Source organism: Rhodococcus sp. 5G237 (genome assembly GCF_053764735.1).
In genome coordinates, this window is sequence record NZ_JBSNCD010000004.1 from 459,007 (window position 1) to 622,521 (window position 163,515).

Here is a 163,515-nt window from a genome sequence, read left to right on the forward strand (position 1 = left end):
GGACGCAGTCGGCGGTGCGGGCGTGCTTGAGTTTGAGCATCTCCCGCTTGTCGGGCACATAGAACCCGTCGAGTCGCTTGGCGATCACACCGTCGAGGCCGGTGCCTTCGAACTCCTCGAACCATCGGCGGGCGGTATCGGTGTCGGTCGTGGCCACCGTGACGTGGCAGCTCTTACCCCCGCCGATCTCGGATCGCAGCCGCGCGCGCCGCTCGGCGAACGGGGTCTCCATGAGGTCCTCGTCGCCGAGAGCGAGCAGATCGAAGCCGACGAACACGGCCGGTGTCTGCTCGGCGAGCATCGTGACCCGGCTGGCGGCCGGGTGGATCCGTTCGGACAGCGCCTGCCAGTCGAGTCGGGTGCGGCCGTCGTGTTCGCGCGGGACGACGATCTCCCCGTCGACCACACACCTGCGGGGCAGTTCGGCACGCGCGGCGTCGGCGAGCTCCGGGAAGTAGCGCACGAGGTCCTTGCCCCCGCGCGAGCCGAGAACCACCTCGTCGCCGTCGCGGAAGACGATCGCCCGGAAGCCGTCCCACTTGGGTTCGTAGGACCACTCGTCGGGACCGCTCTCGGGTTGGGAGGGGACGGTGGAGGAGACCTTGGCGAGCATCGGGGCGAGCGGCGGCACCACAGGCAGGTCCATGCGGCACATCGTTCCACCCCGTACGGGTACCGGCAGCACTTCCGTAGGCTCTTCGACCATGAACATTCTCCGAGGGGCGGCCGGTGCCGCGATGGCGTTGGCGGCAGCAGGGGTGCTCGGAGGATGCGCGACCCAGGTCGAAGGGCAGGCCGTGCCCGCCGCGAACGCCCTGGACACGTCCACGGCGCCGTCCTTCTCCCTACCCACCACGACCCCGTCGGCGTCGTCGTCGACCGAATTGAGCGTCGACGTCGCAGCCGGCGAATGCGTCGCGCTCGGCGGCACCGTCGACGACGCGACCATCGACTACGCGGTGTGCGGCAGCCCGAGCTCGAATTACAAGGTCGTCGACGTCGTCGATGCCACCGCCATGTGCCCCGGTGACATCGACCAGACCTACTACGAGTCGTTCGGCGGTGTCGAGGTCGGCGCGCTGTGTCTCGACATCGACTGGGTGGTGGGCGACTGCATCGACCTCGGTGGCGAGGATCCGCAGCGCATCGACTGCGGTGAGCCCGCCGTCCAGGGCGAGGAGGTCACCGAGATCCTGCTCGACACCTCCGACGTGAACGACTGCTCGACGTCCGAGGGTGGCTTCGTGTACCGGGAACGCAACTTCGTGGTCTGCACCGACACCATCTGAGGTTCCCTCCTCGTGCGGATGCCCGTCGCCACCGCGACGGAGAGCATGTCGGTGCCTCCCGCAACAATGCGTTCGACAGATCATCATCCGACGGACGCGAGGACAGAACATGACGCACTGGCCGGACAGACCGATCTGCGCGTTCGATCTCGAGACCACCGACCGGGATCCCCGCAACGCCCGCATCGTCACGGCCTGCGTCGCGACCTTCGACGGCGACCGCATCGACACACGCTCGTGGCTGCTCGATCCGGGTATCGCGATACCCGAGGAGACCACCGCGATCCACGGCATCACCACCGCCCACGCCCGCGCCGAAGGACTCGACTATCTCGAGGGATACAAGCAGATCCGGCAGGCCGTGAGCGACGCGTGGGCGCGCGGCCACATCGTCGTCGCGTTCAACGCCAGCTACGACCTGACGGTTCTCGACGCCGAAGGACGCCGGCTCGGCCTGACGGGGCTCGACATCGGCACGGTCGTCGACCCGTACGTCATCGACCGGGAGATGGACCGCAGCCGTCCCGGCAGACGCACGCTGCAGGCGGTGTGCGAGGCGTACGGGGTGTCGCTGCCGAATCCGCACGAGGCCGAGGCCGACGCGCTCGCCGCCGGCCACCTGACCCGCGCGCTCGTGGCGAGATTCCCCGAGCTCGCCGAACTCGACATCATGGCCGATCAGGCCGCCTGGCACGCCGAACGGCAACGCAGCTTCGCCGAGTACCTGCGCGGGCTGGGTCGCGAGGTCGTCGACGTCGACGACAGCTGGCCCGTCCGGCTCCCCACGCCGGTGGGCACCGACGTCCTCGAGCGTCCCGCGACCGAGACGAAGTTCCGGCGCGCGCTGAGCGCAATCCGCGAGTTCTTCCGGCGACTGCGCCGACGCTGATCAGGAGTGCGGTCGATCAGGGCAGCAGTCCCTGCCGTCGCGCCTCGACGACCGCCTCGTGCCGGCTGCGCACATCGAGTTTGTCCATGGCGTTACGCAGATAGGTCTTCACCGTCTCCACGCTCAGCGACAACCTGTCGGCGATCTCCGCGTTGCGGCAGCCCAGTGCCACATGACTCAGCACGTCGTGCTCACGCGCGGTCAGATGCGTCCGCGGTTGCGATGCGCCGTCGCGCGCCCGGGTCAAGGTCTCCTCGACCGTCCGTACCTGTTCCCTGATCGACGGATCATCGGTCCGCGCCGCGATCGCCCGCAGCGCCACGAGGCTTTCCGTCAGCGCTTCGGAGACGGCGGCAGGCACGGTGGCGCCGTGCGAGGTCCGCGTGTTCCCGATCAGCGACACGCGACGGTCCACCTCGTCGCGGATTTCGATCTCCCGCGCGAGCTCCGCGGCCGACCGCACGACCTTCTCCGCCACGACGTCGCCGATAGGCCGATTGACCCTCAGCCCGCCGTAGATCGCCGCCCGGGTGCGTCCGCGCACCACCACCGGCACGGCGAGCAACGACTCGATTCCCTCCCCGGCGACCTGCCGGTCGTAGTGGTGGGTGATGTGCGGGGAGGTGAAGTAGTCGGCGACCGCGCCGGGACGTTGTTCGACGACCACCCGACCGCCGAGTCCACGTTCGGCGGCGATCACCAGATTGCGCAGGGCACGACCGCGGGTTCCGACGAATCCGGACAGGACGACGTCCGAGCCCTGCACCGCGCCACCGAAGAGCACCGGCAGTTCCGTCGTCGCCTTGAGGTCGCGCAGCGTGGCACGGAGGGTGTCGAGATCGTCGGGACGCAGCACACCCGGCACGGCGACATCCATCGATTGCTCCTGCTCTTCCCTCCGAACACCCACTTTCGAGGGTAGAGGGGCCAGTTCCACGATTCGTAACCTGCACATCGCCCGGTGTTGCGACGATCACAGAAGACGCCGGAATCCGAGTAGGCCACCCCCGGAGGTACCCGTGTCCATCGCCCCCGTCCGTCCCGGCTCGACCGGAGCCGCGAACTACAGCCAGATGAGCCCGCTGCGCTTCCTCGAACGGTCCGCGGCGGTGTTCCCGGATCGCACCGCGATCATCCACGGCGACCGCACATACACCTACGCCGAGTTCGCCGACGAGGCGCAGCGGCTCGCGCGCGTGCTGCGCAGTCGCATCGAGCCGGGCGACAAGATCGCGTACCTGACTCCGAACGTGCCCGAGATGCTCATCGCACATTTCGCGGTTCCGCTCGCAGGCGGTGTGCTGGTCGCGCTGAACTCGCGCCTGGCCGGGCCGGAACTCGAGTACATCCTCGACCACTCCGAGACGAAGCTGCTGTTCGTCGACTCCGAATTGCTCGGATCGGTCGCAAACGTCCGCGACAACGTTCCCGGCGTCACCGAGATCATCGAGGTCCCCGACTCCACCGTGCCGGCTCCCGACGTCCCCGGCGGGGTGGCCACCGCCCGGTACGACGAGTTCCTCGCGCAGGCCGACTCGCTCGATGCGACGCCGCTGCCGTGGAGCGTCGACGACGAGCTCGGCGTCATCACCCTCAACTACACCTCGGGCACGACCGGCAAACCCAAGGGCGTGATGTACACCCATCGGGGCGCGTACCTGAACTCGCTGGGCGAGACCTTCCACAACAGCTTCGACGGGCAGAGCAAGTACCTGTGGACGCTGCCGATGTTCCACTGCAACGGCTGGTGCACGCCGTGGGCGGTGACCGCCGCGGCGGGCACCCACATCTGCCTGCGGGCGGTGCGGGCCGACGCGATCTGGGAGGCCATCGACAACCTCGGCGTCACCAACCTGTGCGGTGCGCCCGCGGTGTGCTCGACCATCGCGAACGCCGAGCAGGCACATCCCCTCGACCGTCCGTTGCGGATCACCACGGCCGGTGCGCCGCCGTCACCGACGGTGATCGCCCAGCTCGAGCAGATCGGCATCACGGTCGTGCACGTCTACGGACTCACCGAGGTGTACGGCCCGTACACGATCTGCGAGTACCAGGACAGCTGGGACGACAAGCCCGCCGACGAACGTGCCGCACTGCTCTCCCGTCAGGGCGTGGGCATGTTGCAGGCCGAGACCGCGCGGGTCGTCGACGAGGACATGAACGATGTGCCTGCCGACGGCGAGACCATGGGCGAGATCGTGCTGCGCGGCAACAACGTCATGCTCGGCTACTACAAGGACCCGGACGCGACCGAGGAGGCGTTCCGCGGCGGCTGGTTCCACACCGGCGACCTCGGCGTGATGTACCCGGACGGATACATCCAGCTCAAGGACCGCGCGAAGGACATCATCATCTCCGGCGGCGAGAACATCTCGACGGTGGAGGTCGAGCAGGCGATCGTCAGCCACCCTGCGGTGCTCGACGTCGCGGTCGTCGGTGTTCCGGACGAGAAGTGGGGTGAGCGTCCCAAGGCGTTCGTGATCCTGAAGAAGGGCGAATCGGTCACGGCCGAGGAGATCATCGACTACACCCGCACGCTGCTCGCCGGCTACAAGGTGCCGCGCGACATCGTCTTCCCGCTGGAGCTGCCCCGCACCTCGACCGGGAAGATCCTGAAGTTCGAGCTGCGATCGGCCGAAGCCGCCGAGGGGTGAGCCGACCCCTCACGACTGCATTGGATACTCGACGCCATGACATCCGGTACCGGTAACAGCACCCGTCGCCTCGACTCGACGGGACCCGATCCCGCCCAGTTCCGGGTGCACGTCGTCACGCAGGCGATCCGCCTGTTCTCGGAGTTCGGCTACGAGTCGACCACCGTCGAGCAGATCGCCGCGGCAGCAGGGGTGTCGCGGCGGACCTTCTTCCGGCAGTTCCGGTCGAAGGAGGACGTGATCTTCGCCGATCACGAGTCGCTGCTCGAGCAGGTCGCCGAGTACCTCTCGCAAGATTTCGACGATCCGTGGGCGGCGGCCTGCGAGGGGGCCAAGCTCGTCTTCGGGCACTTCCGGGACCGGCGCGAACTGGCGGTGTGGCGGTATCGGGTGGTGCAGCGGGTGCCGGCGCTGCGGGAGCGCGAACTCGTCACCACCTACCGCTACGAGCGGTTGTTCACCGACTTCCTGCGCGCCGCCGTTCCCACGGAGAAGCCGGTGCGCACCGTCAGCTTCGCGGCGGCGATGACCGCCACGCACAACTTCGTGCTGCGCGCGATGATCCGCGGCGACGAGACCGCCACCGCCGAACGCCTCGAGCAGGAACTTCTCGAGCTCCGCCGCACGTACGGGGTGGTTCCGGTGCCCGAAGGCGCGACGAACGGGAAGGCCGCGCCGGCCCCGCCTGCGGTCGCGGTGGTGACCTATCCGGCTCATCTGACACCGGCCGAGATCGCCGAGCAGGTTCGGCTCCAGCTCGAAGGTGCACGTCAGCACCGTTGACCTGGCACTGAGTGCCGTGGTTACAATCGACTCATTCCGTCACGTCGCGAACCCTCGCCTCGCTATGCTCGAGGGAGCTACGCTCGCAAATCTGGCACCGCGTGCCGTTAGGAGTCCGCCGTCATGGCCCTCAATCCCGACTTCGACCTGTTCAAGCTCTCCGAAGAGCACGACGCTCTGCGCGAGGCCATCCGCGCGCTCGCCGAGAAGGAGATCGCGCCCTACGCCAAGGACGTCGACGAGAACTCCCGCTTCCCGCAGGAAGCCCTCGACGCCCTCAACAAGTCGGGCTTCAACGCCATCCACGTGCCCGAGCAGTTCGAAGGCCAGGGCGCCGACTCGATCGCCGCCTGCATCGTGATCGAAGAGGTCGCCCGAGTATGTGGCTCCTCCTCGCTGATCCCCGCCGTCAACAAGCTCGGCACCATGGGCCTGATCCTCCGCGGCTCCGACGAGCTCAAGGCCAAGGTCCTCCCCGACATCGTCAACGGTGCGATGGCCTCCTACGCGCTGTCCGAGCGCGAGGCCGGCTCCGACGCCGCCTCCATGCGCACCCGCGCCAAGGCCGACGGCGACGACTGGATCCTCAACGGCTCCAAGTGCTGGATCACCAACGGTGGTAAGTCCACCTGGTACACCGTCATGGCCGTCACCGACCCCGAGAAGGGTGCCAACGGCATCTCCTCCTTCATGGTCCACAAGGACGACGAGGGCTTCGTCGTCGGACCGAAGGAGAAGAAGCTCGGCATCAAGGGCTCCCCCACCGCCGAGCTGTACTTCGAGAACTGCCGCATCCCCGGCGACCGCATCGTCGGCGAGCCGGGCACCGGCTTCAAGACCGCTCTCGCGACCCTCGACCACACCCGCCCCACCATCGGTGCGCAGGCCGTCGGCCTCGCCCAGGGTGCCCTCGACGCGGCGACCGCCTACGTCAAGGATCGCAAGCAGTTCGGCCGCCCGATCTCCGACAACCAGGGTGTGCAGTTCATGCTCGCCGACATGGCGATGAAGGTCGAGGCCGCACGCCTGATGGTCTACACCTCCGCTGCTCGCGCCGAGCGCGGCGAGCCCAACCTCGGCTTCATCTCGGCCGCCGCGAAGTGCTTCGCGTCGGACGTCGCCATGGAGGTCACCACCGACGCCGTGCAGCTGTTCGGTGGCGCCGGCTACACCACCGACTTCCCGGTCGAGCGCATGATGCGCGACGCCAAGATCACGCAGATCTACGAGGGCACCAACCAGATCCAGCGCGTCGTCATGTCGCGCGCTCTGCTGCGCTGACACCGGTCGCGTAGGTTACCCCCGGAACATCACAGCGATCAGGAGTTACCGCAGTGGCAGTGGAAAAGGTAGGCGTGATCGGCGGCGGCACCATGGGTGCCGGTATCGCCGAGGTGTGCGCCAAGGCCGGTAGCGACGTCCTCGTCAAGGAGACCACCGAGGAGTTCGCCGCCGCGGCGCGCGAGCGTCTCGAGAAGTCGATCGGACGCGGCGTCAAGTCCGGCAAGATCACGCAGGAGGACGCCGACGCGATCCTCGGACGGATCCGCGTCACCCTCGACCTGAACGAGTTCGCCGACCGCGACCTCGTCGTCGAGGCCGCCCCCGAGATCGAGTCGCTCAAGGTGGAGATCTTCTCCGAGCTCGACAAGATCGTGAAGCCCGAAGGCATCCTCGCCACCAACACGTCGTCGATCCCCGTCATCAAGATGGCGCAGGCGACGCAGCGGCCCGGCAAGGTCGTGGGCGTGCACTTCTTCAACCCGGTGCCGGTGATGCCGCTCGTCGAGATCATCTCGGCGCTCACCACCGACGAGGCCACCGCCGACACGGTGTTCGACTACGCGAAGAACACCCTCGGGAAGACGGCCGTGCGCGCGGGCGACCGTGCGGGCTTCATCGTCAACGCCCTGCTCATCCCGTACCTGTGCTCGGCAGTGCGCATGCTCGAGTCGGGCTACGCGACGAAGGAAGACATCGACGCCGCGATGAAGGGTGGCTGCGGCTACCCGATGGGTCCGCTGACCCTCATCGACACCGTCGGCCTCGACATCACCCTCAACGCCGCGCAGTCGCTGTACGACGAGTTCGCCGAGCCGCACTACGCTCCCCCGGCACTGCTGCGTCGCATGGTCGACGCGGGTCGCCTGGGTCGTAAGACCGGCGAGGGCTTCTACAGCTACAAGTAGGCCTCACCCGGACGCCCCTGCCGTTCCTTCTCGGAACGGCGGGGGCGTCTGCGTATCCGGAACAGCCGGGAGGTACGCAACAACAGTTCCGGGTTCGCAACACAGCCGGTAACTGCCGGCGTTGCGAACCTTCATCACGTGTTGCGTACCTCGTGTACGACCGATGCCCCGCTCGAAGCCGCCCGACGGTCCGCTCCGGCTCCGTGAGGGCGCCTTCTGCTATCGTCCCGACCCGGACGTATCGGGGGATTCTGTCGGGGGGCAGTCGTGACGTTGCACGTAGATCCTGAAGCGCTGCGCACATTCGCAGCCTTCGTGGCGGACACCGCCGACGCGATCGACGACTGGGACGTCGGCGAACCGTATGCCGTGTCGCAACCAGCGCTTCCCGGAACAGAATTCGCGGCCGTCTGTGCACGAGCATTCACCGCCACCGATCAGGCACTGAACAACGTGTGCAGTCGCCTGCGCGAGGTCGTCGACATCACCGACGGCGCCAAGAACGACTACGCCGTCGCCGAGACGGACTTCGTGGCTGCACTCTCCGCAATGGATCCGCACGAATGAGACCGGGAGTCGCTGCGGTCCGGTCCTGGAATCCCGACGCTCTGCGAGTCACTGCCGACCACCTCGACGTGCTCGTCGACAAACTCGACGACCGCATGAAAGGTCTGCTCACCGAGCAGGATGTGCTCGCCGAGCGATGGTCCGGCGACGCCGCACGTGCCGCCGCCACGCGAGTGGTCCGCGAACGCTCGCTGGGCAGCGCCATCGCCGAAGCACTACTGCAGGTCGCGGAGGCGTACCGCACCGGCGCGTGGCTCGTCGAAGGCGCCCGCCTGCACCTCGTGTCGGTGGTGACCGGCGCCGAGCAGTCCGGGTTCACCGTGCATGACGACGGCACCGTCGACCCCTCCGACCAGATCCGCATCCTCTCGGCGATGCTGCCGGCCGAAGCCGTCGCCGAGGCCCGCGTCCGCCTCGAACACGAAGCAGCGGAACTGACCCACGCGGTCACCGGCGCTCTCGAACAGGCGTCGCGAGCCGCGACGGAAACGGCCGATCGCATCACCGCCGCCGTTGCGGTGCTCGAAGCAGCCAGGGATGCCGCTGTGCCGGGGAAGGTCGTGCAAACGGAGGATGGTGAGTTCTCCTGGTGGCCGGACTGGCCATCGACCATCGCAGCGTCGACCATCGGCGCAATGTCCGGAACTACCAAGGAACTCCTGACCGACGCGGCAGTGGCCTCGGGCGACGATGTCGCACGCAACATCGCGCGTGGAATGAACCCGACTGCCGCTGCAGTAGGCACCGTTCCTGCGATCGTCAACGACATCAAGGGAGGCATGGATCCCACCGAGGCGGTGGTGTCCGAGAGCGCCGGAACCGTTGTCGGCATGGTCGGTGCATTCCTGGCGTCGAAGGGAACTACCGCGGCCATCGGCGCTGCGACCGGTTCGGTCGTTCCGGGGGTCGGCACCGCCGCCGGCTTCGCTATCGGCCTTGTATTCGGGGGCTTTGCCACGTGGTACACATCCAAGAGGATCCAGGAGTTGTGGTGACAATCGAAGGCACGCCGGAAGACCGGAATCAGGTTCGCGCCGATGGATTCTCCGACGCGCCCTGTTGGCCACAACGTCTTCGAATCGGATGGTGCATAGCGGGTGTATGCGTTCTGGTCTTCGCTACGTGGAGTCTGGTTGACAGTTCTGCGAATATCCGCCACGAGGAATTGGTATCCACGATCGGTTCGCTGTTGTACGGAGCAGCAATGCTGCTCATGGGCGTGATCTGTGTCAGACTCGGCGGGATTCGACATGTCCTGTATTCGCCACGCATCAGAAGTTACAGGCATCCGGAATATGGCACGGGCATCGTTGTTCCTGGAGGACTTACGCCTCTAACTATTTTCATGGTCCTGCTCGTCGTGGTCGGCCTCGGATGCCTGGCCGTAGCGGCGCTGAACATCTACATCACCGACAAATCCGAGTTGCCTTACGGTCGCGACCCTCACGCCACTGCAATCTTCATGATCGTGGGTGGGGTCGTTGCCCTGATCGCGTCGGCAGTGTTCGTATGGTTCCGGCTCCCAACAACAGTGGGGTTGTACCCGCAAGGAATCGAAAGAGTCGTACGCTCTCGCAAGCTCCGACGAAACAAAGCCACCGTGCAGTTCGCGCGTTGGGACGCTATCGAAAGCATCATCGGAACGGATATCGTGACCCGTTCCGGATCCGGCGACGTCCGCACTCCGATGATCCACATCCACACGACCGGACGGATTCCCCCCGAAGCCCGCATCCCCCACGACGAAGAACACACTCTCGCCATCGTCTGCACTTGGCTCATCGCAGAACCCAACGCACTCCTGGTCCTGGCCCGACGAATGCATGAACGTCCACACGACCGCACACTCCTCGCTCGGGAAGACGCGGCCGAACTTCTCAGACCACCGCCTTTGCGAGAACGATTCCGGATGGCACGCCACCAGGAGGCGTCTCGATGAACGCTTCGCTTCAGACGAGACTCTCCGACTACCTTGCAGCACACGAAGTCGAACTGAGCCCCTGCAACCCGGACGACCCGCGGCACCCGCAACCGGAACTCCAGGCGCCGGACGGCTGGATCACACTCCCCCGCGATGTCTTTCCGCACGCACATACGGTTCTCGCAGCTCCCGAGCACGTCGCGGATGAGTGGGCACCCAACGCCGTCCTCCTTCACGGCGCACTGTCGAGATGGCGGCCGACCGACGAACTCCTGGAGGTTGCGGGGCAGGAAGCTCGGGGACTGCCCGAGTGGAAGGAAACATTCCACGACACATCCGATTTCCGCGGGCACCGATCGGTGATCACCCAAGGTTCCTATCGAGTGGACGACGTCGAGTACACCGCCGTGACGCGATATCTCGTGATCGACCACGCGTACGACCGCTACCTCGCGCAATTGACAGCAACCGCACGCTCCGACAGCGCCGAGTCCCTTATCGCTCATCTGCATACAATCCATGAGGGACTGAGAATCCGGTGAGCGAGTTCATCGAAATTCCCTCTTCCGGGAAAGATTCAGCACCTGCTTGGCCACAACGTTTCCGTCCGGCTTCGTTCTGTGCCGGTGTGTTCTGCACTGGATTCGGCCTCGTCGCACTGTTCTGGACAGTGGACGACTGGCGAGCGGACGATCTCGGAGCGACTGCCCTGGCGCTTTCTCTGACCGTAATGATGACAATCGTTGCGGCGGGAATGTTCGAGCGGGGCGGTTTCCACCGATCCGGTTTGCATCCGAGGATCCGGCAGTGCCGAGACGACGTCCACGGCCCCGGCATCGAGATTCCTTACGTAAGGATACTTCCCGTCCAGCTGTCCGTCGTGTTCTCCTGCACCGCAGTATTGGGCGCTTTCATGATTCGTGCGTCGAACCGACCGGACGGAGCGAGCCTCCTTCTGAGACACGAGCTCCCGCATTCCGGCTCGTTCATCGCATGGACGACATGTGCAACCGCGGTGGTGGGTGCTCTACCCTTCTTGATCCACCCCCGGGGATCCACCCATATCCATGCCGATGGTATCCGTCGCCGCACGACATGGCTCGTGCGGCGTGGCGTTTCGGACGTGTTCGTTCGATGGGACGAGATCCAGGAAGTGGCTGCCGATGTCTACACCGTCTCGGGCCGCGGGGCGTCTACGCACAATCCACTCATCCGTCTCTGCATACCCGGCTACGAACCGACTCCACCTCGCATGGGGCACGACAAGCCGGATTCGTTCACCGTGCCGGCGTACGTTCTCGTCAGCGAACCCAACGCGCTGGTCGGACTCATCGACCGTCTCCATCGGTGCCCCGACGATCGCCATCTCGTCACGACACCCGAGGCCCCAGAACTCCTTCGTCCCCTCCCGATGCGGGAACGCTTACGCATCGCGCAAAAGATTCCGCGCCAACAGTGGGAATGGTGATGGGTACGCAACACCGATGGTGGGTTCGCAACACCGCTGGTGACTGACCGCGTTGCGAGCCTTCACCCTGCGTTGCGTACCTCGGTCAGTTCCCGTTGTTTGGGCCGTGGACGCGGCGGTGCAGTGCTTCCATCCGCAGGTCCAGATCGCGCGCCGTCTCCGCGGCGAGGCGGAGTTCCTCGCGCAGTTCGTCCGGAACCTCGCGGTCGTGCTTGTAGTAGATCTTGTGCTCCAGGCTCGCCCAGAAGTCCATGGCGACGGTGCGGATCTGCAGTTCGACGTAGACGCGCTCGACCCGGTCGGACATGTACACCGGAATCTGAATGATGACGTGCACGCTGCTGTACCCGTTGGGTTTCGGGCGCGCGATGTAGTCCTCGATCTCGACGACCGTCACGTCGAGCTGGCTCGTGATCATGTCGATGATCTGGTAGACGTCCGACGTGAAGCTGCACGTGATGCGGATGCCGGCAATGTCGCGGACGGCCTCGCGGATGCCGTCGAGCGAAGCGGGCGCACCCTTCCGTTCCGCCTTGGCGAGGATGGACTCGGGGCTCTTCAACCGCGACTTCACGTGCTCGATCGGGTTGTACTCGCGGGCGTAGGTGAACTCCTCGCGCAGGATGTTGATCTTCGTCATCATCTCGTCGATGCCGAACTTGTACACCATGAGTGCGCGTCGGAGATCCTGTGCGAGGTGTTCCACTGCGACCAGCGGTGCCTGCACGTCGTCCGGTATCGGTAGTCCCGGTTCGGGTTCGCCCACCGTCGTCTTCACTCGATTCCTCCTCGATAACTTCCGGGATCGAGTCTGCCAGTTCGACGACGACGGGCGGTTCCCACCTCCTCGACCTGCAGTTATACCGAACTGCACTTACACCGAGCGGCTCACTCGAACAGGTCGGGCAGACCGTCCGAGATCCGATCGGGGAACTTCGGGTCGCGCTTCTCGAGGAACGACTCCACGCCCTCGCGGACGTCGCCCGAGGTTCCCCGGACGTGGATGCCGATCGACTCGGCCCGATGCGCGACTTCCGGGTCGGGTGCACCGAGCATCCGCCACATCAACTGCCGGGTCAGAGCGACGGAGACGGGCGCGGTGCCGGCGACGAGTTCCTCCGCGATCTCGAGGGCACGCTCCAGCACCCTGTCGGCGGACACGACCTCGCGGACGAGACCGCGTTCGTGTGCTTCCGCGACCGGCACCATACGACCGCCGACGGTCCATTCCACGGCGGTCGAGATGCCGACGGCACGGGGCAGGAACCAGGTGGAGCAGGCTTCCGGGACCAGGCCGCGGCGGGTGAAGACGAACCCGAACTTGGCGGTGTCGGCGGCGATGCGGATGTCCGCGGGGAGGGTCATGGTGACGCCGACACCCGCGGCCGGGCCGTTGATCGCGGCGATGACCGGCTTGAGCGACCGGTAGATGCGCAGCGTGACGCGGCCACCGAGGTCGGGCGGTGTTCCGCCGGTTTCGGGGTCCTCGCCGAGGACGAAGGTGTCACCACCGGCCGCGAGGTCGGCGCCCGCGCAGAACCCGCGGCCCGTGCCGGTGAGCACGACCGCCCGTATGTCGTCGTCGGCGTCGGTCTCGTCGAAGAGGGAGATGAGCCGTTCGCCCATGTCGTCGGTGAACGCGTTGAGGCGATCGGGACGGTTCAGCCGGATGATCGCGACCGAACCGTGGCGCTCGAGCAACACATCGTTTTCGGTACCGGTCTCTGTCACGTCGTCTCCTCGGTTCGCTGTCGGTTGTTCAGCGCCCGATGATAGAACTTCTAGCGATCGTTAAATAGCACTTCGAGACTCAGCGGGACTCCCGCTTGCCGCGACCGAGCCGATCGATCACGACGGCCCGCAGCGAACGCGCTTCGATGCCGGCCTCGCGGCGGGCGCGCCCTCGGGTCACGAGCACCCCGATGAGCGCGATCACCCAGATCGGGTACTGCGCGAACCACGCGACGCGGAAGGCATCGAAGGTGTAGCCGCCGAGCCGGTCGAGCACGATGCCCATCGTCTGCACGACCAGCAGTGTCGCGAGAAAGCCGCCGATGTTGACGATGCCGTTGGCCGTGCCGAGGGCGGTCCCGGGATTGAAGGTACGGGCATAGTCGAAGCCGATCATCGATCCCGGGCCGCCCACCGAGATGACGACGACGAGCACGACGAGCAGCCATACCGGTGCGGGTCCGGGGAGGGCGAGCACCGCCGACCACGTCACCGCGCTGGCCAGGATGATCATGAGCACGAGCCACGAGCGTCTGGTCGGGAAGCGTCCCGACAGCACGCCGAGTATCGGCCCGGCGGAGATGGCGGTGACCACCGAGACGGTCAGCATCGAACCGGCCGCCGCGGGTGACAGTCCCTGCGCGGAGACCAGATACGGCACGCCCCACATGAGCGCGAAGGTCGTCACCGAGAACTGCGTGCCCATGTGGGTGAAGAAGCCGAGTTTGGTGCCGGGGCGCCGCCACACCGTGCCGAGCCCGCCGATCACCTCGCGCAGCCCCGACGCGGTGGCCTCCCGCGCCTCACCGGGCGGGGTGTCGCGCACGATCGCGAACACCAGCACGCATGCGAACAGGCCGAGCGCCGCAGCACTGCCGTAGGCGGCCGTCCATCCGGTGCCGGTGAGCAGCAGGACGAACGGCACCGCCGACAGCACCTGACCGAGCTGGCCGAAGATGCCCGTCAGCTGCGAGACGACGGGCACCCGGCGCGGCGCGAACCACACCGGCACGAGCCGCAGCACCGAGATGAACGTCAGGGCGTCACCGACCCCGACCAGCACTCGGGCCAGGTACGCGACCGGCAGCGACTCGGTGACGGCGAGGATCGCCTGACCGACGGCGAGGATCACGGCGCCGGTCGCGATCATCCGTCGCGAGCCGAATCTGTCGAGCAGCACACCGGCCGGGATCTGCATCCCCGCGTAGACGATGAGCTGCAGGACGACGAAGCCGGACAGCACCGACGGCGAGATCTCGAAGCGTTCGGTGGCGGCGAGTCCGGAGACACCGAACGCCGTCCGATGGAGGACGGCGACGATGTAGGCGAAGACTCCGATACCCCAGACCAGCCATGCCCTCATGTCACTAGGACGATACGCGCCGGTCTGTTAACGGTGCTAATTACTCACGCCCGAGCGACACCCACGTCGGGTCGGCCGCACGCGGACCGGCGACCTTGTCGGCGAGACGATCCAGCCGCGCGACCTGCTCGTCGGTGAGCGTCACGTCGAGTGCACCGGCGTTCTCGGTCACGCGACTCGCGTAGCGGGTGCCGGGGATCGACACCGACGGCAACCCGAACTCGCGACCCTTCGCATCCAGCCATGCCAGGGCGATCTGCGCGATCGTCGCGTCCGTTTCCTTCGCGACTGCCCGCACTTCCTCGCGCACCGCGAGGTTGGTCGGCAGGGCGTCGGCCCCGAAGCGCGGAAAGCGCTTGCGCAGGTCGTTCTCGGCGACCTGTCCGGGATCGAAGGCGTCGGTGAGCAGTCCGCGGCTCACCGGCGAGTACGGCACGAAGCCGATGCCGAGTTCGGCGGCGGTGGGCACCACGTGCCGTTCGACGTCGCGCGAGACGATGCTCCACTCCGACTGGATCGCCGCGATCGGATGGACCGCGTGCGCGCGACGCAGCTCGTCGCCGGTGGCCTCCGACAAACCGATGTGCCGCACCTTGCCGGCCTGCACGAGTTCGGCGAGGGCACCGACCGTCTCCTCGACCGGCACCTCCGGATCGACACGGTGCAGGTAGTACAGATCGACATGGTCGACGCCGAGACGCCCGAGCGATTCGTCGATGGCCTGCTTCGCGTACTCGGGACGGCCGTTGATGCGACGGTTGGCGGTGCCCTTACCGCCGACCGCACCGACGAGACCGAACTTCGTCGCCAGCTGCACTTCGTCCCGCCGTTCGGCGAGCAGCGTGCCGACCACCTTCTCGCTCGTGCCGTCGCCGTAGACGTTGGCGGTATCGATGAAGGTGATGCCCAGATCCACGGCGTGGTGCAGGGTCGCAAGCGCCTCGTCGAGATTCACCTCGCCGTAGGCGGGTGCGACGGACATCGCGCCGTAACCCTGGGCGCTGACGACGAGACCGGGCGCGAGCTGGACGGTGGGGACAGGCATGTACTTCTCCTCGACGACGACACGGTGCGACTCCCGATCGTCCCGCATCCCGCGCATGATCGCAGGAGTTGAAATCGCCGTGATCCGAGCAGCCCGCGCCCTAGGCTGAGATCCATGGCGACCGACTGGCTCTCCCTGCAACGAACCGCACGTCGCGAGTTCGACGACCGTGTCGCGCAGATCCGCGACTGGCACGCACCCACCCCGGACACCGAGTGGGACGTCACCGACCTGGTGTGGCACATGGTCGACGAACAGCGCTGGATCCAGCCGCTGCTCTCCGGCCGTTCCCTCGACGACGCGAAGGCCGCACTCGAACCGATCGGGGACGATCTCGCCGCCGAATGGGCACGCTTCGCCGATCAGGCGACCGCCGCCTGGGCGATGGCGTCACCGGCTCAGGAGGTCCACCTGTCCTACGGCACCGTCCCGTGCCTCGACTACATGAAGCAGCAGATCGCGGACATCACCGTGCACACCTGGGATCTCGCCCGGGCCATCGGTGCCGACGAGACTCTCGACGCCGAACTCGTCGACGCCGTGCTCGCCGACGTCGAACCGCAGAAGGACATGCTCGCCTCGAGCGGTCTGTTCGCCGATCCCGTCCCGGTCCCCGACGACGCGTCCCCCCAGGACCGACTCATCGCCCTCACCGGCCGCGACCCCAGGAAGACGTCATGACGGACCGACCCGATATCAAGCCCCGCAGCCGCGACGTCACCGACGGCATGGAGAAGGCCGCCTCGCGCGGCATGCTCCGCGCGGTGGGTATGGGCGACGACGACTGGGGCAAGCCGCAGATCGGCGTGGCATCGTCGTGGAACGAGATCACGCCCTGCAACCTCCCGCTCGAACGCCTCGCGCGGTCGGTGAAGGAGGGCGTACACGCCGCGGGCGGTTATCCGCTCGAGTTCGGCACCATCTCCGTGTCCGACGGGATCTCGATGGGACACGAGGGCATGCACTTCTCGCTGGTGTCGCGGGAGGTCATCGCCGACAGCGTCGAGACGGTGATGCAGGCCGAGCGACTCGACGGCTCCGTGCTGCTCGCGGGGTGCGACAAGTCCCTGCCCGGGATGCTCATGGCCGCGGCCCGCCTCGATCTCGCCGCCGTCTTCCTGTATGCCGGGTCGATCCTGCCGGGCATCGCGAAACTGTCCGACGGCACCGAACGCGACGTGACGATCATCGACGCCTTCGAAGCGGTCGGGGCGTGCGCGCGCGGCCTGATGTCCGAGACCGACCTCGACGCGATCGAACGCGCCATCTGCCCCGGCGAGGGTGCCTGCGGCGGCATGTACACCGCCAACACGATGGCCGCCTCGGCCGAAGCGCTCGGCATGTCGCTGCCGGGGAGCGCGTCACCACCCGCGACGGATCGTCGCCGCGACGGTTTCGCGCGGCGCAGCGGGCAGGCGGTGGTCGAGATGCTGAAGCGCGGCATCACCGCGTCCGACATCCTCACGAAGGAGGCGTTCGAGAACGCCATCGCGGTGGTCATGGCCTTCGGTGGGTCCACGAACGCCGTGCTCCACCTGCTCGCGATCGCGCACGAGGCGCAGGTGGATCTGAGCCTCGACGACTTCGTCCGGGTGGGCGCGCGGGTGCCGCACCTCGCCGACGTCAAACCGTTCGGCCGGCACGTGATGAAGGACGTCGACCACATCGGCGGCGTCCCGGTCATCATGAAGGCACTGCTCGACGCGGGTCTGCTGCACGGCGACTGCCTCACCGTCACGGGGAAGACCGTCGCGGAGAACCTCTCCGGCATCGCTCCCCCGGACCCCGACGGCAAGGTGCTGCGCGCCCTGAGCGACCCCATCCATCCCACCGGCGGTATCACGATCCTCCGCGGCAGCCTCGCTCCCGGCGGAGCGGTGGTGAAGTCCGCGGGCTTCGACGAGTCGGTCTTCGAGGGAACGGCGCGGGTCTTCGAACGCGAACGGGCCGCGATGGATGCGCTCGAAGACGGCACCATCACCGCCGGCGACGTGGTGGTCATCCGCTACGAGGGGCCCAAGGGTGGTCCGGGCATGCGCGAGATGCTTGCGATCACGGGCGCGATCAAGGGCGCCGGTCTCGGTAAGGACGTCCTGCTGCTCACCGACGGACGGTTCTCAGGTGGCACCACCGGGTTGTGTGTCGGGCACGTCGCCCCGGAGGCCGTCGACGGCGGTCCCATCGCGTTCGTCCGCGACGGCGACCGCATCCGTCTCGACGTCTCGAACGGCCTGCTCGACGTGCTGGTCGACGAGAAGGACATGGAAACGCGGCGGCAGGGCTGGGAGCCACTGCCGCCGCGCTACACCCGAGGTGTACTGGCGAAGTACACGAAGCTGGTCGGTTCCGCATCGAACGGTGCGGTGTGCGGATGAGGGTCGGGTGAACCCTCGCGCTCCGGGGGTGCTGCTAGATCGGACGGAAACCTGCGCCCGGCCCGCCCCGACCGTTGATGTCGGCCATGATCACGTCGATGTTCGTTCCGACCTCGGGACCGACGCACGGCGCGAGCAGGTAGGCGTTGACCATCGCGACGAGCGTCGTGCCCACCACGAGCGGTGCGCCCGAGTCACCTTCGATGACGCACACCTGGGTCCACGTCTCCTGCGAGCCGAACACGTCGCCCCAGACGATGCCGCAGGTGTTGCCCGTGGTGCGACCTTCCTTGCAGGCGATGTTCGGGAAGCCCGCGGGGGCGCCGAGGCCCGTGATCGTCACGTCGCCGACGCGGTTGACGGGAACCACCTTGCCCCGGTCGAACTCGATGACGGCGTAGTCGAGCCGCTCGTTGGTCGACACGATGCGACCCACCGAACCGGCAGCGAGGTCGTATTCGGCCTTCACCGTCATGCCCGGAGAGCCGCAGTGCGCGGCGGTGAGACCCACCAGGCGACCGGCGGCGTCGTTGCCGATCGTGGTGAGTGTGCAGTCGAAGATGTCCTGCCCGTTGTCTCCGAGCGTGATTCCCGAACCGCCGCCGAGGGTGACCGGAGGCGCCGCGACGGCCACCCCGGAACCTGCTCCGACCAGCGCGACAGCGCTCGCGATTGCAACAACCAGTTTTCTGAACATGGGGGCCCTCCTGCGCTGCGCCGTCCGGCAGCCGTCGGGCTGAGCGTACTAGAGGTTTCCGCCGGATTTCCGGGTTGCGCCCAAGCTTTCCAGAGCTTGACGGGCCTCCTCGAGTTCGCGGCTGAGCTGCGCGACCCGGTCCTCGGCCGCGCGACGCGCCTCCTCGATCACCGACTGGACGGCCTCGGTGGCCGTGGGATCACCGAGTTCCTTCACCGCGCGTTCGACGGCGTCGGGGGCGACCGGCGCTGGCTTGCCGACCTTGCGGGTGCCGTGCGCGACCCCCACCGTCCACTCGTTCTCCGGGTCGATCGTGAGGGTGATCGTGATCGACGGCGCCTTCTTCGCCTTGCGGGCCGGGGCCTTCGGCTTCGCCGGTGCCGGCGGCCGGGAGGCGGGAGCGTCGGACGAAGCGGAGGTCGTCTGGGTCACGGGCTTCTTCTCCTGGGCGCGGGGAACCGCAGCGGCCGCTGGGCTCTCGGACTTCGGGGTAGCAGGCTTGGATGCGGTAGCCCGCGGGGTCGCGGGTTGCACAGGTGCAGCCTTCGCAGGTGCAGCCTTCGCCGGAGCGGGCTTCGCACTACCGGACGTGCGCGCGGCCTTCGCCGGTGCGCGCTTGGTTCCGGCCGACTCGCGGGTGGCGCGCAGTTCGTCGGTCTCGAACGGCAACTCGTCGTCGACGCCCTTCGGCCTCACCATCACGGTGCTGCCGCTGATCGACACCACCCGCGCCGACGTCCCCGGGTCGATGCCGAGACTCGGGATGCCCTCGACGAGGTAGACGGTCGCGCGGCGCCCCTCGGCGAGAGCAGCACCGAGCTCTCCGAGTTGTTCCTCCGTCAGGTGGTCCGCGCGTCTGCGGGGCGACATGCGACGTCCTTTCTCGGTTCGCCGACGGGTCGGCAGGGCTTCGATGACGGTCACTGTCGCACATCCGTACGACACGCCTGCACACCTGTTCGACATGGCCTGCCGCGCACACGGGCCCCGCGCACGGTAAGGATGGATGCGTGACCCCGTCCGATCCGGCACCCGCATCAGGAACCGACGTGCTGTCCGTGATCCAGTCACAGCTGGAGAACGCGCTGCTCGGTGGTCCTCTTCGCTACACCCTGAACGAGGTGGCGGAGTTGTGCGGGCTCGCACCTGCGCGCGTGCGACGGCTGTGGCAGGCGCTCGGACTGACCGTCGATCCCGATCCCGACGTCGTGATGTTCACCGACGGCGACGTCGAGGCCCTGCGCGCGACGGCCGCCATCATCGCGAGCGGCGCGGTCGACGAACGCCTCGAGGTGCCCGCGGCCCGATCGATCGGGCAGTCGATGTCACGGCTGACCGAATGGCAGCTGAATCTGCTCAACACCCACGTCTTCACGCAACTGGCCTCCGCCTACGAGGAAGCGGAGACTCCCCCGCAGGAAGAGGAGATCCGCGCGCTGGTCGACCACATCGTCGATCGCACGACCGAGCTCGCGGTGAGCCTGCAGAGCCACATGTGGCGTCGGCACCTGGTGGCCACGACCGCCCGGGCCGCCGCGCGCCCGCAGGATTCCGGGGAGCTGCACGAGCTGGTCGTCGGCTTCGCCGACATGGTCGGCTACACCCGGCTGACCCGGCAGATCGACGCGGCCGCGCTGAGCGAGCTGCTCGACTACTTCGAATCGGAGGTCTCCGACGTCATTGCCCGGCACAACGGCTGGGTGATCAAGACCGTCGGCGACGAGGTGATGTTCGCGGCCGAACGTCCGGTCGACGCCGCGCGCATCGCCCTCGAACTGCAGGATTCGTTCGGGTCCCAGAAGGACTATCCGGACCTGCGGATCGGACTGGCGTGGGGTCAGGCGTTGCCGCGCTTCGGTGACCTGTTCGGTTCGGTCGTCAACATCGCGGCCCGCCTCACCGGTGCGGCGCGGCCGGGCACGATCCTCGTCGACGAGAATCTCGCCGACGCGCTCACCGACTGCGAAGAGTTCCGCTTCCAGACCGTGCGCACGCTGCGGCTGCGGGACTTCCAGCATTCGCGGCTGTACGTCCTGCGTCGCCCGCGGGAGGAGAAGAACAAGACCGCTGTGGGCGCGGACGGTCTGGGCGACGAGGACATGGGGCTCTAAAGGTCCGTCCGGCGGGCCCTGCGCGCGGCGATGAAGTCGTCGACGATGTGCTCGCACGCGCGCCGGTCGATGGGCGCGAGCGTCGCGAGGCGGTTGAAGACGATCGGCCCGAGCAACTGGACCAGAGCCAGGTCGTAGTCGAAGTCGCCGAGTTCGCGGCGGGCCTCGGAGGTGGCGAGCACACGGTCGAACGACGACCGGTAGCGGTCGACGAGGATCTCGCGCAGCGACTGCAGTTCGGGCCGCTCGCTGCGACCCGGTTCCTTCGCGAGTTCGCCGAGGCCCGGGCCGAGTCCCATCCAGCACATCGCCGTCAACGGGATGGGCGCCTCCTCGATGATGCGTGCCTGGGCGGCGAGCAGTTCGACGAGGCGGCTGCGGAGATCGCCGTCCTCCGGGACCGGCGGCGCCGGTGGGAGGAGCCGCGCGAAGGCCGCGGCGACCAGCTCGGTTCCATTCGCGAAGTGCCGGTAGAGGGTGGCCCGCGCGACGCCGGCAGAGGCGGTGACCGCATCGATCGTCACCGCGTCGGCACCGCCGGTCGCGAGGAGGGTGGTGGCGGCGTCGAGCAGTCGGGCGCGCGAACGCACGCGGCGCGGATCCTCGTCGCGCGGTGAGGCGGGCCGGGTCTCGACGTCGCGGCGGGGTTCTGCTTCGGGTTCGACGCTCACGCTTCCAGTTGTAGTCGCTGAGAGCGAAGCATGTGTGAGACCGGCGGTTCAGTTACGATACCGACAGTCTCGTTTCTGGTCCCGGCATTCCCCTCCCTCCGGAAGGCTCCCGTGTCAGACAGCACCGCGACCACCACCGCACCCCCTCGCATGACGCGAGCCCAGATCCGGCTGCTCGCCGTCGCGTGCTCGGCCGTCGCCGTGGTCATCGCGGCGATGGCCTCGCTCAACACGGCCCTGCCCGACATCGCGGTCGACACCGGCGCGACGCAGTCCCAGCTGACGTGGATCGTCGACGGCTACACCCTCGCACTGGCGGCACTGCTCCTCCCGGCCGGCGCGCTGGGCGATCGGCTCGGTCGCCGCGGCGTCATGATCGTCGGCCTGATCGTCTTCGCCGCCGGTTCGCTGTTGCCACTGGTCGCCGATGCACCGTTGTGGATCATCGGGGCGCGCGCAGTTGCAGGTGTCGGCGCGGCGTTGGTCATGCCGTCGACGTTGTCGCTGATCACCGCAGGTTTCGCCGAGGCTCATCGGGCACGTGTCATCGGCATCTGGGCCGGTGTGGCCGGATCGGGTGCCGTGCTCGGCATGATTCTGTCGGGACTGGTGCTCGAATACGCGTCGTGGCGGGTGATCTTCGGAGGTTCCGCCGCCATCGCGATTCTGCTGGCCGTCCTCTCCTTCACCATCGCGTCGTCGCGCTCGACGCAGCCGTTGCCGTTCGACTTCGGGGGCGGCATCCTCGTCGTCCTCGCCGTGGGCCTGTTCGTCCTCGGGGTGATGGAGGGTCCGCATCGTGGATGGGCGGACGCGCTGACGCTCGGATCGATGATCGCGGGCCTCGCGGCGGCAGTCGGATTCGTCCTTGTCGAACTCCGGTCGAAGGCGCCGCTCCTGGACGTGCGGTTGTTCCGCCAGCGGGCGTTCGGTGTGGGCGCGGCCGGGTTGTCGTTCCAGTATCTCGCGGGTTTCGGTCTGTTCTTCCTCATCGTGCAGTACCTGCAGCTCGTGCTGGGCTACTCGCCGCTGCGGGCCTCCCTGGCACTGACACCGATCTTCCTCGTCGTCATGGGCCTGTCGCTCGCCGTGCCCGCACTGCTGACGCGGGTGGGCATCCGAATCCTGCTCAGCGCCGGCTTGGCGCTGATCGGCGTCGCCCTGATCCTCATGGGCCTGCTCGACGCCGACTCCACCTACGTCGAGGTGGCGTTCGCGCTGAGCATCGCGGGTGTCGGCGTCGGTATCTGTACGGCTCCCGCGACCCACGCGATCGTCACCAACACCCCTGAGGACCAGTTGGGCGTGGCGTCGGCGGTCAACGACGCGACCCGCGAGATCGGTGCGGCGATCGGTGTCGCGATCACGGGCAGCGTCCTGGCCGCAGCCTACGGGCACGGCATCGATCCGGTGGCGCCGATGATTCCCGAACCGGCCCGGTCCGCCGTACAGGATTCGCTCGCCGCCGCGATACAGGTCGCCGAGCAGGCGGGTCCGCAGGGCGAGCAACTCGCCGAACTCGCACAGAACGCCTTCCTCGACGGCTTGCAGCAGGCATCGTGGGCGGTCGCCGCGATCCTGCTGGTCGGCGCGGTGATCTCTGCCTTCTGGGCACCCCGGCGCTCGTAGCCCTCCCCTCTCTTTTCTTTCTCGATGCCCGCGACGCAGGTCGCGGGCATTGTGCTGTGCGCGTGATCACGCTAACCTGGATAACAGTTACCAGTCGTCACACTAAAAAGGTGGAGACATGACCGCATCGCTCACCCGCGAGACCAGCAAGGGCTTCATCCCCGGCGTCGCACTGTCCGATCGCGAAGAAACCGCCGGACGACTGCTCGCCTCGTCCGCACGCAAGTCGTACGACCCGGTCGTCGAGGTGGACTGGGAAGCCCCCGTCCCCGACGACAAGTTCGGTATGACCCCCGAATGGAGCACGCTCTACGGCACCGCGCTGTGGGACGAGCTCACCGACGAACAGCGCATCGAGTTGACCAAGCACGAGGCCGCGAGCGTCTCGAGCGTCGGCCTGTGGTTCGAGATCCTGCTCATGCAGATGCTCCTGCGCGACGTCTACGACCGCGACAAGCATTCGCGTCACGTCCAGTTCGCCCTCACCGAGGTCGCCGACGAGTGTCGCCACTCGGTGATGTTCGCGCGCGCCGGCGAACGGCTGAACATGCCGGGCTACGGTCCGGCCCGCTACATCCACCAGCTCGGTCGCCTGTGGGGCCATTTCTTCAAGGGCGCCAACGCCTATGCATCGGTCATGGCTGCCGAGGAGATCCTCGACATGATGCAGCGCGACTTCATGCGCGACGAGCGGGTCCAGCCTGTCACCCGCGCGGTGTCGAAGATCCACGTCCTCGAGGAGGCGCGCCACATCCGCTTCGCCCGCGAGGAGGTCGCACGCCGACTCGCCGGTGCGAGCCGCGCACGACTGGCGATAGAGCGCTTCAACACCGCGCTCGTGGTCTTCTTCGTCGTCAAGAGCATGATCCATCCCGACGTCTACGCCAATGCAGGCCTCGACCGCGAGCGCGCTCTGCGAGAGGCGAAGGGCAACAAGCACTATCACGATCGCGTGCGCAAGTCCGGCGCGAAGCTGATGACCTTCCTCGACAACGTCGGCCTCATCGGCGGACCCTCGAAGATCCTCTACAAGAAGGTCCACCTGCTCTGACACGGCCTACGGGCCCATAACGAACTGTGCGCAGTTCTCGTCGATCTCCCCGAAGGGATCCGAACGAGAACTGCGCACAGCCGTTCGTGGCGAAAACCGAAGGGCGTCAGCCCACCTTCTCGGTGGCCTGCAGGCTGTCGTCGCGCTCCTGCTCCGGGAACAGCGTGCGCGTGATCTTCCGAGCGGTATCGGCGACGATCGGCGCCACCCACTCCAGGCGGGTCGAACGGGCGTCTGCTGCCAGCGACAGGGCGGCAACCGGGCCGTCGACGCCGCGGAGCGCGACACCCACGCATCCGATGCCCCGCGCGGCCTCCTCACGTTCGAATGCGACGCCACGACGCTTGCGGATGCGGTTGAGTTCCTGGTGCAGTGCGACGTGATCGCGGATGGTGCGCTCCGTGCACGGCACGAGCGCCTTGCCGTACAGCGCGTCGATGCGTTCGGGTTCGAGCCACGCGAGGATGGACTTGCCGGCCGCGGTGGCGTAGGCGGGGAACCGCCCACCTACCCGCGACGGCACGCTCGACGCGAGCTGCCCACCGACCTTGTCGAGGTAGAGCACCTCGTTGCCCTCGAGGACTGTCAGGTGGACGACGGCGCCGGTCTGCATCGCCAGGTCGTGGAGATGCGGCGCTGCAGCCTCGCGGATACGGCGGTGGCCGGTGTCGCTGCCACCGAGGCCGAGGGCACGCGGGCCGAGGCAGTAACCGAAGGATGCGTGCTCGATCCAGTCGCGACGCACGAGGTGGTCGAGGATGCGGTGCACGGTCGAACGGGGCAGCCCGGAGCGACAGGTGACCTCTTCGAGAGTGAGGGCGCCGCGGCTGTCGAAGGCCTCGAGGATGAGGGTCATCCGATCGACCATCGATGGTGGAAGTTCTCGCTTCGACGAGGTTCCTACGGGCTCGAGCGCGGAGTCGACGGCGGTCAACTGCACCTCCATAAGTCCTGGCCACGACCCTGCGCGCCTCATGAAACTGGAATCTGTTCCAGAACGTTAGCAGTAACAGCGGTCACACCGGAAGGGGTACACACAGACTGTAGGTACTCGGGAGTCAGTTTCCCGACGAGAGTGAATTCCTATGAGTCTGGTCGGAATCGTGCGGACAGGTTATTGTCGGGACCGTGAGCAAGACGTACGAGCGCGCGAGCCGGTCGCCGCACCGTCGTGCCCACATTTCGTGTATCCGCGGGTGCCGGGCCCGCTGACCGCCGCACCCGTTCCTGTCCCCCTCCACACCGTCGTACGGTGATGTCGTGTGGGGGTCCGAAGGTCAGCACGTCGACGATCAGAACACATCCCGAATCCGGAGCAGAGCCATGAGCGACACCCCTGAAGCAACCGATCCCAGCGCGAACTGGAGCTTCGAGACCAAGCAGATCCACGTGGGCCAGCCCGCCGGCGGCGACACGAAGGCCCGGGCACTGCCCATCTACCAGACCACCAGCTACACCTTCGACAGCACCGATCACGCCGCGGCGCTGTTCGGTCTCGCCGAGCCGGGCAACATCTACACCCGCATCATGAACCCGACGCAGGACGCGGTCGAGCAGCGCATCGCCGCCCTCGAAGGTGGCGTCGCCGCCCTCCTGCTCGCGTCCGGACAGGCCGCCGAGACCTTCGCGATCCTCAACCTGGCGCAGGCCGGCGACCACATCGTGTCGAGCCCGTATCTCTACGGCGGCACGTACAACCTGTTCCACTACACACTGCCCAAGCTCGGCATCGAGGTCACCTTCGTCCAGGATCCCGACAATCTCGACCAGTGGCGCGAGGCCGTCCGCGACAACACCCGCGCGTTCTTCGGCGAGACGATCGCCAACCCGAAGAACCACATCCTCGACCTGCCCGGCATCTCGGGTGTCGCCCACGAGAACGGGCTGCCGCTGATCGTCGACAACACGGTCGCCACCCCCTACCTGCTCCGCCCGCTCGAGCACGGTGCCGACATCGTCGTGCACTCGGCCACCAAGTACCTCGGCGGCCACGGCACGGCCATCGCCGGTGTCATCGTCGACGGCGGCACGTTCGACTGGACGCAGGGCCGCCACGCCGGTTTCACGACCCCCGACCCGAGCTACCACGGTGTCGTCTTCGCCGACCTCGGAGCTCCGGCCTACGCACTCAAGGCACGCGTGCAGCTGCTGCGCGACATGGGCGCAGCTGTCTCCCCGTTCAACGCCTTCCTCATCTCGCAGGGTCTCGAGACTCTGAGCCTGCGCATCGAGCGGCACGTGGAGAACGCACAGAAGGTCGCCGAGTTCCTCGAGGGACGCCCGGAGGTCACCTCCGTCGCCTACGCCGGCCTGAAGTCCTCGCCGTGGTACGACCGCGCCCAGCAGCTCACCCCACGCGGCGCCGGTGCGATCGTGGTGTTCGAGCTCTCCGGCGGCATCGACGCCGGCAAGCGCTTCGTCAACGCGCTGACCCTGCACAGCCACGTCGCGAACATCGGCGACGTCCGTTCGCTGGTCATCCACCCCGCGTCGACGACCCACTCGCAGCTCACCGGCGAGGAGCAGATCGCCGCGGGCGTCACCCCGGGTCTCGTGCGACTCGCCGTGGGCATCGAGAACATCGACGACATCCTCGCCGACATCACCACCGGCCTCGAGGCTGCGGGCAGCTGACCCCTGAGGATTCGAAAGACGCGACGGCCCATCCCCTTTCGGGATGGGCCGTCGTCGCGTTCGGCGTATCTGTGATCAGTCGTTGCGTGCGAGCGCCTGCGCGATCCGCTCGGTCTGCGTGCTGCTCTCGAGCAACTGTCTGACCAGCCACAGACGTAGGACACGAGTGATCGCGGCGGCGAGATAGACCGCCACACCGATCAGAGTGACAGCCACGAAGCCGAGAGCGAGCAACTGGTAGGACAGCAGGTCACGGGTATCGGAGAGGGTCAGCGACGCAATGTAGACGACGAAGACCGCGACGGCGCCGATCACCATCAGGGCCAGGCCGACGATGCGGGCCTTTCCTCCCGAATCCGGACGGGGGACGTCGAGACCCAGCGCTGCAACGTCCTTCTTGAACTGTTCACGTCGCTCGTCGGCGAGTGCGGTCATGGTCATCCTCCTAGATAGGTGGTGGAAAGTTCTTCTTCGATCTCCGCCGGATCGCCGGTGCGCACCACCCGGCCCTGCAACATCAGCGCGGCACTGGTGGCGATCGGGAGCACCGCTCGCGCGAACTGTTCGGCTACGAGAATCGACACGCCCTCGGCGGCGAGTTCGCCGACGATCTCGTAGATCTGGGAGACGATGCGCGGTGCCAGGCCCATCGACAGTTCGTCGAGCAACAGCACCGTGGGATGGGTACCGAGCGCCCGCGACAGCGCAAGCATCTGCTGTTCGCCGCCGGACATCGAACCGGCCAGCTGCGATCGACGCTCACCGAGAACGGGGAATCGCGTGTATGCCACCTCTTCGAGGTCGGCGAGAGGAACACCGGTGCCGGTTCCGATCCACAGGTTCTCGCGGACGGTGAGATTGGGGAAGATGCCGCGCCCCTCGGGAATCGAGCACACCCCCAGACGTGCGAGTTCTGCTGCGGACACTCCGTTGACGACCCGGCCGGCCAGCCGGAACTCACCCGACGAGACCGGATGGATCCCCGAGCACACGCGCAGGGTCGTCGTCTTACCTCCGCCGTTGGGCCCGAGCAGGGCGACCACCGCGCCCGGTTCGAGTACGAGGTCCACGCTGTGCAGCACCTCGATCGCGCCGTATCCGGCCCGGACACCCGACAGTTCGAGCAACGGTTCGACGCTCATACCGCTTCCTCCTCGGTGCCGATGTAGGCGTTGATCACTGCCGGATCGTTCTTGATCTCGTCCGGAACACCACTTGCCAGCACCGCTCCGTAGTCGAGCACGTGGATCCGCGAACAGATCTTCATCACCAGCGGGATGTCGTGCTCGACAAGGCATATCGCGAGGCCGTCCTTCGCCAGGTCACCGAGCAGCGTGGCGAAGGCCTCGGTCTCCTGCTCGGTCTGCCCGGACGCGGGCTCGTCGAGCAGCAGCACGCGCGGAGACGTCATCAACGCGCGGGCGACCTCCACGACGCGGGCACGTCCGGTGGGTACGTCCGAGACGTCGGTGCTCGCGATATCGGCCAGACCGGTCAGCTCGAGGAGCCGGTCGACTTCCTCGTCCACATCGATCTTGTTGCGTCCGTTGGCATTGTGGATGTCCCCGGCCACTCGGAGGTTGTCGCGCACGGACAGCGACACGAACAACTCGAGACGCTGGAACGTGCGCGCCATACCCATGCGGGCCCGCTTGTAGGGCGGTAGCGACGTGATGTCACGACCATCGAGGAAGACTTTGCCTGCCGTCGGCCGTTGCAGGCCGGTGATCGTGTTGAACAGGGTCGTCTTCCCGGCCCCGTTGGGTCCGATCAGGCCCGTCACCGTTCCCGGTTCGATTCCGAGACTCACGTCCTTGACCGCGACGTGTCCGCCGAATCGGACTGTGATTCCGCGTGTTTCCAGAATGGGTGCCTCAGCCATGAGGAATCAGTTCCTTCTCCGATCCGGCGGCACGTGCGGCCAGAAGTTCGTCGATTCCGAGTTCACGGTCGATCTCGTCCCGTGCCTGCTCGTTGTAGGGTTCGTCGATTCCGACCCGCTCGGGAACCAGCGGCGCGCGACGTTGTGCTTCCTCCGCGCCGAGCACCGCCTCGGGCATCAGCCACTGCCCCATGACCGGGAGCATGAACACCGTCGCGATGGTGATCGATGCGAACCACCAGTTGTCGAGCACGCCGACGAGCGCGAGCAGGTACGACACGAGGACCACCGCGGCTCCCCCGACCAGCACGGGCTTCGCGTTCTTCAGGTGACGGTAGCCCTCCACCATCTGGTGGACGGTCCCGCTCGGGTTGGCCGCGACGCCGATACCGATGAGCGCGGGGCTCACTGCGGCGACGTGACCGAGGAAGGTCCACATTCCGGCCAGTTCCGGTTGTCCCGCAGCGAGGTCGGAGAACGAAACCATGATGACGGCGAAGCCGATACCCGACATCAGACCACCGAACAGCGCACCGGAGACGTAACCGATACCGGCCACGACGGTGAGCATCAGCAGCGACAGGCTCACCATGATCGAGAAGCTCTCGTTCGACACCGAGCCCATCGCACTCGACATGAACAGCCCGCCCAGGCCGGCGATGCCCGCCGACAGGGTGAAGACCCCGAGCTTGAGCCGCACCAGGCTCTGGCCGAGCATCGACGCCGCTGCGGGACTGTCCTTCATCGCGGCGAGCCGGCGCCCGTAGCCGCTGTTGCGCAGGGCGATGATGCCCACGCCGAGAACAGCGAAGATCACCGTCACCGTCATGAGGAAGGTCGTCTCGTTCCGCAGGTCCAGCGGCCCGATCTTCAACGGCGGGATCGCGATGTTGCCGTCGGTGAACAGCGAGAATCTGATACCGAACAGTTCGTGCTGGGTGGTGTCGCGCAGCACCATGTTCGACAGGAACACACCGAACGCCATCGTGGCCAGGGCCAGATAGAGGCCGCGCAACCGCAGGGCCGGTAGCGCGATGAGTCCACCGATCACGGCCGTGACGGCGACACCGAGCGCCACTCCCCACAGGTTCAGGTGGGCGGCCAGTCCGCTCCCGGAGATACCGAAGTGGAACGCCACGATCGTCGCGATGGCACCGAAAGATACCGGCGCGAGGTTCATCTCGCCCGCGTATCCGGTCAGCAGGGTCAGCGACAACGCGATGATCGCGAAGGTCATGCCGATCGTGAGGGTCGTGACCGCCGACGTCACCATGAGCAGGCGGATGGCATAGACGATGACGACGAGCGCGACCGCCCAGGCGATCGCCTTGCGCACCGACGGCACGTGGTAGCGCTCCCGGGTACGGGTGACGGCACCGCGCAACCGATCCTGCGGTAGTACGACGAGAACCACGAACAGTGCGATCATCGGCAGGGACACCCGCAGATTCGACGTCCACGTCCACGCGGTCGGGAAGTAGGCGAGCACGTATGTGGCTGCCAGGCCGAGGAACAGGGCACCGGCGAAGGTACGCGGAATGCTGCGCAGCCGGCCGAACATCGCCGCCGCGAACGCGTCGATGACGAGCAGGGTCAGCATGTTCGCTTCGAGGGTGCCACCGTTGATCGGTGTCACGAGGACACCTGCCAGCACCGCGAGGGTCGAACCCATCATCCAGGACAGCGCGGCGAGCCGGTCGGGGTCGTGCCCGTTCAAGCGCAGCAGATCGGGGTCGTCGACCACACCTCGCATCGCCACTCCGACGCGGGTGCGCACGAACATGATTCGCAATCCCACGGCGATGAGCACTGCGGCGGCGAGACAGATCAATTCGTGGTAGCGGATGGTGACGCCGAAGAGGTCGATTCTCGCCTGGTCGCCGAAGAACATCGTCATGGTGCGCGCGGTCTCGGGATGCCAGAACCAGTGCGACACCGAGACCATGCCGAGCAGGATCGACACGGTGACGACGATCTTGGTGACCTCGGCGGTGTCACGCATCCCGCGCATGATCACGACGTAGAGCAGCAGGCCCGTCATCGGGCCGAGGACGCCGAGGACGAGAAGCAACGCGACGGGTGTGGGCAGCCCCCAGCCGTAGCGCAGTTGCCAGTAGGCGAACGCACCGAGCATCGCCTGTGCACCGTGCGCGAAGTTGAAGATGCCGGACGTGTTGTAGGTGAGAACGAGGCCCGATGCAGCGATCGCGTAAACCGATCCGAGCACCAACCCCACGATCGTGAAGGTCAGAAAGGTGTCCATACGAGTACCTCTGGTCGGGGTGCCGGCGAGTGCGTGTCACGCCTCGCCGGCACCGGGCCCTCGGATCAGACGGTCGGTCTGATGATGTTCGGGTTCAGGTATTTCGTCGCGATGCGGTCGGGTCCGAGTTCGGTGCCCCACGTGCTCGGATCGGTTGCGACGCGGTAACGGTCGTCGCACTCGAAGGTGCCGGCCTGCGCGGGAAACGCCTGGGTGTATTCGGCGCCGGTGAGCTTCACGACGAGCCCGCAGGTCGCCGGCATGTTGTTCCCGGGATCTGTGACGGCGTGCAGTCCGCCTCCGTCCCACTCGTTGATTCGGGACAGTTCATCGATGACGCACTGACGGGACAGGTCCGATCCGCAGGCGTCCGCAGCGGTCGCCCACAGTAGGAACGAAGAGGTGGCCTGCATGCCGAGCAGCGCGGTCTTGCCGCCCTGCTCGGTGACGAGCTCGACGTACTTCTTCACGGCCGGTACGGCATCGGCGTTTTCGATCATCTGGAAGGTCATGCCGGCGTGGAGGTTGTCGAGCAGACCACTTTCCCCGTTCCATGCCTGGGCGGCGTTGCCGTACCACGTGGCCTCACCGAGCAGGATCGGGTCGATGCCGGCCTGGTCGAGTGCCTTCACGAAGTTGAATTCGGCCGGCACCGGAGAGCGAGAAGTCCACAGGCCCTTGACGCCGCACTGCTTGAACTTCTCGGCGAAGGGCGCGTAGCTCGACTCGCCCTCGTAGTTGAGCGTGACACCGCAGTTCTTCAGGGTGAAGCCGGCGGCCTCGGCAATGGACCGGATCTTGGTGCTCGCCGAGATGATCGTGGGCATCGTGCTGTCGATGACGTCGAACTCGCCGACCAGGTCCGGGTACATCTCGGCGATCTGGAACCACTGGGAGCCGTTCGCGTAGTCGACCGGGAACGGGACGCCCTGGTAGGTCATCGGGCCGTTGGCCGCGTCGGGGGACACGGTGAAGGCGGGGACAGCGGCGAGATTGCACGCGACCCGGGTCTGCTCGGAGGTCTGGTCCATGGCGAAGCCGTGACCGACCATCATGAACTCGCTCGCACACGCGTTCTGCATCACGGCGTTGGCCTGCGTCATCGCAGCGTCGTAGTGGGTACCGACGATGGTGCGGCCGTTGATGCCACCCTGGGCGTTGCACCAGTCGATCATCGCGGAGACGGCGTCACCGATCTCCTTGTTGAGTCCGGGACTCTTCGAGTAGCCCCGGTCGTCGCCGTATCCGATGCGGATCTCGGTATCCGAGACCCCCTGGTCGGTGCTTCCTGCCGCATCACCCGGCCCGCACGGAGATGCGAGGGTTCCGAACGATTCCTCGGCCGTGGGAGCCGCCGCAGCTGCGGCGGCTGCCGCCGGAGCGAGGGCGCCCGCCGACGGGTCGGCGCCACGGTCCGACGCACAAGCGGACGTCGCCACTACGACGGCGAACAGACCCGCCATCGATTTCGAGGCAGCACTGAGTTTCACGACGATGGACTCCTTGGTCTCGGTCTGGGCCGAAGCGCAATTCCGGGGCGCCGGACGGTAGGCCGGGTGTCGCGAAGGTAGCCACCCCGCAGAGTGAGACCTGGGCCACTCTCACTCACCGGGACAAATCTGTGACAGTGGACACAGCGCCTAGGATTCGATGCACCAGGTCACCCGAAACAGTTCTTCGATCCCCCTGTGTACGCCCTGCTGCGCGACGAAACCGTGCGGGACCGAGAAAGGCGAATCCTTGACAGCACAAGCAGATCTGCAGCAGATGTTGCAGCAGGTCGTTTCCCAGCTCACCGGCCCCGGTGGCCGATTCGAAATCGTCGAAGAGGACGTGCGTGGCAACCGGATGCAGGTCATGCGCAACCGCGACCGCCGCATCGGCGACCTCGTCGCCGCGTCCCGGAAATGGGGCGACCGCGACTACCTCGTGACTGCCGATCGTCGCCTCTCGTTCAGTGCGCACGCCGATGCCGTGGCCGCCCTGGCGACCGTCCTGCGCGACGAGCACGGCGTGAAGAAGGGCGACCGCGTCGCGCTTCTCGCGGCCAATTCCCCCGAATGGATCATCACCTTCTGGGCCGCTCAGTGTCTGGGCGCAATCGCAGTGGGCCTGAACTCCTGGTGGACGCCGCCCGAAATTGCCTACGGCGTGAACTTGGTTCGGCCCAAGGTGATCGTCGCCGACGCCAAGCGCGCCGAGTTGCTGGCGAGAGCAGAGGTCTCCGGGTTCGATCTGCTCACCACCGAGCAGGACGTGCCTCGGATCGTGGCCGCCGCGTCCGGCGCCGAACTGCCGTCGGCCGACGTGGAGGAGGACGATCCCGCGGTCATCCTGTTCACGAGCGGTACCAGTGGGCGTCCCAAGGGGGCACTGCACTCCCACCGCAACGTGCTCGCCGTCGTCGACTATCACCGATACTCCGACGCGCTGGTTGCCGCGATGCAGCAGCGCCCCTATGACGACTCGGTGCCCAGCGACAACCGGTACCTCCTGACCTCACCGTTGTTCCACATCGCGAGCCTGCACAACCTTGCGGTGCCGCGACTCGCAACGGGAAGCGCCGCTGTCATGACGGAAGGCGGGTTCGACGTCGACAAGGTCTTCACGCTCATCGAGCGCGAGAGGGTGACCAACTGGGGTGCGGTGCCGACGATGGCTTCGCGCATGCTCGAGCACGAGAACACCGACAGGTACGACCTCGGCTCGCTCACTGCGTTCGCGCTGGCTTCTGCTCCGTCCTCCCCCGCGTTCAAGCAACGCCTGCAGGCGAAGTTCCCCTTCGCGCGACAGGCTCTGGTGGACAGCTACGGTCTGACCGAGTGCAGCACCGCGATCGCCATGGCGACGGCCCCGGAAATCGAGGCTTTCCCCGGAACCCTCGGCTCCCCCATCATCACGGTGAGCATGGAGATCCGCGATCCGTTCGGCGAACGGGTGCCCGACGGCACCGAGGGCGAGATCTGCGTCCGCAGTCCCTACGTAATGCTCGGCTACTGGGAGGATCCGGCCGCAACGGACGCGGCCATCACCCCGGAGGGATGGTTGCGTACCGGCGACTACGGCACGATCGAGAACGGACGCCTGCGGCTCACGGGCCGGCGGTCCGATCTCATCCTGCGCGGTGGCGAGAACGTCTATCCCACGGAGATCGAACAGCGCCTCGACGAGCACCCCGACGTCGTCGAGAGCGCCGTGATCGGCGTGGACCACGAGGATCTGGGACAGGAGGTCGCCGCCGTCGTCGTGCTGCGACCCGGCAGCACGATCACCGAGGACGAGTTGCGAGCCTTCTGCGCCGAGCGACTGGCCTACTACAAGGTCCCCACCGTCTGGCGGATCACGCAGGATCTGCTCCCCCGCAACGCGACCGGCAAGATCATCCGACGCTCGATCACCGCCTGATCGGCGAGCACACCGGTCACTCGCCGAGCCCGAACAGCGAGGCGGCGTTGTCGCGGCACACCGCGCGGATCCACTCGCTGTCGGGCGCGACGCGTTCGAGCACCTCGAGCTGGTGGAGATAGCCGTACGGGATGTTCGGAAAATCCGTGCCGAGCAGGATCTTCCGGCGCAGCGTGTCGAGGCGCGGCAACTGATCCTTCGGGAAGGGTGTGTCCTCCTCGACGAAATCGGTGAACGCCATCGTCGTGTCGAGATGCACCCGCTCGTAGTGCTCCGCGAGGTCGAGGAACTCGCGGTACTCGGGCAGACCCATGTGCGCGACGATCACCGTCAGCTGCGGGTACCGGCGCATGAGCTCCCGCATCGGGGCGGGACCGGTGTACGTGCCGGGCGCCGGGCCCGATCCGCAGTGCACGACGATGGGCACGCCCGAGTCCTCGAGCAGGCCCCACACGTCGTCGAGGAGCGGGTCGAGCGGCGAGTAGTCGCCGACCTGGATGTGGGATTTGAACACGCGCGCGCCCGCCTCGATCGCCGACGCGACGTACTCCTTCGCGTCGGCCTCCGGGTAGAAGGTGGCGGTGTGGAGGCAGTCGGGGGTCCGGGCCGCGAAGTCGGCCGCCCACGAGTTGAGCCACGCCGCCATCTCCGGCTTGTGCGGGTACAGCATGGCGGTGAACCGGTGCACCCCGAAGTCGCGGAGGCGCGCGACGCGTTCCTCCTCGTCGTGCCGGTAGGTGATCGGCCACGGCCGGCCGACGAGCGGACCCGCGGAGTCGAAGTACGCCCAGACCTTGTCCATGACGCTGCGAGGCATGAAGTGCGTGTGGACGTCGATCAGGTGATCGAGGCCGTGGGTGCTCCGGAACCGTGCGACCGACTCGACTTCGTTCATGCCGCGACCCTATCCGGCGACCCTCGGCAGGGGTGACGTGAGTAGTTGATATTCGCTCCGGGAGATCGTTGTCACATACCCCCAGCAGGACAAAGGTTTGCCTTACCAATACTATATGAAACTTGAATTACCGATCCGCGAGCGTCTTGGCACATGTCAGCACGCCGTCCGACCCTTCCTCGGAGTCACCCGTGAAACTGAATCTCAAGCGCCTGCTCCTCGCACCGGCCCTCGCCGGGGCGCTCGTCCTGACCGCCTGCGGTGACAGCGGTACCGACAGCGCCGACGCCGAGAACGGCGCGACCGTCACCATCGAGACCAACAACGGTGAGATGGAAGTTCCGGCGGACCCCGAGCGTGTGGTGGCCCTCGACAACAAGTCGTTCGAGATGCTGCGCGATTGGGGCATCACGCCCGTCGCCCTGCCGAAGACCCTCCTCCCCAACACGGGCTTCGAGGAGTGGCGTGAGGACGACTCCATCCTCGATGTCGGCACGCACCGCGAGCCGAAGCTCGAACTGGTCAGCGAGGCCGAGCCGGATCTGATCATCGGCGGTTCGCGCTTCACCGAGTTCACCGGAGAACTGTCGAAGATCGCGCCGGTCGTCGACGTCTCCGCGCTGGACGATTCCGAGGGCGGCTACATCCAGGGACTGAAGGATCAGACCCTCGCGCTCGGGCAGATCTTCGAGAAGGAAGCCGAGGCCGAGGCGATCGTTGCCGAGCTCGAGGCTGCAACCGAGGCTGCCCAGGACGCCACGAACGGTGAGAGCGTCTTTCTCGCGGTCGTCGCGGGCGGCAAGATCGACAACGGTGCAGGCCGTATCGGCCGCCTCCTCGAGGGCGCGAACCTGAAGGACGTCTTCGCCGGCGACGCCGGTGATGTCCACGGCGATTCCGGTCTCGCTCCCGAGACCATCGCGCAGGCGAACCCCGACTGGATGATCGTCCTGGACCGCGACTCCGCCACCGCCGTGCCGGGCGAGGAAGCCCCGCAGCCGGCCGCCGCGGTGATCGACGCGCAGGAGGCGTTCGCCAACACCACCTTCGCCACGAAGGACCAGATCATCTACCTGGACGGTGACTTCTACAAGCGTGAGGGCATCGAGTCCTACACCGAAGCGTTCCAGCAGATCGCCGACGCGTTCGAAGCTGCGAACCAGTCGGCACAGTAAGTCCCTGTTGTTCGACGCTCCACAGCAGCCTGCCCCGACCCGGATCACGGGCCGGGGCAGGCTGCGTGTGTGAGCGCACCTTCTCCGGATCCGAGCCCCCATGACGAAGAACAAAGTGCTGCTGCCGGTGATCTCGGTGGTCGTTCTGGCACTGACCGTGGCGTCCCTGATGGTCGGCGGCTACGACATCACCCTCGAGTCGCTGATCCACGACCCTGCGGCCCGCGAGATGTTCTTCATCTCCCGCGTGCCGCGAACCCTCGCCCTGATCTTCGCGGCCGTCGCGATGAGCATCTCGGGCGTGATCATGCAATTGATCACCCAGAACAAGTTCGTCGAACCGACCACCGCAGGCACCGCACAGTGGGCCGGTCTCGGCCTGCTGGCCACATTGATCGTCGTTCCCGACGCGTCGCCGATGGTCAAGATGGTGATCTCGGTGATCTTCGCGTTCGCGGGAACGATGGTCTTCATCGTCGTCCTGCGCCGGATCGCGCTGAAGTCATCGATCATCGTGCCGCTCGTCGGCATCATGCTCGGTGCCGTGGTCGGCTCGATCACCACTTTCCTCGCCGGCAACTTCGACCTGCTGCAGTCGATGTCGGCGTGGCGTTCGGGTGGCTTCAGCAGTGTGGTGCGCGGCTTCTACGAACCGCTGTGGGCGGTGCTCGCCGTCGCCGTCCTCGCCTATCTCCTCGCCGACCGGTTCACCATCGCCGGTCTCGGTAAGGACCTCGCCACCAACGTGGGGTTGAAGTACGAGCAGGTCGTCTTCCTCGGCGTCATGCTCGTCGCGATCGCCACCGGCGTCACCACCGTGGTGGTGGGCTTCATCCCGTTCCTCGGCCTGATCGTCCCGAATCTCGTGTCGATGATGCTCGGCGACGACATGCACAAGAACCTGCCCTGGGTCGCCGTCATCGGCGCCGGACTACTTCTCGCGTGCGACCTCGTCGGCCGCACGATCGTCGCCCCCATGGAGATTCCCGCGTCCGTCGTCCTCGGCGTCGTCGGCGCGGTCGTCTTCATCACTCTCGTTCTGAGGCAGCGTCGTCATGTCAGTGCTTGATTCCGTACGCGCCCGGGCCGTCCCGGCCGGCAAGGGTGAGCGCCGTCGCCTGTCGCCGGGAGTGCGTCTGGCCATCGTCGCCGTGATCGCCGCCGTAGCGGTCGCCTGCTATCTGTTCCTGTTCATCCGCGGCTCGTTCGACTTCACCTTCCCGCGCCGGCTCACCGTCCTGGGAGCCATGCTGGTCGCGGCGTTCGCGCACGGCATGGGGACCGTCGTGTTCCACACGGTCACCGACAACCGCATCCTCACGCCGTCCATCATCGGGTTCGATTCCCTGTACACGCTGATGCAGACGCTGACGGTCTTCTTCTTCGGAGCCACCGCGATCGCGACATCCGAAGGCATCCCGAAGCTCGTCCTCCAGACCGCGCTCATGGTGGCGCTGGCGACCCTGCTCTACCGCTGGTTGTTCTCCGGTCGTTTCGGCAGCCTGTTCCTGATGCTGCTCGTCGGCGTCGTGCTCGGAATGGCGTTCGACAGTCTCTCGACGTTCATCCAGCGAGTACTCTCCCCCACCGAATACGACATGCTCTCGGTCGAGCTGATGGGCCGCCTGTCGTCAGTACCCGGCGACTATCTGCCCCTCGCATTCGGCATCTGCATCGTCGTCGGGGTGATCCTGTGGCGCCGTCGCCACCGTCTCGATGCGCTGCTGCTCGGCCGCGACACCGCGACCAACATCGGTGTCGCCTACAAGCGCGAGTTGACGCTGATGCTCGTCCTCATCGCGTTGCTCGTGGCGTTCGCGACCGCATTGGCCGGGCCCATGACCTTCTTCGGCTTCCTCGTCGCCACCCTCGCCTACCAGATCGCCGGTTCGTACAAGCACCAGTACGTCATGCCCATGGCGTTCCTGCTCGGCGTCATCACCCTCGCCTTCGGCCAGTTCTTCATGCAGCACATCTTCTACGCGGGCGGATTCCTGACGGTGATCATCGAGTTCGTCGGCGGCATCCTGTTCCTGTTCATGCTCCTGAGAAAGGGAACGCTGTGATCGAGTTCCACGACGTCTCGATGTCGTACCAGGACAAGCGGGTCCTCGGACCCGTCTCCGGCACGATCCGCGAGGGCGGCATCACCTCCCTGATCGGACCGAACGGTGCCGGCAAGTCGACGCTCATGACGATCATCGGCCGACTGCTGCAACCCACCAGCGGCACCGTCACCGTCGGCGGACTCGACGTTCGGTCCACGAAGACACAGGAACTGGCCAAGCACCTGTCGATCCTGCGGCAGGAGAACCACATCACCGCACGCCTGACGGTCCGCGAACTGGTCGGCTTCGGTCGATTCCCGCACTGCCAGGGCAGACTCACCGCGGAAGACGTGCGGCACGTCGACGAGGCGATGGAATTCCTCAACCTCACCGACCTCGCAGACCGCTTCCTCGACCAGCTCTCCGGCGGCCAGCGGCAGCGCACCTTCGTGGCGATGGTGCTGGCACAGGACACCAAGTACGTGCTGCTCGACGAGCCGCTCAACAACCTCGACATGAAGCACGCCGTGCTGATGATGCGTCAGCTGCGGCGGGCGGCGGACGAACTGGGCAAGACGATCGTGCTCGTCATCCACGACGTGAACATCGCCGCCGCGTACTCCGATCACATCATCGCGTTGCGCGACGGCCTGATCGTCACCAGCGGAACGTCCGACGAGATCATGCGGGACGCGATCCTCACCGACGTGTTCGATACCCCTGTGACCGTCCACGCGATCAACGGGCAACCCACCGCGGTCTACGCGCGCTGAGCGGAACTTCGCTCAGAACAAGGTCAATTCGGCGTCATCGGCGCGCTTCGGCGGCTTGTGCGCGACCACGGGCGTGCTGGGCACCTCGATCGGTCCGGGCTTCGCCGCGATCTCGCGGGCGGCCTGGCCGGCGAGCGTGTCGGCCATCTCGTTGAAGTGGTTGCCGACGTGGCCGCGCACCCAGCGGAACCGCACCGGACCGGTGCGGTCGGTGAGCTCGCGGTCGATGGCGCGCACGAGTTCGAGGTTCTTCACCGGCGCGCCGGTGGCCGTCTTCCAGCCCTTACGCTTCCATCCGGGCAGCCACTCGGAAGCGCACTTGATCGCGTACTGCGAATCGGATTCGATGATCATCGGCTCGGCGCCGGGATGCGCCCGCAGCGCCTCGAGCACCGCCCGGAGCTCGGCGATCTGATTCGTGCCCGAACGCTCACCGCCCGACGCGCTGCGCCCCTCGTGATTGACCCACGCCCACCCGATGGCGCCACCGGGATTGCGAAGGCAGGATCCGTCGGTGCTCACGATGATCATGCGCCCGACCATATCCCTCCCCTCCGACAGGAGGAAAGTCGCCCGTGTCGCCCGCGCGTGATCATGCTCCTGAGGTCGTCACGGGCGCGCCGACCTGCGCGATTTCGAGCATCTCGCCGATGTCGGTGATCTTCACACGCGGACGCCCCGTCTCTCGCCCACGTGCTCGCTCCGCGCCGTCGATGGCGAGCCATCCCTTCCTGTCGACCACCTCGGGACGGCGGTCACGGACGAGCTCGTCGAGCGCATTGCGCCCGTTGTCGCCGGACGGGTCCGGAAGTCGGCCGGCCAGGAAGTCGTCGATGAGCGCCGTCATTGTGTCGTGTGCGCACTGTTTGTTGGTGCCGATCACCCCGGACGGCCCCCGTTTGACCCAGCCTGTCGTGTAGACCCCGGGTAGGGAACTCCCGGTTCGCGGATCCATGACCCTGCCGTCGAGGTTGGGTATCACGCCCGCTCGGTCGTCGAACGGCACACCGGGAACCGATCTGCCGCGGAAGCCGATCGACCGCAGCACCAGTCCCGTCTCGATGACCTCGCGATGCTCGGTTGCGCGAGCGGTGACGGTTCCGCCGTCGCTTCTCACGAGCTCGTTGCGGGCGATCTCCACGCCCTCGACCCGGTCCTCCCCGAGGATGCGTGTCGGTGACGCCAGGTAACGGAGGACGATCCGTTTGTGGGCCGGGTCGGGAACCGCTGCGGCGTATTCGCGCGCGACGCGGGTCTTGAGATCCGTGGTGAAGGGCACCTCCGCATCGGGGACGTGCCCCGCTTCGAGTTCGTCCGGATCGACCACGACATCCACGCCGGGGAGACGTCCCAGGGCGAGCAGTTCGGGCGTCGTGTAGGCGGCCTGTGCCGCTCCTCGCCTTCCCAGCACGACGACTTCACGGATCCGGCTGTCACGCAGCGCCTCCAGAGCGTGCTCGGCCATGTCGCTCCGGACGAGATCGTCCGGATCCGTCACCAGCATGCGGGCGATGTCGAGCGCGACGTTCCCGTTCCCGACGATCACCGCGCGCTCGCTGCGCAGATCGAACGTCCGGTGCGCGTAGTCCGGATGCCCGTTGTACCAGGCCACGAATTCTGTGGCCGATTCACTACCGGGTAGGTCGGCGCCCGGAACATCGAGTCTGCGATCGTCGAGCGCACCGACCGCATAGACCACGGCATGGTGGTGCTCGAGCAGTTCGTCGTGTGTGAGGTGCCGGCCGATCTCGACGTTGAGGTGGAAGCGGAGTCCCGGCTTGCCGGTGATCCTCCGGAAGACATCGGTCACGGCCTTGGTGGCGAGATGATCGGGTGCGACGCCGGCACGTACGAGTCCCCACGGCGTCGGAAGCCGTTCGAACATCTCGACTTCCACGCTGCCGTTGGGCATCCGTCCCATCAACTCGGCCGCAGCGTAGATACCGGCCGGTCCCGAGCCCACCACCGCGACCCGCAGCGGTGTTTCCTGCTTCGGAATCCTGGCCGAAGTCGGCTTCTCGTACGGGATCCCGGAGGAGACGAGGGGGTGCCGTTCGAAGTACTCCGCGTTGATCTCACGGAAGCGCACCTGGCCTTCCGGCAGTTCGTCCTCGTGGTGGATCGCCTCGACCGGACATGCCTCCATGCACGCCCCGCAGTCGATGCAGGTCTTCGGATCGATGTAGAGCATCTCCGTGGACCGGAACTGCGGGTCGTCGGGGGTCGGCCGAATGCAGTCGACAGGACACACCTGGACACAGGCGGCATCGTTACAGCAGGGCTGTGTCACGACGAAGGACAAGGGGACTCCTCGAACGAAGCGAAGCCGAAAGGTCGGATCGCAGAACTCAGTGGGAATACACGGCCAGGTCGAACACCGACAGGAAGGTCAGTGCGTGGTCGGTTGCGAAGTCGATGCTCTCCTTCTCGGTCGCCATCCTCGTCGGATCGACTGGGGACACCGGTTCGCACAGTGCGGCCATCGGTCGGACACCGGCGACCTTCATCAACTGCACGACGGATTCGGCGAATCCCGCACCGCCGTTCCGTGCGATGACGGGGGCCACGTGACCCGGCCGGGACAGCGCCGACGGACCGGTCCGCGGGTCCGCGACTGTCCTGATCGTGTGGGCCCGGTCGGCCGCGGAGATGCCGGTGGTCACACCCTCCACTGCATCCACGGTCACTGCCGGTACCGAACTGTTCGTATCACCGAACGGCCACATGCACGGAAGATGAAGGCGTTCGCAATCCTCTCGAGGTACCGCGACTTCCACGTAACCCGAGGTGTGACGGATCATGAATGCCAACGATTCGGTGGTCGCATGTTCGGCTGCCACGACCAGCCTCGACTCCCCACGAGCGGGATCGAGCAGGACTATCGTCCTGCCTGCGGCGACGTCGGCGGCAGCACGCCGGACACGGGCACCGGCCGGGCAGCGCGCGTCGACACGGAACGTGCGACGGATATCAGCGATCGACATAGTTGCCCCTCTACTGCTCTGCGGCCCTGGTCCGCTTGGCCATGAATGCCTCGACGGCATTGCGGAATTCGTCCGTGGTGGTCAGTCGGATCTGACCCTCGCGTTCCCGGGCGAACGCACGCTCGAGTTCGTCGAGGGTGGCACCGTTGATCGCGAATTTCGTCTCCGTGACCGCTTCGCGCGACACCGTGCTCAACCGGGAGATCAGGGCACCGAGTTCCGACTCGAAGACATCGGGTTCGTACACCGCGGCAACCAGGCCGGTACGGAACGCGTCGGATGCGCTCACGCGTTCTCCGAGCAGCGATATGCGCAGGGACACCGCGCGGCCGACCGATGCCGCGACGAGAGCGGTGGCACCGCCGTCGGGCATGAGACCGATCGAGGTGAACGGCATCGAGAAGTAGCTGTCGGACCGGACGACCGTCATGTCCGCAGCGAGAGCGATCGATACACCCACCCCGATCGCGGGTCCGCGAACCGCCGCGACGACAGTGCAGGGTACGCGTGTGATCGCAGCGATGCAGCGGGCGGCCGCGTCGGAGGTGCCGGCGGTGTTCTCGACCGACAGCGGATCCTCGACGTCGAGATCACCACCGGCACAGAAGGCTCGGCCCGTGCCCGACACCACGATCACCCGCACCGCGGGATCGTCGCCGGCGGCCTCGATCGCATCGGCCAGACGGTGCAGCGTCTCCTTGTCGACGGCGTTCATCCGCTCGGGTCGATCGATCAGGATGTGGCGGACCGAACCATCGTCGGCAATGCTGACGGTCATGACAGGACCTTCCTGACGAAGTCGGCGATCTCGGTGACACCGTCGCGTGCTCGTGGGAGGAAATCGGTGAACAGCGTCCACGCATGGCAGGTGTCCGCGTAGACGGACAGTGTGCTGTCGCCACCGGCCTCTCGCACCCGCCGGTCGATCCGCACCGCGTCGTCGAGCAGGATCTCGCTGTCGCTGGCCAGCAACAGGATCGGTGGAAGCGCGGACAGATCGGCGAAGACGGGTGAGGCGAGCGGGTGGTCCCGGTCGTGCCCGCGGAGGTAGGTCGCCGCGAGCATGCCGAGGGAACGCTCCGTGATGACCGGATCGGTGTCGCGGTTGGTGGCGACGCTCTCCCCCGACGCGGTGAAATCCGCCAGCGGCGACACTGCCACCGCAACCGCGGGGAGCGCTGCTCCGCGGTCCCGGGTGTGCACCAGCGTCGCCACAGTGAGTCCACCGCCGGCGGAATCACCGCCGACAGCAACGTGTTCCGGACCGTACTCGGAGACGAGCGCATCGATCACCGTAGCGGCGTCGTCGAGCGCCGCCGGAAACGGATGTTCCGGAGCGAGTCGATAATCGGGGAGGACGACCGCCGAGCCGAGACCGCGTGACAGGGCCGCGGCTGCATGCCGGTATCCGTGAGGACTGCCCATGACGTAGCCACCGCCGTGGAACCAGACGAGAACGTTGTCGTCGATGTCCGATCCGGCCGTCACGCGCAGCGATTCGACTCCGCCGACGACGACTTCCTCGACGGAGACGTCCTCCGCGAGCTCGGATTCGAGCATCATCGTGTCGAGATTGTGCCGGAGTTCGGCGAGCGACAGCCGGCCGTTCCCGAACACGGCGGCGAAGGATTCTCTGGCCCTCCGCAGCGCCGCGTCGGAATCCGTTGCGCTCTCGACCTGTTCCGCATATGTCATCGTTGCGCTCCACTGCCGGTCGTGGCCGTCTCGGGAAGTGCTGCGTGGGTTCCGAACACCCGCGCGTGGTAGGTCAGAGGTGCGATCTCCGCACTCGCGACCTGCACCACCCGGCCGAAGACGACGGTGTGGTCCGCCGCGTCGACGGTGTCCATCACCTCGGCTGCGAGCCAGTGCGGGACGTCGGCCAGGCGCGGCACTCCTGCGTCGGCTCGCCAGGACACCCCGTCGAATTTGTCGGTGCCCTTGCGGGCGAACTGCGCGGCGAGCGCGGACTGGGCACTGCCCAGGACGTTCATGCCGAAGGTGCCCGAGCGGAGGACGAGGGACAGCAGGTCCGAACCGCGATCGAGGGAGACGAGGACCGACGGTGGGGACATCGACAACGAAGCGAATGCACTGACCGTCGTGCCGTGAGGACGTTCACCGTCCATCGCCGTCACCACCGCGACGGGCGTGCACACCGCAGACATGGCGTCGCGGAATCGCATCGCCAGATCGTCGAGTTGTCGTTCGGCCATCTCGGGCGCCTTTCGTATGTACTGTTCGGGTCGGGACGAGTCGGAAATATCCGCCCCGACCGTCGCTTTGGGACGCGGGTGCCGCACCGCCGGCGCGGCACCCGCGGGCCTGGTGTCGGACCGTCAGAGTCCGAGGTTCTTCTTGATGAACGCTCCGGCTTCGTCAACAGCCTGGATGCCTTCGGGAAGGATGGACGAGAACAGGGGCCACACGTGGACCATGTCGTCGTAGGTGGACACGCTCGCCGAGCCGCCGCGTTCGATGATTCCTGCCGCGGCCCGACGCGAGTCGTCGAGAAGGACCTCGCGGGAGCCGACGAGGAACAGCGCGGGCGGAAGGTCGTGCAGGTCGGCGAAGAGCGGTGATGCCAGGGGGTCCTTCGGATCGTGCCCCTGCAGATACGCCTCGCCGACATTGCCGATGGAGCCACGCGAGACCGCGACGTCCTGGCCGTCGAACTCGTCCACGCTGCTGCCGCTCGCCGTGAGATCGAGCATTGCCGAGATGAACACGACTGCAGCAGGAATCTTTTCGCCCTTGTCGCGAACCGCCGTCAGGGCAGCGAGCGCGAGCCCGCCTCCGGCGGAGTCCCCACCGGCAGCAACGTTGCCGGCACCGTACTGCGTGACCAGAGCCGACACGACCGCGACACCGTCGTCGACCGCAGCCGGGAACGGGTTCTCCGGTGCTCGTCGATAGTCGGGCAGGACGACGGTCACGCCGGATGCACGCGACAGGTTGTGTCCGAGCTCCTGGAACCCGCGTGGGCTGCCCATGATGTATCCGCCACCGTGGAACCACACGAGGACCTTGTCCTGTGCCGCGCCTTCGGCGGTGACGAACAGGACGGGAACGCCACCGACCTCACCTTCGACCGGTTCGACCCCCTCGGGCAGGGGGAACTGCAGGAACAACCGGTCGTAGGCCTCACGCAGATCGTCGACCGTCGCAGTCGCGGGGTCGGGGAAGCCTTCCACCCACATCTTCTCGGCACGTACGAGCGCTTCGCTCCTGGCCATGGATCCTCCGAAAGATCGAGTCCGAATCCCGACGACGCATCAAGTCGGGTTGTGAGCGATGTTACATAGTTACCATTAACTATGGAAGACATTTCCCTGGACTTTTTTGCTGAGAGACCATGTGTAGCCATAACGGGTGTTCACGGTGTTAAATTCCGGGGAGTAGTCGCCACGGCCTGCACCGAGACCGGTCCACGCCCGGCGAAACCTGTGCCCGATGCGGCACCGACACCGGCATCTCCTCGCCCCCCGACCCCGCCGTATCACCGACATTCCGCCCAGACGATCCCTCTAGATCGGAGGTCCCCGACCATGACTCTCATCTCGGACGACGAATCCTCGCGCACACAGCATTTCGATGCTCGCGCAACCTCGTCGTTGGAACGTGTGCTGAACCCGTCGACCATCGCGATCGTCGGGTTGAGCGACAAGTCGCCGGTCGCGCCCTTCATCCGGCCGACACTCGACAGCGCTGCACGGGTCTACTTCGTCCATCCGAGTGCACCCACGGTCCTCGGTCGGCCCACCCACCGCTCGGTGACGGAGATTCCGGAACCGATCGACGCAGTGCTGTCCGTGATGTCCGCCGAGCGCACGGTGGCGCTGGCCGAGGAGTGTGCAGAACTCGACTGCGGAGGACTCGTCATCTACGCCGCCGGCTTCGCAGAGGTCGGGCGGGAGGGCGAGGAGTTGCAGCGTCGGCTCGTCGCCGCCGCGGAGCGCGGCAACATGGCGCTCGTCGGCCCGAACAGCCTGGGGTATATCAGCGTTCCCCGCAGCCTCAACCTGACGGCATCGGCCGACTACCGCCCGCCGGCCGGTGGCGTATCGATCGTCTCCCACAGCGGCGCCATGATCGGAGGCGTCGCGGTCACTGCGGGTCGCCGCACCGGTATCGGCATCTCCCGCCTCATCTCCGCGGGGAACGAAGCAACCACCGACATCGCCGACTACCTCGACTTCCTGGCCTCCGATCCGGAGACCGCCGCCATCGGCCTCATCGTGGAGGGCATCCGCCGCCCCGAGGCGTTCTTCCGCGCGGCCCGGCGGTGCATCGCCGCGGGCAAACCCGTCGTGGCCCTCAAACTCGCACGGAGCAGCCGCACCCAGCAGATGGCCGCCTCGCACACCGGCGCCCTCGCCGGAAACGCGTGGGCCTACGACGTGGCGTTCCGGCGGGCAGGTATCCACCTCGCACACGACCTCGAGGAGCTCGTCGACCGGCTCTCGATCGTCGGGCAGCTCGATCCCGCCAAGTGGAACACCGTCGAACGTGTGGGGGTCGTCGCGGGAACAGGAGGTTTCGCCTCTCTCGCATACGATCTGGCCGAAGCCGAAGGACTCTCGCTGCCTCCTCTCGACGACCTCGCCGAGTGGGTCCGCACCACCATCCCCGGCATCACCGTCCCCAATCCCCTCGACACCACCGGTTTCGGCGCGACCTTCTGGACGGACATCGTCGAACGCTATGTCGGTTCCCCCGAGCTCGATGCGGTCGTGTTCGTGAACATGTGGGGCGAGACCGACGACTCCCCCGTATACCGTCGCCTCATCGACGACGTCGTACAGGCCGCACGACGGTTCGGAAAACCCGTCGCCATCGCGGCCGGCGCGGGCCCGGTCGGTTCGTTCGCCGAGGAAGTGATCGGTGACGACGGAAGTGTGGCTCTCGGATACGGGTTGCGGGGCACTCTTCGCGGTCTCCGGACGATGGGCACCTTCGTGCGCGATCGAGCGGTCCATCGTCCGCTCGCCGAACCCGTCGCACCGGTCGCTCGTCCGGCCGTCCCCACCATCGACACCGGTGACGGACGACGGTTCCTCCCGTTCTCGCAGGCCATGGAGTTGCTGCAGCGTTTCGGCATCCCGACCGCGCCGTACTGCACGGTCGACTCCGAGGGCCGTGCCGCGCCGGACTTCGCCGGCCCCTATGCGGTGAAGCTCGCCGATGTCCCGCACCGCACCGAACTCGGCGCCGTGGCTCTGAACGTCGACGCGGCGGACCTCGAGGACACGGTGAGCCGCATGCGCGAACTTGCGCATCGGCACGGCGTCCCCGACCTCGTCGCCGTCCAGCCCATGACCACTGCCAGGGGTGAGCTGCTGGTGGGGATCGAGGGCCGCAGCGAACTCGGCCCCATGGTGGTGCTGGGAATCGGCGGCATCCTGGTCGAGATCCTCGAACGAGTCGGCGGGCGCCCGGCACCCTTGACCAGGATCGACGCCGAAGAGCTGATCGAGGAGTTCCGCGATCTGAAGCTGATGCACGGCTACCGTGGCTCGGCCCCGTGGAATCTGGAGCAGCTCACGGAACTGCTCGTCGGTTTCGGAAAGCTCGCCGCAGCGTGCCACGAGTGGATCGAATCGCTCGACATCAACCCGCTCCTCGTCACCGACGACGGGCTGGTCGCGGTCGACGCTCTGTGCATCGTGCGCGCCGAAGAAAAGGATCCGCGATGACCCACGAGGCAACGGTCCGGTGTGGCAACGACATCCGGACCCATGCGCAGATCCGCGAGCGGGCGGCACGGATCGCCGGGGCCATGGCGGGCCTCGGTGTGGAGCACGGTGATCGCTACGCACTGGTGATGCGCAACGAGATCGGCTTCGTCGAGGCCACGCTCGCCGGCGCTGCGATCGGCGCCGTGCCCGTTCCCGCGAACTGGCACGGCAACACCGACGATCTCGGCCACGTACTCGCGGACAGCGGCGCCCGGGTCGTGCTGGTGCACACCGACCTGTTGTCGAAGGTCGAATCCGTGTTGCCCTCCGACGCGCGGATCGTCGAGGTCCCGGTCCCGGCGGTACTGGCAGACGCCTACGGCACCGACATCCCGTCGTTGTCGGGGCGGTACCCGAACATCGAGGATCTGATCGCCGCTCACGAACCGCACACGACCGGGATCACGGATCCCCCGATGAGCGTCATCTACACGTCGGGCACCACCGGCCGCCCCAAGGGCATCCTGCGGCGACCGACGCCGCCGGAGAAGGTCGCGGCCCTGCACGGCGTCGTCATCGAGGCGTTCGCGTTCGGTAAGGCGCGATCGACCCTGGTCGCCGCCCCGATGTACCACACCGCCCCGAACACCCAGTTCCAGTTCGCGTTCGCCCTGGGGATGGACGTGGAGATCATGCCGCGATTCGATCCGGAAGGCCTTCTCCGGACGATCGAGGAACGCCGGATCGAACATCTGCAGGTGGTTCCCACCATGTTCGTCCGATTGCTGAAACTGCCGGAAGACGTCCGCGCACGGTACGACCTGTCGTCCCTGACCTCGGTCGTCCACGCCGCCGCACCGTGCCCACCCGACGTCAAGCGCGCCGTGATCGATTGGCTCGGTCCCATCGTCCACGAGTACTACGGTGGCTCCGAATCCGGTGCTGCCGTGTGTTGTACGAGCGAGGAATGGCTCGCTCATCCGGGAACCGTGGGCAGGCCGCTGTCCGACGCTGCGGTCCGCATCGTGGGTGCCGACGGCAACGATGCACCCGTAGGTGAGGACGGCGACATCTATCTGAGACCGTTCTCCGCCTGGCCCGATTTCACCTATCTGGGTGACGACGCCAAGCGGCGCGGGATGGAGATCGACGGCTACGTCACGGTGGGCGACATCGGACATGTGGACGCCGACGGATTCCTGTATCTGAGCGATCGCCGCAACGACATGATCATCTCCGGTGGCGTCAACATCTATCCCGCCGAGATCGAAGCGGTGATCCTCGGCCTCGACCGCGTCGCCGATGCGGCGGTGTTCGGGATCCCCGATCCCGAGTTCGGCGAAGCCATCGCTGCACACATCCAACCCGATCCCGGTGCGACCCTCACCGAGGACGACGTTCGTCGCCACGTCGAGATGCGCCTTGCCCGATTCAAGGTGCCGAAGGTCGTGGTGTTCGAGGAGAGCCTGCCCCGGGAGGACACCGGGAAGTTGTTCAAGCGCCGACTGAAGGCACCGTACTGGGAGGAGCAGGTAGCAGACTCGGCCGTCGGTACGCCCTGACCGCCGTCTCCGCATACACGACGATGCGCGCCCGATCCGATCGGGCGCGCATCGTGTGTTCTCGGGGCGGATGACGTCAGAACGACGCTTCGTCGAGGTCCATGACGGAGACGTCGACGTCGGTGGCGATCCGTGCCTCTGCGATCGTCGACGGAAGGATGTTGCGAGCGAAGAAGCGGGCCGCAGCGATCTTGCCTTCGTAGAAGGTGCGGTCGGCTGCATCGACCTCACCGCCGAGTGCGCGCAGAGCGACCGCGGCGCTGCGCAGCAACAGCCAGGCGACGACCACATCACCGATCGCGTACAGCAATCGGGTCGCGTTGAGTCCGACCTTGTAGACATTGCGCTCGTCCCCGTCGGCGACGGTCGGATTCGACCGGACGAGATCGGCCGTCATCTTCTCCACGATCGCCCGGACACTGTCGGCCGCCTCGAGCAGCAGGTCGCGTTCGGTCGCAAGATCGGTTGCGGCGGAGCCATCGTCGGCGAACGAGGTGATCTCGTCCAGCAGATGCCCGAATGCCACACCCTTGTTCCGGGCGATCTTGCGGAAGAACAGGTCCTGCGCCTGGATCGCGGTGGTGCCCTCGTAGACGGTGTCGATCTTGGCGTCGCGTACGTACTGTTCGATCGGGTAGTCCTGGAGATAGCCGGATCCACCGAAGGTCTGGAGGGTTTCGGTGCCCAGGACGACCCACGAGCGTTCGGAGCCGTAACCCTTGACGACGGGGAGGAGCAGATCGTTGACCGCCTCGGCGAGCGTCGCGTCCTCTCCTGCCGCACTGCGCAGTGCGATCTCGTCCTGCCAGGTCGCCGTGTACAGCACCAGCGACCGCAGTCCTTCGGCGTACGTCTTCTGGGTGAGCAGAGATCGTCGGATGTCGGGGTGCGCGGTGATGGTCACGCGGGGCGCTGACCGGTCGGACGAGCGGGCGAGGTCGGATCCCTGCACACGCACCTTGGCGTACTCGAGAGCGTTGAGATAACCGCTGGACAGCGTGGCGATGGCCTTGGACCCCACCATCATCCGGGCGTCCTCGATGACGTCGAACATCTGGTTGATGCCGTCGTGGACCTCCCCGAGGAGCCAGCCTCGCGCCGGCTCGTCCGCCCCGAGGGTCATTTCGCAGGTGGCGGAGACCTTGACGCCCATCTTCTTCTCGACGTTGGTGACGTACACGCCGTTGCGTTCTCCGGTGAGTTCACCGGTTTCGAAGTCGAAATGGAACTTGGGGACGAGGAACAGGCTCAGGCCCTTGGTCCCCGGTCCGCCCGCGCCTTCGACGCCCACCGGGCGCGCGAGGACCATGTGGACGATGTTGTCGGTCAGGTCGTGCTCGCCGGCGGTGATGAATCGCTTGACACCGGAGATGTTCCAGGTGCCGTCCTCGTTCGGGGTGGCTTTGGTGCGACCGGCACCGACGTCGGATCCGGCGTCGGGTTCGGTGAGCATCATCGTTGCGCCCCAGTGCTTCTCCGCGGCGATCCGGGCGATCTTCCGGTCCCGCTCGGTGCCGTGGCGCCAGATCACCCGCGTGGCCGTGGGGAACCCGACGTACGTCCACAGGGTGGGGTTCGCGCCGAGCACGAACTCGGCGAGTGCCCAGTTCAGTGAACTGGGCGCATTCGTCCCGCCGAGTTCGGGAAGCACACGCAGCCGCCACCACTCCGCATCCATCCACGTCTTGTAGGTCGCCGCATAGGAGGGGGGCACGGTGACCGTGTGGGTCTGCGGGTCGAAGACGGTCGGGTGGCGGTCGGAATCCTCGAACGACGCGGCGAGTTCCTCGCGGGCGAGGCGGTCGACCTCGCTCAACGCGATCCGCGCCGTCTCGGGGTCGACCTCCTCGAACGGACCTGTCCCGAGCACGCGGTCTCGGCCGAGCAGCTCGAACAGGTTGAACTCCACGTCGCGGAGATTGCTCTTGTAATGGCCCATCGTGGGTGCCTCTCACACTCGTCGGCCCACCCGATGGTGGGCCGGTCGGGGGTACACAGCGCACCGAACCCGGAGACCCGTGGTGCGCCGGGTCCGGGATTCACCGGAGACCGGCCGCACGACACGGGTCGTCCGGGTTCGTAGTGCGAGGTCGATCGGTCAGGCCTCGGCCTGCGCGTAGATCGGCAGCAGGACCGCTGCGGCATCCGCCAGCATCTTCTGGTCGACGAGCAGATGCTGTGTCGCCACGTTCATGTCGCGGACGAAACGGCCCAGGGTGCTCGTCGAGGCGATGCTCGCACTGCCGCCCCACCGGTGCGCGAATGTCACGACGTCCGCGCAGACCTCGTGCACCCACGCGAGCATCTGCTGGGCGCGGGCGATGTGCTCGGGCGTGATCGGTCGGCCGGAGTTCACGGCGTCCTCGGCGGCGCGGACGACGTCGTAGCAGTACAGTCGCGCGGCCTGCAGTTCGGCTTCCTTGCGGCCGAAGTCGATGCGGAAGATCTCGGCCTCGCCCACCGGCACCGAGTAGGTGGGGCGAACCTTGTTGGCCGTCAGGGAGGCCACCAGTTCCAGCGCGCGGGAAGCGATTCCGAGCGCGATGGGGGCGTGGGGCAGACCGCCGGCGAATTCGTTGGTCAGTCTGTACATCGTTTCCGAGCGGGTCGGCGTGCCACCGAACGTCGGGGTGGTGTGCTCGGCGGGGACGAACGTCTTGGTGATCGTGTAGTCGTGGCTGCCCGTTCCGGCGAGTCCCCAGACGTCCCAGTTCTTGTGGAACTCCGCTTCGCTCCTGGGGAGCAGGGCGATACGGGCCTGCGGCTGCCCGTTCTCGCCGAGGATCGGGTTCCCCTGCTCGTCTGCGACGAAGAAGCCGGCACCGACCCACGTCGCGTGGTCGGAGCCGCTCGCGAACGAGTACCGGCCGTCGATGATGTAGCCGCCCTCGACCTGGATACCGGGGTACCGGGGAAGAAGCTGGCCGGCCACGATGAACGGCTCGTCGCGGCCCAGAAGGTCTTTCGCGACATCCGGGGCGAGATATCCGACGACACCGGCGGTGCCCCACTCGCTGGCCATCCACGCCCATCCGGTCGAAGCGTCGGACTTCGCGACTTCTTCGAAGACCCGCATGCCCTCGCTGGGCAGCAGTCCTCCGCCGCCGAGCTCTTCCGGGACCAGCATTCCGTGGAGGCCCTGTTCGACGAAGGCGTCGGCAACCGGCTTCGTGAGGGTGCGCTCGCGCTCGATGGCGGCAGCTTCCTGCCTGATGAGAGGTGCGATGGAACGCGCGCGCTGGAGGTAGTCGGCTTCGCGGGCGCTACTGGCGACCGTCTCCGGGCTCAGCGTCTCGGTCATGTTTCATGCCTTTCGTGCGGAGGTGATCCGGCGACGTGCCCCACCATTCGAGTGTCTTCCACGCAACCGGCGTTCTTGGTCCCTACGGAGCCCCCGAAGCAGATTCACGAAGCGCTCCGGTGTGATCAAGCTAACATAGTTACCGCTAATGTCAAGGTACTAATTCCCAGGTAGACGCATTTCGTAGTTGTCCGTGTGCATAACCGGTACTCACATCCATGCGCATTCGGCGTGTAAGGAGTCACACCCTGAGAACAGCGATCCTTCGAGAGGGAGATTCGTACGGGCCCGGCACCCCGGGTAGCCGTTACGGTTGTGAACCGTAACTCTAGCGATTCTCCGCGTCAATACCGCCTTCTACTGGCATGTATGCCCGTACTGTTAGTAACGACTAAGGCACGAACAATGTCGCGACAGGGTCCTCACACAGATTCGATCATCCCGACATCCGGCCGCAAGTCCACAACAGCGACTAACTAAAGACCCCGATATCCCTAGTGGATGTGCTATTGACTCTCGCGCACCGCCATAGTTACGATTAACACCACGTCAGGACAGAGTGCATCCGGAACCCGAGAGCGCTCGCCGCTCCGCGACGCTACGGGTCACCTTCGATGAAAACGACTCCTCTCGAGCACCTTTCGTGAATCCCTCGAACTCCCTGACCGCCCGAACCACTACTTCGTCCCACAAACGGAAGGACGCGATATGAGCCTGGCAATCCCCCCGGATCCCGCACTCGACCGCGATACCGTGCGCACAGCCGTCGCCGCAGGCAACATCCCGTGCCTGCTCCCCGTCCTCTACCAATTGACCGGCGAGGAGAAATGGCTCTCCGCCCCGTATGTTCCGACACCCACCAAGGGGTACGAGGAACACAACGACGGCGGTCTCGACCCGCAGATCCAGGCCGAGATCCGTGAAGCTGCGACCGACGCCGTGCTGGACTGGTGCAACGGCAAGCCGATCGCGCACCCGGCACCGACCGGCACGGAACTCGCCCGGTTGATGAGCACGGTCATGGGCGAGCCCGTCTCCGAACGTTACTCCCCGATGATCGCCGAGCAGCTCGGTTTCGCCCCCTACACGCCCACCGACGTCGGTGAGAAGATCCGCTCCGACCGACAGGATTTCGGTGTCGTCGTCGTGGGAGCCGGCATCTCCGGCCTGACCTGCGCGATCAACTTGGAGAAGGCCGGTATCCCGTACACCGTCCTGGAACGGAACGACCGTCTCGGCGGCACCTGGTGGGAGAACCGTTATCCCGGGGCACGGGTGGACATCCCCAGCGACCTCTACTCGTTCTCCTTCCGCCCGAAGAACTGGTCCGAGCACTTCGCCCGCCGTGACGAGATCTTCGACTACGTCTCGGACGTGGCCGCCGAGTACGGCATCACCGATCGGATCCGGTTCGGCCATTCGGTCGATACGGCCACATGGGACGAGAGCGAACAGCTCTGGGTCCTGTCGGTCACCGGTCCCGACGGTGAGAAGCAGGAACTGCGCGCGAGCGCGCTGGTGACGGCAGCCGGGCTGCACAGCACTCCGAACGTTCCGGATTTCGCGGGGGCTGCGGACTTCCGCGGCGAGATCGTCCACTCCGCACAGTGGCCCGAGGACCTCGACCTGCGCGGCAAGCGCGTCGCGGTGGTCGGCAGCGGTGCCAGTGCGATGCAGTTGGTGGTGGCGATCTCCGACCAGGTCGAGAACATGGTCGTCCTGCAGCGTCAGCCGCAGTGGATCGCCCCGAACGAGAACTACTTCCGACAGACCGACGACAGCAAGAACTGGCTGTTCGACCACATCCCGTTCTACCGGGGCTGGTACCGCTTCCGGCTGTACTGGCTCTACACCGAGCGGACCTACGCCGCACTGCCGGTCGACCCGGAGCGCGAGACGAAGGGCAAGCTCGTCAGCTCCCTCAACGACGCCTACCGCGCCTATCTCACCGCCTATCTCGACAGCCAGACAGCAGGCGACGAGGAGTTGCGCCGCAAGACCCTTCCCGGCTATCCGCCCTTCGGCAAGCGCCTTCTCATCGACAACGGCTGGTTCACCACCCTGCGCAAGCCTCATGTCGAACTGCTCACCGACAGCGTCGCGCGGCTCACCCCGACCGGACTCGTCACGGCGAACGGGGAGGAACGCGACATCGACATCCTCATCCTGTGCACGGGATTCCAGCAGCAGCGGTTCCTGTTCCCCATGGACATCCGCGGACGCGAGGGCAGCTCACTGCGCGAGATGTGGGACGACGACAACGGGCGTGCCTATCTCGGTATCACCACCCCGGGATTCCCGAATCTGTTCTTCCTCTACGGGCCGAACACGAATCCTCCCGGCGGCAGCTACATCACGATCGCCGAGGCCCAGGTGCGCTACGTCGTCGAGGCGATCGGCCGGCTCGTGTCCGAGGATCTGGCGGCGCTGGAATGCAAGCCCGAACCGTACGAGCGGTACAACGCCGAACTCGACGAGGCGAACTCGACGATGGTCTATGCGATGGACGGCGTGACGAGCTACTACCGCAACTCCCGCGGCCGGGTCGTCACCAACTCCCCGTGGCCGGTGGCCGACTACTGGGCCCGCACCGAGCGCCCCGATCCGGCGGACTTCACCGCGACGAAGCGCCGCGTCGGCTGACCTGCTCCGACCACACGAACGGGCCGGATTCCCTCTGGGAATCCGGCCCGTTCCGTTCGAGCGGCAGGAGGTGGTCTCAACCGGCGGAGACGAACAGCTCCGACTGCAGATCGGTCTCGTCGAGGCAGACCGTCTCTCCCTCGTTGCGTGCCTTCAACTCCCCGTCACGGACTTCACCGACGTAGTAGCAGGTCGGATAGGTCCGGGCGGTTCCCGAATAGGTCAGCGGTGGTGCCAGACCGTCCAGGGTCTCCCCGTCCAGCTCGCGCAGACCCCGCGTGACGTCGGCGCCGGTCGAGTCCGAGGTGAGCTGTGCCTGCTCGGCGGCCGCCTCGAACAGCTTGCCCGCGATCCACTGGTCGAAGGCGACGGCCGAGAACTGCTCGGATTCGGTGAGATCGTCGTAGTGGGAGTCCAGGATCTCGTGCGCCTCCCCCACGGCGGGAACCGACGGATCGAAGTACGGGGCGTTGGACTGGGTGAACAGCACACCGTCCGTCGCCGAGGACTGCACGAACTCGTTACCGAGTGCCCCTGCGGAGGTGTAGAACTGGGGCTTGTAGCCGATCTTGTGGCAGTCCTCCGCGATCCGCACGTCCACGCTGGCGATGTGGGCGAGGAAGATGCCGTCGACACCTTCGTTCTTCATGGTCTGGCACACGGCCGTGTAGTTCGGTGCGGTGGCCGCGGCCTTGACGGACAGGTATTCGAGATCGAGGTCCGCCGCGGACTTCGCCGCCAGCGCATCGGAGTCCGCGCACACCGGGGATTCCGAGCAGTACACGACACCGAACTTGGAGGTCCCTTCCTCCTTTGCCAGTTTCACCAGACCGTAGGTGATCACCGGATTCGGCGACCCGGCGATGTAGAAGTCGTCGCTGACGAGGAAGGTGCCGTCGGAGGGCACACCCCCGACCACCGGGATGCCTTTCTCCTCGACGTACTGGCGCCACGACCCGGTCGTTCCCGTGATGGGTCCGACGATCGCGACCGCGCCTTCCTCCTCGACGAGGCTCTTGACGGCGGCGAGCGCCTTCGACGGTTCCTGCCCGATGTCCTTGACGACGATCTTCACGGGATGACCGTTGATGCCGCCCGAGGCGTTGACGCTGTCCGCCCACGCCTGGGCGACGTCGTCCACGCGCCCGTGGGTCGGCGCGGACACACCGGAACAGCCGCACACCGTTCCCACGACGATCGGTGGCCCGGTGAGCTCGGGCGCCGCGGCGGGTTCGCTCTCCTGCGCGCCCGAACAGCCCGCCAGGACGAGCATGCTCAGGACGGCCGCGCTCACGACGCACCTTCGGATCGTGTTCTTCACAAGAGCTCCTCTGCTGGAAAGAGTTGGTACGTTGTCGTCTTCCGCTCCGGTCGAGGCGGAAGGAAGATCCGGTCAGGCCGTTGCCACGTCGATGCGGAGATAGCGACTCGTGAGTTCGTCCTCGTCGAGGGCGGACGGTTCGAGCGCTTCCGAGAGGCGTCCGCGATCGAGCAGGTGCACCACGTCGGCGCCGGCGAGTGCCCGTCCGACGTACTGCTCGACGAGCAGAACGGACTTCCCCGCCTTCCGGAGCACGGCCAGTGCCGCGAAGATCTGGTCGACCACCAGAGGCGCCAATCCCATCGACACCTCGTCGAGCACGACGATCGAACTGCGCGGGACGAATGCGCGGGCCAGGGCGACCATCTGCTGCTGGCCACCGGACAGACTTCCGGCCTTGGCGTTCAGGCGCCGCCCGATCTCGGGGAAGACCTCCAGGGCCAGGTCGTAGTGGTCGCTCAGGGGCCCGTCGACGGCGAGGAGCAGGTTCTCCCGCACCGTAAGGCCGGGGAAGACACCGCGACCTTCGGGGATCAGGCAGATCCCTGCTGCGGCACGCTTCGTCGCGCCCTGGCCGGTGATGTCGAGCCCGCCGAGCCGGATCGATCCGGACATCGGGGCCAACAGACCACCGATGGTTTTCAGCAGGGTCGTCTTGCCGGCACCGTTCGGCCCGAGCAGGGCGACGACGGATCCGGGTGCGACGGTCAGGTTCACCTCGCGCAGCACGGTCGTGCGGCCGTATCCCGCTGTCAGTGCGGATATCTCCAGCGTCGATGTCGTCACTTGACCTCCTCCAGTTCGGCCGCGGCGACTGCGCCGGCGGTGTCCTCCTCGGTGCCCAGATAGGCCGCCTGCACGACGCTCGACCGCCGGGCCTCGGCCGGAGTTCCCTCGAAGATGATCCGGCCGAATTCGAGGACGTAGACCTCGTCGCAGATGCCGAACACCAGGGAGACGTCGTGCTCGACGAGGATCACTCCGATGCCGCGTTCGTCGGCGACCTTCCGGATCAGCTCGCCGAGGCGGGCGGACTCGTTGTGGTCGAGACCGGCCGACGGCTCGTCCAGGAGCAGCACGGGATATCCGCCGGCGAGGCAGCGGGCGACCTCGACGATGCGCCGGATACCGGTGGGCAGGCTCATGACGTGCCGGTCGGCCAGCTCCTCGAGTCCGCATGCCACGAGCGCGGCCTCGGTGGCGGCGTCGATCCGTTCACGTTCGGACGGCGACGAGTGCAGATGGGTGCGCGGATCGAGTCCGACGGTGCGTCCTTCCGCACCGGCCGCGACGTTCTCCCGGACCGTCATCGACTCGAACAGTTCGGCCGTCTGGAAGGTGCGGCCGATCCCGGCCCGTGCGCGGGCCGAGGGGCTCTTGCGTCCGAGATCCGCGCCGCCGAGGGTCACCGAACCCGAGGACGGATCGACCAGCCCGGTCACGGCGTTGAACATCGTGGATTTGCCGGCACCGTTCGGGCCGATGAGCCCGGTGATCCGCCCCGGCCGGCAGACGATGCGAGCACCGTCGAGTGCTTTGACCCCGCCGAAGACGACGTCGATGTCCTTTGCTTCGAGGACCACACCGTCGGTGGCGACGTCCGGGAGCACAGGGCGCTCGGGCGACTCGCTCCGCTCGGCGGCGCGCCCGGGCGACTCGCTCCGGTCGTCTGTCGGGCGGCGGAACCACCGGTCGATCGACTCCGTCACCGCGCGGGGCAGGCCGATCGGGGGGAGCAGAACGAGGCCGATGGCGCTGAGGCCGAACAGCAGCTGGAGATAGGTGCCCACTTCGGTGCTCGGGAAGTAGCTGGGGACCAGCGTGTAGGCGGCGGCTGCGACGATGCCGTTCCACGGGGTCGCAGGGCCGTTGAGCACGATGATGACGAAGACCGTCAGCGACACGATGGGGGCGTAACTGTCCGCGGAGATCGTCTGCTGGGCCGCCCCGGCGAGAGCACCGCCGATCGCGGCGAGGAAGGCGGCCGCACAGAAGACGAGGACGCGGGTCACCGCGGCCGGAACACCGCTGGCCTCCACCGCTTTCGGCGACTGCTTGATGTAGGTCAGCAGGCGGCCGAGCCGGCCTCGTTCGAGCACCGCCACCGCGAGCACGGCCACCGCGACGATCGCCAGGACGAGATAGAAGTACCCGGTGTCCGAGGTGAGGTCGACCAGCGGGGTGACCGGCCGACGGACCTCGAGTCCCGACGACGCGGCGCCGAACATGAAGTCCTGGGTGTAGAACATCTGCTGCAGGAAGATGCCGAACCCGAAGGTCGCGATGGCCAGGTACAGGCCCCCGAGCCGGATCGCCGGCACCGCCAGCACCAGGCCGATCGGTACCGCGACGACCCCGGCGAGGACGAGGGCGAGCGGCCAGCTGAGACCGGCACCCTGCAGCAGATGGGAGAACGTCACCGCACCGATGGCCATGAACGCGATCTGCGCGAGGGAGACCTGCCCGGAGGTGTGGACGAGCAGCGACAGCGACAGGAAGACCAGGACCATCGCCAGCGCCACGGTCCAGTCCACAAGGTGGATGCCCGCGAAGGCCGGCACGGTCGCCAGGAAGGCGAGCACGACGACGCCGGCGGTCACCTGGAGCCGGAGCGGGGCACGCCAGGCCGGACGCGGGTGCACCCGGACCGCGGTGCGGTCGGCCAGGTACTTCTTCGGGAAGAACAGCAAAACGACGAAGAGCACGGCGAATGGGAGCGCGGCCGGCAGGGAGGCGAGGATGCCGTCGGTCAGCCAGCGCGTCGCCAGGGACGCGAGGACACCGACGACGAGCCCACCGGCGAAGGTGCCCGGAAGATTGCTGAATCCCCCGATCGCCGCGGCGGCGTAGGCCGCGACGACCAGCAACGTCAGCTGGACGGGGTCGAGCGGCATGATCGGGGCGAGCAGGACGCCGGACAGCGACGCCATCACGGTGCCGAGCATCCACGCCCAGCGGCGGACCCGGGTGGCGCTGCGCCCGACCAACTCGAGCAGGTCGGGGTTCTGCACCACGGCCTTCATGGCGATGCCGGTGCGGGTCCAGCGCAGGAACGCCCACAGTCCCGCCGTCGCCAGCGCTGCGATCACGAAGGTCGCGATGTCCTCGAACTGCACGAAGGTGCCGCCGACCTCGATGCTGCCCTCGGGCAGGAAGGGCGGTACCCGTCGGACCTTCTGGGAGCCGAAGATCAGCTCCACGCCGGCCTGGACGACGAGCAGGATGCCGACCACTCCGGCCACCTGCAAAGTCAGGGCTGCGCCCTGCAGTCGGCGGGCGAGGAATTCGAGGAGCACCCCGACGACGGGTCCGATGACGAACACGGTGATCGCCGCCGCGACGAGCCAGGGCAGTTCCCACAGCACCTCGAGCACGTAGAACGAATAGGCGGCGAGGGCGGCCAACGCGCCGTGGCCGATGTTGAACACGCCGGACGTCTTGTAGGTCAGGACGAGTCCGACTGCGGCGAGACCGTATACCGAGCCCGCCACCAATCCGATGATGAGAAAAGGGAAAATGTCCACTCTATGCACTCCTCGAGCAAGGACACGTGCTGCTGAGCGAGCCACCGAGCGCGCCTTGCGTTCGGACCATGCATCGACTGCACGCTGAGAGACCGCGCGATATGCGCTGGATCACATATCTACCCGACCGTGCCGGGAACCGCAACGGAACACGCTATCTCCGCGACTTCCGATTACGTTGCGGTACTGCATGTTCGGGTTCAACTGCACGACGAACAGCCGGTGACCCGTCGCGTCGGGAACGCGACGGGCACCGGCCGATGGGCGAGGGGGATCAATTCACGTTGCGGCCGTGTCCCTCCCAGTACGGCGCACGGAGTTCGCGTTTGAGGATCTTTCCGACCGCGCTGCGCGGCAGGGTGTCCGCGAAGACCACGGAGACGGGGCATTTGAACCGGGCGAGATGCGCGCGGCAGTGCGCGAGCACGATCTCCTCGGTGAGTTCGGCGACCTCGGCAGCGACCACCACGGCCACCGGACTCTCTCCCCACCGTTCGCTGGGGACACCGATGACGGCGACGTCCGCGACGCCCTTCAGCCCGAACAGGACCTCTTCGATCTCACGAGGGTAGATGTTCTCCCCTCCCGAGATGATCATGTCCTTCACGCGGTCGGAGATGTACAGGAAGCCGTCGTCGTCGAGATATCCGGCATCGCCGGTACGGAGCCATCCGCCGTCGAGAACCGCGCGGGTGGCGTCCTCGAGCTTCCAGTACCCGCTCATGAGCTGCGGCCCACGGACCGCCACCTCCCCCACCGTGCCGGTCGGGCACTCGTGACCGTCGCTCGAGACCACACGAATCTCCGAGCCGATGACGGCGCGTCCTGCGGAGGCCAGGATGCCCGGATCCGACCGGAGCGCACGATGATGGTCCTCGGGTGCGAGGATGGTTGCCACTGCGCAGCATTCGGTCATCCCGTAGGCCTGCGCGAAGTCGCACCCGAAGATGTCCATGGCCTTTCTCACCAACTCCACCGCCATCGGCGCCGAGCCGTAGACCATGAGATCCAGGGCGGTGAAGTCGAGTTCCGCGACGACCGGATCGGCGATCATCTCCTGGATCATCGCCGGTGCCAGCGTCAGCAGCTGGATGCGTAGTTCGGACATCGCCCGCAGCACGCCCGCTCGGTCGTAGTCGCGCACCACGCGGATCGAGCAACCCCCGGCCGTGTATGCGAGCACCTGCAGTGCGGCACCCGCATGGAACAACGGCATCACGCACAGTGTGCGCTTGCGATTCGCGTCCAGTGCCAGCTGGATCTGCATCGCGTTGATACAGGCAGCCCGGTGGGACACCATGGCACCCTTGGGTTTACCGGTGGTCCCGCTCGTGTACATCTGGTGGTACACCGCGTCCTCCGGGACGTCGCGGTCGACATCGCCCGTCCCGCAGGAGAGCACGTCGCCGGCGAATCCCATCACGGCCTCGCCTCCGCCGCGGAGAATCGACACCGTGGTCTCGGCCGGGGCCACTTCGGTGAAGGCCTCGGCGTAGTCCTCGTGTACGACGGCGAGCACACATCCGGCGTCCTCGACGATGTACTTCCATTCGGCCGGAGCCAACCGGAAGTTGAGAGGAACCGGGACGACACCGGCCCGTGAGGCACCGAAGTAGAGCGCGATCATCTCGAGCGAATTGCGGTCGAGCACGGCGAATCGATCACCGGGTTCGAGGTTGGCAGCCAGCCAGTTCCCCACCCGCCGAGTCCAGTCCTGCATCTCACGCCAGGTGAGCGTGCGGGTCCCGTCGGTGACGTAGACCTCGTCCGGAAATCGTCGTGCCCAGTGGTCGAGCAGGTCGTGCACGCGCATGGATGCCGTCCTCGATTGTTGCGGTCGGAAGGTAGCGAGATGCCGATGGGCCCGTCAGTCCGGAAGACCGGACCGCAGAGCCACGGAGATCTGGTCCCGTACGTCGTCATCGGTGAAACGACTCACCGCCGAGACGATCTCGTCTCCGTTCGCACCGGAGCGGTAGGTCGCGGCGAGGGTGTCGGCGACCTCGCTCCGGCGTCGTCGCAGGGTCGCCACATCGACGTCGTTGCTCCCGGCAGGATCCAGGCCCAGCGCGACGGCGAGTTCCTCGGTGCGCTCGAGACTGCGTGCGAGCCCGTCCGGATCCCATGCGAGGCGGGCGACGAGATTGTCGAGTGCCTCGACCACACCGGCCAGTTCCAGCCGGGCGGTACCGCCGGTGACGTCCGGCGCGACCCGTTCGACGAGTGTGTCCCTGATCGTGCGCAGCACCTGCTGCGGATCGGTGGAGTAGACGGTCATGTCAGTGTCCCCATTCCCCGTCGCGCAGCATCTGTCCGAGCCAGCCGAGGCTGTAGTAGACGCTGTGCGCCATGTTCGCGTACCGCAACTCGTCACGTTCCCCGCGCGAGTAGATGTCGACGGCCTGCAGGCATCCGACGGCGGTCTTCACCAGCGACTGGACCGTCCACCACGTCAGGGTGTCCGGACGTGGACGCCAACCGCCGGCCGCCTCGTATTCGTCGAGGAACGGCTCGCTCTCGATGAGCTTGCACAACAACGGGGAACGCCCGCGCGAGGTCCGTTGCGCGAACCACGCGATGTCGGCGGTCGGGTCCGAGAAGTGCGCGGTCTCCCAGTCGAGGACACCGGTGATCGTGTCGTCCTCGACCACGAGATTGCCGATCCGGAAATCGTTGTGCACGAGCGACACCCGACCCGAGACCGCATCGCGCCGATGATCCAGCCATGCGAACGCGAGATCGAGGATCGGGATCGGGATGTCGACGACGTCCCGATAGACCCGGTGCCACTTGTCGTTCTCGTGCTTACCGGTGTCCGCCGGTTCCGGAACCGGACCGAGCGCGGTCAGGTTCAGACCGTGCGGGTCGGCGGCGTGCAGGCGTGCCATTTCCCGGGCCACGTCCAGCCCGAGCCTCCATCGGGTCTCCTTGTCGGGAACCACGCGGGAGACGGTGTTCGGCATCGGGATCAGGCCCTCGACCTTCTCCATCGCGAACCATCCACGACCGGTCTCGGGCACCGAGTAGGCGATCACCTGCGGAACGCGCATCCCGATGCCGGCTGCGGCCTCGAGAAGCGCGACCTCACGAGCGACGTCGTAATCGCCGACGATGCCGCTGATCGGCTGACGCTTGACCGCGTAGGTCGCGGTCGAATCGCCGGTGCCCGCCGTCCACGTCGCGGTGACGAGATAGGTCTCCCACGAGTTCCCCTCGCCGCGCAGGTCCACGTCGGTGAGGGTCAGCGACCCGCCCGCACCGACGGCGCGGTCGAGCTCGGCGGTGAGTTCGTCGAGGAATTCGTTACGCATGCCCGTCACCTCGGTATAGATGTCCGTGACGCTCATCAGAACACCACCGCCGTCGGTCCGCCGCCGTCGACGACGAGACGCTGACCGGTGACGTACCCGGAGTCGGGTGACACCAGGAAGGCCACGGCACCGGCGACGTCCTCAGGACGGCACACACGACCGAACGGGGACGACGCGTCGAGTTCGGCGATGTCGGTGCCGCGCGACGCGGAGACGAGTCGTCGGCCCATCTCGGTGGCGATGAGGCCGGGCGCGACGATGTTCGCGTGGATGCCGTTCGGACGTTCCTCCTGGGCGAGGGTCCGGATGCAGGTCTCCATGGCCGATTTCGCCATCGTGTACGGCGCCGAGTTCGGTGGCGCGGAGGCGGTGGTGGTGCTCGAGATCATCACGATGTCCCCGCGGCCGTCCGGCTCGGACGCGGCCTTCCGCATCCCCGGCAGGACGAGCTGGATCAGGCGGATCGGGCCGAGCGCGTGGACGTTCAGCAGTTGTTCGAACTCCGCGCGGGTGGTGGTCGCCACGTCGAGTCCCCGGCTGGCCGAGCCTGCGTTGTTGACCAGCAGGTCGACCGCACCCAGGTCGTTTCGGATCGATTCGACCATCGCCTCGACGGCGACCTCGTCGTCGATCGAGGCCCGGTAGGCGCGGGCCGTGCCGCCGGTGGCGGTGATCTCACCGACCACCTCGTCGGCGGCATCGGCCTCACGGCGGTAGTTGACGGCGACGGCCGCGCCGTCGCGGGCGAGCCGCAGGGCCACGGATCGTCCGAGGCCTCGCGAGCTCCCGGTGACGAGAGCGACACGTCCTGCGAGCGGCCCGGTCATCGTGCCACCACCCTTCGACCCACCAGATCCTTCATCACTTCGTTCGCTCCTCCGTAGATCCGCTGGATACGCGCGTCACGCCAGATCCGGGCGATCGGGTATTCCTCCATGTAGCCGTAGCCGCCGAACAGCTGCAGACACCGATCGACGACGTCCCACTGCAGTTCGGTCGCCTTGTACTTGGCTCCGGCCGCATCGTCCGCGGTCAGTTCGCCCTCGTTCAGCGCGAGCACACACTTGTCGACGTAGTGCTGCATCACCTGGACATCCGTGTGCATCTCGGCGATGGCCATCCGAACGGACTGCAGTTCGGACAGCGGAGCGCCGAACGCGACCCGGTCGCGCACGTGATCGAGAGCCAGGCTCAGTGCGTGCGCGGCCGACGCGACGCCCGAGACGGCGATCGACAGGCGTTCGCGCGGGAGATTGGCCACCGCCGATCCGAATCCGCGTCCCGGTTCGCCGATGATGTTCGAGACCGGGACCCGGCAGTCGGTGAAGACCAGTTCGGCGGTGTCCTGGGCCTTGCGCCCGATCTTGTGCATCGGCCGGCCACGTTCGAAGCCGGGGGTTCCGGCTTCGACGGCCACGAACGACGTCCCGCGGCCGTCGCGTTCACCGGTGCGCACCAGCACGATCGCCAGGTCGCAGGTGGCACCGCTCGTGATGAACGTCTTCGTGCCGTTGATGACGAGTTCGTCGCCGTCCCGCCGTGCGGTGGTGCGGATCGATGCCAGATCCGAACCGGCGCCGGGTTCGGTCATGCCGAGGGCGGTGACGCAGTCGCCGCTGGTGAACTTCGGAAGCCAACGTGCCTTCTGGGCGTCGGTTGTCAGGTCCCTCAGGTACGGCACGATGATGTCGTTCTGCATGCTGAAGGTGTCGCCGGCCATTCCGGACGCGACGACCTCCTCCGTCATGACGGCGTTGTACCGGAAGTCGGTGATGCCCAGACCACCGTAGGCGGTGTCGAACTCGAAGCCGAGGAATCCCGACTTCGCGGCGGCGTTGATGAAGGCACGGTCGACCGTCCCCTCACGTTCCCAGTCCTCGACGTACGGCACTGCCTCACGGTCCAGGAAGGCCCGGAAGGCGGACCGGAAGGCCTCGTGCTCGTCGGTGTAGATGTCCCTGCGCACCGGTCAGCCCTCCGTCAGCGACGCCGGGGGCGTGAATCGGGGACCGTACTTGTCGGCCAGTTCCTGCGCGCGCCGCACGAACGCCGCGGTGCCGCCGGGGTAACCCGCGATGAACTGGCTGGTGCCGCCGGTCCACGTGGGGAATCCGATGCCGAGCAGCGACCCGACGTTGGCGTCGGCGGTCGAGCGCAGGACGCCGTCGTCGTGGCAGCGCACCGTCTCGAGGACCTCGGCGAACAGCAGCCGGTCCTTCAGCTCGTCGAGGTCGGCGCGTTCACCGTTCACCGGGAAGCGCTCGGCGAGACCGGACCACAGCGCGCCGCGCTTGCCGTCCTCGTACTCGTAGAAGCCGGCACCCGCGACACGGCTCGGGCGACCGAGCTCCTCGACCATCGCGGTGAGCACCGCGTCGCCGGGATGCTCGGGCAAGGGTGTACCCGCGGCCTCCGCGACCTCACGGAACTGGCTGCGGATCTTCAGCGGGAGCGCGGAGGTGACCTCGTCGAGCAGCGCCAGCGTGCCGAGCGGGTAGCCCGCCTGCACCGACGCCTGCTCGATCGACTGCGGGTCGATACCCTCACCGACCATCGCGGCGGCCTCGGTGAGACGCTGCAGGATCACGCGGCTGGTGTAGAAGCCCCGACCGTCACCGACAACGATCGGCGTCTTGCCCAGTTGCCGCGCGATGTCGAACGCCTTCGCGAGCGTCGCGTCGCTGGTCTTCTCCCCCACGATGATCTCGAGCAGATCCATCCGCTCGACCGGCGAGAAGAAGTGCAGACCGATGAAGTCCTCGGGGCGGTCCACGCCGGCGGCGAGGTCCGTGATCGGCAGCGTCGAGGTGTTGGAACCGAGCACCGCGTCGGGCGCGACGACGCCCAGCACCTCACCGAAGACGGTCTTCTTGAGCGCCGGATCCTCGAACACGGCCTCGACCACCAGATCGGCACCGGCGAGGTCGGCCGCATCGGCGACCGGCGTGATGAGTGCGAGGATCTCGTCGGCCGACTCCTGCGTGCGGCGACCGGACTTCACCTGCTTGGACAGAAAGCGGCGAGCGTAGTCCTTGCCCTTCTCGGCGGCGGCGAGGTCGACGTCCTTGAGACCCACCTTGATTCCGACGAGCGCACACGACAGTGCGATGCCCGCGCCCATCAGGCCGGCGCCGAGCACTGCCGCGTACGTGGCCTTGTGCGTCGGGTAGCCCTCGGGTCGGCTCGCGCCGGACGCGATGGCCTGCCGGTCGAAGAAGGTGCCCTGGATGATGTTCTTGGAGATCTGCCCGGTGGCGAGGCCGACGAAGTAACGGGTCTCGATTGCGGACGCGACGTCGAAGCCGACCTGCGTGCTCTCGACCGCGGTGGCGAGGATCGCCTCGCGTGCCGGGTTGGGCGCGCCCTTCGCGGCGGCGCGCACTGCGGCGACACGAGCCGGGATCATTGTCTCGACGGACGGTGAGTACGCGGTGCCGCCCGGGATGGGTGCCTTGCGATCCCACGGCTGGGTCGCGTCCGGGTTCGCGGCGATCCAGGCACGCGCGGCGGGGACGAGGTCGTCGGCCGAATCGACGATCTCGTCGATCAGGCCGATCTCGAGCGCCTTGTCTGCGGTGAACGACGCGCCCGTCAGCAGCACCTTGTCGAGGGCGGGGCCGAGGCCGAGCAGCCGTACGGTGCGGACGATGCCTCCGCCGCCGGGCAGCAGTCCGAGGTTGACCTCGGGCAGGCCCACTCGAACGGGCTTCGCGCGCACCGCGATCCGGTGGTGGCACGCGAGGGCGATCTCGAGTCCGCCGCCGAGGGCAGCGCCGGCGATCGCCGCGACCACCGGGACACCTGCGGTCTCGATACGGCGCAGCATGGCCTTCGCGCCGTCTGCGAACGCAGCGAGCTCACCGGCCTGCTCGGGGGTGGCAGCAAAGATGTCGTTGAGGTCGCCGCCCGCGAAGAACGTCTTCTTCGCCGAGGTCATGACGACGCCGGTGACGACGTCCTTGTTCTCGGCGAGGCGGTCGAGCACCCGGTTCAACGAGTCGGACCACGCGGCGTTCATCGTGTTGACGGACTGGTTCGGGTCGTCGAAGGTCAGGACGACGATGCCGTCGTCGCCCTGCTCCCACAGGATGGTGCCGATACGCTCTGCGCTGGTGGGTTCTGCAATCTGGGTCATCGTGTGCTCACAGCTTTCTGGAGGTCGCGGAGGAGAAGTATTCGGGCTCAGACGCGTTCGACGATCGTGGCGATACCCATGCCACCGCCGACGCACAGCGTCACGAGCGCACGGCGCTGGTCGCGGCGTTCGAGCTCGTCGATGACGGTCGAGATGAGCATCGCGCCGGTTGCTCCGAGCGGGTGCCCCATCGCGATCGCGCCGCCGTTGACGTTGAGCTTCTCGTGCGGGATGTCGAGGTCCTTCATGAAACGCAGCGCGACCGAGCTGAACGCCTCGTTGATCTCGAACAGGTCGATGTCGTCGACGGTCAGTCCCGCGACCGCGAGTGCCTTGCGGGTGGCGGGTGTCGGTCCGGTGAGCATGATGGTCGCGTCCGAGCCGCTGACCGCACCCGCGACGATCCGGGCCCGCGGGGTCAGACCGAGGTCCTTGCCGACCTGCTCGTTACCGAGCGCGACCAGTGCTGCACCGTCGACGATGCCCGACGAGTTGCCCCCGGTGTGCACGTGATCGATGCGCTCGACCCAGTGGTACTTCTGCAGTGCCACCGCGTCGAAGCCGGCCGCGCCGATGCCGGCGAATGCCGGGGTGAGCCCGGCGAGCGTCTCGACCGTGGTGCCGCGGCGCAGGTGCTCGTCGCGCTCGAGGACCGCGATGCCGTTCTTGTCGCGGACGGGGACGACCGAGCGGTCGAACCGGCCCTCGTCCCATGCCTGTGCGGCGCGGCGCTGCGACTCGGCGGCGAAGCTGTCGACGTCCTCACGGGTGAAGCCCTCGAGGGTCGCGATCAGGTCGGCGCCGATGCCCTGCGGGACGAAACCGGTCGTGAAGTTCGTCTCCGGGTCGTTGGCCCACGCGCCGCCGTCGCTGCCCATCGGCACGCGCGACATCGACTCGACGCCACCGGCGAGCATGAGCGACTCCCAACCCGATGCGACCTTCTGCGATGCGGTGTTGACCGCCTCGAGGCCGGATGCGCAGAAGCGGTTCATCTGCACGCCGGCGACGGTTTCGGGCAGGCCGGCATTGACCGCGGCGATGCGCGCGATGTCGGCGCCCTGGTCACGCAGTGGACTCACGACGCCGAGCACGATGTCGTCGATGCGGGCGGGGTCGAGCGACGGGTTGCGCTCCTGGATCGCTTCGATCAGTCCGGTGATCAGGGACATCGGCTTGACGCCGTTGAGCGCGCCGTTGCGGCCCTTTCCGCGCGGGGTCCGGATCGCGTCGTACACGAAAACGTCGTGGGGCATGGAACTTCCTGTTCTGGGTGAGATGGTTCAGCGGGATGCGGCGGCGGGTTCGGTCCAGTACGCGGCGCGCAGACCCTTCTTGTAGAGCTTGCCCGTGGGCAGCCGCGGCATCTCGTCGATGAAGTCGAACGACTTGGGGCACTTGAATTTCGCGAGCTCGGATCGGCAGAACTCGGAGAGTTCGGACGCCAGAGCGGGGCCGGCGTCCGCGGGGTCGACCGGTTGGATGACGGCCTTGACGGCTTCACCGAAGTCCTCGTCGGGGACGCCGAACACCGCGGCGTCGAGAACCTTCGGGTGGGTGACGAGCAGATTCTCGATCTCCTGCGGGTAGATGTTCACTCCACCGGAGATGATGACGAAGGCCTGGCGATCGGTGAGATACAGGAAACCGTCCTCGTCGAGGAAACCGATGTCGCCGATCTTCGACATCGTTCCGTCGGCGCTGCGCGCCTCGGCGGTCTTCTCCGGGTCGTTGAAGTATTCGAAGGTGCTTCCCGTGCCCCGGAACCAGATGGTTCCCGGGACACCGGGCGGGCATTCGTGTCCGTCGTCGTCGAGGATCACCGGTTCACCCATGTAGGGCCGGCCGACGGTTCCCTTGTGTTCGAGCCATTCCTGCGGGGTGCATCCGCACATGCCGTTCGCCTCGGTGCCGCCGTAGTACTCGTAGATCACGGGACCGAACCAGTCGAGCATGGCCTCCTTGACCGCGACCGGACACGGTGCCGCACCGTGCACGACGACCTCGAGGGAGGAGACGTCGTGGTTCCGCTCCTCCTCGGGGAGTTTGAGCATGCGGGAGAACATGGTGGGCACGACCATCGAGTGGGTGATGCGGTACTTCTCGACCAGTGCGAGATACTCGCGAGCGTCGAACTTCTCCATCACCACGATCGTCGCGCCGAGGCGGATACCGATCGCCACCGAGGACTGCGGTCCGGAGTGGTAGAGCGGCGCCGGCGACAGGAAGCGCATCCCTTCCCGTAGGTGGAAGAGTCTGCGTCCGAAATCCTCGATGTCGAGGATCTGTCCCGGATGCGCATCGGGAAGGGACCGCTTGATCGCCTTCGGCCGTCCGGTGGTGCCGGACGAGTAGAACATCGGCGTACCCAACCGCTCGTCCGGTACCGGAGTTCCGTCGAATTCCGACACGGCGCCCGCATACGACTCGAACGGCGCGGGTGGCTCGGTGGCCACAGCGTCGGCATCGACCAGCAGCCATGTCCGTACCGCCGGGCACAGATCCGGAAGTTTCTGCGCAACATCGAACTTCGCCGCGGTGGTGATCACCAGTCGGGACTGCGAGTCGCCGATGATGTAGGCGGCCTCGACGGCGGAGAGGAAGGAGTTCACCGGTGTGTAGAACAGTCCCGTGCGTTCGGCAGCGGACATCGCCACGATCATGTCGGGATGGTTGTCCATGAACAGGGCGATGTGGTCGCCCGCCGCCAGTCCCTGCGCCCGGAACAACGCGGCGAGCCGGTTGGCCCGGGTGTCGAGATCCGCGTAGGTGACGATCTCTCCGCTGGAGGCCATGATGACCGCCGGGCGGTCGGGGTGCTCGACAGCGTGACGTCCTGGGTACATGACAGTGCTCCTCGATGACGATCCGATACGGGCGGCAGCCGCGCCTACGGCCTGATCGGACGCAGGAATTCGGCGACGGCCCAGCCGCCGTGGCCTTCGGCGAGGTCGACCGTCATCTGTGCCATGCGCACGGCACGGTCCTCGGTACGCTGCGTGACCGGCACGAAGTGCCGGATCGATCCGTCGACGACGATCGTCGGCAGGCCTTCGGCGGTGATGATGCCGACATGCCTTCCGCTGTAGGTGGATTCGCCCGCGTAATCGGTCAGGACCTTGTAGTCGGTGATCGGATGGGCGACGTGGTCGGTGGTCAGCACCGCGCCCGCACTGACACGCACGCCCGACGGTTCGTACTCGCCGTACGCGCTGAAGGCGGTACCGTCGGCGAGCCATCCGGCCAGCCATTCGCCCGTGTACGAGGCCCACTCCCGCGGTCCCCACGAGTGATCGCGGAAGGAGGTGACCTTGTCGAGCACCCAGGTCCGGCTGCCCACGCGGATGGTTCCGGACAGGTGCCCGAACTGTTCGTAGTGATCGCTGGCGATCGTCGAACTGCCCGGCGTGCAGTCGCCGTCGCCGTCCCCGTTGATGACGAACATGGGGCTTGTCGCCTCGTAGGTGAGGGAGATCTCGCACTCCTCCGAGGGGGCGTTCTTCAGGGCGATGCGGCCCTGCTCGGCCATCATCGACGGATGGGCGACACGTGCGACGGTGTTGCGGTAGGTGATCTCGGCGGTCCGGGTGGGTTCCTTGATCACGATCTCCAGTCCCTGACCGGAGAACTCGTCGTTGGTCTCGCACGGGGTCCGGCCGGCCCGGAAGGCGATGGCACCTCCCGGGAGAGTCAACTGCACGGAGGTTTCGCTGTACCCGAGGTTCGGCCTGTTACCGATCCGGACCAGTCCACCGAGTTGCGAGACCGGGTCGACGAAGTTGAAGTAGACGCTCTCGTTGAAATTGTGGATGCCGGCGAAGTCGTGTGTCCCCTCCGCGTCGGCCCCGTACTTGCATACGGTGAACGGGTCGGTGGTCATGGTGCTCCTGGGGTCCGTAGGGAGTGTCAGAATCGTTCGGCGGGAGTCGGATCGAGCGGCGGGAAGACCGCGGGCCGGCGTTCGAGGAACGACAGGATCCCCTCACGGGCGTCGGCGGAGTCGACTCGTCCGGCGTACGTGCGGGATTCGTCCGCTGCCGCCCGAGCCGGGTGCGAGTGCATCCATCCCGAGGCCAGCAGCCTCTTGGACAGCGCGACCGAGGTCGGGGAGGTGTCGCGGACGAACTGCTCCGCGTATTCCCTGGCCTCCACCATCACCCGGTCGGCGGGAACCACCCGTGTGAGGAATCCGGCTTCGTACGCCTCGGCGGCGTCGAACACCCGTCCGGACAGGATCCAGTCGGTGGCCCGACCGATCCCGACGAGCCTGGGCAGGAACCAGGAGGAGGCACCCTCGGGGACCACGCCACGCCGGGTGAACACGAACCCGAATCGTGCGTCTTCGCTCGCGATCCGGATGTCCATCGCCGCTGCGATGGTCGCGCCTCCGCCGATCGCATGCCCGTTGATGGCGGCGATCACCGGTTTCTGCATTTCGAAGATCCGCTCGCTGATACGTCCGGCGGGCTCGCGGTAACCGGTGGGTGTGTGACCGTCGACGTCCTCGACGAGGGCGCGCGTCAACGTCTCGGGGCCGTCGAGTGCGGCGCCCACCGAGAATGCCTCGCCCGCGCCGGTGACGATCACTGCGCGCACGTCGGGATCGCGATCCGCCCGGTCGAGTGCGCGCAGCACGTCGACGAGCATGCGGACCCGCATCCCGTTGCGCCGTTCGGGCGCATCCAGCGTCACCACCGCGACACCGTCCGAGACCTCGTAGGTCACGTCCTCGTAGTCGTCCACGGCCTGCTCCTGCATGCTGGGGGCCTCGGTCACAGCCCGCCGCCACACACGAGGACCTGGCCCGTGATGTAGCTCGACTCGGGGCTGCACAGCAGGTAGACGGCACCGGCAGCTTCCTCGACGGTGCCGGCCCGGCCGAGCGCGATCTGCTTCGTCGCGGCCTCCATCACGGCGGGATCCACGCCGACCTTGATCTCGCGGCCCTCGACGTCGATGGTCTTGGCCTCGGTGGTCACCGACGTGAGGCGGGTGTTGATCACGCCGTAGGCGACGGCATTGGAGGTGACGTTGTACCGGCCCCACTCCTTGGCGATCGTCTTCGTCAGACCGACCATGCCCGCCTTGGCGGAGGAGTAGTTGGCCTGGCCGGGGTTGCCGAGCAGACCCGACGTCGACGAGATGTTGACGATCTTGCGGCACGGCACCTCGGTGCCGGCGGCACGCTCGGCCTTGACCGCGGCGCTGATGACCGGCTGGGCAGCGCGCAGGATGCGGAACGGCGCGGTGAGGTGCACGTCGATGATGTCCGCCCACTGCTGGTCGGTCATCTTCTGGATCACGTTGTCCCAGGTGTAGCCGGCATTGTTGACGATGATGTCGATCCCACCGAAGTTGTCGACGGCGGTGGCGACGAAGCGATCGGCGAACGCAGGGTCGGTGACGCTGCCGACGCATGCGACGGCCTGGCCTCCGAGTGCCTCGATCTCTGCGACCACTTCCTTCGCGGGCTCGGCATCGAGATCGTTGATCACCACCCGGGCCCCCTCCGACGCCAGCTTCACGGCGACGGCTCGACCGATACCGCGGCCCGAGCCGGAGACCAGTGCCACCTTGTCCTGCAGTTTCTGGCCGCTCACGTGTTTCCTCCTGAGTGTTCGCGTCGAAAGCCCGACCTCCGGATACCGCGAGGCCGACGCTGTGAAGATCGTGTGACTCCAGTCACTGGGGTGAATACTAACTTCAGGTTTGAAGGGAGTCAACGTCCATTTTTGCTGGTTTTTTCCTCTTCTTGTTAATGGCGAATATGTATAGTCTGCTGAAGTCCGAACATCGCACACCCGCTTCGATCGAAAGGCAGACCATGCGCAATGTCTGCATCAGCGGCGTCGGAATGATGCCGTTCACCAAACCCGGAAAGAGCGAGACCTACGACCGGATGGGAGCCGCCGCGGCAACCGCGGCCCTGAAGGACGCAGGACTCGAATATGCCGACGTACAACAGGCATTCGTGGGATACGTCTACGGCGACTCGACCTCCGGGCAGAACGCTCTCTACGAGATCGGCATGACGGGTATCCCCGTCGTCAATGTCAACAACAACTGCTCGACCGGCTCCAGCGCCCTGTGGCTGGCCCGCCAGGCCGTCGCCTCCGGCGCCGCCGAGTGCGTACTGGCCCTCGGCTTCGAACAGATGCAGCCCGGAGCGCTCGTCAACGCCTACGGCGATCGCCCCAGCCCCACCGAGCGCGGCGAGAACATCGCGGTCTCCATGCCCGGCGGCGACGAACAGGCACCGATGGCCGCGAAGATGTTCGGCGGTGCAGGTGTCGCCTACATGGCGCGCTACGGAGTCTCGTCCGAGGTCTTCGGACGTGTATCGGTGAAGGCACGCTCTCATGCGGCGCGAAATCCCCTCGCCGTCTTCCGCGATCCGATCGATCTCGACACCGTGATGTCCTCGAAGCACATCTGGGGACCGCTGACGCTCCTGATGTGCTGCCCGCCGACGAACGGCGCAGCGGCCGCCGTGGTGTGCAGCGAGGAGTTCGCTCGCGCGCACGGACTCGATGCGAGCATCCGCATCCGCGCCCAGTCGCTCGTGACCGACCTGCCGGGCACCTTCGACACCACCGACATGATGCGGGTCGCCGGCTACGACATGACGGCGAAGGCCGCCGCGGAGGTCTACGAGCAGTCCGGAGTCGATCCGCTGGACATTCCCGTCGTCGAACTGCACGACTGCTTCAGCACCAACGAGGTGATCACCTACGAAGGCCTCGGCCTGACGCCGGAGGGCACCGCCGAGAAGTTCATCCTCGACGGTGACAACACCTACGGCGGCCGCGTGGTCACCAACCCGTCCGGTGGTCTCCTCTCCAAGGGGCACCCCCTCGGCGCGACCGGTCTGGCCCAGTGCGCCGAACTGGTCTGGCAGCTCCGCGGGCAGGCCGGTGACCGGCAGGTAGACGGCGCTCGAATCGCGTTGCAGCACAACCTTGGTCTCGGTGGCGCATGCGTCGTCACCCTGTACGAGAAGGCGGTCTGATGTCTCTCGATCACGCAATCCTCGATGTCGAGGTTCCTCCGATCGTCGCCGACGTAGAACGGGGCCGGATCCGGCAGTTCGCCATCGCGATCGGTGAGGAGAACCCGATCTACCGCGATCGCGATGCCGCAGTCGCCGCCGGTCATCCGGACGTACTCGCGCCTCCCACCTTCCTGTTCGGTCTCGAACTGGAGAACTCGAACGTCTTCGCCGATCTCGCGGCGCACGGCGTGGATCTCGGCAACGTCCTCCACGGTGAACAGCGGTTCCGCTATTTCGCCGACGTCCATGCCGGCGACACGGTCACCTTCGAATCCTCGTACGTCGATGCCTACTCCAAAGCGGGTGGCGCCCTCGACTTCCTCGTCCGCCGGAGCACCGTCACCCGCGACGGGTCCGTCGTAGCGGAGCTCGAGAGTGTCAGCGTCATCAAGAATCCGGGAGGTAAGAAATGACCTCGTCCACACCCACCGCCACCGAGGTCGTCGCCGAGCTGCGGCCCGGCGCGGTGACCCGCACGACGCTGGCACTGTTCGCCGGCGCGTCCGGCGACCACAATCCCATCCACATCGACATCGATTCGGCGCGTGCGTCCGGAATGGACGACGTCTTCGCCCACGGCATGCTGTCGATGGCCTATCTCGGACGCCTGCTCACCGACCGGTTCCCCCAGAGCAGTATCCGCGAGTTGTCGACGCGGTTCACCGCCATCACCCCGGTGCTCGCCGAACCGACGCTGACCGCGACGATCAAGGAGATCGCGACGGTCGACGGTGAACGACGTGCCGTGCTGGACCTGACCGCGGTACTGACGGACGGAACCCGGACACTGGCGGGAACCGCCGTGGTGGCGTGGCCCGAGTCCGATCCGCCCGGGGATGCGAAACTGGTCCCATGATCGAGCCCACCGGAGAGAACTGAGATGGCACGTTCGACGACGCCCCGTGCCGCAACCGCTCCCGCTTCCACCCGCGGCGGCCATCGGATCGAGCAGATCGTCCGGGCCGCGACCCATCTGTTCCAGGATCTCGGGTACCAGAACGTGAGCATCGACCAGATCGGTGCGGCGGTGGGACTCACCGGGCCCGCGGTTTACCGGCATTTCAAAGGCAAGCACGACATCCTCGTGCAGGCGTTGATGAGTCAGGTGGCGCTCGTCGACGAGCTCGCGGATCGCGCCGACGAGGACGGCGCGACACCTCTCGAGCAGCTCGATCTGTTTCTCGACGGACTCGCTGATCTCACGGCGAACGGTGACGAGGCCACTCTGTGGAGACGGGAGCAACGGCACCTCCAGGAGGACGAACGCCGTGTCTTCCGGGACTACTTCTCGGCCAATCGTGACCGTATCGCTGCGAGGATCACTGCCGCGCATCCCGAGATCAGCGCGCACAACGCCGAACTGCTGGGCTTCGCGGTCCTCACGATGTACTCGAACACCCCGACCATCCGGGGCACGCTCCCACCCGAGCGTCTGATCGAGATCCAATCGGCGATCGCCCGGGCGATCATCGCCTGCGCCCTGCCCGAGCTCGGTCCCGACGCCACACCGGCACCGACACCGGTGCCCCGTCGGCCGGCGGGACGTCGTGAACGGATCCTCGAAGCCTCCTCGCAGCTGTTCGTCGAGCGCGGTTTCTACGACGTGCGCATCGACGACATCGCCAAGGCCTCGGAGATGTCCGTGGCCACGCTGTACCAGCACGTCACCGGTAAGACCCAGGTGTTGCGAGCGATCCTGGAGCGAGGTGCAGAGGGCCTGTTGTACGTGACAGCCGACGCGCTCGCCCAGGCCACCTCGTCGCACGAGGTGCTCGACTCGTTGATCGGCACCTACATCCGGCAGGCCTTGGGTGTGCACGGCCGGATCATGCACATCCTCACCACCGACCTGCTGTATCTCTCCGAAGAGGAACAGGCCGCACTGCGGGAGACCCAGCGCGAGTACGTCGCCGAATGGGTCGAGGCCATCTGCGCCATCGCCGAGAACCTCTCGGCAGCGGATGCACGGGCCCTCGCCCAGGCCGTCATCGGCGTGGTCACCGACGTCTCGCAGAACGCCCAGCTCCGCGAGCGGCCCGGTATCGCCGAGGAACTGTCCACCCTGGCACACGCCATGGTCCTCCCGGCCGGCCTCAGGTCCTCATGACCCCCACATTCCATCTCCCTCCAGGAAGGGAACCAAGAACATGCCCCCGAACGATGCACGCTGTGCGGTCGTCGTAGGTGGCGCCTCGGGTATCGGTGCCGCGATAGCCCGGGCGCTGGCGAACGACGGCGCGACCGTGACCGTCGCCGACCGCAACATCACCGCCGCGAGAGAACTCGCGGCCGAACTCGGCGAACCGCACGAGGCGGCAGAAGTGAACGTGACGGACGAGAGTTCCGTCCAGGAACTGTTCGAATCCGTACGCGCGCGACGTGGCCGGCTCGACATCGCCGTGAACAGTGCCGGACTCAGCGTCGCCGGTTCCGTCACCGATCTGCCCGTCGAGAAGTTCCGGCTCGTCGTCGATGTCTGCCTCACCGGAGCGTTCCTGGTGGTCAAACACGCGGCCCGCGCGATGGACGACGGCGGAGTGATCATCTCGCTGTCCTCGCTGAACGCACGCCAGCCCGGTACCGGGATGAGCGCCTACTGCTCCGCCAAGGCCGGACTCGCGATGCTCACCGAAGTCGCAGCGTTGGAACTGGCCCCGCGAGGCATCCGAGTGAATGCGATCGCGCCCGGAATCGTCATGACGCCCTTGACCACACCGTCGATGTCGGTTCCCGGGCTCCAGGACGACTATCTGGCCAACACCCCGCTCGGCCGGTCGGGTACTCCCGAGGAGATCGCCGACGCCGCCGTCTACATGACGCACGCGTCCTGGCTCACGGGTGAAAGTCTCGATCTCAACGGTGGCGCACACCTGGTGAAGTACCCCGATCTGCTGGCGCACTTCCAGCGGGCCACCGCCTGACCCGACCCCGGATCGACAGTCACGAGCTTCCGCCGTGCACGACGTCCTCCCGCTCTCCTGCAGTCCCGCAGGAAGCGCGGCGCGTCGTGCACGGCGGACCCGTTTTCGGGGCAGCACAACGGGGAAAATCAGAGTCAGTACTAACTCTGCGTGCGCCGCGAGACATCCTCACGGCCAACACGCGCACCGCTACTCCCCCTCGACCCGGTCCATCACGACGCCCACTTGGACCCGAAATACCCTCTTGTACAGCACTTTTTTGCTCCGAGAGGACGGCTGCACCCATCGACGTCCCGTTGCATCGCAGCAAATCTTCGAACTACTCATTGACGTTCCATCGGTGACATGCCACGATATGAGCGTTCACTGCTCATGTGCCCCCCGTCACATTCCACGGGCTGCCCTTCCGAATCGGTCGAACCCGCAGCACCACACGTCCTTCGCTGTACGGATCCCGGGCCGGAAGTCACGGCACACTCCCGCCGCCATCGAAGGAGCACACATGACGACCACACCGGCAGACGACGTCATCGGCCAGGACACCACTGCAAACGCAGAGCACCCCACCTTCCCGTTCGGCCGCACCTGCCCGTTCGCGCCCCACGACAAGTACGACTCGTTCAGCGACGACAATCTGCAGAAGGTCGACTTCAAGGGCACGCCCGGCTGGCTGATCACCGGCTACAACAACGTCCGCTCGGTGCTCGCCGACCCCCGGATGAGCGTGCGCGGCATCGACGACTCCTCCCGCGGCGACGCCGGCGACGAAGCCGTTCCCGGCTTCTTCGTAGCGATGGATCCGCCGCAGCACGACGATCTGCGCCGAATCCTGGCCAAGGAGTTCACCCCTCGTCGCATGGCGGCGATGCGCCCGAACATCGAGCGGATCGCGAACGAGCTCGTCGACGAGATGCTGAAGTCCGACGAGCCCGTCGATTTCGTCGACGCCCTCGCCCTGCCGCTGCCCTCACTGGTCATCTGCGAACTGCTCGGCGTCCCCTACGACAAGCACGACTTCTTCCAGGAACGCACCCGTGCCGTCCTTGCAGCGGACAGCACTCCCGAGCAGATCGCCGGCGCCATCGGCGATGTCATGACGTACCTTGCCGAGCTGGTGACCATCAAGCAGCAGAACCCCGGCGACGACCTGGTCAGCCTCCTCGTCAAGCACATCGAGTCCGGTGATCTCAGCATCATCGACGTCGCCGGTATGTCGACCTTCCTGCTCATGGCCGGTCACGAGACCACGGGCAACATGCTCGGCCTGGGCCTGTTCGCCCTTCTCGAGCACCCCGAGCAGCTGGCCGAGCTGCGCGAGGACCCCGAGCTCATGCCCCAGGCGGTCGAGGAACTGCTCCGCCATCTCGACATCATCGGCAGCCTACCCCGGACCACCACGGAGGACATCGAGATCGCCGGTCAGCGAATCGCCAAGGGCGAGTTGCTGATGTTCTCGACGGAGGCCGGCAACCGCGACCCGTCGGTGTTCGACGAGCCCGATCGCCTCGACTTCCACCGGGATGCGAGCCGCCACCTGACCTTCGGTCACGGCATCCACACCTGCCTGGGCGCTCCGCTGGCCCGCCTCGAACTGCAGGTGGTGTTCTCCATCGTGCTCGAGCGCATCCCGACGCTGCGACTCGCAGTGCCCGCCGAGGACATCCGGCTCAAGAACGACGCCCGGATCTTCGGCGTCCACGAGCTCCCGATCACGTGGGACCGGGCGTAACAACACCTTTCGACCCCGACGGAAAGGAGGACGTCGCGTGACAACCCGCGACGCGAACGACGGCGACATCGACGTCGTCGTAGAGAAGGTCGATACCGTCGCCACCGGCGTCAAGGCTCTCGTCTTTCGCCCGGTGACGGGCACACATCTGCCGATGTGGACCCCGGGAGCGCACATCGACGTCCTTCTTCCGTCGGGAGCAGTCCGCCAGTACTCACTGTGCGGCGACCCGTCCGATCCGGACGTGTGGAGAATCGCCGTCCTCCGAGAACCTGCCGGGAAGGGTCGCGGAGGCTCGGAGTACATCCACACGTCCGTCGAAGCCGGCACGAAACTGCGAGTCGGCGCACCCCGCAACAACTTCGCGTTCGTCGAGTCGGAGCGCTATCTGTTCGTCGCCGGCGGGATCGGGATCACTCCCCTCCTGCCGATGATCGCCCGGGCCCACGCAGACGGTGCCGACTGGCGTCTGGCCTACGGAGGCCGGACCGCCGATTCGATGGCTTTCCGCGACGAACTCGCCCGTTACGGCGATCGCGTCGAATTCTTCTCCGACGACACATCCGGCCCCATCGATCTGGACAGAGTTCTCGGAGAGCCTCGCGACGACACCGCCGCCTACTGCTGCGGCCCCACAGGTCTGCTCGAAGCCGTCGAGCAGCGATTCGAATCATGGCCCGCAGGAACGCTTCACACCGAGCGGTTCGTCCCCGCCGAACCGTCGGCCGCGACCGGCGATACCGCCTTCGAAGTGGTACTCGCCAAGCAGAACCGCACCTTCACGGTGCCTGCCGACCGCTCGATTCTCCACACGCTCGAATCCAACGGCGTCGACGTCCTGTCCTCCTGCCAGCAAGGCATGTGCGGACGGTGCGAGCAGACGGTCCTGGAGGGGGTTCCCGACCATCGGGACGAGATCCTCACGCCGGAGGAACAGGCTGCGGGCGAGTACATCCTGATCTGCGTATCCCGGTGTCGAGGCGATCGCCTGGTACTGGACCTGTAAGTCCACAACATATTTCGACAAGGAGTGAGCAAGATGGGTCGTGTAGAGGGAAAGGTCGCCATCGTCACCGGTGCAACCAGTGTCGAACCGGGAGGCCTCAACATCGGCGGTGCCACCGCCACTGAGCTGGCAGCCGAAGGTGCGCGTGTCGTCGTCGCCGACATCAACGTGGAGGGCGCCGAACGCCTCGCGGCGATCCTCAACGAACGTCACGGCGACAAGACCGCGCTGGCGGTCGGAATCGATCTTCGGCACGAGGACCAGATCGAGAACCTCGTGCAGCGGACCGTCGACTACTTCGGTGCTCCCGACATCGTCATCAACAACGTCGGCATCTTCCCCGGTGACGACGGCGACGTGGCCAACATGGCCATCGAGGTCTGGGACAACGTCATGGCCGTCAACGTCCGAGCCGCCATGCTGCTCACGAAGCACACGCTGCCGTACCTCCGCAAGAACGGCGGGACGATCGTCAACACGTCGTCCACGCACGCGTTCGCGGGCGACAGCAGCCTCACCGGTTACGGCGCCACCAAGGCCGCACTCATCGCCCTGACCAAGTTCACCGCGACGCAGTACGGAAAGGAAGGGGTGCGTTGCAATGCGATCTGCCCCGGAACCACCACCACTCCCCCGGCTCAGGCGTTGCCGCAGGAGATCAAGGACATCTACGTCGGGCACACGATGCGTCCGGATCTCAACGGCCCGACCGAGCTCGGCAAGGTGTTCCTGTTCCTCGCTTCGGACGACTCCCGGGGCATCAACGGTGAGGTGATCAAGGTCGACGGCGGGCTCCTCGCACACCAGCCGTTCGTTCCCGACATGAACCGGTTGGGCATGACCACCGTGTCCGACGAGTGACGTAGTCACCCGACAAACCGCTCCGACCTCGTCACGGGCCGGGTCGTCGCAGTCGGCGGCGACCCGGCCCGTGCGCGCGGAGTACGGTAGGGCGGTGACCGTGTCCGAACAGCGAGAACTACACGGCTCGCCCGGCGCAGGCACACCCCTCGACACCCGCGTGCGCGTGCCGTGGCCCGTCGATGTGGTGCGCACCCTGCGGCCGCTTCAACGCGGGCCGTGGGATCCGTGTCATCGCGTCGTCGCAGGCGCCGTCTGGCGCACCTCCCGCATGGACACCGGTGCCGTGACGTACCGACTCACCCAGGACGGTCCGCACGGCGCGCGGTGCCTGGCGTGGGGCCCGGGCGCATCCGAGCTGGTCGATCGGCTTCCGGCGCTGCTCGGCGCCGACGACGACCCGTCCGGCTTCGTACCCGAGCATCCCCTGCTCGTCGAGGCGCACCGGCGCATGCCCGCCCTGCGCATCACCCGCACGGGCCGGGTGCTCGAATCCCTGGTGCCGGCCGTCCTGGAACAGCGGGTGCACGGGGTGGCGGCGTTCGCGTCCTGGCGTCGTCTCGTCACGTGGTTCGGCGATCCGGCGCCCGGTCCGGCCCCGGAGGGCATGCGCGTGCCGCCCTCCGCGGCGACCTGGCGGACCGTACCGTCCTGGGAGTTCCATCGGGCGAACGTCGACCCCGGCCGTGCACGCACCGTGGTGCGGTGCGCGCAGGTCGCCGACTCGCTCGAACGGCTCGTCCACGAATCGCCCGCTGACGCCCGACGGAAACTACGGGTCGTTCCGGGAGTGGGCGTGTGGACGGCCGCGGAGGTCGCCCAGCGCGCGTTCGGCGACACCGATGCGCTCTCCGTCGGCGACTACCACCTCGCGAAGGTGGTCGGATGGGCGCTGCTCGGCCGACCCCTCGACGATCCCGGCATGATCGAATATCTCGAACCCCTACGCCCGCAGCGTTATCGGGCAGTGCGACTGATCGTGGAGTCCGGTGGGTACGCGCGGGTTCCGAAGCGCGGGCCTCGCACCCCGATCACCGACCATCGTCGGCGGTGACGGGGTCTCGATCCGACGCGCCCGTCCTCGTAGACTCGGTCACATGTCCGCCACCCACGACGCGGCCGGCCCCGATCGGCTCGGACACCTCCCGAGCTATCTGATGACCCAGGCGGCGCGACACGTGCATCGCGTCGTGTTCGACCGCCTCGATTCCGCCGATGCCCGAGGTCACCACTACCGGATCCTGGCCGCCCTCGAGGAATACGGTCCGTCCAGTCAGATCGACCTCGCCCGTCGCTGCGGGCTCGATCGCAGCGACGTCGCCTCCTCCGTCGACGCACTCGTCGACCGGCGTTTCGTCGAACGAGCACCCGACCCGACCGATCGGCGACGCAACATCATCACCCTCCCCCAGCGCGGGCGCCGGCGACTGTTCGATCTCGACCGGATGCTCACCGCGGCGCAGGACGAGGCGTTCGCTCCCCTCGACGCGGCCGAACGCGCACAGCTCACCGCCATGCTGACCAGGATTGTCGAGTATCACACCAGGCCTGCGCCGATTTCCGCGCAGCAGTCGTAGGCTTGTAGAGGTGCATCCGGCGGAGATCCCGCCGTGAGCACGATCTGCGAAAGGACCATCGGCGTGCAGGCCAAACCTTGCCGAGAATCACGAGTCGTCAAGACCAGCAGGGTGTTTCCCAACGACGTCAACGACCACAACACGTTGTTCGGTGGGAAGCTGATGAGCGACATCGACATGACCGCGTCGATCTCGGCGACCCGTCACAGTCGCGCCTCCGTTGTGACGGCATCCACCGACTCCGTGGCCTTCCTCGAACCCGTCCGCCCGTCCGATTCGGTGTGCCTCGAGTCGTTCGTGACCTGGACCGGACGCAGCTCGATGGAGGTCTTCGTCAAGGTCACCGCCGAGGATCTGCGCAGCGGTGAGCGACGCATCGCCGCCACCGCCTTCCTCACCTTCGTCGCGGTCGACGACGGTGGCCGACCCATGCAGGTCCCGCCGGTGCTGCCCGAGTCCGATGAGGAACGCAAGCTCAACGAGTCCGGTGACGAGCGGGCGGAGCACCGCCGCATGCACCGCGCGCAGAGCCAGGAAATGGCGAAGTACCTCACCACCAGCCGCCCGTGGTGAGGTAGGGCCGAAGGCACCCACCGTCGAGTCGTAACCGACCGATCCTCACGCACGTATCGCAGAGTCCCGGCACCACGCTGAACACTGTCCAGGCGGTGAACGTCCGCCGGACGCGCGGAACCCCGGCGAGCGGCGCGAAGCTGTGGAAAAATCTCGGCCACTCGACGCGAAGGGGGATCGCGTGTTCGACATCGAGCTTTCGGCAGGGACGATCGAGTACGAGGACACCGGGGGCACCGGACCGGTTCTCGTGTTCATCCACGGTCTACTTATGGACGGAACCGGGTGGCGGCACGTCGTCGAACAACTCCGCGGCACCTACCGATGCATCGTGCCGACCTGGCCTCTCGGCTCGCACCGCATACCGATGCGTCCGGAGGCAGACCTCACCCTCGTCGGAATGGGCCATCTCATCGGGGAGTTCCTCGACGCCCTCGATCTGCGTGACGTCACGCTGATCCAGAACGATTGGGGCGGCGCCCAGGCCTTCCTCGCCGTGTCGAATCCCGAACGGGTCTCGCGACTGGTGCTCGCCGCGTGCGAGGCATTCGACAATTACCCTCCCGGCCCGGTCAAACTGCTCCTGCCGCTGGTCAGGATTCCCGGCGGGGTGCGCCTGCTCATGGCGGTGCTCGCCACGAAATTCGGGCGACGAGGACCCGGCACCTGGGGATGGATGAGCAAACGTCCGGTACCCGGACCTGTCATGGATGCCTGGTTCCACCCGGCCACCGTCGACCGGAACATCCGGCGCGATCTCGCCAAGTACGCGCCCTCGGCTCCGCCCAAGCAACAACTGCTCGAGATCGCTGCGAAGGCGGCGCAGTTCTCCGGTCCGGTGCTGGTCGTGTGGGCCACCGAGGACCGCATGATGCCCCGCGATCACGGACGACGCCTCGCCGAGGCCTTCCCCGACGCGCGACTCGTCGAAATCGACGACAGCTACACCTTGCTGGCCGAAGACCAGCCCGAGAAACTCACCGCGGCGATCCGAGAGTTCCTGACCAACACGGCCGGTTGAGACATCCTGCATTCGGAAACGACTCGGCGCCCGGTGCAGCCGAGTGTCGACTGGACCGGACGCCGGGTAGTTCCGAACCGAGCGCTTACAGCGCCCGCGCGATGATCTGCTTCATGACCTCGTTGGCGCCGGCGTAGATCCGCTGGACGCGGGCATCCTCGTACATCCGCGCGATGAGGTATTCACGCATGTAGCCGTAGCCGCCGTGCAGCTGCACGCATCGGTCGATGACCTCGCACTGCTTGTCGGTCAGCCAGTACTTGACCATCGCAGCGTCGGACGGGTCGAGTTGGCCCTTCAGGTGCTGCTCGATGCAGTGGTCGAGGAAGATGCGGCAGGTGCGGGCGATGGTCTGGCACTCGGCGAGTTCGAAAGCCGTGTTCTGGAACTCGAACAGGCTGTGCCCGAAGGCCTGTCGCGCCTTGGTGTAGCGAACGGTCTCCTCGACGGCCCGGTCCATCGCGCCGGCGGCCTGCGCACCGATGATCAGTCGCTCCTGCACGAGCTGCGCCATGAGCTGACCGAAGCCGAGGCCTTCGGTCTCGCCGAGCAGGTTCGTCACGGGCACACGCACGTCGACGAACGACAGTTCGGATGTGTCGGCGGCGTGCTGGCCGACCTTGTCGAGGACGCGTCCCACCGAGAAGCCCGGGGTGTCACGGAGATCCACGATGAGCAGCGACACGCCCTTGGCGCCGGCCTTCGGGTCGGTCTTGACGGCGAGGACGATGACGTCGGCCGAGGAACCGTTGGTGATGAAGGTCTTCGAGCCGTTGACGACGTAGTGGTCGCCGTCGCGCACCGCGGTGGTCTTGATCGCTTTGAGATCCGAGCCCGCGCCGGGTTCGGTCATGCCGATGGCGCCGAGGATCTCACCGGTGGCCATGCCCGGCAGCCACGCCTTCTTCTGCTCCTCGTTGCCGTACTCGAGGATGTAGTGCGCGACGATGCCGCTGTGCACGGAGTTGCCGAACGCGAGATCGCCGGAATAGCCCTGCGCGTCGAACACCGCGAGGTCGTGCGCGAAGGTGCCACCGCCCCCGCCGTACTCCTCGGGGATCGAGCAGCACAGCAGACCGAGCTTGCCGGCCTCGAGCCACACCTCACGATCGATACGACGCTGCGAATCCCACTTCTCGGCCTTGCCCATGACCTCGCGATCGAAGAACTCGCGCGCGAGATCGTAGACGGCAGAGACCTCGTCGTCGTACCAGGAGGCGACGTGCTTCTTCGGCATCGGGTTCGGATTCCTTTTCGCAGTGTTCGGTTCGGAGTGGTCAGGATCCGCGCAGTTCGCGCTTGAGGAGCTTGCCGCTCTGGTTACGCGGCAGGACATCGACGAAGCGAACGGCCTTGGGCACCTTGAACGGCGCGAGGTGCTGCTTGACGTGGTCGATCAAGGTGGGCTCGTCGAGTTCGTGACCGTCCTTGAGGACGACCACCGCGGTCACCGCTTCGATCCACTTCTCGTCCGGAGTGCCGATCACCGCGACCTCGGCGACGGCGGGGTGCGTGTAGATCGCGTCCTCGACCTCACGCGAGGCGACGAGGATGCCGCCGGTGTTGATGACGTCCTTGATGCGGTCGACGACGGTGATGAAGCCTTCGGCGTCGCGGGTGACGAGGTCGCCGGAGTGGAACCAGCCGCCGCGGAAGGCCTCCTCGGTCGCGGTGGGGTTCTCCCAGTAGCCGAGGCACAGTTGCGGTGAGCGGTACAGGATCTCGCCGGGTTCGCCGTCGGGGACGTCGTTGCCGTCGGCGTCGACGACGCGGGTCTCGACGAACAGTACCGCCCGGCCACACGAGGCGGGACGCGCGTCGTGCTCCTCGGGACGGAGGACGGTGGCGAGCGGACCGATCTCGGACTGCCCGAAGCAGTTGTAGAAGCCGAGCTCGGGGTAGCGTCCGCGGAGTCGCTCGAGGACCGTGACCGGCATGATCGACGCCCCGTACTGCGCTTTGCGCAGCGACGACAGGTCGCGCGTGTCGAGGTCGGGGTGGTTGGTCAGCGGCACCCACACGGTCGGGGCGAGGAACAGCGATCCGATGCGCTCCTCCTCCACCAGCCGGAGAATCTCGGCGACGTCGGGTGCCGGCAGCAGCCGCACGGTCGCGCCGACCGCGAAGTACGGGATGAGGAAGACGTGCATCGCGGCGGAGTGATAGAGCGGCATGCACACGAGCGGGTCGTCACCGGCCGACAGGTCGAGCGCCTCGATCGACGACATGTATTCGAAGGTGAGCGCCCGGTGGGTCATCATGGCGCCCTTGGGTTTCGACGTCGTGCCCGAGGTGTAGAGGAGCTGGACGAGGTCGGTGTCGGCCACCGCGACGTCGAGCGTCGGCACGTCGCCGGTCTGCGCAACCGTCACCAGGGAATCGTCGGCGTCGCGGAGCGGGACGACGGTCTCGGCCGGCACGTCGGCCAGGACGGCGTCGAGGTTGTCCCGCAGCACCGGGTCGACGAGCACGGCCTTCGCCCCCGACTGGCCGAGCAGGTACGACAGTTCCTCACCGCGCAGCGCGTAGTTGATCGGCACGTGCACCAGGCCGGCGCGGGCGGCGGCGAGATATCCGATCGCGTAGCCGTCGGAGTTGGTGCCGTAGGCGGCCACGCGGTCGCCCTTGGTCAGGCCCAACGAGAGCAGATGCGCGGCGGCGCGGGTGACGGCGTCGTCGAGTTCCCGATAGGTGAACTGCCGGTCGCCGAAGCGGAGCGCGACGCGGGCGGGATAGCGCGCGGCGGTGCGGTGGAGGATGCCGTCGACGGTGCTCTGACGCGGATCGGGGGTCATGCAGCGAACTTTATAGGACGTCCAACCAACTAGTCCAGACTTAGCGATCGCTCGGGATCAGCGGCCCTTCCAGACCGGTGCGCGCTTCTCGAGGAAGGCCGTCATCCCCTCCTGCGCGTCGTCGATCATCACGTTCGACGCCATCGTCTCCGCCATCGCGGCATAGGCCGTCTCCTGCGGCAGATCGATCTGCCGGTAGAACGCCTCCTTGCCGATCCGCATCGTCGCGGGGGACGACGTTGCGATCTTCAGGGCGAGCTCGGTGGTCGCGGTCTCGAGCGTCTCCGGTTCGACGACGTAGTTCACCAGCCCCCAGTCGGCGGCGGTCTGCGCGTCGATGGTGTCGCCGGTCAGCAGCATCTGCAGCGCCCGCTTGCGTCCGATCGCGCGGCTGACCGCGACCATCGGCGTCGAGCAGAACAACCCGATTCGCACACCCGGAGTGCCGAAGCGGGCGTCGGCAGCGGCGACGGCCAGATCGCACGACGCGACGAGCTGGCATCCCGCCGCGAGCGCCGTGCCCTGCACCGATGCGATCACCGGTTGAGGGATCGACTGCACCGTCCGCATCATCTCGTTGCACGTCTCGAAGATCGCGCGTTCCTCGTCGAGCGTGCGTCCGATCATCTGCCGCAGGTCGTGCCCGGCCGAGAACACCGGGCCTTCCGCGCGGACCACGATCACCTTCGAGTCGGCCGCGAGCGCCGTCAGACCGGCGATGACCTCGCGCATCGTCTCTACCGACAGCGGGTTGCGCTGCTTCGGACGGTCAAGGGTGAGTACCCCGATACCGCTGGCCTCGTCGACAGCGATGAGCACGGGCGGGGGCAGGGTGTCGACGGCGTCGGGGCCGTCCGCAGAGCGATCCGTCACGTTCCCTTTCCTACACCACCCGCGAGTTACCGGCGCGGCATCGACGAGACGAGATCCGCGACGCGGGCAGGCTCCCGACCGAGCAGCGCCGCCGTGACGGCACTCCCGGCGACGAAGCCGTGATCGTCGTAGAAGTCGAACATCGCCGCCAGACGCTCCCGGGTATCCGCGGGAAGGCCGCGGCCATGGCGCCCCATCCACACCGGGACGGACACCTGCTCGATCTCCACCGGCCGCCCGGCGACCGCACACAGCTGACGCACACTCACCGCGTCCGGCCCCCCGAGCTCGTAGGTGGCGCCGTGGTGGACGTCCGCACCCTCGACGAGGACACGTGCCGCTACCGCCGCGACGTCCGACAGAGCGACGAACGAGAACGGCGCGTCGGGGTCGTAGGGGACGTCGAGTGCGTCGACCGATCCGCCGAGCACGGACGCGAAGTTCTCCGTGTACGCGCAGGGCTGCAGCACGGTCCACCGCACCCCGGAGGCATGCAGGATGTCCTCGCAGCGCGCCTTGTCGAGGTGGTGCGGCATCGCCGGCGTGTACGGCCAGGCGACGGAGTGGTAGACGACGTGCTCCACCCCGGCCTCGGCCACCGCCTCGAGGAACCGTTCGAACAGCGCCGGCTCGTCGGGGTGCATGTTCGGGGCGATGAAGTAGACGCCGCGGCAACCCGACAGCGCGTCGACGAGCCCGGCACCCGTCTCGAGGTCGACAGCACGATCCCCCGTCTGCCGAGCGGTGTGCACCACTCGGCGTACGGGGGTCGTGTCTGCTGTCTCCAGCGCCTCGACGACAGCCGTTCCGGTCTTCCCCGCGGCACCGATCACTGCGAGATCGGTGCCGCGGGAGAGATGGGCCGTCGTCGACATCAGTTGCCGATGAAGTCGTACTCGGCGAACTCGGCGCCACCCGACAGGCGGGCGTAACCGGGACCGCGGTCGAAGAAGGGCTCCTCCTCGCCGCGCTCGGCGCGCATCTGCGCACGGAGCGCCTCGGTGGCCTCGACGTCGGCGACGGGCTCGTCGGCCGAGGTGTCCTTCAGGATCACGCCGTAGTCGTCGCGCGCGCCCTCGACGGACACCTTGCGCCACAGCACGTCCCGGACCACTTCGTCGATCGGACGATCGAGCGGGTCGCCCCAGCCACCGCCGCCGGTGGTGCGGATGCGCACCGTCTCTCCGGCCTTGATCGGCTCGGCGTCCGTGAGAGCGTCGAACTCGCGCTCGTTCGGGCCGCCGGGATCGAGGGTGACGGAGAACGGCTTGCCGGCCTTGCCGCCCTTGACGCCCCAGCACGCGAGGATCGAACGGTCCGCGATGGACATGAAGTTCGCGTCCTTGAGCATGCGGATGTGCTTCTCGTAGCCGAGACCACCGCGGTAGCGACCGGCTCCACCGGAATCGATTGCCAGACCCAGCTTCTCGACGATGAACGGGAAGCGGCTCTCGGTGAACTCGGTGGGCAGGTTCCGCGAGTCGGGCACCACGTGGATGGTGTCCTCACCGTCGGCGTAGTGCCGGCCGCCGGAGCCGCCGCCGAGCACCTCACGCATGAGGTACGAGTGGCCGTCGAAATCCTCACCGTACACACCGGTGTAGCGGATGGTCTCCTGGTCGGCGGGCATGTTGCCGTCGACCGCCTTGGCGACCACACCGGAGAGCACACCGAGCAGACGCAGGATCACGAACGTGCGAGCGTTGGTGGGAGCGGGGAAGATCGGAGTGATGAGCGTGCCCGGCTCCGGGAACTTCATCTCGATCAGCGGCACGACACCCTCGTTGACGTCCAGCTCCGCCATGCGGTCCGGGGTGTCGGCCAGGTTGCGGAGGATCGGCGCCAGCCACTTGATGAGGAAGTTGCCGTCGGCGTAGTCACCGCAGTGGTTGATCGGGCCCTTCGCCTGCGGACCGGTGCCGTTGAAGTCCAGGATCAGACGCTCACCGCCCTCGTCCTCCGGGGAGGTCTTGGTGAGCGTGATGCGCTGCACGTGCAGCATGGGCTCGTCCACACCGTCGTGCTCGGCGTAGTCCTCCCAGGTGTACGTGCCCACCGGAATCTTGCTGAGGATCTCGCGGCGGTACGTCTCCGTGGTCGCGTCGAGGATCGCGTCGAAGCAGGCCTCGACGGTCTCGACGCCGTAGCGCTCGAACAGCTCCGACAGCCGGCGCGCACCCATGAGGCACGCCGAGCACTCGGCGTCGAGGTCGGCGGCGAGCGAGTCGGGCATGCGGGAGTTGCGGGTCATGATCCGCAGCGCCGCCTCGTTCGGAACGCCCTGGTCCCACAGCTTGATCGGCGGGACCATCAGTCCCTCCTCGTACACCGTGGTCGCACCCGAGGGCATGGAACCGGGGCAGCAACCGCCGATGTCGTCGTGGTGGCCGAAGGCCTGCACGAACGCGACCACCGAGGGCTCGGTGTCGCCGGGGCGGGTCGCGAAGACCGGGACGGTGACGCACAGGTCGGGGAGGTGTCCGATGCCGCCTTCGGAGAGGTAGACGTCGTTGTGGAAGAAGACGTCGCCGGGCTTCATCGTCTCGAGCGGAAAGTCCCGTGCCACCGGATGCACGAGCGCCGAGTACGACCGACCGGTGAGCTTGCGCAGGTTGCGGTCGTGGATGCCGGCGCGGAAGTCGTGGGCGTCGCGGATCATCGGCGAGCGCGAGGTCCGGGAGATGGAGGTCTCCACCTCCATCTCGACGCTGGCGAGGTAACCGGCGACGATCTCGACGAGCACCGGATCGGGAGCGGTGCCCGAAGCGTCGGTCAGCCGGAAGGGCTTGCGCGTCGTGGCCGCGGCGGGTTCGAGAGTCGCAGTCATCGGGTGGCTCCGTTCGAGTCGGATGTCTTGGTGAGGCGGATGTTTCCGAAAGAGTCGATGCGAGCGCGGAATCCGGGGTGGACCGGGATGGTCGAGCTGAATTCCTCGATCACGGCGGGACCTTCGAGTTCGTCGCCGGCGCCGAGGCGGGCGCGGTCGTACACGCGGGTGGTGACCCACTCGTCGAAGTACGCCTCGCGGGTGCCGGTGAGGGCGGCGTCCGCACCCGTGCCCGGGGCGATCTCGGCGAGTTCCGGTCGCTTGATGGGTCCGATGCCGCTGACGCGGAGGTTGACCCATTCCACGTGCTGGTGGGGATCGTTGCGGAAGTCGTAGCCGTAGAGCTCGCGGTGGGCCTGGTGGAAGCGTTCGGCCGCCTCGTCCATCAGTTCCTGGGTGATGGGGCCGTCGCCGACCGGCACGCGCACCTCGAATGCCTGGCCGAAGTAGCGCAGGTCCGCCGAGCGGGCGTACTGCCGCTGGTCCGGTCCGAATCCCTCGTCCTCCAGGGCACGTTCGGCCTCGGCCGCGAGGGCGTCGAGTCCGGCCTGCAGCTCCTCGATCTCCAACCGATCGTGGCGGCTGACGTGCGTCTGCACGTAGTCGTTGCGGACGTCGACGGTGAGCAGCCCGAAGGCCGAGACGTTGCCCGGGTTCAGCGGCACAAGGACGTCCTTGAGACCGAGGATGTCGACGAGGCGGCAGGCCAACAGCGAACCGGAGCCGCCGAAGGTCACCAGGGTGAAGTCGCGGACGTCGAGACCACGCTTGACGGTGATCTGGCGCAGCGCGTTGGCCTGGTTCCAGGCCGACACCTCGAGGATGCCCGTGGCGCACGCCTCGAACTCGAGGCCGAGACGGTGCGCGAGTTCCTCGACGCCCTTGCGGGCGAGTTCGGTGTCGAGCGGGATCTCACCACCGAGCAGGTGGGGAGGAATGCGGCCGAGCAGGACGTGGGCGTCGGTGATGGTCGGCTCGTTGCCGCCCTTGCCGTAGCACAGGGGCCCGGGATCGGCGCCCGCCGATTGCGGGCCGACGCGCAGGGTGCCCTCGGGGGTCATCCAGGCGATGGAGCCGCCACCGGCGCCGACGGTCACCACGTCGATCATCGGGATCTTCGACGGGTAGACACCCACGCGACCTTCCGTGGTGAGGGCCGGCTCGCCGCCGACGACCACGGTGACGTCCGTGGAGGTACCACCACCGTCGCAGGTCAGCACCTGGTCGACACCCGCGACACCTGCGATCAGGGCCGCACCCAGGGCACCGGCCGCGGGGCCGGAGAGCACGGTGGTGATCGGCTGGTGCACGACCTCCTTGGCCGAGAGCACGCCGCCGTTGGACTTCATCACGTAGAACGGGATGTCGCGCTGCTCGCCCTCGGCGGAGGAGAACTCGCGCAGACGGTTCGCGATGTTGCTGACGTAGTTGCGGATGTTGGGCTTGACCGCGGCGTCGACGAGGGTCGTGATGGACCGCTCGTACTCCCGGTACTCGCGCAGCACCTCGCTGGAGATGCTCACGGTCGCCTCCGGGTACTCCTCCATGAGGATGTCGCGGACGCGGCGCTCGTGCTCGGGGTTGGCGTAGGAGTGCATGAGGCACACGCCGACGGTGAGGATCTCGCGGTCCTTGAAGAAGCGGGCGGCGGCGCGGACGTCGTCCTCGTTCAGGGGACGGATCTCGCTGCCGTCGTAGGCGAGACGGCCCCGGATGGTGCGGACACGGTCGGCCGGCACGATGCGGTCGGGCTTGACCCAGAAGTAGGAGTTGCCGTAGCCGTCGGGGACCGACTGGCGGGCGATCTCGAGGACGTGTTCGTAGCCCTCGGTGGTGATGAATCCGAGGGTGCCGACCTTGCCTTCGAGGAGCTTGTTCGTCGCGACGGTGGTGCCGTGGCTGACGGCGTCGATCGCGTCGCCGGTCTCGCCGAGCTGCGCGAGGACCTTCTCGATGCCGGCGAGGAAGCCGATGGCCGGATCCTGCGGTGTCGACGGGGTCTTCGTGGTGACGATGGCGCCGGACTCGTCGTCCACCGCGACCACGTCCGTGAATGTTCCGCCGGTATCGATGCCGACCCGAATCTTCCTGGATCCCATGTTTCCTCCTGGGTTCGTCTCGCCGGTGTCCCACCTGACGTCTGATGACATTCCACCCCCTGAGCGGCGGTGTTTCTTTGTCACATCTCGCCGAACTCGTCGCCTGGAGTTCGGAGTTCGGGCACCTGCCACCTGCAGACGACGGCACCCCCGGGCCGTGATGACCCGGGGGTGCCGTGGAGATTCGACGAAAGGTCAGCGTCGGGCGAGGATCGCTCCCAGAGCGACGCCCACCAGCGCGATACCGGCGCCCACTCCTGCCGACAGCAGAACCGTTGCTGCCGAGGGTATTCCGGCCGGTTCCGGTGCAGCTGCTGCGGCGGCCACGGGCAGCGTGGTCGTCTTCACGCCCGCACCCTCGGCGACCTCGGCCACCTCGGCTCCGTTCACGCCCGCGACGGCTGCGGCTTCGGCCGCACTCGGTGCCACCGGCAGACCGTTGGCGATCACACCGTCGATGCCGTTGAAGAACACGCCGGCCATCTTCTTCGCAACACCGGTGATCATCCGCTGCCCGACGCCCCCGACCATGCCGCCGACGACCGCGTCCGCGTCGTAGGTGAGCACGGTGCCGCCGTCACGTTCTTCGAGACGCACCGCCACGTCCGCCTTGACCGTTCCCGGAGCACCGGAGCCCGACGCCGTCATGACGAACGATTCGGGACGATTCTGCTGCGACAGCACCACTTCCCCGTCGTAGGTGCCCTTGATGGAGGCCACCCCGGCGGTGATGGACAGCTTGTAGTGGTTGTCGCTGATCTGCTCGAGCGACTGCACGCCCGGGATCGTCGCCGCGAGAACACGGCCGTCCTGCAGGCTGTCGTACACCACGTCGGGGGGTGCCTGCAGTTGCGCGGTACCGGCGATTCTCATTCGTTCTCCTTGTTTCGGGACGCCGCGTGGGTCAGACGCAGCTCGAACAACTCCGAGGGGGAAATCGGCATGCTGGTGATCGGGATGCCCTCCGCGTCCTCGACGGCCGCGGCGATCACCGCCGAGGTCGGGATGACACCGGCCTCGCCGGCGCCCTTCATTCCGAGAGGATTGAGCGTGGACGGGGTGACGGTGTGGTCCATCTCGAGGGAATCGGGCATCTCCGTCACGAAAGGCATGAGGAAGTCCATGTACGACGCGTTGAGCATCTGCCCGTGCTCGTCGTAGACGATCTTCTCGTAGAGTGCGCCGCCGATACCCTGCGCGACCCCGCCCTGCACCTGGCCCTCGACGATGCGCGGGTTGATGACGTTGCCGCAGTCGTGCACCACCGCGTACCGGAGCACCCGGATCTCGGCGGTGACGGGATCGGTCTCGACGATCGCCGCGTGGATGCCCGACGCGAACGTCGACGTGGGCGGCGAGTAGTAGCCGGTCGCCTCCAGGCCGGGCTGCTCACCCTCGAGGACGGGCGGCACCGACATGTCGGTCTCGGCGTTCGCGAATCCCGTTGCGCGACGGGACGCATCGTCGAAGGCGTAGCGGAGCGGGTTCGACAGCACGGCCACGACGCCGAGCGGGATCGAGGTGCCCTCGGCGCCGGGTTCGGTGCCCACCACGCACACGTGCCCCTCGCGCAGTTCGAGGTCGGCGACGTCGGCGTGGAGGTGGTCCGCGGCGATCTTCTTCGCCTTCTCCGCCACCATCTGCGCGGCGACGTGGAAGGCGGATCCGGACATCACGGCACCGCGCGAGGCGAACGTGCCGACCGCATACCCGAATCGGCGGGTGTCGCCGGTGACGATCTCGACATCGGAGACCGGCACACCGAGATCGTCGGCGACGATCTGCGCGAAGGAGGTCTGGTGTCCCTGGCCCTGGGTGGTCAGGCCCGTGGCGGCCTTGACCTTGCCCGAGGTCTCGATGAGCACGTGCGCGCCCTCGTACGGGCCCGGTCCCGTGCCCTCGACGTACGCTCCCACGCCGATGCCGACGCGACGCCCCTCGGCGCGGGCACGTTCCTTGTACTCCGCGAACTCGTCCCAGCCGATGAGCTTCCTGAGCTTGTCCATCCCCGCCTGGTAGTCGCCGCTGTCGTAGATGAGCGGACGACCGTCCTGGAAGATCAGGTGGAAGTCGTAGGGCATCTCCTCGGGGCGGATGAAGTTGGTCTCGCGGACCTCGAGGACATCCTTGCCGAGATGCTTGGCGATGGCGTCCATCGCCCGCTCCATCGCGAATACCGCCTGGGGTCGTCCCGCTCCGCGGTAAGGGGTGACGATGACCGTGTTGGTGTACAGCGAGTAGGCGTCCACCCGGAAGGCGCGCGGCTTGTAGGGGCCGAGCACCTGCGTGGAGGTGTTGAGCAGCACGATGATTCCGTACGGCAGGTACGCGCCGTTGTCGTGCCAGATCGAGAAGTCGAAGGCCAGCAACCGGCCGTCGTCGTCGAACCCGACGGTGACCTCGTGGATCTGTCCGCGCTCGTGGGCGCTGGAGACGAAATGCTCGCGCCGGTCCTCGACCCACTTGACCTCGTTGGAGATCCCCGCCTGCCCCAGCTTGCGGGCGGCCCAGGTGACCATGACCTCCTCGGGCCACGGGTGGACGATCTTCACACCGAATCCCCCACCGACGTCGGGGGCGATGCAGTGGACCTTGTTGTGCGCCATGCCCAGTCGCGCTGCGATCGCGGCACGGGCGGACGTCGAGGTCTGGGTGGACGTCCAGAAGGTCAGCGCCTTCTCGTCGTCGTCCCAGCGGGCGTAGACGCCCTTGCCCTCCATCGGCATGGACGCCGAACGTTCGATCTCGAGGTCGAGGGTCAGCGTGTGCGGTGCCGCGGCGAGTTCCGCCTCGATGTCGCCGAAACCGTGCTGGAGGTGCGCCGCGACGTTGTCGGGCACATCCGGGTGGACGACGTGCTCGGCGTTGCGTGCGGTGTCGACACCGACGACGGCCGGAAGGGCTTCGTAGGTGATGTCGATCAGCGCGCAGGCGTCCTCGGCGATGTACCGGTTGTCGGCGACGACCATCACGATCGCCTCGCCGACGTGGTTCACCTCGTCCTTGGCGAGCGGATATCCGTTGCGCGGAGCGGTGATCGCGGGGTGCGGGATCAGCAACGGGAGGTTCTCGGCCATCTCGCGCGAGTCGGCCTCGAGATCGTCGTAGGTGTAGATGGCGTGCACGCCCGGTAGTTCGAGAGCCGCGTCGACAGCGATGTCGAGGATGCGAGCGTGGGCGTGCGGCGACCGCACGAACGCCGCGGCGAGCGCGCCGTGTCCGAGATCGTCGAGATAGCGGCCGTTGCCGCTGACGAGCCGGTTGTCCTCGACGCGCGGGATGGGCTTGCCGAACGACTTGCCCGACTCGGTGGCACCGCCGATGTCGGCAGGGGCGAGGTCGGTCGTCGTGCTCGTCGAGACCGAGCTGGAGACGGGCGAATCGGAGACACTGGTCATGCTCGTCCTGCCTTTCCTCCGACCGGAGCGGTGGTGCCGCGGACCTTGGCATCGAGCGAAGCGCGGGCCGCCTCGCTGTCGGGGCCGAGCGGTGAGCCTCCGGACCGTTCACGCTTGATCTCGGCGGCGCGCAACACGGCCGCCCGGATGTTCTGGTAGCCCGTGCACCGGCACAGATTGCCGGCGATCGCCTCGGTCGCCTCCTCGTGGGTGGGCGACGGGTTCTCCTCCAGGAATGCGGCGATCGTGGTGACGAATCCCGGTGTGCAGAAACCGCATTGCAGACCGTGGCAGTCGACGAACGCCTCCTGCACGGGGTGCAGGGTGCCGTCCGGTTCGACGAGCCCTTCGACCGTCGTCACCGAGCGGCCCTCGAGGCTCGCGGCGAGCACGAGGCAGGACCGCACGGGCTTGCCGTCGAGCAGCACCGTGCACGCGCCGCACACACCGTGCTCGCATCCCACATGGGTGCCGGTCTGGCGGAGATGATGACGGATCGCGTCCGATGCCAGCGTGCGCGAGGGCAGCACCACCGTCTGCGTCACGCCGTTGAGGGTGAAGGTCACGGCGACGTGGTGCTCGCCGGTCTCCGCCTGCAGCTCGTCGACCTGTTCGGCGACGGTCCGCCGCGAGGCGTCGCGACCACCCTTGTGGATCGAGCTCGTCATCGACTTCCTCCCGTGTGCATCGGTACCCGTGTGTCGTCACGGATCGCGTCCTGCGCGGCCGCGAAGCCGACACGGCCGGTCAGTGCCGCCACCAGCTGCGACCGGTAGCGGTCGGTGGCGTGGATGTCCGCCTCCGTCTCGACGGTCTCGCGTGCCTTCTCCGCGACCTGCTGCCAGAGCGGGTCGCGCTCGTCGTGCGCCGAGGCGCCGCGCAGGATGTCGGTGTAGTCGACGACCTGCCCGAGCTCTCCTGCGGAGACGTAGGTCATCCGGGCGGACGTCACCGCGCCGTCCTCGACCTCCACCTGCGCGACCACGCCGACGAGGGCGTAGTCGCCGTGGCGTCGTGCGATCTCGTCGATGGCGGTGCCGGTGCCCGGACGCGCCGCCGGCACCGTCACGCTGGTCGCGATCTCGTCGGCTTCGAGGGTCGATTCGAGCGGGCCGGCGAACAGCTCCGAGGCGGAGATCTGCCGGACTCCGCGCACCGAGCGGACGGTGAGCGTTCCGCCGAGCAGCGACAGCACGGCCGGCATCTCCGCGGACGGATCGGCGTGGACGATCGATCCGACGGTCGTTCCGCGATTACGGATGGTCGGGTGTGCGACCAGGCGGAGCGCGCGGCCCAGCAGGGGCTGGACCTGCGCGACCGTCGGATCGGATTCGAGCGCTGCGTGGGTGGTGAGCGCGTCGAAGGTGACGCCGAGTTCCGGCGAAGCGGAGATCGCATCGAGGCGCGGAATGGAGCCGATGTCGACGAGGTGAGCCGGTGCCGCCAGGCGCATCGACAGCAGCGGAATCAGTGACTGGCCGCCGGCGAGCACTTTGCCCTCGTGCGCGACCCCAGCGAGGATCTCGCAGGCTTCATCGATCGACCGCGGTCGGTGATAGGTGAGTGGCGACGGTTTCATTGAACAGATCCTGCCCGCATAGTGCGATCGACGTTTCGTGGAGAAGTGACAAAGCTCACCGGTCGACAATGTCAGATGTAATAGAGGTCACGCGAACTCCTTCACCCTTCCCGCGCCGCTCTCGCCGTCGGGATCGGGCTCCGTCCGGACCGGTTCTCCCTGTTCGGATGGGGTATCGGGGTCTTCGGGTGCGATGTCCTCGGGAGCGATGACCCGGCAGAGGTGATAGAGACCGATCACGACGATGGTGCCCAGCGCGATACCGCTCAGCGAGAACGTATCGGTGAACTCGAGGCTGGTGTCGCCGATCGCGATGATCAGGCCGGCCGCGACGGGCATGAGGTTGCGCGGGTCGCCGAAGTCGACACCGTTCTCCTTCCAGATCTTGGCGCCGAGCAGGCCGATGATGCCGTAGAGGACCACGGTGATACCGCCGAGGACGCCGCCCGGGGTCGCGGAGATGACCGCGCCGAACTTCGGGGAGAAGCCGAGGAGCATGGCGATGACGCCGGCTGCCGCGTAGGCCGCCGTCGAGTACACGCGGGTCGCGGCCATGACGCCGATGTTCTCCGCGTAGGTCGTCGTCGGGGAACCGCCGACACCGGTGGCGAGGGCCGTGGCGAGACCGTCACCGGCCAGTGCGCGTCCCATCATGGGGTCGAGGTCGGTCTTGGTGATCTCGGCGACCGCCTTGACGTGTCCGGCGTTCTCGGCGATCAGGGCGATGACGCCGGGCAGGACGAGCACGATGAAGGTGAGGCTGAACGACGGGGCGTGGATGCCGACGACACCGGCGGCTTCGTCCGTGAACGGCGGCAGACCGAACCACGGAGCGGACGCAACGCCTTCCCAGTTCACGCGGAAGTGTTCGGTGACGGCGTCGGCGCCGGCGTCGTAGGAGATGATCGGTCCGCTGATGCGGTCGAGAACCCAGGACAGTGCGTAGCCGAACAGCAGTGCCAGGAAGATGGCGACGCGACCGAGGAATCCGCGCAGCACGACGCTACCCACGATCAGCGCGATCATCACCGTCAGTGCGACCCATTGGTCCTGTGGCCAGTAGGTGCCGGCCACGACCGGCGCCAGGTTGAAGCCGATGAGCATGACCACCGCGCCGGTGACGACCGGCGGCAGGATCTTGAAGACCAGCGAGCCGCCGAGGAAGTGGATCACCACACCGATCGCGGCGAGCACGAGCCCGGAGACCATGATCGCGCCGGTGACCTCCGACGGCGAGCCGCCCTGGGCGTAGATCGCGGCGATGCCGCCGACGAAGGCCGCGGAGGTTCCCAGATAGCTGGGGATCCGGCCCTTCACGACGGCGAGGAAGAAGAGGGTGCAGAAGCCCGAGAGCATCACTGCGAGTTGCGGGTTGAGACCCATGATGATCGGGAAGACGAACGTGGCGCCGAACATCGACACCACGTGCTGGCCGCCCAGACCGATCGTGCGGCCCCAACTCAGGCGCTCCATCGGCGCCACGACCTGACCCGGTTCTATGTTCTTGCCGTCTCCGTGCACTGTCCAGATGGGCATATCGGACCTTTCAGCAGAGTGTGGGTGCCGATAGAGTTCACGTGGATTGTTACGCCTGTGTTGCCGATCACACGTGTACTTCGGTAGCCGCAAACGCTAACGGAGCAGCTCCGGCCCGGCGTGGGAGGAATCTGCCATGAGCGACCCTCCGAAATTGGCAAGATCGGTGGTTGATCGTCAGGAATCGATTCCGCGCATCGCGATGATCTTGAGCGCGAGCGAAAGGTCCAACCGCAGTTCGGGCTGTTCAGTGAAGGGACCGAGGATCTTTTCCAGTTTCGCCACACGATAGCGCAGAGTGTTGTAATGAAAATGTAACTGACGCGCGGCTTCTGCGATGTTGATGTTGGTGGCGAGGAGCACCTCGAGGGTACGGCACATGTCCTGCGCCTCGGCCGTGCCGTCGGTCAGTTCCTTGAGCGTCTCGCGCGCGAACGACTCGAGTTCCTCGGTGTCCTCGACGAGGCTCAGCAACCGGTACACACCCAGATCGTCGAAATGGGTCACCGCCCACGGACCGGAGATCTTGCGTCCCACTTCGAGTGCCGTGCGCGCCTGCGCGTAGAGCGCCGGCAGGTCGTCGGTGGACGACGACGCACGCGAAACCCCCACACCGAACGGCCGACGCCCTCCCCCGCCGGCTCCGCGCACCAGGGCGACGAGTTCGTGCACGAGGGTCATCGTGTCGCTGCCCTCACCCATGAGTACGACGGTCTCGGTCGCCAGAGCTGTGACGGACGCTCCGGAATCGCGCCCGGCCAGCGCACCCGCGAACGCGCGGGCCTGCCGTTCCACGACGGGCAGTCGCGCCGGTGCCGCCGAGGAATCGTCGTCCACGCGATCGGGTTCGACGGCGACCACCACCACCGGGCGGTCGAGATTCCAGCCGAACATCTGCGCGTGCACGATCACCTGTTCGGGTTCACCGGCGCGGCCGCGCAACAGGTCCCGGACGAAGTTGGCCCGGTGCTTCTCCTCGACCGCGGACACCGCGAGCTCACGACTGACGACGAGCGCACACACCGTCGCCGCCTGCTCCACGAGATACAGATCCGGGGCGGAGAGATCACGTGCAGGACAGAAGAATACGAGCCGACCGTGGTCGATGCCGTTGGCGGAGATCGCGGCGATCGCCACGTACTCGTCGCCGAAGCGGTGCAGACCGAGACCGCCCTCGATCGAATCGGTGCGCACCCGGCCAGTCGGGTCGACGGCCGCCGTCGAGGACAGCCACGCGAAGTCGGATTCCCTCCCGGCCCGGTAGGTCTGGCGTCCGTCCGGGGTGGTGATGAGGACCGCCCCGCCGAGCCGGCGCGAGATGCCTTCGGCGAGCGCCCTGTGCCCACCGCCTGCCATGACGATCTCGAGGAGGCCGCGACGGAGGTGATCCGCCTCGAAGACCGCTTCCACCTGAGCGACGGCCATGTCGCGGAGACCCCGCGCGAGCCGATGATCCGCGACGACCTCCTCCGGCGTCGTCAGCACCGGGAGGGGAACGTCGTCCGTGAGGCCCTGTGGCAGGGGATGTCCGGCGTCGAGCCGGACCACGAGTGCCGAGACCTCGCTCCGGTCCAGCCGCGCCAGGAAGTCGGCGACCGGCACGGCGAGTCGCGCGAGCACGGTGGTGGAGGTGACGAGCAGCAGCCCCGGACGCAGCCAGGGACCGATCTCGGGAAGCATCATCACCGCGATCCCGGTGACGGGTCGCGGCGTGGAGACGTCACCGGCGAGCACCGTCGGTGCGACGAGGAGACCCGAGGAGACGACGTCTGCGAGCGGGCACGGTTCGAATACGACCGCTGCGCTGTCCTCCGGATCGGCTGCGCTGCGTCCCGGTTCGGATGCGCTGGGCCCCGGTTTCTCAGCCTTGCGCACCGTCACAGCACTACCCGTCCACCTGCCAGTCGTTCACCCCCGCATGGGAGACACGTGACATTAGAGGGCTGCCGCAACACCGTCAATCGCAGGCGGACAATCCGCAGGTCGGGCAGCGCGTCCCGCCGGCACCCGGTGGATGGGTCCGCGCAGTGTCGCAAGGCTGCGCCCGGTGGCACCGCGCGTGCTCACGAGGATCTCCGCGAGGATCGACACGGCCGTCTCCTCCGGGGTACGCGCCCCGAGGTCGAGTCCGATCGGCGAGTGCAGTCGTCCCAGTTCGTCGGCCGACAGACCGGCCTCGCGCAACAGGGCGACCCGGCGCTCGTGCGTGGAGCGACTGCCCATCGCCCCGATGTATCCGGCCTCGCAGCGGAGGGCGCGTTCGAGCAGCGGGATGTCGAACTTCTCGTCGTGGGTGAGGACCGCGACGACCGTGGTGGGGTCGATCGGCGCCGACTCGAGGAAGATGTGCGGCCACGCCACCACGATCTCGTCGGCGTCGGGGAACCGGGCGGGCGTCGCGAAGACGGGCCGGGCGTCGATCACTGTCACGCGATAACCGGCGAACTTCCCCAGCGTGCACAGGGCGGACGCGAAGTCGATGGCGCCGAAGACGTACATCCGCGGTCGCGGCGCGAAGATCTCCACGATCTGCCCGCGCACCTCGTCGACGTAGACCTCCGAATCGCCGTAGGACAGGCGCAGGCGCACCTCGGCTTCGGGATCGGTGCCGTCGTCCCCGTCGAGGGTGACCACACGATGGCCGGCGGACTCGCGGTCGGTGACGACGGCGACCGGCTCTCCCGCCCCGATCCGCCGTGCCACCTCGGTGAACTCGGGATAGGTCGCGGCATCGACCCGCTGCACGAACACCTCGATGGTGCCGCCGCAGGTCAGGCCCACGCCGAAGGCGTCGTCGTCGGTGACGCGGAAGACCTCGGTCCGTGCGCGCCCGTCGGCGAGCACGTCACCCGCGATGTCGTACAGGGCGCCTTCGATGCACCCTCCCGAGACACTGCCCACCACTTCACCCGACTGCGAGACGGCCATCGCGGCGCCGGGTTCGCGCGGCGACGACTTCCACGTGCGAACGACGGTCGCGAGCGCGAACGTCTCACCGTCGTCGAACCATCGCGACAGCTCGTCGAGAATGTCCCGCACAGCGGCCTCCTTACCGGTGTGTCACAGACGCGCGGCGACGGCCAGCGCGACGTGGTCGTGGAAGGGGCGCGCGACGATCTGCACGCCGATGGGCATGCCGTCGCTCGTCCGCCCGACAGGGACGACGACGGACGGGAGGCCGGTGACGCTGATCGTGCGGCAGCTCGCCAGTGCCTCCTGCCAGGTGAGCAGCCGGTCGCCGACAGCGAAACGATCGTCGCCGAGCGGAGGCGCCCCGATGGACGCGACCGGCAGCACCAGCACGTCGCCCATCTCGTTGAGCAGGCGATGGATCAGCGCGGTGCGCCACGCCCAGAGGCCTTCCACCTCCCGGTGCTCGGCGCGACCGGCCGTGGACAGCAGGTCGCGGATGACGGCGCCGAACCGGTCGGGACTCGCCAGCGCGTCGATGTCGGTGTGGGTCTGGGTGGCCCGCAATCGCCCGAACAGCTCGTTCCCCTCGACCAGCGCCGACCCGCAGTACGGATGCGCACCGAGGCGCCGCGCGCTCTCCCGGACGACGTCCACGATCTCGTCGACGACGGGGACGGTGCCGTCCCCGTCCGCCCAGGTGATCGTCAGAGCGTCGACGTCGACGGTCGCCGGATCGGTCCACGCGACGTGCGGTTCGGAGATCACGCGCAGGGCGAGGACGAGGTCGTCGAGGTTCCGCGCCATGGGTCCGACGGTCTGCAGCGCGCCGTGCACCGTCGTGGGATTGGCCCGCACGTGATCGCCGACGAGCACCCCCGGGTACTGACCGTCCGCGGACACCCGGCCGACGGTGGGGCGGATGGAGCACAGGCCGGTGCAGTGTGCGGGCCAGCGCACGGACCCGCCGAAGTCGGTGCCCAGCCCGAGGACGCTCATGCCCGACGCGATGGACGCGGCTTCGCCGCCGCTGGATCCGCCGGGTGAGCGCGGCGACTCGAGGCTGCCGAGTGGGTTCACGGCCGGTCCGAACATCTCGCTGTCGGTGAGCCCGGAGGTTCCGAATTCGGGTGTGTTGGTCTTGCCGACGAGGATCGCGCCGGCCGCCTTCATCGCGGCGACGGCCGGTGCGTCGACGACGGGGACGTTGTCGGCCAGCGCCCTCGAGGCGGCCGTCGTGCGCACGCCGGCGGTGGCGATGAGGTCCTTGACGGTGAACGGCACCCCGGCGAGCGGTCCGGCCACCTCGCCGCGGTCGAGGCGCTGGTCGAGAGCGTCGGCCTCGGCGAGGGCACTCTCCGCCGCGACGGTGACGATCGCGTTGAGGCGCGTGTTCTGCTCGGCGATCAGTGCGAGGTGGTCCTCGACGACCCGGCGGGCGGTGACCTCGCGATTGCGGACCACGGCGGCGATCGACCGCGCATCGGCGCCGGTCCACGTGCCGGTGCGCTCGGTGTCGAGCGTCGGGGATCGACCGTCTACCGCCACTGGCCCTCCTTGGTCTGCGTTCGACGAGAACGCTATGGCCGGCTCCGGTCCCCTCCTACGTCCACACTCCACAGGAAGCCGGTCGCCGCGGTGTGAAGAGTTGATACTTTCCCGCCGGAACTGGCCTGAGAGGATCGGGGAATGATTCCGTCCTGGGCTCGTCTCGCGTTCGCCGTGTTCGCGGTGAGCTGGGGCGCCAATCAGTTCGCCCCGATGCAGCTCGTCTACCGCGACCACCTGGGACTCGGCAGCGACTCGTTCACCGCCATGCTCGGCTCCTACATCCTCGGGTTGATTCCCGCCCTGCTCTACTTCGGGCGCGTGGCCGACCGGATCGGGCGTCGTCCGGTGATCCGGGCGATGATCCCGGTGAGCATCGTGTCGTCGATCGTCCTGCTTCTCGGCGCCGACATCCCCGCGCTGCTGTATCTCGGCCGGGTCCTCGCCGGATTGGCATCCGGGATGGCGTTCGGAGCCGGCACCGCGTGGATGAAGGAACTGAGTGAGGGTCCGGGTGTGGGAGCGCGCCGGGCCGCCGTCTCACTGTCGGCGGGATTCGGCAGCGGTGCCCTGTTCGCCGGTCTCATCGCGCAGTGGCTCCCCACTCCCGACCGCCTGCCCTATCTCGTGCACATCGCTCTGATGGTGGTCGCGGTGGTGCTGGTGTGGGCCGTCCCCGACGCGCACCGGCCCCGCACCGTGCAGGGCTCGTGGCGCCTGTCCACCCTGTCGTCCCCGCGTTTCCGGTGGGGTGTCGTGCCGTGGGCTCCGTGGGTCTTCGGATGCGCGACCGTCTCGTTCGCGACGATGCCGCCGATCGTCTCGGATCGGGTGGACAGCGTGGCCGTCGCGTTCACCGGTGTGGTCGCCGCCCTGACCCTGCTCACCGGTGCGTTGATCCAGCCCGTGGCCCGACGCATCACCCGGCACGGTGAGGATCGCGGCGTGTGGACCGGGGTGGGCCTGGGGGTGCTCGGCTTCGTGACCGCCGGCGTCGCGGTGCTCGGCGACGGCCCGGTATCGGTGCTCGCCGTCCTCGTCACCGCCGTCCTCCTCGGCGGGGGGTACGGCATGCTGCTCGTCTCCGGTCTCGTCACCGTCGAGCACATCGCTCCGCCGGACGAGCTGGCACAGACCGTCGCCGTCTTCTACTGCCTGATCTATCTGGGCTTCGCGGTGCCCTTCGTCATCTCGCTCGCCGCACCTCACATCGGGTTCGTCGCATGCTTTGCGGTCGCCGTGGCGCTGCTCGTGCTCGCGCTCGTCCCCCGGAAACTGCTCGCCGATCAGGAAGCGACCCTCGTCGGCTCACGCTGAGCGAGGCCGACGGGGTCCAGGCCGACGGGTTCCAGGCCGACAGGTTCCAGGCCGACAGGTTCCGGGGCGCGGACCTGCCCGAGCAGATCCGACAGCGCGCGAGCGACCTCCTCGGGACGGTCGGCGAGAACCCGGTGACCGGCACCGACGAACCGCACGAGGTTCGCGTGCGGCAGTCGCGCCGCCATCGCCTCCGACAACGACAAGGGCACGAAGACGTCCTCCGTGCCCGCCGCGACGACCACCGGCACTCTCGCGAGCACATCGAGGGCGGCGGACTCGTCGAGCACCGCGAAGTCGGCCAGCAGCCGCGACCAGGTGACGACCGACGTCTCGTTCGACAGCGCCGACCCGACCACCCGCAACCACGATTCTTCCGTGCGCCTGCGGGCGGCGACCGTGCACACGCGGCCTCCGGCGCGCTTCGACAGTTCCATCACGCGAGGTACGCGCGACACCGCCCGGTGCACGATGGAGGCGGCGGGATGGCGTAGATAGCGTCCGATACCGCCGTCCGCGAGTCCCGATGCGGCGGTGGCGATCAGACCCGCACCCACGATGCGGCCGCCGACTGCATCGGGGTGACGGCGGGCGTAGGACAGCGCGACCATGCCGCCCATCGAATATCCCACCAGCACCACCGGTCCGTCCGGCGCGAGGGTCCGGAGCACCGCATCGAGATCGTCCGACATCCCGGAGACCGTGCACGCGGTGGCGTCGCCGGTCCCGGAACGACCGTGTCCTCGCTGGTCGTAGCGGACGATGCGCAGACCCGGCATGTCCACCGATTCGCAGACGGCATCCCAGCTCGCGGCGTCCTGGCAGTGCCCGTGCAGGCACACGAGGGTCAGATCCGCATCCCGTGGTCCGGTCATCGTGGCGGCCAACGGCACTCCGTCGTCGGCGACGACGGTCACACGAGTGATCGTGTTCGGGTCCGGACTCGATGTCGGCTCGGCCATCTCGCCTCCTGCACAGCGCATCTGCAGGAGTTGTCGCGTCACCCTCGGGTGCCGTTAACCGCCGACATCGAATCGTGACGTCCGGTCGTCAGCGCGGAGCGAGCGCCCGGATCATCGGCGCGGGATCGCCCGAGGGCACCAGGGCGATGGCCGGGGTGGTCACGCCCGCCTCGACGTAGCGCTCCACGTGCTCGCGGCATGCCTCGGGTTCGCCGTGGATCACGAGGGCGTCCACCACGTGGTCCGGGATCGCTTCGAGGGCGGCCTTGCGGTCGCCTTCCGCCCATGCCTTCCACATGCCGGCGAAATCGTCCGAACGGCCGAGGAATTCGTGGAAGGCCCGGTAGACGGGGACGTTCATGTAGGCGGCGATCATGCGTCGGCCGATGGCGCGGGCGGTCTCGGTGTCGAAGCCGGGGAGCACGAAGATCCGCGCGACGATCTCCTTGTTCTCGCCGCCCTCGTGGACGTAGGGCGCCACGGTGCGGACGTCGTCGGCGGACAGCCAGTTGATGATGGCCCCGTCGGCCTCACGTCCGGCCAGACGCAGCATGCCCGGCCGTAGCGCCGCCAGCAGCACCGGCGGCGTCGGGTCGGGTACGACGCCGGCCCGGAAGCCGTCGACCGCGAAGGTGTCGTACTTCTCGGAGACCTTCTCCCCCGACAGGGCCGCACGCAGGAACCGCAGGGTGTCGCGGGCGCGCTTGAACGGTTCTTCGAAGGGGATGCCGTTCCACTTCTCCACGATGACGTCGGAGGAGGTGCCCACCCCGAGCACGAAGCGGCCGGGTGCGGCCGCGGCGAGACTCGCGGCGGACATGGCCAGCGTCGCGGGACCGCGGGTGTAGACGGGGACGATCGCGGTACCCAGGCGCAGGCTGGGAGCCCACACGCTCGCCAGGGTGAGCGGGGTGAACGCATCGGCGGCGCCGGCCTCGGACGACCACACGTCCGTGTATCCGAGGTCTGGGAGCTCCTCGATGATGCGTCGCTGGTCGGGCAGGGGGATGCCGTCGAGCGGGACGGTCAGGCCCCATCGTCGTGTCGTGTTCTCCGTCATGACCGTCACCCTAGCCACACTGTGGTTCAGGTCATACCCGGGCGTGTTTCGGACCGACGGATCGGGCCCGCCCCGCGGCCGCTCCGGTCCCCGTATGCTCGCGAGTCGTGCGTATCGATCAGTTGTGGCGTTATCCGGTGAAGTCGTTCGGGGGCGAACGGATCGACGCCGCAGCGATCGAAGCGGACGGCCTGCGCGGTGATCACCTGTGGGCGCTGGTCGACGCCGAATCCGGAAACATCGCGAGTGCGAAACGTTTCCGCCGCTACGGGCTGCTGCTGACCTGCTCGGCGCGACTTCTGAGCGACGACGACCCCCGCGATCCGGCGGCACTCGAACTGACGCTGGCCGACGGCACGGTGGTGCGCGGCGACGATCCCGAGGTCGACGACCTGCTGTCGAAGCTGGTCGGTCACGACGTGCGGCTCGAACCGCGCGACCGCACCTACGACGAGGCGCCGCTGCATCTCGTCTCCCGATCCGCGGTGGAGGCGCTCGGCACCGGCGACCCCACCGATGTGGCGTTGCGCCGGTTCCGGCCGCAGCTGGTCGTCGACACTCCGGACACGACCGGTTTCGTGGAGGACGAATGGATCGGCCGACGGGTGTCGGTGGGCTCGGTGGTCCTCGAACCGCACAAGCGCACCGCGCGGTGCGTCATGGTGACGCTCCCCCATCAGGAGGTTCCCGCGCGGCGCGACATGCTGCGTGAGGTGACGCACGCGCATCAGGTGCCCAATGTGCCGGAGGGCAAGCCGATGCCGTGCATCGGTGTCTACGCGACCGTCCTGACTCCCGGCGACATCACCGTCGGCGACGAAGTCGGGATCGGGTAAACCGGTCACTTCCCGGCGAGGTAATCCTCGACGAGGATCTTCTTCTGCACCTTGCCCATGGCGTTGCGCGGAAGAGCGTCGACGGTACGGATCTCGCGGGGACGCTTGTGGATCGAGAGGGTCTGCGCAACGAAGTCCGAGAGCTCGCTCGGATCACGGAGATCCCCGACGACGTAGGCCACGATCCGCTGTCCGAGATCGTCGTCCGGCACACCCACCACCGCGGCCTCCTGCACGCCCGGATGGTTCAGCAGCGCATGCTCCACCTCGCCGGCGCCGATCCGGTAGCCGCCGGACTTGATCATGTCGACCGATTCGCGGCCGACGATGCGGTGGAAGCCCTGGTCGTCGATCACGGCGATGTCGCCGGTCCTGAACCAGCCGTCCTCGGTCATCGACTCCGCGGTCTTCTCGGGATTGTTCAGGTAGCCGTCGAACAGCGTCGCACCGGAAACCTCCAGCCGGCCGAGGGTTTCGCCGTCGTGCGCCACGAGGTTGCCGGCCTGGTCACGCAGGCGCGTGGAGACCCCGGCGATCGGCAGACCCACCCAGCCGGGCCGGCGCTCACCGTCGTGGCGGGTGCTGATCGTGATGATCGTTTCGCTCATCCCGTACCGCTCGATCGGCGCGGAGCCGGTGAGGGCGAGCATGCGCTCGAAGACAGGCACGGGCAGGGGTGCACTGCCCGACACCAGGAGTCGCGCGGACGACAGTGCGCGAGCGGACGATTCATCGGCGACGACCCGCGACCACACGGTGGGAACACCGAAGTACAGCGAACCACCGGCTGCCGCATAGGCTTCGGGCTTGGGTCGCACGGTGTGCACGAGCGGCGAACCCTGCCGGAGCGCGCCGACGACACCGAGGATGAGTCCGTGGACGTGGAACAGCGGAAGTCCGTGGACGAGAGTGTCGTCGGACGTCCAGTTCCACGCTTCGGCGAGGCCGTCGAGACCGGCCGCCACGGCGGATCGTGAGAGCACGACTCCCTTGGGGGCGCCGGTGGTTCCCGAGGTGTACATGATCATCGCGGCACTGCCCGGGTCCGCCTCGGCATGTGAGGACGACGAACGCGCGCTCGCGTCGACCGGGATCGCGGGCAGGGTGACGTCGTCGGGAGCAGTGCCGAGCCACACCTGTGCGCCCGAGTCCTTCAGGATGTGGGCGCGCTCGGCCGGGCCGGAATCCGGCGGCACGGGCACCGCGGCCACACCGGCCATGAGGCATCCGGTCGTGGCGATCACCGTCTCGATGCTCGCGGTGGCGTCGATGGCGACCCGCGAGGAACCGGCGACCTCGTCGGCCACCGCCGCGGCGGCCGCGATCAGTTCGGAGCGGGTGAGCGAGACGTCTCCGACGCGGACGGCGCTGCGGTCGTCACCTGCTGCGGACTCGGTGAGCGAGGTCAGCAACGGCACGGGCGTGGTGGTGGTCATCGGGGGGTCCCTTCTCGACGTCCTGCCGGACGATGTCGCGCAGCGTCTGGTCCACATTGTGGACCGCTGTGCTACGATGCGGTCCGGCTCAACCTATAACCCGTGACGCCTGCCGTCAACGACGCGCGAAAGGTTCCGATGAACAGCGTTCTCACCGCACTCCGCGTGTTCGAGGAGGTCGCGACCACGCAACCGGTCGGGCTCTCGGAGTTGAGCAAACGCCTCGACGTCCCCAAGAGCACCGTGCAGCGGTGCCTCAGGACCCTCGCCGAAGCCGGCTGGCTGCGCCCCTCGACGGCGAACGCCGGGCAGTGGGTCATCACCGGCCGCGCGTTCAGCCTGGGCAGTGCGATGTCGTCCGGTGACGACCTGCGCGAGGTCGCACTCCCGGAACTGAACCGCCTGCAGGCGGAGACGGGTGAGACGATCCATCTCGCCGTGCCGGACGGGAACGAACTGGTCCTGATCGAGCGACTCGACAGCGCCCATCAACTGCGCGCCTTCCTTGCGCTCGGCACGCGCCTGCCCCTGCACGCCGCGTCCACCGGTAAGGCCTATCTCGCGTCGCTACCCGACGCGCGGATCGAGGACTTCCTCGCGACCGAGCTTCCTTCGCTGACCGAGCACACCGTCACCGACCCGGCGGCGCTGCGCGAGGAGATCGCCGAGATCCGCGCCCGCGGGTATGCCGTGACCGAGCAGGGCCTGCACGACGGCATCGCCGCCGTCGCCGTCGCGCTGCGCGGGCGCGGTGGCGCCGTGCGTGGCTGCTTCAGCATCTCGGGTCCGGCCTCGCGGCTGACGCCCGACCTCTTCCCCGACTACGGCGCGAAGGCGCTGGCAGCGCGGGACGCGATCGAGCGTCGCCTGCCCTGATCCGCTCCGAGCGGCACCGGCGGGAGCCTGCCGCCTCTGGACATATCGTTTGTCGATAGGTATAACGATTATCGATGGTATCGACAATCGATAAGTCCGCCGTCCGGCGAGTTCGGAGACGACCATGAATTCCACCCACGACACCGACCGCCCCCAGGGCCCGGGCGCCGAACCCGACACGCTCTCCCCCACCGAGACGTCGAAGAAGGACCGCACCGATCTGTGGGCGTCCCTCACGGTCTTCGCGCTGACCTCGTTGATCGTGCTCTTCACCTACGTCCGCGACCTCGTGCGCTCGCTCGGCGACGGCATCGTGACCGCGCGGGTCCGGTTCGACGACGCGGCAGCGGCGCCGGTGCTGTCCACCCCGAACGGCGTCGACCTGCAGACCGCCTCGACGACGGTGATCGACGTTCCGACCGACGCCCTCTCACCCGTCAGCGTCGGCTTCCTCCGCGCCGGGGAAGCGTTGCAGACCCTCGGCTATCTCGCAGCCTTGGCCCTGCTGAGCTGGATCGTCGTGCGATTCGCTCGGGGCCGGTTGTTCGACCGGGGTGTCATCCGGCTCGTGTGGATCACCTCGATCGTGGCGATCGCGACCATCTTCATCCCGACGATCCCCCGCACCCTGGGTACCAACATGCTGATCCGGGACGTGGACATGAACGAGGTCCTCTCGAACGCGCCTCTCGGGCCGGAGTTCTGGTACGCCTACGTCTTCTGCATGGTGATCTCGGCCGTGGGTGTGGTGCTGCGGATCGGCAGCCGCATGGCGCGCGACAACGAAGGACTCGTCTGATGCCTCCGGAAACCGAGCATGCCGTCCGGTGTCATCTCGACGAGCTGCTGGCCGACCGGGGCATGACGCTCACCGAGTTGGCCGACAAGGTCGGAGTCAGCGTGGTGAACCTGTCGGTACTCAAGAACGGACGCGCCCGCGCGGTCCGCTTCTCGACCCTCACCGCCCTGTGCCGCGTACTGGATTGCTCTGTGGGCGACATTCTTTCGGTCGATTGACCGACCCGAGAAACGGCGATGCCCGGAACCTCGTGGGTTCCGGGCATCGCCGATCGGTCCGGCCGGTGGCGCTCCGGCTGATGCACGGACCTGTTTCCTCTATTCCCCGATCGCGGGAAGAATGCGGGTGCGGACCTCACCGAAGCCGATGCGGGTCCCGTTCGGGCCGGGCGCGGTGGCCGAGATGGCGATCTCGTCGCCGTCCTCGATGAAGGTGCGCGTCTCGTCGCCGACCTGCACGGGTTCTGCTCCGCCCCAGGTCAGTTCGATGAAGGCGCCGCGCTGGTCCTTCTCCGGGCCCGAGATGGTGCCGGAGCCGAACAGATCACCGGTGCGGGTCGCGGCACCGTTGACCGAGGTGTGGGCGAGCATCTGCGCGGGCGACCAGTACATCTGCGCGTACGGCGGGCGCGACACGACGTGCCCGTTCCACTCGACCTCGAGATCGATGTCCAGGCCCCACTTCTCGGTGCCCTTCAGGTACGGCAGCGGCTCCGGGTCCTGCACCGGGGTGTCGATGCGGGCGGCCTCGAGTGCGGCGAGCGGGACGACCCACGGCGAGATCGACGTCGCGAAGGACTTGCCGAGGTTCGGGCCCAGCGGCACGTACTCCCACGCCTGGATGTCGCGGGCCGACCAGTCGTTGAGGATGACGGCACCGAAGCAGTGGTCGGCGAACTCGTCGGGGGTGATCTGCGAACCCATCGGGGAACCGACACCGACGATGAAGCCCATCTCGGCCTCGATGTCGAGGCGGATCGACGGACCGAAGACCGGCGCAGGATCGTTGGGGCCCTTGCGCTGTCCGCACGGTCGCACGATGTCGACACCCGAGGTCACGACGGTGCTCGACCGGCCGTGGTAGCCGACGGGCAGGTGCTTCCAGTTCGGCATCAGCGGGTCGGGGTTCTGCGGGCGGAACAGTCGGCCGAGGTTCGACGCGTGGTTCTCCGACGCGTAGAAGTCGACGTAGTCGGCCACCTCGATGGGCAGGTGCATCGTCACGTCGGCGACGGCGAAGACGGCCTCGTCGGCGACATCACCGGCGGCGAGTTCCTTGATCGCGGCGCGGACTTCGTCCCACCGGGCGCGGCCCTGGGCCATGAACGCGTTGAGCGACGGCTCGGCGAAGACGACGTCGTCCTCGAAGACACGGCTCAGGTCGAGGACCGAATCTCCGACGCGGACACCGACGCGGGGTTCGCTGTCGGCCGTGGAGAAGATGCCGTACGGCAGGTTGTCGAGACCGAAGAGCGAGCCCTCCGGAATGGCGATGGTGGTCATGCGTTCGTTCCTTCGGTGATCGGGGAAACGGTCGAGGGCACCAGACCGAGGCCGAGCAGATCCTCGAGCGGTTCGGCGATGCTGCAGGTGCCGTACGACAGGAAACGGCGCCGGACCTCTGCGGCCCGGTCGTCGGACAGGGCGCCGAGGCGGGCGGAGAGCACTGCCCCGTCGCGTTCGGCGAGCACGGAGGCGACCTCGTCGGTGTCCGCTCCGGACAGCACCGCGTCCACCGCGGCCAGCAGGTTCACGAACCCGTGCTGCTCGAAGCCCGTCTTCGGGTCGGTGTTGCGCACCGCATGGTGCAGACCGGCGGTTGCCTTGAACGGCACACCCGCGGTGACGACCGTGCCGACAGCCGCGGCGAGTTCGGCTTCGTCGGGATAAGCCTCGGCGACGATGCCGCCGGTGCGGAACTTGGCCGCGTAGGGCGTGCCGACCATGCGGGCGAGGATCTCGGCGCGACGCTCGTCGCGCGGAACCTCCACGAAGATATCGACATCCGGGCGGTCCGCGGAGATCTCGCCGAGTGCCGCGAACAGCTCGTCGACGGATTGCTCTGCGGGGACCGCGATCTCGAGTGCCACCACGGACACCGAGTCCATCGCGTCGACCTGCTCCAGGGCAGGCCGGACGGCGGCGGTGCCGGTCGGTGCGGTCAGGCTCAGGGCCAGCTCACCGGGATACGGGTGCTGCGCGAGATGATCCGCGAGTTCACCGAGGCGACCCGCCGGGAAGACGAACGCTCCGACGAGCGGCGCGTGCGCGGACGAGCGGTGCCCGGCGTGGGCGGGGACGGCGACGGGCAGCGGGGCGTTACCCGGAGGGAACAGCGCCGCGTCGTCGCACAGTCCGGTCAAAAGAGGTCCGAAAGTCACTTGGCTGCTCCTGCATTGCGGTTCCAGCTGCCGGCGTAGGCGGCGTCCTCGCACGCGAGCGCACCCTCACCGAGTTCGAGCGGGCGGAAGGTGTCGACCATGACGGCGAGTTCGTCGAAGAACTCCACACCGATGCTGCGCTCGTAGGCACCCGGCTGCGGGCCGTGCGCGTGACCACCGGGGTGCACCGAGATCGACCCCTGGCCGATGCCCGATCCCTTGCGGGCCTCGTAATCGCCGCCGCAGTAGAACATGACCTCGTCGGAGTCGACGTTCGAGTGGTAGTACGGCACCGGCACGGCCAGCGGGTGGTAGTCCACCTTGCGGGGCACGAAGTTGCAGATGACGAAGTTGTTGCCCTCGAACGCCTGGTGCGCCGGCGGCGGCTGGTGGACACGGCCGGTGATGGGCTCGTAGTCGTGGATCGAGAAGGTGTACGGGTACAGGCAGCCGTCCCAGCCGACCACGTCGAAGGGGTGGTGCGGCATCAGGTAGCGGGTGCCGACGACGCCGTGCGAGGTGCGGTGCTTGACGAGCACCTCGACGTTCTCCTCCTCGACCTGCACGAGTTCGGTCGGGCCGTACAGGTCGCGCTCGCAGAACGGCGCGTGCTCGAGGAACTGGCCGAACTTCGACAGGTAGCGCTTCGGCGGCACGATGTGGCTGTTGGCCTCGATCGTGTAGGCGCGCAGCGGTGCGTCGCCCTTGGGCACCCAGCGGTGGGTGGTGGCCATCGGCAGCAGGACGTAGTCGCCGGCCTTCGCCTCGAGCGGACCGAAGACCGTCTCGACGGTGGCCTCACCGGACTCGACGTAGACCATCTCGTCGCCGACGACGTTGCGGTACAGCGGCGAGGGCTTGGACGACACGACGTACGAGATGCGGACGTCGGCGTTGCCCAGGACCAGACGACGACCCGTCACGACATCCGTCTCGGCCCAGATCGTCTCGGGGAACAGATCGTGCAGTTTCAGGTGCCGCGGCTTGAGCGGGTGGTTGGGCGTGGTGGTCTGATCGGGCAGCTTCCACTCGGTGGCGTCGACGATCGCCGACGGGATGTACCGGTGGTAGAGCAGCGCCGAGTCGGACGAGAAGCCCTCCTCGCCCATGAGCTCTTCGTAGTACAGGTTGCCGTTCTCGTCACGGTGCTGGGTGTGACGCTTCGGCGGGATGACGCCGAGCTGTCGGTAGAACGCCATGATCTGACTCCTCGCGGATCTCGGGCGTGCGGGGAAGGTCGCTCGCCTGGAATTAGTAAACACATTAACTAACCGGAGGGCGTGAGCGCAACCACAGGGAGGTCACGAGGCTGTGTCAGTTGCGTCCGCGCACGTCGAACTGGCTGCGGTTGGTGATCAGCTTGTTCAGGAGCATCACGAGAATCTGCTGCTCAGTGGGGGTGAGCACCTCCACCCAGGCCTCCTCGCGCTCGTTCTGCGCGCGGAAGCTGTCGCGGATCTCCTTCTCCCCCGCTTCGGTGAGCGACAACTGCACCGAACGTGCGTCGTGACTGACCGGCGTCTTCTCCAGGATCCCCGCTTCGACCAGCGGTTTCGCGAGGTTCGACACGGCGGCGCGGCTCATCCCGGTGAGTCGCGCGGCGACGTTCGGCTCGATCGGGCCCGCGAGCCAGATGACGAACATGAGCCGATAGGCCGACCACGACCGGCCGCGCGGCCGGTGAACCGCGGCCTCGAGGTCGTAGGTGACGATGTCCGAGGCCCGGTTGAGGGTGAGCAGGACTTCGGTCGCGCTGCGGTGATGTTCGCCGAACTTGCTGTTCAGACGCTCCTGCGCGAGTTCGACGAAGGACCAGTAGTCGAGGTCGCGGGGTCCGGACATGCGGTCACAGTACCGCAGATCCGGGATAATTCATCCATTTACTATCTGGTGGATCACCCGGAGATCGGCGGGACTGCGGAAAACCGCACCCTGAACGCCGCGAAGTCGGCGGAAAACCGCAGCGACCTGCGCGTTCGCCGCTCATAGCGTTCCGGGCATGAACTTCACCCAGACCCTCCCGCAGTCCCCCACCGATGAACTCGACGGCCTCGCAGGCCTCTCGCTGCAGCTGATGGAGATGCTCGGAGCACCCGGCGCCGGTCTCGCGGTCGCCGCGGAGAACCTCTTCCCGCCGATCCCGAGCGAGGTGATCCTTCCCCTCGCCGGCTTCGCGGCCTCCCGCGGGGAGATCTCCCTCGTCTCGGCCGTTGTGTGGACCACCCTCGGATCCCTCGTCGGCGCACTGCTGCTCTACCTCGCCGGGCGCGCCTTCGGCCGCCGGCGGATGTATGCCGTCGTCGAGCGACTCCCACTGGTGAACACCTCCGACCTGCGGCGCGGCGAAGAATGGTTCACCCGGCACGGTGAGAAGTCGGTGCTCCTCGGCCGGATGGTGCCGCTCGTGCGGAGCGTGATCTCGGTCCCCGCAGGGGTGGAGGCCATGCCCGTCGGTCGGTTCGTCGTCCTGACCGCCCTCGGTAGCGCCCTGTGGAACTCGATCTTCGTACTCGCCGGATACCTCCTCGGTGAGAACTGGGGAGTCGTCGAACCGTATGCCGATGTGCTGCAGAAACTCGTGATCGTCGCGGTGGTCGCAGCAGTGGCGGTGTTCGTCGTCCGCCGTGTCCGATCGATTCGCGCCCGTTAGGGTCGGTCCGTGATCGATCACCTTCGGCGCTCACTCGGGACCTCGGTCCGCGCCGTCGTCGGGCTCCTGCTCGGGATCGTCACCGCGGTGACGGGTGCGGCGGCATCGACCCGCCGCACCACCGACGGACCGAGCCGCGCGGCCGAACGCGACCGCACTCGTCTCGTGCGATGGTTCGACGCCGAGGCGGTCCGGGATCTTCCGGATCGCGAGCCGACCGGATACTTCCTCGTTCGCCTGGCCTACGGTCCGCTCGTCGGCCTCGTCGTACTGCTCGTCCTGATCGCCGCGACCGGCTACGGGGGCTGGGCGATCGTCCTGCTGGCCGGCGGTCGCATCTCCGTCGCCGACGGTCTCGTCTCACTCCTCGTCGCCGCCGTGATGATCTACCTCTCCGTCCGGCTGGCGATGATCGTGGGCCAGTGGGACCTCCGCACAGCACTGCGGCTGCTCGGCGACGATGCCACGCAGCATCGTCTCCGCGACCTGCAACGCACCCGCGCCGACGTCGTCACCGCCATCGACGACGAACGCCGACGGATCGAACGCGCCCTGCACGACGACGTCCAGCAGCGAGCCGTCGCGCTCGCACTCGACGTCGGTCGCGCGCGACGCACCGCCGAACGCGGCGGTGGAAATCTCGTCGCCGACCTCGACAACGCCGTCGCCCAGGCACAGGCACTGCTCACCGAACTGCGCGACGTGGCGTGGCGGATATACCCGGCCGCGCTCGACGAACACGGACTCGCCGCGGCACTGGAAGGGTTGTCCGCACACACCTTCCTCCCCGTCGACCTGGATCTGTCGATCGACCCGGAACCACCGCACGATGTCGCGGCAGCCGCGTACTACGTTGCCGCGGAAGGGGTCACGAACTCGACGAAGCACTCCGGCGCCGACAGCGTGTCCGTGACCGTCGCAGCGGACGGTCGCGTCGTCACGGTCACGGTCGTCGACGACGGATGCGGTGGGGCCGAGATGACGGGCTCCGGCCTGACGGGTCTCGCGCGCCGCGTCGCCGCGCTGGACGGGCAGTTCTCCGTACACAGCCCTCGCGGAGGGCCGACCGTCGTGGAAGCGAGGATCCCGTGCGCATCGTGATAGCCGAGGACTCGACCCTTCTCCGCGAGGGCCTGTCCCGGTTGCTCGCGGACGAAGGCCACGAGGTGGTTGCCGGTGTGGGCAACGCCGTCGAGTTGCACCACGTCGTCGAGCGCGAGGTGCCCGACCTCGTGTTGCTCGACGTGCGCATGCCCCCGACCTACTCGACGGAGGGCATCGACGCGGCGCGGCGCATCAAGGAGGAACACCCGCAGGTCGCTGTGCTCGTGCTGTCGCAGTACGTCGAGCACCGGAACGCGACCGGCCTGCTCACGAACGGCTGGGGTGGCGTGGGCTATCTGCTCAAGGATCGCGTGTCGGACGTGGGGGCGTTCCTCACCGACCTGGAACGTGTGGCCGCGGGCGGGACGGCCTTCGATCCCGAGGTGGTGCGGCAACTGTTCGCGAACACCCGCCGCACCGACCCCATCGCCGCCCTCACCGAACGCGAGCGCGAGGTGCTCGAGGCCCTCGCGCAGGGTCTGACGAACACCGGCATCGCCGATCGTCTGATCATGTCGGTCAGCGCCGTCGAGAAGCACGTCAATTCGATCTTCGTGAGGCTCGACCTGCCGCGCGAGGCCGACCGTAGTCGGCGGGTACGGGCGGTGCTCCTCTATCTCGAGAGCACGGGCACCCCGAGCTCTCGGGACGACCGCTGACGCCCCGTGCGGATCAGAAGAGCGGATACACGAAGTGCCCGACGCCTCCACCGGGTGCGCTCGACCCCGTCACGTTGGGCAGGTTCGCGGGCAGACGCTGAAGCTTGTGTGGCCGGCCTTCGAGGTCGGCCTGCCAGCAGTCGGTCGTCACGCCGTGGAAGCCCTGACACACGATGCGGGTGTTCGTGCCGAACGGTGAGGTCAGCCGTGGCTCGTTCACCAGCGGGTTCCAGTAGGCGAGCTCGTCCGGGGTGAGCCAGTTGGCAGGGTCCGCCTCGAACACGGAGATCGGGCTGTTCGGTTGCTGGACCGGCCACTCGTCCTGCGCCGCCGCGATGCCGGCGTCGCCGAGGACGATCCCTCCTGTCACTGCGGCGACCGCTCCGGCTCGCAGTACCCGTCGAAATCCGTTCGCCATCGTTCCCCTCCACCCCGTGTCTCGAGGACCCGTGCCTCCCGGACATCGAAACACGGACCACGCGGTCCGGATATGGGAATGCCGGAATTGTCGGCCCCCGACGGGTTCCGACAATTCCGGCTGCACCACAGGACTAGTCGGTGCGGAGTTCGATGCCCTTCGTCTCCTCGATGAAGAAGACCGCACCGAGGGTGAGCAGCGCACAGAACACGAAGTACCCGGCCGGTGCCAGCGAGTTCCCGGTGACGTCGATCAGCCACGTCGCGATGAACGGTGCGGTGCCACCGAGGCACATGTTCGTCACGTTGTTCCCGAGAGCGATACCGCTGTATCGCACGGACGCCTTGAGCATCTCGACATAGGTGACGAAGGAGGCGCCGTTGACCACCGACACGCAGATGAACAGCACGGACTGGCCGGCGACGGCCTGCCAGACGGTGCCGCCGGACATCAGCATGAACATCGGAACACCGACGATCGCGGATGCGGCACTACCGGCGAACAGCACCGGCTTGCGCCCGTACTTGTCGGCGAGATAACCGGCGATGGGCAGCGTGATCACACCGAGTACGAGAGCGAGGCAGGTCGACAGGAACGCGACGGAGGACGACAGCCCACCCGTGGTCTGGAGGTAGGTCGCGGCATACACGGAGGCGATGTAGTAGCCACCGATGATGAGCGCACCGAGCAGGATGATCTTGACGACGCTTCCGCCCGACGTCTTCAGCAGCTCCGCGATGGGCAGCTTCTTCGTCTCACCCTTTTCCTCGAGTTCCTCGAACTGCGGGGTGTCCTCGAGATGGTTACGGATCCAGATGCCGACGACACCGATGACCACGCTGAGCAGGAACGGGATGCGCCATGCCCATTCGAGGATCTGTTCCTCCGAGAACGTGGACGTGATGCCGAGCGCCACGAGAGACGCCACCAACGACCCCAGGTAGGTACCCGAGTTGACCATGGACGTCTGCGTCGCGCGCCAGCGTGCCGGTGCGGATTCGGAGACGAATGCGTTCGCGCCGCCGAGTTCGCCACCGGCCGCGAAGCCCTGCAGGCAGCGGGCGAGCACGAGCAGAACCGTCGCCCACACGCCCAGAGTGGCGTAGGTGGGCATCAGTCCCATGGCTGCGGTCGCCACGACCATGAGCAGGATCGTCCACGACAGTGCGTTCTTCCGGCCGTACTTGTCACCGATGTGCCCGAAGAAGATGCCGCCGGGCACCCGGAGGAAGAACGCCACGGCGAAGGCCGCGAACGTTCCCAGCAGAGCAGCTGTCTCGTCTTCGGCGACGAAGAACAGGGTGGCGACCATCGTCGCCATGTAGCCGTAGATACCGAAGTCGTAGTACTCGACGATGGTGCCGACGACCGCGGCACGGATCACCTTCGTGGTCGACTGCTTCGGCTGCGCCGGATCGGCATTGCCCGCCTGTGGCGGACTTCCTGCGGCGGGGACCGCGTCGGATCGGAGCATGATCTTTCCTTTACGGGTTCGAGGGGACGGCCGGCGTCACACGCCGGCCACGCCGAGTTCGGCGGGCGGCGTGGCACCGGAAACAGCTGCCCCTGCCGCGTTACGGCCGGCGATGCGGCCCATGGTCAATGCGTTGGCGACGGCGTTGCCACCGCCCACATAGCGGAGGCCGAGGATGCCGGCGCCCGCTTCTCCGGCTGCGTACAGGCCGGGGACGACGTTCCCGATCGTGTCGAGAACTTCGGCGTTCTTGTTGATCTCGAGCCCCGCGTGCGTGCACACCAGTTCGGCGGGCAGCATACGCGCCGCGTAGAACGGCCCCTGTGCAATGGGGTCGGGGTTCGAGGTAGAGCCCTTGTTCGCCAGGGTGCGGTGCCGCAGGAAATCCTCGTCGACGCCGTGGGGCAACTGAGTATTCCAGCGCTCGACCGTGGTGGTCAGAGCGTCGGCGGGCACACCCATGAGTTCGGCGAGTTCGGCGAGGGTATCGGCGCGCAGAGTGCGCCCGGCCTCGGCCTCCTCGGCGATGCGGTCGGCCTCCCAGTCCGTGTAGCCGGCCGGCAGTCCGAGGCGCGCCCTCTCGTCGAAGACCGCCCAGACCGGACCATCCTGCCTGTCCATGAGGCCGCCGGACACCGCGTAGGAGGCGTCCTCGTCCATGAACCGGCGTCCGGTGCTGTTGACATACACTCGCGACTTCGGCGGGAAGCCCGCCTGCCAGTGGTGGTACCGCTGGAAGTAGGCGGTGGGCATGGTCAGCCCCCAGTCCCGTCCGGCGATGGACGATCCGACCTGCTCACCGAAGGCGAAGTGGTCTCCGCGGCTTCCCGGGCCCGCGACGACGAACAGCGAGTCACCGGCCGCGAGCGGATACGGGTAGTACTGCTCGAGCAGGTCGCGGCTCTGTGCGAACCCGCCCGAGGCGACGACCACTGCGCGCGCACGGACCTCGATGTCGTCTGCGACCACACCGACCACGCGGCCGTCCTCGACCATCAGTCGCTGCACCCGCGTGCCGAGGACCGCTTCGACACCGTGTGCGCGACGTGCACGGTCGAGGGTCTGGACGAGTCCGTAGCCCTGGTCCTTGGGCACGTGGCCGCGCCACACGTCCTCGACGCCCGCTTGGCACAGGCCCGGCATGTGTGCGTTGGACGACTCGCGTGCGGGGATGTCGACACCGAGCCCGATGAGCCATTCCAGGGTCGGCCCGGCGTTCTCGCAGAAGGCACGGACCAGGCCCGGATTGAGGGTCCAGTGGTTCAGATCCATGTAGTGCTGGAAGAACTTCTCGGCGGAGTCCTCGATACCGAGACCACGCTGCACACTGGTGCCTGCCGCGGTGAACAGTCCTGCGGAGAGCTGCGTCGATCCACCCAGTTCGGTTTCGGATTCGAACAACAGGACGCTCGCGCCGGATTCGGCAGCGGACACTGCGGCCGCGAGACCGGCACCGCCACCACCGATCACCACGACGTCGATGATGTCGTCGTTCATGAGAGTTGATCTCCCGTCTCCGCGATGATGCGGTGGTAGAGGCCGTTGGACGTCAGGCCGCCGTCGACGGTCACTTCGCTGCCGGTCATGTAGGTGGAACGATCCGAAAGCAGGAACAGCACTGCATCGGTGATCTCGTCGACGCTCGCCATGCGTGCGGTCGGAATGCTCGCGAGTGCGGACTCGACGAACGCGTCGGCGCCGCCGAGCAGTGCCGTACCGACCAGGCCCGGATGAACCGAGTTCACGCGGATCTTCCAGCGGGCGAGGCCGCCGGCGGCGGACTTCGACAGGCCCGTCAGTCCCCACTTGCTCGACGAGTAGGCCGGGGAGAAGTACCCGATCTGCCCGGCGATCGACGAGATGTTGACGATAGAACCGCCGCCGCTGTCGCGCATGAGCGGAGCAACCGCTTTGATGCCGTAGAACGGCCCGAACAGGTTGATCCGCATGGTCTTCTCCCAGACGTCGTCCGGGGTGTCCATGAACTCGAGGCGTCGCGAGATTCCGGCGTTGTTGATCAATCCGCCGAGTTCTCCTCGCTGGGAGCGGATCTCGTCGACGACCCTCTCCCATGCCGCAGCGTCGGACACGTCGAGCGTGTGCGCCGACGCGGAACCACCGGCTGCCTCGATCTGTTCGACGACCTCGGACGGGTCGTGGATATCCGCAAGGCACACGTGCGTTCCCCGCGCAGCGAGCGCGCGGGCATGATTGGCGCCCATCCCGCCGGCAGCGCCCGTGACGAGCACGACCGCCGGGTACGACACGGATTCGGCGACACCGTCAGACATGACGCGATCCACCGTCGACTGCGATCGAATGTCCGGTGACGTAGCGGGCGCTGTCGGAGAGCAGGAACAGCAACGGTCCGAAGACCTCTTCGGGGGCACCGAGCCGGTGCAGCGGGACGACGTCGAGCGCGTGCTTCAGTGCGGCCGGGTCCTCCTGGACCCACCGGGTCATCTCGGTGTCGATGTAACCCGGAGCGATCGAGTTGACACGGATGCCCTTGTCGCCGAACTCGACTGCCAGCGATTCGGTCAGATGGGCGACGGCGGCCTTGGAGGCGCAATACGCACCGCGGCCCTTGCGCACGCGCAGCGCCGAGACCGACGACATGTTCACGATCGCGCTACCGGGCTCCATGTGCCGCGCCGCGGCCTGCGAACCGAAGAGCACGCCTTCGACGTTGACGTCCAGGGTCGCCGCGATCTGTTCCTTCGAGATCTCCTCGGCGAGGGCGAACGGGAAGATGCCGGCGTTGTTGATCCAGAAGTCGATGCGACCGAACTCCTGCAGCGCGACCTGAGCGAGCGCCTCGTGCTCTGCCGGATCGGTCACGTCGACACGTGCGCCGATCACCGTGCCGGGCGTCTCGACGAGGGCTTCGACGGCGAGATCGGTGTTGATCTGCTCCGCGGTCTCCTTCATCTGCACGTCGTTGATGTCGCCGCCGACCACATGCACGCCGCGCGTGGCCAGACCGCGCGCGAACTGGGCACCCATGCCGCGAGCCGCGCCGGTGACGACGGCAACCTTGCCGGCCATCTCCGGGTAGAGGGCGACGATCTGGGTGGTGACGGTACGGCCCGGGTTCTGGGCGTCAACGGTCATGGGTGATTCCTCCGAGAATGTGGAACGAATAGGAAAGAGATGCGACGGTCAGCTGTCGTCGCGGGAGACGACGCGGCGGGCTATACGCCATTCGCCGCCGGTGCGCACGACGCGGTCGTCGAGGGTGGTGAACCGGACGAGCTTGGATTCGCCGCCACGAACGGTGGCCACGATCTGCAGATAGGCCCGCACACGGAGGGTGTCGTCGTCGACGCGGTAGGTGGCCAGATTCGTGACGACGTGCCGGTGCACTTCTCCTGCAGCCTGCGCGCCGGCGTGGAAACGCTCGGCGAAGGCCGCAAGGTCGTCGGTTCCTGCCACGGGGGCGGGGTAGCTCGGCGAGCAGAACTCGCCGTCGGCGGTGAACGTCTCGGCCCACTCGCGCGCAGAGCCCTCGTCGATGAGGTGGCTCTGCCGCCCGTAGAGCTGGTGGATGTGAGCGAGAACCGCCGCGTCCACGTAGTCGGTCCGTGTCATGTCGTACGAAAACCATCCGTCGTGTGTGCGATAATCGCACTCAGTGTGCGATTAACGGAAATGCTAGGTGTTACAGTTCACAGACGTCAAGGGAGGTAATGGGGGTCATGACACAAATGCGGGATGTACCTGCACAAACGGGGGATCTGGATCTGCCGCGGATCGAGCCGGATGCCGGCATGTCCAAGACGCTCCACAACGGTCTGGAGATCCTGGAACTGCTCGCGCGGAACCCTCACGGCCTGTCGGTCAGCGAGATCGCCGAGAGCCTCGACGTACACCGCACGGTCGCCCACCGACTCGTCCGGACACTCGAGGCGCACCGACTGTGCCGCCGCGACGACCACAAGCGCATCTCGCTGGGCACCGGCCTGGTGACACTGGCCGAATCCGTCGAGCAGGATCTACGAACTCTGGCCCGCCCGATCCTCGAGGACCTCGCCGACAGCGTCGAGGCCACCGCCCACCTCGTCGTCCGCGAGTCCGACACCATGGTGCGCGCGATCATGGTGATCGAACCCCGGCGCTCCGATGTCCACATCGCCTTCCGTCCGGGCCAGGTCCATCCGCTGGATCGAGGCTCGGCCGGTCTGGCGATCCTCGGATCCATGCCGCCACGCCCCGACGAACGCCCGGAAGTGACCCGGGCGCGGCAGACGGGCTATGCGGTCTCCGCCGGCGAGGTCGTATCCACCACCATCGGAATCTCGGCAGCGGTGCCGACCCGTCCCGGGGGTACCCAGGCGGCGATAGGCGTCTCGGTCTTCGATGCCGCCGATGAAGCCCGACTCGCGGCGGCCGTGGTCTCTGCGGCGGAGGCTCTCGGCGACTTGCTCCGGTGATCGATGGCGGGTGACGACCTCGGAGTGCCGGATCACGCCGGCCCGCTCCGCGTGTACTCGAGCACTCGAGCCCTCCGACAGCACACACCTGTGTGCACAATCGACAGGTGAGTTCAAACCGGTCGACTACCGATCCGCACCACGGCACCCTGCGCAGCCCCCGCTTCTGGCTCGCGCCCTTCGCTGTCGTCGCGGCGGTGATGAGTGCCCTGGCGTACTTCTATCTCGGCGCACTCCTCGATCCGAGCGAGAACCTGAGACAGTTCCCGATGGCCATCGTCAATCAGGACGTCGGCGATGTGCTGCCCGGATCGGACGAGCGACAGAACTTCGGCGACCAGATCACCGAGGGCATCCTCGACGGCATCGATCCCGAGGAGATCGATCTGCAACGGATGGGGATCTCGGCCGCCAACCAGGGACTCGACGACGGCAGCCTGTACGGCGCGATCGTCATCCCCAGCGACTTCACCAAACGCATCTCGATCCTCGCGCAGGCCTCGGTGGTTCCCGGCGACATCGAGAAACCGATCATCACCCTGTACACGAACCCCCGGACGGGCGCGTTCGCGACGGGCATCGTCACGACGATCGGCGACCGCGCGCTGACCCAGGTGAACGACACGGTCGGTCAGCAGCTCACCGAAACCGTCACCGCGACGCTCGCCGAGTCGGCACCCGACCTGCAACTGTCCGGCGCCTCCAGCCTCGTCCTGGCCCAACCGATCGATGCACTCACCGTCGAGCACAAGCCGCTGCCCGACGGGACGGGCGCGGGTCTGTCCGCCTTCTTCTACACCCTGCTGCTGATCCTGGCCGGCTTCACAGGCGCCACGATCATCAACGCGGTCGTCGACAGTGCCCTCGGTTTCGTGCCCACCGAATACGGCCCCCTCTATATCGCGAGGGAGACCACCCGGATGTCACGCATGCAGGTGCTGGCACTCAAGTGGGGCATCACGGTGGTCATGTCGTTGATCGTCTCGGCGTTGTACCTGTGGATTTCCACCGCACTCGGCATGCCGGCACCGCGCGCGTTGCTGCTCTGGGAGTACGGGGCACTCGCGATCTCCGCGGTGGGCATCACGTCCCTCGCGGTGATGTCGATCTTCGGTGCAGCGGGTCTACTGGTGAACCTGATCGTGTTCATCGTGCTCGGCCTGCCGTCGTCCGGCGGCACCATCCCGATCGAGGCCACCCCGCGGATGTTCGAATGGTTGTCGACCTTCGAGCCCATGCACCAGATCTACCTCGCGGTGCGGTCCATCCTCTACTTCGACGGACGACCCGACGCCGGGCTCGGTCACGGCGTGACGATGACGATCGTCGGACTCGTGTTCGGTCTCGTCGTCGGCGCCCTGGTGACGTGGATCTACGACCGCGTCGGTTTCCATCGGGCCGCGGACGCACCCGTGCGTCTGCCGTGGCGACCGTCGCGACAGCACGATCGGGGTTCGACGGTCGCGGCCGACACGGTTCGCTCGGACGACAGCGTGGACGCCGGTGAGGACGATCGTGAGGATACGGACGGATCCTCCGGCAGCTCCGAGCATTCGGGCGAAAGCGACTGGCCCGCGAACGAAATGGGGGACCCCGCCGCGCGTCGGGGGTAGCGGCGGAGTCCCTCCCTCACCACGGTAGTGGCGGTCCTCGCGCGGGTCGCTCTCGATACGGGTGATTTCAAGGGTGAATCGAGGGGTTACCGCGCGTCGGAGTCTGCCGCCGTGATGGAGCACACTGTATGGGTGCGCACGGTCGTCGTTCCTCATCCTGCGGACGGCCGGGGCCGTCGCGGTGCAAGCATCGTCGAGGTCGACGCATCCGGTGCGCCGCTGGGTCCGGTACGGGAGTACCCCGAATTCCCGGATGCAGTCGCAACGATCGAAGCCGAATCGCGACCGCGTTGGGTGTGGACCTCGACGGCAACGGTCTATCCCGAGTTGCTCCGCGCCGGGGTCCGAGTGCAGCGATGCCACGACCTCGCCACCACCGGTGCCATCCTCGCCGTGCGCGAGGGCTTGACCCCGCCCACTGCAGAGGAGCCGGTCGACGAGCGGCCCGGTCTCTTCGATGCGACACCCGAGATCGACGTCGAGGCGGTGGTCGAGCAGTTCGCCGAGCAGCGGCGCCGCATCTCCGGCGACGCCCGCCTCGAGCTGCTCACCGCCGCTGAATCGGCCGGCACGCTCGCAGCGGCCGAGATGGGTTTCGACGGGTTGCCGTTCTCGGCGCAGGCGCATCGTCGCCTCCTCGAGGACACCCTCGGGCCGCGCCCGACCGGCTACGACCTGCCGAGCCGCATCGCCGAGGTGGTCGAGGAGGTCAGCGCCGCCTTCGGCCGCACCGTGAATCCCGCCTCGCACAGCGAGGTGCTCGAGGCGTTCCGCCGCGAGGGCATCACCGTCGAGTCGACCCGCAAGCACGTGCTGCAGCGGATCGACCATCCCGCGGTGCCATTGTTGTTGCGGCACCGTGAGCTGTCGAAGTTGTACAGCACGAACGGTTGGCACTGGCTCGACACCTGGGTCCGTGATGACCGGTTCCGCCCGGTCTACGTTCCCGGCGCCGTCGTGTCGGGCCGGTGGGCGAGTCGCGGCGGTGGCGCCCTGCAGATCCCCAAAGCGCTGCGATCGAGCGTGATCGCCGATCCGGGCCGGTCGTTCGTCGTCGCCGACGCGGGTCAGCTCGAACCGCGCATCCTGGCGGCGATGTCGGGCGATCGGCGCATGGTCGCGGCTGCCGGTTCGGACGATCTCTACGCCCCGGTCGCTGCGGCGTCCTTCGGCGGCGACCGCGCGAAGGCGAAGGTCGCGGTGCTCGGCGTGCTCTACGGGGCTACATCGGGCGACGCGCGCGCCCTGTTGACGGTGCTGCGTCGCAGCTTCCCGACCGCCGTCGACTTCGTCGAACGTGCCGCCCGTGCGGGTGAACGTGGCGAGGTGGTGCATTCGTGGTTGGGCCGTGCGTGCCCACCCGCTCCGGAGGGATTCCATTCGCACGGTGATGCGCATGCACGCGGGCGGTTCACGCGGAACTTCGTCGTGCAGGCAACCGCGGCCGAGTGGGCGCTGTGCGTGCTTGCGGAACTGCGACGGCGGCTGACCACCGATCCCGACCCGACGGCCGGCGATCTCGTGTTCTTCCAGCACGACGAGGTGGTGGTGCACACCGGCAATCCGGAACTCGCGTCGTCGCACATCACCGCCTCCGTCGAGGTGGCGACGCGCCTGATGTTCGGCGACACGCAGGTTCGTTTCCCGATGGACACCGCCGTTCGCAACGTCTACGCCGAGGATGCGGGCGGTGAGTAGGTGGCGTGTGTCCACAGATGCATGACGGCGTACGCCCGCCACGGCCGCCATCGTTCGGCGCGCTCGGCGGCTTCGCGTGCGCTCTCCACCTGCAGGGCTCGTCGGAGAACGAGGTCGCCGGACGGATACGCATCGCGGTCGCCGAGTCGTAGAGCGAGATAGTCGACGGTCCACGGACCGATCCCGGGGAGCGCGAGAAGATCTGCCGCGAACGAGGGTTGCTCCGGCACCACCCCGTCGGCCGCGGCCCGGGCCAGTTCGGAGACGGTGCGGGCACGTGACTGCGTCGTGCCGATGACGGCACGCAGGTCGCTCTGCTCGACCGTCGCGAGTCGGTGCGGCCCAGGGAAGCACCGCAGCCCACCGGGTGCGTCGTCGCCGAAGGCCGCAACGAGACGTCCTGAGAATGTGCATGCCGCAGCGACACTCACCTGCTGCCCGAGCACCGTGGACACGGCGGTGGCGAACCAGTCGGTGGTACCGACCACGCGCAGACCGGGATGGGTCTGCACGAGAGGTCCGAGCACGGGATCGGACTCGAATGCCGCATCGACGACGGACGGGTCGACGCCGAGATCGAGCCACTGGCGGATCGTCTCGCCGACCTCCTCGACATCCGCACGACCTGCGGTCTCGACGTGAACCTCGAGATGCCGCACATCCGCGCGTTTCCCGTCGTCGGGTGTCGCCGGGTCGTCGAAGCGGACGGCGACGTGCGCGGCTCCGCCGTTCGGGCGGATCGCGCGGCGGTGGGTGCCGGTGGCCTTGTCGTGGTGTTCGTAGCCGGGGACGGTGTGGCTTCGCAGCGACGCGAGCATCGGACCCACCGCAACGGGTTCGGCCACCGGGAACCTGAAGGTGGTGATCACGCGACCGACTCGAGTTGCAGCAGTGCCCTCTTCGCCTCGACTCCCCCGACGTACTGCCCCATGCTGCCGTCGCTGCGTACCACCCGATGGCACGGCACCACCACGGGCAGCGGGTTCTTCGCGCACGCCGTTCCGACCGCCCGTACCGCCCGCGGGCTCCCGGCCGCGGCGGCGATCTCCGCGTAGCTCGCCGTGCGCCCGTATTCGATCTCGGGCAGTCGCGTGATCACCTCACGACGGAATCCGTCGGCGAGACGCAGATCGAGCGGAACGTCGAAATGTGTCCTCGTACCGGCGAAGTACTCGTCGAGCTGCCGGACCACCGGGTCGAGCCGACCCGGCGCGTCGAGAACGCGCGGGCTGATCCGGCGGGAGAGTTCGTCGAGCACGGCGTCGGATCCGCCGGCGACGTAGGCGACCCGCACGAGCCCGACGGTGGTGGTGGCCAGCAGGAGCGGACCGACGGGAGTGTCGACGACGCGGAACGCGACATCGAGCAACCCGGCCGCCTCGGCGTCGAGTACGAGCTTCTCCCGCAACCACGCGAGATCGGCCGATCCGACCGAGGGTTGTGGAAAGTTCATGAGCGACATCCTGTTCCGTGTTCGATCCGACGACGCAACGCCGCCCGACCGTCGGCCGCCGCGCGACGTGCCGCGGCCGGGCTGTTGCCGAGGATCGTGCCGATCTCCGCGTAGGGCAGGCCTCCGACGTAGTGGTAGACCAGCGCCGCACGCTGCGTGAAGGGAAGTTCGGCGACCGCGCTCCACAGTTCGTCGTCGCCCTCACCGGGGTTTCCCGTGGCCGACGCGGGTTCGGGAAGGTTCTCGGTGGGCACCGGCGTCCGCCCGCGCACGCGGTGGATGTCGACGGCCTTGCGGTGCGCGATGGTGACGAGCCACGCTTCGATGTTGCTGCCCGGTGGCAGTTCAGGGTAGGCGCGCAACGCCGCGAGGAAGGTCTCGGACCAGGCGTCGTCGGCGTCGACGGCTCCGAGCAGTGCGCGACAGACCCGGAGGACCGTCGCGCCGTGACGGGTGACCACCTCGTCGAAAGGAGGCAGGCTCGCCCGCGGTAGGTGATCAGGCAGGGACATGGGTATCGCCGGCGACACCGGGCTCGGCGGAACTCAGCACCCGCGCCTCCTGGTCGAGCAGGAAGCGTTTGCGCTCGAGACCACCGGCGTAACCGGTGAGCTTGCCGCTGCTACCGATGACGCGATGGCACGGGACGATGATGCAGAGCGGGTTACGGGCATTGGCCGCAGCGACCGCCCGTACCGCGGTGGGCCGGCCGAGAGCGAGTGCGATCTCCGAGTAGGTGCGCGTGGTGCCGTACTCGATCGTCGTCAGCGCCTGCCACACCTCGCGTTGGAACGGGGTTCCGACGGGAGCGATGGGGACGGTGAACCGGGTGCGGCGACCCGCGAAGTATTCGCCGAACTGGGTGATCACTTCGTCGAACCCCTCGGTGACCTGCTCGCCGAAACCGGCGCGGTCGGGCGTGGGGTGATGCTCGGCCATGTACACGCCGCTCAGGACGCCGTCGGTGTTCACCAACGTCAGCTCGCCGATCGGTGTGTCGATGACGGTGTGGGTGCGCAATGCGGTCACGGCCTCGATCCTTCCATCCGGTGTGTGCTCTGTACCGGGTAGACGAACGGGACGCCGAAAATGTGAGGTCCGTGATCACGACGATCGGACGTACTGCACTATGACGACATGATCTCGCTGCCTGTGCCCGCGCTCGGACTCTCGGTCGCCGGTTCCATCGTCGACGTCACCCGGACCGTGCTCGGACGCACCCGCGAGACCGCCGAGTTCGCGCTGTCGCTCCCGGCGCGGGTGGAAGGACTGCTCGGCGAGGCCGAATCGCTCATCGGCTCGGTCGAATCGCTGATCCGCCGCATCGACAGTGTGGTCACCGACGCCACCGACATCGTCGAGGGAGCGTCGGTGGCCGTCGCGCAAGCGACCCAGGTGATCGCCTCGACCATCGGTGTGGTGGAGGAAGCCGCCGATGCGGTCACGCGCGCCACGGAGATCATCGACTCGACGGGCGGGGTCGTGCGCGATGCGACGGTGGTCGCGGCAGACGCGCGGATCGTCGTCGAATCCGCAGGCCGCAGCTCCGACGCCGCCGGGGAACTGCTCGAGACCTACAAGCCCCTCGCCGAACGAGCCGCTCCCCTGGCCACCCAGTTCGTCGAGGAGTTCTCACCCGAGGAACTGCGCGCCGCGATCAGGCTCATCGACCGACTCCCCGAGATCACCGAGCGGGTCGACGCCGTGCTGCCCATCATGGCGACGCTCGACACCGTCTCCCCCGAGATCCACGAACTGCTCCTCGTCGCGAAGGACGTCCGACAGGCGATCGTCGGTGTGCCCGGCTTCAACTTCCTGCGCCGACGCGGGGAGGAGAAAGAGATCAACGGTGATGACTGACCGCACTGCGGTCGGGACGACTGACCGCACCGCGGTCGCGACGACTGACCGCACCGCGGTCGCGACGACCGACCGCACCGCGGCAGGCCCTACCGGTGGGCCGTCGAGAGGAACTGATGCGTCGCCGCATCGACGATCTCGTCGGGCGAGATGGCGATCTCGTCGTTCAACCACGCGGTGACCAGTTCGGCCAGACCCCCGACGAACAACAGTCCGTTGATCTCGCCCCGCTCGGGCGGCCACGCCCGGTCGCTGTACATGCGGGTCGCTTCGTCGGCGACCATCTGGGCGAAACTCCGTAGCGACGCTCGCCTGTGGGTGCGCAAGGGTTCGAAGCCGGCGGACTCGATGAGCGAGACCCGGCCCTTGCGCGGGTCGTCGGTGAGAATCGCGACGAACGACGCGATGGCGTTCCGCACGAGTTGTTCCAGCGTCCCGGTGCCGGTCCGGAGAGTATCGAGTACGGCCTCGCGCACCTCGTCGGCGATCTTGTCGAGGACCTGCTGCAGCAGATCGTCCCTGCTGGTGAAACTCTCGTAGAAGTACCGCTCCGTCAGCTTGGCGTGTGCGCAGATGGCGGTCATGGTGGCGCCGCTCTTCCCCGAGGCCGCGAACAGTTCCAGACCTGCTTCGAGCAGGGCTTCGCGCCGCAGCGCGACACGCTGTTCGCCGCTCAGACCGGCGTAGCGGCGGGGCGCGGGGGAAGTCATGGGACCGATCTTGACAGACCGGATCGATGTGACGCAGACTACACCCCAATCTGACAGTGACTCCTGTCAGATGTCCGCAGAACTGGAGGTTCGTCGTGACCCGGATCCTGGCGGCTCCCCCCGCCCACTCCCATCTGCGCCCCGTCCCGGGACGATCGGGAATACCCGGCATCGGGCACGTCCTCGAATACATCCGCGATCCCCTCGCGATGATGCAGAAGCACTGGGACCGCTACGGCGAAGTCTCCTGCTTCTCGGCGGCCGGTCGACGCTGGATCTCGGTCCTCGGACCCGACGCCTGCCAGGAGGTGCTGCAGAACAAGGACCGGGCCTTCGCCAACGGCGACGGCTGGTCGGCCCTGATCGGGCCGTTCTTCCACGGCGGCCTCATGCTCCTCGACTCGGAGGAACATCTCCGGCACCGCCGCATCATGCAGCAGGCGTTCACCCGATCACGCCTCGAGAAGACCGTCGACGCCATGAATCCGTCGATCGCCGAGAAACTCGACAAGTGGGTTCCCACCGACGGATTCCGCGCCTACACGGCACTGAAGACACTCACCCTCGATCTCGCCACCGACATCTTCATGGGCGGCGCCGAGGACTCCACACCGGCCGAGATCGAAGCGGTGAAGAAGGCGTTCATCGACTGCGTGCAGGCGGCGACCTCGATCGTCCGGTATCCCGTCCCCGGCACCAGATGGAAGCGCGGACTCGACGGACGCCGGGTTCTCGAGGACTTCTTCCGGCACTATCTACCGGCACGACGCTCGCGCGAGACGGATGACCTCTTCTCCGTGTTGTGCCACATCGAATCCGAAGCGGGACAACGGTTCAGCGACGACGAGATCGTCGATCACATGATCTTCCTGCTGATGGCCGCGCACGACACGTCGACCATCACGATCTCCACGATGATGCAGTATCTCGGGCAACACCCGCAGTGGCAGGACCGATGCCGGGCCGAGTCGCTCGCGCTGGGCACCGCCGCGCCGAGCCACGCAGATCTCGACGCGCTCGGCAGCCTCGATCTGGTGATGAAGGAATGCCTCCGGCTGGTCTCCCCGGTCCCGGTCCTGGCGCGACGGGCCGTCCGCGACACCGAGGTCCGGGGACACTTCGTGCCGGCCGGCACGTATGCCTCCGTGGCCCCGCACTTCACGCACCATATGCCGGAATACTGGCCGGAACCCGAACGTTTCGATCCCGAACGCTTCGCGGAGCATCGACGCGAGGACAAGGTGCACCGCTACGCGTGGGAGCCGTTCGGCGGGGGCGTGCACAAATGCCTCGGCATGCACTTCGCCGGGGTCGAGGTCAAAGCGATCGTCCACCAGCTGCTTCTGCGCTTCGAGTGGCACGTCGACCCCGGCTACGTCGCCCCGCTCGACTTCACGTCGTTGCCGTTCCCGTCCGACGGGCAGCCGGTCGACCTGCGATTGCGGTCGACCGACTCCGAGCGTCAGGCCGTGTAGAGCGTCAGGCGGTGTAGAGACCTGCGCCCGCGCGGCTGAGCACGAGCTTGGGCACCACGGCCCGCGACGACAGCTTGAGCAGCGCGTCGACGATCTCGACGACGTCGTTCACCTCGATCATGGACTCGGCCGGGATCTTGTCCTTGATCCAGTCGGACATGTCGGTGTCGACATAGGCGGGTGCGAGCGCCGATGCCGAGATGCCGTTGCCGGACTCCTCGGCGTTGAGCGTCTCCACCAGCGAGATCAACGCGGCCTTCGTCGCACCGTAGGCGGCGAGACCGGCCTCGGCGTAGACACCCGTGATCGACGAGAGCGCAACGATCTTCGATCCGCGGGCCGGATCGTTCTCCGCCTCGGCGCGCAGCAACGGTAGCGACGCCTGGATGAGCGCGAACGGAGCGTTGAGGTTCACGGCGACCGTCTTGTCGAACCGCCGGGCCGGGAACTCGGCGATCGGGCCTGCCGTGCCGACACCGGCATTGAGGATCAGGGCCTTCATCGAACCGAACGCCTCGCGATGCGTCTCCACGACGCGGGCGGTGGCCTCCGGATCGGCGAGATCGGCTGCGACAGCACGTACCTCCTTGGCACCCGCTTCTCGCAGACGCTCGGCGACGCTCTCGAGACGTTCCGCTCCGCGGGCGCTGATCGTCAGTGCGTAGCCGCGTTCGGCGAGACGGGTTGCGATACCGAGGCCGATTCCCCTCGAGGCTCCGGTCACGAGCGCGCTGGTCACGCGTGGGCTCCCTTCAGTGCTGCGAGTCCTGCTGCCACCAGGCCCGGCACGGCTTCACCGGCGCGGTCGAAACCGTCGCCGACGGTCGCCCCGGCACGCCACCGATGGTTGATGCCCTCGGCGATGACGGCGAGCTTGAGGTAGGCCAGACCCATGTAGAAGTTCCAGTTGGCGATGTCGCGACCCGACGCCGTGGCGTAGCGCTGCACCAGATCGTCCGCCGCCGGGAGGCGGTCGCTCGACCATGCCGCCGGGAAGCCCAGGATGTCGTCGAGCGCCGGATGCCGGTACACGCACATCATGGCGAGATCGGTGAGCGGGTCGCCGAGGGTTGACAGTTCCCAGTCCACCACGGCGACGACGCGTGCCGGGTCGCTCGGGTCCAGGATGGTGTTGTCGATGCGGTAGTCGCCGTGGACGATCGACGGAGCGGGCGACTCCGGAATCGACTCGGCGAGCGCGGCGTGCAGTCGTTCGAGATCCGGTAGTTCGCGGGTCTTGACCCGTCCCCACTGGCTCGCCCACAGCTTCACCTGCCGGGTCACATAGCCGTCCGGCCGGCCCAACCCCCCGAGACCGACGGCCTCGAAGTCGACATTGTGCAGTTCGGCGATGATGCGCACGAGTTCACCGACGCAGCGGTCGATCTCGTCGTCGCCGAGCGCGTCGAGGTCGGCCTTGCTGCGCACCACACGTCCGTCGACGAACTCGACGACGGTGAACGGCGCACCCATCACCGAATCGTCCTCGCACTGGACGACGGTGGGCGCGACCGGCACACCGGTGCCCTTCAGCGCCGAGGTGATGCGGAATTCGCGGGCGACGTCGTGCGCCGACGGGGTGAGGCCCGTGGTCGGGGGGCGACGCAGCACCCAGTGGGACTTCTCGTCGCGCAACCCGTAGGTGAGGTTGGACTTGCCACCGGAGATGAGCTCCGCCCGGAGTTCACCGTGGACGGTCACACCGGAGTCGGCGAGGAAACGCTCGAGAACGGCGAGGTCGAGTCCCTCGTGCACGGCGGTCATTTCGCGGCCTCGCGGGCTGCCTTGCGGACGGCACCGACGGCACGCTTGGCGATGGCCCAGCGGTGCACCTCGGACGGGCCGTCGTACACGCGGAACGGCCGGACCTCGCGGGTGAGGCGTGCGATCGGAAGGTCTTCGGAGACACCGAGACCGCCGCACATCTGAGCGGAGCGGTCGACGATGCGGAAGATCGCTTCGGCGGCGAAGGTCTTGGCGATCGACGTGGCGTTCGAGGCGTGCGAACCCTGGTCGAGTTCCCAGCACGCCTGCACGAGCAGCGCGCGGGTCGCGGCGATGTCGATCTCGTTGTCGGCGATCATCTTCTGGATCATGCCGAGATCGCCGAGGCGGGAGCCGAAGCCTTCACGCTCCGCGACGTAGCGGACGGCGGTGTCGTGACCGCGGCGGGCGGCGCCGAGCCAGCGCATCACGTGCGTCATGCGGGCGGGGCCGAGGCGCACCTGCGCGTAGGCGAAGCCCTGGTCGACCTCGCCGAGCACGGCGGAGTCGGGGACGAACAGGTCCTCGAAGTCGACCTCGCAGTGACCGCCGATCATGGAGCGGTCGAGGGTGTTGATGTGGCGGCCGACCTTCAGGCCCGCGGTGTCGGCGGGGGCGAGGAACATCGTGGCGCCGCCGCGCTGGCCGGGCTCGCCCGAGGTACGGGCCATGATGATGAAGAATCCGGCACCGTCGGCACCGGTGATGAAGTGCTTGCGGCCGTTGATCTTCCAGCCACCGGAGACCTTCTCGGCGCGCGTGTTCAGAGCGTTGGGATCGGCGCCGGCACCGGGGGCGGGCTCGGTCATCGCGAAGGCCGAGCGCACGTCGCCGGCGGCGAGGGGCGCGAGGAACTGCTGCTTCTGCTCGTCACTGGCGATGTGCGCGAGCATGTGCACGTTGCCCTCGTCGGGGGCGGCGATGTTGAGCGCGGTGGGGCCGAAGAGCGAGTAGCCCGCGGCCTCGAAGACCGGGGCGCGGTCGGACATGTTCAAGCCGTGGCCGCCGTATTCGACGGGCGCGTGCGGAGCGAAGACTCCGGCAGCCTTGGCGGCCTTCTGCAGATCCGCCCGGATCGCGTCGCCACCGGCCGCGGTGATGTCGCCACCGTGGGCGTCCTCGACGGGAAGCACCTCGTCGCGGATGAACTGCTCGGTCCGCGCGATGAGGTCCCGGACGTGGTCCGAGTAGGACAGGTCGACCGCCATGCTGAGCTCCTTCCGTACCGACCGATCGATCGCTCGGTCGAGTTCACGGTGGCATATCCCCGCCATCGGGTCAAGCCCGGAAGGGGTGCTCGGCTACTTCGCTCCGACCGCGTTCCGCGCGACCTGCAGGTAGCGGTGCACGATCTCGTCGGGCGACAGCGAGCCGTCCGGCCGGTACCAACTCGCCACCGCGACGCACATCGTCGTCACGGCGCGGCTGGCGTCCTTCGGGAAGGGCGTAGAGAAGGTTCCGTCGGCGACACCGGCCTCGACGATGTCGTCGATCATGCGCTGCTGCTCGTCGCGCAGGGCGACGAACGCGCGGCGGGCCTCGGGTTCCATGCTGCGCATCTCGGTCGACGCCACGAATGCCTGGTCGCGGCGGAACATGTGGAAGCGCAGCAGCGACTCGACGACGGCGTCGAACTTCTCGGAGGGGGTGGGTCCGGCTTCGGCGATCGCCTGCCGGCTGCGGGCGAGCAGGTCGTGCAACACGGTGGTCGTGAGCGAGACCAGCAGCGCCTGCTTCGACGGGTAGTGGTGGTACAGCCCGGGCACCGACAGACCGGATCGCGACGCGACCTCGCGGATGGACGTGCCGTCGTAGCCGCGTTCGGCGAACGCCTCGAGCGCAGCGGCGAGCGGCTTGGGCAGGTCGGTCGGGCCGTAGTCCCGCCAAGAGCCGACGTCGCCGGAAACCGAATCCTCACGCGTGTCCATGCTCAACACCGTAAGGGACGGTTCCGGCGACGTCGGCGCTCGCAGGATCAGTAGCCGCTCGTAGGATCAGTAATCGTCCTCGCCGTAGAGGACGAGGCCGCGAAGGTTCTTGCCGGCGTGCATGTCGGCGTAGCCCTCGTTGATGTCCTCGAGCCTGTACGTCTTGGTGACGAGGTTGTCGAGGTCGAGCTGCCCGTTGCGGTACAGCTCGAGCAGCTTCGGGATCTGCGAGCGCGGGCCGGTGCCACCGAAGATGGCCCCCTGCAAGCGCTTCTGCAGCAGCGTCAGTTCGAACAGGCTCATCGTCACCTGCGTGTCGGTGGCGTGGCCCATGCCGACGACCACGACCTGGCCACCCTTCGCGGTGAGACCGAGTGCGGGGCCGATGATGTCGCCGGTGATCTCACCGACGGTGATGACGGTGACGTTGGCCATCTGACCCCAGGTGATCTCGCCGATCACCGGTGCGGCCTCCTCGATCGATGCGAAGACATGCGTCGCGCCGAACTCCTTGGCCTTCTGCCGCTTGAACTCGACCGGGTCGATCGCGACGACGAACCGTGCACCGGCGTGTGCCGCACCCTGGACGGAGTTGATGCCGACACCGCCGACACCGATGACGACCACGGTGTCGCCGAGCTTGGTGCCGCCGATCTCGGTGGCCGAACCCCAGCCGGTCGCGACACCGCATCCGAGCAGGGCCGCCTTCTCGAGCGGGATGTCCTTCTCGATCTTGATGACCGACGCCTCGTTGACCGTGACGTACGGCGCGAACGTGCCGAGCAGGCACATCTGCAGCACCGGGTCGCCGTTCAGCGTCGCGCGGTAGGTCTTGTCGGAGATCGCCTGGCCGGTGAGCAGGCCGGCGCCCTCGTCGCAGATGTTCTGCATGCCCTTGGCGCAGGCCCGACAGCGGCCGCAGGCGGGGATGAACGCGAGGACGACGTGGTCGCCCTCCTCGAGACCCCGTACTCCCGGGCCCACCTTGGTGACCACGCCCGCGCCCTCGTGACCACCGAGGACCGGGAAGGACGGAAGCGGTGTCGCCCCCGAGCGCAGATGCTCGTCGGAATGGCACAGACCCGAGGCCGCGAGGCGGATCTGCACCTCACCTGCGACGGGATCGCCGAGATCGATCTCCTCGATCTCCCACGGCTGGTTGATTCCCTTGACGACTGCTGCCTTCGTCTTCACCCGAGCCTCCTGAACCGAAAGTGTGTGTGACGTGCGTCACGGCATTCAAACACTTATCGGACGTTAGAGCAACGGGTTCGAACCTCTTCCGGAGCGCGCAGTTACCCGCTACATTGAGTAACAGACAACTTCTCGTGAAGGGCTCCAGCCATGATTCACGTCCGCCACAGCGCCGTCGCAGACATCCCTGTCGACCTCGCGTTCTCCTACGTCGACGACTACCGGAACGTCCCCGACTGGATGTTCGGGGTGGCCCGTTTCCAACCCGTGGGCGAGCAGGTCTCCGGCCTCGGTGCCGTCTACGACTCGACCATGCGCATCGGCCCCAAGGATCTCGACTCGCGCGTGGAAGTCGTCGAATGGGAACGCAATCGCGTGATCGTCCTCGACTCGATCGCCGGATTCCGCGCCGCGTCGTCGTGGACCTTCACGGACCTCGGCGACGCGACGCGGCTCGACGTCGACTTCGGCTACCGGCTGCCCGGCGGGATCGCCGGCCGCACACTCGGCATGCTCATCGAACCGATTGTGGGAACGGCGATCCGGCAGACCGAGCACGCGTTGCGTACGCGGCTCGGTCAGCTCGTCTAGGACCGGAATCAGAAGTTGCCGCGCGCGGCCTGCTCCCGCTCGATCGCCTCGAACAGCGCCTTGAAGTTGCCCTTGCCGAAGCCGAGCGAGCCGTGGCGCTCGATCAGCTCGAAGAACACGGTCGGGCGGTCGCCGACGGGCTTGGTGAAGATCTGCAGCAGGTAGCCGTCCTCGTCGCGGTCGACCAGGATGCCCCGCTTCTTCAGCTCCTCGATCGGCACCCGAACCTCACCGATGCGGGCGCGCAGCTCCGGATCGTCGTAGTACGCATCGGGAGTCGCGAGGAACTCGACGCCCTCCTCGCGCAACTGGTCGACCGCGGTGAGGATGTCGTTGGTCGCCAGGGCGAGATGCTGGGCGCCCGGTCCGCGGTAGAAGTCGAGGTACTCGTCGATCTGCGAACGCTTCTTCGCGATGGCGGGCTCGTTGAGCGGGAACTTCACGCGGTGGTTGCCGTTGCACACCACCTTGCTCATGAGCGCCGAGTAGTCGGTGGCGATGTCGTCGCCGATGAACTCCGCCATGTTCGTGAAACCCATGACGCGGTTGTAGAAGTCGACCCACTCGTCCATGCGCCCGAGTTCGACGTTGCCGACCACGTGGTCGAGCGCCTGGAAGATGCGCTTGGGCGCACCCTCGCGCTTGCGGTAGGTCGAGGTGCGCTCGACGTAGCCGGGCAGGTACGGGCCGTTGTAGCGCGACCGGTCGACGAGCGTGTGCCGCGTGTCGCCGTAGGTCGCGATGGCGCCGATGCGGACGGTGCCGTTCTCGTCGCCGATCTCGTAGGGCTCCTCGAGGACGGTCGCCCCCTGCTTGCGGGCGTGCTCGATGCACTTGTCGACATCCGGGACCTGCAGGGCGATGTCGACGACGCCGTCACCGTGGAGTCGGTGGTGCTCGATCAGCGGGCTGTCCGGATCCACCGCACCCTTGATCACGAATCGCACGGCGCCGCTGCGCAGTACGTAGGCGTGATGGTCGCGGTTGCCGGTGGTGGGTCCCGAGTAGGCGATGAGTTCCATGCCGTAGGCGGACTGGTAGTAGTGCGCCGTCTGCGTGGCGTTTCCGACCACCCACACCACGGCGTCCCAGCCGCTGACGGGGAAGGGGTCCCGTTCGCTGTCGTACTCCACGAGACCGACCAGGCGCCGGAGTTCCTCGGCGTCGAGCTGAGCGAGTCGCTCGCTGTCGGTCAGGGTGTATTCCAGAGTCATCGCTGCAACCTCCTGCCGCTCACTGCGGCACAGTCGTTGTGTCGTGTGTCACCAGGAGAAACCCACCCGTCGGTGCGACGCAACGTCGCCTTCGGCAACTGGGCCGACTGACTGGAATCCGCCGGAATCCGCACGCTCACCTATACAATCGGACTAGTTTTCGGCGCTCGATGGGAAGGAACCGCGATGCGCGAGCCCGTGCAGCTGGACGAATTGGATTTCGCTCTCCTCGAGGCCCTGCACGCCGACCCGAAGATCGGCGCGCTCGAGCTGTCCCGTCGACTGAAGGTCGCGCGTGCCACCGTCTCGGCCCGCCTGCGACGCCTCGAGGACACCGGGGTGATCGCCGGCTACGAACCCCGGATCAACCTCGCCGCAGCAGGTTTCGATGTGCAGGCGTTCGTGACGATGGAGATCGTGCAGGGCGCGCTCGAAGACGTCACCGAGGTCCTCGAAGGCATCCCCGGGGTGCTCGAAGCGTTCGCCACCACCGGCGCGGGCGACGTGCTGTGCCGGATCGGGGCCGAATCGCATCTCGGCCTCCAGCAGACCCTCATCGAGCTGAACCGCTCCTCGATCGTCGCGCGGTCCACGAGCGTGATGGTGCTGTCGGAAGTGGTGCACTACCGGGCGATGCCGCTGCTCCGCACCCTCGAGCCGGAACGATCCGCGAAGGCACCGGCCTACCGCCGCTGAGCCGATCACGTCCACAATCCGTCTCCGACTAGCCGGATTGCACAGAAAAACGCGCTTCGGGCATCCGGACCCTCCGCACGCTGCACAGTTCGCCGAAGCACAGTTGCGCGGCATTTGTTACTGCCGTCACAGTCTTTCGCCATGAAGAACCTGCTGACGCGATTCGAAGAAAAAGCCCCCGAGATCGTCTTCGAGTGGCACGACACCGAGACCACCGCCCGGGGCTGGGTCGTCATCAACTCGCTGCGGGGCGGCGCGGCCGGCGGCGGCACCCGCATGCGCCGCGGCCTGGACCGACGCGAGGTCGAGTCGCTGGCGAAGACCATGGAGATCAAGTTCACCGTCTCCGGACCTGCGATCGGCGGTGCCAAGTCCGGCATCGATTTCGATCCGTCCGACCCCCGCAAGGAGGGCGTGCTGCGCCGCTGGTTCGCGGCCGTCACGCCCCTGCTGCGCGCCTACTACGGCACCGGCGGCGACCTCAACGTCGACGAGATGAACGAGGTCGTTCCGCTCACCGAGTCCAACGGCCTGTGGCACCCGCAGGAAGGTGTCGTCAACGGACACTTCGGCAAGGACGAGCGCCAGCGCATCCAGCGGGTGGGCCAGCTACGACTCGGCGTCGCGAAGGTCGTCGAGGACGCGCGGTTCACCCCCGCCACCAGCACGAAATACACTGTCGCCGATCTGATCACCGGTTACGGCGTCGCCGAGTCGGTCCGCCACCATCAGCTCGTCTACCGGGGCACCGACCTCGCCGGCAAGCGCGTCGTGGTGCAGGGCTGGGGCAATGTCGGCGCCGCCGCTGCCTACTATCTCGCCCAGGCCGGCGCCTCGATCGTGGGCATCATCGACCGCGACGGTGGCATCCTCGCACCCGAGGGTCTGTCCTTCGACGAGGTCCGCACCCTGCTGCTCGAACGCGACGGCAACGCCCTGCGCAGCGACCGCATGATCCCTTTCGACGAGGTGAACGCCCGCATCTGGGATCTCGGAGCCGAGATCTTCCTGCCCTGCGCCGCGAGCCGCCTCGTCACCCGCGAGCAGGTCGACCGCATGGTCGCCGCGGGACTCGAGTCGATCGCCTCCGGCGCCAACGTCCCGTTCGCCGACGACGAGATCTTCTACGGCCCCACCTACGAGCACGCCGACAAGTCCGTCGCCGTGATCCCCGACTTCATCGCCAACTGCGGCATGGCCCGGGCCTTCGCCCAGCTCATGGAGGGCGACGTGGAGGTCTCCGACGCCGCGATCTTCGGCGATGTGTCCACCACCATCGAGACGGCACTGCGCCGCTGCCACGACCGGTCGACCGAGCTCACCGGGCTCGCCGCGACCGCCTTCGAGATCGCACTGGACCAGCTGGTCCCGGCCGGGGAGCGCATCGATGACTGACACCCTGGCTCGCGCGACGACGACCGGCGCCCAGAGCACTGCCGGCCTGCATCGCGCCATGCGGCCCCGCCAGCTCGTCATGATGAGCCTCGGTGGCGCCATCGGGGCCGGCCTGTTCGTCGGGTCGGGGGCGGGTATTGCCGTCGCCGGCCCGGCGATCCTGATCTCGTTCCTGGTGGCGGCCGTTCTCGTCGTGTTCGTGATGCGCATGATGGGCGAGATGGCCGCGGCCAATCCCGCCAGCGGTGCGTTCTCCGAGCACACCGAGAACGCCCTCGGCCCCGTCGCGGGGCGCACAATTGGCTGGCTGTACTGGGTGCAGGTGATCATCGTGATCGCCGCGGAGGCCACCGGCGCCGCCGCGATCACCGCGGTGGCGCTGCCCGGCATCCCCCAGTGGGCGTCCGCGCTGTTCTACATGGTCGTGCTGACGGGCGTGAACCTCGTCGGCGTGCGCCGCTTCGGTGAGGTCGAATTCTGGTTTGCCGCAATCAAGATCGCCGCGATCCTCGGCTTCCTGGTGATCGGTGTCGCAATGATCGCCGGGTGGATGCCCACCTTCGAGACGACCGGCTTCTCCAACCTCACGGCGCACGGCGGGTTCGCTCCCACCGGCATCGCGGGTATCGCCGCCGGCCTGCTCATCGTGGTCTTCGCCTTCGGTGGCACCGAGATCATCGCGATCGCCGCCGCGGAGACCGCCGATCCCCGGCGCAACGTGGGCCGCGCGGTGCGCACCCTGGTGTGGCGCATCCTCGTGTTCTACATCGGGTCGGTGCTCGTGATGGTGACGATCCTGCCGTGGACCTCCGAGGATCTCGCGACCGGTCCGTTCGTCGCCGTGCTGCAGGCCGGGGCCGTCCCGGGCGCCGTCGCGGTGATGACCGTGATCGTCGTGGTCGCACTGCTCTCCTCGCTCAACGCGATGCTGTTCAGCGCTTCCCGGATGATCTTCTCGCTGTCGCACCGCGGATCCGCACATCCCGTCTTCGGGCGACTGTCGTCCAACGGCGTTCCCCGTAATGCGGTGCTCGCCTCGGTGGCCTTCGGCTTCGTCACGGTCGGATTGAACTATCTCTACCCCGACCGGGTGCTGCCGTTGCTGCTCAACGCCGTCGGCTCCACGATCCTGGTGCTGTGGACGTTCGTCGCGGTCTCGCACCTCGTGCTCCGTCGTCGCGCACGCCGCAACGACACCGAGGATGCACTGCCGCTGAAGATGTGGGGCTTCCCGTACCTGTCGTACGCGACACTCGGTCTGCTCGCCGGCATCGCGGTGCTCGCCCTGTTCGACACCGCCGCCCGCACGCAACTGCTCGCGACCGGCGCGTTGACCGCAGCGATCGCCGGTACCTGCACAGTGCTGGCACGGCGACGCGCTGCGGCCGAGACGGCTCGAGCGGAGACGGTTCAGGGGCGCCAACCGTAGGGACGCGTGATTATCTCCATGAAGTGACCGGCGGGGTCGAGGAAGTAGGTTCCTCGACCCCCGTCGTTCCTGTTGACGCCGTGCGCCGACTGCCGGGGGTCGGCCCAGTGTTCGATCTTCCGCTCGAGGATCCGAGCGTAGATCTCGTCGAACTCCTCCTCCGACACCAGGAATGCGTAGTGCTGCGGCGGATACTCCACGTCCGGTGGCGGTTCGGCGAAATCGAGGGTGACGCCGTTGGCGAGTTCGACGGCGAGAAAGTGCCCGGCGGGCACCGGGTCGGGCAGCCCGAACAGGGTGGTGAGGAAGTAGGCCGAATGCTGCTTGTCGTCGGCCGCAACGATGGTGTGGTTGAACGCAATACTCAAGGAGAACTCCTTGTGGTCCCGCGCCTCCATGCCTGACGCAGTCCGTCATCGACACGCGACGCTGCGTCCAGAGATACCTTCCGTGCCGGAGGGATGCAAGCGATGAATTTTCCGCGCTTCCCGGGTCTGTACTCGGCGACAACCTTCGAAAGGGGACGACGATGAAGCTCACGGTGACGACCTTCGTATCGGCCGACGGTGTGGCCCAGGGACCGGGCGGCCCCGATGAGGACCGGAGCGACGGCTTCGAACGCGGCGGTTGGGTGGTGCCGCTGTTCGACGAGGACACCGGCAAGTTCATCGACGAGGTGTTCTCGAAGGTCGATGCGTTCCTGCTGGGCCGGAACACCTACGACGTCTTCGCTGCGTCGTGGCCGAACTCGACCGACCCCGACGACCCGGTCGCCCGTGCCCTCAACACCCTCCCGAAGTACGTCGCCTCCACAACGCTCACCGACCCCGAGTGGCAGAACACGACCGTCCTCGACGGCGACGTGCCCACCGCGGTCGCGGAACTGAAGAAGCAGCCGGGACGCGAACTGCAGGTGCACGGCAGCATCCGTCTGGTCCACACCCTCTTCGAACACGATCTCGTGGACGAGTACCGCCTCATCACGTTCCCGGTCGTCCTCGGTCAGGGGCGGCGACTGTTCCCCACCGGGGGTCGCGACACGAAGTTCGATCTCGTCGAATCGCGCACCACCTCGTCCGGTATCGCCATCACCGTGTACCGGCCGGTAGGACGACCCGAGTACGGACTCGCCGAAGTCGAGTGACCCGAAGTACGAACCGATCTGTACCGAGGGGCTGCTCGAACTCGCCTGCCGCATCATCTGTCCGAGACGACTACGGACCTCGTTCCGAACGGTCGACCGAAACCCGCTCTTGGGGGTCGGCCAAGATAGCATCGGGGCGGGAACTAGGTCAGGACTGGAGATGCCCCGCAACAGACGTCCGCAGGATCGGGAAGAGAAACGCGCAGAGATCGTGGTAGCCGCCCGGCGGTTGTTCGTCGAGGAAGGATACGACGCGGCATCGATGACGCGGATCGCCCGTGACGCCGGAGTCGTGTCGAACACGCTGTACTGGTACTTCCAGGACAAGGACTCGATATTGATCGCGGTCCTGGATGCGGTTCTGGCCGACTCGATGGCCTCCTACAGCAAGATGCTGGGCTCGGGGCTGGCCGATCGACTCTTGTGGTTGGTCGAAGAATTGGAACAGCTGGGGCGGTTGGTGAGCACGGTGCACACACGCGCCGAGAAGTCCGCGTCCGTTCAGCAATGGCACGAGCAGTTCCACACGCTGGCCGAAGGGTTGTTCCGGGCAGAGCTGATCGAGCTCGGCGTGCCTGCAGACGAAGTCGATCCGCTGGTAGCGATCGGCGTTTTCGTGGTCGAGGGCTTGCTGATGCACCCGACGGACCAGGCTCAGCGGCGCGCGGTGATCGAGACGTTGCTCAACGGCGCTCGCAGTCGTGCCGCAGCCACCGGCTGAGTTCCCGGTCTTCGTCCGCGAACTCGGAGCGACCTATTGTGCGGTGTGGCCGAATTGGCTTTCCAGGAAAGAGATTTGGTCACACACGGCGCGTTCGAAGTGTTCACCGACGTAGATGTCGAAGTGGTCGCACACGTAGCTCTGAACCTGCACGTGCGCCAGGCCCTGTGCGTGACGCTTCGTGGTCTTCGCGGGCGCGGCCGCGTCGTTGTCGCAGACACACAGCAACGTCGGAGTGCTGAAACGAGCCAGCGCGCGACCGGGTCGATCGAGCGGAAGACGCAGTGCCAACCGGGCAGCGAGGGCGTTGGCAGCCTCGAATTCGCCGTTCGGACCGCGCAGTACACCCCAGATGCTGTCGCGGCCGGCTCCGGTCTCGGGTTCTTCCTTACCGTCGATCTCTGTCAGCTCGATGTTCTTCGACAGCTGAGCCCGCACCGACGGAAGCCGTGTCAACACCGTGCTGGTGCGCCGCGAGAGCCGGGTCCCCGCAGGCAGGAGTGCGGAAGCGCCGGCGAGGGCGTCGGGCGAGGCCACGAACGCCGGCATCCAGGACGTCCCCGCCATCGGCAACAAAATCGGCTTCGCACCGAACCACGACCCGACCGTGTCGAGGATGCCCGCCACTGTCAGTGCCACCACGCTCAGCGGGCCGGTCCGTATCCGCGCGCGCAACGACGCCGGACCGTCGGTGAAGGGACACTGCGCCACGACCGCCGCGATACGGGTGCCCTCGGAGGCGACCTGAAGGACATGACCTCCACCGAACGAGCTGCCCCACAAGGCAATCCGGTTGACATCGACCTCCGGGAGTGTGCGCACGAAGGCCAGGGCGGCGCGCCAATCGGCGCGTTGCCGGCCGATGTCGAGGATCTGGCGCGGCGCCCCGCCGCTGGCCCCGAGATGACGGTAGTCGAACACCAGCACCGACCACCCCGCGGCGGCGAACCGTTCCGCGTAGGCATCCAAGCGCATCTCCCGCACCGCCCCGAGCCCGTGCCCCATGATCACCATCGGGCGCGGACCGTTCAGAGCGGGTGCGGTATACAGCCATGCCGCGCACTCGTCCCGGCCGGAGACGAACGAGACCTCGCGCCGCTGCACCGCTACGGCCTCGTGCCGCTCGGCAGACCCACCGATTTCCATGACGTGCGCCCTCCCCGCTTCTCCACCACATTTCTTGGACGCCATTCAAGAAGGCGTCACGATGACGATAAAGGCGTCTTGGATGCCGGTCAAGAGACGACAGGGGTACGAGTCCGCAGTCAGGCGCCCTGGCGTTGCGTGGCCTCGTACCCCGTGGTCAGCCAGTACACCGCGCGATCGATCGTCGGCATGATCTCGGCGAGTTCGATCTGCCCTTCGAGGCAGCGGCCGACGAGTCCGAAAACGACGCTCGACAGGATCGACATCGACTCCTCGACGAAGACCGGGTCGACATCCTCCAGAACGGCCATTCCGACGGGAATCACTTCGTCGAAGCCTCGCATGTGCAGACCTTCCCAACCGGGTGCCGTTCTCACCCTGAAGTAGGCGAGGAGCATCGCGGGGTTCTTCTCCCACGGTTCGAAGATGGCTCGGATGACGCGCATCATCGCCGGATGCAAGCGCTCACCCGGCGCGCGCGGCTGCTCGACGAGACCGGCGTGGTTCTCCTTCATCCAGTGCTCGATGGCGGCGAGGATCAGTTCCTCGCGTGTCGCGAACCGTTTGTAGACGGTGGACAGCGACATGCGCGTCCGGCGCGCGACCTCGCGCAGCTGGACGGCGTCGTAGCCACCTTCCTCCAGGAGTTCGATCACGGTCTCGAGCAGGCGTGATCGCGCCTCGTCCGGCCCATTCGGGATAGCGATAACACCCATCGTGAAAACATCCTTGCCGTCAAACGGTAACCACGTTATCGTGACCTAGGTAACACGGTTACACCCTACCCCGGTGGCGGTCACCCAGCCCGGCCACACCGTCACCGTTCGAACCCACATCCCCCTCCTGGAGCGCCGATGACGGGATCACCGAAGCGTCTGCACATCGATCGAGACCTGTGCGAAGCACACGCGTTGTGCATCGAGATCGCACCCGAGATCTTCGATCTCCCCGACGACGACATCGCGACCTGCGACGAGAACCCTCCGGAAAGCCTCTGGCCCAAGGCCCATTCCGCCGCCAGCGCCTGCCCTCGGCAGGCCATCGGCATCGTCGAGAACCTCCCCTCCTCCCCGAAAGGTCCGTGATCCGATGACCGACCTTGCATCCTCCGACTACTTCACCGACGGAGAGATCGCCCAGAGTCCGTTCGAGTACTTCGACCACGTGCGCAGTCGCAATCCGGTGTATCGGGAACCTCACCACGGGGTCGTGGTGGTCACCGGCTATCAGGAGGTGGTCGAGGGGTTCAAGAACAGCGAGGCACTGTCGGCGGTCAACTCGATCGGAGGTCCGTTCCCGCCGTTGCCCTTCGAACCCGAAGGCGACGACATCACCGAACAGATCGAAGCCCACCGTCACCAGTTCCCGATCTTCGAGCACATGGTGACGATGGACCCACCCGACCACACGCGCGCCCGGTCACTGCTCGGACGACTCCTCACCCCGAAACGACTGAAGGAGAACGAGGAGTACCTCTGGGGACTGGCCGACGACGTCATCGACGAATTCATCGGCGAGGGCCGATGCGAGTTCCTCGGCGACTATGCAAAGCCCTTCGCCACCATGGCGATCACCGACCTGCTCGGCGTTCCGGAGGAGGACCGCGAGGAGTTCCGGTGGGTACTCGGCGCCGGTGAACGGCCCGGCACGCGGGTCGGCGCGCTCGACCACGAGCCCGTCGGGATCAACCCCCTCGAATTCCTCGACGGACGCTTCGAGAAGTATCTCGCCGACCGTCGTCGCGAACCCCGCAACGACATCCTCAGCGGTCTGGCTGCCGCGACCTATCCGGACGGTTCGATACCCGAACTCCTCGAGGTCGTCCGACCTGCGACATTCCTTTTCGCCGCCGGCCAGGAGACGGTGACGAAACTCCTCAGTTCGTCGCTGCGGGTGCTCTGCGAACGCCCCGAGTACCAGAAGATCCTGCGCGAGGACCGCAGTCTCATCAAACCGTTCATGGAGGAATCGCTACGCTTCGACAGTCCCACGAAGGTGGACTTCCGACTCGCTCGCAAGACCACGACCATCGGCGACGTCGAGGTACCGGCCGGGTCGGTCGTGATGCTGAGTCTCGCCGCCGCGAACCGTGATCCGCGTAAGTTCGAGGAGCCGAACGAGTTCCGGCTCGATCGGAAGAACTCGCACGATCACATCGCATTCGGCCGCGGCCTGCACACCTGTGCCGGTGCACCGCTCGCGCGCATCGAAGGGCACGTCACCCTCAACCGTCTGCTCGATCGGATGGAGGACATCCGCCTCAGCGAGCAGGCGCACGGCCCGGAGGACGACCGAGCGTTCGCCTACGAACCCACCTTCCTCCTGCGCGGGCTCGTCGATCTGCACATCGAGTTCACCCGCAGCACGCAGTAACCCGGCAATCCCATGGCTCTGCATCGCCCGACTGGACGGTGCACGAAGTGAGAGGTGTTCAATGGCAGGAAGAGTCGAAGGCAAGGTCGCGTTCATCACCGGAGCCGCACGCGGACAGGGACGCAGTCACGCCATCCGGCTGGCGCAGGAGGGTGCCGACATCATCGCACTCGACATCTGCGGCCCGATCCGGGAGAACGCGCAGATCGAACCGTCCACTCCGGAGGACATGGCCGAAACGGTCGAAGCCGTCAAGAGTCTCAACCGACGGATCGTCACGGCCGAGGCCGACGTTCGCGACTTCGACGCGGTGAAGGCCGCCGTCGACAACGGCGTCGAACAACTGGGCCGTCTCGACATCATCGTCGCCAACGCCGGAATCGGCACCGGTGGGGCGATGCTGCACGAGACCGACGAGTTCGATTGGCAGGAGATGCTCGACATCAACCTGTCGGGTGTGTGGAAGTCGATCAAAGCCGGAGTGCCGCACATGATTGCGGGCGGAAACGGCGGATCGATCGTCCTCACGAGTTCGGTCGGAGGACTGAAGGCCTACCCCACCATGGGTCCGTACATCTCCGCGAAGCACGGTGTGGTCGGCATGATGCGTACCTTCGCCGTCGAACTGGGGCAGCACTCCATCCGGGTCAACACCGTGCACCCCACCAACGTGAACACACCGATGTTCATGAACGAGGGTGCCATGAAGATGTTCCGTCCCGACCTCGAGAACCCGGGTCCGGAGGACATGAAGGCGGCCACGCAATTCATGCACGTCCTGCCCGTGGGGTGGGTGGAGCCGGAAGACATCAGTAATGCCGTTCTGTTCCTGGCGTCCGACGAGTCCCGTTACGTCACCGGACTCACGCTCACGGTTGACGCCGGTAGTACGCTCAAGTGATCGGGCAAGTGGCCGAGCGGGTTCTGTCGGGGAATCCGCTCTGCCACTCCGTTATTCCTCGTCGGGTACGAAGATGTCCTCGATGCGACGCCCGAACAGACGCGCGATGCGGAACGCCAGTGGAAGCGACGGGTCGAATCGTCCCTTCTCGATCGAGATGATCGTCTGGCGCGAGACCCCGAGTTCGTCGGCGAGCCGCTGCTGCGACCATCCGTTCTCCGCGCGCAGGGCCGCGAGCGAGTTGCGCACCCTCAGCCCTTCCGACGCTGCACGGCGTAGCGCACACCGAACGACGCGAAGGCCACGAGAATGACCGCCATCAGCGCGTGCAGACCCTCGACCTCGATCGGAGCGAACGCCAGAGCAGTACATCCCAGCCCCGTGACGAGAAGGATGTCGGTGAAAGCGCCCGAGGCGGCTTTCTCGTACCAGGACGCCTCGACCGAATCCTCGGGCCGGTCCGCGGCACCTTCGAGGGTCGACCGATCCACGAGAAGCACCCACGCCAGCGCCGACAGTGAGGGTGCGGTCGCCAGCGCGACCGCCACACCGGCGGCCACGGGATAGTCGGGCACCAACCCCAGGGCGGCCACCACCGCTCCCAGGACGGCTGTGGCCAGGATTCCGAGGGCGATCGCCGGCGGTACCGCGCCGATCCACCGCGAACCGACCCGCACCTTGCCCCACTTGCTCCGCCCCACCGCCGATCCGGCACCTCCGCTATCCATCACCGCTCCCTTCACCGTAAAGCACGCTTTACATGTAAAGGTAACTTAACAGCGCGTTCGGTGCGGCAGGAACGAGGGGTTCCGTTCGGCCGGCCAGGTGTCATGATGGATCGAGCAGATCGAGACGCCACGAGGCGAAGGGACTGCCATGGGCCTCTACAACGATCACGTCGTACCGCGACTGGTGAACATCGCCTGTGCACCGTCGTTCACCGAAGCGAACCGCAAACGAGTGTGCGCCGGCCTGAGCGGCCGCGTCGTCGAGATCGGATTCGGATCCGGTCTCAACGTTCCCTACTACCCCACCACCGTCGAGGCGGTCAGCGCCGTCGAACCCGCGGACCTCGGATGGAAGCTCGCACGTCCGCGCATCGACGGTTCCCCCGTGCACATCGAACGATCCGGCCTGGACGGTCAGTCACTCCCGTTCGAGGACAACACCTTCGACAGCGCACTGTCGACGTGGACGCTGTGCACCATCCCCGATGCCGACGCGGCTCTGCGCGAGGTACGGCGCGTCCTTGCACCGGGCGGCACCCTGCACTTCGTCGAACACGGACTCGCCCCGGACGAGAACGTCCGGCGGTGGCAGCACCGGCTCGAACCGATCCAGAAGCGCGTCGCGGGTGGCTGCCATCTGACACGACGGATCGCCGACCTCATCCGCGGGGCGGGGTTCGAGATCCGCGAACTCGACACCTTCTACGAGGAGAAGACACCGAAGTTCTTCGGCGCGCTGTCGCTGGGAGTGGCGACACCGGCCGCGTAAAGGCGGATAACTGCACAGCAACGTTTGCACACTTCCGGGGACAGATACACGGTGTCGACATCGAGCATGTGTCCGCTATGTCCGCGATGATTGCGTGCATGCCCTCGGACACCCTGCCACTCGCCACGCGCACGCTGTTGAAGCAACTCGACCTGGTTTGGCTCTTCACGGAACAACACGTCCTGCCGCGGATCGACGAGGCTGCCGTGCACTGGGAGTCGTCGTCGAATTGCGTGGGCGTTCGACGGGTCGACGGTCGTCTCGTCGCCGACCGGCCGGACGAGACGGCCGAGGCTCTCCCCGAGCCCACGATCGCGTGGCTGCTCTGGCACATCGAGTGGTGGTGGACGAACACCGTGGCGGTCTGCGGTGGGGGAACTGCGGTCGGGCCGGACGCCTACGAGTGGTCCGGCTCGACCGACCGCATCAGGGTTCTTCGCACCGAATGGGCCGCACTTCTCGAAACTGCCGACATCGAGACGACGATCGTCGGACTCATGCCCGAACCTTCACCCCTGTGGGAAGTGGCCGGGTGGGTCAACTTCGAACTGGCGAAGAATGCTTCGGAGATCAGTCAGGTACTGACGCGGAAGGCGAACGCTCTGAACTGATACTTCCGGCGCTCACACTGCGACGATGCCCGCGACCGGAATGCGCGCGTCGACCGCCTGCCGGAAGTTGATCATCGCGCGTTCGAGGTGGTCGCGGTTCGTCACGAGCACAGCGCCCGTGGCTCGCCGTTCGAGTAGAACGTCGTTGGTAAAGCGTGCGTTCTCGACGGTGGAGGTCGACTGCGATTCCTCGGTGATGCGCTCCGGCGGAATGCCTCGCACGACCAGCCAGTCCTTCATGGCCTGCGCTTCGGTGACGCCGTTGCGCGGCACGCCACCGGTGACGACGATCGGAGATTCCGGATAGCATTGCGCTGCACGAAGAGCCGCTTCGAGCCGTTCTTCGAGCACCGGCCGGATCTTGCCGTCTTCGGTGAGTCCGGCCCCGAGCACGACGAGATGCGTACCCCTCGGGTTCAGGTCGAGCATCAGCGGGAAGTGCGGTGTCAGCTTCTCGAGTTCGGTGCACGCGATGATCAGCGCGTCGATGGTTCCCTGGCACAGCGGGGTGACGGACAGTGCACCGTTCACAACGGTGTCGATTGCAGGAGTCGCGGCTGCCTGCCCCGTCGATACACCTACCGCGGCTGTGGCCGCGACTGCGGTCGCCACCACCGTGCGTCGCACAGCTCCCACGCGAGTCCCCTTCTTCCCGGATGTCGGCCGTGCCGCACTGTGCCATCTCGACGCGCACGTGTGGGAAGTTGGGGCTCGACGCGAAGAAGTCTCACCATATGCCGCGCCGGATTCGATGACGGCTGACAATCGGTTTTACATCCGAACCACTGGTCTATCCACGAACAAGCTCGACAACCGTTGCAAGAAGCGCTATTCGGATTAATCGCTACGCTTCCCATGATCCCAGGGAAGGCACGGGCAGAACGTGTGTTCGAGTTGACGACTTCGCACACCCGTGCGACCATCCCTCCACCGACCTGAATACAGGTCGACCCCGGAAGGTGCTACCAACACCTCACCGGGGTCTGGGCACACGACAGAAAGCGCTGTCATGCACCGTAGGGTGGAGTCTATCCACACGCCCTCGAGAGGCGTATTCCAGCAACGAGCCGGGGGCGCGTTCTTCCGCGCCGGCCGACACATACCCGCTCCCCCGGGTTCACACCCGACGTCGTGACTTCCCAGCCCTCCGATCCACCGTGATCGGAGGGCTCGAGGCGTTTCACCTGCATCGTCGCGCACGAGGGCCGTTCCGGTAGCCGAGGCGCGTCGACGCAGCTCGTCGCTCGTCTCCCACAGTCCGACGTCAGCGCGCCGACGCTGCGAGCCGGGGCCGTTCCCTGTCTCGAAACCGACTGGGCACCAGTATCCCTCGTCTCCACAGCTGGTGGTGGAGCACCCGATCGTGCGGGTCGACACGAACGACCGGGTCCAGTGCGAGCCGCACGTCCTTCGCGACGTGGGGCTATCCGTGCTGGCCGAGACGGTCTATCGGGGCATGGCGACCGGGCAGCCTTGGGGAAGGGGACGACGACTCAGGGACCCGAAGGGTCTCCGATCGGTCGAGGGCAGCCGCCCGCAGGGCGCCCGCTTCGTTCCCGATCGGATTCATCCTCGTTGCGCGAACCCCGGGTGGAGTGCTGTGATCGAAGCACGGGTCTACGGGAGGGGCCGACGTGACCGGCGTCGAAGAGTTCGAGAACCTGCGTCCACTGTTGTTCGCCATCGCCTACCGCATCCTCGGCAGCGTGACCGAAGCCGAGGACGCGGTCCAGGAGACCTGGGTGCGATACGAAACCTCCGGCGTCGAACCGGATTCGGCCCGAGCATTCCTGTCCACCGTCGTCACCCGGGTATCGATCAACATGCTCGAATCGGCGCGGGCGCGGCGCGAACGATATGTGGGCGAGTGGCTGCCGGAACCGATACTCGAGGAGCCGTACGACGATCCGGCGCGCTCGGCCGAACTGCGCGAATCGATCTCGACGGCGGCGCTCGTGCTGCTCGAACGTCTCAGTCCGCTCGAACGCGCCGTCTTCGTGTTGCGCGAGGCATTCGGATTCGGCTTCTCCGAGATCGCCGAGATCGTCGACCGCTCCGAAGCGGCGTGCCGGCAGCTCGCGGTGCGGGCACGGCGCCACGTCGATCAAGGTTCGGCGCGGTTCGACACCGATCCGCAGGCGCACGAACAGCTCACCGCTCGATTCCTCACGGCCTTCCAGGACGGCGACGTCGACGCCCTGCGCGACCTGCTGGCCGCCGATGTGCAGCTCGTCGCCGACAGCGGTGGCAAGGCACCCGCTATCCGCAAGGTCGTGGTCGGGGGCGAGAAGGTCATGCGGTTGCTGGCCTCGTTCGTCTCGCCCATGGGTCAGCTCGGCATGTCGCTCGAACTCCGCGAGATCAACAGGCTCCCCGGCCTGATCGTGCGGGATGCCGACGGCGCCATCGTGCAGGTCATGACATTCGACGTCGCGGGCGGGAAGATCGGCGCGGTCCGGGTGATGATCAACCCGGACAAGCTCGCTCATCTGGGGCGAGTGGCCGATGTGCGCGTGCTCGCCCAGAAGCTCCGCGACCTGCAACGACCCTGAATCCTCCCGATTGTTCGGCGCGGCATGTCACAAACGACATGCCTGTCCGGTCCTAGATGACGAGGGCTCCCCACAGAGCCAACGAACGGATCGGAGAAGCCATGTTGAACACACGCCCCCGTGTCGTCGTCATCGGCGGTGGATACGCCGGAACGGTCGCCGCCAACCGCATGAGCAGGAAGGCTGCGGTCACCGTCATCAATCCCCGGCCGCATTTTGTCCAGCGAACCCGGTTGCACCAGTTCGCGGTCGGCAACCACCATGCGTCCGGCGACTACCGCAAACTTCTGGCGAAGGGAGTCGACCTTCTGGTCGATACCGTGACCCGCATCGAACCCGGTACGAGCACCGTCCATCTCGCATCCGGCGGAACGGTCGGCTACGACTACCTCGTCTACGCCGTCGGAAGTACCGCCACGAGACGGGCCACCGTTCCCGGCGTCGAGGAATTCGCGTTCCCGGTGGCCGAATTCGAGCATGCCGAACGCCTGCAGTACGCGCTGAGCAGCCTCGAACCCGAGGCCGTCGTCACGGTCGTCGGTGCCGGTCTCACCGGGCTCGAAACAGTCGGCGAGCTGGCCGAACAGGGACGTCGCGTGCGCCTCGTGTGCAGCGGTGCCATCGGTCCGATGCTGTCCGAGAAGGCCCGTGCCGCAACCTACGAACGGCTCGCGGACCTGCAGGTCGAGATCATCGAGAACGCGCGCGTCACCCGTGTCGGACCCGACGGCTTCACTCTCGACGACGACACCGTCCTCGAGAGTGCGATCACCGTCTGGACCGCCGGATTCGGCGTTCCCGAACTGGCCCGGTCGAGCGGCTTCAGGACGGATGAACTCGGCCGGATCCTCACCGACGAAACGATGACCAGCATCGACGACGACCGCGTGATCGCCGCCGGTGACTGCGCGGCACCGTCGGGAGAGCCGGTGCGGATGGCATGCCAGTCCGCCCTGCCCACCGGCCTGGCTGCGGCCGACACGGTTCTCAGCCGCATCGCCGGTGAAGAGCCCGCGAACCTCGATTTCGGTTTCAACGGTGTCGGCGTGAGCCTGGGCCGACACGTCGGCGTCATCCAATTCCACGAGCGGGACGACACCCCGAAGGAACAGGCCTATTCCGGCCGAATCGCCTCGACGATCAAGGATCTCGGCTTGAAGGCCGCGATGGCGGGCCTGCGGGTCGAAGCCCTACGCCCGGGAACGATGAGGTTCCTCGAGGGCGGCCGGCATCCGTCGAACACCGCCACCACCGAGGATCGCTCCCGCACGGAGCAGCCGATGGCCTAACACCCGCTGAATTCGTCCTCTTTCAGAACCGACAGCACTGGGTCGCCTTCACCGATCGATGCTCCCACCGAGGGAGTCTGGTCGACGACGACCCAGTTCCTGTCCCATACCTGCGCGCGTCCCTGACCGGTCGCGTCGACGCTCGTGGAGTAGAACACGCCCGCCGCCTGGATGGTGTCCTGTGCCGCTTGGAGATCCATGCACACGACGTTCGGCATCACCGCAGTGGAGGCGACAGCCGCCACCTGCGTGGTGGAGATCCTCGTCGCGGGAGTGGTTTCCGGAGCGACGGTCCGCGCCGTGGTGGCAGCCGAGGTCGTGTACGGCGTGGTGGTCGTCGGTGCGGCAGCGCGAGGAGTCGTACTCGCGTCGTCCTTCGTGGGTGAATCCAGCCCGTCCGAGATGTCGCCGATGATTCCCATGAGGACGAGCAGTCCGGCGACGGCAGCGGCGATGACCACCCCGCGGCGGATCCTCGGAGGCTTCGGCGGCTCGGGCGGCGGCGCCATCGCCGCCCGCACATCCCCTGCAAGGAACGCGCGGTGGCCGGCTTCGGCTCGTGCGGCGATCGCGTCCTGCTCGGCCTTGATGCGCCTGCGGTGGTCGCGCAGCGGCTTGCCGATCGCGAGATATCCCAGGCCGGCCGCGAATGCGACGAACAGGATCGCGTCGGCCCCGTTGCCGTTGACTACTTCCACGATCGCCAGCCACAGCGTGATGGCGGCGAACATCCCCGCTACGACGCGCAGGTAGGGGACGACGAACTTCATGTTTCTCCTTCAACCCGACACCAGGCCCCGTGTGCCGCTGCTTTCCCGACTGCACACGCGCTGAATGCCCTCCTGAACTGGTGTCGGAGCGTCACCCCTCGTCGTTACGGGAGGCCGTTGATGGAGGTCATGCGGCCATGGTGGGTGCGATGGCCTCCATCTGCTCGATAACGAGCTTGGTAGCGCTGGTACGCCGGTCCGGCGGGTACTTGTAGCGCGCCAACAGCCGTTTGACCTGCGACCGCAGTTTCGCTTTGACGTCTTCGCGCACGCTCCAATCGGTCTTGACGTCGCGTTGCATGATGCCGATCAGTTCGCGCGCGATCTGGGCGAGCACGTCCTCCCCCATTTCCAGGAGGGCCGCTTCGCTCTGCGCGATCGCGTCGTAGAGCGACAGTTCGTGGTCGCCGAGCGGCGGGTCGAACCGTTGCCCGCGTTTCGCCTCGTCCTGCACTTCCTTGGCGAGTTCCACCAGGGCGGCGATGATCTCCGCCGAGGTCAGCTGGCTGTTGGTGTACTTGTTCATGAGTTCGCGGAGCTTCTGGGAGAACGCGCGTTGACGAACCAGGTTGTGGCGCGACACCTTCCGCGACTCCTCGGCGATGAGATTCCGGAGCGCTTCGATCGCCAGCGACGGGTGCTTGGCCTTCATGGTGCGCTCGAGGAAGTCACCGTTGAGGTCGGCGAGCGAGGGTTTCGGCATGCCTGCTGCACCGTAGATGTCGAGCACTTCCTCCGACTCGACGGAAGCTGCCATGAGGGCTCGGAGTGCGCGCTTGACGTCTTCGGGTACGGCACCGCCGTTCGCGCGCCGCTCCTCCGCATCGAGTTTCGCCATCCGCACACGCACTTCCTCGAAGAAGCGTGCGTCGCGCGCCAGTGGTTGAACGTCTTCGTGGGTGCTGCAGATCGCCCATACGCGCGAAAGTTGCGAGGAGTACTCGCGGAATCTGGTGGCGAGCGTCTTCTCGCCCTCGCCGACCTTGTTTCCGGGAGTCTGATCGTCGCGAAGGTACGCGACCGTGGCGATGATGGCGTCGAGCCACGCCCGCGGTCCCGGCGCGTTGCGGTGTTGACGCCAGTCGAATCCGTGGAGCATGTTGTCGAGGATCGTCATGCAGTTCTTCACTGCGTCGACGGCTTCGGCGACGGGACGCCCGAGCGGCTTGGTCTTGCGGTCGGATGCCGTGTACTCGGCCAGCGCTTCGGCCAGGTTGTCGGCGACCGGCGCGTACGCCACCAGCAGTCCGTCCTCTTTCCCGCGGAAGGTGCGGTTCACGCGAGCGAGGGTCTGCATCAGCAGAGCACCCTTGAGCGGGCGATCGAGGTAGAGCGTGTGCAGCGGCGGGGCGTCGAACCCGGTCAGCATCATGTCCTTGACGATGACGAGTTCGAGTTCGTCGTCGATGTCCTTGAGCCGCTTCTTGATTGCAGCGTTCTCGGAATCCCGACGAACGTGATCACTGATCGGGGGCTGGTCGGAAGCGTCGCCGGAGTACACCACCTTGATACGCCCGGAAGACAGATCGTCCGAGTGCCAGTCGGGGCGCAGCTCGACGATCAGCTGGTAGAGGTTCGCGCAGATCTCGCGGGTCGCGCAGACGATGAGAGCCTTGCCCGGGGCGGTCGGGTTGTCGTCCGATCCGACGAACTTCGCCATCTGGCTGCGCCGGTTCTCCCAATGCGTGACCAGATCTTCGGCGAGCAGCTTCAATCGGGCCGGTGCACCGTAGACGGCGTTGATGACGGCCACCGACTTCTCGATGCGGGCACGTTCGGTGTCGTCGAGCCCGGCGGTCACCTCGTCTGCGGACGTGTCGATCTGTTCTTCGGAAACTTCCTCGCCGAACGACACTTTCACGAGCCGGCTCTCGAAGTGAACCGGCACGGTCGCGCCGTCCTCGACCGCTCGGGTGAGGTCGTAGATGTCGATGTAGTCGCCGAAGACGGCCCGGGTGTTGCGGTCTTCGAACGAGATCGGGGTTCCGGTGAACGCGATGAGCGTTGCATGCGGAAGCGCGTCGCGCAGGTGCCGGGCGTAGCCGTCGAGACTGTCGTAGTGACTACGATGCGCTTCGTCGACGATGACGATGATGTTGCGTCGTGCCGACAGCTGCGGGTGACTGAGACCGGCGTCGCGCTCTTCACGGCTCCTGCCGAACTTCTGCAACGTGGTGAAGTAGATGCCACCCGTCGTGCGTCCGGACAGTTCCTGTCGAAGCTCTTCGCGGCGACGAATCTGCCTGGGCCGCTCAGGAAGAAGCTGCGAGCGTGCAAAAGTCTCGTAGAGCTGTCCGTCGAGTTCGTTACGGTCGGTGATGACCACGATCGTGGGGTTGGCGAGCCGGGGATGGCGGATCACCTGGTTGGCGTAGAGCTCCATCTCCATGGATTTGCCGGAACCCTGCGTGTGCCAGACGACTCCGGCCTTGCCCTCCGAGGCGACGGCTTTCACCGTCGACCCCACGGCCTTGGAAACCGCGAAGTACTGATGCGGTTTGGCGATGCGCTTGACGAGTCCGTTCTCGCTCTCGTCGAATGCTGTGTAGTTGCGGAGCAACTGGAGAAAGCGCTCCTGGTTGAACAGCCCGTAGAGCGCGATGTCGAGTTGGTGGTGGTCGCCGGTGGGTTCCACCGGTTGACCGTCGTCGTCGACGTTCCACGGCGAGAAGTGCTCGAACGGGGTGAACGGCGTGCCGTAGGCGGCCCCGACCCCGTCGGAAACGAGGCTGAGCACGGCGAACCGGAAGGCGAGGGGGAACTCGCGCAGGTAGGTCCGCAGCTGCGCGTGGGCGTCCGTCAATCCGGCGTATTGACTGCCGGCGTTCTTCAACTCCACCACGGCGACCGGCATGCCGTTCAGGTACAGGACGAGGTCGAATCGACGTTCGTGGTCTCCGCGGATCACGGTCACCTGGTTGGCGACGAACCAGTCGTTGGCGTCGGGGTCGACTGACACCAGGCGGATGGTGGGAGTTACCTGGACACCGGTGTCGTCGGTGTACGAGACCTTCCGCAGGCCTTCGGTGAGGTACTGGTGGATCTGCCGGTTCTCGGTGATCGCGTCGCTCGAGCCGGCTGTGGCGACCACGGTCACGGCGTCGTCCACGGCGTTCGGGGGCAGATCGGGGTTCAGCGCGGCGATGGCAGAGCGCAGGCGCGCAGGCACGAGCAGTTCGTCCCAGGTAACGCGTTCACCCGTTCCCGGTGCGATCTCGCTGCCGTGAATGTGGCGCCACCCGAGATCGCCGAGGGTCTCGAGAGCCATCTGTTCCCAGACGGCTTCGGTGAATCGGCCCGGGAAGTCCAGTACATCTGCCATGCCCACAACTTAGGAGCTGATCAACTCGGGAGCGAGAGGGGCGTTCCGATAAAGGGGGTTATCAATCGGAAACTCCGTGCATCCTCGGCCACCCCGCACGATCGGATCGTTCCACTTCAACGATCAGGAGATCGCCGTGACCATTCAGTTCGCTCCTGCACCCGCCGACCCCATCGAACCCGTCGAACGTGCAGAGTCACGCTTCTGGGCGGGCTTCGCGGTCGGCGTTTGTGCCGCGACGGTCGTCGGCGCACTGACCGCCACCGGTTTCCTCCTCGACGCCCGAATCTCCGCTCCGCCGCTGTTCACCATCGACGGAACGATCACACTCGTCGGCGGTTCCACCCCGAGCAGCACCCCCGGCTTCGAATGCGAAGGCGACCACGGCTACGACGACATCTCGTCGGGCGCGGCCGTCCGGGTGTCCGACGAAACCGGGACGCTGCTCGCTGAAGGATCGCTGACCGGCAGCGTCCGCGGAGGCGACTTCTGCACCTTCTACTTCACGGCTCCCGACGTGCCGCGCGGCGCGTCGTTCTACGACATCGCAGTCTCCCACCGCGGCTCCGTCTCGTACGACGAAGCCGAGGCCGACTCGGGTGTGCATCTCACTCTCGGCCGCTGAATCCGCTCCACTCATCGAATAGAGGTTCGTCATGACCATGCCCAACCAGCCCGGCGCTCCCGTCCCTCCCGCCGGCTACGGCCCCGTCCCGCAGAAGAAGCGCAAGAAGTGGCCGTGGATCGTGGGCGGAATCGTCGCCGTGTTCGTCATCGCGTCCGTCGCCGGCGGGGGCGACGAAGAGAAGCCCAGCACGCCCGCGAAGACGGATACGGCGGCGACCCAGGTCGTTGCTCCCGTCGTCGAGGACGAAACCGCAGCGATGAACACACCGGTCCGCGACGGCAAGTTCGAGTTCGTCGTCACCGGGGTCGAAACCGGCATCAGCACCCTCGGCGACAACCCGTACCTGGCGAAAGAAGCCCAGGGGCAGTTCGTCATCGTCACGATGACGGTCAGCAACATCTCGGATCAGCCGAAGAGCCTGAGCCCCAGCGACCAGAAGCTCGTCGACGAGCAGGGACGCACCTTCGGGCCCGACACCTCGGCCGCCCTGAACCTCGAGTCGGATGTGCCGATCTGGGACCAGATCAACCCCGGCAACACCGTGACGATGCCGGTCGTGTTCGACATGCCGGTCGACGCAGTTCCGACGGCGATCGAGCTGCACGACTCGATGTTCTCGAACGGCGTCACCGTCTCCCTGCGGTAACTGCCTCCCCAACTGCCGGTGCGCCCGAGGAGGGGTCGGGCGCACCGGTTCTCCCCACAATGTTCGTTCATCGAGTAAGGACCCTGTGCAATGTCGAACGACAAGTTGCCGGCGCCGGCCGGCTGGTACCCGGACCCCAAGGGCGGGCAGCGATATTGGGACGGGACGACGTGGCTCGACTTTCCCGAACCCGGATCCGACACCGGCGAGACGCCCGAAACGAAGCGTTGGTTCCGAAAGCGGATCGTCGTGGTGACGTTGCTGGTGGTGGCGCTCGCTGCTGTCGGCGGAACGGTGACGTGGAAGATCAACCACGACGCGCAGGTCGCCGCTCAGTCCTCTGCACTGGAAGAAGCCGCGAAGCGTGAAGCCGAGCGCATCGAAGCGGAACGAGCCGAGCAGGAGGCCGCCGACGCTGCGGAACGTGCTTCCCGGGCGTTGAGCGTGGCCAACATCGAGTCGAGCATCGAAGAGATGGCCCTCGAGCACGTGAACAAGGGCATGTTCGACGGCCCGGTGCTTTCGGTGAAGTGTTCCCCGGTCAACGGCGGATCCACCGACAATCTCAACGAAACCACCACGGTATTCGAATGTTTCGTCGGCACCGAAGATGTCGGGGGCGGCCGGATGCGCGGTTACAAGTACCACGCGACGATGAACTGGAGCAGTGGAGAATTCACCTACGGGTTCGGCGCGCCGTAGATCGTTCACAGGTGTGCTTACCCGGGGGTCGCCGGTGGTGGATGATTCCGATATGACTTCGGAAGCTCTGCCGCCGGCTACGCGCACCCTGATGAAGCAACTCGAGTTGATTTCGCTGTTCACCGATCAGCACGTGTTTCCCCGTATCGACGACGCAGCCGCGTATTGGGAACCGTCGCCCGATTGCGTCACCGTCCGGCAGGTCGACGGCAGGCTCGTTGCCGACTGGCCCGACGAGAGTGCCGAGGTCCTTCCCGAGACCACGGTCGCGTGGCTGCTGTGGCACATCGAATGGTGGTGGTCGAACACCCTCGTGGTGTGTCACGGAGGGAGTCCGGTTGCACCCGCCGATCACGACTGGTCCGGCTCGGTCAACCGGATTCGGGCCTTGCGTGACGAATGGGCCGGGCTCCTCGAAACCACCGATCCGGAGACCGTCGTCGTGGGCCTGATGCCCGACCCCACCCCACTCTGGGAGGTTGCCGGGTGGGTCAATTTCGAATTGACCAAGAATGTTTCGGAGATCGGTCAGATGCTGACACGGCGAGCGAACGCACTGTCCTGACCCTTGCGGTACAACCTATGCAGCCACGATGCCTGCGATCGGAATGCGGGCGTCGACCGCTTGACGGAAGTTGACCATCGCGCGCTGTAGGTGGTCGCGGTTGGTCACCAGCACCGCGCCCGTGGCCCGGCGTTCCAGCAGGACCTTGTTCGTGAAGCGTGCGTTTTCGACGGTGGACGTGGACCGCGGTTCTTCCGTAATGCGTTCCGGAGGGATTCCTCGTGCGACCAGCCAGTCCTTCATCGCCCGCGCTTCGGTGATGTCCTTGCGGGGCACACCACCGGTGACGACGATCGGCGATTCCGGATAACGATGTGCCGCACGAAGTGCCGCTTCGAGGCGGTCTTCGAGAACCGGGCGGATCTTGCCGTCTTCCGTGAGCCCGGCTCCGAGGACGACGAGGTGCGTGCCGCGCGGATCGAGGTCGAGCATCAGCGGGAAACGCGTGGTGAGCCGCTCCCATTCCGTGCAGAGGACGATCAGTGCGTCTATCGACCCCTGACACATCGGGGTGATCGACAGGATGCCGTTCACCACGGTGTCCGGTGCGGGTGTTGCGGTGGCGTGCCCCGTCGGAACCCCCAGTGCTGCCGTGGCTGCGACTGCTGTGGCTACGACTGTTCGGCGCACAACTCCCATGCGAATCCCCCTTCGCGATGCGGTCGAATGTGGCTGCGCGGGAGTGTGCCACGGTGTTTTCGTCCGGACGCAGAATCAGGACGAAGGTGAGGAAACGTCACCATAGAGAAGATCGGTCATGAGTATGCCTGACAACAGAACCGGTTTGTTCGACGTTGCCCGCCACGTGATGGGCGTGATCGATTGTTGAACCGTCCCGGGTTTGATGCACACCTTCATTCTTGGGAAGGTAAGCCTCATGCCGAAGAAGTACCCCGACGAGGTCCGTGAGAAGGCGATCCGCCTCGTCCTCGATCACCGGGACGACTACGCCT

General features: G+C 67.1%; 153 protein-coding genes (1 of these 153 only partly in view). 67 read left to right on the top strand and 86 right to left on the bottom strand.

The genetic code is table 11. The features are described from left to right. A protein-coding gene (locus ACWPOC_RS11610; RefSeq protein WP_455408661.1) for an ATP-dependent DNA ligase crosses the window boundary here: on the bottom strand, window positions 1-646 show its 5' portion. The gene continues 419 nt to the left of window position 1, outside the view; 646 of the gene's 1,065 nt are visible here — the first part of the coding sequence; it begins with the start codon at window positions 644-646; its stop codon lies off the left edge, out of view. A 58-nt stretch (window positions 647-704) separates the two neighbouring features. Here ACWPOC_RS11610 and lppU point away from each other — a divergent pair, with 58 nt between their 5' ends. Both lppU and ACWPOC_RS11620 read left to right on the top strand, forming a co-directional pair. Then, window positions 705-1,289 carry an LppU family putative lipoprotein gene (gene lppU / locus ACWPOC_RS11615; protein ID WP_120280562.1) on the top strand — a complete coding sequence of 195 codons (585 nt, stop codon included), beginning with the start codon at window positions 705-707 and terminating at the stop codon, window positions 1,287-1,289. Window positions 1,290-1,398: 109 nt separating this feature from the next. Continuing rightward, complete coding sequence (locus tag ACWPOC_RS11620) at window positions 1,399-2,178, top strand: 3'-5' exonuclease (RefSeq protein ID WP_039585293.1); 780 nt, start codon at window positions 1,399-1,401, stop codon at window positions 2,176-2,178. Window positions 2,179-2,194: 16 nt separating this feature from the next. Here the strand turns inward: ACWPOC_RS11620 and ACWPOC_RS11625 are convergent, their stop codons facing one another. After that, complete coding sequence (locus ACWPOC_RS11625; RefSeq protein ID WP_230790349.1) at window positions 2,195-3,055, bottom strand: response regulator transcription factor; 861 nt, start codon at window positions 3,053-3,055, stop codon at window positions 2,195-2,197. Between the two features lie 196 nt (window positions 3,056-3,251). Here ACWPOC_RS11625 and ACWPOC_RS11630 point away from each other — a divergent pair, with 196 nt between their 5' ends. The 9 genes from ACWPOC_RS11630 (at window position 3,252) to ACWPOC_RS11670 (ending at window position 11,760) form a co-directional block, all read left to right on the top strand. Beyond that, window positions 3,252-4,832 (top strand): acyl--CoA ligase family protein, encoded by a 1,581-nt coding sequence (locus ACWPOC_RS11630; protein WP_230790669.1) that lies wholly within the window; start codon window positions 3,252-3,254, stop codon window positions 4,830-4,832. A 36-nt stretch (window positions 4,833-4,868) separates the two neighbouring features. Beyond that, window positions 4,869-5,615, top strand: coding sequence for a TetR family transcriptional regulator (locus tag ACWPOC_RS11635; RefSeq protein WP_059384691.1), 747 nt, complete (start codon window positions 4,869-4,871; stop codon window positions 5,613-5,615). A gap of 123 nt (window positions 5,616-5,738) precedes the next feature. Further along, on the top strand, window positions 5,739-6,896 hold the full coding sequence (locus tag ACWPOC_RS11640; RefSeq protein WP_006553691.1) for an acyl-CoA dehydrogenase: 1,158 nt from the start codon (window positions 5,739-5,741) through the stop codon (window positions 6,894-6,896). 59 nt (window positions 6,897-6,955) lie between these two features. Beyond that, on the top strand, window positions 6,956-7,804 hold the full coding sequence (locus ACWPOC_RS11645; protein ID WP_085470141.1) for a 3-hydroxybutyryl-CoA dehydrogenase: 849 nt from the start codon (window positions 6,956-6,958) through the stop codon (window positions 7,802-7,804). Window positions 7,805-8,071: 267 nt separating this feature from the next. Further along, a complete protein-coding gene (locus tag ACWPOC_RS11650) occupies window positions 8,072-8,371 on the top strand; it encodes a hypothetical protein (RefSeq protein WP_455408662.1) in 300 nt (99 codons plus the stop codon). Then, the gene (locus ACWPOC_RS11655) at window positions 8,368-9,366 is read left to right on the top strand and encodes a hypothetical protein (protein ID WP_455408663.1); all 999 of its coding nucleotides are present in this window, start codon (window positions 8,368-8,370) and stop codon (window positions 9,364-9,366) included. Before ACWPOC_RS11650 ends, ACWPOC_RS11655 begins: the two co-directional genes overlap by 4 nt. Continuing rightward, a complete protein-coding gene (locus tag ACWPOC_RS11660) occupies window positions 9,363-10,310 on the top strand; it encodes a hypothetical protein (RefSeq protein WP_455408664.1) in 948 nt (315 codons plus the stop codon). The genes ACWPOC_RS11655 and ACWPOC_RS11660 overlap by 4 nt, the downstream gene beginning before the upstream one ends. Continuing rightward, complete coding sequence (locus tag ACWPOC_RS11665; protein WP_016694573.1) at window positions 10,307-10,834, top strand: LpqN/LpqT family lipoprotein; 528 nt, start codon at window positions 10,307-10,309, stop codon at window positions 10,832-10,834. Before ACWPOC_RS11660 ends, ACWPOC_RS11665 begins: the two co-directional genes overlap by 4 nt. Then, on the top strand, window positions 10,831-11,760 hold the full coding sequence (locus ACWPOC_RS11670) for a hypothetical protein (protein WP_455408665.1): 930 nt from the start codon (window positions 10,831-10,833) through the stop codon (window positions 11,758-11,760). Before ACWPOC_RS11665 ends, ACWPOC_RS11670 begins: the two co-directional genes overlap by 4 nt. Window positions 11,761-11,845: 85 nt before the next feature. On the opposite strand, the gene ACWPOC_RS11675 is transcribed toward ACWPOC_RS11670, so the two are convergent. From ACWPOC_RS11675 to ACWPOC_RS11690, 4 genes are all read right to left on the bottom strand, one after another. Beyond that, window positions 11,846-12,538, bottom strand: coding sequence for a GTP pyrophosphokinase (locus ACWPOC_RS11675; RefSeq protein ID WP_120280570.1), 693 nt, complete (start codon window positions 12,536-12,538; stop codon window positions 11,846-11,848). A 110-nt stretch (window positions 12,539-12,648) separates the two neighbouring features. Then, window positions 12,649-13,491 carry an enoyl-CoA hydratase-related protein gene (locus tag ACWPOC_RS11680; protein WP_120280571.1) on the bottom strand — a complete coding sequence of 281 codons (843 nt, stop codon included), beginning with the start codon at window positions 13,489-13,491 and terminating at the stop codon, window positions 12,649-12,651. Between the two features lie 79 nt (window positions 13,492-13,570). After that, window positions 13,571-14,854, bottom strand: coding sequence for an MFS transporter (locus ACWPOC_RS11685; protein ID WP_455408666.1), 1,284 nt, complete (start codon window positions 14,852-14,854; stop codon window positions 13,571-13,573). A 40-nt stretch (window positions 14,855-14,894) separates the two neighbouring features. Then, entirely contained in the window at window positions 14,895-15,899 is a 1,005-nt protein-coding gene (locus ACWPOC_RS11690) for an aldo/keto reductase (protein WP_455408737.1), read from the bottom strand. A 114-nt stretch (window positions 15,900-16,013) separates the two neighbouring features. On the opposite strand from ACWPOC_RS11690, the gene ACWPOC_RS11695 reads away from it, so the two are divergent. Continuing rightward, window positions 16,014-16,580: a TIGR03086 family metal-binding protein gene (locus ACWPOC_RS11695; RefSeq protein WP_120280573.1), complete on the top strand. Its 567-nt coding sequence runs from the start codon at window positions 16,014-16,016 to the stop codon at window positions 16,578-16,580. Beyond that, window positions 16,577-18,274, top strand: coding sequence for a dihydroxy-acid dehydratase (gene ilvD, locus ACWPOC_RS11700; protein WP_455408667.1), 1,698 nt, complete (start codon window positions 16,577-16,579; stop codon window positions 18,272-18,274). The genes ACWPOC_RS11695 and ilvD overlap by 4 nt, the downstream gene beginning before the upstream one ends. Before the next feature lie 34 nt (window positions 18,275-18,308). Here the strand turns inward: ilvD and ACWPOC_RS11705 are convergent, their stop codons facing one another. Together ACWPOC_RS11705 and ACWPOC_RS11710 are read right to left on the bottom strand one after the other, a co-directional pair. Beyond that, the gene (locus ACWPOC_RS11705) at window positions 18,309-18,971 is read right to left on the bottom strand and encodes a chymotrypsin family serine protease (RefSeq protein WP_172414987.1); all 663 of its coding nucleotides are present in this window, start codon (window positions 18,969-18,971) and stop codon (window positions 18,309-18,311) included. A 48-nt stretch (window positions 18,972-19,019) separates the two neighbouring features. Continuing rightward, window positions 19,020-19,841, bottom strand: a complete 822-nt coding sequence (locus ACWPOC_RS11710; protein ID WP_455408668.1) for a DUF6319 family protein — start codon at window positions 19,839-19,841, stop codon at window positions 19,020-19,022. 140 nt (window positions 19,842-19,981) lie between these two features. Between ACWPOC_RS11710 and ACWPOC_RS11715 the strand changes: the two genes are divergently transcribed. After that, complete coding sequence (locus ACWPOC_RS11715; RefSeq protein WP_120280575.1) at window positions 19,982-21,082, top strand: adenylate/guanylate cyclase domain-containing protein; 1,101 nt, start codon at window positions 19,982-19,984, stop codon at window positions 21,080-21,082. Here the strand turns inward: ACWPOC_RS11715 and ACWPOC_RS11720 are convergent. Then, window positions 21,079-21,753 carry a TetR/AcrR family transcriptional regulator gene (locus tag ACWPOC_RS11720; protein WP_455408669.1) on the bottom strand — a complete coding sequence of 225 codons (675 nt, stop codon included), beginning with the start codon at window positions 21,751-21,753 and terminating at the stop codon, window positions 21,079-21,081. The two genes, ACWPOC_RS11715 and ACWPOC_RS11720, sit on opposite strands and share 4 nt — an antisense overlap. A gap of 150 nt (window positions 21,754-21,903) precedes the next feature. On the opposite strand from ACWPOC_RS11720, the gene ACWPOC_RS11725 reads away from it, so the two are divergent. Together ACWPOC_RS11725 and ACWPOC_RS11730 are read left to right on the top strand one after the other, a co-directional pair. Next, window positions 21,904-23,382 (top strand): MFS transporter, encoded by a 1,479-nt coding sequence (locus ACWPOC_RS11725; RefSeq protein ID WP_160874689.1) that lies wholly within the window; start codon window positions 21,904-21,906, stop codon window positions 23,380-23,382. 118 nt (window positions 23,383-23,500) lie between these two features. Further along, window positions 23,501-24,433 carry an AurF N-oxygenase family protein gene (locus ACWPOC_RS11730; RefSeq protein ID WP_120280576.1) on the top strand — a complete coding sequence of 311 codons (933 nt, stop codon included), beginning with the start codon at window positions 23,501-23,503 and terminating at the stop codon, window positions 24,431-24,433. A gap of 106 nt (window positions 24,434-24,539) precedes the next feature. Here the strand turns inward: ACWPOC_RS11730 and ACWPOC_RS11735 are convergent, their stop codons facing one another. After that, the gene (locus ACWPOC_RS11735) at window positions 24,540-25,379 is read right to left on the bottom strand and encodes an IclR family transcriptional regulator (RefSeq protein ID WP_026061566.1); all 840 of its coding nucleotides are present in this window, start codon (window positions 25,377-25,379) and stop codon (window positions 24,540-24,542) included. 377 nt (window positions 25,380-25,756) lie between these two features. Here ACWPOC_RS11735 and ACWPOC_RS11740 point away from each other — a divergent pair, with 377 nt between their 5' ends. After that, entirely contained in the window at window positions 25,757-27,067 is a 1,311-nt protein-coding gene (locus tag ACWPOC_RS11740) for a bifunctional o-acetylhomoserine/o-acetylserine sulfhydrylase (RefSeq protein ID WP_016694187.1), read from the top strand. Between the two features lie 75 nt (window positions 27,068-27,142). On the opposite strand, the gene ACWPOC_RS11745 is transcribed toward ACWPOC_RS11740, so the two are convergent. From ACWPOC_RS11745 to ACWPOC_RS11765, 5 genes are all read right to left on the bottom strand, one after another. Continuing rightward, a complete protein-coding gene (locus ACWPOC_RS11745) occupies window positions 27,143-27,508 on the bottom strand; it encodes a hypothetical protein (protein ID WP_016694188.1) in 366 nt (121 codons plus the stop codon). After that, window positions 27,505-28,209, bottom strand: a complete 705-nt coding sequence (locus ACWPOC_RS11750) for an ABC transporter ATP-binding protein (protein ID WP_016694189.1) — start codon at window positions 28,207-28,209, stop codon at window positions 27,505-27,507. Before ACWPOC_RS11750 ends, ACWPOC_RS11745 begins: the two co-directional genes overlap by 4 nt. Next, window positions 28,206-28,949, bottom strand: a complete 744-nt coding sequence (locus ACWPOC_RS11755; protein ID WP_016694190.1) for an ABC transporter ATP-binding protein — start codon at window positions 28,947-28,949, stop codon at window positions 28,206-28,208. Before ACWPOC_RS11755 ends, ACWPOC_RS11750 begins: the two co-directional genes overlap by 4 nt. Continuing rightward, on the bottom strand, window positions 28,942-31,212 hold the full coding sequence (locus ACWPOC_RS11760; protein WP_455408670.1) for an ABC transporter permease: 2,271 nt from the start codon (window positions 31,210-31,212) through the stop codon (window positions 28,942-28,944). Before ACWPOC_RS11760 ends, ACWPOC_RS11755 begins: the two co-directional genes overlap by 8 nt. 65 nt (window positions 31,213-31,277) lie before the next feature. Next, window positions 31,278-32,675, bottom strand: a complete 1,398-nt coding sequence (locus tag ACWPOC_RS11765) for an ABC transporter substrate-binding protein (protein ID WP_174247105.1) — start codon at window positions 32,673-32,675, stop codon at window positions 31,278-31,280. A gap of 277 nt (window positions 32,676-32,952) precedes the next feature. On the opposite strand from ACWPOC_RS11765, the gene ACWPOC_RS11770 reads away from it, so the two are divergent. Next, window positions 32,953-34,617, top strand: coding sequence for a class I adenylate-forming enzyme family protein (locus ACWPOC_RS11770; RefSeq protein ID WP_026061188.1), 1,665 nt, complete (start codon window positions 32,953-32,955; stop codon window positions 34,615-34,617). A gap of 16 nt (window positions 34,618-34,633) precedes the next feature. Here the strand turns inward: ACWPOC_RS11770 and ACWPOC_RS11775 are convergent, their stop codons facing one another. Next, a complete protein-coding gene (locus ACWPOC_RS11775) occupies window positions 34,634-35,512 on the bottom strand; it encodes an amidohydrolase family protein (RefSeq protein WP_159417352.1) in 879 nt (292 codons plus the stop codon). A 191-nt stretch (window positions 35,513-35,703) separates the two neighbouring features. Between ACWPOC_RS11775 and ACWPOC_RS11780 the strand changes: the two genes are divergently transcribed. The 4 genes from ACWPOC_RS11780 to ACWPOC_RS11795 all read left to right on the top strand — a co-directional run bounded on the left by ACWPOC_RS11780 (window position 35,704) and on the right by ACWPOC_RS11795 (window position 39,508). Further along, window positions 35,704-36,687 carry an ABC transporter substrate-binding protein gene (locus tag ACWPOC_RS11780; protein ID WP_159417351.1) on the top strand — a complete coding sequence of 328 codons (984 nt, stop codon included), beginning with the start codon at window positions 35,704-35,706 and terminating at the stop codon, window positions 36,685-36,687. Between the two features lie 100 nt (window positions 36,688-36,787). Next, window positions 36,788-37,756 (top strand): ABC transporter permease, encoded by a 969-nt coding sequence (locus ACWPOC_RS11785; protein ID WP_159417350.1) that lies wholly within the window; start codon window positions 36,788-36,790, stop codon window positions 37,754-37,756. Further along, the gene (locus ACWPOC_RS11790) at window positions 37,743-38,753 is read left to right on the top strand and encodes an iron chelate uptake ABC transporter family permease subunit (RefSeq protein ID WP_225623664.1); all 1,011 of its coding nucleotides are present in this window, start codon (window positions 37,743-37,745) and stop codon (window positions 38,751-38,753) included. The genes ACWPOC_RS11785 and ACWPOC_RS11790 overlap by 14 nt, the downstream gene beginning before the upstream one ends. Further along, window positions 38,750-39,508 carry an iron ABC transporter ATP-binding protein gene (locus ACWPOC_RS11795; protein WP_455408671.1) on the top strand — a complete coding sequence of 253 codons (759 nt, stop codon included), beginning with the start codon at window positions 38,750-38,752 and terminating at the stop codon, window positions 39,506-39,508. The genes ACWPOC_RS11790 and ACWPOC_RS11795 overlap by 4 nt, the downstream gene beginning before the upstream one ends. A 12-nt stretch (window positions 39,509-39,520) precedes the next feature. Here ACWPOC_RS11795 and ACWPOC_RS11800 read toward each other — a convergent pair whose 3' ends face one another. The 7 genes from ACWPOC_RS11800 to ACWPOC_RS11830 all read right to left on the bottom strand — a co-directional run bounded on the left by ACWPOC_RS11800 (window position 39,521) and on the right by ACWPOC_RS11830 (window position 45,728). Then, window positions 39,521-40,039 carry a ribonuclease H family protein gene (locus ACWPOC_RS11800; protein WP_455408672.1) on the bottom strand — a complete coding sequence of 173 codons (519 nt, stop codon included), beginning with the start codon at window positions 40,037-40,039 and terminating at the stop codon, window positions 39,521-39,523. A gap of 61 nt (window positions 40,040-40,100) precedes the next feature. After that, window positions 40,101-41,810 (bottom strand): FAD-dependent oxidoreductase, encoded by a 1,710-nt coding sequence (locus ACWPOC_RS11805; RefSeq protein ID WP_455408673.1) that lies wholly within the window; start codon window positions 41,808-41,810, stop codon window positions 40,101-40,103. A gap of 46 nt (window positions 41,811-41,856) precedes the next feature. Further along, window positions 41,857-42,552: a 3,4-dihydroxy-2-butanone-4-phosphate synthase gene (locus ACWPOC_RS11810; protein WP_455408674.1), complete on the bottom strand. Its 696-nt coding sequence runs from the start codon at window positions 42,550-42,552 to the stop codon at window positions 41,857-41,859. After that, window positions 42,503-43,270 (bottom strand): enoyl-CoA hydratase-related protein, encoded by a 768-nt coding sequence (locus tag ACWPOC_RS11815; protein ID WP_455408675.1) that lies wholly within the window; start codon window positions 43,268-43,270, stop codon window positions 42,503-42,505. Before ACWPOC_RS11815 ends, ACWPOC_RS11810 begins: the two co-directional genes overlap by 50 nt. Then, window positions 43,267-44,187 carry an alpha/beta hydrolase gene (locus tag ACWPOC_RS11820; protein ID WP_455408676.1) on the bottom strand — a complete coding sequence of 307 codons (921 nt, stop codon included), beginning with the start codon at window positions 44,185-44,187 and terminating at the stop codon, window positions 43,267-43,269. Before ACWPOC_RS11820 ends, ACWPOC_RS11815 begins: the two co-directional genes overlap by 4 nt. Then, window positions 44,184-44,708, bottom strand: coding sequence for a flavin reductase family protein (locus ACWPOC_RS11825; RefSeq protein ID WP_120280589.1), 525 nt, complete (start codon window positions 44,706-44,708; stop codon window positions 44,184-44,186). Before ACWPOC_RS11825 ends, ACWPOC_RS11820 begins: the two co-directional genes overlap by 4 nt. A gap of 123 nt (window positions 44,709-44,831) precedes the next feature. Further along, entirely contained in the window at window positions 44,832-45,728 is an 897-nt protein-coding gene (locus ACWPOC_RS11830) for an alpha/beta hydrolase fold domain-containing protein (RefSeq protein ID WP_455408677.1), read from the bottom strand. 312 nt (window positions 45,729-46,040) lie between these two features. Here ACWPOC_RS11830 and ACWPOC_RS11835 point away from each other — a divergent pair, with 312 nt between their 5' ends. Both ACWPOC_RS11835 and ACWPOC_RS11840 read left to right on the top strand, forming a co-directional pair. Next, window positions 46,041-48,188 (top strand): acetate--CoA ligase family protein, encoded by a 2,148-nt coding sequence (locus ACWPOC_RS11835; protein ID WP_455408678.1) that lies wholly within the window; start codon window positions 46,041-46,043, stop codon window positions 48,186-48,188. Continuing rightward, entirely contained in the window at window positions 48,185-49,732 is a 1,548-nt protein-coding gene (locus tag ACWPOC_RS11840; RefSeq protein WP_455408679.1) for an AMP-binding protein, read from the top strand. Before ACWPOC_RS11835 ends, ACWPOC_RS11840 begins: the two co-directional genes overlap by 4 nt. Window positions 49,733-49,808: 76 nt before the next feature. Here ACWPOC_RS11840 and ACWPOC_RS11845 read toward each other — a convergent pair whose 3' ends face one another. Both ACWPOC_RS11845 and ACWPOC_RS11850 read right to left on the bottom strand, forming a co-directional pair. Then, window positions 49,809-51,671: an acyl-CoA dehydrogenase gene (locus ACWPOC_RS11845; RefSeq protein ID WP_120280593.1), complete on the bottom strand. Its 1,863-nt coding sequence runs from the start codon at window positions 51,669-51,671 to the stop codon at window positions 49,809-49,811. Window positions 51,672-51,830: 159 nt separating this feature from the next. After that, a complete protein-coding gene (locus tag ACWPOC_RS11850; RefSeq protein ID WP_120280594.1) occupies window positions 51,831-53,033 on the bottom strand; it encodes an acyl-CoA dehydrogenase family protein in 1,203 nt (400 codons plus the stop codon). Window positions 53,034-53,741: 708 nt separating this feature from the next. Between ACWPOC_RS11850 and ACWPOC_RS11855 the strand changes: the two genes are divergently transcribed. After that, window positions 53,742-55,676 carry an FAD-dependent oxidoreductase gene (locus ACWPOC_RS11855; RefSeq protein WP_120280595.1) on the top strand — a complete coding sequence of 645 codons (1,935 nt, stop codon included), beginning with the start codon at window positions 53,742-53,744 and terminating at the stop codon, window positions 55,674-55,676. A gap of 76 nt (window positions 55,677-55,752) precedes the next feature. Here ACWPOC_RS11855 and ACWPOC_RS11860 read toward each other — a convergent pair whose 3' ends face one another. The 14 genes from ACWPOC_RS11860 to ACWPOC_RS11925 all read right to left on the bottom strand — a co-directional run bounded on the left by ACWPOC_RS11860 (window position 55,753) and on the right by ACWPOC_RS11925 (window position 73,567). Further along, the gene (locus ACWPOC_RS11860; RefSeq protein WP_147414368.1) at window positions 55,753-56,970 is read right to left on the bottom strand and encodes an ABC transporter substrate-binding protein; all 1,218 of its coding nucleotides are present in this window, start codon (window positions 56,968-56,970) and stop codon (window positions 55,753-55,755) included. A gap of 99 nt (window positions 56,971-57,069) precedes the next feature. Further along, entirely contained in the window at window positions 57,070-57,783 is a 714-nt protein-coding gene (locus ACWPOC_RS11865; protein WP_455408680.1) for an ABC transporter ATP-binding protein, read from the bottom strand. Then, window positions 57,780-60,488: an ABC transporter permease subunit gene (locus tag ACWPOC_RS11870; RefSeq protein ID WP_455408681.1), complete on the bottom strand. Its 2,709-nt coding sequence runs from the start codon at window positions 60,486-60,488 to the stop codon at window positions 57,780-57,782. Before ACWPOC_RS11870 ends, ACWPOC_RS11865 begins: the two co-directional genes overlap by 4 nt. A 307-nt stretch (window positions 60,489-60,795) precedes the next feature. Continuing rightward, window positions 60,796-62,334, bottom strand: coding sequence for a long-chain-fatty-acid--CoA ligase (locus tag ACWPOC_RS11875; RefSeq protein ID WP_120280598.1), 1,539 nt, complete (start codon window positions 62,332-62,334; stop codon window positions 60,796-60,798). A gap of 54 nt (window positions 62,335-62,388) precedes the next feature. Further along, entirely contained in the window at window positions 62,389-62,799 is a 411-nt protein-coding gene (locus ACWPOC_RS11880) for a hypothetical protein (protein ID WP_120280599.1), read from the bottom strand. 1 nt (window position 62,800) lies between these two features. After that, window positions 62,801-63,868, bottom strand: a complete 1,068-nt coding sequence (locus tag ACWPOC_RS11885) for a phosphotransferase family protein (protein ID WP_120280600.1) — start codon at window positions 63,866-63,868, stop codon at window positions 62,801-62,803. Further along, complete coding sequence (locus ACWPOC_RS11890) at window positions 63,868-64,659, bottom strand: SDR family NAD(P)-dependent oxidoreductase (RefSeq protein WP_455408682.1); 792 nt, start codon at window positions 64,657-64,659, stop codon at window positions 63,868-63,870. The genes ACWPOC_RS11885 and ACWPOC_RS11890 overlap by 1 nt, the downstream gene beginning before the upstream one ends. Continuing rightward, window positions 64,656-65,798 (bottom strand): acyl-CoA dehydrogenase family protein, encoded by a 1,143-nt coding sequence (locus ACWPOC_RS11895; RefSeq protein ID WP_455408683.1) that lies wholly within the window; start codon window positions 65,796-65,798, stop codon window positions 64,656-64,658. Before ACWPOC_RS11895 ends, ACWPOC_RS11890 begins: the two co-directional genes overlap by 4 nt. Before the next feature lie 3 nt (window positions 65,799-65,801). After that, entirely contained in the window at window positions 65,802-67,967 is a 2,166-nt protein-coding gene (locus ACWPOC_RS11900; RefSeq protein WP_120280603.1) for a 3-hydroxyacyl-CoA dehydrogenase NAD-binding domain-containing protein, read from the bottom strand. A 47-nt stretch (window positions 67,968-68,014) separates the two neighbouring features. Then, window positions 68,015-69,223, bottom strand: a complete 1,209-nt coding sequence (locus ACWPOC_RS11905; protein ID WP_455408684.1) for an acetyl-CoA C-acetyltransferase — start codon at window positions 69,221-69,223, stop codon at window positions 68,015-68,017. A 27-nt stretch (window positions 69,224-69,250) separates the two neighbouring features. Next, on the bottom strand, window positions 69,251-70,813 hold the full coding sequence (locus ACWPOC_RS11910) for an AMP-binding protein (protein ID WP_455408685.1): 1,563 nt from the start codon (window positions 70,811-70,813) through the stop codon (window positions 69,251-69,253). A gap of 44 nt (window positions 70,814-70,857) precedes the next feature. Then, the gene (locus ACWPOC_RS11915; RefSeq protein ID WP_120280606.1) at window positions 70,858-71,847 is read right to left on the bottom strand and encodes a DUF7065 domain-containing protein; all 990 of its coding nucleotides are present in this window, start codon (window positions 71,845-71,847) and stop codon (window positions 70,858-70,860) included. Between the two features lie 26 nt (window positions 71,848-71,873). After that, a complete protein-coding gene (locus ACWPOC_RS11920) occupies window positions 71,874-72,725 on the bottom strand; it encodes an enoyl-CoA hydratase-related protein (protein ID WP_120283734.1) in 852 nt (283 codons plus the stop codon). Between the two features lie 14 nt (window positions 72,726-72,739). After that, window positions 72,740-73,567 carry an SDR family oxidoreductase gene (locus tag ACWPOC_RS11925; RefSeq protein ID WP_120280607.1) on the bottom strand — a complete coding sequence of 276 codons (828 nt, stop codon included), beginning with the start codon at window positions 73,565-73,567 and terminating at the stop codon, window positions 72,740-72,742. 224 nt (window positions 73,568-73,791) lie between these two features. Here ACWPOC_RS11925 and ACWPOC_RS11930 point away from each other — a divergent pair, with 224 nt between their 5' ends. The 12 genes from ACWPOC_RS11930 to ACWPOC_RS11985 all read left to right on the top strand — a co-directional run bounded on the left by ACWPOC_RS11930 (window position 73,792) and on the right by ACWPOC_RS11985 (window position 84,706). Next, a complete protein-coding gene (locus ACWPOC_RS11930; RefSeq protein ID WP_455408686.1) occupies window positions 73,792-74,976 on the top strand; it encodes a lipid-transfer protein in 1,185 nt (394 codons plus the stop codon). Then, window positions 74,976-75,431, top strand: a complete 456-nt coding sequence (locus ACWPOC_RS11935) for a MaoC family dehydratase N-terminal domain-containing protein (protein ID WP_120280609.1) — start codon at window positions 74,976-74,978, stop codon at window positions 75,429-75,431. Before ACWPOC_RS11930 ends, ACWPOC_RS11935 begins: the two co-directional genes overlap by 1 nt. After that, window positions 75,428-75,874: a MaoC/PaaZ C-terminal domain-containing protein gene (locus tag ACWPOC_RS11940; RefSeq protein WP_120280610.1), complete on the top strand. Its 447-nt coding sequence runs from the start codon at window positions 75,428-75,430 to the stop codon at window positions 75,872-75,874. The genes ACWPOC_RS11935 and ACWPOC_RS11940 overlap by 4 nt, the downstream gene beginning before the upstream one ends. 24 nt (window positions 75,875-75,898) lie before the next feature. Next, window positions 75,899-77,125 carry a TetR/AcrR family transcriptional regulator gene (locus ACWPOC_RS11945; protein WP_120280611.1) on the top strand — a complete coding sequence of 409 codons (1,227 nt, stop codon included), beginning with the start codon at window positions 75,899-75,901 and terminating at the stop codon, window positions 77,123-77,125. Between the two features lie 40 nt (window positions 77,126-77,165). Then, on the top strand, window positions 77,166-77,939 hold the full coding sequence (locus ACWPOC_RS11950; protein ID WP_120280612.1) for an SDR family oxidoreductase: 774 nt from the start codon (window positions 77,166-77,168) through the stop codon (window positions 77,937-77,939). A gap of 502 nt (window positions 77,940-78,441) precedes the next feature. Beyond that, on the top strand, window positions 78,442-79,668 hold the full coding sequence (locus ACWPOC_RS11955; protein ID WP_120280613.1) for a cytochrome P450: 1,227 nt from the start codon (window positions 78,442-78,444) through the stop codon (window positions 79,666-79,668). A gap of 37 nt (window positions 79,669-79,705) precedes the next feature. Beyond that, window positions 79,706-80,674: a PDR/VanB family oxidoreductase gene (locus ACWPOC_RS11960; RefSeq protein ID WP_455408687.1), complete on the top strand. Its 969-nt coding sequence runs from the start codon at window positions 79,706-79,708 to the stop codon at window positions 80,672-80,674. 33 nt (window positions 80,675-80,707) lie between these two features. Further along, entirely contained in the window at window positions 80,708-81,535 is an 828-nt protein-coding gene (locus ACWPOC_RS11965) for an SDR family NAD(P)-dependent oxidoreductase (protein WP_455408688.1), read from the top strand. A 160-nt stretch (window positions 81,536-81,695) separates the two neighbouring features. Further along, the gene (locus ACWPOC_RS11970) at window positions 81,696-82,589 is read left to right on the top strand and encodes a DNA-3-methyladenine glycosylase 2 family protein (protein WP_183070770.1); all 894 of its coding nucleotides are present in this window, start codon (window positions 81,696-81,698) and stop codon (window positions 82,587-82,589) included. 43 nt (window positions 82,590-82,632) lie between these two features. After that, window positions 82,633-83,112: a MarR family winged helix-turn-helix transcriptional regulator gene (locus ACWPOC_RS11975; protein ID WP_016692482.1), complete on the top strand. Its 480-nt coding sequence runs from the start codon at window positions 82,633-82,635 to the stop codon at window positions 83,110-83,112. A gap of 111 nt (window positions 83,113-83,223) precedes the next feature. After that, window positions 83,224-83,685, top strand: a complete 462-nt coding sequence (locus ACWPOC_RS11980) for an acyl-CoA thioesterase (protein WP_016692483.1) — start codon at window positions 83,224-83,226, stop codon at window positions 83,683-83,685. Window positions 83,686-83,866: 181 nt separating this feature from the next. Then, entirely contained in the window at window positions 83,867-84,706 is an 840-nt protein-coding gene (locus tag ACWPOC_RS11985) for an alpha/beta fold hydrolase (protein ID WP_455408689.1), read from the top strand. Between the two features lie 85 nt (window positions 84,707-84,791). Here ACWPOC_RS11985 and ACWPOC_RS11990 read toward each other — a convergent pair whose 3' ends face one another. From ACWPOC_RS11990 to ACWPOC_RS12055, 14 genes are all read right to left on the bottom strand, one after another. Next, a complete protein-coding gene (locus ACWPOC_RS11990; protein WP_016692486.1) occupies window positions 84,792-85,943 on the bottom strand; it encodes an acyl-CoA dehydrogenase family protein in 1,152 nt (383 codons plus the stop codon). A 40-nt stretch (window positions 85,944-85,983) separates the two neighbouring features. Continuing rightward, window positions 85,984-87,501: an acyl-CoA synthetase gene (locus ACWPOC_RS11995; protein WP_455408690.1), complete on the bottom strand. Its 1,518-nt coding sequence runs from the start codon at window positions 87,499-87,501 to the stop codon at window positions 85,984-85,986. Window positions 87,502-87,558: 57 nt separating this feature from the next. Continuing rightward, window positions 87,559-88,374, bottom strand: a complete 816-nt coding sequence (locus ACWPOC_RS12000; protein ID WP_120280617.1) for an enoyl-CoA hydratase — start codon at window positions 88,372-88,374, stop codon at window positions 87,559-87,561. Window positions 88,375-88,400: 26 nt separating this feature from the next. Further along, entirely contained in the window at window positions 88,401-89,249 is an 849-nt protein-coding gene (locus ACWPOC_RS12005) for an NmrA family NAD(P)-binding protein (protein ID WP_455408691.1), read from the bottom strand. After that, a complete protein-coding gene (locus ACWPOC_RS12010) occupies window positions 89,249-91,201 on the bottom strand; it encodes a hydantoinase B/oxoprolinase family protein (protein WP_016692490.1) in 1,953 nt (650 codons plus the stop codon). Before ACWPOC_RS12010 ends, ACWPOC_RS12005 begins: the two co-directional genes overlap by 1 nt. After that, the gene (locus ACWPOC_RS12015; protein WP_120280620.1) at window positions 91,198-93,300 is read right to left on the bottom strand and encodes a hydantoinase/oxoprolinase family protein; all 2,103 of its coding nucleotides are present in this window, start codon (window positions 93,298-93,300) and stop codon (window positions 91,198-91,200) included. Before ACWPOC_RS12015 ends, ACWPOC_RS12010 begins: the two co-directional genes overlap by 4 nt. A 195-nt stretch (window positions 93,301-93,495) precedes the next feature. After that, on the bottom strand, window positions 93,496-94,173 hold the full coding sequence (locus ACWPOC_RS12020) for an SRPBCC family protein (RefSeq protein WP_455408692.1): 678 nt from the start codon (window positions 94,171-94,173) through the stop codon (window positions 93,496-93,498). Further along, window positions 94,170-96,698, bottom strand: coding sequence for an aerobic carbon-monoxide dehydrogenase large subunit (cutA, locus tag ACWPOC_RS12025; RefSeq protein ID WP_455408693.1), 2,529 nt, complete (start codon window positions 96,696-96,698; stop codon window positions 94,170-94,172). Before cutA ends, ACWPOC_RS12020 begins: the two co-directional genes overlap by 4 nt. Next, window positions 96,695-97,366: a (2Fe-2S)-binding protein gene (locus ACWPOC_RS12030; RefSeq protein WP_016692494.1), complete on the bottom strand. Its 672-nt coding sequence runs from the start codon at window positions 97,364-97,366 to the stop codon at window positions 96,695-96,697. The genes cutA and ACWPOC_RS12030 overlap by 4 nt, the downstream gene beginning before the upstream one ends. Further along, window positions 97,363-98,277 carry an FAD binding domain-containing protein gene (locus ACWPOC_RS12035; protein ID WP_159417333.1) on the bottom strand — a complete coding sequence of 305 codons (915 nt, stop codon included), beginning with the start codon at window positions 98,275-98,277 and terminating at the stop codon, window positions 97,363-97,365. Before ACWPOC_RS12035 ends, ACWPOC_RS12030 begins: the two co-directional genes overlap by 4 nt. A gap of 87 nt (window positions 98,278-98,364) precedes the next feature. Beyond that, window positions 98,365-99,813, bottom strand: a complete 1,449-nt coding sequence (locus ACWPOC_RS12040) for a uracil-xanthine permease family protein (protein ID WP_455408694.1) — start codon at window positions 99,811-99,813, stop codon at window positions 98,365-98,367. Window positions 99,814-99,990: 177 nt separating this feature from the next. Further along, window positions 99,991-101,694, bottom strand: coding sequence for a helix-turn-helix domain-containing protein (locus tag ACWPOC_RS12045; RefSeq protein WP_455408695.1), 1,704 nt, complete (start codon window positions 101,692-101,694; stop codon window positions 99,991-99,993). Window positions 101,695-101,748: 54 nt separating this feature from the next. Beyond that, window positions 101,749-102,852: an XdhC family protein gene (locus ACWPOC_RS12050; RefSeq protein ID WP_455408696.1), complete on the bottom strand. Its 1,104-nt coding sequence runs from the start codon at window positions 102,850-102,852 to the stop codon at window positions 101,749-101,751. Between the two features lie 21 nt (window positions 102,853-102,873). Continuing rightward, window positions 102,874-104,271, bottom strand: coding sequence for an amidase (locus tag ACWPOC_RS12055; RefSeq protein ID WP_455408697.1), 1,398 nt, complete (start codon window positions 104,269-104,271; stop codon window positions 102,874-102,876). Between the two features lie 141 nt (window positions 104,272-104,412). Between ACWPOC_RS12055 and ACWPOC_RS12060 the strand changes: the two genes are divergently transcribed. Beyond that, window positions 104,413-105,588 (top strand): MFS transporter, encoded by a 1,176-nt coding sequence (locus ACWPOC_RS12060; protein WP_120280627.1) that lies wholly within the window; start codon window positions 104,413-104,415, stop codon window positions 105,586-105,588. On the opposite strand, the gene ACWPOC_RS12065 is transcribed toward ACWPOC_RS12060, so the two are convergent. Further along, window positions 105,558-106,550 (bottom strand): alpha/beta fold hydrolase, encoded by a 993-nt coding sequence (locus tag ACWPOC_RS12065; protein ID WP_230790154.1) that lies wholly within the window; start codon window positions 106,548-106,550, stop codon window positions 105,558-105,560. The genes ACWPOC_RS12060 and ACWPOC_RS12065 overlap by 31 nt on opposite strands. 88 nt (window positions 106,551-106,638) lie before the next feature. Beyond that, on the bottom strand, window positions 106,639-107,610 hold the full coding sequence (locus ACWPOC_RS12070) for an LLM class F420-dependent oxidoreductase (RefSeq protein ID WP_016692502.1): 972 nt from the start codon (window positions 107,608-107,610) through the stop codon (window positions 106,639-106,641). Between the two features lie 107 nt (window positions 107,611-107,717). On the opposite strand from ACWPOC_RS12070, the gene ACWPOC_RS12075 reads away from it, so the two are divergent. Next, window positions 107,718-108,446 carry an MOSC domain-containing protein gene (locus tag ACWPOC_RS12075; protein WP_120280628.1) on the top strand — a complete coding sequence of 243 codons (729 nt, stop codon included), beginning with the start codon at window positions 107,718-107,720 and terminating at the stop codon, window positions 108,444-108,446. A gap of 5 nt (window positions 108,447-108,451) precedes the next feature. On the opposite strand, the gene ACWPOC_RS12080 is transcribed toward ACWPOC_RS12075, so the two are convergent. Then, window positions 108,452-109,882 (bottom strand): acyl-CoA synthetase, encoded by a 1,431-nt coding sequence (locus tag ACWPOC_RS12080; protein ID WP_455408698.1) that lies wholly within the window; start codon window positions 109,880-109,882, stop codon window positions 108,452-108,454. A gap of 138 nt (window positions 109,883-110,020) precedes the next feature. On the opposite strand from ACWPOC_RS12080, the gene ACWPOC_RS12085 reads away from it, so the two are divergent. The 3 genes from ACWPOC_RS12085 (at window position 110,021) to ACWPOC_RS12095 (ending at window position 111,775) form a co-directional block, all read left to right on the top strand. Continuing rightward, window positions 110,021-110,758 (top strand): IclR family transcriptional regulator, encoded by a 738-nt coding sequence (locus ACWPOC_RS12085; protein ID WP_060652753.1) that lies wholly within the window; start codon window positions 110,021-110,023, stop codon window positions 110,756-110,758. A 124-nt stretch (window positions 110,759-110,882) separates the two neighbouring features. Further along, window positions 110,883-111,557 carry a hypothetical protein gene (locus ACWPOC_RS12090; RefSeq protein WP_258260124.1) on the top strand — a complete coding sequence of 225 codons (675 nt, stop codon included), beginning with the start codon at window positions 110,883-110,885 and terminating at the stop codon, window positions 111,555-111,557. Then, the gene (locus ACWPOC_RS12095; protein WP_413767485.1) at window positions 111,557-111,775 is read left to right on the top strand and encodes a helix-turn-helix domain-containing protein; all 219 of its coding nucleotides are present in this window, start codon (window positions 111,557-111,559) and stop codon (window positions 111,773-111,775) included. The genes ACWPOC_RS12090 and ACWPOC_RS12095 overlap by 1 nt, the downstream gene beginning before the upstream one ends. Window positions 111,776-111,874: 99 nt before the next feature. On the opposite strand, the gene fahA is transcribed toward ACWPOC_RS12095, so the two are convergent. From fahA to ACWPOC_RS12115, 4 genes are all read right to left on the bottom strand, one after another. Further along, window positions 111,875-113,059, bottom strand: a complete 1,185-nt coding sequence (gene fahA / locus ACWPOC_RS12100) for a fumarylacetoacetase (protein ID WP_455408699.1) — start codon at window positions 113,057-113,059, stop codon at window positions 111,875-111,877. Then, window positions 113,056-113,937, bottom strand: coding sequence for a hypothetical protein (locus tag ACWPOC_RS12105; RefSeq protein WP_455408700.1), 882 nt, complete (start codon window positions 113,935-113,937; stop codon window positions 113,056-113,058). The genes fahA and ACWPOC_RS12105 overlap by 4 nt, the downstream gene beginning before the upstream one ends. After that, window positions 113,934-115,136, bottom strand: a complete 1,203-nt coding sequence (locus ACWPOC_RS12110; RefSeq protein ID WP_455408701.1) for a homogentisate 1,2-dioxygenase domain-containing protein — start codon at window positions 115,134-115,136, stop codon at window positions 113,934-113,936. Before ACWPOC_RS12110 ends, ACWPOC_RS12105 begins: the two co-directional genes overlap by 4 nt. A gap of 115 nt (window positions 115,137-115,251) precedes the next feature. Further along, window positions 115,252-115,779, bottom strand: a complete 528-nt coding sequence (locus tag ACWPOC_RS12115) for a MarR family winged helix-turn-helix transcriptional regulator (protein WP_016692512.1) — start codon at window positions 115,777-115,779, stop codon at window positions 115,252-115,254. 157 nt (window positions 115,780-115,936) lie between these two features. Between ACWPOC_RS12115 and ACWPOC_RS12120 the strand changes: the two genes are divergently transcribed. Genes ACWPOC_RS12120 through ACWPOC_RS12130 form a run of 3 tightly spaced genes read left to right on the top strand, consistent with a single transcriptional unit; the run spans window position 115,937 to window position 118,350 of the window. After that, window positions 115,937-116,587, top strand: a complete 651-nt coding sequence (locus ACWPOC_RS12120; RefSeq protein WP_455408702.1) for a DedA family protein — start codon at window positions 115,937-115,939, stop codon at window positions 116,585-116,587. 9 nt (window positions 116,588-116,596) lie between these two features. Further along, the gene (locus tag ACWPOC_RS12125; RefSeq protein ID WP_455408703.1) at window positions 116,597-117,688 is read left to right on the top strand and encodes a sensor histidine kinase; all 1,092 of its coding nucleotides are present in this window, start codon (window positions 116,597-116,599) and stop codon (window positions 117,686-117,688) included. Then, window positions 117,676-118,350 (top strand): response regulator transcription factor, encoded by a 675-nt coding sequence (locus ACWPOC_RS12130; protein ID WP_455408704.1) that lies wholly within the window; start codon window positions 117,676-117,678, stop codon window positions 118,348-118,350. Before ACWPOC_RS12125 ends, ACWPOC_RS12130 begins: the two co-directional genes overlap by 13 nt. A gap of 13 nt (window positions 118,351-118,363) precedes the next feature. Here the strand turns inward: ACWPOC_RS12130 and ACWPOC_RS12135 are convergent, their stop codons facing one another. From ACWPOC_RS12135 to ACWPOC_RS12160, 6 genes are all read right to left on the bottom strand, one after another. Next, on the bottom strand, window positions 118,364-118,768 hold the full coding sequence (locus ACWPOC_RS12135; protein WP_455408705.1) for a hypothetical protein: 405 nt from the start codon (window positions 118,766-118,768) through the stop codon (window positions 118,364-118,366). A 133-nt stretch (window positions 118,769-118,901) separates the two neighbouring features. Beyond that, window positions 118,902-120,242 carry an MFS transporter gene (locus ACWPOC_RS12140; protein ID WP_455408706.1) on the bottom strand — a complete coding sequence of 447 codons (1,341 nt, stop codon included), beginning with the start codon at window positions 120,240-120,242 and terminating at the stop codon, window positions 118,902-118,904. Between the two features lie 36 nt (window positions 120,243-120,278). Continuing rightward, the gene (locus tag ACWPOC_RS12145; protein ID WP_120280637.1) at window positions 120,279-121,739 is read right to left on the bottom strand and encodes an FAD-dependent oxidoreductase; all 1,461 of its coding nucleotides are present in this window, start codon (window positions 121,737-121,739) and stop codon (window positions 120,279-120,281) included. After that, the gene (locus ACWPOC_RS12150; protein WP_120283742.1) at window positions 121,736-122,533 is read right to left on the bottom strand and encodes an SDR family NAD(P)-dependent oxidoreductase; all 798 of its coding nucleotides are present in this window, start codon (window positions 122,531-122,533) and stop codon (window positions 121,736-121,738) included. Before ACWPOC_RS12150 ends, ACWPOC_RS12145 begins: the two co-directional genes overlap by 4 nt. After that, window positions 122,526-123,356, bottom strand: coding sequence for an SDR family oxidoreductase (locus tag ACWPOC_RS12155; RefSeq protein WP_120280638.1), 831 nt, complete (start codon window positions 123,354-123,356; stop codon window positions 122,526-122,528). The genes ACWPOC_RS12150 and ACWPOC_RS12155 overlap by 8 nt, the downstream gene beginning before the upstream one ends. Window positions 123,357-123,404: 48 nt before the next feature. Further along, window positions 123,405-123,833: a nuclear transport factor 2 family protein gene (locus ACWPOC_RS12160; protein WP_120280639.1), complete on the bottom strand. Its 429-nt coding sequence runs from the start codon at window positions 123,831-123,833 to the stop codon at window positions 123,405-123,407. Window positions 123,834-124,012: 179 nt separating this feature from the next. On the opposite strand from ACWPOC_RS12160, the gene ACWPOC_RS12165 reads away from it, so the two are divergent. The 3 genes from ACWPOC_RS12165 to ACWPOC_RS12175 all read left to right on the top strand — a co-directional run bounded on the left by ACWPOC_RS12165 (window position 124,013) and on the right by ACWPOC_RS12175 (window position 127,986). Then, window positions 124,013-124,675: an IclR family transcriptional regulator gene (locus ACWPOC_RS12165; RefSeq protein ID WP_183070593.1), complete on the top strand. Its 663-nt coding sequence runs from the start codon at window positions 124,013-124,015 to the stop codon at window positions 124,673-124,675. A 107-nt stretch (window positions 124,676-124,782) separates the two neighbouring features. Further along, window positions 124,783-126,288, top strand: a complete 1,506-nt coding sequence (locus ACWPOC_RS12170) for a DUF3533 domain-containing protein (protein ID WP_120280640.1) — start codon at window positions 124,783-124,785, stop codon at window positions 126,286-126,288. Between the two features lie 132 nt (window positions 126,289-126,420). Next, on the top strand, window positions 126,421-127,986 hold the full coding sequence (locus ACWPOC_RS12175) for a bifunctional 3'-5' exonuclease/DNA polymerase (protein WP_183070772.1): 1,566 nt from the start codon (window positions 126,421-126,423) through the stop codon (window positions 127,984-127,986). On the opposite strand, the gene ACWPOC_RS12180 is transcribed toward ACWPOC_RS12175, so the two are convergent. The 4 genes from ACWPOC_RS12180 to ACWPOC_RS12195 are packed head-to-tail and all read right to left on the bottom strand — an operon-like array spanning window position 127,959 to window position 130,468. Beyond that, window positions 127,959-128,855 carry a DNA-3-methyladenine glycosylase family protein gene (locus ACWPOC_RS12180; protein ID WP_455408707.1) on the bottom strand — a complete coding sequence of 299 codons (897 nt, stop codon included), beginning with the start codon at window positions 128,853-128,855 and terminating at the stop codon, window positions 127,959-127,961. The two genes, ACWPOC_RS12175 and ACWPOC_RS12180, sit on opposite strands and share 28 nt — an antisense overlap. Beyond that, on the bottom strand, window positions 128,852-129,448 hold the full coding sequence (locus tag ACWPOC_RS12185) for a methylated-DNA--[protein]-cysteine S-methyltransferase (protein WP_120280643.1): 597 nt from the start codon (window positions 129,446-129,448) through the stop codon (window positions 128,852-128,854). The genes ACWPOC_RS12180 and ACWPOC_RS12185 overlap by 4 nt, the downstream gene beginning before the upstream one ends. Then, window positions 129,436-129,951 carry an RNA polymerase sigma factor gene (locus ACWPOC_RS12190; RefSeq protein WP_174246974.1) on the bottom strand — a complete coding sequence of 172 codons (516 nt, stop codon included), beginning with the start codon at window positions 129,949-129,951 and terminating at the stop codon, window positions 129,436-129,438. The genes ACWPOC_RS12185 and ACWPOC_RS12190 overlap by 13 nt, the downstream gene beginning before the upstream one ends. After that, complete coding sequence (locus tag ACWPOC_RS12195) at window positions 129,938-130,468, bottom strand: methylated-DNA--[protein]-cysteine S-methyltransferase (RefSeq protein ID WP_349535982.1); 531 nt, start codon at window positions 130,466-130,468, stop codon at window positions 129,938-129,940. Before ACWPOC_RS12195 ends, ACWPOC_RS12190 begins: the two co-directional genes overlap by 14 nt. A gap of 108 nt (window positions 130,469-130,576) precedes the next feature. Between ACWPOC_RS12195 and ACWPOC_RS12200 the strand changes: the two genes are divergently transcribed. Then, window positions 130,577-131,299, top strand: a complete 723-nt coding sequence (locus ACWPOC_RS12200) for a ribulose 1,5-bisphosphate carboxylase large subunit (protein ID WP_120280646.1) — start codon at window positions 130,577-130,579, stop codon at window positions 131,297-131,299. Between the two features lie 89 nt (window positions 131,300-131,388). Here the strand turns inward: ACWPOC_RS12200 and ACWPOC_RS12205 are convergent, their stop codons facing one another. Beyond that, entirely contained in the window at window positions 131,389-132,009 is a 621-nt protein-coding gene (locus ACWPOC_RS12205; RefSeq protein WP_455408708.1) for a TetR/AcrR family transcriptional regulator, read from the bottom strand. 95 nt (window positions 132,010-132,104) lie between these two features. On the opposite strand from ACWPOC_RS12205, the gene ACWPOC_RS12210 reads away from it, so the two are divergent. Further along, complete coding sequence (locus ACWPOC_RS12210) at window positions 132,105-133,484, top strand: cytochrome P450 (RefSeq protein ID WP_455408709.1); 1,380 nt, start codon at window positions 132,105-132,107, stop codon at window positions 133,482-133,484. A gap of 4 nt (window positions 133,485-133,488) precedes the next feature. On the opposite strand, the gene ACWPOC_RS12215 is transcribed toward ACWPOC_RS12210, so the two are convergent. From ACWPOC_RS12215 to ACWPOC_RS12235, 5 genes are all read right to left on the bottom strand, one after another. Continuing rightward, window positions 133,489-134,223 (bottom strand): SDR family NAD(P)-dependent oxidoreductase, encoded by a 735-nt coding sequence (locus tag ACWPOC_RS12215; protein WP_120280649.1) that lies wholly within the window; start codon window positions 134,221-134,223, stop codon window positions 133,489-133,491. After that, window positions 134,220-135,248: a phosphotransferase family protein gene (locus ACWPOC_RS12220; RefSeq protein ID WP_455408710.1), complete on the bottom strand. Its 1,029-nt coding sequence runs from the start codon at window positions 135,246-135,248 to the stop codon at window positions 134,220-134,222. Before ACWPOC_RS12220 ends, ACWPOC_RS12215 begins: the two co-directional genes overlap by 4 nt. Further along, complete coding sequence (locus tag ACWPOC_RS12225) at window positions 135,245-136,456, bottom strand: acyl-CoA dehydrogenase family protein (protein ID WP_120280651.1); 1,212 nt, start codon at window positions 136,454-136,456, stop codon at window positions 135,245-135,247. Before ACWPOC_RS12225 ends, ACWPOC_RS12220 begins: the two co-directional genes overlap by 4 nt. Window positions 136,457-136,549: 93 nt before the next feature. Next, entirely contained in the window at window positions 136,550-137,176 is a 627-nt protein-coding gene (locus ACWPOC_RS12230; protein WP_455408711.1) for a TetR/AcrR family transcriptional regulator, read from the bottom strand. A 66-nt stretch (window positions 137,177-137,242) separates the two neighbouring features. Beyond that, window positions 137,243-138,370 carry an NDMA-dependent alcohol dehydrogenase gene (locus tag ACWPOC_RS12235; RefSeq protein ID WP_455408712.1) on the bottom strand — a complete coding sequence of 376 codons (1,128 nt, stop codon included), beginning with the start codon at window positions 138,368-138,370 and terminating at the stop codon, window positions 137,243-137,245. 150 nt (window positions 138,371-138,520) lie between these two features. On the opposite strand from ACWPOC_RS12235, the gene ACWPOC_RS12240 reads away from it, so the two are divergent. Continuing rightward, window positions 138,521-138,961, top strand: a complete 441-nt coding sequence (locus ACWPOC_RS12240; protein ID WP_059382785.1) for an SRPBCC family protein — start codon at window positions 138,521-138,523, stop codon at window positions 138,959-138,961. 8 nt (window positions 138,962-138,969) lie between these two features. Here ACWPOC_RS12240 and hppD read toward each other — a convergent pair whose 3' ends face one another. Further along, entirely contained in the window at window positions 138,970-140,175 is a 1,206-nt protein-coding gene (hppD, locus tag ACWPOC_RS12245; protein ID WP_455408713.1) for a 4-hydroxyphenylpyruvate dioxygenase, read from the bottom strand. 186 nt (window positions 140,176-140,361) lie between these two features. Here hppD and ACWPOC_RS12250 point away from each other — a divergent pair, with 186 nt between their 5' ends. From ACWPOC_RS12250 to ACWPOC_RS12260, 3 genes are all read left to right on the top strand, one after another. Next, the gene (locus tag ACWPOC_RS12250; RefSeq protein ID WP_059382783.1) at window positions 140,362-140,871 is read left to right on the top strand and encodes an Lrp/AsnC family transcriptional regulator; all 510 of its coding nucleotides are present in this window, start codon (window positions 140,362-140,364) and stop codon (window positions 140,869-140,871) included. A gap of 141 nt (window positions 140,872-141,012) precedes the next feature. Beyond that, complete coding sequence (locus tag ACWPOC_RS12255) at window positions 141,013-142,266, top strand: Glu/Leu/Phe/Val dehydrogenase dimerization domain-containing protein (protein ID WP_016692537.1); 1,254 nt, start codon at window positions 141,013-141,015, stop codon at window positions 142,264-142,266. Further along, window positions 142,259-143,695, top strand: coding sequence for an amino acid permease (locus tag ACWPOC_RS12260; protein WP_455408714.1), 1,437 nt, complete (start codon window positions 142,259-142,261; stop codon window positions 143,693-143,695). The genes ACWPOC_RS12255 and ACWPOC_RS12260 overlap by 8 nt, the downstream gene beginning before the upstream one ends. Here ACWPOC_RS12260 and ACWPOC_RS12265 read toward each other — a convergent pair. Then, a complete protein-coding gene (locus ACWPOC_RS12265) occupies window positions 143,677-144,093 on the bottom strand; it encodes a VOC family protein (protein WP_120280654.1) in 417 nt (138 codons plus the stop codon). The genes ACWPOC_RS12260 and ACWPOC_RS12265 overlap by 19 nt on opposite strands. Window positions 144,094-144,224: 131 nt before the next feature. Here ACWPOC_RS12265 and ACWPOC_RS12270 point away from each other — a divergent pair, with 131 nt between their 5' ends. Together ACWPOC_RS12270 and ACWPOC_RS12275 are read left to right on the top strand one after the other, a co-directional pair. Further along, window positions 144,225-144,839 carry a dihydrofolate reductase family protein gene (locus ACWPOC_RS12270; RefSeq protein WP_455408715.1) on the top strand — a complete coding sequence of 205 codons (615 nt, stop codon included), beginning with the start codon at window positions 144,225-144,227 and terminating at the stop codon, window positions 144,837-144,839. A gap of 160 nt (window positions 144,840-144,999) precedes the next feature. After that, window positions 145,000-145,560 (top strand): TetR/AcrR family transcriptional regulator, encoded by a 561-nt coding sequence (locus tag ACWPOC_RS12275; RefSeq protein WP_088898643.1) that lies wholly within the window; start codon window positions 145,000-145,002, stop codon window positions 145,558-145,560. 33 nt (window positions 145,561-145,593) lie between these two features. On the opposite strand, the gene ACWPOC_RS12280 is transcribed toward ACWPOC_RS12275, so the two are convergent. Both ACWPOC_RS12280 and ACWPOC_RS12285 read right to left on the bottom strand, forming a co-directional pair. Next, on the bottom strand, window positions 145,594-146,706 hold the full coding sequence (locus tag ACWPOC_RS12280; protein ID WP_455408716.1) for an alpha/beta hydrolase: 1,113 nt from the start codon (window positions 146,704-146,706) through the stop codon (window positions 145,594-145,596). Window positions 146,707-146,825: 119 nt separating this feature from the next. Further along, the gene (locus ACWPOC_RS12285) at window positions 146,826-147,422 is read right to left on the bottom strand and encodes a TetR family transcriptional regulator (RefSeq protein ID WP_120280657.1); all 597 of its coding nucleotides are present in this window, start codon (window positions 147,420-147,422) and stop codon (window positions 146,826-146,828) included. Window positions 147,423-147,560: 138 nt separating this feature from the next. Here ACWPOC_RS12285 and ACWPOC_RS12290 point away from each other — a divergent pair, with 138 nt between their 5' ends. The 3 genes from ACWPOC_RS12290 (at window position 147,561) to ACWPOC_RS12300 (ending at window position 149,980) form a co-directional block, all read left to right on the top strand. Then, window positions 147,561-147,791 (top strand): ferredoxin, encoded by a 231-nt coding sequence (locus ACWPOC_RS12290; RefSeq protein ID WP_059382776.1) that lies wholly within the window; start codon window positions 147,561-147,563, stop codon window positions 147,789-147,791. 4 nt (window positions 147,792-147,795) lie between these two features. Beyond that, entirely contained in the window at window positions 147,796-149,079 is a 1,284-nt protein-coding gene (locus ACWPOC_RS12295) for a cytochrome P450 (protein WP_455408717.1), read from the top strand. 61 nt (window positions 149,080-149,140) lie between these two features. After that, the gene (locus ACWPOC_RS12300; RefSeq protein WP_159417305.1) at window positions 149,141-149,980 is read left to right on the top strand and encodes a mycofactocin-coupled SDR family oxidoreductase; all 840 of its coding nucleotides are present in this window, start codon (window positions 149,141-149,143) and stop codon (window positions 149,978-149,980) included. A gap of 51 nt (window positions 149,981-150,031) precedes the next feature. On the opposite strand, the gene ACWPOC_RS12305 is transcribed toward ACWPOC_RS12300, so the two are convergent. Next, a complete protein-coding gene (locus ACWPOC_RS12305; RefSeq protein WP_059382773.1) occupies window positions 150,032-150,229 on the bottom strand; it encodes a helix-turn-helix transcriptional regulator in 198 nt (65 codons plus the stop codon). 2 nt (window positions 150,230-150,231) lie between these two features. After that, window positions 150,232-150,708: a hypothetical protein gene (locus ACWPOC_RS12310; protein WP_120280660.1), complete on the bottom strand. Its 477-nt coding sequence runs from the start codon at window positions 150,706-150,708 to the stop codon at window positions 150,232-150,234. A 148-nt stretch (window positions 150,709-150,856) separates the two neighbouring features. On the opposite strand from ACWPOC_RS12310, the gene ACWPOC_RS12315 reads away from it, so the two are divergent. After that, entirely contained in the window at window positions 150,857-151,477 is a 621-nt protein-coding gene (locus tag ACWPOC_RS12315; protein ID WP_059382771.1) for a class I SAM-dependent methyltransferase, read from the top strand. A gap of 98 nt (window positions 151,478-151,575) precedes the next feature. Next, complete coding sequence (locus tag ACWPOC_RS12320; protein ID WP_455408718.1) at window positions 151,576-152,088, top strand: DinB family protein; 513 nt, start codon at window positions 151,576-151,578, stop codon at window positions 152,086-152,088. 12 nt (window positions 152,089-152,100) lie between these two features. On the opposite strand, the gene ACWPOC_RS12325 is transcribed toward ACWPOC_RS12320, so the two are convergent. Beyond that, window positions 152,101-152,715: a YdcF family protein gene (locus tag ACWPOC_RS12325; protein WP_120280662.1), complete on the bottom strand. Its 615-nt coding sequence runs from the start codon at window positions 152,713-152,715 to the stop codon at window positions 152,101-152,103. Window positions 152,716-153,722: 1,007 nt separating this feature from the next. Between ACWPOC_RS12325 and ACWPOC_RS12330 the strand changes: the two genes are divergently transcribed. Both ACWPOC_RS12330 and ACWPOC_RS12335 read left to right on the top strand, forming a co-directional pair. After that, complete coding sequence (locus ACWPOC_RS12330) at window positions 153,723-154,640, top strand: RNA polymerase sigma-70 factor (RefSeq protein ID WP_455408719.1); 918 nt, start codon at window positions 153,723-153,725, stop codon at window positions 154,638-154,640. A 101-nt stretch (window positions 154,641-154,741) separates the two neighbouring features. Beyond that, the gene (locus ACWPOC_RS12335; RefSeq protein WP_455408720.1) at window positions 154,742-155,929 is read left to right on the top strand and encodes an NAD(P)/FAD-dependent oxidoreductase; all 1,188 of its coding nucleotides are present in this window, start codon (window positions 154,742-154,744) and stop codon (window positions 155,927-155,929) included. Here ACWPOC_RS12335 and ACWPOC_RS12340 read toward each other — a convergent pair. Continuing rightward, the gene (locus ACWPOC_RS12340; RefSeq protein ID WP_455408721.1) at window positions 155,926-156,699 is read right to left on the bottom strand and encodes a PASTA domain-containing protein; all 774 of its coding nucleotides are present in this window, start codon (window positions 156,697-156,699) and stop codon (window positions 155,926-155,928) included. The genes ACWPOC_RS12335 and ACWPOC_RS12340 overlap by 4 nt on opposite strands. Before the next feature lie 127 nt (window positions 156,700-156,826). After that, on the bottom strand, window positions 156,827-160,021 hold the full coding sequence (locus tag ACWPOC_RS12345; RefSeq protein WP_455408722.1) for a type I restriction endonuclease subunit R: 3,195 nt from the start codon (window positions 160,019-160,021) through the stop codon (window positions 156,827-156,829). A gap of 136 nt (window positions 160,022-160,157) precedes the next feature. Between ACWPOC_RS12345 and ACWPOC_RS12350 the strand changes: the two genes are divergently transcribed. The 4 genes from ACWPOC_RS12350 to ACWPOC_RS12365 all read left to right on the top strand — a co-directional run bounded on the left by ACWPOC_RS12350 (window position 160,158) and on the right by ACWPOC_RS12365 (window position 162,562). Then, window positions 160,158-160,646 carry a hypothetical protein gene (locus tag ACWPOC_RS12350; protein ID WP_455408723.1) on the top strand — a complete coding sequence of 163 codons (489 nt, stop codon included), beginning with the start codon at window positions 160,158-160,160 and terminating at the stop codon, window positions 160,644-160,646. A 31-nt stretch (window positions 160,647-160,677) separates the two neighbouring features. Beyond that, complete coding sequence (locus tag ACWPOC_RS12355; protein ID WP_455408724.1) at window positions 160,678-161,295, top strand: DUF4352 domain-containing protein; 618 nt, start codon at window positions 160,678-160,680, stop codon at window positions 161,293-161,295. Between the two features lie 90 nt (window positions 161,296-161,385). Next, window positions 161,386-161,997, top strand: coding sequence for a DUF2510 domain-containing protein (locus tag ACWPOC_RS12360; protein ID WP_455408725.1), 612 nt, complete (start codon window positions 161,386-161,388; stop codon window positions 161,995-161,997). A 52-nt stretch (window positions 161,998-162,049) separates the two neighbouring features. Beyond that, entirely contained in the window at window positions 162,050-162,562 is a 513-nt protein-coding gene (locus ACWPOC_RS12365; RefSeq protein WP_455408726.1) for a DinB family protein, read from the top strand. A 15-nt stretch (window positions 162,563-162,577) separates the two neighbouring features. Here ACWPOC_RS12365 and ACWPOC_RS12370 read toward each other — a convergent pair whose 3' ends face one another. Continuing rightward, entirely contained in the window at window positions 162,578-163,201 is a 624-nt protein-coding gene (locus ACWPOC_RS12370; RefSeq protein WP_455408727.1) for a YdcF family protein, read from the bottom strand. Between the last annotated feature and the right edge of the window lie 314 nt (window positions 163,202-163,515).

Excerpts from the sequence above, each read along its gene's own strand:
- ACWPOC_RS11620 (WP_039585293.1), top strand. The coding sequence starts at position 1,399 with ATGACGCACTGGCCGGACAGACCGATCTGCGCGTTCGATCTCGAGACC.
- ACWPOC_RS12260 (WP_455408714.1), top strand. The coding sequence starts at position 142,259 with ATGACTGACACCCTGGCTCGCGCGACGACGACCGGCGCCCAGAGCACT.
- ACWPOC_RS11930 (WP_455408686.1), top strand. The coding sequence starts at position 73,792 with ATGCGCAATGTCTGCATCAGCGGCGTCGGAATGATGCCGTTCACCAAA.
- ACWPOC_RS11750 (WP_016694189.1), bottom strand. The coding sequence starts at position 28,209 with ATGAGCGTCGAACCGTTGCTCGAACTGTCGGGTGTCCGGGCCGGATAC.
- ACWPOC_RS11705 (WP_172414987.1), bottom strand. The coding sequence starts at position 18,971 with ATGTTCAGAAAACTGGTTGTTGCAATCGCGAGCGCTGTCGCGCTGGTC.
- ACWPOC_RS11840 (WP_455408679.1), top strand. The coding sequence starts at position 48,185 with ATGACCCACGAGGCAACGGTCCGGTGTGGCAACGACATCCGGACCCAT.
- ACWPOC_RS12240 (WP_059382785.1), top strand. The coding sequence starts at position 138,521 with ATGATTCACGTCCGCCACAGCGCCGTCGCAGACATCCCTGTCGACCTC.
- ACWPOC_RS11710 (WP_455408668.1), bottom strand. The coding sequence starts at position 19,841 with ATGTCGCCCCGCAGACGCGCGGACCACCTGACGGAGGAACAACTCGGA.
- ACWPOC_RS12220 (WP_455408710.1), bottom strand. The coding sequence starts at position 135,248 with ATGACCGCCGTGCACGAGGGACTCGACCTCGCCGTTCTCGAGCGTTTC.
- ACWPOC_RS12110 (WP_455408701.1), bottom strand. The coding sequence starts at position 115,136 with ATGGCGTTCTACCGACAGCTCGGCGTCATCCCGCCGAAGCGTCACACC.
- ACWPOC_RS11945 (WP_120280611.1), top strand. The coding sequence starts at position 75,899 with ATGGCACGTTCGACGACGCCCCGTGCCGCAACCGCTCCCGCTTCCACC.
- ACWPOC_RS11725 (WP_160874689.1), top strand. The coding sequence starts at position 21,904 with ATGACGCGAGCCCAGATCCGGCTGCTCGCCGTCGCGTGCTCGGCCGTC.
- ACWPOC_RS12005 (WP_455408691.1), bottom strand. The coding sequence starts at position 89,249 with ATGTCGACGACGGCCCATCTCTCCCGCGGCACCGATCTCGCAGTGATC.
- ACWPOC_RS12360 (WP_455408725.1), top strand. The coding sequence starts at position 161,386 with ATGTCGAACGACAAGTTGCCGGCGCCGGCCGGCTGGTACCCGGACCCC.
- ACWPOC_RS11655 (WP_455408663.1), top strand. The coding sequence starts at position 8,368 with ATGAGACCGGGAGTCGCTGCGGTCCGGTCCTGGAATCCCGACGCTCTG.
- ACWPOC_RS12230 (WP_455408711.1), bottom strand. The coding sequence starts at position 137,176 with ATGGACACGCGTGAGGATTCGGTTTCCGGCGACGTCGGCTCTTGGCGG.
- ACWPOC_RS11920 (WP_120283734.1), bottom strand. The coding sequence starts at position 72,725 with ATGCAGGAGCAGGCCGTGGACGACTACGAGGACGTGACCTACGAGGTC.
- ACWPOC_RS12095 (WP_413767485.1), top strand. The coding sequence starts at position 111,557 with ATGCCTCCGGAAACCGAGCATGCCGTCCGGTGTCATCTCGACGAGCTG.
- ACWPOC_RS12355 (WP_455408724.1), top strand. The coding sequence starts at position 160,678 with ATGACCATGCCCAACCAGCCCGGCGCTCCCGTCCCTCCCGCCGGCTAC.
- ACWPOC_RS11940 (WP_120280610.1), top strand. The coding sequence starts at position 75,428 with ATGACCTCGTCCACACCCACCGCCACCGAGGTCGTCGCCGAGCTGCGG.
- ACWPOC_RS12280 (WP_455408716.1), bottom strand. The coding sequence starts at position 146,706 with ATGGAAATCGGTGGGTCTGCCGAGCGGCACGAGGCCGTAGCGGTGCAG.
- ACWPOC_RS11825 (WP_120280589.1), bottom strand. The coding sequence starts at position 44,708 with ATGGCCGAACGACAACTCGACGATCTGGCGATGCGATTCCGCGACGCC.
- ACWPOC_RS12030 (WP_016692494.1), bottom strand. The coding sequence starts at position 97,366 with ATGACGAGCTCGATCCACAAGGGTGGTCGCGACGCCTCGCGGCGGACC.
- ACWPOC_RS11810 (WP_455408674.1), bottom strand. The coding sequence starts at position 42,552 with ATGCCGTCGAGGCATTCATGGCCAAGCGGACCAGGGCCGCAGAGCAGT.
- ACWPOC_RS11905 (WP_455408684.1), bottom strand. The coding sequence starts at position 69,223 with ATGCCCCACGACGTTTTCGTGTACGACGCGATCCGGACCCCGCGCGGA.
- ilvD (WP_455408667.1), top strand. The coding sequence starts at position 16,577 with ATGACGGACCGACCCGATATCAAGCCCCGCAGCCGCGACGTCACCGAC.
- ACWPOC_RS11955 (WP_120280613.1), top strand. The coding sequence starts at position 78,442 with ATGACGACCACACCGGCAGACGACGTCATCGGCCAGGACACCACTGCA.
- ACWPOC_RS11935 (WP_120280609.1), top strand. The coding sequence starts at position 74,976 with ATGTCTCTCGATCACGCAATCCTCGATGTCGAGGTTCCTCCGATCGTC.
- ACWPOC_RS11745 (WP_016694188.1), bottom strand. The coding sequence starts at position 27,508 with ATGACCATGACCGCACTCGCCGACGAGCGACGTGAACAGTTCAAGAAG.
- ACWPOC_RS12070 (WP_016692502.1), bottom strand. The coding sequence starts at position 107,610 with ATGACGGAGAACACGACACGACGATGGGGCCTGACCGTCCCGCTCGAC.
- ACWPOC_RS11965 (WP_455408688.1), top strand. The coding sequence starts at position 80,708 with ATGGGTCGTGTAGAGGGAAAGGTCGCCATCGTCACCGGTGCAACCAGT.
- ACWPOC_RS12365 (WP_455408726.1), top strand. The coding sequence starts at position 162,050 with ATGACTTCGGAAGCTCTGCCGCCGGCTACGCGCACCCTGATGAAGCAA.
- ACWPOC_RS12150 (WP_120283742.1), bottom strand. The coding sequence starts at position 122,533 with ATGTCTGACGGTGTCGCCGAATCCGTGTCGTACCCGGCGGTCGTGCTC.
- ACWPOC_RS12345 (WP_455408722.1), bottom strand. The coding sequence starts at position 160,021 with ATGGCAGATGTACTGGACTTCCCGGGCCGATTCACCGAAGCCGTCTGG.
- ACWPOC_RS11690 (WP_455408737.1), bottom strand. The coding sequence starts at position 15,899 with ATGCCTGTCCCCACCGTCCAGCTCGCGCCCGGTCTCGTCGTCAGCGCC.
- ACWPOC_RS12035 (WP_159417333.1), bottom strand. The coding sequence starts at position 98,277 with ATGAAACCGTCGCCACTCACCTATCACCGACCGCGGTCGATCGATGAA.
- ACWPOC_RS11915 (WP_120280606.1), bottom strand. The coding sequence starts at position 71,847 with ATGACCACCGACCCGTTCACCGTATGCAAGTACGGGGCCGACGCGGAG.
- ACWPOC_RS11880 (WP_120280599.1), bottom strand. The coding sequence starts at position 62,799 with ATGACCGTCTACTCCACCGATCCGCAGCAGGTGCTGCGCACGATCAGG.
- ACWPOC_RS12185 (WP_120280643.1), bottom strand. The coding sequence starts at position 129,448 with ATGTCGCTCATGAACTTTCCACAACCCTCGGTCGGATCGGCCGATCTC.
- ACWPOC_RS11760 (WP_455408670.1), bottom strand. The coding sequence starts at position 31,212 with ATGGACACCTTTCTGACCTTCACGATCGTGGGGTTGGTGCTCGGATCG.
- ACWPOC_RS11850 (WP_120280594.1), bottom strand. The coding sequence starts at position 53,033 with ATGACCGAGACGCTGAGCCCGGAGACGGTCGCCAGTAGCGCCCGCGAA.
- fahA (WP_455408699.1), bottom strand. The coding sequence starts at position 113,059 with ATGACCACCATCGCCATTCCGGAGGGCTCGCTCTTCGGTCTCGACAAC.
- ACWPOC_RS12285 (WP_120280657.1), bottom strand. The coding sequence starts at position 147,422 with ATGGGTGTTATCGCTATCCCGAATGGGCCGGACGAGGCGCGATCACGC.
- ACWPOC_RS11625 (WP_230790349.1), bottom strand. The coding sequence starts at position 3,055 with ATGGATGTCGCCGTGCCGGGTGTGCTGCGTCCCGACGATCTCGACACC.
- ACWPOC_RS12200 (WP_120280646.1), top strand. The coding sequence starts at position 130,577 with ATGATCTCGCTGCCTGTGCCCGCGCTCGGACTCTCGGTCGCCGGTTCC.
- ACWPOC_RS11875 (WP_120280598.1), bottom strand. The coding sequence starts at position 62,334 with ATGCGCGTGCACGACCTGCTCGACCACTGGGCACGACGATTTCCGGAC.
- ACWPOC_RS11820 (WP_455408676.1), bottom strand. The coding sequence starts at position 44,187 with ATGACATATGCGGAACAGGTCGAGAGCGCAACGGATTCCGACGCGGCG.
- ACWPOC_RS11975 (WP_016692482.1), top strand. The coding sequence starts at position 82,633 with ATGTCCGCCACCCACGACGCGGCCGGCCCCGATCGGCTCGGACACCTC.
- ACWPOC_RS11830 (WP_455408677.1), bottom strand. The coding sequence starts at position 45,728 with ATGGCCAGGAGCGAAGCGCTCGTACGTGCCGAGAAGATGTGGGTGGAA.
- ACWPOC_RS11685 (WP_455408666.1), bottom strand. The coding sequence starts at position 14,854 with ATGAGGGCATGGCTGGTCTGGGGTATCGGAGTCTTCGCCTACATCGTC.
- ACWPOC_RS11800 (WP_455408672.1), bottom strand. The coding sequence starts at position 40,039 with ATGATCATCGTGAGCACCGACGGATCCTGCCTTCGCAATCCCGGTGGC.
- ACWPOC_RS12255 (WP_016692537.1), top strand. The coding sequence starts at position 141,013 with ATGAAGAACCTGCTGACGCGATTCGAAGAAAAAGCCCCCGAGATCGTC.
- ACWPOC_RS12060 (WP_120280627.1), top strand. The coding sequence starts at position 104,413 with ATGATTCCGTCCTGGGCTCGTCTCGCGTTCGCCGTGTTCGCGGTGAGC.
- ACWPOC_RS12115 (WP_016692512.1), bottom strand. The coding sequence starts at position 115,779 with ATGTCCGGACCCCGCGACCTCGACTACTGGTCCTTCGTCGAACTCGCG.
- ACWPOC_RS11665 (WP_016694573.1), top strand. The coding sequence starts at position 10,307 with ATGAACGCTTCGCTTCAGACGAGACTCTCCGACTACCTTGCAGCACAC.
- ACWPOC_RS12320 (WP_455408718.1), top strand. The coding sequence starts at position 151,576 with ATGCCCTCGGACACCCTGCCACTCGCCACGCGCACGCTGTTGAAGCAA.
- ACWPOC_RS11735 (WP_026061566.1), bottom strand. The coding sequence starts at position 25,379 with ATGGAGGTGCAGTTGACCGCCGTCGACTCCGCGCTCGAGCCCGTAGGA.
- ACWPOC_RS12010 (WP_016692490.1), bottom strand. The coding sequence starts at position 91,201 with ATGACTGCGACTCTCGAACCCGCCGCGGCCACGACGCGCAAGCCCTTC.
- ACWPOC_RS11740 (WP_016694187.1), top strand. The coding sequence starts at position 25,757 with ATGAGCGACACCCCTGAAGCAACCGATCCCAGCGCGAACTGGAGCTTC.
- ACWPOC_RS12085 (WP_060652753.1), top strand. The coding sequence starts at position 110,021 with ATGAACAGCGTTCTCACCGCACTCCGCGTGTTCGAGGAGGTCGCGACC.
- ACWPOC_RS11630 (WP_230790669.1), top strand. The coding sequence starts at position 3,252 with ATGAGCCCGCTGCGCTTCCTCGAACGGTCCGCGGCGGTGTTCCCGGAT.
- cutA (WP_455408693.1), bottom strand. The coding sequence starts at position 96,698 with ATGACCAGTGTCTCCGATTCGCCCGTCTCCAGCTCGGTCTCGACGAGC.
- ACWPOC_RS11775 (WP_159417352.1), bottom strand. The coding sequence starts at position 35,512 with ATGAACGAAGTCGAGTCGGTCGCACGGTTCCGGAGCACCCACGGCCTC.
- ACWPOC_RS11785 (WP_159417350.1), top strand. The coding sequence starts at position 36,788 with ATGACGAAGAACAAAGTGCTGCTGCCGGTGATCTCGGTGGTCGTTCTG.
- ACWPOC_RS11990 (WP_016692486.1), bottom strand. The coding sequence starts at position 85,943 with ATGCCGAAGAAGCACGTCGCCTCCTGGTACGACGACGAGGTCTCTGCC.
- ACWPOC_RS12145 (WP_120280637.1), bottom strand. The coding sequence starts at position 121,739 with ATGAACGACGACATCATCGACGTCGTGGTGATCGGTGGTGGCGGTGCC.
- ACWPOC_RS12290 (WP_059382776.1), top strand. The coding sequence starts at position 147,561 with ATGACGGGATCACCGAAGCGTCTGCACATCGATCGAGACCTGTGCGAA.
- ACWPOC_RS12020 (WP_455408692.1), bottom strand. The coding sequence starts at position 94,173 with ATGAGAATCGCCGGTACCGCGCAACTGCAGGCACCCCCCGACGTGGTG.
- ACWPOC_RS12090 (WP_258260124.1), top strand. The coding sequence starts at position 110,883 with ATGAATTCCACCCACGACACCGACCGCCCCCAGGGCCCGGGCGCCGAA.
- ACWPOC_RS12205 (WP_455408708.1), bottom strand. The coding sequence starts at position 132,009 with ATGACTTCCCCCGCGCCCCGCCGCTACGCCGGTCTGAGCGGCGAACAG.
- ACWPOC_RS11765 (WP_174247105.1), bottom strand. The coding sequence starts at position 32,675 with ATGGCGGGTCTGTTCGCCGTCGTAGTGGCGACGTCCGCTTGTGCGTCG.
- ACWPOC_RS12370 (WP_455408727.1), bottom strand. The coding sequence starts at position 163,201 with ATGGGAGTTGTGCGCCGAACAGTCGTAGCCACAGCAGTCGCAGCCACG.
- ACWPOC_RS12225 (WP_120280651.1), bottom strand. The coding sequence starts at position 136,456 with ATGGCGGTCGACCTGTCCTACTCGGACCACGTCCGGGACCTCATCGCG.
- ACWPOC_RS12270 (WP_455408715.1), top strand. The coding sequence starts at position 144,225 with ATGAAGCTCACGGTGACGACCTTCGTATCGGCCGACGGTGTGGCCCAG.
- ACWPOC_RS11695 (WP_120280573.1), top strand. The coding sequence starts at position 16,014 with ATGGCGACCGACTGGCTCTCCCTGCAACGAACCGCACGTCGCGAGTTC.
- ACWPOC_RS12080 (WP_455408698.1), bottom strand. The coding sequence starts at position 109,882 with ATGACCACCACCACGCCCGTGCCGTTGCTGACCTCGCTCACCGAGTCC.
- ACWPOC_RS12275 (WP_088898643.1), top strand. The coding sequence starts at position 145,000 with ATGCCCCGCAACAGACGTCCGCAGGATCGGGAAGAGAAACGCGCAGAG.
- ACWPOC_RS11855 (WP_120280595.1), top strand. The coding sequence starts at position 53,742 with ATGAGCCTGGCAATCCCCCCGGATCCCGCACTCGACCGCGATACCGTG.
- ACWPOC_RS11995 (WP_455408690.1), bottom strand. The coding sequence starts at position 87,501 with ATGACCCCCGATCCGCGTCAGAGCACCGTCGACGGCATCCTCCACCGC.
- ACWPOC_RS11950 (WP_120280612.1), top strand. The coding sequence starts at position 77,166 with ATGCCCCCGAACGATGCACGCTGTGCGGTCGTCGTAGGTGGCGCCTCG.
- ACWPOC_RS12065 (WP_230790154.1), bottom strand. The coding sequence starts at position 106,550 with ATGGCCGAGCCGACATCGAGTCCGGACCCGAACACGATCACTCGTGTG.
- ACWPOC_RS12015 (WP_120280620.1), bottom strand. The coding sequence starts at position 93,300 with ATGGGATCCAGGAAGATTCGGGTCGGCATCGATACCGGCGGAACATTC.
- ACWPOC_RS12265 (WP_120280654.1), bottom strand. The coding sequence starts at position 144,093 with ATGGAGGCGCGGGACCACAAGGAGTTCTCCTTGAGTATTGCGTTCAAC.
- ACWPOC_RS11890 (WP_455408682.1), bottom strand. The coding sequence starts at position 64,659 with ATGACCGGGCCGCTCGCAGGACGTGTCGCTCTCGTCACCGGGAGCTCG.
- ACWPOC_RS11910 (WP_455408685.1), bottom strand. The coding sequence starts at position 70,813 with ATGTACCCAGGACGTCACGCTGTCGAGCACCCCGACCGCCCGGCGGTC.
- ACWPOC_RS11790 (WP_225623664.1), top strand. The coding sequence starts at position 37,743 with ATGTCAGTGCTTGATTCCGTACGCGCCCGGGCCGTCCCGGCCGGCAAG.
- ACWPOC_RS11835 (WP_455408678.1), top strand. The coding sequence starts at position 46,041 with ATGACTCTCATCTCGGACGACGAATCCTCGCGCACACAGCATTTCGAT.
- ACWPOC_RS11900 (WP_120280603.1), bottom strand. The coding sequence starts at position 67,967 with ATGACCCAGATTGCAGAACCCACCAGCGCAGAGCGTATCGGCACCATC.
- ACWPOC_RS12190 (WP_174246974.1), bottom strand. The coding sequence starts at position 129,951 with ATGTCCCTGCCTGATCACCTACCGCGGGCGAGCCTGCCTCCTTTCGAC.
- ACWPOC_RS12310 (WP_120280660.1), bottom strand. The coding sequence starts at position 150,708 with ATGGATAGCGGAGGTGCCGGATCGGCGGTGGGGCGGAGCAAGTGGGGC.
- ACWPOC_RS12135 (WP_455408705.1), bottom strand. The coding sequence starts at position 118,768 with ATGGCGAACGGATTTCGACGGGTACTGCGAGCCGGAGCGGTCGCCGCA.
- ACWPOC_RS12300 (WP_159417305.1), top strand. The coding sequence starts at position 149,141 with ATGGCAGGAAGAGTCGAAGGCAAGGTCGCGTTCATCACCGGAGCCGCA.
- ACWPOC_RS11640 (WP_006553691.1), top strand. The coding sequence starts at position 5,739 with ATGGCCCTCAATCCCGACTTCGACCTGTTCAAGCTCTCCGAAGAGCAC.
- ACWPOC_RS11815 (WP_455408675.1), bottom strand. The coding sequence starts at position 43,270 with ATGACCGTCAGCATTGCCGACGATGGTTCGGTCCGCCACATCCTGATC.
- ACWPOC_RS12040 (WP_455408694.1), bottom strand. The coding sequence starts at position 99,813 with ATGCCCATCTGGACAGTGCACGGAGACGGCAAGAACATAGAACCGGGT.
- ACWPOC_RS12250 (WP_059382783.1), top strand. The coding sequence starts at position 140,362 with ATGCGCGAGCCCGTGCAGCTGGACGAATTGGATTTCGCTCTCCTCGAG.
- ACWPOC_RS12340 (WP_455408721.1), bottom strand. The coding sequence starts at position 156,699 with ATGAAGTTCGTCGTCCCCTACCTGCGCGTCGTAGCGGGGATGTTCGCC.
- hppD (WP_455408713.1), bottom strand. The coding sequence starts at position 140,175 with ATGACTCTGGAATACACCCTGACCGACAGCGAGCGACTCGCTCAGCTC.
- ACWPOC_RS12120 (WP_455408702.1), top strand. The coding sequence starts at position 115,937 with ATGAACTTCACCCAGACCCTCCCGCAGTCCCCCACCGATGAACTCGAC.
- lppU (WP_120280562.1), top strand. The coding sequence starts at position 705 with ATGAACATTCTCCGAGGGGCGGCCGGTGCCGCGATGGCGTTGGCGGCA.
- ACWPOC_RS12165 (WP_183070593.1), top strand. The coding sequence starts at position 124,013 with ATGTCCAAGACGCTCCACAACGGTCTGGAGATCCTGGAACTGCTCGCG.
- ACWPOC_RS11730 (WP_120280576.1), top strand. The coding sequence starts at position 23,501 with ATGACCGCATCGCTCACCCGCGAGACCAGCAAGGGCTTCATCCCCGGC.
- ACWPOC_RS11635 (WP_059384691.1), top strand. The coding sequence starts at position 4,869 with ATGACATCCGGTACCGGTAACAGCACCCGTCGCCTCGACTCGACGGGA.
- ACWPOC_RS12160 (WP_120280639.1), bottom strand. The coding sequence starts at position 123,833 with ATGACACGGACCGACTACGTGGACGCGGCGGTTCTCGCTCACATCCAC.
- ACWPOC_RS11755 (WP_016694190.1), bottom strand. The coding sequence starts at position 28,949 with ATGGCTGAGGCACCCATTCTGGAAACACGCGGAATCACAGTCCGATTC.
- ACWPOC_RS12335 (WP_455408720.1), top strand. The coding sequence starts at position 154,742 with ATGTTGAACACACGCCCCCGTGTCGTCGTCATCGGCGGTGGATACGCC.
- ACWPOC_RS11845 (WP_120280593.1), bottom strand. The coding sequence starts at position 51,671 with ATGGGCCATTACAAGAGCAATCTCCGCGACGTGGAGTTCAACCTGTTC.
- ACWPOC_RS12155 (WP_120280638.1), bottom strand. The coding sequence starts at position 123,356 with ATGACCGTTGACGCCCAGAACCCGGGCCGTACCGTCACCACCCAGATC.
- ACWPOC_RS12295 (WP_455408717.1), top strand. The coding sequence starts at position 147,796 with ATGACCGACCTTGCATCCTCCGACTACTTCACCGACGGAGAGATCGCC.
- ACWPOC_RS12315 (WP_059382771.1), top strand. The coding sequence starts at position 150,857 with ATGGGCCTCTACAACGATCACGTCGTACCGCGACTGGTGAACATCGCC.
- ACWPOC_RS12140 (WP_455408706.1), bottom strand. The coding sequence starts at position 120,242 with ATGCTCCGATCCGACGCGGTCCCCGCCGCAGGAAGTCCGCCACAGGCG.
- ACWPOC_RS11885 (WP_120280600.1), bottom strand. The coding sequence starts at position 63,868 with ATGAGCGTCACGGACATCTATACCGAGGTGACGGGCATGCGTAACGAA.